The 230,686-nt window shown below is 52.1% G+C and carries 216 protein-coding genes, 2 pseudogenes and 1 riboswitch (1 of these 219 only partly in view); of the genes and pseudogenes, 53 read left to right on the top strand and 165 right to left on the bottom strand.

Annotation, left to right across the window (positions count from 1 at the left end):
* Positions 1 to 1,264, top strand: partial view of a galactose-binding domain-containing protein gene (locus BMW84_RS05115; RefSeq protein ID WP_091065168.1) — the 3' portion only. Its footprint begins 2,180 nt before the window's first position; the window shows 1,264 of its 3,444 coding nt (coding positions 2,181-3,444); its start codon lies off the left edge, out of view; it ends in the stop codon at positions 1,262 to 1,264.
* Between the two features lie 73 nt (positions 1,265 to 1,337).
* Here the strand turns inward: BMW84_RS05115 and BMW84_RS05110 are convergent, their stop codons facing one another.
* The gene (locus BMW84_RS05110; RefSeq protein ID WP_091065166.1) at positions 1,338 to 2,093 is read right to left on the bottom strand and encodes a MerR family DNA-binding transcriptional regulator; all 756 of its coding nucleotides are present in this window, start codon (positions 2,091 to 2,093) and stop codon (positions 1,338 to 1,340) included.
* 166 nt (positions 2,094 to 2,259) lie between these two features.
* Here BMW84_RS05110 and BMW84_RS05105 point away from each other — a divergent pair, with 166 nt between their 5' ends.
* From BMW84_RS05105 to BMW84_RS24675, 6 genes are all read left to right on the top strand, one after another.
* Complete coding sequence (locus BMW84_RS05105; RefSeq protein WP_091065165.1) at positions 2,260 to 4,731, top strand: ATP-binding cassette domain-containing protein; 2,472 nt, start codon at positions 2,260 to 2,262, stop codon at positions 4,729 to 4,731.
* Between the two features lie 261 nt (positions 4,732 to 4,992).
* Positions 4,993 to 5,640 carry a FusB/FusC family EF-G-binding protein gene (locus tag BMW84_RS05100; protein ID WP_091065163.1) on the top strand — a complete coding sequence of 216 codons (648 nt, stop codon included), beginning with the start codon at positions 4,993 to 4,995 and terminating at the stop codon, positions 5,638 to 5,640.
* 134 nt (positions 5,641 to 5,774) lie between these two features.
* Positions 5,775 to 7,286, top strand: coding sequence for a spore germination protein (locus tag BMW84_RS05095; protein WP_091065162.1), 1,512 nt, complete (start codon positions 5,775 to 5,777; stop codon positions 7,284 to 7,286).
* A 43-nt stretch (positions 7,287 to 7,329) separates the two neighbouring features.
* The gene (locus BMW84_RS05090; RefSeq protein ID WP_175498680.1) at positions 7,330 to 8,520 is read left to right on the top strand and encodes a Ger(x)C family spore germination protein; all 1,191 of its coding nucleotides are present in this window, start codon (positions 7,330 to 7,332) and stop codon (positions 8,518 to 8,520) included.
* Positions 8,517 to 9,617: a GerAB/ArcD/ProY family transporter gene (locus BMW84_RS05085; RefSeq protein WP_091065159.1), complete on the top strand. Its 1,101-nt coding sequence runs from the start codon at positions 8,517 to 8,519 to the stop codon at positions 9,615 to 9,617. The genes BMW84_RS05090 and BMW84_RS05085 overlap by 4 nt, the downstream gene beginning before the upstream one ends.
* Positions 9,614 to 9,769, top strand: a complete 156-nt coding sequence (locus BMW84_RS24675; RefSeq protein WP_175498679.1) for a hypothetical protein — start codon at positions 9,614 to 9,616, stop codon at positions 9,767 to 9,769. Before BMW84_RS05085 ends, BMW84_RS24675 begins: the two co-directional genes overlap by 4 nt.
* Before the next feature lie 59 nt (positions 9,770 to 9,828).
* Here the strand turns inward: BMW84_RS24675 and BMW84_RS05080 are convergent, their stop codons facing one another.
* Positions 9,829 to 10,713, bottom strand: a complete 885-nt coding sequence (locus BMW84_RS05080) for a LysR family transcriptional regulator (protein ID WP_091065157.1) — start codon at positions 10,711 to 10,713, stop codon at positions 9,829 to 9,831.
* A gap of 114 nt (positions 10,714 to 10,827) precedes the next feature.
* Here BMW84_RS05080 and BMW84_RS05075 point away from each other — a divergent pair, with 114 nt between their 5' ends.
* Together BMW84_RS05075 and BMW84_RS05070 are read left to right on the top strand one after the other, a co-directional pair.
* Positions 10,828 to 11,124, top strand: coding sequence for a DUF1330 domain-containing protein (locus BMW84_RS05075; RefSeq protein ID WP_091068076.1), 297 nt, complete (start codon positions 10,828 to 10,830; stop codon positions 11,122 to 11,124).
* A gap of 5 nt (positions 11,125 to 11,129) precedes the next feature.
* Complete coding sequence (locus BMW84_RS05070) at positions 11,130 to 11,924, top strand: SDR family oxidoreductase (RefSeq protein WP_091068075.1); 795 nt, start codon at positions 11,130 to 11,132, stop codon at positions 11,922 to 11,924.
* A 99-nt stretch (positions 11,925 to 12,023) separates the two neighbouring features.
* Here BMW84_RS05070 and BMW84_RS05065 read toward each other — a convergent pair whose 3' ends face one another.
* A complete protein-coding gene (locus tag BMW84_RS05065; protein ID WP_091065155.1) occupies positions 12,024 to 13,175 on the bottom strand; it encodes an epoxide hydrolase family protein in 1,152 nt (383 codons plus the stop codon).
* A gap of 119 nt (positions 13,176 to 13,294) precedes the next feature.
* Between BMW84_RS05065 and BMW84_RS05060 the strand changes: the two genes are divergently transcribed.
* The 6 genes from BMW84_RS05060 to BMW84_RS25130 all read left to right on the top strand — a co-directional run bounded on the left by BMW84_RS05060 (position 13,295) and on the right by BMW84_RS25130 (position 18,006).
* On the top strand, positions 13,295 to 14,149 hold the full coding sequence (locus BMW84_RS05060) for an AraC family transcriptional regulator (protein ID WP_091068072.1): 855 nt from the start codon (positions 13,295 to 13,297) through the stop codon (positions 14,147 to 14,149).
* Positions 14,150 to 14,272: 123 nt separating this feature from the next.
* A complete protein-coding gene (locus tag BMW84_RS05055) occupies positions 14,273 to 14,743 on the top strand; it encodes a DinB family protein (protein WP_175498678.1) in 471 nt (156 codons plus the stop codon).
* A 30-nt stretch (positions 14,744 to 14,773) separates the two neighbouring features.
* Positions 14,774 to 15,697, top strand: coding sequence for a helix-turn-helix transcriptional regulator (locus tag BMW84_RS05050; RefSeq protein ID WP_091065150.1), 924 nt, complete (start codon positions 14,774 to 14,776; stop codon positions 15,695 to 15,697).
* A 73-nt stretch (positions 15,698 to 15,770) separates the two neighbouring features.
* Positions 15,771 to 16,337: a GNAT family N-acetyltransferase gene (locus tag BMW84_RS05045; RefSeq protein ID WP_091065149.1), complete on the top strand. Its 567-nt coding sequence runs from the start codon at positions 15,771 to 15,773 to the stop codon at positions 16,335 to 16,337.
* Positions 16,338 to 16,537: 200 nt separating this feature from the next.
* Positions 16,538 to 17,809 carry a BNR-4 repeat-containing protein gene (locus tag BMW84_RS05040; protein WP_091065147.1) on the top strand — a complete coding sequence of 424 codons (1,272 nt, stop codon included), beginning with the start codon at positions 16,538 to 16,540 and terminating at the stop codon, positions 17,807 to 17,809.
* A gap of 62 nt (positions 17,810 to 17,871) precedes the next feature.
* Positions 17,872 to 18,006, top strand: a complete 135-nt coding sequence (locus BMW84_RS25130) for a hypothetical protein (protein WP_302848084.1) — start codon at positions 17,872 to 17,874, stop codon at positions 18,004 to 18,006.
* Between the two features lie 1,136 nt (positions 18,007 to 19,142).
* Here the strand turns inward: BMW84_RS25130 and BMW84_RS05035 are convergent.
* From BMW84_RS05035 to rsgA, 3 genes are all read right to left on the bottom strand, one after another.
* Positions 19,143 to 20,066 carry an alpha/beta hydrolase gene (locus tag BMW84_RS05035; RefSeq protein ID WP_091065144.1) on the bottom strand — a complete coding sequence of 308 codons (924 nt, stop codon included), beginning with the start codon at positions 20,064 to 20,066 and terminating at the stop codon, positions 19,143 to 19,145.
* Between the two features lie 40 nt (positions 20,067 to 20,106).
* Positions 20,107 to 20,628, bottom strand: coding sequence for a helix-turn-helix domain-containing protein (locus BMW84_RS05030; protein WP_091065143.1), 522 nt, complete (start codon positions 20,626 to 20,628; stop codon positions 20,107 to 20,109).
* Between the two features lie 100 nt (positions 20,629 to 20,728).
* A complete protein-coding gene (rsgA, locus tag BMW84_RS24930) occupies positions 20,729 to 21,019 on the bottom strand; it encodes a GTPase RsgA (RefSeq protein WP_217646126.1) in 291 nt (96 codons plus the stop codon).
* Between the two features lie 258 nt (positions 21,020 to 21,277).
* Here rsgA and BMW84_RS25210 point away from each other — a divergent pair, with 258 nt between their 5' ends.
* Positions 21,278 to 21,523: a TetR-like C-terminal domain-containing protein gene (locus tag BMW84_RS25210; protein WP_368086713.1), complete on the top strand. Its 246-nt coding sequence runs from the start codon at positions 21,278 to 21,280 to the stop codon at positions 21,521 to 21,523.
* Positions 21,524 to 22,196: 673 nt separating this feature from the next.
* On the opposite strand, the gene BMW84_RS25020 is transcribed toward BMW84_RS25210, so the two are convergent.
* The 11 genes and pseudogenes from BMW84_RS25020 to BMW84_RS04960 form a co-directional block, all read right to left on the bottom strand.
* On the bottom strand, positions 22,197 to 22,436 hold the full coding sequence (locus BMW84_RS25020) for a DsbA family oxidoreductase (RefSeq protein WP_302848095.1): 240 nt from the start codon (positions 22,434 to 22,436) through the stop codon (positions 22,197 to 22,199).
* A 486-nt stretch (positions 22,437 to 22,922) separates the two neighbouring features.
* A complete protein-coding gene (locus BMW84_RS05010) occupies positions 22,923 to 23,597 on the bottom strand; it encodes a class I SAM-dependent methyltransferase (protein ID WP_091065136.1) in 675 nt (224 codons plus the stop codon).
* A 106-nt stretch (positions 23,598 to 23,703) separates the two neighbouring features.
* Positions 23,704 to 24,537: an ABC transporter permease subunit gene (locus tag BMW84_RS05005; protein ID WP_091065134.1), complete on the bottom strand. Its 834-nt coding sequence runs from the start codon at positions 24,535 to 24,537 to the stop codon at positions 23,704 to 23,706.
* Entirely contained in the window at positions 24,534 to 25,442 is a 909-nt protein-coding gene (locus BMW84_RS05000; RefSeq protein WP_091065131.1) for an ABC transporter ATP-binding protein, read from the bottom strand. The genes BMW84_RS05005 and BMW84_RS05000 overlap by 4 nt, the downstream gene beginning before the upstream one ends.
* A gap of 486 nt (positions 25,443 to 25,928) precedes the next feature.
* Positions 25,929 to 26,555 (bottom strand): HAD family hydrolase, encoded by a 627-nt coding sequence (locus BMW84_RS04995; RefSeq protein ID WP_091065129.1) that lies wholly within the window; start codon positions 26,553 to 26,555, stop codon positions 25,929 to 25,931.
* 150 nt (positions 26,556 to 26,705) lie between these two features.
* On the bottom strand, positions 26,706 to 27,260 hold the full coding sequence (locus tag BMW84_RS04990) for a GNAT family N-acetyltransferase (RefSeq protein ID WP_091065128.1): 555 nt from the start codon (positions 27,258 to 27,260) through the stop codon (positions 26,706 to 26,708).
* A gap of 107 nt (positions 27,261 to 27,367) precedes the next feature.
* A pseudogene (locus tag BMW84_RS04985) lies at positions 27,368 to 27,679 on the bottom strand (hypothetical protein).
* A 393-nt stretch (positions 27,680 to 28,072) separates the two neighbouring features.
* The gene (locus BMW84_RS04980) at positions 28,073 to 30,097 is read right to left on the bottom strand and encodes a right-handed parallel beta-helix repeat-containing protein (protein ID WP_175498677.1); all 2,025 of its coding nucleotides are present in this window, start codon (positions 30,095 to 30,097) and stop codon (positions 28,073 to 28,075) included.
* A gap of 636 nt (positions 30,098 to 30,733) precedes the next feature.
* Positions 30,734 to 31,243: a translation initiation factor IF-3 gene (infC, locus tag BMW84_RS04970; RefSeq protein WP_091065122.1), complete on the bottom strand. Its 510-nt coding sequence runs from the start codon at positions 31,241 to 31,243 to the stop codon at positions 30,734 to 30,736.
* Positions 31,244 to 31,500: 257 nt separating this feature from the next.
* Complete coding sequence (locus BMW84_RS04965) at positions 31,501 to 32,136, bottom strand: HD domain-containing protein (protein WP_091065120.1); 636 nt, start codon at positions 32,134 to 32,136, stop codon at positions 31,501 to 31,503.
* Positions 32,133 to 32,792, bottom strand: coding sequence for an FMN-dependent NADH-azoreductase (locus tag BMW84_RS04960; protein WP_091065117.1), 660 nt, complete (start codon positions 32,790 to 32,792; stop codon positions 32,133 to 32,135). The genes BMW84_RS04965 and BMW84_RS04960 overlap by 4 nt, the downstream gene beginning before the upstream one ends.
* A gap of 180 nt (positions 32,793 to 32,972) precedes the next feature.
* Here BMW84_RS04960 and BMW84_RS04955 point away from each other — a divergent pair, with 180 nt between their 5' ends.
* Positions 32,973 to 33,473, top strand: coding sequence for an RrF2 family transcriptional regulator (locus BMW84_RS04955; RefSeq protein WP_091065114.1), 501 nt, complete (start codon positions 32,973 to 32,975; stop codon positions 33,471 to 33,473).
* Between the two features lie 364 nt (positions 33,474 to 33,837).
* Here BMW84_RS04955 and hydF (BMW84_RS04945) read toward each other — a convergent pair whose 3' ends face one another.
* From hydF (BMW84_RS04945) to hydE, 10 genes are all read right to left on the bottom strand, one after another.
* Entirely contained in the window at positions 33,838 to 35,112 is a 1,275-nt protein-coding gene (hydF, locus tag BMW84_RS04945; protein ID WP_091065110.1) for a [FeFe] hydrogenase H-cluster maturation GTPase HydF, read from the bottom strand.
* A 41-nt stretch (positions 35,113 to 35,153) separates the two neighbouring features.
* The gene (locus tag BMW84_RS04940; protein WP_091065107.1) at positions 35,154 to 36,566 is read right to left on the bottom strand and encodes an aspartate ammonia-lyase; all 1,413 of its coding nucleotides are present in this window, start codon (positions 36,564 to 36,566) and stop codon (positions 35,154 to 35,156) included.
* A gap of 13 nt (positions 36,567 to 36,579) precedes the next feature.
* The gene (gene hydF, locus BMW84_RS04935; protein ID WP_091065105.1) at positions 36,580 to 37,770 is read right to left on the bottom strand and encodes a [FeFe] hydrogenase H-cluster maturation GTPase HydF; all 1,191 of its coding nucleotides are present in this window, start codon (positions 37,768 to 37,770) and stop codon (positions 36,580 to 36,582) included.
* Positions 37,771 to 37,796: 26 nt separating this feature from the next.
* Complete coding sequence (gene hydG / locus BMW84_RS04930; RefSeq protein WP_091065103.1) at positions 37,797 to 39,230, bottom strand: [FeFe] hydrogenase H-cluster radical SAM maturase HydG; 1,434 nt, start codon at positions 39,228 to 39,230, stop codon at positions 37,797 to 37,799.
* Positions 39,231 to 39,257: 27 nt separating this feature from the next.
* Positions 39,258 to 40,994: an NADH-dependent [FeFe] hydrogenase, group A6 gene (locus tag BMW84_RS04925; RefSeq protein ID WP_091065101.1), complete on the bottom strand. Its 1,737-nt coding sequence runs from the start codon at positions 40,992 to 40,994 to the stop codon at positions 39,258 to 39,260.
* Between the two features lie 17 nt (positions 40,995 to 41,011).
* On the bottom strand, positions 41,012 to 42,781 hold the full coding sequence (gene nuoF / locus BMW84_RS04920) for an NADH-quinone oxidoreductase subunit NuoF (RefSeq protein WP_091068069.1): 1,770 nt from the start codon (positions 42,779 to 42,781) through the stop codon (positions 41,012 to 41,014).
* Between the two features lie 149 nt (positions 42,782 to 42,930).
* Complete coding sequence (gene nuoE, locus BMW84_RS04915) at positions 42,931 to 43,428, bottom strand: NADH-quinone oxidoreductase subunit NuoE (protein WP_091065100.1); 498 nt, start codon at positions 43,426 to 43,428, stop codon at positions 42,931 to 42,933.
* A 154-nt stretch (positions 43,429 to 43,582) separates the two neighbouring features.
* Complete coding sequence (locus BMW84_RS04910; RefSeq protein ID WP_091065097.1) at positions 43,583 to 45,871, bottom strand: thiamine pyrophosphate-dependent enzyme; 2,289 nt, start codon at positions 45,869 to 45,871, stop codon at positions 43,583 to 43,585.
* A gap of 25 nt (positions 45,872 to 45,896) precedes the next feature.
* Positions 45,897 to 46,886 (bottom strand): 2-oxoacid:acceptor oxidoreductase family protein, encoded by a 990-nt coding sequence (locus BMW84_RS04905; protein WP_091065096.1) that lies wholly within the window; start codon positions 46,884 to 46,886, stop codon positions 45,897 to 45,899.
* Positions 46,887 to 46,949: 63 nt separating this feature from the next.
* The gene (gene hydE, locus BMW84_RS04900) at positions 46,950 to 48,011 is read right to left on the bottom strand and encodes a [FeFe] hydrogenase H-cluster radical SAM maturase HydE (RefSeq protein ID WP_091065093.1); all 1,062 of its coding nucleotides are present in this window, start codon (positions 48,009 to 48,011) and stop codon (positions 46,950 to 46,952) included.
* Positions 48,012 to 48,270: 259 nt separating this feature from the next.
* On the opposite strand from hydE, the gene BMW84_RS04895 reads away from it, so the two are divergent.
* Positions 48,271 to 49,488 carry an NAD(P)/FAD-dependent oxidoreductase gene (locus BMW84_RS04895; protein WP_091065091.1) on the top strand — a complete coding sequence of 406 codons (1,218 nt, stop codon included), beginning with the start codon at positions 48,271 to 48,273 and terminating at the stop codon, positions 49,486 to 49,488.
* An 81-nt stretch (positions 49,489 to 49,569) separates the two neighbouring features.
* On the opposite strand, the gene BMW84_RS04890 is transcribed toward BMW84_RS04895, so the two are convergent.
* The 6 genes from BMW84_RS04890 to BMW84_RS04865 all read right to left on the bottom strand — a co-directional run bounded on the left by BMW84_RS04890 (position 49,570) and on the right by BMW84_RS04865 (position 52,701).
* On the bottom strand, positions 49,570 to 49,758 hold the full coding sequence (locus BMW84_RS04890; protein WP_091065089.1) for a hypothetical protein: 189 nt from the start codon (positions 49,756 to 49,758) through the stop codon (positions 49,570 to 49,572).
* A gap of 109 nt (positions 49,759 to 49,867) precedes the next feature.
* Positions 49,868 to 50,047, bottom strand: a complete 180-nt coding sequence (locus tag BMW84_RS04885) for a hypothetical protein (RefSeq protein WP_091065086.1) — start codon at positions 50,045 to 50,047, stop codon at positions 49,868 to 49,870.
* 86 nt (positions 50,048 to 50,133) lie between these two features.
* On the bottom strand, positions 50,134 to 50,364 hold the full coding sequence (locus BMW84_RS04880) for an SHOCT domain-containing protein (RefSeq protein WP_091065083.1): 231 nt from the start codon (positions 50,362 to 50,364) through the stop codon (positions 50,134 to 50,136).
* Between the two features lie 14 nt (positions 50,365 to 50,378).
* Entirely contained in the window at positions 50,379 to 51,731 is a 1,353-nt protein-coding gene (locus tag BMW84_RS04875) for a sensor histidine kinase (RefSeq protein WP_091065080.1), read from the bottom strand.
* Positions 51,721 to 52,428: a response regulator transcription factor gene (locus BMW84_RS04870; RefSeq protein WP_091068067.1), complete on the bottom strand. Its 708-nt coding sequence runs from the start codon at positions 52,426 to 52,428 to the stop codon at positions 51,721 to 51,723. Before BMW84_RS04870 ends, BMW84_RS04875 begins: the two co-directional genes overlap by 11 nt.
* Before the next feature lie 72 nt (positions 52,429 to 52,500).
* Positions 52,501 to 52,701: a hypothetical protein gene (locus BMW84_RS04865; RefSeq protein WP_091065078.1), complete on the bottom strand. Its 201-nt coding sequence runs from the start codon at positions 52,699 to 52,701 to the stop codon at positions 52,501 to 52,503.
* A 116-nt stretch (positions 52,702 to 52,817) separates the two neighbouring features.
* On the opposite strand from BMW84_RS04865, the gene BMW84_RS04860 reads away from it, so the two are divergent.
* The 3 genes from BMW84_RS04860 to BMW84_RS04850 are packed head-to-tail and all read left to right on the top strand — an operon-like array spanning position 52,818 to position 57,089.
* A complete protein-coding gene (locus tag BMW84_RS04860) occupies positions 52,818 to 54,557 on the top strand; it encodes a response regulator (protein WP_091065076.1) in 1,740 nt (579 codons plus the stop codon).
* Positions 54,554 to 55,648: a HEAT repeat domain-containing protein gene (locus BMW84_RS04855; RefSeq protein ID WP_091065074.1), complete on the top strand. Its 1,095-nt coding sequence runs from the start codon at positions 54,554 to 54,556 to the stop codon at positions 55,646 to 55,648. The genes BMW84_RS04860 and BMW84_RS04855 overlap by 4 nt, the downstream gene beginning before the upstream one ends.
* Positions 55,629 to 57,089 (top strand): glycosyltransferase family 2 protein, encoded by a 1,461-nt coding sequence (locus BMW84_RS04850; protein ID WP_254772866.1) that lies wholly within the window; start codon positions 55,629 to 55,631, stop codon positions 57,087 to 57,089. Before BMW84_RS04855 ends, BMW84_RS04850 begins: the two co-directional genes overlap by 20 nt.
* Positions 57,090 to 57,104: 15 nt before the next feature.
* On the opposite strand, the gene BMW84_RS04845 is transcribed toward BMW84_RS04850, so the two are convergent.
* The 13 genes from BMW84_RS04845 to BMW84_RS04785 all read right to left on the bottom strand — a co-directional run bounded on the left by BMW84_RS04845 (position 57,105) and on the right by BMW84_RS04785 (position 69,838).
* Positions 57,105 to 58,238 (bottom strand): hypothetical protein, encoded by a 1,134-nt coding sequence (locus tag BMW84_RS04845; RefSeq protein ID WP_091065072.1) that lies wholly within the window; start codon positions 58,236 to 58,238, stop codon positions 57,105 to 57,107.
* Positions 58,239 to 58,417: 179 nt separating this feature from the next.
* Entirely contained in the window at positions 58,418 to 59,749 is a 1,332-nt protein-coding gene (locus tag BMW84_RS04840; protein ID WP_254772865.1) for a M20 metallopeptidase family protein, read from the bottom strand.
* Positions 59,746 to 61,083 carry an LLM class flavin-dependent oxidoreductase gene (locus tag BMW84_RS04835; protein WP_091065069.1) on the bottom strand — a complete coding sequence of 446 codons (1,338 nt, stop codon included), beginning with the start codon at positions 61,081 to 61,083 and terminating at the stop codon, positions 59,746 to 59,748. The genes BMW84_RS04840 and BMW84_RS04835 overlap by 4 nt, the downstream gene beginning before the upstream one ends.
* 137 nt (positions 61,084 to 61,220) lie before the next feature.
* The gene (locus tag BMW84_RS04830) at positions 61,221 to 61,700 is read right to left on the bottom strand and encodes a DinB family protein (protein ID WP_091065068.1); all 480 of its coding nucleotides are present in this window, start codon (positions 61,698 to 61,700) and stop codon (positions 61,221 to 61,223) included.
* Positions 61,701 to 61,721: 21 nt separating this feature from the next.
* Entirely contained in the window at positions 61,722 to 62,876 is a 1,155-nt protein-coding gene (gene solA / locus BMW84_RS04825; protein ID WP_091065065.1) for an N-methyl-L-tryptophan oxidase, read from the bottom strand.
* Positions 62,873 to 64,054, bottom strand: coding sequence for an amidohydrolase (locus BMW84_RS04820; protein ID WP_091065064.1), 1,182 nt, complete (start codon positions 64,052 to 64,054; stop codon positions 62,873 to 62,875). Before BMW84_RS04820 ends, solA begins: the two co-directional genes overlap by 4 nt.
* An 83-nt stretch (positions 64,055 to 64,137) precedes the next feature.
* The gene (locus BMW84_RS04815) at positions 64,138 to 65,154 is read right to left on the bottom strand and encodes an LLM class flavin-dependent oxidoreductase (RefSeq protein ID WP_091065062.1); all 1,017 of its coding nucleotides are present in this window, start codon (positions 65,152 to 65,154) and stop codon (positions 64,138 to 64,140) included.
* Between the two features lie 11 nt (positions 65,155 to 65,165).
* A complete protein-coding gene (locus BMW84_RS04810; RefSeq protein WP_091065060.1) occupies positions 65,166 to 65,918 on the bottom strand; it encodes an amino acid ABC transporter ATP-binding protein in 753 nt (250 codons plus the stop codon).
* Complete coding sequence (locus BMW84_RS04805; protein ID WP_091065058.1) at positions 65,915 to 66,625, bottom strand: amino acid ABC transporter permease; 711 nt, start codon at positions 66,623 to 66,625, stop codon at positions 65,915 to 65,917. Before BMW84_RS04805 ends, BMW84_RS04810 begins: the two co-directional genes overlap by 4 nt.
* Positions 66,622 to 67,407 (bottom strand): amino acid ABC transporter permease, encoded by a 786-nt coding sequence (locus tag BMW84_RS04800; protein ID WP_091065056.1) that lies wholly within the window; start codon positions 67,405 to 67,407, stop codon positions 66,622 to 66,624. The genes BMW84_RS04805 and BMW84_RS04800 overlap by 4 nt, the downstream gene beginning before the upstream one ends.
* A 33-nt stretch (positions 67,408 to 67,440) precedes the next feature.
* Complete coding sequence (locus tag BMW84_RS04795) at positions 67,441 to 68,307, bottom strand: transporter substrate-binding domain-containing protein (protein ID WP_091065053.1); 867 nt, start codon at positions 68,305 to 68,307, stop codon at positions 67,441 to 67,443.
* A gap of 4 nt (positions 68,308 to 68,311) precedes the next feature.
* Positions 68,312 to 68,827 (bottom strand): GNAT family N-acetyltransferase, encoded by a 516-nt coding sequence (locus tag BMW84_RS04790; RefSeq protein ID WP_091065050.1) that lies wholly within the window; start codon positions 68,825 to 68,827, stop codon positions 68,312 to 68,314.
* A 117-nt stretch (positions 68,828 to 68,944) separates the two neighbouring features.
* The gene (locus tag BMW84_RS04785; RefSeq protein WP_091065047.1) at positions 68,945 to 69,838 is read right to left on the bottom strand and encodes a LysR family transcriptional regulator; all 894 of its coding nucleotides are present in this window, start codon (positions 69,836 to 69,838) and stop codon (positions 68,945 to 68,947) included.
* 283 nt (positions 69,839 to 70,121) lie between these two features.
* On the opposite strand from BMW84_RS04785, the gene BMW84_RS04780 reads away from it, so the two are divergent.
* On the top strand, positions 70,122 to 70,676 hold the full coding sequence (locus tag BMW84_RS04780) for a GNAT family N-acetyltransferase (RefSeq protein WP_091065045.1): 555 nt from the start codon (positions 70,122 to 70,124) through the stop codon (positions 70,674 to 70,676).
* Between the two features lie 49 nt (positions 70,677 to 70,725).
* On the opposite strand, the gene BMW84_RS04775 is transcribed toward BMW84_RS04780, so the two are convergent.
* Positions 70,726 to 71,766: an SDR family oxidoreductase gene (locus tag BMW84_RS04775; protein ID WP_091065042.1), complete on the bottom strand. Its 1,041-nt coding sequence runs from the start codon at positions 71,764 to 71,766 to the stop codon at positions 70,726 to 70,728.
* 118 nt (positions 71,767 to 71,884) lie between these two features.
* Here BMW84_RS04775 and BMW84_RS04770 point away from each other — a divergent pair, with 118 nt between their 5' ends.
* Complete coding sequence (locus BMW84_RS04770) at positions 71,885 to 72,412, top strand: TetR/AcrR family transcriptional regulator (RefSeq protein ID WP_091065039.1); 528 nt, start codon at positions 71,885 to 71,887, stop codon at positions 72,410 to 72,412.
* Positions 72,413 to 72,516: 104 nt separating this feature from the next.
* On the top strand, positions 72,517 to 73,422 hold the full coding sequence (locus BMW84_RS04765) for a GNAT family N-acetyltransferase (RefSeq protein WP_175498675.1): 906 nt from the start codon (positions 72,517 to 72,519) through the stop codon (positions 73,420 to 73,422).
* A gap of 8 nt (positions 73,423 to 73,430) precedes the next feature.
* Here BMW84_RS04765 and BMW84_RS04760 read toward each other — a convergent pair whose 3' ends face one another.
* The 4 genes from BMW84_RS04760 to BMW84_RS04745 form a co-directional block, all read right to left on the bottom strand.
* A complete protein-coding gene (locus tag BMW84_RS04760; RefSeq protein ID WP_091065034.1) occupies positions 73,431 to 74,570 on the bottom strand; it encodes an NADH-dependent flavin oxidoreductase in 1,140 nt (379 codons plus the stop codon).
* Positions 74,570 to 74,977 (bottom strand): VOC family protein, encoded by a 408-nt coding sequence (locus BMW84_RS04755; RefSeq protein ID WP_091065033.1) that lies wholly within the window; start codon positions 74,975 to 74,977, stop codon positions 74,570 to 74,572. Before BMW84_RS04755 ends, BMW84_RS04760 begins: the two co-directional genes overlap by 1 nt.
* A 73-nt stretch (positions 74,978 to 75,050) precedes the next feature.
* Positions 75,051 to 75,845, bottom strand: a complete 795-nt coding sequence (locus BMW84_RS04750) for an SDR family NAD(P)-dependent oxidoreductase (RefSeq protein WP_091065030.1) — start codon at positions 75,843 to 75,845, stop codon at positions 75,051 to 75,053.
* 22 nt (positions 75,846 to 75,867) lie between these two features.
* Positions 75,868 to 76,890, bottom strand: coding sequence for an AraC family transcriptional regulator (locus tag BMW84_RS04745; protein ID WP_091065027.1), 1,023 nt, complete (start codon positions 76,888 to 76,890; stop codon positions 75,868 to 75,870).
* A gap of 205 nt (positions 76,891 to 77,095) precedes the next feature.
* On the opposite strand from BMW84_RS04745, the gene BMW84_RS04740 reads away from it, so the two are divergent.
* The 4 genes from BMW84_RS04740 to BMW84_RS04725 all read left to right on the top strand — a co-directional run bounded on the left by BMW84_RS04740 (position 77,096) and on the right by BMW84_RS04725 (position 79,767).
* Positions 77,096 to 77,914, top strand: coding sequence for a DUF2935 domain-containing protein (locus BMW84_RS04740; protein WP_091065025.1), 819 nt, complete (start codon positions 77,096 to 77,098; stop codon positions 77,912 to 77,914).
* A gap of 201 nt (positions 77,915 to 78,115) precedes the next feature.
* On the top strand, positions 78,116 to 78,748 hold the full coding sequence (gene hxlA, locus BMW84_RS04735; protein WP_091065023.1) for a 3-hexulose-6-phosphate synthase: 633 nt from the start codon (positions 78,116 to 78,118) through the stop codon (positions 78,746 to 78,748).
* Between the two features lie 4 nt (positions 78,749 to 78,752).
* On the top strand, positions 78,753 to 79,310 hold the full coding sequence (gene hxlB, locus BMW84_RS04730) for a 6-phospho-3-hexuloisomerase (RefSeq protein ID WP_091065021.1): 558 nt from the start codon (positions 78,753 to 78,755) through the stop codon (positions 79,308 to 79,310).
* A gap of 73 nt (positions 79,311 to 79,383) precedes the next feature.
* Positions 79,384 to 79,767: a winged helix-turn-helix transcriptional regulator gene (locus BMW84_RS04725; RefSeq protein WP_091068060.1), complete on the top strand. Its 384-nt coding sequence runs from the start codon at positions 79,384 to 79,386 to the stop codon at positions 79,765 to 79,767.
* Positions 79,768 to 79,852: 85 nt separating this feature from the next.
* Here the strand turns inward: BMW84_RS04725 and BMW84_RS04720 are convergent, their stop codons facing one another.
* The 3 genes from BMW84_RS04720 to BMW84_RS04710 are packed head-to-tail and all read right to left on the bottom strand — an operon-like array spanning position 79,853 to position 82,826.
* Positions 79,853 to 80,086, bottom strand: a complete 234-nt coding sequence (locus tag BMW84_RS04720) for a hypothetical protein (protein ID WP_091065019.1) — start codon at positions 80,084 to 80,086, stop codon at positions 79,853 to 79,855.
* Positions 80,087 to 80,091: 5 nt separating this feature from the next.
* Positions 80,092 to 81,315, bottom strand: coding sequence for a Ger(x)C family spore germination protein (locus tag BMW84_RS04715; protein WP_091065017.1), 1,224 nt, complete (start codon positions 81,313 to 81,315; stop codon positions 80,092 to 80,094).
* Between the two features lie 2 nt (positions 81,316 to 81,317).
* Positions 81,318 to 82,826 (bottom strand): spore germination protein, encoded by a 1,509-nt coding sequence (locus BMW84_RS04710; RefSeq protein ID WP_254772863.1) that lies wholly within the window; start codon positions 82,824 to 82,826, stop codon positions 81,318 to 81,320.
* A gap of 164 nt (positions 82,827 to 82,990) precedes the next feature.
* Here BMW84_RS04710 and BMW84_RS04705 point away from each other — a divergent pair, with 164 nt between their 5' ends.
* Positions 82,991 to 84,097, top strand: coding sequence for a GerAB/ArcD/ProY family transporter (locus BMW84_RS04705; RefSeq protein WP_091065011.1), 1,107 nt, complete (start codon positions 82,991 to 82,993; stop codon positions 84,095 to 84,097).
* A gap of 17 nt (positions 84,098 to 84,114) precedes the next feature.
* Here the strand turns inward: BMW84_RS04705 and BMW84_RS04700 are convergent, their stop codons facing one another.
* Positions 84,115 to 84,627, bottom strand: a complete 513-nt coding sequence (locus tag BMW84_RS04700; protein ID WP_175498674.1) for a DUF421 domain-containing protein — start codon at positions 84,625 to 84,627, stop codon at positions 84,115 to 84,117.
* A gap of 163 nt (positions 84,628 to 84,790) precedes the next feature.
* Here BMW84_RS04700 and BMW84_RS04695 point away from each other — a divergent pair, with 163 nt between their 5' ends.
* Positions 84,791 to 85,597, top strand: coding sequence for a class I SAM-dependent methyltransferase (locus BMW84_RS04695; RefSeq protein WP_091065007.1), 807 nt, complete (start codon positions 84,791 to 84,793; stop codon positions 85,595 to 85,597).
* A 78-nt stretch (positions 85,598 to 85,675) separates the two neighbouring features.
* On the opposite strand, the gene BMW84_RS04690 is transcribed toward BMW84_RS04695, so the two are convergent.
* Positions 85,676 to 86,344 (bottom strand): hypothetical protein, encoded by a 669-nt coding sequence (locus BMW84_RS04690; protein WP_091065005.1) that lies wholly within the window; start codon positions 86,342 to 86,344, stop codon positions 85,676 to 85,678.
* Between the two features lie 70 nt (positions 86,345 to 86,414).
* On the bottom strand, positions 86,415 to 88,184 hold the full coding sequence (locus BMW84_RS04685; protein WP_091065002.1) for a glycoside hydrolase family 2 protein: 1,770 nt from the start codon (positions 88,182 to 88,184) through the stop codon (positions 86,415 to 86,417).
* A 137-nt stretch (positions 88,185 to 88,321) separates the two neighbouring features.
* On the opposite strand from BMW84_RS04685, the gene BMW84_RS04680 reads away from it, so the two are divergent.
* Positions 88,322 to 89,119, top strand: a complete 798-nt coding sequence (locus BMW84_RS04680; protein WP_254772862.1) for a helix-turn-helix domain-containing protein — start codon at positions 88,322 to 88,324, stop codon at positions 89,117 to 89,119.
* Here the strand turns inward: BMW84_RS04680 and BMW84_RS04675 are convergent.
* The 9 genes from BMW84_RS04675 to BMW84_RS04635 form a co-directional block, all read right to left on the bottom strand.
* Positions 89,116 to 89,466: a YciI family protein gene (locus tag BMW84_RS04675; protein ID WP_091065000.1), complete on the bottom strand. Its 351-nt coding sequence runs from the start codon at positions 89,464 to 89,466 to the stop codon at positions 89,116 to 89,118. The two genes, BMW84_RS04680 and BMW84_RS04675, sit on opposite strands and share 4 nt — an antisense overlap.
* A gap of 63 nt (positions 89,467 to 89,529) precedes the next feature.
* Positions 89,530 to 89,871: a DUF1801 domain-containing protein gene (locus tag BMW84_RS04670; RefSeq protein ID WP_091064999.1), complete on the bottom strand. Its 342-nt coding sequence runs from the start codon at positions 89,869 to 89,871 to the stop codon at positions 89,530 to 89,532.
* A gap of 4 nt (positions 89,872 to 89,875) precedes the next feature.
* Positions 89,876 to 90,274: a cysteine hydrolase family protein gene (locus tag BMW84_RS04665; RefSeq protein ID WP_254772861.1), complete on the bottom strand. Its 399-nt coding sequence runs from the start codon at positions 90,272 to 90,274 to the stop codon at positions 89,876 to 89,878.
* Between the two features lie 229 nt (positions 90,275 to 90,503).
* Positions 90,504 to 92,282 (bottom strand): sensor histidine kinase, encoded by a 1,779-nt coding sequence (locus BMW84_RS04660; protein ID WP_091064997.1) that lies wholly within the window; start codon positions 92,280 to 92,282, stop codon positions 90,504 to 90,506.
* Complete coding sequence (locus BMW84_RS04655; protein WP_091064996.1) at positions 92,279 to 92,959, bottom strand: response regulator transcription factor; 681 nt, start codon at positions 92,957 to 92,959, stop codon at positions 92,279 to 92,281. Before BMW84_RS04655 ends, BMW84_RS04660 begins: the two co-directional genes overlap by 4 nt.
* 41 nt (positions 92,960 to 93,000) lie before the next feature.
* On the bottom strand, positions 93,001 to 93,489 hold the full coding sequence (locus BMW84_RS04650; protein WP_091064993.1) for a DedA family protein: 489 nt from the start codon (positions 93,487 to 93,489) through the stop codon (positions 93,001 to 93,003).
* Positions 93,489 to 94,019 carry a CDP-diacylglycerol--serine O-phosphatidyltransferase gene (gene pssA, locus BMW84_RS04645; RefSeq protein WP_091064991.1) on the bottom strand — a complete coding sequence of 177 codons (531 nt, stop codon included), beginning with the start codon at positions 94,017 to 94,019 and terminating at the stop codon, positions 93,489 to 93,491. The genes BMW84_RS04650 and pssA overlap by 1 nt, the downstream gene beginning before the upstream one ends.
* A gap of 123 nt (positions 94,020 to 94,142) precedes the next feature.
* Positions 94,143 to 94,877, bottom strand: coding sequence for a YheC/YheD family protein (locus BMW84_RS04640; protein WP_091064988.1), 735 nt, complete (start codon positions 94,875 to 94,877; stop codon positions 94,143 to 94,145).
* Between the two features lie 91 nt (positions 94,878 to 94,968).
* The gene (locus BMW84_RS04635) at positions 94,969 to 95,427 is read right to left on the bottom strand and encodes a MarR family winged helix-turn-helix transcriptional regulator (protein ID WP_091064985.1); all 459 of its coding nucleotides are present in this window, start codon (positions 95,425 to 95,427) and stop codon (positions 94,969 to 94,971) included.
* Between the two features lie 110 nt (positions 95,428 to 95,537).
* On the opposite strand from BMW84_RS04635, the gene BMW84_RS04630 reads away from it, so the two are divergent.
* Positions 95,538 to 96,422: an SDR family NAD(P)-dependent oxidoreductase gene (locus BMW84_RS04630; protein ID WP_091064984.1), complete on the top strand. Its 885-nt coding sequence runs from the start codon at positions 95,538 to 95,540 to the stop codon at positions 96,420 to 96,422.
* 70 nt (positions 96,423 to 96,492) lie between these two features.
* Here BMW84_RS04630 and BMW84_RS04625 read toward each other — a convergent pair whose 3' ends face one another.
* The 5 genes from BMW84_RS04625 to BMW84_RS04605 all read right to left on the bottom strand — a co-directional run bounded on the left by BMW84_RS04625 (position 96,493) and on the right by BMW84_RS04605 (position 104,120).
* On the bottom strand, positions 96,493 to 99,789 hold the full coding sequence (locus BMW84_RS04625; protein ID WP_091064981.1) for a chitinase N-terminal domain-containing protein: 3,297 nt from the start codon (positions 99,787 to 99,789) through the stop codon (positions 96,493 to 96,495).
* A gap of 180 nt (positions 99,790 to 99,969) precedes the next feature.
* The gene (locus BMW84_RS04620) at positions 99,970 to 100,830 is read right to left on the bottom strand and encodes a CPBP family intramembrane glutamic endopeptidase (RefSeq protein ID WP_091064980.1); all 861 of its coding nucleotides are present in this window, start codon (positions 100,828 to 100,830) and stop codon (positions 99,970 to 99,972) included.
* 192 nt (positions 100,831 to 101,022) lie between these two features.
* Positions 101,023 to 102,360 (bottom strand): family 43 glycosylhydrolase, encoded by a 1,338-nt coding sequence (locus BMW84_RS04615; protein ID WP_139209586.1) that lies wholly within the window; start codon positions 102,358 to 102,360, stop codon positions 101,023 to 101,025.
* Positions 102,361 to 102,468: 108 nt separating this feature from the next.
* A complete protein-coding gene (locus BMW84_RS04610) occupies positions 102,469 to 103,098 on the bottom strand; it encodes an HAD family hydrolase (protein WP_091064977.1) in 630 nt (209 codons plus the stop codon).
* Between the two features lie 71 nt (positions 103,099 to 103,169).
* Positions 103,170 to 104,120, bottom strand: coding sequence for a LacI family DNA-binding transcriptional regulator (locus tag BMW84_RS04605; protein ID WP_091064973.1), 951 nt, complete (start codon positions 104,118 to 104,120; stop codon positions 103,170 to 103,172).
* A gap of 153 nt (positions 104,121 to 104,273) precedes the next feature.
* Between BMW84_RS04605 and BMW84_RS04600 the strand changes: the two genes are divergently transcribed.
* Positions 104,274 to 105,935 carry a ribonuclease J gene (locus tag BMW84_RS04600; protein ID WP_091064971.1) on the top strand — a complete coding sequence of 554 codons (1,662 nt, stop codon included), beginning with the start codon at positions 104,274 to 104,276 and terminating at the stop codon, positions 105,933 to 105,935.
* Here BMW84_RS04600 and BMW84_RS04595 read toward each other — a convergent pair.
* The 10 genes from BMW84_RS04595 to BMW84_RS04550 form a co-directional block, all read right to left on the bottom strand.
* Positions 105,922 to 107,667 carry a sensor histidine kinase gene (locus BMW84_RS04595; RefSeq protein WP_091064969.1) on the bottom strand — a complete coding sequence of 582 codons (1,746 nt, stop codon included), beginning with the start codon at positions 107,665 to 107,667 and terminating at the stop codon, positions 105,922 to 105,924. The two genes, BMW84_RS04600 and BMW84_RS04595, sit on opposite strands and share 14 nt — an antisense overlap.
* 4 nt (positions 107,668 to 107,671) lie before the next feature.
* Positions 107,672 to 109,249 carry a response regulator gene (locus BMW84_RS04590; protein ID WP_091064967.1) on the bottom strand — a complete coding sequence of 526 codons (1,578 nt, stop codon included), beginning with the start codon at positions 109,247 to 109,249 and terminating at the stop codon, positions 107,672 to 107,674.
* A 37-nt stretch (positions 109,250 to 109,286) separates the two neighbouring features.
* Complete coding sequence (locus BMW84_RS04585; protein ID WP_254772860.1) at positions 109,287 to 111,008, bottom strand: extracellular solute-binding protein; 1,722 nt, start codon at positions 111,006 to 111,008, stop codon at positions 109,287 to 109,289.
* Between the two features lie 158 nt (positions 111,009 to 111,166).
* Positions 111,167 to 115,468 carry a galactose-binding domain-containing protein gene (locus tag BMW84_RS04580; RefSeq protein ID WP_091064965.1) on the bottom strand — a complete coding sequence of 1,434 codons (4,302 nt, stop codon included), beginning with the start codon at positions 115,466 to 115,468 and terminating at the stop codon, positions 111,167 to 111,169.
* A gap of 192 nt (positions 115,469 to 115,660) precedes the next feature.
* Positions 115,661 to 116,845: an MFS transporter gene (locus tag BMW84_RS04575; protein ID WP_091064963.1), complete on the bottom strand. Its 1,185-nt coding sequence runs from the start codon at positions 116,843 to 116,845 to the stop codon at positions 115,661 to 115,663.
* A 187-nt stretch (positions 116,846 to 117,032) separates the two neighbouring features.
* Positions 117,033 to 117,533 (bottom strand): GNAT family N-acetyltransferase, encoded by a 501-nt coding sequence (locus BMW84_RS04570; RefSeq protein WP_175498673.1) that lies wholly within the window; start codon positions 117,531 to 117,533, stop codon positions 117,033 to 117,035.
* Between the two features lie 29 nt (positions 117,534 to 117,562).
* Positions 117,563 to 119,827, bottom strand: a complete 2,265-nt coding sequence (locus BMW84_RS04565) for a hypothetical protein (protein ID WP_091064958.1) — start codon at positions 119,825 to 119,827, stop codon at positions 117,563 to 117,565.
* Between the two features lie 29 nt (positions 119,828 to 119,856).
* Positions 119,857 to 120,486, bottom strand: coding sequence for an RNA ligase family protein (locus tag BMW84_RS04560; RefSeq protein WP_091064956.1), 630 nt, complete (start codon positions 120,484 to 120,486; stop codon positions 119,857 to 119,859).
* Positions 120,487 to 120,496: 10 nt separating this feature from the next.
* Positions 120,497 to 121,456: an AAA family ATPase gene (locus tag BMW84_RS04555; protein WP_091064954.1), complete on the bottom strand. Its 960-nt coding sequence runs from the start codon at positions 121,454 to 121,456 to the stop codon at positions 120,497 to 120,499.
* Positions 121,457 to 121,545: 89 nt separating this feature from the next.
* Positions 121,546 to 121,803, bottom strand: a complete 258-nt coding sequence (locus BMW84_RS04550; RefSeq protein ID WP_091064951.1) for a hypothetical protein — start codon at positions 121,801 to 121,803, stop codon at positions 121,546 to 121,548.
* A 144-nt stretch (positions 121,804 to 121,947) separates the two neighbouring features.
* Between BMW84_RS04550 and BMW84_RS04545 the strand changes: the two genes are divergently transcribed.
* Positions 121,948 to 122,238 carry a hypothetical protein gene (locus tag BMW84_RS04545; protein WP_091064949.1) on the top strand — a complete coding sequence of 97 codons (291 nt, stop codon included), beginning with the start codon at positions 121,948 to 121,950 and terminating at the stop codon, positions 122,236 to 122,238.
* A 115-nt stretch (positions 122,239 to 122,353) separates the two neighbouring features.
* On the opposite strand, the gene BMW84_RS04540 is transcribed toward BMW84_RS04545, so the two are convergent.
* Positions 122,354 to 122,806, bottom strand: coding sequence for a MarR family winged helix-turn-helix transcriptional regulator (locus tag BMW84_RS04540; protein ID WP_091064947.1), 453 nt, complete (start codon positions 122,804 to 122,806; stop codon positions 122,354 to 122,356).
* A gap of 127 nt (positions 122,807 to 122,933) precedes the next feature.
* Here BMW84_RS04540 and BMW84_RS04535 point away from each other — a divergent pair, with 127 nt between their 5' ends.
* Positions 122,934 to 123,380: a GNAT family N-acetyltransferase gene (locus BMW84_RS04535; RefSeq protein ID WP_091064945.1), complete on the top strand. Its 447-nt coding sequence runs from the start codon at positions 122,934 to 122,936 to the stop codon at positions 123,378 to 123,380.
* Entirely contained in the window at positions 123,377 to 124,015 is a 639-nt protein-coding gene (locus BMW84_RS04530) for a YczE/YyaS/YitT family protein (protein WP_091064942.1), read from the top strand. Before BMW84_RS04535 ends, BMW84_RS04530 begins: the two co-directional genes overlap by 4 nt.
* Positions 124,016 to 124,043: 28 nt before the next feature.
* Here the strand turns inward: BMW84_RS04530 and BMW84_RS04525 are convergent, their stop codons facing one another.
* Both BMW84_RS04525 and BMW84_RS04520 read right to left on the bottom strand, forming a co-directional pair.
* Positions 124,044 to 124,508, bottom strand: coding sequence for a phage tail protein (locus BMW84_RS04525; protein WP_091064940.1), 465 nt, complete (start codon positions 124,506 to 124,508; stop codon positions 124,044 to 124,046).
* Positions 124,509 to 124,528: 20 nt separating this feature from the next.
* Entirely contained in the window at positions 124,529 to 125,008 is a 480-nt protein-coding gene (locus BMW84_RS04520; RefSeq protein ID WP_091064937.1) for a GyrI-like domain-containing protein, read from the bottom strand.
* A 110-nt stretch (positions 125,009 to 125,118) separates the two neighbouring features.
* On the opposite strand from BMW84_RS04520, the gene BMW84_RS04515 reads away from it, so the two are divergent.
* Positions 125,119 to 126,084, top strand: a complete 966-nt coding sequence (locus tag BMW84_RS04515) for a helix-turn-helix transcriptional regulator (RefSeq protein WP_091064934.1) — start codon at positions 125,119 to 125,121, stop codon at positions 126,082 to 126,084.
* On the opposite strand, the gene BMW84_RS04510 is transcribed toward BMW84_RS04515, so the two are convergent.
* Complete coding sequence (locus BMW84_RS04510; RefSeq protein WP_091064931.1) at positions 126,074 to 127,882, bottom strand: methyl-accepting chemotaxis protein; 1,809 nt, start codon at positions 127,880 to 127,882, stop codon at positions 126,074 to 126,076. The genes BMW84_RS04515 and BMW84_RS04510 overlap by 11 nt on opposite strands.
* Before the next feature lie 128 nt (positions 127,883 to 128,010).
* Here BMW84_RS04510 and BMW84_RS04505 point away from each other — a divergent pair, with 128 nt between their 5' ends.
* Positions 128,011 to 128,979 (top strand): bile acid:sodium symporter family protein, encoded by a 969-nt coding sequence (locus BMW84_RS04505; RefSeq protein ID WP_091064929.1) that lies wholly within the window; start codon positions 128,011 to 128,013, stop codon positions 128,977 to 128,979.
* A 102-nt stretch (positions 128,980 to 129,081) separates the two neighbouring features.
* Here the strand turns inward: BMW84_RS04505 and BMW84_RS04500 are convergent, their stop codons facing one another.
* Entirely contained in the window at positions 129,082 to 129,552 is a 471-nt protein-coding gene (locus tag BMW84_RS04500; RefSeq protein ID WP_091064927.1) for a MerR family transcriptional regulator, read from the bottom strand.
* Between the two features lie 172 nt (positions 129,553 to 129,724).
* On the opposite strand from BMW84_RS04500, the gene BMW84_RS04495 reads away from it, so the two are divergent.
* Positions 129,725 to 130,582: an SDR family NAD(P)-dependent oxidoreductase gene (locus tag BMW84_RS04495; protein WP_091064925.1), complete on the top strand. Its 858-nt coding sequence runs from the start codon at positions 129,725 to 129,727 to the stop codon at positions 130,580 to 130,582.
* Between the two features lie 117 nt (positions 130,583 to 130,699).
* Here the strand turns inward: BMW84_RS04495 and BMW84_RS04490 are convergent, their stop codons facing one another.
* Complete coding sequence (locus BMW84_RS04490; RefSeq protein ID WP_302848094.1) at positions 130,700 to 132,094, bottom strand: amino acid permease; 1,395 nt, start codon at positions 132,092 to 132,094, stop codon at positions 130,700 to 130,702.
* Between the two features lie 241 nt (positions 132,095 to 132,335).
* Positions 132,336 to 132,555, bottom strand: a riboswitch (Lysine riboswitch).
* 85 nt (positions 132,556 to 132,640) lie between these two features.
* Positions 132,641 to 133,480, bottom strand: a complete 840-nt coding sequence (locus BMW84_RS04485; protein ID WP_091064921.1) for a MerR family transcriptional regulator — start codon at positions 133,478 to 133,480, stop codon at positions 132,641 to 132,643.
* 105 nt (positions 133,481 to 133,585) lie between these two features.
* On the opposite strand from BMW84_RS04485, the gene BMW84_RS04480 reads away from it, so the two are divergent.
* Positions 133,586 to 134,260, top strand: coding sequence for a DUF554 domain-containing protein (locus BMW84_RS04480; RefSeq protein ID WP_091064920.1), 675 nt, complete (start codon positions 133,586 to 133,588; stop codon positions 134,258 to 134,260).
* Positions 134,261 to 134,335: 75 nt separating this feature from the next.
* Here the strand turns inward: BMW84_RS04480 and BMW84_RS04475 are convergent, their stop codons facing one another.
* A complete protein-coding gene (locus tag BMW84_RS04475; RefSeq protein WP_091064917.1) occupies positions 134,336 to 134,689 on the bottom strand; it encodes a hypothetical protein in 354 nt (117 codons plus the stop codon).
* 131 nt (positions 134,690 to 134,820) lie between these two features.
* A complete protein-coding gene (locus tag BMW84_RS04470; protein ID WP_139209585.1) occupies positions 134,821 to 135,144 on the bottom strand; it encodes a hypothetical protein in 324 nt (107 codons plus the stop codon).
* A gap of 175 nt (positions 135,145 to 135,319) precedes the next feature.
* Here BMW84_RS04470 and BMW84_RS04465 point away from each other — a divergent pair, with 175 nt between their 5' ends.
* Together BMW84_RS04465 and BMW84_RS04460 are read left to right on the top strand one after the other, a co-directional pair.
* The gene (locus tag BMW84_RS04465) at positions 135,320 to 135,949 is read left to right on the top strand and encodes a TetR/AcrR family transcriptional regulator (protein WP_175498672.1); all 630 of its coding nucleotides are present in this window, start codon (positions 135,320 to 135,322) and stop codon (positions 135,947 to 135,949) included.
* The gene (locus BMW84_RS04460; RefSeq protein ID WP_091064911.1) at positions 135,946 to 137,238 is read left to right on the top strand and encodes an MFS transporter; all 1,293 of its coding nucleotides are present in this window, start codon (positions 135,946 to 135,948) and stop codon (positions 137,236 to 137,238) included. Before BMW84_RS04465 ends, BMW84_RS04460 begins: the two co-directional genes overlap by 4 nt.
* A 66-nt stretch (positions 137,239 to 137,304) precedes the next feature.
* Here the strand turns inward: BMW84_RS04460 and BMW84_RS04455 are convergent, their stop codons facing one another.
* Positions 137,305 to 139,335: a Na+/H+ antiporter gene (locus BMW84_RS04455; protein WP_091064908.1), complete on the bottom strand. Its 2,031-nt coding sequence runs from the start codon at positions 139,333 to 139,335 to the stop codon at positions 137,305 to 137,307.
* Positions 139,336 to 139,417: 82 nt separating this feature from the next.
* Complete coding sequence (locus tag BMW84_RS04450; protein ID WP_217646117.1) at positions 139,418 to 140,281, bottom strand: patatin-like phospholipase family protein; 864 nt, start codon at positions 140,279 to 140,281, stop codon at positions 139,418 to 139,420.
* A 90-nt stretch (positions 140,282 to 140,371) separates the two neighbouring features.
* Between BMW84_RS04450 and BMW84_RS04445 the strand changes: the two genes are divergently transcribed.
* Complete coding sequence (locus tag BMW84_RS04445) at positions 140,372 to 140,743, top strand: MerR family transcriptional regulator (RefSeq protein WP_175498671.1); 372 nt, start codon at positions 140,372 to 140,374, stop codon at positions 140,741 to 140,743.
* Between the two features lie 83 nt (positions 140,744 to 140,826).
* Here BMW84_RS04445 and BMW84_RS04440 read toward each other — a convergent pair whose 3' ends face one another.
* The 9 genes from BMW84_RS04440 to BMW84_RS04400 form a co-directional block, all read right to left on the bottom strand.
* Positions 140,827 to 141,633 carry a sugar phosphate isomerase/epimerase family protein gene (locus BMW84_RS04440; protein WP_091064903.1) on the bottom strand — a complete coding sequence of 269 codons (807 nt, stop codon included), beginning with the start codon at positions 141,631 to 141,633 and terminating at the stop codon, positions 140,827 to 140,829.
* A gap of 24 nt (positions 141,634 to 141,657) precedes the next feature.
* A complete protein-coding gene (locus BMW84_RS04435) occupies positions 141,658 to 142,029 on the bottom strand; it encodes an iron chaperone (RefSeq protein ID WP_091064901.1) in 372 nt (123 codons plus the stop codon).
* Positions 142,030 to 142,049: 20 nt separating this feature from the next.
* Positions 142,050 to 142,334: a metal-sensing transcriptional repressor gene (locus tag BMW84_RS04430; protein WP_091064898.1), complete on the bottom strand. Its 285-nt coding sequence runs from the start codon at positions 142,332 to 142,334 to the stop codon at positions 142,050 to 142,052.
* Positions 142,335 to 142,435: 101 nt separating this feature from the next.
* Positions 142,436 to 144,340, bottom strand: coding sequence for a heavy metal translocating P-type ATPase (locus tag BMW84_RS04425; RefSeq protein WP_091064895.1), 1,905 nt, complete (start codon positions 144,338 to 144,340; stop codon positions 142,436 to 142,438).
* Between the two features lie 168 nt (positions 144,341 to 144,508).
* Positions 144,509 to 145,549, bottom strand: coding sequence for an NADH:flavin oxidoreductase (locus BMW84_RS04420; protein WP_091064893.1), 1,041 nt, complete (start codon positions 145,547 to 145,549; stop codon positions 144,509 to 144,511).
* Between the two features lie 27 nt (positions 145,550 to 145,576).
* A complete protein-coding gene (locus BMW84_RS04415; RefSeq protein WP_091064891.1) occupies positions 145,577 to 146,599 on the bottom strand; it encodes an NADH:flavin oxidoreductase/NADH oxidase in 1,023 nt (340 codons plus the stop codon).
* A 154-nt stretch (positions 146,600 to 146,753) separates the two neighbouring features.
* Positions 146,754 to 147,176 (bottom strand): MarR family winged helix-turn-helix transcriptional regulator, encoded by a 423-nt coding sequence (locus BMW84_RS04410; RefSeq protein ID WP_175498670.1) that lies wholly within the window; start codon positions 147,174 to 147,176, stop codon positions 146,754 to 146,756.
* Positions 147,177 to 147,284: 108 nt separating this feature from the next.
* A complete protein-coding gene (locus BMW84_RS04405; RefSeq protein WP_091064889.1) occupies positions 147,285 to 148,325 on the bottom strand; it encodes a Gfo/Idh/MocA family protein in 1,041 nt (346 codons plus the stop codon).
* 40 nt (positions 148,326 to 148,365) lie between these two features.
* Positions 148,366 to 149,865, bottom strand: coding sequence for a DUF5605 domain-containing protein (locus tag BMW84_RS04400; protein ID WP_091064887.1), 1,500 nt, complete (start codon positions 149,863 to 149,865; stop codon positions 148,366 to 148,368).
* Positions 149,866 to 150,248: 383 nt separating this feature from the next.
* Here BMW84_RS04400 and BMW84_RS04395 point away from each other — a divergent pair, with 383 nt between their 5' ends.
* A complete protein-coding gene (locus BMW84_RS04395) occupies positions 150,249 to 151,277 on the top strand; it encodes a LacI family DNA-binding transcriptional regulator (RefSeq protein WP_175498669.1) in 1,029 nt (342 codons plus the stop codon).
* Positions 151,278 to 151,341: 64 nt separating this feature from the next.
* Here BMW84_RS04395 and BMW84_RS04390 read toward each other — a convergent pair whose 3' ends face one another.
* The 18 genes from BMW84_RS04390 to BMW84_RS04305 all read right to left on the bottom strand — a co-directional run bounded on the left by BMW84_RS04390 (position 151,342) and on the right by BMW84_RS04305 (position 170,497).
* Entirely contained in the window at positions 151,342 to 152,193 is an 852-nt protein-coding gene (locus tag BMW84_RS04390; protein WP_091064881.1) for an aldo/keto reductase, read from the bottom strand.
* Between the two features lie 30 nt (positions 152,194 to 152,223).
* Positions 152,224 to 153,204: an aldo/keto reductase gene (locus BMW84_RS04385; RefSeq protein WP_091064879.1), complete on the bottom strand. Its 981-nt coding sequence runs from the start codon at positions 153,202 to 153,204 to the stop codon at positions 152,224 to 152,226.
* An 18-nt stretch (positions 153,205 to 153,222) separates the two neighbouring features.
* Entirely contained in the window at positions 153,223 to 153,621 is a 399-nt protein-coding gene (locus tag BMW84_RS04380) for a MerR family transcriptional regulator (RefSeq protein WP_091064876.1), read from the bottom strand.
* A 215-nt stretch (positions 153,622 to 153,836) separates the two neighbouring features.
* Entirely contained in the window at positions 153,837 to 154,232 is a 396-nt protein-coding gene (locus tag BMW84_RS04375) for a C-glycoside deglycosidase beta subunit domain-containing protein (RefSeq protein ID WP_091064873.1), read from the bottom strand.
* Between the two features lie 20 nt (positions 154,233 to 154,252).
* Positions 154,253 to 155,242, bottom strand: a complete 990-nt coding sequence (locus BMW84_RS04370; protein ID WP_091064871.1) for a sugar phosphate isomerase/epimerase family protein — start codon at positions 155,240 to 155,242, stop codon at positions 154,253 to 154,255.
* 28 nt (positions 155,243 to 155,270) lie between these two features.
* Positions 155,271 to 157,766 carry a GH39 family glycosyl hydrolase gene (locus BMW84_RS04365; protein WP_091064868.1) on the bottom strand — a complete coding sequence of 832 codons (2,496 nt, stop codon included), beginning with the start codon at positions 157,764 to 157,766 and terminating at the stop codon, positions 155,271 to 155,273.
* A 27-nt stretch (positions 157,767 to 157,793) separates the two neighbouring features.
* On the bottom strand, positions 157,794 to 158,762 hold the full coding sequence (locus BMW84_RS04360) for a sugar phosphate isomerase/epimerase family protein (RefSeq protein WP_091064865.1): 969 nt from the start codon (positions 158,760 to 158,762) through the stop codon (positions 157,794 to 157,796).
* A gap of 27 nt (positions 158,763 to 158,789) precedes the next feature.
* On the bottom strand, positions 158,790 to 159,890 hold the full coding sequence (locus BMW84_RS04355; protein ID WP_091064864.1) for a Gfo/Idh/MocA family protein: 1,101 nt from the start codon (positions 159,888 to 159,890) through the stop codon (positions 158,790 to 158,792).
* A gap of 211 nt (positions 159,891 to 160,101) precedes the next feature.
* A complete protein-coding gene (locus BMW84_RS04350) occupies positions 160,102 to 161,190 on the bottom strand; it encodes a Gfo/Idh/MocA family protein (protein WP_091064861.1) in 1,089 nt (362 codons plus the stop codon).
* A 29-nt stretch (positions 161,191 to 161,219) separates the two neighbouring features.
* Complete coding sequence (locus tag BMW84_RS04345) at positions 161,220 to 162,011, bottom strand: sugar phosphate isomerase/epimerase family protein (RefSeq protein WP_091064860.1); 792 nt, start codon at positions 162,009 to 162,011, stop codon at positions 161,220 to 161,222.
* A gap of 156 nt (positions 162,012 to 162,167) precedes the next feature.
* Positions 162,168 to 162,806: a TetR/AcrR family transcriptional regulator gene (locus BMW84_RS04340; RefSeq protein WP_091064857.1), complete on the bottom strand. Its 639-nt coding sequence runs from the start codon at positions 162,804 to 162,806 to the stop codon at positions 162,168 to 162,170.
* A 95-nt stretch (positions 162,807 to 162,901) separates the two neighbouring features.
* The gene (locus tag BMW84_RS04335; protein ID WP_175498668.1) at positions 162,902 to 164,968 is read right to left on the bottom strand and encodes a methyl-accepting chemotaxis protein; all 2,067 of its coding nucleotides are present in this window, start codon (positions 164,966 to 164,968) and stop codon (positions 162,902 to 162,904) included.
* A gap of 18 nt (positions 164,969 to 164,986) precedes the next feature.
* Complete coding sequence (locus BMW84_RS04330) at positions 164,987 to 165,943, bottom strand: ROK family glucokinase (RefSeq protein WP_091064853.1); 957 nt, start codon at positions 165,941 to 165,943, stop codon at positions 164,987 to 164,989.
* A gap of 105 nt (positions 165,944 to 166,048) precedes the next feature.
* Positions 166,049 to 167,449, bottom strand: a complete 1,401-nt coding sequence (locus tag BMW84_RS04325; RefSeq protein ID WP_175498667.1) for an MFS transporter — start codon at positions 167,447 to 167,449, stop codon at positions 166,049 to 166,051.
* A gap of 481 nt (positions 167,450 to 167,930) precedes the next feature.
* Positions 167,931 to 168,437 carry a GNAT family N-acetyltransferase gene (locus tag BMW84_RS04320; RefSeq protein WP_254772858.1) on the bottom strand — a complete coding sequence of 169 codons (507 nt, stop codon included), beginning with the start codon at positions 168,435 to 168,437 and terminating at the stop codon, positions 167,931 to 167,933.
* 43 nt (positions 168,438 to 168,480) lie between these two features.
* A complete protein-coding gene (locus tag BMW84_RS04315) occupies positions 168,481 to 168,930 on the bottom strand; it encodes an OsmC family protein (RefSeq protein ID WP_091064848.1) in 450 nt (149 codons plus the stop codon).
* A 119-nt stretch (positions 168,931 to 169,049) separates the two neighbouring features.
* Entirely contained in the window at positions 169,050 to 169,241 is a 192-nt protein-coding gene (locus BMW84_RS04310) for a DUF2933 domain-containing protein (RefSeq protein ID WP_091064845.1), read from the bottom strand.
* A gap of 212 nt (positions 169,242 to 169,453) precedes the next feature.
* A complete protein-coding gene (locus BMW84_RS04305) occupies positions 169,454 to 170,497 on the bottom strand; it encodes an oxidoreductase (RefSeq protein WP_091064844.1) in 1,044 nt (347 codons plus the stop codon).
* Positions 170,498 to 170,711: 214 nt separating this feature from the next.
* Between BMW84_RS04305 and BMW84_RS04300 the strand changes: the two genes are divergently transcribed.
* Positions 170,712 to 171,488, top strand: coding sequence for a DeoR/GlpR family DNA-binding transcription regulator (locus BMW84_RS04300; RefSeq protein WP_091068047.1), 777 nt, complete (start codon positions 170,712 to 170,714; stop codon positions 171,486 to 171,488).
* A 3-nt stretch (positions 171,489 to 171,491) separates the two neighbouring features.
* On the opposite strand, the gene BMW84_RS04295 is transcribed toward BMW84_RS04300, so the two are convergent.
* From BMW84_RS04295 to BMW84_RS04285, 3 genes are all read right to left on the bottom strand, one after another.
* Positions 171,492 to 172,136 carry an MBL fold metallo-hydrolase gene (locus BMW84_RS04295; protein ID WP_091064841.1) on the bottom strand — a complete coding sequence of 215 codons (645 nt, stop codon included), beginning with the start codon at positions 172,134 to 172,136 and terminating at the stop codon, positions 171,492 to 171,494.
* Positions 172,137 to 172,229: 93 nt separating this feature from the next.
* Positions 172,230 to 172,631, bottom strand: coding sequence for an RrF2 family transcriptional regulator (locus BMW84_RS04290; RefSeq protein WP_091064839.1), 402 nt, complete (start codon positions 172,629 to 172,631; stop codon positions 172,230 to 172,232).
* 70 nt (positions 172,632 to 172,701) lie between these two features.
* Complete coding sequence (locus BMW84_RS04285; RefSeq protein ID WP_091064837.1) at positions 172,702 to 174,099, bottom strand: MFS transporter; 1,398 nt, start codon at positions 174,097 to 174,099, stop codon at positions 172,702 to 172,704.
* A gap of 211 nt (positions 174,100 to 174,310) precedes the next feature.
* Between BMW84_RS04285 and BMW84_RS04280 the strand changes: the two genes are divergently transcribed.
* Positions 174,311 to 174,955, top strand: a complete 645-nt coding sequence (locus BMW84_RS04280) for a nitroreductase family protein (RefSeq protein WP_091064834.1) — start codon at positions 174,311 to 174,313, stop codon at positions 174,953 to 174,955.
* A gap of 78 nt (positions 174,956 to 175,033) precedes the next feature.
* A complete protein-coding gene (locus tag BMW84_RS04275) occupies positions 175,034 to 175,459 on the top strand; it encodes a MarR family winged helix-turn-helix transcriptional regulator (RefSeq protein WP_091064833.1) in 426 nt (141 codons plus the stop codon).
* An 80-nt stretch (positions 175,460 to 175,539) separates the two neighbouring features.
* Here the strand turns inward: BMW84_RS04275 and BMW84_RS04270 are convergent, their stop codons facing one another.
* Complete coding sequence (locus BMW84_RS04270) at positions 175,540 to 177,924, bottom strand: alpha-L-arabinofuranosidase C-terminal domain-containing protein (protein ID WP_091064830.1); 2,385 nt, start codon at positions 177,922 to 177,924, stop codon at positions 175,540 to 175,542.
* A gap of 186 nt (positions 177,925 to 178,110) precedes the next feature.
* On the opposite strand from BMW84_RS04270, the gene BMW84_RS04265 reads away from it, so the two are divergent.
* On the top strand, positions 178,111 to 179,244 hold the full coding sequence (locus BMW84_RS04265; RefSeq protein WP_091064827.1) for an MBL fold metallo-hydrolase: 1,134 nt from the start codon (positions 178,111 to 178,113) through the stop codon (positions 179,242 to 179,244).
* A gap of 67 nt (positions 179,245 to 179,311) precedes the next feature.
* On the opposite strand, the gene BMW84_RS04260 is transcribed toward BMW84_RS04265, so the two are convergent.
* From BMW84_RS04260 to BMW84_RS04230, 7 genes are all read right to left on the bottom strand, one after another.
* Entirely contained in the window at positions 179,312 to 179,848 is a 537-nt protein-coding gene (locus tag BMW84_RS04260; RefSeq protein ID WP_091064824.1) for a GNAT family N-acetyltransferase, read from the bottom strand.
* A 26-nt stretch (positions 179,849 to 179,874) separates the two neighbouring features.
* On the bottom strand, positions 179,875 to 180,327 hold the full coding sequence (locus BMW84_RS04255) for a hypothetical protein (RefSeq protein WP_091064819.1): 453 nt from the start codon (positions 180,325 to 180,327) through the stop codon (positions 179,875 to 179,877).
* 42 nt (positions 180,328 to 180,369) lie between these two features.
* Entirely contained in the window at positions 180,370 to 180,927 is a 558-nt protein-coding gene (locus tag BMW84_RS04250; protein ID WP_091064817.1) for a DEAD/DEAH box helicase family protein, read from the bottom strand.
* Positions 180,928 to 181,095: 168 nt separating this feature from the next.
* Complete coding sequence (locus BMW84_RS04245) at positions 181,096 to 181,305, bottom strand: hypothetical protein (protein ID WP_091064815.1); 210 nt, start codon at positions 181,303 to 181,305, stop codon at positions 181,096 to 181,098.
* A 124-nt stretch (positions 181,306 to 181,429) separates the two neighbouring features.
* Positions 181,430 to 182,209: a PhzF family phenazine biosynthesis protein gene (locus BMW84_RS04240; protein ID WP_091064812.1), complete on the bottom strand. Its 780-nt coding sequence runs from the start codon at positions 182,207 to 182,209 to the stop codon at positions 181,430 to 181,432.
* Between the two features lie 80 nt (positions 182,210 to 182,289).
* Positions 182,290 to 183,300: a bifunctional glycosyltransferase family 2/GtrA family protein gene (locus BMW84_RS04235; protein WP_091064810.1), complete on the bottom strand. Its 1,011-nt coding sequence runs from the start codon at positions 183,298 to 183,300 to the stop codon at positions 182,290 to 182,292.
* 2 nt (positions 183,301 to 183,302) lie between these two features.
* A complete protein-coding gene (locus BMW84_RS04230; protein WP_091064807.1) occupies positions 183,303 to 184,241 on the bottom strand; it encodes a phosphodiester glycosidase family protein in 939 nt (312 codons plus the stop codon).
* Positions 184,242 to 184,410: 169 nt separating this feature from the next.
* On the opposite strand from BMW84_RS04230, the gene BMW84_RS04225 reads away from it, so the two are divergent.
* Complete coding sequence (locus tag BMW84_RS04225; protein WP_091064804.1) at positions 184,411 to 185,256, top strand: helix-turn-helix domain-containing protein; 846 nt, start codon at positions 184,411 to 184,413, stop codon at positions 185,254 to 185,256.
* A gap of 10 nt (positions 185,257 to 185,266) precedes the next feature.
* Here the strand turns inward: BMW84_RS04225 and BMW84_RS04220 are convergent, their stop codons facing one another.
* Complete coding sequence (locus BMW84_RS04220; RefSeq protein WP_254772857.1) at positions 185,267 to 187,570, bottom strand: glycoside hydrolase family 95 protein; 2,304 nt, start codon at positions 187,568 to 187,570, stop codon at positions 185,267 to 185,269.
* A 238-nt stretch (positions 187,571 to 187,808) separates the two neighbouring features.
* Between BMW84_RS04220 and BMW84_RS04215 the strand changes: the two genes are divergently transcribed.
* Positions 187,809 to 188,279, top strand: coding sequence for a DUF4362 domain-containing protein (locus BMW84_RS04215; protein ID WP_175498666.1), 471 nt, complete (start codon positions 187,809 to 187,811; stop codon positions 188,277 to 188,279).
* 65 nt (positions 188,280 to 188,344) lie between these two features.
* Here the strand turns inward: BMW84_RS04215 and BMW84_RS04210 are convergent, their stop codons facing one another.
* The 8 genes from BMW84_RS04210 to BMW84_RS04175 form a co-directional block, all read right to left on the bottom strand.
* Positions 188,345 to 191,227 (bottom strand): discoidin domain-containing protein, encoded by a 2,883-nt coding sequence (locus BMW84_RS04210; protein ID WP_091064798.1) that lies wholly within the window; start codon positions 191,225 to 191,227, stop codon positions 188,345 to 188,347.
* A gap of 338 nt (positions 191,228 to 191,565) precedes the next feature.
* Positions 191,566 to 192,390: an alpha/beta hydrolase gene (locus BMW84_RS04205; protein ID WP_091064796.1), complete on the bottom strand. Its 825-nt coding sequence runs from the start codon at positions 192,388 to 192,390 to the stop codon at positions 191,566 to 191,568.
* Between the two features lie 79 nt (positions 192,391 to 192,469).
* Positions 192,470 to 193,564 (bottom strand): Ger(x)C family spore germination protein, encoded by a 1,095-nt coding sequence (locus BMW84_RS04200; protein ID WP_175498665.1) that lies wholly within the window; start codon positions 193,562 to 193,564, stop codon positions 192,470 to 192,472.
* Positions 193,561 to 194,664 (bottom strand): GerAB/ArcD/ProY family transporter, encoded by a 1,104-nt coding sequence (locus tag BMW84_RS04195; protein ID WP_091064790.1) that lies wholly within the window; start codon positions 194,662 to 194,664, stop codon positions 193,561 to 193,563. The genes BMW84_RS04200 and BMW84_RS04195 overlap by 4 nt, the downstream gene beginning before the upstream one ends.
* Positions 194,661 to 195,986, bottom strand: coding sequence for a spore germination protein (locus BMW84_RS04190; protein WP_175498664.1), 1,326 nt, complete (start codon positions 195,984 to 195,986; stop codon positions 194,661 to 194,663). Before BMW84_RS04190 ends, BMW84_RS04195 begins: the two co-directional genes overlap by 4 nt.
* Before the next feature lie 82 nt (positions 195,987 to 196,068).
* Complete coding sequence (locus BMW84_RS04185) at positions 196,069 to 197,274, bottom strand: MFS transporter (protein WP_091064785.1); 1,206 nt, start codon at positions 197,272 to 197,274, stop codon at positions 196,069 to 196,071.
* Between the two features lie 64 nt (positions 197,275 to 197,338).
* Entirely contained in the window at positions 197,339 to 197,926 is a 588-nt protein-coding gene (locus BMW84_RS04180; RefSeq protein ID WP_091064784.1) for a TetR/AcrR family transcriptional regulator, read from the bottom strand.
* 311 nt (positions 197,927 to 198,237) lie between these two features.
* Positions 198,238 to 199,980, bottom strand: a complete 1,743-nt coding sequence (locus tag BMW84_RS04175) for an ABC transporter substrate-binding protein (RefSeq protein ID WP_091064781.1) — start codon at positions 199,978 to 199,980, stop codon at positions 198,238 to 198,240.
* Between the two features lie 196 nt (positions 199,981 to 200,176).
* Between BMW84_RS04175 and BMW84_RS04170 the strand changes: the two genes are divergently transcribed.
* A complete protein-coding gene (locus BMW84_RS04170) occupies positions 200,177 to 201,037 on the top strand; it encodes a helix-turn-helix domain-containing protein (protein WP_091064776.1) in 861 nt (286 codons plus the stop codon).
* Positions 201,038 to 201,120: 83 nt separating this feature from the next.
* Here BMW84_RS04170 and BMW84_RS04165 read toward each other — a convergent pair whose 3' ends face one another.
* The 5 genes from BMW84_RS04165 to BMW84_RS04145 form a co-directional block, all read right to left on the bottom strand.
* Positions 201,121 to 202,635, bottom strand: a complete 1,515-nt coding sequence (locus BMW84_RS04165) for a glycoside hydrolase family 43 protein (RefSeq protein WP_091064774.1) — start codon at positions 202,633 to 202,635, stop codon at positions 201,121 to 201,123.
* A gap of 157 nt (positions 202,636 to 202,792) precedes the next feature.
* Complete coding sequence (locus BMW84_RS04160) at positions 202,793 to 203,776, bottom strand: aldo/keto reductase (RefSeq protein WP_091064772.1); 984 nt, start codon at positions 203,774 to 203,776, stop codon at positions 202,793 to 202,795.
* An 83-nt stretch (positions 203,777 to 203,859) separates the two neighbouring features.
* The gene (locus BMW84_RS04155; RefSeq protein ID WP_091064770.1) at positions 203,860 to 204,708 is read right to left on the bottom strand and encodes a GNAT family N-acetyltransferase; all 849 of its coding nucleotides are present in this window, start codon (positions 204,706 to 204,708) and stop codon (positions 203,860 to 203,862) included.
* 159 nt (positions 204,709 to 204,867) lie between these two features.
* Positions 204,868 to 205,233, bottom strand: a complete 366-nt coding sequence (locus BMW84_RS04150) for a DUF4180 domain-containing protein (RefSeq protein ID WP_091064767.1) — start codon at positions 205,231 to 205,233, stop codon at positions 204,868 to 204,870.
* Between the two features lie 17 nt (positions 205,234 to 205,250).
* Positions 205,251 to 208,064: a glycoside hydrolase family 2 TIM barrel-domain containing protein gene (locus tag BMW84_RS04145; RefSeq protein WP_091064764.1), complete on the bottom strand. Its 2,814-nt coding sequence runs from the start codon at positions 208,062 to 208,064 to the stop codon at positions 205,251 to 205,253.
* Between the two features lie 126 nt (positions 208,065 to 208,190).
* Here BMW84_RS04145 and BMW84_RS04140 point away from each other — a divergent pair, with 126 nt between their 5' ends.
* A complete protein-coding gene (locus BMW84_RS04140) occupies positions 208,191 to 208,760 on the top strand; it encodes a histidine phosphatase family protein (protein WP_091064762.1) in 570 nt (189 codons plus the stop codon).
* Positions 208,761 to 208,797: 37 nt separating this feature from the next.
* Here the strand turns inward: BMW84_RS04140 and BMW84_RS04135 are convergent, their stop codons facing one another.
* From BMW84_RS04135 to BMW84_RS04090, 10 genes are all read right to left on the bottom strand, one after another.
* Complete coding sequence (locus BMW84_RS04135; RefSeq protein ID WP_091064760.1) at positions 208,798 to 209,655, bottom strand: SDR family oxidoreductase; 858 nt, start codon at positions 209,653 to 209,655, stop codon at positions 208,798 to 208,800.
* A complete protein-coding gene (locus BMW84_RS04130) occupies positions 209,652 to 210,083 on the bottom strand; it encodes a MarR family winged helix-turn-helix transcriptional regulator (protein WP_091064758.1) in 432 nt (143 codons plus the stop codon). The genes BMW84_RS04135 and BMW84_RS04130 overlap by 4 nt, the downstream gene beginning before the upstream one ends.
* Before the next feature lie 188 nt (positions 210,084 to 210,271).
* Positions 210,272 to 212,122: an ABC transporter ATP-binding protein gene (locus tag BMW84_RS04125; RefSeq protein WP_091064756.1), complete on the bottom strand. Its 1,851-nt coding sequence runs from the start codon at positions 212,120 to 212,122 to the stop codon at positions 210,272 to 210,274.
* Positions 212,106 to 213,854 (bottom strand): ABC transporter ATP-binding protein, encoded by a 1,749-nt coding sequence (locus BMW84_RS04120; RefSeq protein ID WP_091064754.1) that lies wholly within the window; start codon positions 213,852 to 213,854, stop codon positions 212,106 to 212,108. The genes BMW84_RS04125 and BMW84_RS04120 overlap by 17 nt, the downstream gene beginning before the upstream one ends.
* 104 nt (positions 213,855 to 213,958) lie before the next feature.
* Positions 213,959 to 214,444, bottom strand: coding sequence for a nitroreductase family protein (locus BMW84_RS04115; protein WP_091064751.1), 486 nt, complete (start codon positions 214,442 to 214,444; stop codon positions 213,959 to 213,961).
* Positions 214,404 to 214,796 (bottom strand): hypothetical protein, encoded by a 393-nt coding sequence (locus tag BMW84_RS04110; protein WP_091064750.1) that lies wholly within the window; start codon positions 214,794 to 214,796, stop codon positions 214,404 to 214,406. Before BMW84_RS04110 ends, BMW84_RS04115 begins: the two co-directional genes overlap by 41 nt.
* Positions 214,797 to 215,174: 378 nt before the next feature.
* A complete protein-coding gene (locus BMW84_RS04105) occupies positions 215,175 to 216,452 on the bottom strand; it encodes a glycoside hydrolase family 27 protein (protein ID WP_091064747.1) in 1,278 nt (425 codons plus the stop codon).
* Between the two features lie 189 nt (positions 216,453 to 216,641).
* A complete protein-coding gene (locus tag BMW84_RS04100; RefSeq protein WP_091064745.1) occupies positions 216,642 to 218,120 on the bottom strand; it encodes an Lsa family ABC-F type ribosomal protection protein in 1,479 nt (492 codons plus the stop codon).
* A gap of 352 nt (positions 218,121 to 218,472) precedes the next feature.
* Positions 218,473 to 219,303 (bottom strand): GNAT family N-acetyltransferase, encoded by an 831-nt coding sequence (locus tag BMW84_RS04095; protein WP_175498663.1) that lies wholly within the window; start codon positions 219,301 to 219,303, stop codon positions 218,473 to 218,475.
* 123 nt (positions 219,304 to 219,426) lie between these two features.
* Positions 219,427 to 219,864, bottom strand: coding sequence for a hypothetical protein (locus BMW84_RS04090; protein WP_091064741.1), 438 nt, complete (start codon positions 219,862 to 219,864; stop codon positions 219,427 to 219,429).
* A gap of 199 nt (positions 219,865 to 220,063) precedes the next feature.
* Between BMW84_RS04090 and BMW84_RS04085 the strand changes: the two genes are divergently transcribed.
* Positions 220,064 to 220,582, top strand: a complete 519-nt coding sequence (locus BMW84_RS04085; protein WP_091064738.1) for a hypothetical protein — start codon at positions 220,064 to 220,066, stop codon at positions 220,580 to 220,582.
* Positions 220,583 to 220,651: 69 nt separating this feature from the next.
* Here BMW84_RS04085 and BMW84_RS04080 read toward each other — a convergent pair whose 3' ends face one another.
* From BMW84_RS04080 to BMW84_RS25010, 11 genes and pseudogenes are all read right to left on the bottom strand, one after another.
* On the bottom strand, positions 220,652 to 220,981 hold the full coding sequence (locus BMW84_RS04080) for a lipid-A-disaccharide synthase N-terminal domain-containing protein (protein ID WP_091064737.1): 330 nt from the start codon (positions 220,979 to 220,981) through the stop codon (positions 220,652 to 220,654).
* Between the two features lies 1 nt (position 220,982).
* Complete coding sequence (locus BMW84_RS04075; RefSeq protein ID WP_091064735.1) at positions 220,983 to 221,690, bottom strand: glycosyltransferase family 2 protein; 708 nt, start codon at positions 221,688 to 221,690, stop codon at positions 220,983 to 220,985.
* Positions 221,687 to 222,718 carry an NAD-dependent epimerase/dehydratase family protein gene (locus tag BMW84_RS04070; RefSeq protein ID WP_091064732.1) on the bottom strand — a complete coding sequence of 344 codons (1,032 nt, stop codon included), beginning with the start codon at positions 222,716 to 222,718 and terminating at the stop codon, positions 221,687 to 221,689. The genes BMW84_RS04075 and BMW84_RS04070 overlap by 4 nt, the downstream gene beginning before the upstream one ends.
* Positions 222,719 to 224,056: a UDP-glucose dehydrogenase family protein gene (locus tag BMW84_RS04065; protein ID WP_091064731.1), complete on the bottom strand. Its 1,338-nt coding sequence runs from the start codon at positions 224,054 to 224,056 to the stop codon at positions 222,719 to 222,721.
* A gap of 222 nt (positions 224,057 to 224,278) precedes the next feature.
* A complete protein-coding gene (locus BMW84_RS04060; protein WP_091064728.1) occupies positions 224,279 to 224,827 on the bottom strand; it encodes a PadR family transcriptional regulator in 549 nt (182 codons plus the stop codon).
* Between the two features lie 86 nt (positions 224,828 to 224,913).
* Complete coding sequence (locus BMW84_RS04055; RefSeq protein ID WP_091064726.1) at positions 224,914 to 225,582, bottom strand: glycosyltransferase family protein; 669 nt, start codon at positions 225,580 to 225,582, stop codon at positions 224,914 to 224,916.
* 1 nt (position 225,583) lies between these two features.
* Positions 225,584 to 227,542 (bottom strand): glycosyltransferase, encoded by a 1,959-nt coding sequence (locus BMW84_RS04050; protein WP_175498662.1) that lies wholly within the window; start codon positions 227,540 to 227,542, stop codon positions 225,584 to 225,586.
* Entirely contained in the window at positions 227,539 to 228,663 is a 1,125-nt protein-coding gene (locus BMW84_RS04045) for a glycosyltransferase (protein ID WP_091064722.1), read from the bottom strand. The genes BMW84_RS04050 and BMW84_RS04045 overlap by 4 nt, the downstream gene beginning before the upstream one ends.
* Before the next feature lie 160 nt (positions 228,664 to 228,823).
* Positions 228,824 to 229,189, bottom strand: a complete 366-nt coding sequence (locus BMW84_RS04040) for a GIY-YIG nuclease family protein (RefSeq protein ID WP_091064720.1) — start codon at positions 229,187 to 229,189, stop codon at positions 228,824 to 228,826.
* Between the two features lie 30 nt (positions 229,190 to 229,219).
* On the bottom strand, positions 229,220 to 229,699 hold the full coding sequence (locus tag BMW84_RS04035; RefSeq protein WP_091064717.1) for a DUF6530 family protein: 480 nt from the start codon (positions 229,697 to 229,699) through the stop codon (positions 229,220 to 229,222).
* 144 nt (positions 229,700 to 229,843) lie between these two features.
* Positions 229,844 to 230,686: pseudogene (locus tag BMW84_RS25010) on the bottom strand (collagen-like protein); the annotation flags it as partial.

The raw sequence follows: 230,686 nt of genomic DNA, 5'->3' as shown, positions 1-230,686 counted from the left end.
CAACGGTGACGCGCTGGAATACGGCGTGGACTTCATCGAGATTGAACCGGTACCGGCAGCAGTCGCGAAACCGGCCAATGCAGTATCCGTTGCGGATTATGGCGCCATTGCCAATGACAACGGCGACGACTTGGCCGCGTTCAAATCCGCAGTTACCGCAGCCGTTGCCGCCGGCAAAACGTTGTATATTCCGGCGGGTACGTTCAACCTCGGCAATATGTGGGAGATCGGCTCGGCCAGCAGCATGATCAACAACCTCACCGTTACGGGCGCCGGTTACTGGCATACGAATCTGCAATTCACGAACGCCAACGCCGCCGGAGGCGGGATTTCGCTGCGGATTTCCGGCAAGCTTGATTTCAGCAATGTGTACATGAACTCCAACCTGCGTTCGCGTTACGGCCAAAACGCGATTTACAAAGGCTTCATGGACAATTTCGGCAGTAATTCGATCATTCACGACGTATGGGTCGAGCATTTCGAATGCGGCATGTGGGTAGGGGATTACGCGCATACCCCGGCAATTTATGCCAACGGCCTCGTCGTCGAGAACAGCAGGATCCGCAATAATCTGGCCGATGGCATCAATTTCTCCCAAGGCACCAGCAATTCGACGGTTCGCAACAGCAGCATCCGCAACAACGGCGACGATGGCCTGGCGGTTTGGACCAGCAACACCAACGGCGCTCCGGCCGGCGTCAACAACACGTTCTCCTACAATACCATTGAGAACAACTGGCGTGCGGCAGCGATTGCCTTCTTTGGCGGCAGCGGCCACAAAGCCGATCACAACCTGATCATCGACACGGTTGGTGGCTCCGGCATCCGCATGAATACGGTGTTCCCGGGATACCACTTCCAGAACAACACCGGCATCGTATTCTCGGATACGACGATCATCAACAGCGGAACGAGCAAAGACCTATATGGCGGCGAACGCGGAGCCATTGATCTCGAGGCGTCGAATGATGCGATCCGCAACGTCACCTTTACGAACATCGACATCCTGAACACGCAGCGCGACGCCATCCAGTTCGGATACAGCGGCGGCTTCGAGAACATCGTGTTCAACAACATCAATATCAACGGTACGGGGCTCGACGGCGTCGTGACCTCACGGTTCTCCGGCCAGCATAAAGGTTCGGCAATTTACACGTATACAGGCAACGGTTCGGCCACATTCAATCATCTGACAACCAGCAATATTGCCAATCCGAGTATCAACTACATCCAGCAAGGATTCACGGTGACGATCAACAATTGATCAACAAATGATATAGAGGCAGGCAGAACAGGGGCGGTCCAATGAGGACGGCCCCTGTTTGTGATTTTGGCGTTCAGCCTTCTTCGTGCCCGCATTCTTCAAGCTCACTATCTTCATGCGTTTGTGCTTGCGGACAGAGCTCGAGATAGCTCATGAGCGCGGCAATTCCCTCGAATTGCAGCTTCAGGCGGAGATTCAGCCTGGTCAGTGCCAGGCGGAAGGAACGTTTGACGCTGGTAAGGCTGTGCGTGTCGAGATCGTGAAGCAGCTGCCGCATCAGCTCAATGGCGAATACCGTTTTGCGCAAGCTGCTGATGACGATGATCTTTCGGAGCTCGCCCGGCGAAAATAACCGGTAGCCGTTTTCGGGATGCCGCTCCGAGCGGATCAGGCCCTCGCTCTCCCAATGCCGGATGGCCGAAGCGTTGACGCCGGCAATCTGTGCCACCTCGCCGATGGACATCGTTTCGGGCAGTTTAAGATCATTGTACCGGGTCAGATCAGCCCGGCCGATCATGTCCATCATCGCTTCTACCCGCTGCTTCTCTTCCTGGGTCCCATAGAGCTGGCGGTTGATTAGCCATAACGCCTCCGTGGCCTTTCCTCCCCTGATCTGGCGCATCGACTCGTAGACGACGGCAAAATCGTACCCTTTCAGCAATATGCGGATGGCGGCGAATGCCCTCAAATGAACTTCATGATAGATTCGGCGCTGACTTCCGGATCGCGGTACAGGCGGCAGGAGGCCCTGGTCTTCATACCGCCGCAAGGTTGTCGTGCTGACTTTGAGGCGCTTTGCCAGTTGGGCCGGCGTATATACAAGCTTCATAAAGCATCTCCAATCCTTCAAGTAGAACCTTCAAGAACCATGACAATATTAAATTCCAAATCTCCCTTCAAATCAAGGCCTGTTTATCTCCGAAGCGAAAGATTGCCTCAATGTTGTATGATGGTTTTGTCTATGCATGAGAACAACGGAATCGGAGGGTAACAACATGTCCAATATCATCATCAACGGTGCGGCGGAGGGGAATTTGAAGCATATCGATCTGGAGCTGCCGCGTAATCGGCTGATCGTCTTCACCGGGTTGTCCGGATCCGGAAAAACGACGCTGGCGATGGATGTGCTCTTCCAGGAATGCCAGCGCCAATATCTGGAGGCCATCGGGATGCAGGGTATCCGGAAGCCTAAGTGTGAGTCGATCCGCGGCGTGTCCCCGGCCATTCTGATCAGCCAGACGGAAGCGAATAAAAATCCGCGCTCGACGGTCGGTACTTCTACGGATATCTACACCGATCTACGGATGGTGTACGAGAAGTTGGGCCACCGCAGATGCCCGAACTGCCAAGAAGACATTTCCGCCGCAGATTGCAAGGAAGAGACGGAGAAGCATGACGGCGAATTTAAAGTATTTATGATCTGCAGCCGCTGCGCGTTCCGGATGGAGAAGCTGACCCGTACCTCTTTTTCTTATAATACCAAGGAAGGCGCTTGTCCGGCCTGCGAAGGGCTCGGCAAAAAGCTGGCCATTCACGAGGAACAGGTTGTGCATGCCCGTTTGTCGCTGGAAGCAGGAGCAATCGATTTCTGGGAGCATCAGTACCGGTATTACCAGACGGCGGCAGTGTATCAGGCGTTTAAGCATTTTGGTGTTCCTGCCCGCCCGCAGACGCCAGTGGAAGCATTCACCCGCGAGCAGAAGACACTCTTGTTCCACGGAACCGATAGCTCGGAAGTGAAGCGGCTGTTCCCGGATGTGGCCGCGCCTAGAACCGTAGCCGCCGGCAAATTCGAAGGAGTGTTCACGACGCTTTGGCGGCGCATGGCCGAGAAAGGCGGGGAAGCCAAGAAGTACAACGGATATTTCAGCGAAGCCGTGTGCCCGGAATGCGGCGGAGAGCGTTTAAACGACCTTAGCCGCAGCGTGACGGTTCAGGGAAAGCGCCTGCCGGAGCTGTCGGTCCAGTCGCTCGAAGGCCTGCACGATTGGATCCTGAAGTTGCAAACTTCGATTGGCGGCAAGGCGCAGCCGCTCGTTGAAGTTTATCTGATTGACCTGAAGACAAAGATTCAGCGGATCGTCAACGTCGGGCTTGGTTATCTGTCGCTGGACCGGCAGACCATCACCTTGTCCGGCGGGGAGCTGCAGCGGGTAAAACTGGCGGCAACGCTTGACTCCGAGCTGACCGGCGTTATTTACATTCTCGATGAACCGACGGTCGGCCTGCATCCACAGGACACCGAAGGCGTCATTCACATGCTCCGGAAGCTGCGGGACAAAGGCAATACCGTCATCGTCATCGAGCATGACCCGGATGTGATGGCTGTGGCGGATTTCATCGTCGATATCGGGCCCGGCGCAGGAAAACATGGCGGAACGGTCATTGGAACCGGAACACTGGATTCGCTGCTGGAACAGGAGGTCTCGGTGACAGGGACCTATCTCAAAGGGCTGGACTCGCTGAAGAGAATTGGCAGGGATCACTTCCGGAAAGGCAACGGTCACCGCATCTGTATCGAACAGGCGAACCGCTATAATCTGAAAAATATCGATGTCTCCTTCCCCGCAGGCTGCCTGGTGGCGGTTACCGGAGTATCCGGTTCCGGCAAATCGACGCTGGTCTTTGACGTACTGGCGGAAGAGGATGCATTAAAACGCCAGGCCCGAGTGTCCGGGCTGGAGTCCTTTGACCGGGTGGTGACGATCGAGCAGTCGGCGATCAGCAAAATGAAACGCTCCAACGTAGCCACGTATTCGGAGGTGTACACGGAAATCCGCGGCATCTTCGGGAATCTACCGGAGGCCAAAGCCGCAGGCTTAAGCTCCAAACATTTCTCCTTTAACACGCCCGGAGGCCGTTGCGAGAATTGCGAGGGGCTGGGCTATGTGACCAGCCGTATGCTCTTTTTCCAGGATATCGAGGTCGTTTGTCCGGTCTGCGGCGGGAAGCAGTTTAGCGAACAGGTGCTGGCTGTGAAATACCAAGGGCATTCGATCAAGGATATTCTGCAATTGCCGGTAGAGGAAGCGGGGGCAGTCTTTGCCGATCACCGGAAAATCATGCGTATGCTGAACCTGCTGCAAGAAGTAGGACTCGGATATCTGGAGCTCGGGCAGACGCTGACGACTTTATCCGGCGGGGAAGGACAGCGGCTAAAGCTGGCAAAGGAGCTGATCACTCCGGCGGGCAAGCAGACCTTGTATTTGATGGACGAGCCGACGTCCGGGCTGCATCCCCTCGACGTGGAGAATTTTGTGGCCATGCTGAACCGCATGGTTGATGCCGGGAATACCGTTATCGTAGTCGAGCATAACCAGCAGGTGATCGAAGCATCGGACTGGATCATCGATTTGGGGCCGGAAGGCGGCAGCAAAGGCGGGGCGATCATGTTCGCCGGGACGCCGCGGGAACTGATGGAACAAGGGGTCAGCCCAACGGCCGTATGCCTCCGCAAAGCCCGCTAAAGCGGGTGGATTCGATTGCGGCATGCCGCGATTCCTGCTATACTTTTCGCATCTGAACGGAATTGGGGGTTATCCTGTGGCAATGCAGAATTGCTCGTTAGCTAGAAAGCCTCATGCAAAGCCTTGATTTAGGGCGATACTTTGCATGGGGATCGAAATGAGGACTTAATTTTATTGATCGCCCAAACTTGGAATTATCGTTTCTAATATCAGGCTTTGCACCTTATCTTTTACTCACTAAAAATAAGGGGCGAAAGCGAAATGAGTACATCATTTATTAGAAACCATCAATTTAATGTGATTAAGAAACAGTCCGATTTCCTGCTGAAGACGCTGCGGAGCGTCGCGGACCAGAAGGTCCTTAAGACGGTACGGTTCCGGACGGCGGTAAACATTGTGGAAGCATTTACGCACCTGACCGCGGACCAGCAGCGGATGCTTGAAACCGTATCGGATCTCACGAAGGCCGAGGATTTCCAGAAATACCTGGACAACCTATCCCCATACCGGGAGCCGTTCCCTGATATCACGCCGAAGCAGATCGAGAAGCTGTTTCCGAAGAATAAAAAGCTGAAGCTGCCTGATTTGCAGGCGATCGACTTCCGCCAGATCACGTATCTGAGCTGGACCGACATTGCAACGGGCAAGTTGTACATCGTGTACCCGTTCGAAGGCCAGTTTGTCGGGATTGAAGGAAGAATTTTGCCGACCCATAAAAAGGGGTATTGCCTGTTCTGCAACCGGCAGCAGGAATTGGCGTTCTTCACCGTCAAGACAAAGCCCACCGTGGCTTCCCAGGACAATTTTTCTTCAATCGGCCAGTATATCTGCATCTACAACCATGCCTGCAACCAGAGCATCACCAGCACGGAGGCATTGGAGAAGTACATTGTTACCATTCGTAAATAAGTGAACACGAAGGATGTTTCGTTAGCCTTATATGGCTTTCGAAGCATCCTTTTTCTTTTGCCGAAAGAAATGGATTATATATCTTCTACTGGGAATCATAAGGTTACTTTTTAGCTTTAAGGGAGTGGGGCGAATTGAACCAAGCTAATATCAATACCAATGACAAAACGGTAATCAAACTGACCGGGCAGTTAGAAAAGGATCTAAAGCAGGTTGAAGATCATTTTGAGCGCTGCTCGGATGTTGTATATAAAAGAATTGCTTTGGAAGAGAATTCTACAGAAGTTGTGGCGGTTTATCTGGACGGTTTGGTGGATGAGAGAAGAATTGATGTGGAGCTCCTTGATCCGTTGCGGGAACATATTGCAGCGCTTAAACAAAAAAAATTCGAAGAAGAACAAATAGGGATATTTGCACGGGCAAGTTATGCTAATCAGATTCGTACGACCGGCAGTATGGAAGATGCTATAACAGCGATGTGCAAAGGAGATACAGCCATTCTGGCAGAGGGGATGCCTGTCATCTTTCTAGCCAGCTTGAAAAAATGGGAGCAACGGGCAATAGAGGAACCGGTGTCAGAATCCGTTATCAGGGGCCCCAGAGACGGATTCAATGAGAATTTGCGTGTGAATACATCGCTTATTCGGCGGCGTCTGCCGAGCACGGAGCTTAAAATCGAAGCAATGCGTATCGGTCGCCTATCCCAAACGGATATAGCAATCGTATATGTAGACTCCATCGTCATGCCCGGATTAGTTGCGGAAATTAAATCCAGAATTAATAAGATCGATATCGATGCCGTTCTGGAAAGCGGATATATTGAAGAATTGATTTGCGACAGTACATTTTCGATTTTCCCCCAAATGATCAGCACGGAACGCCCTGACAGAGTTACTGCAGGAATATTGGAGGGAAGGGCAGCAATTATGGTGGATAATACGCCTTTTGCGCTGATTGCCCCATCTATTTTTGCCGATGCTCTCCAGGCCAGCGAAGACTATTACCAACACTTTATTGTTTCAACTGCGATCCGTTGGCTACGGCTATGCATGTCCATATGCGCCTTGATTTTTCCGTCGCTTTATATTGCAGTAACCACGTACCATCAGGAAATGCTTCCAACCAATTTGTTATTAAGCATTGCCTCATCCCGCGAGAATGTGCCTTTTCCGGCGATTATCGAAGCGCTTCTCATGGAAGCTGCCTTTGAGGCACTAAGGGAAGCAGGTATTCGGCTACCGCGCCCTGTGGGGCAGGCGGTGAGTATTGTCGGTGCTTTGGTCATAGGTCAAGCGGCGGTACAGGCGGGAATTGTATCGGCAACGCTAATCATTGTTGTTTCTTTTACAGGGATATCTTCATTTATTTTTCCGATCTATAATCAAGGATTGGCTATTCGGGTTTTACGTTTCCCTTTAATGTTGCTCGCCGGAATATTCGGTCTATACGGGATTTTCCTCGGACTTTTGCTAATACTGGCTCACTTGTGCAAACTGCGCTCCTTTGGAGTGCCGTATCTTTCCCCAGTCTCCCCGCTGAATATAGGCGACCTGAAGGATGTTTTAATCCGTGCACCCCGGAGCAAGATGACGAGCAGGCCAAGTCAGATTGGAAAAGCCAACAGAAAACGCGCAAGCCGATCGTGATCATCTTAGGCCATGAAATAGAATGATGTCGGAGGACCAACTCATGAGACATGCCTCGCTTCTGCTCCTTACTTTTATGATGTCCATATTGCTTTGTTCTTGCTGGAGTGAACGGGAGATCAACGAACTCGCTATTGTAACTGCTGCAGGTCTGGACCGAACAGAAAGTGGTAAAATTCGGCTTACTCTGCTGCTGGCAGTACCGCGGCTTTTCGGTACCGGCTCTGCTCAAGGGGGAGGGGAAGCGAAACTCGAAAGTTCTGCCGGCTGGGTAGTTAGCGAGGAGGGCGATACCATCATGGATATCACGCGAATGCTTCAGAAGAAACTGCCGCGGGTAATCACCTATTCCCATTGCCGGGTTCTGATCATCGGAGATTCATTAGCCAGAGATGGAATAACCCGTGTGCTCGATTTCTTTGAAAGATTCAGACAATCGCAGTTGATCAGTTATATCGCCGTGTCCAAAACAAGTGCGCTTGATATCTTGAATTTTAAGCCTAAATTTGAAAAGCTCACTTCAGAAGTTTTACGATCCGAGATGGGGCAAAACCTGACGCCAAGTATCCGATTAATTGATTTTCTAAATTACTTAATGTCCGAGGGGATTGAACCCTACGCACCGGTTGTGGAGATTGTGAATTCGCAGGATGAAGGGAAAAAAAGCTCCAGCAACCTGGCGATCAAAGGCATCGCCATATTTAAAAAAGACCGGATGGTTGGAGCATTAAACGATAAAGAAACCCGTGGCGTTTTATGGGTGAAGAACCAAGTGAACAAGGGCATAATTACGATTGAAATCCCCGGTTCTCATAAAAAGGGGAAGGTGAGTTCGGAACTGGAACGCGTTAATGTCTCCCGAAAAGTGTCTTTACATGGAGACAAAGTAGAGGTGACTTTAACCGTGAGGATTAGTGAAAATATTTATGAAAATACGTCCGATCTAAATTTAGACAATGAGGACAACGTGAAAATGATCCAAACTCAAGTTGAAAATGCAGTAAAGGAGCGTATCGAGGATTCAGGCAAAATCGTACAATCCGCTTATAAAAGCGATATATATGGTTTTGGACAGTCCGTTTACCGGCGGTATCCCAAGGCCTGGAATAACGGGTTAGGCAAACGATGGGAAGAAATATTTCCGGAAATAAAGCCTTCTATTATCGTTAGGGGAAGAATTATCCGATCCGGTTTAACCAATCATGTGATCATGCCGAGGAGTGAGCAGGATTGATTCAAATCTCAAGATATCAAATGTTCTCACTAATGGTTGTTTTTCAACTGGGCAGTACGATCATTTTTGGGTTTGCATCATCTGCTGGAAGGGATGCCTGGATTGCAACATTAATCAGCATGTTTCTGGGAGGATGTATAATCCTGATATATGCCCTCATCTACCGGTTAACCGGCGGATTAACTTTGGTCGATTGGTGGCCTGCCTACTTCGGAAAGTGGCTGGGAACGCCGATTGCCTGGCTTTATCCATTGCTATTTCTATATGATGCGGGTCGGATCGTAAGTGATGTAAGGTTCCTGTATCCGATAACCATATTACATAGCACCCCCAACTGGTTGATTGCCGTTACTTTTCTGCTGGTCATCCTTTATGTGCTGTTTGGAGGATTTGAAGTGCTTACTCGGATGGTCGGAGTGTTTTTTCCCGTAATCATCTTTTCTTTGATATTGGAGATCGTCCTGCTCGGCTTTTCCGGCAGAATTTATCTGCCCAATATGCTTCCATTATTAGGGGATGGCATGGGAAGGGTTTGGAGCGCAGTATGGCCATTGGGACTCATGCAAACTTACGGAGAGAGCATAGAATTTGCAATGTTCTGGGGCATGCTCAGCGACAAGAAAAAACTAACCCTCCCGATAATAAGCGCCTGTCTATTGTCTGGCATCAGCATTACCTTATTGGATACGCTGGCTGTTTCGGCTATGGGAGAGGGTGTTTTCAAGCAAATGATGTATCCCTCCTTTGCACTGTTGAAACTATCGAATATCGCTGATCTTCTTGAGAATCTGGATGCGATCGGGGTCATGTATCTAACGTTGACCGCTTTCAGCAAGCTGTCCCTCCATCTATTTGCAGCGGTGTTTTGCATGCGGAAGCTGCTGGCCGCTCAAAGCGATAAGGGGATCATTATTGCCGCGTGCATTATCACTTTTCTTCTATCCATGACAATGGTCGTCAGCTTTACAGGTCATCTTCAAGTAGCAACAACGGTACTCCCTTCAAAAATTTGGGTCCCATTGTTTATCTATCTCCCGGTGATTGTGTTATTGCTGATCCTACTCAAAAAACTGGCGAAAAGGAGCCAAAGAGTATGATTGAATATTGGGCGCCGTGGGAATCCACGAATTTTATCCATCATCCCTGGCGGTTTCAGCTTACCCTGGTTGCGGTCGCTGTTGTCTTGTCACCGGTTAGTTGGTTTAGAATGATGCGGAAAAAGAAAAAAAACAATGGCTCAAAAGAGTAAATACTTTTGCGGACGGTTTGTCGGGCTGCCATAACGGCAGCCCTTTTTTGTTGGTGCCGCTACAGACGGATATCCGCCGTATCCTGCACATATTCGATAAACCGCTTGGCCGCCGGCGAGAGATAGCGGTCTTTGCGCCACTTGAGCCCGATCTCCCAATCCCAGCCTTGTTCCTCCAGCGGTATCCACGCCAGACCCTCCAGCATCAGGCCGAAGGTCTGAGGCAGAATCGACACGCCCAATCCGGCTTTAATAAAACCGGCCACGGTGATTAGATCCTCGGCGTCATACGTAGAGGCAAGCTCAAAATTTGTATGCTGAAAACGGGCGTTTAACGTCGCTTTAAGCCCGCAATTGTTCTTTAACCCCACGAACGGCTCGCCGGAGAGCTCGTACAAGCTAACGCTGGACCGCTTCGCAAACCGGTGCTCTGCAGGCACGACGATGAACAGCGGACATGTTCGAATCACTATCCATTCGTGATTGCTCATCGTCGATTCTTTGGACGTAATCATCAGATCGGAAATGCCCTTATCCAAATATTCATCGATATCCCCCAAATTGCCTTGAAAAAGATTAAACCGCACCTGCGGATGCTCCCGCGCGTAATCGCGGATTAGCGAAGGCACGAGCTCCACGCCAAGAATGTTCAGATAGGAGATGTGTACGGTGCCGGTCTCCGGATGGACCCATTCGCCGATTTCACGTATGCCGTTCTGCAGGCTCTTTAGCGCTTCTTCCACCGAGTTGCCGAACATCTGGCCATAACGGTTCAATTGGACATTGCGCCCGTTTCGCTCGAAAAGCGGTACGCCGATTTCACTTTCCAGCTTAGAGATGGCGTGGCTGAGCGCAGGCTGCGTAATGTTCAGTTCTTTGGAAGCCATGGTCATATGCTGCAGCCGGGCGACAGTCAGGAAATATTCCAGCTGTGTCAGTTCCATTCGAACACCTGATTTCATTAATATAAGTAATCAATTTCATGAAAACTATAAATTAGACGCTTGAGTTCGTCAAGATTAGAATAGAAGATGTAGAGCGAAAGGAGAGAAGACATGATGCCGGCGTATGTTATTTTTATCCGTGAACAAGTGAACGATCCGGAAGAGCTAAAGCTTTATTCGGCCAAAGCGCCTGCCGCAAATGCCGGACATTCCCTGAGGCCATTGGCGCTATACGGGGATTACGAAGTGATTGAAGGTCCTGAAGCGGAAGGAGCGGTGATCCTGGAGTTTCCGGGCATGGCGGAAGCCAAAGCTTGGTACTACAGTCCGGCCTATCAGGAAGCGGTACAGCACCGCCTAAAGGGAGCGGCTTACCGCGGAATAATCATTGAAGGAGTATCGAAAGGATGATGAACATGGCAATTACGTATGCCAATCCATTAACTGAATTCGTAGGAAAAAAAGTGCTGGTTACCGGCGGGACGAAGGGTATGGGCGCGGCAATCGCGCGCCGTCTGGCATCAGCCGGGGCAACCGTCATGACGACGGCCCGCTCGGCGCCGGCAGAGCTAAGCGATCCGACTTTGTTTGTACAAGCCGACCTGACCGTTAAGGAAGGAGTGGAAAAGGTTGTTGCCGCCGTCCACGAACGTTTCGGAACGATCGATATTGTGGTCAATAACGTGGGCGGCAGCACAACCCCGCCCGGCGGCTTCCTCGCTGCGAGCGATGAGGACTGGCAGGCGGCACTCAACTGGAATCTGCTCGCTGCCGTCCGGCTCGACCGCGGCCTGCTTCCGCTGATGCTTCCGCAAAGAAAGGGCGTCATTATTCACATCTCTTCCATACAGCGCGTGTTGCCGCTTGTCGAATCCACCATTCCATATGCTGCTGCCAAAGCGGCTTTGAGCAACTATAGCAAAAGCTTGTCCAAAGAGTTCTCCCCGCAGGGCATACGGGTCAACCGTGTGGCCCCGGGTTTTATCCAAACCACAGCCGCTGACGCGATGATGCACAACATCGCAAAGGTGACAGGCAGCTTTGAAAGCGCCCTGCAGTCGGTCATGGATGCTCTCGGCGGTATTCCGCTGGGCCGTCCGGGTTATCCCGAAGAGGTGGGCGAGCTTGTCGCCTTTCTGGCCTCTGACCGTGCGGGGTCCATTACCGGCGCGGAGTATGTAATCGACGGCGGAACCGTGCCGACGGTGTAAGCGGAAGACGATTTTTCGGTACCGTTCAATGACAACGAACGTCAAATGAAACCAACCCAAATCTGCCATAGATGATGGCGGCTTTGGGTTGGTTTAGCGTTATTTCGCCCGAAGCGGCCTGAAGAAGGCGCGAATCTCCTCCGCCAGCAGTTCCGGTTCCTCCATCGCCGCGAAATGCCCGCCCCGGGGCAGCTCGGTCCACCGTGTTACATTCAGATTCCGCATTGCCCAGGCTTGGGGCGGAAGCAGAACATCACCCTTGAATAAAGCGAGTCCCGTGGGGACTTCGATACGGCTGAGCGGCGGCAGCGAATGCGTATTTTCGTAATACATGTTAGCCGACGACCCGAAGGTATTCGTTACCCAGTAAACCATAATATTCGTGAGCAGTTCATCCGTACTGAAGCGCAGCGCGAGATCGCCGCCGCAATCGCTCCAGGCCCGGAACTTCTCGAGGATCCAGCCCGCCAGGCCTGCCGGCGAGTCGGATAACCCATAGGCCAGCGTTAGCGGGCGCGTCGACTGAATCGACATATAGCCGGCTTCATCGGCCATCCATTCCGCCGCTTTTTCCTTATAGCTGCGTTCTTCTTCGGTCATGACCGGCGCGGCAGGCGCGGCAATCAGATTCCGGATAATGCCGATGTCGGTTAGATGGATGCCAATCAGCAACTCGGGATGGTTCGCCGCCAGGTAGCGGGTGACCCCGGAGCCCATATCGCCGCCCGCTGCGGCAAATTGGCTGTAGCCTAACTCGCGTGTCATCAGCTGCGCCCACATGTCTGCTACCTTGGCGTTGTTGATGCCCGGCTGTTTCGGACGGCTGGAGAAGCCGAAACCGGGCAAGGAAGGAACGATGACGTCAAAGGCATCCTTCGGATCGCCGCCATGGCTTGCCGGATCGATGAGCAGGGGAATGATTTTGCGATAGCGCAAAAAGCTGTCGGGCCAGCCGTGGGTCAAAATTAGGGGAAGCGGGTCTGGCCCTTGCCCGCGCTCATGGATCAAATGCACCTCCAGATCATCGATGGTGGCCCGGTAATGTTTAAGCCGGTTCAACTCGGCTTCCTGCGCACGCCAGTCGTAATGATCCTTCCAGTACGCAACGAGCGACTGGAGATCGCTTAATGCGGTGCCGCGCTCCCAATGTGTATGTTCCAATTGCTCCGGCCACCGGGTATGGTGTAGTCTGTACTGGAGATCTTCAAGAATTTCATCGGTTACATGAATGTGATAACGTTCAAGTGCCATGTCGGTTGTCCTCCTTCAGGAATGCTGAATATGTACCGTCAGTATAGCTCGGAGCAAGAGGATGATCACTGCCATAAACGAAGCTTTTAACTATAGTATTTGGATAGGTGAGGATGAACATGCCGCAATTCGACCGGTATAAACATCGGCAGGTAGACATCGAATTTGCCGCGGTGGAGGATTTTGACGGGCTTCCATATCCGGAGCGGAACTCGCTGGTAATGGTGACCTCCGGCAGCATCAGAGGGAATCTGAACGGACGGCCTATAGCCATTGAGGCTCCGGGTGTTCTATGTCTGGCCGCGGATGATGAGCTGGACATCGTGATAAAAGAGAATGTAGCCGCACAATCGTTCAGCTTTCATTCCGATTTTCTGATAACCGTCAGGCTGCCTGAAGCGAAGGGTTACATTCCGACGGGAGCCCGAATCCAGGTCGGCCGATCGTTTTTTGAAACTAAACCGCACACGGTGAGAGTGCCCCCCATCACCAAGCAGGCGTTCACGCAGCTTTTTGAATGGTTTTTTGTTATGGGCATGGAGGTTCAGGCGCAGAGCGACGCGCTTTGGGCGTGCAGGGTCAAAAAATATTTTATTCAAATTATGGGTCTGCTCGAAGACTTGAACCGTAGTCGCGGCCATTCGCCGGTGGATGCCGTGTTGGAATACATTCACACCCATTATTCGCAGAAAATCGCCGCGGAAGACCTGACCAACTGCGCGCATCTGAACCGGGTTACGTTAAATAAGCAGTTTCAGGACAGATGCGGCACCACGGCGATCGGTTATTTGCTGGCGCATCGTCTGATCGTGGCCGGCAATATGCTGACGCATACCGATATGAGCCTGAATGAGATTGCCCGCGCTACCGGGTTCGAATACGATACTTATTTCATAAAGCAATTTACGGCGAAAAGAGGAATGTCGCCCTCGGCTTACCGTTCAGCGACGCGCAAGTTCGCAGCCGAGCAATAAAACTTTAACAGGCACCGGAGATTCACAAATTTGCCAAGGCCCCTGATTATTAGCAGAAGGTTTTGAGAGTTGGGACCAAGAATATAGTCGCAATCCCAATTTATGAGAATCGAGTGGATAAAAATGAGCAACCCCATGGTAGCTGTGCTGAGAAGACAGCTGGAACCGACGCTCCAAATGCTGGAGCATCTCATCGCCGCTTGTCCGGATGATTTTTGGATGAACGCCAGGCAAAAATACTGGAGACATGTTTTTCATGCGACGACAAGTATGAAATTCTGGTTCAGGCCGCAAAGGGAAGAGGAATTCACCATCCCAAACTTCGGTAAGGACATTGTGGAAGACTTGGACAAGGAGTGCACCGACTATCCGACCAAGGAGGAAATGCATAAGTATGTGAAAGATATATTAGGCATGGCTTATGCGTTTATGGATGACCTGACCGACGAGAAGTTATTGGAGCCCTGCGTGCTGTTCGAAGAAATTACGAAAACGGATGTTATTCTCATGCAGATCCGGCATGTTCAGCACCATATCGGGTATTGCAATAGCATACTGAACTCAAAAGGGCTGGAAGCCGTCCAATGGGTGTGACCGCAAGACGATCGAAGGGATGAATCAAAAGTGAAACTGGAGCGTTTGCTTGGGATCGTGGTCTATCTATTAAATCGCGAAGTGGTCAGTGCCAATCAATTGGCGGAGAAGTTTGAGGTGTCGGTCCGAACCATACAGCGGGATATCGATTCCATCAACCTGGCGGGCATCCCGGTTACAGCGGTCCAAGGGAAAAATGGCGGGTATGGCATTCTGGACAGCTTTAAGCTGAACAAACAGGCGGCGACTGCAGAGGATTACCGGTTCATGATTACCGCATTAACGGGAATGAAAACCGCTCATCCGAATAAAAAAATTGCGGTTACCCTGGAAAAATACCAAAGCATGTTCAGGCAGGCGCGAACCGTTTCTTCCAGCATCCAGCTTGATTTCGGAGTCTCCCGCGAGGGCAGCGATATCGATGCCTACCTGGAAATCATAGAAACCGCAATTCAACATAAGCAGGCGATCACGTTTGAATATACCAACACTTACGGCGATCTGACCTTAAGGGAGACTGAACCGATCGGCGTAATCTATAAATGGTATGCCTGGTACATGCTTGGATATTGTATGGATAAGAAAGACTACCGGTTGTTTAAGGTAGCGCGGATGGGAAATGTAAAGAACAGCGAACGTTTTTTTTCCAAAATCCATGAGAGCTTTGAGCGTTTATTACAATCCCAGGAAGAGCAGGATCACAGGGAATATATGAATGTGGAGTTATTATGCAGTGCAAGGCTGCGCGTGTCCGTTGCGGAATATTTTCCAAATGCCGTGATATCAGAAGCCGATGCCGGACAAATACGGATATGCTTTCGCATACCGAAACATGAACGGGGCTGGAAGGGCCTGCTCTATACCTTCGGCAATCAAATTCAAATCGTAGGACCTGAAGAATTGAGACAGGAGTTTCTGAAGAAGGCCGAAGAAATCATTGCCGCCTACTCCTAAACTACGTCAAACAGTTGTCGTATTTCATCCCGTACAATAGATCTATAATAACGATTTGGGGGAGGATTTACCGATGATCAATGTTTTCGAAGAATGCCCGTCCTACAAGAAAACGCTGATAAATATACGTCTAATCCAGTTAGGTGACGTACAAGGACTGCTGCAGTGTTATTCGGATGAACAAGCCGTCCCATTATTTAATTCGGATAATTGCCACGGCGATGATTTCCACTATGAAACCGCGGAGCGGATGAAGCAGGCGATCGACGATTGGTTATATGCGTATCAACACAAATACTATGTGAGATGGACCGTTATTTTGAATGAGACGCAGGAGATCCTGGGGACGATTGAAATGGTTCGCCGGCATGCCGAAGATGCCTTTAAACATTATGGCATTTTAAGAATCGACCTGAAGAGTACATGTGAAGACCCAAACGTAATCGATGAGATCCTGGAGATAGCCGATGAGCACCTATATGAACTCTTCGATGTGAACGACATTCTTACAAAAGCGATTCCACAGGCTGCGGCAAGGATTGAAGCTTTGCTGGGTAAAGGCTATCGACCGCTGAATCAAAAGATGGTGATCTTTGATGATTATTTCGTGAAAAGCAAGCCGGTCACAAGTCCGGTGTAAACCCATTACAGGCATAACTCATTAGAGCAAAAGTCCGGAACCCGGGCCTTGCTCTTTTTCTTGCTCTTTTTTATGGGAATCCGGAAATCTTCGGCAAGTACAGCAATCATGCAAATGTACAGTAACATTTCCGCTGGCCGCGTGCTATTCTGGGGCTGCGAAACCGGAAATACACTTTGTAGATCAGGGAGGCAAAACGAATGAAAAGAATATCAAAATGGAAGCTGGGTCTAATCATCATGGCCATGCTGATGCTGGTGCCGGCGGGGACAGGCAGTGCGGCGCCTGTTTTGGAAGCGGTTCCTTTCCCGATGGATTCCAGCAATCAGGCCGGATGGTGGTCTCCGCTTGCTACGTATGGACTTGGTTACGAATATGCTTATATGGCTTATAATGCTCCGGGATCGATCGCGGGTAAACATACGGTTGCAATTGCCAGACGGGACAATGACGGGAATTGGAGCAAGCTGCCGCTAATGGACGGAACGGTGCCTGCAGAATACATCGACGATCTGGGGCATAATCAGCCATCGATAGCCAGAGACGGAAGCGGCCGGTTCCACGTATTTGCGTCCATGCACAGCAGTACATGGCATTATTTCCGCTCCGATACGGTAGGCGGCATTCCCCAGAATCACTCGGATGAGCTGCCTGCGGGCATGAATGTGACTTACCCAGTGCTGGCTACGGCTCCAAATGGGGATTTGTATTTGCTGGTTCGCGTGGACAAGGATACAGCAGGCAAAAGAGAGGCTGTTCTGTTCCGCTGGAATAACGCCGATTCGGTATGGACCCAGGTCAAAGTTATTGCGTCACACCTGAACCGGTCGGTCTATCCGGATGATTTGGTGTTCGATGCCAATGGGGATTTGCACATCCTGTTCGAATGGGCTTATTTTGCCGCGAGTCCGCTGCGCCATCAGCTGTCCTATTTAAAATACAGTCCGGCTACAAACGTGTTCACCAAAGCGGACGGAACAACGGTCACAACACCGGTATCTTTGACAACGGCGGATATTGTCCAGCCTCTGGCTCCTGGAGAAATGTACGTTCAAAGCGGCAGCGATCCGGGCGGTCCCGGCGTGCAAAGCGCAAAAATGACGGTGGACGGGGCTAATCATCCGGTGATCGCGTACCGTTATCGGGAAGAGGGAAGTACGGATTTTTCAATCAAGACGGCCACTTACGGAACAGGAGGTTGGACGCTACAGACGGTCTATAACGCAGCGCCCACAACGGCCGCGATCGATGTCACTTGGGCGGGAAATGCAGCCAGAATCTATTATGTGAAAAGCAGCGGAACGGACCGCGCCTTTATGGCCGTAAATACCGGCGGTATCTGGAACGAAACATCGCTTGCGCCAGGCATTCCGATCGAACGGCTGGCCGTTGACCGGAGCCCCAAAGGAACCGACATCCTGTATTTGGTTGACGTGACCAACCTGAAGCTATATTACGGGCGAAATGATTGAGTTAGTTTGCAGGTAGCGTTGAGCGGACGAGAGGAATAGATCAGGAGGAGCTGATTCCGGTAATGGGATTGGCTCCTTTTTTCTGTGAATATAAATGGAATAAAAAGGTAATAAGTAAAATGTATGAGGGAAGTGATGATAAAGTGATCGACAGCAAAGTCGGTGATTTTGAGGATAAAGAAACAACACTGCGATAAATTCTGAGAGTAATTAATGATGTAAATAAATCGAAAACCGTGAGTATTCCAGAGGTTTATGGAATTTGGGCCTGGCGAAGGATTTTTGCCTAGTCAGACAATGAATTCTGCAGATTAAGTCACTTAAAATACTTGGTCGTGGTTAATGATTGGAACCGGCTGATTTATTGCAGATAAATTTAAGCGCAGCTGACGCTGATAAAATGATCTGCAAAAAATTAGTAAATATAAATTCTAACAGAAAGATAAAAAACAAAAAAAGATAAAATACAAAAGATAAAAGTATGTCTAAATTCATTAAGTAACACCAAAGTATAAGTTTAATGAAATAACAGGATTCAGCCGCAAAGCAGCTTAGATAAGGTTGGTTTGAGTGTTTTACTCAGCACTTTTTCACAAAACCCGTATTTTGTACATAAGTATATGGGTTGGAGTTTAGGGCTTCTTGTTTTCAACTACCGTACTCCGTTAGTTCAGGCGAATATCGCAGTCCACTTTATTTGTCATTAATAAATATATCTCCTCAGCAGTCAATGAATTATATTTAGCCCACTAAATATATCACGTCGGCTTTGTGTACTTCATATAACGCTGTCTAACTCGCTCTAGGTCTCGGTTAATTTTGATCTGCTTGAATGAGTCCATATCGTCCAGGAGCTGCTTTACAGCCCTTTTACGCGGCTTATGTTATGTGGCTTGGCAGTTCGGTGCTGAACGAAATAATCATGGAGTTCACTATTTTTACGGATTGTATTAGGGTGAATGCCTTCACCCTCCGGATCCAACTCCCGAGTTAGTTCCGATACAGTACGATAAGAAACGGGACTATTATCTTTTACAAGCTTATCGATAGCAGCACATGATTAAAACCATCTAATTCAAAAGTCCAATTTCCTGATTATCTGTAAATCCTGAAAGCCAAGATAGAGAACCAACACTTCCGCACCTGTCTTCGTTTGTATTAAGGTTTGTACACTCCATATCATCGGCATCATTTGTATGTTAGTTCAATAAAGACTGAATAATGGGTACCGCCGAAAGGGTGTCTAAGCAAAAACCGTATCGCCATCACGGCGGTACGGTTTTTGTTAGTTTGAGTGTTCGCACTTTGGGCCAACTTTGCCGAAGTGAAGCTATTACTTTATCCGTGTTTCAACGAATAAGTCGGTTTCATTGTGTATTTCAGAAAGCTGGGAATGATAGATATAGTGTGATCCTTCAAGGATGGCTAATTCTGCGTTCTGGCCGAGCCGTTTCAAATGCTCTGACTGGTATTCCTCTCCTGTTTTTGAAGCGCCTATTATCAAAACAGGAATGTTTTCTGGAAAATCCATATCCATTACTTGAAGAATATTATCATTTAGACGCTTCATCTGATCTATGAGATTATCATTATTTACATGGTTCATAAATTTGGTGTAATCATCAATTTCTTGTTCGGTATACCCATTAGATTCCTTCATGGAAAGCACGGATGATACGATAAGAGGATTAACATATCGACCTAGCCCAATAGCCTCCTGTATTTTACTTATCCCATACGCAAAACCGGGTGTTTCGGCTCCCTTCTTAGCCGATGATGTTGGATCGAGCATAATAATTCCGGATATTTCATCAGGGTATGTTGATGCGTAGTGTTCAGTGTAAATGCCAGATCCGGAATGAGGCATTAGTAAATACGGAGGGGAAAAACCAGCTTCGGATAAAGCCGTTCTTATTTCTTGTGTAACATTTTCATTCGTCCTAGGCACTTCTGTTTCATCGCTAAAACCAACACCAAAATACTCAACACAGACAACGGTATAATTTTTTGACAACTCTCGCATCAACGGCCCGAAATCAGCAGAAGGCAACGGATTTCCAAAACCCGGTAGTAGCACAATGTTTTTTTCTCCTTCACCCATTGAATAGATGTGCATGTTTTGACCGTTTACTTCAACCATTTCTCCATATGGTGTAATTTTATCTAACTCATTGGAAAAAAACACCTGATTGATAATTAGGCTAATAAGGTTTATCGATACAATAATGCATAGGATAACAGCAAGAATAGTCAACATTTTTTCTTCCACCTTTTATTACTTGTGTGTTTACGCATTTCTATTTCTCACTTTCTTCGGGGGGGGCAGATATAATTGAAATATCTCTTGGTCTTCTTCCTTCTGACATTTCGTGCGAGTGTTTTATGAGTAAGCCTTGTAGTTCTAAAAGGAATTGGTCAAATTCCCGATCGTCCATCATTAAGATAGTATTATTGAAAAATATCTTGTTGTTTCCCGGCTTAAAGTTCTCTCGATTGAAATACTTATCAAATTTTGTATAGATGTTCATAAGGAACGTAAACACCTTTTTAGGGACGTCCTCCATAGTATTTTGCTTGCTCAATTCATCCGTATTGAGCGAAAGAGTCCTCTCAACACTTCCACGTACTTTTCTTTCCTCAACAACTGTCAGCACATGGGCATCTATTAGGATGTTGATATGCCGATATAGAGTAGTTCGTGGAACATCACTTATTATTTCGCATAACTCGGTAGCTGTCTTTTTTTCTTGCGAAGCAAGTATCTGTACAATTCTCATTCGCGTAGGATTTATCATTACATCATATATATCCTTTGACATGTTACACCTCCATTGTTTCCAAATATAATATTAATACCAATAATGGAATTATACAAGTCGTTTCACATTTCTTAATGAAATCCATTCTTTTAACAGAAGGTTACAATATCTGCTCTTTCAGCTGTCTCAATGAGCTCCTGACTGTATTCTCCGTCCTATTATTTCCTATCGAATGCATAGAATATTCTTTAAATGAAAAATCTTCATTGTCACTGTAAGAGTTATTTCGTACATTGCCGCCAGTTGGCAATAGTAGCAGTTGTCGATGCGTTGTAGTGTGTCTGCCCTTGGCGTCATCTTTCCGTATCGCCTCTTTCTTTAGCACATCCTGCCCGATAAGGCGGTTAATGAGCGTAGACTTGCCTACGCCTGATGAACCGACAAATGCGATTGTTTTCCTTGCCCGACATAAGTTCTAATTTCACCCAGCCGATCCCCGTTTTACGACGAACAGGTAATCACATCCACACCCATGCAATCGCAAGCAATATCCTCCAATTTCTGCGGCAAATCATCACATAAGTTGGACTTCGTCAGGACGACAACCGGGGTTGCCCTACTATCCCAAACTCTTGTATGGCCGCTATAATATAAGTCTTCATACAAATCCCTCCCCTGCCTGTTAGCTTAATAAATTTAATTAAAAGTTATCAATGACATGGTATTTCAAAAATTAGAAAAGCTTTCAAATGAAAAAAAGGAAGATATTCCTGTGGACTATGTATTAGTTTATATAGAGTCAGTCTACATCCGTATCATTCAACATTGGTTGGAGACTGCTTTAAAAACATCACCTCAAGAAACCACAAAGATATTTATGAAGCTTTTAGCTTGTGGAACAAATGGAGTTAGTGGACTGTTTAAAGAGTTACCCGATCTCGAGAACTTGTTTTAACAGTTTAAGATATATTTAAAACAAAATTATCTTTATGGAAAATGGGCTTTACAAGCATGCGGTTATTTCCCCTACTTATTATGACTTTTCTTAAATCAATTCCAATGAATTATGGATTTTCACCACACTGACGTAGTTTTAGCCTATTTTATTAATTAACTTGGACTTTGTTGGATGTCTTACTTGTCTTACTTCTTAACATTATCTTTAAATCCTGAATTATTGATTAAACATTCATCAAATCGGCAATAGTACCATGTTCTTGTCCATTATCGGCAATGGGACCAAGTTCTTTTCCTGAGCAAAGGACAAGAACTTGGTCCCTTAAAACAGAAAACCCGCGCTGGGCGCGGGTTATTATGGGATATGTTCTTGTCCTCCGACAATTGATAAAATATGATGTGCCACATGATCACATTATATAGGTTTGTTTATGAGTTGTTCTCTTCGCTTGAAATACTAAGTTGTTTTTCTTTCTTATAATGTAGAACAAGGAAAGTTATGACGAAAAGAATACCCCCAAAAGTCCAATATGGATTTTGGGCGGTTTATTGTTTTGCCTATTTCGCTTGAACGGCCTGCCTGTTCACGGTCTGCCTGTCTACACGCTGTTCTAAAATACTTTGTAATTGTTCTCGACAATGCTTTCATAATATCTCTTTCTTACAAATACTTATTGAGATGCTTGTTTAAGAGCATTTATAAATACCTCTGTTGGTTGTGCGCCGGATATCGCGTATTTTCTATCAATGACAAAGAAAGGTGCTCCTGTTATCCCTAATTGCTTTGCTGTGGCTTCATCTGAACGGACTTCGTTAGCATATTTGGATGAATCACGGAGAATTGCCATTGACTCGTCCCTATTCATCCCAACGGATTCTGCAATATCTGCTAATGTATCATGATCGCTAATTAGCTAGGCGTCCGTGTAATAAGAATAGAACAGCTTCTCTGCTAATTCCTTATCTTTACCAACAGATTTGGCATATTGGGTTAAACGATGAGCATCAAACGTATTGGTGGGCTTCACCAATAGCTTCGATAGCCGCCTGTCACATTCTTCACGGTGCCTTTTTGTTTCAGAATCCGGGAGGCAATATATTCTGCGCCAGGTATCCTGCCATATTGACCGGATCTTTGGCGGAGGAGAACGGCGGCGCATAGGTCGGTTCAAGCTCAGCAAGATCGTTCACCGTGCCTTTCAACCTCTGAACTGTAGCTATGATGTCGATGCGTTTATCAATCCCTTTTTCCTGATATACTCTAAATCGATTTGTAGATAGGCCTGTGATACTGCTTTAAGACGCATCTCTTCATCTGTTAAGTGTTATCATCGTTGTTTGTATAGATGAATGTCCTAACGTTGCTTTTTTTGTCTTCCGACGTTGAGGAACTCACATCATTTTTTTCCAAAAAATACGCCAAAATCAAAGTATTTATACATACAATCAACAGCTTGAAATCCTGCTTGCTCCATCCATTTGATCTGATCACCTAAATTTGCATTGATATCCAATTTCCTTCTTTCTATAGATGCGTCGATTGACTCCTGGGTAAGCCCACTCTTGTTAATGTGCTCAATCCAACGTTGTTTAAAATAATGATCAGTCATAGAATCATTTCCCTTTACTTGGTCTGCATTTACAAAAATACCGCCGACATTTAATAACTCATAAATTTTAGAAAATAATTGTTTCTTGGCTATGTGAGTCAAATGATGTATCGACAATGAAGAAATGACAATGTCATAGGACTGGGAAAATGTTAAGTTTGAATAGTCCGCAACTACATATTGGAAATTATCTAATTGGTGAAATCTTTTACGTGCTCCTTCCAACATTTTTTCACTCAAATCCACTAGTGTAAACCGCGAGTTAGGGTACTTTTGGTAGACCATGCCAGAAAAAAGCCCTGTTCCCGCACCTAGATCAAGAATATTTGGGCAGGGATTGTTACACTCAACCACGGATAAGGCCACCCCATAAAATTCTTCGAAACAAGGAATTAGTTGTTTTCTCTGCAGGTCATAATCAATGGCGATTGCATCAAAAAGTTTCTTCACGGATAAATCCATATCATTGCCTCCTTCACAATTTTAATCTTCATTGTAACGAGTGCGTTGTAATAGATGAAATATATAAAACTTATATTGTTAATAGGAAGTAACTATATCTTACGGATCAGTGAACCTGACGCTCAAATAACACATGCCGTTGATTCATTTTTGTAAGCCGACGCAATAAAAAGATATTGATAAGCAGCAGCAACAAGCCCGCGCCTAGCAAGATCTGTGGACTGAGGAACAGTATTCCAGTGATTTGGGAAATAGGAGCCCCGATTAAAGGCAGTATAACGACTCCTCCTAATTGCTGTGCCTCTTGAAATCCTTTGCAACGTGCGGAGATGAAAATGCTAATCAGAATAACTAATCCGGTAAACATCGGCGTCACCCACAGCAGGATGATACCCCAGGACAGGTTCGGGAAAATGAAACCATCGAACATGGTATACGACAGTCCGTTAATAATGATACCGCACAGGACAAAGCTGGCTAGTGTGATGATGAAGGTTGGGATGAAGGTTGCAACTAATTTTCCCATGAACAGGTCTTTCACTTCAATTGGGGCAAAAAGCAGACTTTCAAGCGTTCTACGTTCTTTCTCTCCAACCATACTGTTCAGCGCGATCATTAAGGAGTTTAGAACCGGGATAAGCATGAAGAATGGTCCAAGCATGTAGTTGACGAAAATGTAGATGATCTGATGGTTAATTGTGGGAAGTTGCGTAATTTGCTCCTTCTTATCCCCTTCAGGCAGTTGCATAATAACCTTCTGTACCATGTTCACTAAATCAGCATCGACAATGTTCACCATTTTCATCACAAGGATCAAGACACCTGGAAACAATATGGCGAACACAAGTGGAAGTAAGATAAGCCCAATCCATACTTGCACATTACTTGTGATCGCCTTTATGTCTTTTTGAGCTATAGCTCTAATCTGGCTCCAATTCATCGTTGTTCACCCTTCACGTGAAAATATAGTGATTCCAGATCATTATTAATAATCTCAGCAGTGTGTACCCATGTCTCTTGCAGGATTTGACGGAGTAATACTGAGATCAAATCGGTTGATGGCAGCTCCACTAGGATCTCACCAGGCCCAAGTCGTTGGACGGGATAACCTTGGTATCTTTCTTGTTCTATGGATAAACCGGTTGTTAAACGAAGCTGTATCTTCTTAATGTGCTTCTTCTCCAACTCTGCTTTCGTCCCGGTGTCCAAGATTATGCCGTTGTTGATGAAGATATAGGAGTGGCACAGTGATTCCAATTGATGCAGCACATGCGAACAGAGGATGATCGTTGTTCCGGAGGTTTGGTTCATCGCTTTCAGGTCGCTTATTACTTGCTTGATGCCTTCCGGATCGAGACCGTTTGTCGGTTCGTCCAGAAACAAAATCTCCGGTTGATGGAGAAGTGCTTTCGCCAAGGCTAGACGTTTTTTCATACCTGTACTATAGCTGCCGACTTTCTTATCTTGTGCATCTGCCAGGCCGTATTGTTTCAATAATCCTCGGATTCGCTGTTCATCATTGTAGTTGTACAGTTTGGCGAAAAATCGCAAATTATCTATACCGCTCATCTCATGATAAAGCCCTGCCCCTTCCGTAACCACACCACTGTGGCGTCGGATGGCATTTCCATCGGTCACCGGATCGTAACCATTCACCCGCATCATGCCCCGATCCGGAAGGATGACGCCATTCATTAAGCGTACTAACGTTGTTTTTCCAGAGCCATTAGGGCCAAGTAGGCCAACGATAGACCCTTTCTCAATTGAGAAGGAAACTTCTTTTAAAACGTTCTGTGTGCTGTAGCTTTTATCAATGTCACGAACTTCGATGTAAGATGATTTCAAAATAAATGCTCCTTTATACTCATTTGTTGAAACCACAGCCAAGCCAAACTATATGCCGTGATTTCAAAAGCACAAAGCATGATTACATTCCATTTTGGCATTTGGGTGCCACTACCTAAGGAATAAATCTTCTAAAGTAGAATATCCGTTTTCCGTTTTTTTACTCAAACATCAAACATGCAAGCACTGATTTTGAATTGAGAAAGAGCCGGATTTTGCTTTTAAAAAATGGAGCAAGCCCACGACAAGAGTTTCTATGCGAAACAAAAAAAGCCGCAGTTTATGCGACTTCCGTTGTAAAGATGTTTTTATCGTCCGAGATTTTATGTAATGGCCCCCTTCGCTGCAGCTTGTCAGGAAATGCAAATAGGATGAGCAATTTTTGTTCAATTGCATTTGATTCAATTGCAGATTGTTTCATTGCGCATGCCTGCATCATCTCCCGGACATGGTCCGCATAGTTAAATGGCGAACGTGTCTGATGAACTAATCAATATTTATTAGAGAAAGCACATCCTTAGGATGCTCAAACTTATATTTGGCTGGAATAAGCTCGGGTTGCTTGCATCCCCACAGTGCTAATCCAAAATCTATCCCAGCGTCTTTTGCACATTTATAATCATAGATGGTGTCACCTATATAGATAGATGATTCGGCATTTGCACCTGAAATCTGAAGGAATTTCAGCAACGGTTCTGGATGAGGTTTGTGCAACTTCGTATCATTTGCACATACAACGTGCGTCAAATCATGTGCAAGGCCAAATGGGACAAAGTCATCTTGAAATTCTTGATGAGTCTTTGAAGTAACCACTCCTGTTGTAATGGAATGATCCTTTAGGCTGGTAAGCAATTGCTGAATTCCTTCGAATATATGGATGGTCTCTTGATAATCCCTCATGTAATCATTCCAATACCGATTCGCAAGATCAATGTCCTCTATCCCGAGTTGACGCAAAGACACGGCTCCAGGAATGCCCAGTACAAACGAGAGTTCATGTTGGTCCACATCCCGTTTAAAGTTAACCTTGAGCAGTTTCTGCAAAGACCCTAATACAGCTTCTTCGGTATTGATCAAAGTACCATCAATATCAAATATATAGTTCGTATACATGATCATTATCTCCTCGCAAAGCATAATTAACTTTCAGGAGTATGGTATAGTATGAAATCCATTTCAGGTCAACACCTTATGTGGATGTCTGAATGTTCACCTAAGTGTACCAATCGATGATACACATTTGCATAATATATTTTTATTTTATTAAATTATCCATTCAGACTGAAGTATTGAATATTGATACTCGTTAACCCATTGTCCATTAGAGAAATAGTTTTCCAAAAGATGACCTTCTCTCCTCATACCCACCCGTTCAAGTAGACGAATGGAACTTTCGTTTCTTACATCTGTAAATGCAATAACTTTGTGTTTATTAAGTTGTTCAAATACAAAAGTTAATAAAAGTTTTACCGCCTCACTGGCATAGCCCTTTCCTTGATGCTCTTCGGCGAGCGTAAAACCTATTTCAACAATTCGTGGTTCATCCAAGAGTGTGTGTAGAGCACAATCTCCAATGAACTGATCCGTTTCAACAAGAGCAATCGCAAACTGAAACCAGGTACCAGGTTGACCTGGTACATTTGTTATTTGCCGTCTAACAAACGATACAGCATCATCATATTGATATTTTCCCCAAGGTTGAAATTCAGCCACAACAGGGTTAGAACGGTACGAATAAAAGGGGTCAATATCTTGTTCTGAGAATTGTCTTAAAAACAATCGTTCTGTTTTACCATATATAGGTTCAAATGTACTCACTCTAATCCACTCTCCTTATGTAATAAGCTGTAACAGTTCTTGACCTTTAAATGGATTGTTTTCAGCTTTGATGTTTATCATTTTTGTCAACGGTATCAAGCCATACCCTACCTCGGATTCAGCTTCACCTGGGAGCCTTTGCCGCCGGCTTGAATTCCGGTGTCCATCACTCCAGCCTCCTTCAGGTCTGTAACGAGACGTTCGAGTACAGCCTTTGCAGCAGCGGCTTTTCCTTTACCTTAAGGCATTAGACTGCAAGGTGGCGGGCTGCTCATCAGTGAGGTGCAGACAAGATCGGCGCTTTGGGAGCGGGCCATATTCAGCGCTTACTCCCGGGAGACCGTACCCAGCTTCTCCCCTTTAAATCCAGTTAATCCTATTTCAGATGCGCGAATTTGCTCATTAATCCATACGGTTATATTAAATCCCCCTAATGCCTTCATGTAAACAGCCTCCGAAATATGACCCGGTGAATACGGGCTTCTTTGCTCAAAATAAACAATTGATTACTTATAACATGACTTTAGATAAATATCAAATCGGTAAAAGAACTTGGTCCCTTAAAACAGAAAACCTGCGCTGGGCGCAGGCTCTAATGGGACTATGTTCTTTCCTCCGACAAATATTTTTGATTATTAATGATATTATGATTCTTCTCTGGGTACTGGTTACTACCCAGCTAGCCTGTGCGATTTGGAAGTTCTCTTAAAGACAATCTTGCCTGTAGCTACCTATATGCGTAACACTTCGGATAGTAACATAAAAGCTCGAACCATTAGCCTATTCAAGCTAACCATTCGAGCCCAAGCTATTTACAGAACAATTTTAACCGGATTGTTGTCGAATAATTCAAAGGGTCCGGGCGTTACATTTCTTTCGGGGCGCAGCTTTTGAAAGAAGTCGCCGTCAAAACGGTATGCAGTTCCCTCAGGAGCCTCATAGAACATTTCGGCGTGATGACTTCGGCCGAGAAGAGCCGTTGTGACTACTGCTGGAGCTGCAGCACGCATGATTTCAGGGTGATGAACATGCACTTGTACCTTGCAAGTAGCCGGATCGATCTCGATTTCGATCCCGGTGCTATCATAAACCTGTGCATTAGGCTCATGAACACTGGGCACCGCGCCTTTCATATACAGATTGCCCTGTATCGAAACGGGAAGTGCCATCTTATCAGGCAGAAATGGCTTACCAGATTCCTTATAAGCCGCAATTTCTTCCTTGGAATATTCCCACCACCGCTTTTGAGCGGCACTCGGGTAATCATTATAGCCGCCTAATCCGGCAGGATGAAGGTAACAGCGGGAGTTATCGGGTACCCCGTCCATCACCGCGTCACCGCCGTAACTTATATTCTCCCTTGGCGGGAGCGGAAGATGCTCGAAGAATGTCATGGGCAGCGGCTCTTTGCCCGGGTCGCCATCACCTATAAAAATGTTATTGTAATACCTGTCGTCGCCGCCCGTAATGTTGCTGTACCCGGCAACCGCTGTCTCATGAGGCATATGGTATGGAGTATAGCGGGTAAGCTCGGAGCGCACTACGAATCTGCCCGCAAACAGATTATGAACAAACGCACCGCCTTGGGCCATATTGCGGAAGTTCATAGGCGACAGGAACAGGTTGTGGTCCACTGTATAAGGACCATGGCAGACCTCCACGAAAAGATCCTCGGACAGATTGTCGAAAAAGATATTCCGGCTGATCCGGGTGCCTTGCGCCTGCCAATCCAGCCAAAGCGCCCGGTAAGAGCTATAGATGACATTCCCGCAAATCTGGGTATCCAGTGCAGCATGGAGTTTGATCCCCCCCACTTCTGCACCGTGGAAGATGCGCTTGTGGTGTATATTATAAATGCGGTTTTGGTAGATTTGGCTAAACGCAGCTCCTAAATGTCCAACGATTCCGGCCTGTTCACAATCATGAATGACGTTATTGCGCACAATATGACTTCCGATACGATCTTGATGCCAATCCTTGCGCAATGCCCGGAAAATAACCTCCTGCTCCCGTTGCGTTCCGCCTTTCATGCGATTGTTCGAGAATTCATTCTGCCCGGTAGAAATTTCTTTGCCAAGGCTGATCCCCGTACATTTGGATTCATTGATCAGGTTATTCTCGATAATCCAGCCTTTACTCCAGTGCGGACCGATAAGCCCTTCTTGCAAAGCCGTTGGCGGAGCCCATTGGGGGGATGCCTGCCGGAGCGTAAAACCTCTGACGGTAATATAATTGCGGCCGGTCTTTTCAGGCCAGAAGCAGTAGGGACGCACATTGATCTCCACATTCTCTTGGCGCGGGTCCTTGCCTCCAAAGTTCGCCCAAATGACGGTGGTGGTTGAGCCTACATCCGCGTACCACTGCAGCAAAGAGTCATCCGCATATTTGGCCTGCGGCCAAACCTGGGGATTGCGCAGATTGTTAACGCTTTCACATTCGTATAGGGATTTTCCGTCAAGATACACATCCCCAAGATGCGGTTCGAACGCACCCTCAAACAACCAATCTCCGTACAATTTCGTCTCATAGGGGTTACGAATGACAAACAGACTGTTTGGCACCTCCGTCTTCCAGACACCGTCCCCTTCGTTTTTCCAGTCAGCCACAGGTTCAGCACCTGTGATCACCACTTCCCCATCACCGGAGGACTGGTACACAATCCGCTGTTCCTTTGTCCCTCCATTCGCCGGGTTGACCCATTCCCTATAAACACCGGCATGCACAGATACAATATCTCCCGGCTCCGCTATAGCCGCAGCGCGGGAGATCGTGCGGAACGGCTCTGTCTCCGTACCCGGCGCTTGATCGTTTCCCTGAATTGAAACATGATATTCCACTGGATACCCACCTTTGTGCCCTTTATAGTCTCTTAAAGTAAACCTACCGTATCTTTTCATCTACATGTTGGTGTAATAATGCACCTCTATAAATTATAATGCAAAACTGCAGCAACTCCATTGATATTTACGGAACTTTTGTTGATCTATCCTGAGATTATGGAGTATCCATTGGCTTAACTTACTGGACCAAGGCCGCAAACCGATACTGGACTTGCTGCATGAAGGTTTTGCGGATATTTCATTTCGGACGGGTGGAAAATCAACCTTTAAATCAATCCGCTTACGGATTTGCCTGGATGACCGGGTTGGTGAACTACGTTTATACCAGTGGTTCGTTCATCTGGGCGCTTACGGGTAGCATTATCTACCAGATGTTCGTAGGTACATTACTTGGCGTGATCAGCAGTACGGGGGAAGAATTGGGATGAAGAGGATATATGCTCACCAGGTTAATATCCTCGGGCGTGCCAAAGCCGATTTTGACAAGCGGTTTGATCTGGGGAGCCTGGCATATTCCCGCCATCCTGTTAGAGAACGATTACTTGGGACCCTCCTGGGCCTTGTAGCTATAGCGTTATGGATTGCAGCCTGGATTTTTTCCAGAAGATCGGGGTTTATATCACGCTAAAAAAGCTACCTTGGATTCAGCTTCACTTGGGAGCCTTTGCCGCCGGTTTGAATTCCGGTGTCCTTCACTCCAGCCTCCTTGAGGTCCGTAACGAGACGTTCCAATACAGCCTTTGCGGCAGCGGCTTCTTTTGCTCCGGAGGCTTTAACGACGAGCTGCACCGGCTTGCCCGAGCGCAAATGCTTGTCCGCTTGCCGCAGCTTGGTCTCGTAGTCATGCTCCTCGATATGCGCGGTGAAACGCAGCTCTTTCACCTTCTCTTTGCCGCCTTCCGTTTTGGGGCTGCTGGCTTTGCTTGCCGTCTTTACTTTCTGCGCAGCAGCTTTTCCTTTGCCTTTAGGCATTAGACTGCATGGCGGCGGGCTGCTCATCAGCGAGGTGCAGACAAGATCGGCACCCTGGGAGCGGGCCATATTTAGCGCTTCCTCCCGGGAGACCGTACCCAGCTTCTCCCCTCTAAGTCCAGTTAATACTACTTCAGTTGCTCGAATTTGCTCATTAATCCATACAGACATACTATAAGTTCCTCCTGTTTGAACTTCACTAATAAAAAAACGGGCAAGAAATAAGGCCTTCTTCTTCCTGTCGCCTGTCGCGGATTAACTAAAAATATATACTATCTCTTGGGAAAATAATGACGGATCAATCCAATTCATTCGATTCATGCTGGTTCAGACCAGTGCCTTGTAAGCGAGCCTCCCCCACCCATTCCAACATCTACAACATTATAGGATGTTCCACTCCATGGACAAGAATTATATAATCTAGAATATTAATTGTTCCATTTAGAATGAAGGACATGATGACAGAAATTTGGGCGTTGGTAACCAGGTAAGAGCATTTCGCAAATATCCGCGTTGATTGTACCATATGTCGTTTCTGGTTTATCTTTAAACCCTTCCAAGAAGGCATTTAAAATGTTTTCCTTAAACTGGTAGCGTGGAAAAGCCTCCACTACTTGCCTACGGGCTTCAGGTGAAATCAGGTCGAAGTTTTTCCCCACGACGTCATAACTGACACCAAAATTCATAAGCGCTACTTCTGTTTCCTTATATTCCACAACTCCTATGGTTGTATGAAGTGCAACAGCATCCCATACCAGTCGAATGGATTCTTCAGGGACTCCATGACTCCTTAGAAAATCACGTGCAGCATTAGCACCATCAACCTCAAAGCGTTTGTCTTTACTTCTGAAAGCAGCAGTTAGCCCCAGGTCGTGGAATAAGGAACTTATATATAGCAATTCTGAATCGTATTTAACTCTATTAAGGTTTCCCTTAAGCGCTGCAAACAAAAATACTCTATTCGAGTGATTCCATAATAGGTCATCAGCATGCTCACGTAATAATTCAGCAGCTTCAACAGCTAACTTGCTATCAGGAATTTTGATATCGGCGATTGAACTCATCTTGAGAACTCCCCCTCATTCATCAAACTAAAACGAACAGCCTCTTTTTCGGCTTCATTTATTGCTTTTTCGAGCACTATTGCTTTGTCGAGTAGATTTGTACCCTGTACCCGGATAATTTGATAGTCCTCTATTCCAAGAAAATTAAACATTGATTTGATATACTTGTGTGAAAATTCATTATCCGTGTACCAGTCATTATTTGTGTATATCCCACCGCTTCCTTGAATCACAAGGATACTTCGTCCGTCAGTTAGTAGGCCTACTCCCCCATTTTGCGTGTATTTGAAGGTTTCACGAGGAATCATAACGTTATCCATATAATCCTTAAGCCGGGAGGGGATATTAAAATTGTGAAGTGGCAGGATGATCACATATTTATTCGCACTCTTGAATTGTTGCAGTATTTCATTCATTTTGTCAGCAACCCGTTTTTCTTCCTCCGTCAATTCAGCACCAGAAGCAAACTTACCCCACGCGCTCAAAACGACACTGTCAAGTTGTGGGATTTCTTCGTCGTATAAGTTTATTTGCTCAATTGATTCGTTCGGATTCATTTTTCGATAGATATTAATAAACTGTGTACCTACCTCAAGACTGACTGAATCCGTGGAATCAACAGTAGGATGCGCATTGATAACGAGTAATTTTCCCATCTTTTTCACTCCTAATTATTTTTAATAGCGACAATATTAATCGTCGATTAATGTTGTCTATAATATACTGCGATACAGATCCATAGTCAAATTCATTTTTTTTGGGTAAGGTCCTTCAGTTGACAATGGATGTAGTCTTCATTAAATTATAAGTATTTACCCATAACGGGAGGTATTATTGTGCAGTATAGTGTCGGAGTTGAATATGCACTGCATTGTCTAGTGTACTTAATTCCAAATGAAGCAAAAATTGGTATAAAGGACCTAGCCTTTTTCCAAGGCATCCCTGAGACTTACTTGTCCAAAGTTTTTACGAAGCTTGCCAAAGCGGGTATCATCACTTCGGTTCCTGGAGTCAATGGTGGTTTTAAACTTGCAAGAACCCCTGACGAAATTTCCTTTTGGGATGTAATTGAAGCAGTCGAGGGAAAGAAGCCGATATTCCAATGCCAGAACATTAAGGATAAGGGATATTTGTATCGCAATCGAGATTGTTCAGACTGCACAGCTTCAACGAGCTTTTGTTCAATTAATTTAGTTATGCTCGAAGCGGAAGAAGCTATGCAAAATTTTTTGCGTACTAAAAAATTGTCCTGGTTAGAGGAGGAATTAGATCGTGTTTTACCTTCGGAAACGCGCCGGGACGTGCGTGCCTTCTTTACAAAAGAACCCATTGACTAAGTTTCAATAAAAAGAGGATTAAGTAATCATGCGCATTGCATGACAAAGTGGTATGTTACTCGGTTATCCGGGGCACAAATTGTTGAAAATATGTCCCGTCTCGTTACGAAGGCAGTTGATCCATTAGGGGCTGGCTGCCTTCGTGTATTGATGATCATTGTTTACACGAAGCTAATTATTATTAATTTTTACTATAGTAAAAGGATAGATCGCAAAAAGACGACAGCCGATAACTTTATGATCGTCTGCCGCCTTGATAGTTGAAGTCTCTGTTCGTTATGTCCACTGTTCAACGCCGCGAATCGCCTGATATCTCCTTCATCAAGAATACCATCTTGATTCAGGCTGACAAGCTTTTCCCTAATCACTGTGAATCCTGCATCGTATTATACTCCCAGGCCATACGGGCAAGAGGGAACGGTGAAATGGCCCGCTCCAGAATCCCCTGAACATATGCTATCGCAATCCCATAATTAACGATGGGAACCCTTGCGCTAAGTGCCTGCTCCATCCGCCAAAGCATCTGCCTGCGGTTCAGCATGCATCCTCCGCAGTGCACAATAAGCGAATAGTCACCCAGATTCTCCGGAAAACTCATGCCGCTGGCGAATTCGAACTGCAGCTGTTTACCGGTGGCCTGACGGAGCCAGCGCGGAATTTTAACTGTGCCGATATCGTCTGCCTGAGCATGATGGGTGCAGGCCTCGGCAATGAGCACTTTGTCGCCATGCTGCAGCCGGTCAATGGCACGCGCTCCCTGCACCAGCTCTTCAAGCCTTCCCTTTTGCCGGGCGAACAGGATCGAGAACGAGGTCAGCGGAATATCCCTTGGCGTATCCGCCGCAGCCTTCAGGAATACCTGGGAATCGGTCACCACCATACGAGGCTTCTTGCCGAGACTCTCCAGCGTTTGCTTCAGCTCGTATTCTTTGGTTGCGACCGCGATGGCATCACTCTCCAGCAAGTCACGGATGGTCTGCTGCTGCGGAAGAATCAGCCTGCCTTTGGGTGCAGCCTGGTCAACCGGAACCACAAGGACAACCAAATCCCCCGGTGAGACCAAATCCCCAATGATGCGGAATTTGTCGTCGTCTTCCGGTATGGCTGCACTGATCGCCTTCATCAGCTTGGGTATCCCTTGCTGCTTCAAAGCGGATATCGGCATCACCTTAATGCCAAGTTCCCACTCCGTCTTGCTCACGAGAGAGGCAAGGCCTTCCGGCCCGGAGGTATCATTGTCTGACATCAAATCGATTTTATTCAATACTCCTAATGCCGGAATCCCCTTGCTGCTGACAATCTCGGCAATCTGCCGTTCCAACCGGGACACTCCGGAGGGAGCCTCTAACACGATCAGCGCGAGTTCGGCTTTATTCAGAACATCCAGCGTCTTTTGCTTGCGCAGTTCACCGAGCTCGCCCGTCTCATCCAGGCCGGCGGTATCTATAAATACGACCGGTCCGAGCGGCAGCAGCTCCATCGCTTTGTATACGGGATCAGTAGTTGTTCCTTTAACAGGAGATACAACGGCGGCATCCTGTTTGGTGATCGCATTGATCAGACTCGATTTTCCGGCATTGCTCCTGCCGAATATGGCAATGTGCAAGCGATTCGAACGCGGCGTATGATTCATGCTCACACAGGTCTCTCCTTCCCCTATAGCGCTTCTCAGTTCCGCATTTATAGGCCAGGTATGCCCGGTCGGGTCACTTGACTGGGATTCAGGATTTGATGCACCTGTTCCACCGTAAGAAGATGCGCTTCGAGCAGCACCTGCCGAACCGTCTTCCCCTCCCGGCTTGCCAGTTTGGCAATCTCCGCACTTTTCTCGTAACCGATATAATGGATTAGCGCAGCGGCCAGTACGGAGGAATTCAGCACATGCTCCTGACAACGCTGCTCGCAAATACGGATGCCCCGGACGCAGCGCTCTTCGAACAGCCTAACCGCGTTTGACAGGATCTCCATGGATTCCAGGAGCGAATCTGCGATCAGCGGCATAAATGCATTCAGCTCCAGCTGACCGCCCGCGGCCGCGAGCGTCACAGCAGTGTCGTTAGCGATGACGCGCATCGCAACAAGCCCCGTCATCTCCGCTATCACGGGATTGATCTTCCCCGGCATTATCGATGAGCCTGCCTGCACGGCCGGCAGTTCAAGCTCCCCTAAACCTCCGGCCGGCCCGCTGGCCAGCAGGCGAAGATCCCCCGATATTTTCAAAAGATTCACTGACGCCGCTTTCAGCAGTCCGGAGACCTCAACGAATACATCCATATTCTGCGTAAGGTCCATCGGATATTCGCTGCGGGCCAGGCCGTATCCGGTTAGCTCCTGCAAAATATCGGTAATCAAATACGCATATTTTACCGGCGCATTGAGCCCCGTTCCAATCGCGGTGCCCCCGATGTTGATCTCCCTGAGCCGTTCCTCCACTTTGTACAGCCGCCAGCGGTCCCGGGCTACCGCTTTGGCATAGGCTCCGAAGCCCTGCCCTGCCATCATCGGCAAAGCATCCATCAATTCTGTGCGGCCCAGCTTGAGTACATCCGCGAAGGCATGTTCCTTCTCCTGAAGAGCTGCCTGCAAGGATGCAAAGGCCTGGCTCAGGGCCCGAACCCGACCGATCGCCGCGATTCTCAGCGCAGTTGGATAGACATCATTGGTGGATTGGCAGCAATTGACATGATCGAGAGGATGCACCTGCGTAAAATCTCCAGGCTCTGCGCCCATCAGCTGGGCCGCACGGCTCGCGATTACTTCATTTACATTCATATTGGTTGATGTTCCTGCTCCGCCTTGCAGGGCATCTACCGTAAACTGTTCGCTGAATGCTCCCGCCAGTATTTCATCGCAGGCTTGCACAATCGCTAGCGCGATCTCTGCCGGATACGTATGGAGCTTTAGATGGGCCAGCGCTGCAGCCTTTTTTACCGTTACCATACCATGAAGCAGGTGCGTGTTAACCGCTCGGCCGCTTACTGCGAAATTATCCATGGCCCGCGCCGTATGAATTCCGTAATACGCCGAGTCGGGGATTTTCAGGGTTCCTAGCGCATCCTGCTCTATACGAAAATATTTTTCCGGATTCTCCATAGGGACAGCCTGCTTATGACTTAACTTCCAGTACGTCCAGCACCCGCGGCATAATTCCGCGGAAATAGGCAAAAGCGATGCCGTAGTTGGTAATCGGCACGTTCTGCACGCCCGCGCTACGCAGCCGCATCATCAGCTGTTTCCGGTTAAAGATACAACCGCCGCAGTGAACAATCAGCTTATACCCGGCGATGTCATCCGGGAAATCGGGTCCCACGCTTGTGGTAATCTCCAGCCTGCCGCCGGCACTCTCCTCCAGTTTGGCCTTAAGCAGCATACGGTCAATCTCTCCGTTATGCGGATGATGGATGCAGGCTTCCGACAGAAGAACTTTATCGCCGGGCTTCAGGTTTGCAATCATCCCGGCACCGGCCACAAAGGTATTCAAATCTCCCTTGAACCGAGCCATTAGTATCGCAAATGTTGTTAATGGCACGTCTTTAGGCAGAATCTCGTGGACTCTGTCAAATACCTGAGAATCTGTGATGACCAGATTAGGCGGCCTTTTCAAGTTTGCGAGCAGCTCCGGGAGCTCTTCTTCCGTTACCGATAACGCCATAGCGTGATGATCGAGCAGATCACGGAGGATTTGCTGCTGTGAAGCTACCAGGCGGTATTTAGGCGCCGGTATCATTTCCGGCATCACCAGCACGACCAGATCCCCCAGGTTCACCAGGTCACCCACAATGCTGCTTCGCTCAAATTCGGCGGGAGCAAGGTCCCTCATGGCAAAGCGCAGACTCTCAATGTTCGTATTCCGCTTTACACTGAGCTTCACGAAGGGTATTGTTAAAGCCGCTTTCAAGGAATCAATATCCGTATAATGATCGTCCGTCTTGGCAATTACCCCGATGACGGGGATATTCCGTTTCTCCATTTCCTGGACCCATTCCTTCTCCAGCTTATAGTCCCCGGCCTCATCCGAGAAAATCATTATCCCAAGATCGGTCAGATCCATGACTTCTCTTGTCTTTTGCACACGGAACTGGTCAGTATCATCTATTCCGGCCGTATCGATAATGATCGCGGTGTCCTGATTCTTCATCGTAAGATATTGAAAGATGGGCTCCGTCGTTGTTCCCGGCTCATCGCTGACCGGCAAGTTGGTTTTCCTGGTGAGTGCGTTGATCAGACTGGATTTCCCCGAATTTCTTCTTCCAAAAACAGCGATATGCATTTTGTTGGATTGCGGTGTAAATTGCATCACATCTCTCTCCTCAACATGTGATTTTAGAAGCGTAAATCCCGTTCTCCATTCTCGATTCGCCGGAGACGCTCGATCGTCGCTTTTCGGGCCGCCTCCTTTGGAATATCCTCCAGTCCTTTACGGATGATCTCTTCACCCAAGGCCCGGGTCGATTCCTCCGCATAATCCAGCAGATATTCTTTGAAGGTCAACAGAGAGTTGGGCTGGCATATGTTATGGATCTGTCCGGATTTGGCCAGCCGCATGAAACGGTCTCCCGTCCGCCCTTCCCGGTAGCAGGCTGTACAATAGCTGGGAACGTACCCATCCTGGCACAATCCGCGGATGATCTCCTCCGGTGAACGGTGGTCACTGACTTCGAATTGAGGCTTCTCGCTTAGCCGGTCTGCAGACCCCTGTTTGTTCTCCATGTAGCCTCCGACCCCTGTGCAGGAGCCCGCGCTCACCTGCGAAATCCCCAGCTTGATGACCTCATCACGGAAGGAGGGCTCTTCGCGGGTAGAGAGAATCATTCCTGCATAGGGAACGGCCAGCCGCAGGACGGCAACAAGCTTTTTGAAATCCTCATCCTTCACCAGATGCGGATATACGTCCAGATTTACATTCTCCGCCTCGCGCAGCCGGGGAACGGATACCGTATGAGGCCCCACGCCAAACCGTTCTTCGAGATGCTCGGCATGCATAAGCATTGCAACGGTATCGTATTTATGGTCATACAAGCCGTAAAGAACACCGATGCCTACATCATCGATTCCCGCGGTTTGTGCGCGGTCCATCGCCGTGGTGTGCCAGTCATAATCGCTTTTGGGACCCTGAGGATGCATAGCTGCATAGGTGGGTCTGTGATAGGTCTCCTGGAACAAAATATAAGTGCCGATCTCCGCGTCTCTAAGCTTCGCGTAATCCTCGACGGTAGTCGCGGCGATATTGATATTCACGCGGCGGATACTGCCATTATCCACTTTGACGGAATAGATCGTCCGGATCGCTTCAACGACATAGTCAATGCCACAGTTCACCGGATCTTCTCCCGCTTCCACAACAAGGCGCTTGTGCCCCAGCTCCTGAAGCACACGGACTTCAGCCGACAATTCATCCATATCCAGCTTTCTCCGCAGGAAATCCTCGTTGGAGTGCTTGTATCCGCAGTAATCGCAATTATTGACGCAGTAGTTGCTTATATACAAGGGAGCGAATAACACAATACGATTGCCGTAAATTTTCTCTTTAATCACCTTTGCTGAAAGGTTGATACTGCTTAGCACCTCGGGATCTGTAACTTCAAGGAGTACGGCCGCCTCCTGGTGCGTGAGCCCCTTGCATGCTCTAGCTTTTTCTAAGATGGACTGAACGTAAGCCTCATCGTTAACCTTTAGTTTTGCCTCTTGCAGACTAAGCCGAATTTCTTCATCATTGATAAAATCCGCTGCTTCCCAGCCCTTCCGCAAACTCGCCACCTCCCTCTTCAATGTTTAGGCATATGCTTATACCTTGGAACGTGCCATGTAATGAGTGTGCAGCAGCTCATGTGCAAGGTGACCGTTGGGCTCTCCTAAAAACTCTTCATATAGAGCTTTGATAAAAGGATTGTTATGCGATTTGCGAACCGTTTGCGCCTCGTCTTCCGTGTAGATCGCTTTTGCGCGCTCGGCCTTAATATCGATCCGCGAGGATGCTCCCGCATTCAGAATCGGCTGGCCGCCGCCTGCGATACAGCCGCCGGGGCAGGCCATGACCTCGATGAACTCATAGCTCTTTTCCCCAAGTTCCATCGCCTCCATCAGCCTACGGGCATTGCCCAGACCATGAACGACTGCCGTGCGGATCTTCCGGCCATTCGGCAGCTCGATCACATTCTCCTTAATTCCATCCATTCCCCGGACCGCCGTGTATTCGACCGTAGCCAGTTCTTGGCCTGACGTGATTTCGAATACCGTACGGAGCGCTGCTTCTGCAACGCCGCCCGTTGCACCGAAAATAACGGCTGCCCCCGAGCCCTGGCCAATCGGATTATCGAACGCTTCGTCCTTCAGATTCGCAAAGTCTATGCCAGCTTCCTTGATCATGGAGGCCAGCTCGCGGGTAGTCAGAACCCAGTCGACATCCTGCAGCCCTTCTCTCGACAATTCTTCACGCGCACCTTCGAACTTCTTCGCGGTACAGGGCATGATCGAAACGACGACGATATTCTTGGGATCGATTCCGATTTTGCCGGCGAAGAAGGCCTTCACAATGGCGCCCTCCATTTCATGCGGCGATTTGCAGGTGGAGAGGTTATTCAGCCGGTCAGGGAAGTTATGCTCTATAAATTTCACCCAGCCGGGACAGCAGGATGTCATGAGCGGCAGATTCTCTCCGCTACTGAGGCGGGAGAGCAATTCGGTGCCTTCTTCCATAATGGTGAGATCCGCACCAAAGTTGGCATCGAACACTTTATCGAATCCAAGCCTGCGCAGCGCGGCGACCATTTTGCCGGTAACCCGGGTTCCCACCGGAAGACCGAATTCTTCTCCCAAGGCTACCCGCACAGCTGGAGCTGTCTGGACAACAACGTATTTGCCCGGATCGGCGAGCTCATTCCATACCTCTTCAATGTTCTCGCGCTCACTAAGCGCACCTACCGGACAAGCCATGATACACTGGCCGCAGTTGACGCATGTGGACTCAGCAAGCGGACGGCCGAAAGCGGTAGAGATTACGGTATCGAAACCGCGCTTCGCGAAACCGATGGCACCCACGGTCTGCATCGTTCCGCAGGCCCCGACGCAGCGCCCGCAAAGGATGCATTTGGATGCATCCCGAACGATAGCCGGAGAGGCGAGGTCCTTTTCCTGGCTGGATTTTTCGCCCGTGTAAGTCACTTTTCGGATATTCAAGGTTCGGGAGACGTCCTGCAGCTCACAGCCGCCGCTGCGGGAGCAGCTGAGACATTCCTGATTATGGTCGGACAGCAGAAGTTCAACGGAAGCCTTACGGGCTTCACGGACTTTGCGGGTATTCGTTTGAATCTTCATTCCCTCTTCCGCGATCAGCGTGCAGGAGGCAATGAGCCTCGGCCCCACCTCCACCACGCATACCCGGCAGCTGGACGAGTGGTTGATACTTTGCAAATAACAAAGGGAAGGGATATCCACGCCTTGTTGACGAGCGGCTTCGAGCACCGTTGTACCTTTGGCGACCTCGACCTCGTGCCCGTCGATCATGATTTTTATCGTATCCAAAGTGTTCACTCCTCTTGTCAGACTCTCGCTACGGCACTGAACTTGCAGACATCAAAGCAGACTCCGCATTTGATGCAGACCGCCGTATCGATCACAAACGGCTCCTTCATTTCGCCTGAGATCGCATCCGCTGGACACTTTTTGGCGCAGAGGCTGCAGCCCCGGCACAAATCCGGATCGATCTCATACGAAATCAACGATTTGCAGACCCCAGCCGGGCATTTATGATCCGCAATATGGGCCAAGTACTCCTCTCGGAAATACTTGATGGTGGATAATACCGGATTCGGAGCTGTCTGGCCTAAGGCACACAAAGATGCATTCTTGATCTGCACAGAGAGGTTCTCAAGCTTCTCCAGATCCTCCATGTTTCCTTTGCCTTCCGTGATCTTATCCAGAAGTTCGAGCAGGCGTTTGGTGCCGATGCGGCAAGGCGTGCATTTCCCGCAGGATTCATCGCGCGTGAAGTCCAGGTAGAATCTGGCGACATCAACCATGCAGGTATCTTCATCCATGACGATCATGCCTCCCGAGCCCATCATCGAACCCAGGCTGGTCAACGTATCAAAATCGATGCTGCAGTCCAGATGCTCTTCTGTCAGACAGCCGCCGGAAGGGCCGCCGGTCTGTACGGCTTTGAATTTTTTGCCGCCCGGAATCCCTCCGCCAATTTCAAAGATGACCTCGCGCAGGGTAATTCCCATGGGAACCTCTACGAGACCGGTGTTCACCACTTTTCCGCCTAAAGCGAATACTTTGGTGCCCTTTGACTTCTCCGTTCCGATACTTGCGTACCACGGTGCGCCCTTTAAAATAATCTGGGCTACATTCGCCAAGGTCTCCACATTGTTGATAATCGTCGGCTGGCCCCATAAGCCTTGAACCGCCGGAAAAGGCGGTTTTGGCGTCGGCATTCCCCGGTGGCCTTCAATGGAATGGATCAATGCCGTTTCTTCTCCGCAGACGAAAGCTCCGGCACCCAGACGCACATCTATGTCAAAACTGAAGCCGGTTCCCAGGATGTTCTCGCCCAGCAATCCGTATTCATGGGCTTGCTCAAGCGCTTTCATAAAACGCTGGACCGCGATCGGATATTCCGCACGGACATAGATAAAGCCTTGGTCAGATCCGATGGCATATCCGGCAATCGCCATTGCCTCAATGACGGAATGAGGGTTGCCTTCGAGAATCGAGCGGTCCATAAATGCTCCGGGGTCGCCTTCATCCGCATTGCAAATGACATACTTCTGCTTTTTATCCTGCTTTGCGGCAAACTCCCATTTCAATCCGGTGTTGAACCCGCCGCCGCCGCGACCCCTCAAGCCGGATAGCTTGATCGTATCAATAACCTCTTGCCGGCTCATGGCCTTCAGTACTTTACCGAGTGCCTGATAGCCGTCGCTGCCGATATACTCATCAATATTCTCCGGGTCAATGACACCACAGTTGTGCAGAGCAATCCGCACTTGCTTTTTATAGAATTCGGTTTCTTCGAAACTCAGGATTTCATTGCCCTGCTTGGTTTTCTCGTAGATTTTCTTTTCGTACGGTTTGCCCTGCAGGAGATGGGCTTCTACCAGCTTTGGAATATCCTGAACCTCGACCCGGCTGTAAAAGATCCCTTCCGGATAAACAATAACCACCGGTCCGAGCTCGCATAGGCCGAAACAGCCCGTGCGCACGACTTCCACCTGCTCCTGCAGGTTGCGGCTTGCTATTTCCTGATTAAGCTTTGTAACAATCTGATTGGAATCTGACGATGTACATCCCGTTCCTCCGCATACCATCACCGATCTGAACGTGATGGAATCACTTTCTTTGATTCGCCGGTTGTCCAGGCGGTCTCGCGTAAGCGTTTGGATGGCCTCAAGATCCGTTAAAAGCTTCATACTCATACCTCCACTTTCTGCTGCGCCGTATGGCCCAGGATGATCATTTATATTCCCTTCAGAATTTTTGGAATGGTATTGGGGGTAAGCCGTCCATGGACCTTTTCGCCAATCGTCATAACCGGTGCAAGGCCGCAGGCTCCCAGGCAGCGTGTGGCTTCAAGCGTGAATTTGTTGTCCTCCGTGGTTCCTTGCACAGGCACTTTAAGTTCCGTGCTGAGACGGTCGAGGACAGCTTGCGCGCCTTTGATATAGCAGGCGGTTCCAAGGCATAGATGGACCACATTTTCCCCTTTGGGGGTCAGCGAAAAGAAATGATAAAAAGAGGCCACGCCATAAATTTCACTCATCGGCAGGTTAAGCTCCGCAGCTACCATCTGGAGCACCGGTTCCGGCAGATATCCGTATAAATCCTGAATTTCATGCAGAATGGGGATTAAAGCCCCCTTCATCATTTTGAACTGCGAAATCGCAGATTGTACCCTTATCCGCTTCTCATCTGCTTCGGCGACGCCCCCGCAGCTGCTCGCTTGTTGCTGTTCCATATCCGTGATCCCTCCACTCTAGGTAAAAAGTTAGGCAAGGTATAATCAGGAATTGATCATCTTTTGCTGAAAATGAAATCTATTGTATTGAGATTGATTTCATTGGGGCGGGATGAAGCCTACTGGGCAGCATTCGGCCTCATCCCAGCCTATATTAGAGCAGCGAGTTTTCGTGTCTGAGCTTCAGTCTGCTCCAGCGGCGCTCAATTTCAGTTTCGAAGGTCCGCAGCAGTTCTTCATCCTGAAGCAGATGTTTGGTCTTGCCCATTCCCTTGAGCCACTCCACAGCCGGAATACGCTTGCCCTTGAGTTCGGGATTGTAAGTGATGCTTGTGATGCCTTCCTCAATTTCATAGAGCGGGAAGAAACAGGAATCCACAGCCGCCTTCACCAGGTCATGCCCGCTGTGGTCCGGGGTCTTCCAGTTCAGCGGACAGGCACAGAGCAGCTTTCCGTAGGCCGTACCGACGTTATTCGCGTACCACTGCGCCTTGGCCGCCTTCTGCAGAAGATCCTGGGGATGGGATTCGGCTCCCGTGAACACATAAGGGATATTGCAGGCCGCGAGAATTTGCGCCGTATCCTTGTGATGCCCTTTTTTCCCTTTCTGCGTTTTCCCCACTCCCGAGGTACTGGTCATATGCCCCATAGGCGTGGAGTATGACAGCTGGGAACCGGTATTCATGTAGCCCTCGTTATCGTATTCAAGGATGATCATTTTATGGTTGCGGAGTGCCGCCCCTACGGTGGCCCCCATCCCGATGTCCATGCCGCCGTCGCCGGACACCATCACGAAGGTAACGTCATCGCTGATCTGGATTTCGCCGCGCCGCTTCAGTTCATAGAAGGCATCCACCATGCCCGCGAGCGTTGCTGCACCGTTCTGGAACAGGTTGTGGACAAAGGTCTGATTATGGGAGGTGTAAGGATAACTGGCTGTTACCACATAGGCGCAACCGGTCTGAAACAGCACCACCATATCGCCTTCGATTCCCTTGAAAAAGAGCTCCAGTGCTGAAAGCGCGCCACAGCCGGGGCAGGCGCCATGCCCGGGAGCCAGCCGGTGCGGTTTGGCCGTCAATTGCCGGAGCGGAGGAAGCTTAACCTTGAGCCGGCCGTCTTCGTCCGGAGCCACCTGAATAAGGCCGCTCTTGTAAGCATCGCCGTGTTGCGGTTCTCTGACCGGAACAAGCGCATACTTTGCTTCCCCCGGATAATAGCCATGATAGTCGAACGGCTTCTCGGCATATCCTTTTTCCGCTGCATCTATAGCCAATTGAAAAAAGGCTTCGGCGTCATCGGCATAGAAATCTTTGCCCCCCAGGCCAAAAATACGGGAGAGAATAATCGTTTGATTGTCCGGATCCACTTGCAGTGCAGACCGGATCTCATGGGTCAAGTTACCGCCTTGTGCTCCGTACGAATCCGCGCGTTCACCGACAAGCAGCGCCTTGACATTCTTCAGCGCCTGGCGGAGCTGCTCCGCCGGGAACGGACGAATAAGGTTCGGACGGACCAGACCTGCCTTGATGCCCTTGGCCCGCAGCGCGTCTACGGTGTCCTTGGCGGATTCCCCAGCCGAATTTAACAGGAACACAGCAACTTCGGCATCGTCCATCCGGTACAGATCGAGGACTTTATGTTCACGTCCGGACAAGGCGGCATATTCCCGGGCGATTTCATCATAGACTATACCTGCTCTATCGAGCGCCAAAGACAACTGATAGTGGTTATTCAGCAGGTCATCGCCTCCCATATGCGCTCCAATGGTCACGGGATGGGCAGGATCAGAGATATTCGGATAATTGGGATTCGGGTTCGGTCCTACGAAATGCTGTACAACTTCGTTCTCTTTGAAGTATTGGACTTTGCGTTTCTGGTGAGAGGTGAAGAACCCGTCATAGGCGACGATAACAGGCAAACGCACTTCGGAATGTTCGGCAATCCGCAGGGCCATGATATTCATGTCGTATACAGCCTGCGGTGTGCTGGCCGTCAGAATGACCCAGCCTGTATTCAAACCATAGTACAAATCGGAATGATCGCCGCGGATATCCAGCGGTCCACTGACTGCACGGGTTACGAGGTTAAGTACCATCGGGAAACGGGTCCCGGATTGGGTAGGAAGCTGCTCCAGCATATAGAGAAACCCTTGGGAGCTGGTAGCGTTAATCACGCGTGCCCCCGCCATCGCGGCGCCGTAGCAGATCCCGGCAGATCCGTGCTCGCCATCCGCCGCGATCAATTGAATGTCATGTTGTCCGCGGGCTTTCATCTGATCCAGATACTGGGCTACCTCCGTAGACGGCGTAATCGGAAAATAACCCATGATATGGTAATTGATTTGGGCCGCCGCCGTAGCCGCCATTTCATTTCCTGATTCGAAGCAGGTCACTTGCTCGGCAGGTACGGCCTGTGTTTCCGTATGTTCACTAACAGCCATTGTAGAATCCTCCCTATTTCGTTTACTAGAACACTTGGGGAACGCGGTGCGCTTCGGCAAATCCGACCTCTTCACGGATACTGGTCAAGGCTTCCGTAGGACACACGTCGATGCATTTCAGGCAGCCTTTGCAGTAGTGATAGTCAATGCCGAGAAGAGTCTGCTGCGGCCGGCCGCGCTTGTCTTCGCCTTCCTCCCAGACGAAGCAGTTGTCGGGGCACACATTGTCACATGCCGCACAGCTGATGCACGAATCCAAATCCAGTACGGGCAGCATGCCTGAACGCGAGCCGCTCAAGTCTTTCAGAATACTATTGCCCTGAGCAAGGATGATTCCGCCCGGCAGCTGCGTCTCATAGCCGAGCAAAGATTGCGCACGTTTGAAAGGGGAAGCTACGGTTCCTGCGGGCACTTCGTAGGCTTTAAATTTCACTTCGTTATAGCCGCGGTCGAAGGTGCGAATGTTCGGCTCCACCAGATGCGGATATTTCTTCTCGAAGGTCCGGCGGATCACCTTACGCATCGCTTCCGGATCCAGAAATCCACAGATGCGGAACATGGCGCCCAGCATGGATGTATTTACTTTCGTCTGCTCCTCAACGGCAATCCCCATCGCGTCCACTACGGCAATCGTGCCGTATTCCAGCCCCAGATCTGCCCGGACTTCATCGAAGTCGCGCGAGGTGTTCACGAGTACAACTCCATCCGGATGCAGGCCGCTGACCACATTTACCGTCTTGTACAGGGCTTCGTGAAACACCGCTACCAGGTGGGGCTCCTCAATGGGGCTGTGGTCCCTGATCTCTACCTCCGGATCACAGAAGCGGACGAAGGTTTTGACCGGGGTCCCTTTTTTCTCCGAGCCGTAAGACGAAAAGTTAGCCGCATTGAAGCCAAGCTCCAGCGCGCCGGTCTCGGCAAGCATTTTCCCCGCCAGGTTGGCGCCCAGCCCGCCGATGGATTCCAGGCGGATTTCGTAAAAGCCGAGCGCATTTTTTTGTGGCAACGTTGACATGAAATCTCCTCCTTCTCATTTAAACGAACGTGAAAAATTTCACTTTCAGCGGTAAGACAATCCTCATTGCTTTAGTTTTCCTGTCCCGGTGAAGCTGCAGTGATCCCCTCTGCCAAGTTCAATCCTGTAGCCGGCGGCTGCAATTCTCATTTCAATGCAACTTCTGCAAATGGCTGCCTCGTCGCCCATGCAGATCTTGTTCTCGTACAGGGCATATTTCCTGCGGACGCTCAGCGGAGACAAGATGGGCATCATCACATTGCAGCCCGCCCCGAGCGCGAGCTCCCTCCCGGCCGGATCAAGCGTCCCCATAGCCGTGGTGGCAGGCATTAGTGCTTCCGGAATAAACAATCTAGCCATGGCAATCATGACGAGCGTATCTTCTACCGTTCCCCCTCGGGCATCTTTGAGCGGAGTTGCGCTATGCGGGATGAACGGCCCGATGCCTATCATCTCAGGTTGAAGTTCCTTCAGAAACAGAAGATCCTCTGCAAGATGCTCACAGGTCTGCCCGGGAAGGCCAACCATGAAGCCTGCTCCGACCTGATAACCAATATCCTTGAGAGTGCGCAGGCAATTTACACGGTTATCGAAGGACATTCCCGGATGCAATGACTGATACAGCGAGCGTGAAGCTGTCTCATGCCTGAGCAGGTACCGGTCTGTTCCTGCATCAAAAAGCGCGCGATAAAAAGCTTCGCTGCGTTCGCCTATGGATAAGGTGATTGCCTCCTCCGGAAACCGGAGCTTGAGCCTCTTCACGAGGCGGACCAGCCGGGCTTCGGTGAAATAGAAATCCTCTCCGCTCTGTAGCACGAATGAACGATACCCGAGGCTGTAGCCTGCTTCCGCGCATTCCAAAATTTCCTCCTCCGTCAGCCGGTAACGCTCTGCCGACGCGTTGGATCGGCGCAGACCGCAATACAGGCAATCCTGTATGCAGAAGCTTGAAAATTCTATCAGGCCGCGCACGTAAACGCTTTCAGCATAATGCCGCTTTCGGGTCTTTACCGCCAGATCAAATAGACGAGTCTTAAGCTCAGTCGTCAGGTGCTGAAGGAAGTAAACGATCTCCTCCTTATCCAGTTCATTGCGTTCATATAACTTGTCAAGCAATGCCTCCATCGGGTTATATCCTCCATCCCGTATGTGTGCCACCAAGTGATGAACCCCGTCAAATCCGTCTTTAAGTGGCAAAGCAATCTAGTACTTAACGAATTACTCTAGACTATGCAGGAAACGTATGTTACATGACGTGCTAATCTGTCATTCCTGTGCTGCGGTCAACTTATTCTGATGTTTTTCCGGCACGAATGTTCTGCATCGAGTCGCAGTAAATTGTCCATACTAAGGATCGAAATATTTTATAGGGGAGAGGTCTGCTATGGATCTGCAAAGCGGCAAATTGTACTGGCCCACAACGGTTGTTAACCCTCCTTCTTACCCGAGGCTGGAAGCGGATATCTCCTGTGATGTCCTCATTATCGGTGCGGGCAGCTCCGGCGCCCAGTGTGCCAATATCCTTTGTGATCAAGGGTTGTCCGTCGTTGTGGTCGACAAAAGAAAAGCCGGAGAAGGCAGCACCAGCTCGAATACGGCTTTAATTCAATACGCCGGTGAAAAAAGCTTTGTGTCGCTGAGCCATTCTTTTGGTGAAGAGGTTGCTGCGCGCCATCTTAAACTATGCGAGCAGTCGATCAACGACATTGAACGGGTAAGCCGGCAGTTACCCATCGACCCGGATTTTATTAGGCGAGACAGCCTGTATTATGCAAGCCGCAAGGAGGACGTCCCGGAGTTAGATGAAGAATATGCTCTCCTTCGGAAACACGGGTTTAACGTTGATCGATGGGATGCGCGGCAGATCGCCGACCGATATCCTTTTCAAAAAGAAGCGGCACTGTACTATCATGATGATGCCGAGATGAACCCGCTTAAATTCGTATACGGGCTGCTTGAGCGCGTAAAGTCACGGGGCGGATCGATCTACGAGAATACAGAAATCACGGGCAAGCGTTTCGAACAGGACTATGCCCTCTTTTTCACCAAAGAACGCCACGAAATTCGGGCAAGACATGTCATCATTGCAGCCGGTTACGAAGACAGTGACTTCAAGGTCGAAAAAAATGCTACGCTGGCAAGCTCCTATGCCGTCATTACGAAGCCGATCGCCGATTTCGCCAGCTGGCATAAACGGACCTTAATATGGGAGACCGCCCGCCCCTATGTATATATGCGTACAACCCCCGATAATCGGGTGATCATTGGAGGCATGGATAAGGATACCTCCTACGCCGGGACAAGGGATTCTAAAATCCTGGCAAGCAAAGACAAACTCGTCCAGGCGTTTAATGCTTTGTTCCCGGACATTCAGGCCGAGCCGGAATATTATCTGGGCGCCTTCTACGGAGGAACGCATGACGGATTGCCTGTCATCGGACAATACGAGGCCTACCCTCATTGTTATGTGATCATGGCTTACGGGGATAACGGAACCGTGTATAACGGGGTTTTAGCCAAAGTGGTTTCGGACATGATCGTAACGGGATCCAGCCCGGATTTGAAGATTTACCTGCAGAGCAGACCTCTGGTTGCGACTTGAACGGATAGGCACCTCTGGTACCTAATGAATAAATCAAAAGCCGATCCCTAAGGACCGGCTTATTTTTATCGCTTTATCACTTCAATCCCGTCTGTTCTCCACCGATTTCATCCGGTTTTGATCGTCGGATATCCGGTCGTGGCTGAATTCCTGACCAGCTTCTAGCTCACCATGCCCACTGACGCTTCGCGAGAAATTCGTGAACTGCCTTTTTTGTTCATCCAGCTTGTGTTTTTGATTTAGCAGCTCTTGCGGATCCTGATTTGTCAATCGTCCAACCTCCTAAGAAATCATATCATGCTAGTTGTCGTACTATAGAAGTTTTCCATGATATCGAAGTCTTTATGCAAAAAGCATGGATGAGGAAGCCATTGGAGCGTTATGCGTTTTGGGTTGGTTTCTTGCGTATGCTTGTCAGTTCAAAAGCCTCTTTTGGAATTCCAAGTTCTTGAGCCTTCTTCTTTTTTATCACCATGGCTTGCTGCAAGCTGGTGGCTTGGAATTCAATGGTGGTGCCCTGCGGATCTTCGAATGCATAGTAACTTTTCTTATTGGACATCTATTTGCCACTCCTCATTTAGGATGTATTGATTTAGTGTGTGTTTCATCTGAAAGTACTATGCACCAGAATTAGTACCTAAGGCTCTACATCCGATCACGAAGGATACTCTTCATCCGGAAATACTCTTCTTCCGAGATTTCTCCTCTCGCAAACCGCTCATCTAATATACGCTCCGGAGTATTGTCATTGTACCCGGCATTTCTACTGCCATCTCCCCGCACCCATTTGATCACTAAATAAATCACGCCGACGATCAGCAGGAAGTTGATGATTAATCCAAACATACCGAAGCCAAAACCATAGCCCATCATCATGTGAATTCATCCTTTCATCGGATTATTGGCAGACGTACAACAACGGTTGTGCCTTTATTGACCTCGCTCTGCACTTGGATGGACCCCGAATGGGCATCCACGATCGCTTTTACAACCGAAAGACCGATGCCTGCTCCGCCCGTTTTCCGGTTCCTCGATTTGTCCCCGCGGTAAAACCGTTCAAAAATATAAGGGAGCTCGGTTTCCGGGATTCCGAGTCCGGAATCGGAAATGGTAACGATTCCCTCCGACTGATCCTTAGCAATTTCAATATGGATCCCTCCTGAGGGGGTATATTTATAGGCGTTGCTCAGCAGATTGTCGAAGACTTGAACCAGCCGTGGCCGGTCTCCAGTAATCCACACTTCGATATCGCTGGCAATATCTACTGTGAGCTTGTTTTGAATAAAAGAACTGGAAACCGTATTGATGGACTGCCGGACAATGTCATTTAAGGATACGGTCTCATTCTTCAATTGAATCATCGGGTTCTCGACAGCCGCCAAATTTTCCAAATCATGAATCAATTGGACCAGACGCAATACCTGTTCATGGCACACTTCCAGCTTATCCGGCGTGGGCTCCCAGATGCCATCCTGAAAAGCCTCCAAATGGCTTTGAATCGTGGTTAAAGGCGTGCGAAGCTCATGCGCCACGTCGGCCGTCAGTTTTTTCCGCAACTGATCTTGTTTCTCCAACCCTTCGGCCAAATGATTAAGCGCCAGCCCGACCTCTTCAATCTCGGTGCTTTGACTAGCTACTTCTACGCGCGAGCTGAGATCTCCCTCCCTTATCCGGGACGCGGCATCCTTGATGTGTACTAAAGGCTGACTGATGCTTTGTGCCGTATATCGGCTGAACCCATACGTCCCGATCATCACGATTACCAGCGCACCGCCGAGCAATGCATTAAACATGCGAAGAAATTGCTGGTTCAAGCTTTGGGAGGATTCATCCATCGGTTGAAGCTCCAATGTCCCCAGCTGCTGTTGGTTTCTTACAATATTGTCCCGGATGATGGGTAGCGATTTCTTAGAAGTCGCCTGGCCGTGCATTCCCATTTGGCTTGTGTCCCAGACCAAAAGACGGTCCATATCATACACGCGTACTATATAATGACCGACAGCCGCTTGGTGCGAAATAAGCATCCACACGCCGGAGTCCCAACCGGAAGAGGATTCATCATAAGCGGCCGCAAGATCGTTAACGATTTGCCGGACTTCGGCCTTCTGCTGATGCTTCTGGTACTGATTGAACGAGAAATTCATCACCAGATGAACAAGCAGGATGATGGACAGCAACGCGGCCAGTGCGACGCCGACATGAGAGACGAGAAGCTTACTGCTCAAACTGTTTCTATTTTTCATCAGGACTCACCAAAAATTTATAGCCTACCCCAAATACCGTCCCGACAAATATTGGGCGTTTAGGGTCATCCCCGATTTTTTGCCTAATGTTCTTGATATGCACATCTATCGTTCGCTCAAATCCTTCGTAAGTATCGCCTTGGGTGAGATTTACCAGTTCAAGGCGGGAGAACACTCTCTTCGGATGCTTCGCCAAAACTTCCAGCAATCTAAATTCCATGGGAGTAAGGGCAACAGGTTCCTCTTGGACGATTACTTCATGACGTTCCAAATCTATGGTTAAACGGCCCTGGGCAAATAACAGCAACGAAGCATGGTTCTGATCCTGCTGATTGGATCGCCTTAGTAAGCTGATCACACGGGCCAGCAATTCTCTTGGACTAAAAGGTTTGGTTATATAATCGTCGGCTCCAATCATCAGACCGTTTACCATATCATCCTCGCCGCTTTTTGCCGTCAGCATCAATATAGGAACATTAGACGATTTGCGTATCCTTCTGCAGACTTCCTCTCCGGTCATATCCGGAAGCATCAAATCGAGCACGATCAGGTCGGGATGCAAGGTTTCAAAGAGATGAAGCGCCCCTGACCCTGTATCGGCCTCATACACAAGATATTGGTTATTTTCCAGGTAGGCCTTAATCACCTGCAAAATGTGCTCTTCGTCGTCCACTATTAATATCTTCACTGATTCGATCACCTGCAATCCTTTGTATAAATAAGAAGATAGACCTCATAACGTATGAGGCCTTATCTTATCATGATCGGTTTAGAAGTTCATCATGCCTTTTCCAAATTGGGAATTTTTCATCATTTCGGACATCCCGGTCCCGTTCGAACTGCTGCAGCGTTCATACATGTTCTTTACGTTGTCGCTGTCATCCTTGTTTGCCGCTGCCGCGTAAGCGCCGGCGGTTCCAATCCCCATAACCAATACCAAAGCCGTCAATCCAATCCAAAGTTTCTTCATTTGTATCTCCTCCTTATAGGTACACTTTAACGGAGAGTTATGAAGATCGAATTTGCAACTTGTGAAGAAGTGATGAAGGCTATTTAGCGTGTTATAGTTGCTGGTCAAGAGTTAACATGTTAGCTTTATATTTGTATGGATTAAATTTGGAGCGATTATCGAAATTCAAACAGGCGAGTGATCAGCGAGAGAAGGGAGAACGCTTCAGCATGGACAGGTATCAACAATTATTTATAGGGAAAATGATCGAAAAACTTGGGGTCTTAGCTACCGCGCCGTCTGCGCCCGAAGGTGAAGTCTACCGTCTGGTTCATTCCATAAAAGGGACAGCCGGAACATTGGGACTCACCGAATGGGCAGATGCCGCAGAGCGATTAATCGGGCAATTGCGTGATGAATCGGTACAGGAATGGTCGGCTGCCGAAGTGAAAGGGTTTCTCCAGCCCTTGTATATCTTGCTTCCCCAGGAAAGCGCCGAGGTTGCCGTTACAGCAGCTGAAATGGAAATAAAGCGTGGAGAGTCTACTGTTCTTGCATCAAATTCAAGTGCTCCCATGAAAAAAAGCCTGATTGTGGTCGTAGATGACGATCCGGATTTGCTTAGAGTGCTTAAAGATACGTTAGAAGCGTATGGCTGGATGGTTCTGGCTACCTCCAAACCCTCCAAAGCACTCGAATGGTGTTATGATCTGGAGCCGGATTGCGTGGTTTTGGATATCGTTCTGGAGAACAGCAGCGGTTTTGAACTGCTGGATACGATCCGCAGCCGCTGCGAGGAACGATTAATACCAACCTTGCTCATGAGCGCAAGGAACGACAAAGAAACGCGAATGAGGAGCTACGCCTCAGGTGCGGATGATTTCATAGCCAAACCGATTGAACTTGACGAATTCGCGGCACGGATCGGCAGACAGCTCTCCAGACGCCTTAGGCTGACTTCCATGCTGATGCTTGATGAGCTAACCGGGGCCTATAACGGCCGGTTCTTCCGACAGGAACTGGAGCGCTGGCGCAGTGCTTCATCCGCTGCAGGTTTACCGCTTACCTTGGCGCTTCTCGATATCGATCAGTTCCGTACATGGAATGCCGGGGGGAATTATCAGGATGGGGACGAGCTCCTCCGTTCCTTCTCTTCTTTTATCCGCTCCCGTTTGCGGGATCAGGATATTTGGGCAAGAGAACGCGCGGACCGCTTTTTGCTGCTGCAGCCTGGTCTGACCGAAGAAGAATCCGAGCAAGAGGCCGAGCGTCTAATTCAACAGTTTGCGGAATTTCAGGATCAAAAGGATCCCAAGCAGCCCCTTGCAGTGACCTACTCCGTTGGCGTGACGACAGTCAGCAGCGGGTTGCCAAGCGAAACAAATCTGGAACAGGCAGCGTTGGCCGTGGCCGCTTCCAAAGCAGCCGGCGGGGGAATCTGTACCCGCTATTCCGAGAATCAAGCAGGCTTCAGACAAGATCAGACGCTGCGTCTTGCAGTAATCGACGATGATGATTTGATCCGCAACCTGCTTACCAAACAGCTCTCCGATATATCCGGGAACAATCATATGGAAATTCGCGCATTTAAGGACGGAGAACAATTTTTTAGTGATGCCTGGCATGCCATGGGAGGACGTTATCTTGTTGTGCTAGATCGGATGATGCCGCGAATGAACGGCATGGAGGTTCTTCGTAAACTACGCGGCGGCGCTGGCCGGGGTGAATATACGATTCTGATGCTGACCGGTGTTAATGAAGAACACGAGATTGCCGAAGCCATTCAGGCCGGAACAGATGATTATTTAACTAAACCCTTTAGTCTTGTGGAGCTTGAAGCGCGTGTGGTCCGGCTTTTGCGGGGGATGGTTGTATGAATAGTCTTTCTGAAAATCTCCTTCTAGTTGTGCAACTGGCCGGACTCGTGCTTTTACTCCTGCTGGTAGGTTTGCTGTTGTATTTGTCCGCACGCAAAGCAATAAATAACAAGCATATTGATCGTTATAACCGCGGTCTCCAACGGTTGCTGGGGACGGACTCTGCTTTGCAGGATTTTCTGGAGACGGGTAAAAAATCCCGCAGATTGAATGGCAGGGTGAACCGCCGATCACCCATTTTCGAAGCGCTGCGCATTCACCTGTCTATAAGCAGAACGGAGCATGAAAGGTCTCTGATCTACGAATACGCCCGGAATCATTTTCATGATTATTATGCAGGTCAGCTGAAGAAACGCCGGTGGAGTACGCGCGTCAACGCGCTGCTTGAGGTGGAGCTTTTTCGGATGAATTCGCTGCGGGAAGAGCTTGTGGAATTGCTCGGCAAAAGAAATCTTTCCGATACCGAGAAATTTCTGATCCTTCAGATCTTCGCCGGCTTTCAGATGAAAGAGGTACTGCCCTATGTAAAAGATGAAGCTTCCTCCCTATCCGATGCTCAGTTGCTTCAGCTTCTGTTGCCGCTCGAATCCTCTTTGCAGGAGTGCATTCTGACCGAGTTCCATGCTTATCCCGTAAGGGTGCAGTGCGCCATGGTTGAAGTCCTTCGTCTGCGCAATGAACGCTCGGCTCCGGTACTTCACCTTCTGGAGTCCCTTCTCTGCAGTGAGGAGCCTAAGCTTCGCCTGCTTGCCATCCTTGCGATTGCAAACTTTGGATACATCAGTCCTGAAGGGGAAAATACGCTCGTGGCCTCTCTCCAGCAGCCGCAACCCGGATTTTCCCGGAATGAGCGGCAGGCGCTGGCCCGGCTGATGGGAAGCATTCGCGAAGAGCATTTTATTCCGATTCTGCTGAAATTCATGGGCGATGAGTCTTATGGTGTCCGTCAAACGGCCAGTGATTCGCTTTCGCGTTACAAATCAGGACAAGAACAGCTGCAGAACGCCGCTTATCATCATCCGGACCGTTTTGCCAGAGAAATGGCGGAAGAAACGCTGGAAAGGAAACGATATGAAGGAGTCTTTCATTGAGGTTGTTTATCACATGCTGAACAGCTTGTCCTATGTGCTGGCATTCTATGTTGCTTTTATAACTCTGGTCTATATCACGTTGTTTGTTATGGCCGCCCGTAAGCTGTTCCGGGAGAAGGATATCAAGCCGATACAGTATGACGTGCTTCTAAGCAGCGAGCTGGCACCTCCCCTTTCCATTCTGGTTCCCGCATATAACGAAGAATTGAATATTGTCTGGAGCGTCCGCTCCCTCCTCGGCATCAACTACAAGCAGTTTGAAATCATCGTCATAAACGATGGATCCAAGGATTCGACGGCGCAGCGCTTAATTACGGAATTTCAAATGGTAGAAATCAAAAGCAAAGTGCAGTGGTCCGGCCTCGGACGGGAAACCAAGCCAATACGCGCCATTTACCGTTCCCTTCAGCATCACAACCTGGTGCTCGTCGACAAAGAGAACGGCGGAAAGGCGGATGCGCTCAACGTTGGTATCAATGTATGCCAGTATCCGTATTTCGCATCACTCGATGGCGATACCGTGCTCGATACGGACGCTTTTATCAAAGTCATGAAGCCTGTGATGGACGCGCTCCCCGGAGAAGAAATTGTCGCCACCGGCGGCAGCGTCGGCATTGCCAACGGGAGCTATGTCGACAGCGGCCATCTCAGCGGCAATGATGTCCTTCTGTCCAGGAAACCGCTCGTTATCATGCAGGTTATCGAATATCTGCGGGCGTTTTTAATGGGCCGTGTCAGTCTCAGCCGCTTCAACCTTCTGCTCATCGTTTCCGGTGCATTCGGCGTTTTCAAGAAAGACTGGGTCATAGAAGCCGGAGGCTATGAGCCCGGGACGATTGGTGAGGATATGGAGCTGATTGTCAGGCTGCACCGGCGGATCAAGGAGAAGAAAAGCAAAGCGAGAATCGTCTATGTCCCGGATCCCGTCTGCTGGACGGAAGCGCCGGAGAGCGTTAAGGTTCTTCACCGGCAGCGTACACGCTGGCACCGGGGACTTTTTGAAAGCCTGTGGAAGCATAAAGTGATGCTTCTGAATCCGCGCTACGGACGAATCGGAATGATCGCCATGCCGTATTTTGTATTCGTTGAGCTACTGGGTCCGATTGTGGAAATACTCGGAATTCTCACCGTAGTGCTGGGTTTTTCGCTCCATATGGTCGACATGCAGCTTAGTCTGGCTTTGTTTCTGGTGATGGTGATCTACGGCTCACTGTTATCCGTCGGTGCTGTATTATTCGAGCAATGGTGCTTTGGCCGGTACAATAAGGTCGCCGATTTATACCGCCTGTTCTTTTGTGCCCTCTCTGAGGCTTTCTGGTTCCGTCCGCTGATGACATTCTGGCGTTGTAAAGGACTTCTTCAAGCGATACGCGGCAAACAGCATCACTGGGGCGATATGGTTCGCGGCAATGTTATGAACTCCAAGAAACCGGGTGTTTAAGGGTGGAAGCATCGATCAGTCCGCTTGGAATTGTTGCGTTGCATACATGCCGCCATTCCAAACATGACCGTTAGACAGATAGTATTCCTGATCAACAGAACCGTCCGTCTTGGTGTAGCGGATGACAAAGACCTGGCCTGTTCCGATCAGCATCGGATAATTATTGTAAGGAAGATAATTTTCCACCAGCGGCAGGTCTTTGACATCTTCATAGGCGTCCTCCAGCCGCCAAAATTCTCGATAGGCGTAATTCTTGAAACCGGTCATCTCCTCTTTTCCAAAATAGGATGCTGTATACTCCTTGCCAAGTAAGGTGATGTGATCGGTCCTGATGGGTTCATTCTCTTTAGCCACCAAGCTTAAATCCTCCGAATCCATATGGCCGCCATAATGCTTCTTTAGCTGATTGGCCATGCAAGGAACGGTATGGGTATCATAATCCATTTCATCAAGTCCAGTGTGTGCCGAGCCGTAAATGCCCATGATGTTCGCGCTGCCCAGCTTTTCAAATTCGCGGATGAAGTTTTCGGCCATCTTGTTTTCCCGATAAACGTCGTCATCTTTACTGTAATAGTAACGGCCTTGCTCGATCGCTTCCCGGGTCAAGGTGTACGCTTCCGATCCGGTCCGATCGTTTGCCTCCAGATAGGATAAGAAGCGGCTCCCGGTCGTGTCATATTGATGTCCGACATCTGTGCCGTGAAAAATCGTCTCCGGACATTCGCTTTTAATTTTTTTGTAAAACGCCTTGGTATAGGGATTGTACCCTGCCGTTCCCTGCCAGTCCTCGTAGATCTCGTTCAGGAGGTCATCGTTGTCCGAATGCATCCATAGATTCAAATATTCTGCGGTATAATAGGGCAACTCGACGAACAAATGCCTCATGCCCTCCTTATGGTAATATCCGGACCACAATTCAAATTCCTTGTCCATAACCTTGGCATTGCCATGGACTTCGCCATAAAGATAGATACGGCCGGACGCTTGCGTCACCACCGGCGTTTCTTTAGTCGGCTGTGCGTGTTCGCCAGCGGAGTTACTGCAGGCTGCCAGGCTCCCGGCTATTAGGGTAACGATCAGGGCAAGCAGCCAGGGGGAGAGATACACCATTTTGGGTTTGACTGAGCTGGAGCGTTTGTTGACATACATAACCAAGGATCAACCTTTCATCGTTCTTTTCAAAATCCAGAATTAGGAATTCTCCGGCTTATGCAGAATTTCCTGCATTCGTCTGGTTAGCTCGTTCTGCCTACATCCAAAACATCACAAAAAAAGGAGAAGTCAGGCGGCCTCTTTCTGGCTCCCTCATTCTCCCTTTGGTGATGCATTCATAGATGCTGCATGACAAGGCTCACCCATACCCGAACGCCGTACACCAGCATATCTTCATCGATGTTAAATTGCGGCTGATGGATGGCATGGATAATCCCCTTCTCTACATTCCCGCAGCCGATAAAGGCAAATGCACCCGGAACCCTGTCCAGGTACCAGCCAAAGTCTTCACCGGCGAGGCTGGGCTGATCCAGCAATATTGCCCGGTCCTCTCCCAATGCTTCACGGGCAGCCCGAAGCATCCGCTGCACCGCTTCACTGTCATTAACCACGGTAATCCCTTCGCGCAGCTCGATCCGATACTGTCCGCCAAATGCGTCGGCAACCGCTGAGGCATAGCGTTCTAACCCTTCCGTAATTCTGGCCACTGTAGACTTCGAAAAAGCTCTGAAGGTTCCCGTCAATTCACTCTGCCCCGCAATAACATTGACCGCTGTACCGGCATGCAAGGTACCGAATGCCAAGACCGCTGCTTCCTGCGGATCGGTCTGGTTCGCCATCAATCCATTGATATCGGTGATGAACCTCGCCGCCATCTGAATGGCGTCCACGGATTGATGCGGCGCGCTATGGTGACCGGCCGTCCCTCGAAACTCCACCTTGAAATGACTGGAAGCAGCCATGGCATAATGCGGGTGAACGCCCAGCGTTCCGGCCGGGAGGTCAGGCATGACATGCAGCGCGTACGCATAGTCCACATTTTCGAGGGTGCCGTCCTCGATCAGATCGCGTCCGCCGGAGAGCAGTCGTCCATCCAGCGGACTTTGAACCGCCCCTTCTTCGGCAGGCTGAAAAACGAAGATTACCGTACCGGTCAGGTGCTCCCGGAAGGCGGACAAGGTTTTGGCCGCCCCGAGCAGCATCGCCGTATGCGCATCATGGCCGCAGGCATGCATCACACCGGCATTCCGTGACTTGTAAGGCAGCTCGTTGCGCTCCTCAATCGGCAAGGCATCCATATCCGCACGAAGCAAAATGACCGGGCCGCTGCCGGCTTGCCCTTGCAGAGTGCCGACAACGCCCATGCCGAAATGCTTGCCGACATTCCGCCGCACCTGAATTCCCCAGCTTTCCAGTAATTCCGCGACCTTCCCGGCGGTGCGGGCAACATCATACAGCAGCTCCGGATGGGCATGCAAATCCCGGCGGATCGAGAGGATCTCCGGCTCCAGCAGACCGGCATACTCCACCATTTCTTGAAAAAACGGAGGAACCGGATGATCGGAGATCCCCGTGAAGATGTCCGTATCGTATAGGTTGATCCGGCTCTCCGGAGAAGTTCGGTCATCCGGCTTACCATTCGCCGGCAAGTTTGCGTTAACCGTCAAATTTGCCCTGCCGGCTGGGAAGCCTTCGAGTAGCGATTCTCCGGCACCGGAATGCCAAGGTTTCCGCGCAGGGTGCCGCTTTCGTACTCCGTACGGAACAGTCCGCGCGCCTGAAGAATCGGTACGACCCGGTCCACAAATTCCTCCAGGCCATTCGGCACTGCCGCGGCGATCATAAATCCGTCTGCACCGCCGGATTCAAACCACAGCTGGACCTGATCCGCTACCTGCTCCGGTGTCCCGATGAAGCTGCTGCGCGGGGTTGCGGATTGAATCGCTACCTGACGCAGGGTAAGGCCCCGCTCCTTCGCATCCTTTTTGATCTTATCCGTACCGCTCTGGAAGCTGTTGCGGCCCAGTTCGCCTACGTCCGGGAAAGGCTCATCCAGCGGATACTGCGAGAAATCATGATGCTCGAAGAATCTGCCCAGATAATTCAGCGCGTTCTCAATCGTCACCAGACCGGCAACCTCCTGGTATTTGCGTTCTGCATCTTCCGGGGTATTGCCGATGATTGGCGCAATGCCGGGGAAGATCAGGACTTCATCCGGGTTCCGTCCGAACGAGGCAATGCGGGTCTTCACATCCTTATAAAATGCCTGAGCATCTTCCAGCGTTTCATGTCCGGTGAAGATCGCGTCCGCTTCCTTCGCGGCGTAATTTTTACCGACCTCCGAAGAACCTGCCTGGAATACAACGGGCTGCCCCTGCTTCGAGCGGGCAATATTCAGCGGTCCCTTCACGGAGAAAAATTCTCCTTGATGGTTCAGTGTATGCATTTTTTGAGGGTCAAAGAAGACACCTGACTCTTTATCGCGGACAAATGCGTCGTCCTCCCAGGAATCCCATAAGCCACGCGTTACCTGTAGATATTCTTCGGCAATGCGGTAACGCTTGCTGTGGTCCGGATGTTCCGTTTTGCTGTAATTGGAGGCGGAGCCTTCCAGCGGCGAAGTCACCACATTCCAGCCGGCCCGCCCGCCGCTGATGACATCCAGTGATCCGAACTGGCGGGCTACCGTAAACGGCTCACTGTAGGAAGTAGACAAAGTACCGACCAGACCGATGTTCGTGCTGACGGCAGCCAATGCGCTGAGGATAGTCAGCGGCTCGAAACGGTTCAGAAAATGCGGAATAGACTTTTCGTTAATATACAGACCGTCCGCGATGAAGATCAGGTCCAGCTTACCTTCCTCCGCCTTCTGTACCCACTGTTTGTATAACTCAAAGTTCACGCTGGCATCCGTCTTGGCATCGGGATGCCGCCACATCGATGTGCTGCCGCCTACCCCGTGCAGCAGTGCACCCAGCTTCAGTTGTTTTGATTTGGCCATTTTCTTTCCTCCTAAAAGTTATGATAGCATCCGCTTCATTGAATTACTTCGCAAAACTCGCTTCGGAAGCATTGACTTAGTTTTGATAGCATCCGCTTCATTGAATTACTTCGCAAAACTCGCTTCGGAAGCATTCCTCACTGAACAAAGGTCGCCGCTGCCGCCGCCTGCTTGATCCGCGCAATCTGGTTCAGATGATTCTGCACATGGGCAATAAAGCTGCGGACGATGTCGGTGATTCGTACGGTCTCACCCTTGAAATTAATTCCGCTGCGTTCCCAGTCCTCTGCGCTGAGCCGGTCTAACAGCAGGCCGTTATAATTCAGCAGGCTGCGGAAAAGCGCCAGGCTGTCGGCGGCACTCCCCTGGTTGGCATACTGGCCGCTGACCCAGGCGTCCTGGTTAAAAGCCGGCAGCTGCGCGGTGGTACCTGCAAGAATGTCACGGATCCGGAAGGAAACCACGATGCTATGATCGGCCAAATGGGCAAGCACCTCGGTAACGCTCCAGCTGCCCGGTTCTGCCTTCCATTTCAGCTGTTCCTCTGTTAATCCGGCTGTCGCCTCCACCAATTGCTGATGCGTATTCAGATAATCGCTGATTTGCGTGATGCTCAATTCAATCCCCTCCAGTGTAAGTCATGCTTGCGTATGGTCAGGCGGAGTAAAGCGTGCTATTGAAAATGGCTGAATGTTATGGCTTGTCGCCCCGTACGTTGTGAGGTCAGCTAATATTTCTCCCACGACGCTGGAGAATTTGAAACCATGCCCGGAGAATCCTCCGGCAATCAGGACATTCGGATGGACGGGATGGCGGTCAATGATGAAATCTTCATCCGGCGTATGCTCGTATTTACAAACGGAACCTTTCAGCAGCCTTCCGGCGGCGCCCGGCATATAAGCCTCCAGCACCCGCCGCAGGTCTCCCTCGTCGCCAGCTTCGCTGCCGAACGGTGCCAGCGTATCGCCTAGCTTCCATTCCTGTCCCGTATCGTGCCGGCCAATCTTCAGTCCCGCTCCGCCGATGCCGGGAAAACCGTAATAGCCGCCTTCCTCAGCGCCCAGCGTGAACCCGGGAAAATTCCCAGCGGCAAAATCCGGTGCGCTGTCAAACCAGCCCACAACCTTGCGAACCGGCTTAATCGGCAGATGGACAAAAGGCTCCAGTGCGCTGAACCAGGCTCCGGCGCTAAGAATCGCCGACGCGCCATGATAATCGCCTTTAGCCGTTTGAACTGTGACACTGCCTTCTCGGGCGGTGAGATTTACCACAGCCGTGTTGGTCAACAGCTCCGCACCATATTCCAGAGCAAGCCGGCGGTAGGCGGCAATACACCGCTCGCTGTACAAATAGCCGGCATCCGGTTCGTACATCGCTGCGAACGATTCCGGAATGGTAAGCGCCGGCCAACGCCGCCGGATCTCCACGGCGTCCAGATGCTCAACCCTTACCTTGCGTTTCTCTGATTCTGCCAGACGGCTGCCGAAGGAATAGACGGCCCTGTCCGCTAGATTGAGTACGCCCGAGCGGACTAGCAGTTCAGCTCCGCTGAGCTGTTCGGCTTCCTGCCATAGCAGATCGGCCCGTAAAGCCAGATCAATGTAGGCGGGATCGCCGCTGTAAGCATGGCGGATCAGCCGGGTATCGCCGTGATGGCTTCCTTCGGTATGGGGCGGATCAAAGGCGTCGATCAGCAGCGTCTTCACGCCGCGGCGGGCCAGCTCATACCCGGCGCTGATGCCCATCGAGCCTGCTCCGACGATAATGACGTCATATACAGATTGCTGAGTTATGATTCCGCACCTCCACCGGCAGCGTAATGCTCCAAGGAACGAGCCGCCGAATCAGCGAGAAAGCGGGCAGCCACCGGCAATGCCCGTTCATCCAGATTGAAGGCCGGATGATGCCATTCCCGGCTTCCGGCGGTGCCGACAAAGACGAACAACCCCGGAACGACGCGCTGATAGAACGCAAAGTCCTCCCCGGCCGGGGAAGGCACAGGCTTAACCGCCTTGTAACCCAGCGCTTCAGCCGATGCCACGCCAAGCGCGGCAAGGGCTTCGTCGTTGAGCACTGCCGGCGGCCCGCCGATCCAGCGGACCGTTGCGGAGGCTCCGAGGGCGGCGGCAACTCCGACCGCTACCTGCTCGAAACGTTCCAGCACCTTGACGCGCACCGCTTCATCGAAGGTGCGGATCGTGCCTTCCAGCACTGCCTTATTCGGAATGATATTCCATGAGTTGCCGCTGTGGATTTGCGTCACGCTGACGACCGCACTCTGCAGCGGACTGACATTGCGGCTGACGATCGACTGCAGCGCCGTCACGATCTGTGATGCGGCGACGATTGGATCAATGCCCGCTTCCGGAACCGCAGCATGCGAGCTGCCGCCTTGGATCTCAACCGCAAACCCGTCTGCGGCTGCCATAAGCGGTCCGCCGGTGATGCCGATCGTCCCGACCGGCAGGTCGGGCTTGTTATGCAGCCCGATAATCGCGCGCACCTCCTGCAAGGCTCCGCTGGCGATAATCCGCTGCGCTCCTTGCGCCTTTTCCTCGGCGGGCTGGAACAGGAGGCGCACCGTACCCTGCAGCTTGTCTTCCTGCTGCTTTAATTGGTACGCGGCCCCGATCAACGCTGCCGTATGAAAATCATGCCCGCAGGCATGCATTTTGCCAGGAACCTGCGAGGCATAATCTGCGCCGGTCTCCTCCTGGATTGGCAGGGCGTCGATATCCGCCCGCAATGCGATGACCGGTCCGGGCTTAACACCCCCGATCTCGGCAATGACTCCGGTAGTCAATCCGTAATCCAGTACGCGGATTCCAGCCTGCTTCAGCAGAGAGGCGATATATTTTGTCGTTTCAAATTCTTCATTAGACAGCTCCGGGTGCCGGTGCAGATGACGGCGGATCCCGGTTAATTCCTTACCTAGCGCTTCCGCGCTCAGCTCTGCGGCTTTGCTTGTCATATGCAAGGCTCCCTTTCTCGTACGATTTCCCTGTGTGTGCTTCTCGAACCCGTCCTGTCCTCCTTATTACGTCTGCCGTATACTTACGCCTCGGCTGGTACCTCAGCGAGCGCTTCGCTGAGAAGCTCAAACGAGCGAAGCCGTTTGTCGAAAGGTTGTACATTGGTTGTCACGATGAATTCCTCGACACCGGACGCCTCCGACAACGCCAGCAGCTGGCCGCGTACGAATTCCTTTGTTCCTTTCGTGATCTCCGGCTCCCGCTCTTCGATGGTATAGGCTTCTTTAGTCTGGCGGGTAAATTCCTCGGCCTGCTCGCGGGTAGCCACCGTCAGTGTCTTACCGCTCTCAAGCGTAATCCGGATCAGCTTATGTTCGCCCGCCAGATCCTTCGCTTCTTCTTCCGTCTCTGCGGCGATCAGCGCCAAGGCTATAATTGCCTGAGCCTGCCTGCCCTCCACGGATACAAATCCGTTGCGGTAAGCGCGGATGGCTTCCAAAGCAACGGTCTGATCGCCGTTAATAAAGAGAGAGAACACATAAGGCAGTCCCAGCTCAGCGGCAATTTCCGCACTGTTTACACTTGCACCAAGTACATACAGCTCAGGTGCAGTACCCGGGATGGGACCTGCCTTGAGCCCAGCCAGCGGATGATCTTCTTCCAGCCGGCTATGTACGTACTTTTCCAGCTCGATGATTTTTTCCGTCAGACTTGGAGAATCGCTCTTTCCCTGCTGCAATGCCTGCGTGCTGCGCGGCAGACCGCCCGGAGCGCGTCCTACGCCGAGGTCCACCCGGCCCGGAGCCAGCGAAGCCAGCACGTTGAAATTCTCCGCCACCTTATACGGGCTGTAATGTTGCAGCATAATTCCGCCGGAGCCGATCCGGATCGATTCCGTCTTTGCGAGTAGGTGAGAGATCAGCACTTCCGGGGAAGAACCGGCCACCTGCTCGGAATCATGATGTTCGGACACCCAGAAACGGCGGAATCCCAGCTGTTCGGACAGCTGCGCCAGCCGGATCGTATGCCGGAACGCTTCCTCGGGCGTTTCTCCCGGATAGATCGGACTTTGATCGAGTACGCTGATGGTAATGGCCATGATTTTTCCTCCTATATGGAATAGTTCAATTCAGGGGTGATCCGCTTCAGGAACTGCTTCGTTCTTTCTTCGCGCGGATGATTGAACACCTCTGTAGGCGTCCCTTCTTCAACAATGACTCCGCCGTCCATAAAAACTACATGGTTCGCCACATCGCGGGCAAAGCCCATCTCATGGGTCACCACAATCATGGTAATACCTTCCTTGGCAATCTTACGGATCACCGCCAGCACCTCTCCGACCAGCTCCGGGTCAAGCGCCGACGTAGGTTCGTCGAACAGAATGACCTCCGGCTCCAGCGCCAGGGCCCGGGCGATGCCGACCCTTTGCTGCTGGCCTCCGGACAGCTGGCTCGGATAAGCGTCCAGCTTGGTGCCCAGACCAACCTTTTCAAGCAGAGCGATGCTGCGTTTTCTTGCTTCCTCCTTCGGAAGCTTTTTGACGATCAGCAGTCCTTCCATGACGTTCTCCAGCGCGGTTTTATGGCGGAACAGATTGTATTGTTGGAACACCATCGCCGTTTTTTGCCGGAGCTGATGAATTTCGCTTTTACGGGCATGTTTGCAGTTTACCTTGAAGTCCCCGATCGAGATCTCCCCGCCATTGGGCTTCTCCAGGTAATTTACGCAGCGCAGCAGAGTGGTTTTGCCGGAGCCGCTGGGGCCAAGAATGACGACAACCTCGCCTTTGGTGACACTTAAATCGATATTGTTCAGCACCTGATGCCTGCCGAATGACTTGGATATTTGCGCTAGCTTGATCATGCCACTCCCCCCCGGTTGTACAGATTAATCCGCTTCTCAATCACCGATGTCACGCGTTCGATCAGGAACGTAAGGCCCCAGAAGATCAGCGCCGCCGCCAGATAAGCCTCAAAAAACTTCCAGTTCGTCGATGCGACAATCTGCGCCTTTGCATTGATATCCACGACCGATACGGTAAAAGCAAGCGTGGACCCGTGCAGCATCCCGATTACCGAATTCGACAGATTGGGCAGGCTCGCTGCCAGCGCTTGAGGGAAAACAATCCGCCGCAGCGCCTGGGGCGTGGTCATGCCGATGGAATGAGCCGCTTCCAGCTGGCCGCGGTCCACCGCGAGCAGACCGGAACGGACAACCTCAGACATGTAAGCTCCCGCCGTGATCGAGAACGAAATATAAGCGAACCCGATCATTGGAATCGACACGGATCTGAAGCTCCAGCCAAAATGCACGGCCAGACCGTCGATCAGCAAGGGAAGTCCGAAATAGATCAGCAGCAGATGGGTCAGCATTGGCGTTCCGCGGATGAAGGTGACGTATCCCACTGCCAGCGGATAAAGAAGCGGAATCCGGTAGATCCGGATTAATGCCACCGCCACGCCGATCACAAAACCGATCGATACAGAGACAACGGTAATATATAAGGTCGTAGGAATCGCGCTCAGGAGCTGAACAAAGGCGGTCCAGATAAACGACGGGTCCAGCTTCATACTCCGGCGCCTCCTTTACCCGGTCCGAGTTCCGCAATGATGCGGCGGTAAGACCAGTTTTTGTGGATTTTGAACGGGCTTCTCTCTGGAGTGCTCCGCTTCTCATGCCGCAGCAGCCGTTTTTCCGCGACCTGAAGCAGTTTCTCAATCGTAAAGCTGATGACCAGATAGATTAGTGCCAAGGCGATATAGGTTTCAATAAAATGCTGCGTTAAGGTGCCGAGCGTCTGCGCTTTCCCCGTCATCTCCATGACACCCAGCGTGAACGCCAGGGACGTATCTTTCAGCAGGGCAATCACCAGATTGGAGAACACCGGAATGGCGATTCCCAGCGCCTGCGGCAGTACGATCCGCGTAAACGCCTGGAACCCCGTCATCCCCGTTGCATAAGCGGCTTCGATCTGCCCTTTATCAACCGCAAGAACAGCAGCACGGATCATTTCGGACATATAGGCTCCTGTATGCAGGCCGTACGTCAGAATCACGAACACCAGTACCGGCGTACGGGTTACATCGATATGCACCAGCTTCAGGATTTCGGGCAGCCCGTAATAGAAAAGGAAGAGCTGGATCAGAATCGGCGTGCCCCGGAAAAAGGAGATATAGATTTTGGAGCAGGTCTGCAGCACCGGCACTTTATACAGTCTTGGCAGCGCGATTAGAAAACCGACGATAATCCCGGTCAGCAGGGAACAGCCGACAATCATTAGCGTGGTACCCAAGGTCTCCAGCAGCTTAGGCAAAAAGGAAAAGACATAGCTGATATCAAATGGTGCCCCCATAAACTCCCTCCCCTCCCGTGCTCACCGGCTTAATCATTGCACCGAATCCGCCGTAACGTCCGCTCCCAGCCACTGCGTGCTCAGCTTTCCCAGCGTCCCGTCTGTCTTCAGCTCCTTGATGACACCGTCAATCGCATCCGACAGCTTTTGCGAATCGGCATCATTCTTGCGGAACACGTAGAGAATGTCAGCGGAGGATAGCTCATCGCCCGTAGCCTTCAGCTGGTTCTTCGGATCGATGATCGGCAGTACAAAATCCGCAGCCAGTGTGGCATCTACGCGTCCAGACGTGATTTGCGCCGCTGTATCGTTAGCCGTGCCGCTTTGGTACACAATGTTGATGGCATTATCGTGGTCTTTATTGTAGTTCTCCAAAATCTGCGCCTGAGCGCTTGTCGCGCCGGCCAGCACCTTCTTGCCTTTCAGATCATCCAGGGTTTGGATCGAATCGTTGCCCTTGGCCACGATAATGCGGTTTCTCCAGTGGGCGTAGGCTTCTTTGTTAAAAGAGTACTTCAGCTCACGCTCCGGATTTTTCTCCATGACATGAGCCACGAGATCAATCTTTTTGGTTTCCAGGCTGAGCAGCAAGTTGCTGAAATCCATGGTTTGGAAATCAAACGTATATTCCGGCAGCCGGTTATCAATCTCCTTGAGCAGCTCGACATCGAAGCCGGTCAGCTTGCCGTTCTCATCAATGAAGCAGACCTGCGGGAAAGCGGTGCCTGTGCCCACAATGATCTTTGTAACCTTTGCGGGAGCAGCCGTTGCGCTTGCGGCGGCGGCATCCGCTGTATCTCCGGCCGGGCTGCTGTTCCCGGTATTGCTGCTGTTATTCCCGCAGCCGGCAATCGCCAGCGTCAGAATGGATGCGAATACGAGCGAAATGGACTTTTTCATGGTTCTATCCCCTTTGAATGAGTTGTGGTTTATCTGTAAGTTGCTTTTTCAGCAAGTACATCATGCCGTCGCCGTTCTGCGGGTCCAGTTCGAGGAACCGTTCGTAGCCCCGCCGCTCATACATTTGAACCAGCCAAGGATGCTTCTGCGCCGTTGCCAGCGTAACCTCCGGTGAGCCCAATTGTCCGAGAATCACGTGCTCTTCCACCCAGTCCAGCAGCTTTCCGCCGTACCCCTTATTGCTGTAATCCGGATGTGCGGCGAACCATTTGATAAATGGCAGCGGGCTCAGCTTCTTGATCTCTTCTTCCTTGGACAGGGTGATGGTGGCTATAATCACGCCGTCAAGCTCAAGCACATAACACTCATTCACAGCTATGTTGTCTTGAATCAAAGCCAGATCGGCTGTTGCCGCCGGCCAATGCAGCCCGAGTTCACGAATCAGCGCATAGGCACGGTATGTAACATCCAGCAATTGCTCCGCATCCTTTAGCTCTGCCAGCCGGTATACTTCACTCATATCATGACCTCCAGCCATTCGAATTAATTTTATAATCCCTATCGAATTAGTTGTGTTTATATGCAATTAACTTTATCACTGCATTGTGCCGTCCGCTAATAGAGTTTTTTAATGTATTTATACAATTAGTCGATCTACCGCTTTGCCGATTTGCAATTCAAGCAAGGTTTCGATGAATTCGGCATTTTCCCCATTCAGTGAAATCAGACTGGTCCGCAGGGAGATTCCCTCCGTCTCCCCGATATCCACCCGGATCAGCGTTCCCGCTGCCACTTCCTCCTGGACGCTCAGCGCAGGAAGGAAGCAAATACCTGCCTTTTTCAGCACAAGCTTCTTGGCAGTCTCCAGGTTGTCGACCTGATATTCAATATTCGGCGGCTGTTCCATACTCTCGAAGACGCGGTGCAGCCGCATCCAGTCCAAAGAGCCGCATTCGAAAAAGACCAGTGTCTCCTGGCGGATATCCTGCAGGGAAGCCCGGCCGGTCTTGGCCAGCCGGTGTCCGGCATGCACATACAGCGAAATCGGGTCTTCGCAGAACGGAAACGCCTGAATCGCCGGATTCACGACCTTGCGGATAAAGGCCAGATCAATCTCCTTCGACTTCAGCTTATCAATCAGCACGTCCGTAGAAGCCGTGGTCAATTTGATGTTGATATGCGGAAATTTCCGCTTCAAATGAAGCAACAGGTGCGGCATTAAATAATTGGAGACCGACACCGTACTGCCGATCCTCAGTTCATTTGGAATCTGGCCTTTTGCCTGGAGCTGATGTTTGCCGTTCTGGTAGACTTGGAGGATTTGCTGCGCATAAGGCAGGAACTGTTTGCCCTTGTCCGTTAGCGCAATCTGCTTGCCCAGCCGCTCAAAAACCCGGCAATCCAATTCTCTCTCCAGCGACTGGATACGTGCGGTCACCGTCGGCTGCGAAATAAACAGAACCTCTGCTGCCTTGTTGAAGCTTCCATAGTGGTTGATGTAGACAAAAGCCTCAATGTTATCGATGTTCACTCCAAGCCCTCCTTAGATCGGAATTTTTATAGTAACTAATCCGATGAAATAACAAGGTATTACAATTGTAGTTACTTATAGATTTTTATATATCTTAGTTACGGCGCATATCTTTGTCAATACTTATTCCGCGTGTAACAATCGGATTACTATAAAAAAGATCACGATCTTAAATAGAAGTTTTCTATCCGGTTATCAGATTTGTTTAATTCCGCTTATATCGCTTGGAATTGTCGTTTATAATAACAACATTACGCCGATCTACATTTACTTATGGGGAGCTATGGAGACTATGTCCAAAGAGATTATTATCCGTGAGGCCTTGGATCGTGACCGCGATGCCATCGCCGCAGTATTGCTGGATGCATACAGCCAGTACGCTGCCTTTTTGCCAGAGGCCTTCTGGCTCGAATATAAGCAGTCGATACTTGATTCCGTTCACGGAGACGCCCCGTCCGCACGGATCATTGCCGAAGCCGATAATCAAATTGTCGGCAGCGCTCTGCTGTTCACCTCTTCAGAAACCGCCTATGGCCGGCCTGAGCTCGGCATTCATTCCCCTGTCCTGCGCCTGCTTGCGGTATCCACTGCCGCCCGCGGCCGGGGAATTGCTACCCTCCTCATTCAAGAAGCAGCACGGAGATCCCTCGCATCAGGCGCCTCTAAGCTTCACCTTCATACCTCGGACATGATGGCTTCGGCCATCAGGCTATACGAGCGTCTGGGTTTCCATCGGGCTTATGAGACCGACATTAAGAACGGTGATACCCTGGTGAAAGGCTTTCGGCTGGATCTTCACCGTTTCTCCTCGCTGGATGTATCAAGTACCAATCATTGATCAAAAAAAGCTGGCCCTCGGGCCAGCTTTTTTGTGTAGCGACTGTTATTTATTTCTGCCCCTTCATAATGTCCAGCATGCTTTTCCCAGTTGCTGCGATTGCTTCTTCCGCCGAACGCGGTGTCCATCCCAGCAGCTGTTTGGCCTTTTGGTTGCTCGTAGACATGTCTTGTCCCAAGAGCGTTGCAATCATTCTTAATTGTGGCTTGAAAATCGCCAATGCGCGAATTATGATATTCGGAAATTCTCCCTTTGGCACGTTTTTTGCATCTTCGCCAAAATGTTTCTTTAGGATTTTTGCAATATCCAGCATCGAAAGGTTTTCTGCGCTGGAAGCGATAAAACGCTCTCCATTTGCTTCGGGACGCAGCATGGCCAAGATATGCAAATCGGCGACATCCCGGACATCTATATAATCCGAATAGATTTTAGGGACATTCCTTTGCTTGCCTTCCAGCATTTGGCGAATGCTGTTAATGGAATGAGAATAATCACTGCCCAGAATGGGACCCATCACTCCAACGGGATTTACGGTCGCCAGTTCCAATCCCTTGCCTTCGTTGCGGATAAAATCCCAAGCCGCCCGTTCAGCAAGCGTTTTGGATTTCTGATAGGGATGAAGGTTTGCCTCTGTATTTGACCAATCTTCTTCAGTGTAAGGTCCTTTATGATTGTGATGTCCCACGCCGATCGCGCCGAAAGCGGAGGTTAAAACAACGCGCTTGACCCCTGCATCCCGCGCTGCTCTAAGCACGCGTAACACCCCTTCCCGAGCAGGCTCGATCATCTCATTCTCATTTTTATAGATTTTGTTGGGTGTCGGAGAAGCTACGTGGATGACATACTCCGCCCCTTTCACAGCCTCGTTCCAGTTATGATCTGAAGCTAAATCGGCTTGAATAAAACTTAAACCTTCAAAACGGGTGATCCCGCCTGATTTTAACATCGCTTTCACTTCGTCCTGTCTGTTCATTGAGCGAAGGGTGGTCCGCACGCGGTACTCTTTCTCCAGTAACTTCAAAAGGATATGAACGGCAATAAATCCGGATCCTCCGGTCACAAGTACTAAGGGGGAGTTGTTTTCTGGCATGGGCATATCGCTCCTTTTCATTGACGTTACACGTGTAACGGATGTACACTATTTTAGAACTGAACCAGCTCCAAAACAAGTAGGCGGCAAACATCTGTGACAAAATGGAGGAAGTGTTATGGCAGCTACGGAACATGCCCAAAACCTGAAAAAAGATACCCGGGAATGGATTACGACTGCATTGCTGGAGCTTTTGCAGACAAAACAACTATCGAAATTATCCGTTTCCGAAGTGGTCCAAAAAGCTGGCGTCAGCCGGATGGCGTTCTATAGAAATTTTGAAAGTCTCGACCATGTATTGAGAGAATATTACGAACCCAAATATGCCGATATCTTTCACAAAATTGCATTTAAGACGAGTCACGAACAGAAGATCGAGGATTTGACGAACTTTTTCAGCAACAATGTTTTTCAAACGGCGATTAAAGGCGATTATGTAGGGCTGCTATATCAAATGTTCAAACACCATATTGCTAAGTTTTATGATGAGATCATTCCTTTTTCCGACTGGACAGGCGCCAAACGGAGCTATTGGATTGACTTTATGAGTGCAGGCGTTTTTGAAATTTGGGTGATGTGGATTAAAAATGGCCAAAAAGAATCCCTGGAAGAGATCTCGGCGCTTATTCGGTTATTTCACAAATAGACAGGCATCGGTGTAAAGCTTTAGTTTAATTATTTTCTGCATTCCTGATTTATCCAATTGTTGATATGCTGAATGGGATCAAATCCAACGAAAGCGGTGACGATGTGAACATTAAATTCCGAAGTTACCAGACCGAAGATTTCACGAAGATCCGTGACATGCTTGTTACTAGCTTCGAGGAATCGCCCGATTCCGGGAATTGGCTTATCGACAGATGGAACTTCTGCAGAATGGTCAGCCAAACGATGCATGATACATTCGGCACCTGGGAGAAAACCGTAGGCGTTTGGGAAGATGAAACCGGCAGGATCGTCGGAGCCGTGAACTCGGAGGGCGAAGAGCGAGGCGAAGCCTTTTTTCAAATCCGATTCCCATTGCCTTCGGCGATCTTTGAAGAAATGTTTATTTTTGCGGAGAGTCACTTAAGCGTGCAAGACGAGGGGCGTCAAGTCGTACGCCTACGAATTCCAAAAGGCGACTTTGCACGGGAATCCATTGCAGTGGAGCGAGGCTACCGAAAAATGGATTGGGATGATACGCTGTCCGTTCTTCCTTTACATCATCTAGAGCCTGTTGAACTTCCAACGGGTTATCGTATCCGATCCGGACCGGATGTCTCGAGTGAAGCCAAGGCTCTAGCTCATGCCAAAGCTTTCGGTTACTTTGATGAAACTTTTGACCGAACGATCCCCTTGGCTTTTGAACGGATGAAGTTGGCTCCCGACTATCGGCCGGATTTGGATCTGTCCGTTGTCGACACATCGGGAGAAGTCGCTTCATTTTGTACACTATGGTACGACAACTGGAACCAACATGGCGTTTTGGAGCCTGTCGGGACCATACCTGCCGCCCGCAAGAAAGGACTGGCGAAAGCCGTCATTCGGGAAGGTCTCCAGCGGATCGCCGGATACGGGGCGAAATCGGCTTACGTCGGATCTACTATGGACTTTTATAAGCGTCTTGGTTTTGAAGCGGCGTATACAAGCATTGTTTGGGAAAAATCGCTGTAATGCCTCATTTATTCTCCTGCCGATAAGCTTTCGACGACAGGGAACCAGCCCGGAGTATTCACGATCGCTCCCCATAACGGGTCAGGGATGACCAGTCTTTCCTGATCCTGTTTGGTCAAATTTACAGCAATATGTTCCTCATTCCCGGATTCCAGCTTTTCTACCCAGTCCGGCTCGATAATCAGCTCACGGCCCAGCGCAAGCAGCGGCAACCCGATGCTTATTGCAGCTAAAGCTTCATCGGGCGTGTGAATTGAACCGACACCGATGACCGGAACTTGTCCGCCGACCCGCTCGAGAATCCATTCCATCCTTGATTTGGAGTCATCCGCCCCTCTTCTCGGCTTGGACCAAAATTCATTCAGCGACACATGAAGATAATCCAGACCTTTCTCCTTGAGGGCATCCACAAGAATGAACGTCTCTTCCATCGTGAGTCCCGGTGTCTCCGGCTCTTCCGGGGAAAAACGGTAGCCGACGATAAACGGTGATTTCGCATATTTGCTGACGGTATTCTTTACCCGGTCAATAATCTCCAAAGGGAAAGTTAAACGTTTGTGCGCATCTCCGCCAAAACGGTCTTCTCTGCGGTTCGAATGCGGTGACACAAACTGCTGAATCAGATAGCCGTTCGCTCCGTGGATTTCAACGCCGTCAAAGCCGGCCACGATCGCCCGCCGGGCGGCTTCGGCGAAATCATCAATTATCCCTTCAATTTCGGCTTCCGTTAACTCCCGCGGCAAGGGCGACCCGGGTCTTTCGCTGGCGACAGCACTGGGTGCTACCACATCGCCGCCGACTTCTTGGGGCGGGCAGAGACGTCCGCCGTGGAAAATTTGCAGAACAGCCTTTGCCCCCTGCTCTTTAATCGTGTGGGCCAGCCGGGTCAAACCCGGGATAAAGGAATCGTCCATCGCCGAAAATTGTCCCGAAAAACCTTTACCGTTCGGAGTTACGTAAGTTACAGCGGTAAGGACCATGCCTGCGCCCCCGGAACGGCGGGCATAATAGGCCAGCTCCGCGTCGGACACCGTACCGTCCCCGTTAGAGGAAAAGTGGGTCATCGGCGCCATGACGATTCTGTTTTTCAAACTCACTCCATTGGGTAACGGCACATTCTCCAAGATTGAACTGTATTTGGGATTCATTATTTGGTCTCCTTCGGCATTTTGCTCTCATCCATGTACAGCAGGTTCCAGCGGTGGCCGTCCAGATCGGCAAATCCGGCGCCATACATCCAGCCGTCGGTTTCACCCGGTTTGCCGAAGACGCTTCCTCCGGCAGACTCCACTTTTCGAATAAATGTATCCACTTCTTCTCTGCTTCCGGCGCTAATGGAAAAGATGACTTCTGCGCTATGGGAGGTATCTGCGGCTTTTGAAACTGTAAATTTCTCAAACACGGCCTCCGGGAACAGCAGAATCGTTGTTTGGCCTACGTCAAGCTTGGCTCTTTCGTTACCGAAGTTCACCGCGTGGAACCCAATCTCATTGAAAAAGGCAGTAGACCGTTCAACATCTTTGACCGGCAGGTTAATCCAGATCTCCTGTGACATGCTGTAGCCTCCTGGGAATATAGATTTTACAGCTTATACTATACCCCAATTGCGGCCGCGGAAGCGAATCCGGTTAGAAAATGGTGGGGACCATGCCCCCGTCCATACGGATCGGAGAGCCTTTGAATGGTGTTGCATAAGGACTGCAAATAAAAGCGGCGAGCCTGCCGATTTCTCCCGGTCTAATGAAACGCTGCAACTCGGATTGCGGGAGATTGGCAGCCATGAAGGTTTTTTCTTTTTCCTCGAAAGTCAGATTATCGTCCTGAAAGATGCTCTCGATGATCTGCTGCACGTTCTCCGAAAGGGTGGGGCCTGGCATGATCGTGTTTACCGTAACCTCTGTCCCGACGGTTTGTTTGGACAGGCTTTTCGACATGGATAGCAGCATGGACTTCGTGACCGCATATTGCGGCATTTGTCCGGAAGGCATAACCGCTTCTTCGCTTGCGATAAAGATAATCCGTCCAAATCCTTGGTTTAGCATGTCCGGCATATAAAATTTAGCCAGCCCGTTTGCGGCAAGCACATTGGTCTGAATGTATTTTTCCCAGGCGGCATCGTCTACGTCATCATACGACATGATTTCGTAAATCCCGGCGTTGTTAACCAAAATATCGACCTGCGGAAACCTCTCGAACAATGCTTCCCGTTCCTTAACATTGACGATATTAGCCGCTGCATTTTGCGGAGAAGTCTCCGGATAAGCAGACTTGATTTCACCGACTACGCGTTCAACCTCACCGTGATTTCGTCCATTGATAAGAACGTTGACCCCTTCTTTAGCCAGCTCGAGGGCAATCGCTTTGCCAATTCCTTTTGTTGATCCGGTTACCAGTGCCGTTTTATTGTTCAACCCCATGTCCATGATGTTTTATTCTCCTCGTTGATTAATGAATACTTGTTTTTGCCTCCGCATGTTCGCTGCGCCAATGGGCAGGCGTATCGCCTTCCCACGCCCGGAATGCGCGATAAAACGAATTATGGTCCTCAAATCCGATCAGGAATGCCACTTCCTTGATATCGAGCGATACGTCCGCCAAATAGAAAAGTGCCTGTTCATGCCTCGCTTGGGTGAGCAAATCAATGAAGCTTGTGCTCTCATCGGTTAACCGGCGCTGCAGCGTACGTTCACTCATGCCCAATTCCTTGGCAACCGTCCGTACATCGGGACGTCCGCCGCTGAAGCTGCGTTTCATGATCCATTTGACCATCTCCGGCACGGAGCGGTTTTCTTGATGCTCTTGCAGAGTGCGGTCCAGAGCAGGTGTCAGAATCTCAAGCAATTCCTCATTATAGGTGAGAAACGGACGATCCAAATCCTTTCGCTGCAGCGTCAGCCGGTTGCGTTCGGCATTAACCCGGATGCTGCAGCCAAAGTAAGATTCAAGCGCATGGGCATCCCCCATCGGCTGCGTAAATTCTACGGCGCAGGCTGTCAGATGCTGACCTGTACCCCGCCGTCCCAATTCAAGCAGGAATGCCAGCGTGATGCCAACCAGCAGCGGCGGGCAGGAATGATCGTTCACGAGCCATTCCAGTTCGATGGTGCATGCCTCTCCTTCTTCGATCATATTCAAGCTTTCCGGAGGACATAGCTGTTTATATCGGACCATCCGGTGCAGGGCATCGCGAAAATCGCGGGCATGATAGGTGGCCATGACCGTTGGCGGGTATTTCGTGGTTTCATAGACCGTTGCGAGCTTGATGATTCCTTGGGCGGTATCCCCTGCCAAGTCGGAGTATGCCTGCCAGATTGCATAATATTGGGCGGTGGTAACAGCCGATTCCGCAATAATGGTGAGCGGCAGTCCAGCTTTGCGGACGATATCATGCGGGGCAATTCCCAATTGACGCACACCTTCCCAGAACCCCGGCGGCATTTTGATACGGTCAAAGGATGGGGTTGTCATTCATGTGCACCTCCTTCTGCTGACTTACGGGTATTATGATACCTTTAAGCTTCCGAAATGTAACTAGCAGAGCATGACAATCAACCGGCGGAGTACGCCACTCTTCGAAAAAAAGATAAGCAGCATAATATTGAAAGGGTATCATATTGAAACAGGCCTTTTGAATACACTCTGTTGTTAAGATTATTGGAATGGAGTGATAAGTTTGTCTGATCCCTTTGTTACGCGGTCATTGGAAGAAATCCGTTTTTGGTCACGCATCATGAAAGAGCATTCTCTCTTTCTCCGGCTGGGATTCAGGTGCGAGGACACTCAATTGATTAATGAAGCCAATCAGTTTTATGCGATTTTCGAAGATATTGAGCGAAGGGCTCATACGTTTCAAGAGAATGCAGACCCTCAGACCATCAGACAATTCAATGCGGAAGTGTATAATGCGGCTACCCACATATGGGCATTTAAGCGAAAGGTTCTCGGGCTGATTCTGCAGTGCAAGCTCCCCGGGGGCAATAATTTCCCATTGCTTGTTGACCATGTCAGCCGGGAAGCAAGATATTTCAGTAACCGTCTAGACGAGCTCAATAGCGGAAGATTGGAACCTTTACCGGATGCGATTATCGATGAGAATGTATTTTTCCTGCGGATCATGGCAGATCATGCGAAGTTTATTGGTCATCTGCTGGATCCGTCTGAACGGAAGCTGGTCGAGCAAGCAAGAGAGTTTAGTCATGACTTTGATACACTAATGTTCCAGGCGATCGATTTAAGTTCCATGAGACCCGAATCGCAAACTGAGCCGCTGTTGAGCCAATTTGTGGATGAGAATCGCGTGTCTGTAAAGGCGTTACGTGATTTCAAGAAAACCGCGCGCGATTTAATTGAAGAATGCCGTATTAAAAGCATCATTCATCCTCTTTTGGCCGATCATGTGTTCCGGGAAGCCGAGCGATTTTTGTTCATTCTCGATATGTTTGATCAATCGTTGTCCGGCATGAAAGTGAACAAAAGAGAGATCTTGTTTTAGAGCTCAAGAACTGGCCCCGATACGCGATCGGGAGCCAGTTTTTTTATGGCTAAAATTGACGAGTTTGATGAATTTATTGTGGAGCCGGTATCCTCCAGGTAACTACCGCACGTGAAAGTGCCTACTTCCGAAAAAGAAATTAAGATCCTACAATAGGTCCTGTCGAACAACAACTCACATATTCGAAGGAGAGATCATCTTATGGAACTTCAACTGGCACTGGATCTTGTAGACATTCCTGGAGCGAAACAAGTGGTTAAGGAAGTCGCAGAATATATCGATATTGTGGAAATCGGCACGCCGGTCGTCATTAACGAAGGCTTGAGAGCCGTGAAGGAGATAAAAGAGGCGTTCCCGTCTCTGCGCGTTTTGGCAGACCTCAAAATTATGGACGCGGGTGGCTATGAGGTCATGAAAGCATCCGAAGCCGGCGCGGATATTATTACCGTTCTGGGCGTCTCGGACGATCTGACCATTCGGGGAGCCGTCGAGGAAGCAAGAAAGCAGAATAAAAAAATCATGGTCGACATGATCAATGTCAAGGATATCGAAGGCAGAGCCAAAGAAATCGATATACTTGGGGTTGACTACATTTGCGTCCACTCCGGTTACGACCATCAGGCTGCAGGAAAAAACTCCTTTGAGGAGCTTGCGGCAATCAAACGCGTAGTCAAACACGCAAAGACGGCGGTTGCCGGCGGCATTAAGCTGAATACGCTGCCGGAAGTGATCGCGGCCCAACCGGATCTGATTATTGTCGGCGGCGGCATTACCGGTCAAGAAGATCAGAAGGCCACTGCAGCTGAGATGAAACGATTGGTTAACCAGGCGTAACCGCATGAACATGATGAAATATGCCGCAGAAATCCTTGAGGAACTGGGGAGATCCGTTGAACAGATCGCCGAACCGGAAGCCGAAACCTTCGCCGATGCCATTTTGCAGAAACATAAAGTGTTTGTCGCCGGCGCAGGAAGATCGGGTTTAATGGGACGGACGTTCGCCATGCGGCTAATGCAGCTCGGAGTGAATGCTTATGTCGTCGGGGATACGGTAACTCCCAGCATCGGCAAAGACGATGTTCTAATGATCGGGACAGGCTCAGGCGAAACAAAAAGCTTGATTCCGGTAGTCCAAAAAGCTAAAAGTCTGGGGGCGTCCGTCATTGCAGTCACAACCGCTCCGGAGTCAATGATCGGGAAGTTAGCGGATACCCTGGTCAAGCTGCCGGGAACGCCTAAAGATCAGCAGGACGGCGGTCATTCAACCATCCAGCCCATGGCGTCTTTGTTCGAACAGACCCTATTGATCTTTTATGATGCAGTTATCCTCCGAATGATGGAGCTCACAGGTCAGGACACCGCCACCATGTATGAAAGACACGCCAATTTGGAATAGCCTGCCATTCCCTTCCCTTTCCCATAAAATGGGTACTGTAACGTGTGGTATACTGTTGGAGGAGAGGATGATGATGGTGAACGAAATCAAAGACCGGATCGATTTGACGAAGATTAATTGCGAGAAAGAATTAACGCTGGCCGTCATCGGCGGCAAATGGAAGCTAATTATACTGTGGCATCTCGGACTGGAAGGAACGAAGCGGTTCAGCGAGCTCAAAAAATTGATTCCCCATATCACGCAAAAAATGCTGACCAATCAGCTGCGCGAATTGGAAGAAGATCAGCTCGTCTCGCGAAAAGTATATCCTGAAGTTCCGCCCCGGGTCGAATATACGTTGACGGCGCATGGCGAAAGTCTCGTGCCTGTCCTGAAAATGATGTACAACTGGGGCAAAGATTACGGCGAACAAGTCGTCTGGAAAAACGAACCGGCTTGCCGGGAGACTGCCCTGTAGTAGACGATACGACATAAACATAGTTTTAATAAAGGATCAAGCCCCTGCTATCCTGAGCGGAAAGGGCTTGATCCTTTTTCGTTGATCACTGATACCATGAGGTAACCAGGTCATTGAATGGCTTATAAATCATGATAACCAGCAGCAGCGGGCTTGGAAGGTTCACGCGGAGCAAGGCGCAGATGGTTGAGCCAATACCGGCATGCCAGAACAACATCGTAAACAAGCGGTCCCGGCCCTTGCGGCGTCCCTTGAGCGAAGGCAGGTCTTTAGCCATACAGACAGCTGCGATTGCCAGACAAAAGAGTACCAGCAGCATGGGGTTCACTCCTCGATTTGGTCTATAAACGAGTTATCGATCGTACCGACCCGGTTGATGGTCACATCAGCCGTTATATGGACCGGCAGCGTTTTGAGATAGTCATCGCCTTTTCGCTCCTGAAGTCTGGCCCAGGCTTTGGGATTGGCCCGGTAGATCGATTGGCCGAAGCCAAAAATATCGACATTGTAGCGCTTGTTAACCTGCTCGATCGCCTGCTCCATCCGGCCGATGATCCTTGCCTCCGCCTTCTCCTCCAGTTTTCGGACGATCTTTTCTGTATCCAGCCGGTCTGTTCCTTGTATTTCCTCGACATTGCTAATAGCCTTAACCTCGAGAAAAATATGTGGCTCTCCATCAATAAATTTCACCTTCCGTCGGGTAGTCGTCGTTAGGGCTTCAATGACAATCCATTTTCCATCCTCACCTTTGACTATGCCTGTGTTTTTGGTGACATTATTATTGATGTAGTTACACCCGATGGCCTCCGTATCATCCAGCCAGCCGATCATTTTATCTTTTTTGAACACGGCCACGCTTTCATAACGCAATCTCGCATTCGGGCTCGTTCGTTCCGTATTGCTTTTCTCCCCGCCCTTCTGCGCATCTCCCTGGATCTCTATGCCGGTTAATATTGGATCTTTACCTTTATACAGCAAGTCTTCAATGAATTTGTCCAAGGTGACAGCTACAGTCTTTGCTGATACTTTATAGGATTTGTCCAGGGCATTGAACAGTTTGCTTGCCGGAAGCTTATCCAGCGGGGTCAGCACGTTCAGCACGTTCTCAGCCGTATTGTTGCGCGCGACCATCACGTAAAAATCCATACGCGGTTCCCGGCTCCGCTTAAGTACATCCAGGGTATCGGCAACCCCCTCCCGGGCGAGGGCTTCACCGATGACAAGCACGCGGATATGGCCCAGATAGCTGGAACGCGAACTGGTCAGATTAAACTTCCGCAGTGATTCATAGACGGTCGCGACCGGGAAGCTATAGGAAATGACAGGCACGCCGCTACCGCCTGCGCCACCGGAGGTTTGGGATGCCATCGAGGATGGTATTACAACCTGCATCGTTACTTTATAACCAGCTTCAGCTTTGTCCAGTCCCAGAGCCAGAACAAAGGCCAGCTCATTTAACTCTCTTCTCTCCCAGCAGCCGCTCAGCAGCATCGGCAGAAAGAGCAACAGGAGCATGGATATAACGGTTTTACGTAATCTGGACTGCATAGTTATGACTTCTCCCGCTTGGATGCAGGCTGACGGTGCAGATTTCGAGTCCGGTTCTCCTCCGGCCGGGTGCGCAAGGACGGCCACGGAAACCTGAATAATGTATCCTTGATATCCTCCGCCTGATACGGTCCGAGCGGGCTCGTATAGGGAACTCCGAAGGAACGCAAGCTTGCTAAATGCAGCACCACGATAAACATCCCGCACAGAATGCCGTAGAGCCCGATGAACCCCGCCAGCCCGATGAAGGCAAACCGGATTATCCGGGCGGCAATGGCCATTCCCGATTCCGGAATCACAAAGCTTGAAATCGCGGTAATCGAGACAATAATGACCATTGCCGATGAGATGAAGCCGGCCTGAACGGCCGCCTGACCGATAACCAGCGTACCGACGATCGAGATCGCCTGTCCGACATTCTTCGGAATCCGCACACCCGCTTCCCGTAAAATTTCATAGGTCAATTCCATCAGGAGCGCCTCGATGAAGGCCGGAAAAGGAACGGATTCCCGCTGTGCAGCCAGACTGATGACCAGGTTCGTGGGAATCATCTCCTGATGGTAGGTCGTTATGGCTACATAAAAGGCAGGAGCCAGAAGCGTAATAAAAAAAGCCAGAAAGCGGATGAACCGCAGCAGGGTCGAAATATCCGCCCGCTGATAATAATCCTCGGCCGATTGAAAAAACGCAACAAACACCGCTGGAGCAAGCAGCACAAATGGCGTCCCGTCGATCAGAACCGCCACTTTCCCCTCAAGAATGCCGGCGGCAATTGTATCCGGACGGTCGCTGTTATAGATGATAGGAAACGGTGTCCGCGCGGTGTCCTGAATAAATTCTTCAATATAACCGCTCTCCAGGATGCTGTCGGTATCAATCTTGTTCAGGCGCCGCTTCACCTCATCCACAAGCTCAGGGTTGGCGATATTTCTGAGATACATAAGCGATACGCTGGTCTGGGTAACCCGGCCGATTTGAAGAGTCTCCAGCCACAGGTGGCTGTCTTTAATCTTGCGGCGGATCAGCGCCGTATTCGTCCGCAGATTCTCCGTGAAGCCCTCCATCGGACCGCGTACCACAGACTGCGAGTTCGGCTCACTTACGGCCCGGTCCTCCCAGCCGGGCAGCCCGATCCGCAGCGCCGCTGCAGCTCCATCCACCATCAGCATGACACATCCGGACAGCAGTTCATGGACAAATCCTCCCGGTTGGCGCATGATTTTCAGATCGCCGGCCAACAGGATACGGGTTTTTAGCTCTTCTACCACCTGCTCCGGATCAAGAGCCTGCAGCATTTCCGGGACCTTATTATCCTGAAGCGAAAACAAAATCGAATGATGAAGCACCTGCGTATTGATTAGCCCGTCTATGTAAAAAACAGCAAGCCTCGTCTTCTCGCCGAGCCGAAGTTCTCTGATGATCAGGTCGGTGCTTGCCCCCAGCATCCGCTGCAGTTGTTCAATATTGTCGTCCAGTTGCTTGGATAATTGTTCTTGATCGGCGTAGTTCAACGTATCCCCCTCCTTCACCATTTGTCCATAGTTTGGTACAGTTCAAGATAAATATTCCTTGGGACTGTTCCTCCGGTTTAACATAAATTTGCCAAAGTAAGCCAAACTATGACCAATCGCAATCATGCAGAATTACGCTTACAGCAGATGTGGAGGATTCTCTTATGAGCCTGGAGAAAGACCGGATCAGCACGCCGCAGATGATTACGCTCGGATTGTTTACATATATCGGGGAGATGGCCCTGGTCTATCCCGCAGCCATGACCGCAGCTGCGCATCAGGATGCCTGGATAGCCGGCCTGATCAGCATTCCGCTGGGGGCAGGCACGATTTTTCTGATGGTCACAGCCGGCAATATCAGCCCCGACAAAAATTTGGTCGAGCTCAGTCAGATGGTACTGGGAAAATGGCTCGGGGGAGTAGTGGCGCTTTATTATCTATTTTTCTTCCTGATTGCAGCATCAACATATATCCGGGAAGCCGAGGATTTCATGTGTACGCAAATTTACGAGGGTACACCTGGCGGGATTATTCGGGCAATGTTCCTGTTCTTGATGGTATACGGATTGCGTCTGGGCCTTGAGACCCTTGGGAGGGCATCACAGATTTTCTTTCCCCTATTCGTATTCTTTCTCGTGTGCCTATTTATTCTGCTGATGCCGCAAGTCCGTATGGAGCGACTGTATCCGATCATGAATACTCCAACTCCCGATATGCTGCATGCGATTATGTACGGAGTATGCTACCCATTTGGAGAAATGTGCATATTTATGATGATTTCTCCCTATGCCCGCAAACAGAGCTCCACCAGTCGTGATATGTTTTTCGCCATTGTGGCCGGAGCAATTGTACTTAATCTGATGTTATTCCTGTCACTGACCGTGCTGGGGGTCTACTTCTCCGAGCATAATTTCTTTTCGGCTTATGTTTTGGCCCAAAAAATCAACGTCGCCAACTTTCTCCAGCGGCTGGAGGCATTGATGGCGACGACGTGGATCATCAGTACGTATTTCAAAACTGTTCTGTATTTCTATGCTTTTATCCTGGGCTCCGCTCAGCTACTGGGATTAAAAAGCTACCGGCCGCTGATCTTCCCGGTCGCCTTTCTGCTCTATGGCTGCTCGCAGCTGATCGCCAAGGATATTATTTTCTATTCAAAAGATATCCCGGTCTACTGGGTAGACTGGGATTTTACGTACGCTATCGTGCTGCCGCTGATTTTACTGGTTGTATATCAGATCCGGAAAAAGTTTTTCGGTTACCAAATCTGAGTCGGCTCCCGCTAAGCTTATTTCATTTTGGCTCCCAACTGGTTTAGTATCATCTCCAGATCGCCTTTAGTTACCGGTTTGGCCGCCTCTACAAGCTCATAGCCAAGCTCGCCGTTGGTTTCAATAACGCCCTGCTTGATATCGTTTATATTGGTTATGCCTAGCTGACGAAGACGCATTTCCATTTGTTTTACCGTAATTCGGAGCTTCCGTAGAGCCTGCATATCCAGTTGTCCCTCACGGATCACAATAACGCCCTCACCTGTAATTAATTTTTGAATTTTGAGAGAGCGGATTTCTGCGAATTCTAGAATAACCAGCACGGCAAGGAACAACGCAACCGCGACAATGGCGCGCCAGACGGATTTTTCAATAATTCCTTGCGCAATTAACTCGCCTATAGAAATCATGATCACCGTCGTTGCCACATTCATTTGGGCGATCGACTTTCTGCCGGATAAACGCAGCAACAAAATGCCCATTAAGACCAGAAACGCGCTTTTCCAGACGATATGCCAGCTTAAATCCATACGACAAATAACCTCCTTAAGGTAATACATGCTCGTCTTTCTAACTTTCCCAACTCAACCTAAATTCACTCCCAAGATCAGAACGTGCGTTCGTTCACAGAAAAAGGGGACATGTTCCTGTACATTTGAACGGTACAACTTTACTTTTGAGGAGCGTGTCCGAATGAGTGAGAATTCCGTACAGAGAACAAACGTCATAGGCGCCGGCGAGGTGGGCGTTGCCGTTACTGTCGACATGGATACGAATGATATTCATAAGACAAATAGCTTATTCTGGGATACAAAGGGAGCGGAACTTCTGGGAGAGACATGCCTTCCAAAGTATGGAGCGTTTGTCTCTGAAGAAAAGTGTCAGCTTTTTGGCGATGTTCGTGGAAAAAAACTGCTGGAGATCGGCTGCGGCGGCGGCCATTCTCTGCAATATCTGGGGGACCGGGGCGCATCCGAACTATGGGGGATGGATATCTCGGAGAACCAAATCGAGAAGACTAGGCAGTATTTGGGGGAGCGCGGTTATCCCGCAAATTTAATCTGTTCTCCGATGGAGGAGAAATGCGGTCTGCCCGAGGATTATTTTGACTTTGTGTATTCGGTATATGCGATAGGCTGGACGACTGACCTAGAAGGAACGTTCCGCCAAATCGCTTCTTATCTAAAAAAAGACGGCGCCTTTATCTTCAGCTGGTCTCACCCGATCCATAAATGCGTCGCTGCAGAAGATGGAAGTCTTGTCTTTAAAAAATGCTATTTCGATGAATCCTGGTATTCGGTCTCGCTTGGCGATCATACGTTAACCCTATCCGACCGTAAAATGTCCACCTATGTAAACTCGCTTTCTAAAGCGGGATTCGTTATTGAACAGATGGTTGAAGAGTCAGACGAGGATCTGATGATATCCCATAATGGCGATTTTGCCAAGAAAGCCCGGATGCTTCCTGTCACGTTTGTAATTAAAGCCAGAAAAATATAACTCTTTATCCGTTCGATTCTGCCCAGACACCAAAAAGCCCCTCATCTCGGGGGCTTTTTGGTGATCATCGCGGCTTGCCTATTCTGCTTCAACCGTGGACAGCGAAACCATGGCCCACGGGGAGAAGCCACTGGAATCCTCGCTTTTTGGATTATGGATTCGGAACAGATAGGCGTCGCCTGCCTGGTTTTTCCATACAATATAGTCCTCCGACCCGTTCTCTCCGCTTACCTGAAGATATAATTCCGCGAAGCCAAGGGGATGCTCAACCAGTTCCCCGCTGTAGTCTTTAGGCGTTCCGCTTGCGGACAATTCCGTTTCGCCTTGTTGTTTCAGGGCGGCAAGATCGTAGCCGGAAGGCAACGGTTCAATGTCAGCATAGTAATCGGGGGCTGCCATAAGCGATACGCGCCCTTTTTTTGCATCCAGGCCGAAGCCATTAAACAGATACAGCGTAAATCCTTCCCCTCGAGCAAGCGTGCCTTTCTGTCCGGCTACCCCGCCCTCCTGTTCTCCGAACGCCTTCGTCTCGGGCCGGCCTGCAGCCTGCGGATCGCTGCTTTCAGTGGCTTCAGGGGTTACCGTTGCCTCAGGGATCACCGTTGCTTCAGGGGCTGAAGTAGCCGCCGGGCTTTTAACCGCCGCAGATTCAGTCACATTTGCCGTTTCGTTGTTGCTGCATGCACCGAGAATCGAAGCGGATAAGAGTATGCTTGCTGCTGTGGTTTGCATCGTTTTTTTCATCATGGACCTCCTCCTCCGGATACCTTTTTATACCCAAAAAGCGGGTCAACGACCAATTCCAAACCTCATTGCCCTACTTCAGGTTGATGTCACGGATTTTGTCCGGCGTCACTTTGGGTTTGCGGTCTTCGGTCAGCAGCCCATTCATCTCATGCTGGACGTCCGTAAGCTGCGTATAACAGTAACCGGTTATGAACGGAATTGCTTTTATCGCCCCGGTCAAGCTGCCAAACCGCTCTAGAAAGGCCTCCTCGTGTTCTACCGGATCGCCGTATCCCCAACCTTGCTCGCTCTTGAATGCAATTCCGCCATATTCGCTGATGATTATCGGCTGGCCCTGATAACTGTAACCTTCGGCAAATGCGTATTTCCATTCGTTATACGTCCCTCTGCTGCCTGTAATCGAGTCTTTCTCCCTGTAGGTTACATACAGCTGTTCGCCCTGCCCCGTATAGTCATGCAATGTCAAAATATCCGATACCGTATGCTCCCAGCCGTCATTGGTGATGACCGGACGATACGGATCCAATGCTTTGGTCAAATGATAGAGGCTTACCGTAAACTGCTGCTGCCGGACGTCATGGATAATATTCTGAATACCCCATGATTCGTTGAAGGGTACCCATGTGATAATACAGGGATGATTATACTGTTGCCGCACCACTTCAAGCCATTCCTTGGAAAAACGCTCCACGGCCTCATCGCTATATTCGTAAGCTGCTGCCATTTCGGACCATACCAGCATGCCCTTGACATCGCACCAATACAGGAACCGGGCGTCTTCTATTTTCATATGCTTGCGCAGCCCGTTGTAGCCCATCGACGCGATTGCTTCGATATCTTCGATCAGTGCTTCTTCGGACGGAGGCGTAAGATGGGTTTCGCGCCAGTAGCCCTGATCCAGAATCAGCCTTTGGTAGAGAGGGATATTATTGAGCAGAATTTGACCTTCTTTGATTGAGATTTTGCGCATGCCGAAATAAGAGCCGACGCGGTCGATCTCCCGTTCGCCCTCGTATAGCACAAATTCCACGTCGAACAGGTTCGGGTTGCCCGGCGACCACAAGTTCTGCAGCCATGGCCCGTTGATGCCGTTCATTATCCCGATTTCCGCCGTCAACCATGGGCTGTCCACGGAAAGGCTGAACTTCCTAATCCTCTCGCCTTGGAACGATATTTCGGTTTCGAGGAACAGATCTCTTTTGCCGTCCGTACCGCTGAAGCGAAAATCAAACCGGATCATCTGCCGGTCGATGTCCGGCGTCATTTTCACCGTGTCCACACGCGTGGCATGGACATGCTCGATCCAGACGTTTTTCCAAATGCCGGTGGTCTGATCATAAAACCCGTCATGATTCCGGCCCGCCCAGCGCTGCTTCCCCCGGGGCTGCATACAGCTGTCGCTGTCTTGTACCCTCACCGTGATTATGTTCTCTCCGCTGCGATGAAGCAGGTCCGTGATGTCAAAGGAAAACCGGGCATACGCACCTTCATGCTCGCCCGCGAATTTGCCGTTCACCCAACAAGAGGCATGATAATCAACGCCTTCGAAATGCAGGAAGGTGCGTTTCTCTGCGGTCTCCGGCGAAAGCGTCAGCGTCCGTCGATACCAGACCAGCGGATGGAACTTCTCCTCGCCGATCCCGCTCGCCCGTGTTTCATAAGTGAACGGAACAATGATCTTTTGTGCCGCCGGGAAAGTGTCCATCCAGCGCTCCTTGGCACCGATACCGGCATCATCGAAAATAAAATCCCACTCCCCGTTCAGATCCAGCCACTCGCTGCGCACAAATTGGGGCCTCGGGTAATTTTTCTTATAAAATCTAGTCGTTGCTGAGGTCACGTTAACCCCTTCCTCTCTCTTTGCTTACTGAAGCATTCTCTGCATTTCTTATCACAGAATACTAACTTGTTCAGCGAAAGAAAATGATTTATCCTGTCAATGAACTGATCTATTATCCGATCTAGGAGCGAAGTGGAATGATCCATCTAAATCGTTGCGGGTATAACGTGATTCATCCGGAAGGCTTTACCGTCGACCGCCCGGTCGGGTCCGGAGATTACGTCTTTGTATTTTTCAGAAGCCGGATGGAGTCGCGAATTCGCTCCACAGCCGGACCGGTTGAACCGAATACTTTTATAATTTATAAAAAAAACACCCCGTATTATTACCGGGATGCCGAATGGCCGCTGGTCCATGACTGGTTTCACTTTGAGATGGAGGATGCTGATGCTTTTTTTGAAAGGTTAAAGCTTCCGCTGGATACATTAATCCGAGCCTATGATCCTTTCTATATTTCCAGAAAAGTTAATGAGCTTCACTGGGAGAATCTGCAGAACGGCAGCTTTCGGGAGGAGATTATCGACCAGACAATCCGCTGCCTGTTCATGAAGCTTAGCGACATCCGCAATCATGTGGAGTCGCGCCATCCCATCAGCAAATACTATGACGATTTCCTTCATCTGAGAAATGAAATGTTCAGTTCCCCGGCGGTTTGGCATACGGTTGAGCATTTGGCGGACACAATGAACATGAGCCGCTCTTATTTTCAGCATATGTACAAACAGATCTTCGGCATAGCGGTCGTAAGCGACATCATCCTTAACCGGCTGGGGTATGCCTCCTATTTACTGAAGAGCACTTCCTATACCATTACCCGGATATCCGGCATGTGCGGTTATGAGAACGATGTGCATTTTATGCGGCAATTCAAAAAGTTTACGGGTCTAACGCCCAGCGAGTATAGAGGGCATACGGATGACGCCCGAACCCTTTAAAACACTTGGCGCAGTTCGATCTGTCCTTCTCCATGTCCCTGCGGGTCCGGCATCCGCATCGCCCACTCGACGGCTTCTTCCCGCGAATTCACGTCAATCAGAATAAACCCGGCGATCAGTTCCCTTGATTCCGTGAATGGACCTTCGGTAACGACCGGCTCTCCGCCCGGCTCCGGAAAAGATAAGCGCAGCCCGTTTGAGCTGGGATGTAGCCCTTTAGCCATTACGCGCACGCCTGCCTTCTCCAGGTCCACGTTGTATTGATCCATGGCAGCTCTGAGCTCCGGGCTCGGGAGATGTCCGGCTTCCGAAATCGATGAGGCTTTGACAATCAGCATGAATAGCATAAATGTTCCTCCTCCGTTTTAGTAAAAAAGCCGCCAAACCAGGCGGCAATTCAGATATATACTCTATTCCAGGGTCGAGGAAGCTTGGCTTAACAAGGTCATCAGTAATTCCTTGCTCCACTCCTGTCCTTTTCGCAACTTGATCGTTTTGCGTTCCGGCGGACCCTCGAAGCCTTCAGGAAACACTACGGCTGCAGCATTAAAGATTGTGAAGCTCACCGCATCTTTGGATGTTGAAATAACAGCGGCATATTTGCCGTTACTCAAATAATGCGGTTTTTTATACTGCATCCGCTCCTGGGCCTCAGGGATAACCGAAAAGACAAGCTCACGAAGGTCGGTGCACAGCCGGCTTTGCCAATCTTCCTTCAAGGACCCGATATATTCCGTAACCTCTGGACTCATAGTTTTATTCTCCTCTGTTTAATTCTTTATTCACCAAGTACCCCACCACCGGGTAAGAAATCACATTCCGGTCCCGGTAAGCTGCAGCTACGGCATCGCTGTGCCGGCTCATGATTCCGTTTTGCAAAAGCACGGGCTTAAACCCTCTCTCAGAGGCTCCATTATAGGTGAATGTAACACAATGTTCCACCGCAAAGCCGGAGAGGATCACGAGCTCAACACCCTGCTCCCGTAGAAGCTGCTCCAGTTCCGTATTCCAAAACGCGTTAGAATGCTCTTTGCTCAATTGCTTGTCCCGCGGCAAAACTTCAATTTCAGGAATAGTAACATAATCCTTCTGATTCGATTCATCCATTCCTTCAATATCGCTGACATGAACGACGACCTGATCATGGGTACGCAAAACGGAAGCCACATAGTTAATATATTCGCAGCTTTAATTAATAAGGGATTGGCTCAAATCGCCAAGATGTACAGACTGCATATCAATGATTAATAATGCAACTTTCACTTTGCCATCGCTCCGTTTCTATATCAGGTTATTTCCGTTGCCTGGTTTTACGGCTTAGAATCCGCAAATGGGCATTCTGGCGGAGTCCCTCCTAAATCATACCATAGTCGTAAAGCTAAGCCTATTCTAGTGGGGCGACGCGGAAGGTCAGCGTAAATATCACGCCTCCGTCCTGATTCTCTACTTTATATTCGCAGTCATGCAGCTCCAGGATCCGTTTGACAATGGCAAGCCCCAGTCCCGTCCCCCCGCTCTGACGATCCCTGGCCGCCTCCACGCGGAAGAATCGTTCCCAGATTCGTTTCAGGTAAGGCTCCGGGATGCTTTCGCCCTTGTTGTGCACGGAATACATGCAGCTGCTGCCGGTGCCATGGATGGCGATCTCAATGGCGCTTCCGGGTTCGGCATAACGAATCGCGTTGGTCAGCAGATTCAGCACGACTTGCTCCATCTTTATGGCATCCACCGATACCTCCCGTTCATCGCTGCACTCTATATTGGCGGTAAGCCCTTTCTCCCGCATCCGGTACGTCAGCCGCTGAAGCACATCTTCGGTCAATTCACTGAGGAGCACCGGCGACCGGTACAGCTTCAAGGCGGGGGAGTCCAGGCGCAGCAGCTCCAGCATATCCTGGACTAGCCGCTCCATTTTTTCGCTCTCCTCGATAATCACGCCGATATAGTGCTCCTGCCGTCCAGCGCTGATGCCGTCCTGCATCCCTTCTGCGAAGCCTCGCACGATGCTCAGCGGCGTTTTTAACTCGTGGGAAGCATTGGCGAAAAAGTCTTTCTGCAGCTGTTCCAGCTCCTTGTTCTGCTCAATCTCTTTCTTCAGCTGGCCGTTGGCCGCGTTTAGCTCCTCCAGCGTTCGATCCAGCTTGCTTGAGAGTTCAAATAGCGTGTTAGAGAGATTGCCAAGCTCATCCTTGCGCTGCAGCGGTTTTTCTCCGGAAAAATCCAATCTCTTCATTCGCTCGGCCCTTTGGTTCAGCAGCAGCAACGGACGCGTCACCAGACGAGAATACATACTGGAGAGCAGCACAATCAGTACTAGCCCGCCGGCTCCCAAATACGCGTAAAACAGGCGAAGCGCGCTGTTTGTCTCTTTAATCTCCTGCAAAGAGGTTACAAGCAGTAGCAGTTCAATTTCACCGCTAGGACTGTGCACCGGCTGAATGCGGATGGCGCTGCGGTTGCCTCCGAAGGAATCGATCCACTCGAATTCGACCGGTTCCATCTTGCTCAAGTGGCTCGTATTCGACTCGGATAATGGAAAAAATTCGTCCAGAGCCAGAAAAAGCAGCCCCAGACGCCGTCCCAGCTTGTTCAAATCCGGCATGCTGACAGTGTCGATCGTACCTTTTACCGCATCGTACTCGTTCTCGGCACCTTTTTCCCCGGCAACCTGCCCCTTCAAGTTGCTCCCGCTGTCTTTGGCAATATAATAAGGATGAAAGATATCACGGTCCCGTCCTTCCCCGTATTCCCCGTACAACGTCACCTGATCGCCAGCCGCAAGCTTTAACCGCTCAAAATCCGGCCGGTCAGCCAGAAAAACGTAAAACAGCGACACCTCCAGAGCTTCCTGGTCCGGACGTGTCAGCCGCATGCGGAACGGATCGTTCGCTACCGTACTCCCGTTAAAATCGGTCAGCACAAAATTGACATCCTGGCGTCGCAGCTGCCGCATCACCGCGGCATCCGGCGTCCGGAGTTTCTCCGGGCTGTTCTGATAGATCGAAGCCAGCTGTTTGGCTTCGCGCTCCAGCTTGGCCATCTTCCGGTGTTCGTAAAATTGCGGAAAGACCAGCACTTGAGCGATCAGCACAATGACATAGAACAGGATAAAAAATGCCGCCGTGGCAATAAAAAGCTTGGCAGTAATGCCGGCCCGCTTCATCGCTTCTCCTCATAAGTATAACCGATGCCGAAGATGGTGCGGATGCAGTCCGAAGCCGGCCCCATTTTGTTTCTCAGCTTCTTGATATGTGTGTCGACAACCCGTCCGTCACCGTCATATTCCGCTCCCCAGATGTAATTCAGGATCGTCTCGCGAGGCATCACGATTCCCCGGTTTCGAAGCAGCAGCTGCAAAATATCGTATTCCTTTGGCGTCAGGTCAATTGCTTCTTCCTTGCTCTCCAGCTTATAGCTGCGGGTATTCAATTGGATGCCTAAGCCGATAAGAATATGTGCGTCAGGCGTCATATGGCCGTTCACCCTGCGCATCAGCACCTCCGCTTTTGAGACCAATACTTTGGGGCTAAACGGTTTGGTCACATAGTCGTCGGCTCCCAGTTCATACCCCTCAATCTGGCGTTCATCGCCGGACACAGCAGTAAGAATAATGATTGGCACCCCTGAGCGCTGTCGGATCTTGCGGCACAGTTCCCAGCCGTCCATCTCCGGCATCATCAGATCCAGAATGATGAGATCGGGAATCTCGGTCTCGAAAGCAAACATGCCTTCATTGCCGTTGGCAGCTTGGCAGACCATCCAATCCTGCGCATGGAAATAATCCGAGATCAACTCCCGGATTCGTTGTTCGTCTTCAACAATGAGCACCTTTTTTGCCAAAAAACCGCTTCCTTCCTAATAATAGATCATAAGAATCTGCTTTAATGGCCGGCATGACCCAATAGTTTGCCCGCCATGATAAAAGTCAGGCACCACACCATAGCGCCGATTGCGGCGAACAAGCTATACTTACGCAGCGGCATCCGGCTCATTCCGCACAGGTAGCAGGTGACATGCCGGAAGCCAGGAATAAAATACCCGAAGATAATGGACAGAGGTCCGTATTTATTCATCCAAACCTCCATTTTGCCGATCCTGGGCGCCTTGAATCCGATCCATTTGCCGTAACGGTTAAGCAAGGGCCGGCCGGCTTTGTGTCCGATCAGATAGCTGAGCATCATTCCGCTTAAGGCGCCCGAAAAGCTGATCAGCAAAGCATAGGATAATTTCATTGTTCCGACTGCGGTCAAGTAGCCGACTCCAGCCATCAATAGCTCGTCCGGTACGGGCAACCCTACGATCCCCAGAGTCAAGAATCCATAAATCGCCAAATAACCGTAATCCGACAGAAATTGCAGCGCGGTTTCCATTAATATTCCTCCGCCGGAACTTCGGCTTTAAGCTTTTTCAGGCTTGGAAAAGAAAACCGGCTCACCATCAGCATTCCGATGACAAGCAAGCCGATGCCGGAACCCAGCGGTGGAAGCAGTGCAGTTATCGCCAATACCATTATAGCCGCTAACGGCGTCGGCATGCCGACAAATCCGGACAGATGGCTTTGGGCGGCATTGAAGCGAGCGAGCCGGAGGGCGCCGCAGCAGACATAGGCTAAACAACAGACGGCTCCGAATATGCGAATCTCGTGCAGCGAAACCACGTATACCAGGGCGGCAGGCGCAATACAGAAGGTGACTAGATCGGCCAGCGAATCCAGCTCCTTGCCCATTTCGGAAGCGGCGTTCAGCTTTCTTGCACAATAGCCGTCGAAGAAATCGCAAAGCATTCCAAGCAGAATCAGCAGGATGACTGGAAGAAGCTCAAATTTAAAGGTAAACAAAATTGCCAGAAAGCCGAACAGCAGATTAGCCAGCGTCAACGCGGACGGTATTATTTTAGTCATTTCCCTTCACTCCTCATAAGGGGAGTATAGAGTGGGCTTGTGTTTTTTGTGTGTCCCGGAAGATCAAAAAAGCACCTTGGGTCTCTTCTCCCCATTCGTGCTTTTTTGGTCAAACCTATATGTTTATTTCTTCGGATAAGCTTTTGCGTACCGCATAATCTTCTTGAATAATGTGCCGTCTGGATGTTTTCTGAAAATGTAAGGGTCCGGACTCGTATTCACTTCAAGAATCCATGGATGCAATTTTTTATCCATCGCGACATCAAGCCCGATGACATACACGCCGGGGAATGCTTTCTGCATGGCCAGCCCCGCTTTCACGCCGAGCTTTTCCAGCTCACGAAGCTTTCCGTTCAGATCGCTGGTATGCTCCCGCAGCAGTGTAGATGCAGAAACGATTCTGCCGCCATTGTGATAATTGGTTACGATTTTATGCTTGGCGGCAACTCTTCCAATAATGCCTGTTGTCTCCCATGTCCGGTTTGGAGAGAATTGCACCATCACTCGCAGATCGAATCGTCTTCCCTGATGTTTAAGCAGATGAATGCCTTTTTGCACGAGATAACGTTTCCCCTTCGTTTGCTTAACGATGGAGCGATATAAAGGACCGTACTCTTTAAACTGATGAATTTTCTCTCCGCTCTGATACCGGTACCCGTCCGGCAGGCGCTCTACCCGCATCACGCCATTTCCGTAGGAACCGTGTTCCGGCTTTACATAGACCATTTCATAGCGGTTCAGGCTGTTCAACAATGAAACTTTCGTCATTCTCAGCGTCTCTGGGACGTGAGCGGCTAAATAAGAATTTTTGAGAATAGCTGATGTTTTTCTCCATTTGCTGCCTACATAACGGGTCATGGTCTTCCCCTTCCATTAGTAACGGGATGATTACAACTTAATCTATTCCCCTACCGATGAAAGTTGATAGGCAGCCGCACATGCCAGCGAATTACCTTTTGCTAAATCCGTTAAAATGCCTTAGCATTCGGATAAACTCATTAAGCTCGGTATCTGTCCAGCTGGAGAGGCGCTCATAATACGCCGACTCTTTTTCTGCAAGCGCATGCTTCATCCGCTGCTGCCCGGTCTCGGTAAGAGTCAATAAGATCTCCCTGCCATCCTTGGGGGAGACTTCCCGTGTCACATAATCCAAGGCTTGGAGCTGCTTTACGAGACGCGTGACGGAACTCCGGTCCATTGCCGTGGAAGCCGCCAGCGTAGCTGCATTGGTTGGACCATACGAATAGAGCCACCTTACCAGGTGAAAGGCCGCAGGCTGTAAGGAGGAATCGAATTGGGCGGCACTTCTTACATTAAGCGCATGGGCTGCGCTGAGCAAGGCGTTTAACTGCTCGCCTAATTCAGCCTCTAAGCTTTGTCTTGGTTTATTTCTCGGGGGATTGTCCATCTCAGGTTCACCTTTCTGTAGAGCGTACATTCATTCTATTGATTGACATATATCAATTAAATAAATATAGTGGATATAAGTCAATTATATTTTATGAAGGAGACAACATAATGTCAAGAAAAGGAACCGTTGTAATTACAGGCGCCACAAGCGGACTCGGGTTGCTTTCAGCCATTGAGTTGGGAAAACGCAACTTTAACCTCATTTTGACGGCAAGAAGCCGAGCGCGAGCGGAAGCGGCGAAAGCACGGATTATGGAGGCTGCACCCTCGGCAAATATTGAATTCTTCTATGGAGATCTATCGCTCATGAAGGATGTCGCCCGCATCGGAAACGATATTGCCACTAGCGTGCCCCAAATCGACGTCCTGCTCAACAATGCAGGAATTCACGCATTTACGCCCCGGGTAACAAAGGAGAGATTTCCGGAAATGATAGCCGTCAATTATCTGGCGCCTTGGCTTCTAACCCACATGCTGCGTCCTTCACTGCTGAATGCCGGGCATGCCAGGGTGGTCAATGTCGCTTCCGAAGCTTCTCGCCGCCACGGAGTGCTGAAATTACCGGACGATCTTACGGATACTACACCGTTTACGTCCCGCGGGTCATCTTTGATCTATGGAAAAACAAAGCTGCTGAATATCATGTTCACCGCTGAACTTGCAAGGCGCTGGGCAGGAACTGGGATCACAGCCAATGCGCTCAATCCAGGCTTTAATGTGACAGGTTTAGGAAGGGAGCTCCGGTTTGCAGGTGTCCTTGAGCGGATATTAAAGACGCTCCGGATCGGCGATCCGCGTAGGGGCACAGATATTATTGTGAAATTGATCGTTGAGCCGGAATATCAAAATCTTTCGGGCGGATATTTTAATGTCGGGACCGGCAAAGCCATAACTCCTGTGCCTCCGGGAGGAGATATCGCCATGCAAAAACGGCTGTGGGAGTGTACCGATGAGCTTTTAAAAGAATCCGTTCCTTCCCTGCACGGATACTGACTAGACTTTCCTTGAGATCAACGAAAAAAGAAGCAGCCGTTTAAGAGGCTGCTTCTTTACGTTTAATTGCTTACCGGCTAACGGTGACCTTGATCGTATCGCTAACGGTTACCCCTGCAGCATTAACCAACTCGGCTTTATATTCGTATACGCCTGTTGCGCGGCCGCTGATGGATGTCGCTGCGCTTTGTGCCGCAGGTGTCCCGGCCTTCAATGCTTGCGTGTCGATCAGCTGCCCGTTTTCATACAGGCGATACTCGGTAGAATTGGTGCCCCACCACAGGTTCATGGTCACCTTGTAGGCACCGTCTCCGTCCCAGTTGTCATGGGACAATACCGGCTTGCCCGGAGCAGCATCGCGGATGGTGACGGTGAGCGCGCTGCTCTTGGTCGTGCCGTATTTGTTGGTCAGCTCTGCGGTGTAGACATACGTTCCGTTCGGTTTGCCGCGGAGCTCAGTGCTTGCGGTCTGGGCCGAAGGAGAACCATCTTTGAGTGATTTGCTGTCGATCAGCACACCGTTCTCATAGAGCTTGTAGCTGGAGCCGTTATTGCCCCACCAGAGATTCATGGTAACGGTATAATTGCCGTCGCTGAGTCCTGTGCTGTACCCGCTGTTCGAGGACAGCACCGGTTGACCCGGCTTGTCCGTTGCCAATACTGTACCGCTCGTCACCTGGAAGGAATAGCTCTTCTCCGCAGCATTGCCTGCGGCATCCGTTACAACATATTTAACCGTGTGCGGTCCGGCGCCCAGATCGGCGGCGTTTATCGCCTGTCCATCGGCTATCGCTTTACTGTCGAGCTGGAGCTGCTTGGAAGCAATGCCGGACAGGGCATCCGTGGCGGTTAATTCGAATTGAAGCAACGCGCCCTCCTCCACATCGCCGACCGCATGACCCGATTCCTTCAATTCGGCAGTCGGCGGAGCCGTGTCGATGTTCATGCCCAGCGTCTTGACTTCTTCACTCTTGCCTTTCGTGGATACTGCATGGTATGCCAGCGAATGGTGGCCATCTTCGATCAGCGCCACAGGCGCGCTGTACACTTTATCCGCACTGCCGTTCAGCGCGTAATAGACGGTGGCGGTATCCGGGTCGGCCTTCAGCGTAACGGTGACCGGCTGATTCAGCCAGCCTGCAGCGTTAGGTTCGGCGGACAACGATGCCGTTGTCACCGGCGCTTTTTCTTCTTGAACAAGTGCGAAGTCCCCGAGGCTTCTTGGTTTGAGCTGATAAACGTCTTTAAAAATGGCGGAAATCCCTGTAATATTCAGCTTTTGTCCTTCCTTGTAAGGGAAACTGTCCTTCGTAACCCCTGTACGGACATCTACGCGGATATGAGTGCTTTTTCCGTCAGCATTTACGCCGTCCATTTCAAAGGAGCCGCTTGGCGTAGCATTGATGATGTTGGTTACCGTTACACCGTCCAGCTTGAGCAGTTGCCCTTGGTTGGCGGCGTTGACCGCAGTTGTGACGATCGGCTGCGGCAGCGCTGCTGTGCCGGTTTTCTCAATCTTCACGACATCGGACAGCTCAAGCTCCGTGTTGTACAGCGCGGTCGGTGCTGTCACTTTTATGGTATCGCCGGCATGGAACCCGCTCTGCGTCTGGTATACATAAATCCCGCCGGTCTGGTCCTGCAAATAAAACGTCTGGCCGCCGAAGATGCCCGGTTCAGTCGTCACGGTTCCCTCGAGGGTGACCAGTGTTCCCGGTGCTTTCGCTCGGGCTTCGCCGATCGAGGTTACCGCCGGAATCGGATCTTCCTCCGCCGGGAGCGGTTCTGCAGGCACATTGCCCAGCGTTACCGACTCGGTCTTCAAGTTGGTGCTGTTCTGGCGCAGCCGCAGGTTGGATGCAGCCGTCGTATCCGGCTTGATCCGGACAGTTAGATCCTTGTAAGCGTGGCCCTTGATGTCGGCAGTCAAGCTAAAAGAGGTGCTGTAGCCGTAGCTGGCCGGCCAGGTGCCGTCGCTGTTCTGAATCTTGGCGATTTGCGCACCGCCGCTTACCTGGTAGATGCCGACCTGGAAGCCGGAAACGGTAGTCCCTGAAGGAAGGTTATCTGCGCTCACACGGATTTGGAAGTCCTGCGCATTCGGCAGCACCGCCTGATGCGTAAAATTGTATGCTGCGGCTGCGGTCGCTGCCGGACCGCCGTAGGAGCCGGCCTTGAACGTGCTTCGGTCATACCATTTGTAGCCGGCGTTCGGTTCAGCCCATGGTTCCGGCTGCGGCTCAGTGGACAACGCCGGATCTTCGAAGGACAGCAGTGCCGTCGGCTGATCCAGCGTCAATCCACTGACCTGGGTGAAGTCCGTATAGCTCTCCTGCTCCGCCAGCCAGTCCACGGTGTTCACCAGCAGTTTGCCGTCGTCGACTTCCTTAAAGCCGTCGTAGGTCGTTTTCTTGGCGCCGGTGTCCTCGCGAAGATATTTCGGCGTTGCATCCTCTACAGGCGAGGAGTCGCCAATAAACGCCGCCTTGCCGGCGCCCTTTTTCGCAACTGCCACAAAAGGGCCTTCGGCTACGCCGCCGCCGTTGTAAACGCCCTGGTCAACCGCATTAGCCCACGCTTCGTTGGTTTGGGGCAGGTAGACAATGCCTTTTGCCCGCGTCGGGTCCAGAATGGCCAATGTGGAGCCTGCATGCATCGCTACAGCTGAAACTCCCGTTGTAATACCGAAGGCCTGGCTTGGAGCGACAATGTTGCTCGCGTTGATGTCCCCAAGGGCATTATAACGGAACCGGACGCCGAACTCGTCTGCGAGCCAGTCGGAGCTGACAACGCCCTGCATGGCGCTGGAAGCGGCTTCCTCGGTGCTCATGCCTTTAGCTGGATTATCCCATGCGCCGCGGCGGTAACCGTTGAATACTTCGGAACCGTCCCAGCGGTTTTTGTTGCGGTCCGCGTTGTAATGATCGCCGATGAAGAAGATGCTTCCGCCATTCTCCACATAATCTGCCATGGCCTGCTGTTCGCTGGCTTTATAGGGCACGTTGGATTCGGCCACAATGAAGACGTCATAGCCGGAAAGATCGCTTAACGTAATCGGCGTCGTTTTGCGAAGTTCTTTGACGTAATAACCTTCTTGTGCAAGCGCATTGCCAAAGTCGGAAAAAGCGCCGTCGATTACCCAGTCTGCCGCGCCGGCGGTTTGCTCATGGGTGTTGTCGAACAAAATTTTCTGGCCCGCGTGTTCATTGACCACTTTCGCTTCAATGTACGGCGCGGGATCGGCCGGGCCTTCGGCGAATACCGCCGAGCCGGCACCTAATGCGAACAACTGCAGCGGTACGGCTACTGCCGCCGCCATCGTGCCGTTCATCAGCTTCTTTTTCCAAACGGAATGCTTCCTCTTCATACCCTTCCTCCTTCAGAGATAGATCGGCAGGCCTTGCCAGAATTCCCCACCTGCTTGTTGTCTATTATCCTATCTCGAAAGAATTAAGAAAAACATCGTTTTATGTAAACGGCTGTAAAATAAACCTAAAGTCCTATTAAATAGGAAGATACTGGTTAATAGTTCGCCAAATTTGTGACATTAGTCACATGACGCCTGATTGCTCCGCCATAAGGCTGCACCTGTCAGCGCAGAGAGAAGCACCGTAACCAACAGGCTAGCTTCAATACCGAAAGCGCCGCCTGACCATATAGGCTGCCCGGTTAACTGAACCCGAATCAAACCTCCCTCTCTGTCCCCGCTGACTACGCTGTCATAAAGCGATCCTTGGACCAAATTCCATGCAAAATGGAAACCGATCGCGTACCACAAAGAGCATCCGCGAACTCTGACCAATGCGAGAAAGCAACCGAATATCCATAAATTTAACAAGGCAATGGCGGTGATTCCTGAATTGGCACTATGCATAAGCGAGAACAGCAGTGCCGAAACCGGTACGGCTGCTCGGCTGCCCCAAGCCTGGACCATTCCCTCAAGCGCATACCCGCGAAAGAAGAGTTCTTCCCCTACCGCAGGAAAGAGAGATCCCGTTACAATCATGGCAAAGTTTAAACGTCCCCAGTCCAGACGGAACCAACCTTCAGGGTAGTGGGCAATACCCACGGCTCCCAGAACAAGAAAGGCAGCTATGCAGCACATTGCGCCCAAAATTCCCCCTGCGGTGCTTTGCAGCAATCCGCTGAGCGATCCCGGCAAACCGATGGTACGAAGCTTCCGTTTCTCGACTAAGCATACTCCTGCGATAACAGATATCGCAAAATAGAGGCTTGGAGCCTGAAAATAAGCCGTGAATGATGCATTCGGAATAAGCGCCTTTTCTCCCACCTTCAGTGACATTACGCCATTTATAACAACATTCATTACCATCCCTGCTAAAATTACGCACAGCAGCTTCCAACCGAATCTCACAGATCCCATGTTACCTCTTAGCAATTTTCTCATGCCCACTCTCCGCCTTTAGATAATTATTCCAAATGTAATATTGACGATCCCGATTTCCTAAACCCTGCAACGGTTGAATCGGCGGCGTAAACTGACATCGGGTGGACAAGGCATGACCTTTCATAATCAAAAAAAAGGCGGCCGCCACGCTGGCGAACCGCCTTTTTCGGTTAGTTTTTGGTCAACGACCAGTCATCCACGCGAATCCAGTTGCCCGCATTGGCTCTTCACCCAAACCTTCAAAGTGTAGGTTCCATTGGGCAGGCCGGTGACATTCTGATACATACTGGCACTGTAAGCGGCATCGCTGTATTGTGTCATGGCATATCTTCCCGTGCGTCCGGGAGAAATGTTCGAGTTCGGATCAGCCGTTATATTTTTCCAATTGGACCAGCCGGTCAGCGTGTTCAGTGTAATCCGGTCTGCCTCATAGCTTGGGTTCAAGGCATAGTTGTTACCCGCAGCAACGCTCCAGGTGCCGGCAGCGGCATCCAGATTAAACTTGCTTAAGGAGTTCAGTATCGGCTCAGTACCGTTAAACGACAGCGGCATCCATTGGTTATACCCCAGGCCGTTTCCGGCAAAATCGCTCCAGCGGTCGCCGGCGAATAATATCGTCGTTCCGGAACTGCCCTGCACCGGGATGAAAAAGCCGGTTTGCGAGACATGCGAATAGTCCTTTTCCGAATTGGTCATGACGGTCTCTGCGGAATAAGAGCCTGTAATGTTCGTCGATGAAATGACATACGCCTGGGATGCGTTCCAGCCGTGCAGATCGGACGAGGCGATATAGTATCTTCCGTTGTATTTAAACATCGCATTGCCTTCCCGACCGCCTGACGTGCTTTGGAAGACCTGTGTCGCCGGTTCGATGTTGAGGTAATCCGAAGCGCGCAGCTCCGATACATAAATGTGGGATCGTCCGTTCGCGTTGCTGAAGACCAGGTAGGCTTTGCCGTTATCGTCTACGAACGTGGATTGATCGCCCGGAAGATTATTGACAACGTTTGCAATGGAATTCTGCACATGGTGGAACGTAAACGTTCCGGTCGGAGTGCTGCTGGTGGCGAAGGCGACGCCGCTGCCTGCAGGGCCGGCATATTGGGTAACGAGGACATAGGTTTTGGTATTGGCGTTATAAACGACGCCCAGGCGGCCCAGCCAATCGGGGTCCCATGTGGTTCCTCCCGCGCCGGCCGTTACGATGTTGCCGCGGAACGTCCAGTTCACCAAATCCGTGGAGGAGTAGCAGGTAACTGCGGCAAAACTGGTATCGCTGTTCTTCGCGCTCGGATTATTGTAATACGTGACGGCGCCGTTATATTTTACGCCATACCAATAGTACGTGCTACCGACCTTGAGTATATTCCCGCCCTGCGAATAGATCGGATTGCCGGATGTGTCCTTCCAGAATACATCATTGGTAATCGTCCCGCTTGCCGCCGAAGCGGAAGCCGGGCCAAACGCTGCTGCCGCCAGGATTATGACCAGCAAAAAATGAAGTGCGGTAAAGAACTTGCATTTCGCCATCTTTTACACCCTCTCTTTGGTTTGGAATGGATTGTCAGCTACGTTCCGATTATATCGGGCTCAGAATCTCCGGTAGTAGGTGTAAAAGCTACGATAATCTTGGAAAAGTTATGGTTTGCGGGTTAAAAGGGTAAGAATGTCGGCCGGCTGCTTGAATTTATATTGTGCCGGAACGGCGTCCGGATCTTTACAGCCCCAGAGCGCCAAACCAAAGTCCACGCCGGCTGCTCGGGCGCATTCGTAGTCGTAGATTGTATCACCGATGTAAATGGAGTTCTCCGGCGCTGACAACGACAGCTCCAAAAACTTGAGCAAAGGCTCGGGATGCGGCTTATGCCGCTTCGTATCGTCTGCGCAAATATCAATGGGCAAGTCGCGGAGCAGGCCAAACGGCACAAAATCATCCAGAAACTGCTGAACCGTTCGGGAAGTGACCACTCCTTGAAGAACAGGCAGACCGCGCAGTCCTTCAAACAGCCCATGAATGCCGTCGAACACGCGCGTGGCATGCCTGAATTCCTTCATGTATTCCGTCCAGCAGTGAAGCGCCCGTTCAACCTCAGCGATCCCGAGCTGCCGCAGCGCATCGGCTCCGGGTATGCCCAGCACGAAGGCCAGCTCCTCTCTGCTCATCTCTCGGCGATAATGCAGCCTCAGCATCTTTTGCAACGAAATCAATATCGTCTCTTCCGAATCGATCAGCGTACCGTCGACGTCAAAAATAACAGCAGTATACATAGAATTTCAGCCTCCTACTCATCATGCTTCTGAAAGTAGGTTAAAGTATGAAATCCATTTCAGGTCAACCGTTAAATGGACGGCCGGATAATAAGCTCATAAGGCACCTCGATTTTCGTTTTCGATTTGCCGATGAGCAGATCGAAAGCCTGTTCGCCGATGCTCACCAGATGATGGTCGACCGTGGCTAAATTCAACGCAATGCCGACCGGCTGGTTCTCCTGCCCAATGATGGCCAGATCCCCAGGAAGTTCCAGCCCGATACTTTGCGCATACCGATAGATCCCTGCGCCGACCTCATCGCCATTGGCGTAAATGACGCTCGGCCGCGGGTTCAGATGCAGCAGCTGCCGTGCTGCCCGGATACCGTCCTCCATGCTGTAGCAATCCTGAACATGGTATTCCGGCGGAAGTTCGCCGACGATCTGCTGATACGCCTGGAGCGTTAAGCGCGTACTGTTGCTTACCTCTCCCCTTGCCGTCGTAAAAGCGATCCGGGAGTGCCCTTTATCGCGCAATAATTGAAACACGTCGAGGTACGAGGCGTACCGGTCCACATAAGCGCAGCCGATTTCGTGGTGATCGGTATATTCGCACGCGACGATCGTTCCGTATTTGCTGTAGGGGACGATCGCATCCCAGTCATTCGAACGCGAGCCGAGGATGATTCCGTCCAGCTGTTTGTTTTTGAGCATATGCAAGCAGCGGAGTTCTTTGGCAGGGTCGTATTTGGTAGGCAAAACGGTCACGGAATACTCCTGCTCCACAGACCGGTTCAGTACGCCATGCAGCAGCTGGTCAAAAGCCTGGTTATTGTTGTACGGCATGATCACTCCGATGTTTCTCGTTTCCTTGCGGATCAGATCGACCGCCATCCGATTCGGCGTATAGTCCAGTTCTTCGATAACGCGCTGTACGGCTGCCCGCTTCGCTTCCGAGACGTACGGATTGCCATTAAGCACCCGCGATACGGTAGCTACCGAGACGCCTGCACGTTGAGCAATGTCGTTGATATTCGCCATGGCTATCCTCTCCCAATTCTTATCGTGATTGTGCCAAGCGTAACTATTATACAGAATTCAGTCAACGAAGGGATGGAAGCATAACGGGTCCATGGATAACTCCTCCATTCTTCAAACATACTATAATCAACTTTGATTCAGGAGGAATAGCGAATGACGGAACAACGGTTATGGATTGCGGCACTGGGCGGCGTCCATGAAATCGGTAAAAATATGTATGTTCTGCAGTATGGCGATGATATTATCGCGATTGACTGCGGTTCTAAATTTCCTGACGAGAGCATGCTTGGGATCGACCTGATCATCCCGGATATCGCTTATTTGTTAAATAATGCCGATAAGGTCAAGGCGCTGATCGTGACGCATGGGCATGAAGACCACATCGGCGGCATTCCGTACCTGCTCAAACAGTTGAATCTTCCGGTGTACGCCTCCCGGCTGACGCTCGGGCTCATCGAGAATAAATTGAAGGAACATGGCCTGCTGCGTACAACCAGCCTTCAACGCATCGATGCGGATAGCGAGCTGACCTTCGGGCAGATTGCCGTCTCCTTCTTCAACACCAATCACAGCATTCCGGACTGTCTGGGCGTCGTCTTCGATACCCCGGAAGGAACGGTCGTGCATACCGGCGACTTCAAGTTCGATATGACTCCGGTCAACAAGCAGTATCCGGACATTCATAAAATGGCCGACATCGGGAAAAAAGGCGTTAAGTTTCTGCTCTCCGAAAGCACCAATGCGGAACGCCCCGGCTTCACTCCGTCCGAGCAGCTTGTCGGCACACATATCGAGGAAGCCTTCAAGAAGGCGGACCGCCGCATCTTCATCTCCACCTTCGCCTCCAATGTCCATCGGCTGCAGCAGATCGTCGATGCGGCGGCACTGACGGGACGCAAGCTGGCATTGCTGGGCCGGAGCATGGTGAACGTGGTAGCGGTATCGAAGGAACTGGGCTATCTCAACCTCCCGGACGATATGCTGATCGAACCTGCGGATGCCGCCAAAATTCCGCCGGAAGAGGTGGCCGTTCTCTGCACAGGCAGTCAAGGCGAACCCATGGCGGCCTTATCCCGCCTGGCAAATGGAAGCAACCGGCAGATGGAGATCAGCCGCGGCGATACCGTTCTGCTGGCCGCCAATCCGATTCCGGGCAACGAACGCAATGTCTCCCGCATCGTGGACAACCTCTATCTGCTCGGTGCGAAGGTCATTTACGGCTCCAAAAGCGAACTGCATGTGTCCGGCCATGGCAGCCAGGAAGAACTGAAGCTGATGCTGACATTGATGAAACCGGAGTATTTCATTCCGATTCACGGAGAATACCGGATGCTGCATCATCATCGTTTATTGGCGGAAGCGGTCGGTGTCCAGGCAGAGAATATCTTCTTATTGAAAAACGGTGAGGTCGTCGAGTCTGCCGGAGGCAAGGTCCGCCAATCGGGACGGGTCCCTGCCGGGCAGATCTTCGTGGATGGGCTGGGCATCGGCGACATCGGAAACGTCGTGCTCCGCGACCGGCGGCAATTATCCGAGGACGGCATTCTCATTACGGTCCTTACCTTAAGCCAAACGGATGGCCGGCTGCTAAGCGATCCGGATACCATCTCCCGCGGGTTCATTTACATCCGCAATTCGGAAAAGCTCATGGAAGATATCAACCGGCATATCGTAGATACGCTGCACAAAATGAACGAAGCCGATCTGGGCCAGTGGAACGTTATCAAGCAGACGCTGAAGGATGCGTTGGGCAAATATCTTTACGATAAAACCAAACGCCGGCCGATGATCCTCCCGATCATCATTGAGGTGTGACGTCCGCAGGAAGGGTAATCCGGATCCGCGTTCCCTCGCCTAGCGAGCTGAGGATATGCACGCCGTAATCCCGTCCGTATTGCAGCTTGATCCGCTGGTCCACATTGCGGATGCCATAGCCGATGCCTTTATCCGTCGGATCCAGCACAAGGCCGATGATATCCTCCTTCATGCCGAGTCCGTTATCCTCCACCTCGAAGATAAGCCTGCCCTCTTCCGGAAAAACGCGGATCGTTACCGTTATCGTATCTGCGTACCAGGCGTGTTCGAGCGCGTTTTCCACAAACGGCTGCAAAATAAACTTTACGGTCCTCCACGCCGTGACGTCCGGATGAACCTCGAAACCGGCGTGGATCCGGCCGGCGTTTTTGATCTGCTGGATCGAGAGATAGGACTCGGCGATTTGCAGCTCCTGCTCGACGGAAATGATTTTGTCGCCCCGGTGCAGGCTAAGCCGGTAAAAGCGGGCCAAGGCGCGAATGATCTCATGGAGCTTGTCAATCTCCCCGAGCTTGGCCATCCGGCTGATCGAAGAAAAGGTATTGTAGAGAAAGTGAGGGTTCATCTGCGAATGAAGCATTTGCAGCTCGGTTTCCTTTTTCTCGAGATTGCTTGCGTAGACCTCGTCGATCAGCTCCTGGATGGTTGCGGCCATCTCGTTGAACGCGCTGCCAATTTCGCGGAACTCATCGTTCCCACGGAGCGAAATCCGGGTATGGAAGTTCCCTTCGCGGAAGGACTTCAGGAAATCGGTAAGCCTCCGGAAGCGCCTCGAAAAATATTGCGACATCAGCACGCTGATCACTCCGAGCACCAGGAGCACGGTCAGGCAGACCCAGATCGTCACATCCCTCACTTCATCCGAATTGTGTTTCAAGGCGGATAAGGGAATCCATGCAACGACGCTGGCGTTCATATTGCCGATTGGCTGTTTGATCTGCATGAAGGAAGACGGCTGGCGAATATGGCCTGAAGCCGATGCGGAGAGCATATCCGGTTCGATCTCGTTCCATGAGCTGGAGAAGAGGAGCTTATCCTCCCCGGTCACGATAAACAGAATGCTGTCCTCTCCAAGCTGCCCGGCATCCACATCGGTGAAGATATATTTCATCTTCGCCGTCATTTTGATCAGCCCGCTGATCTCCAGCGTATCGTAGTTGATCAAAGGGCGGAGATACGAAATGCTGCCAGTGGCTTCGTCGGTCTCAATCTGCTTCCATTCGTTCGCACCATAATGCAGGGACAAACCCTTGTACCAGGACTTGTTTTGGATGCGGTCCAGATGATAAAGCGAATACTGGCGTCCTTCATTGGCATTGTCGCTGTCCACGTAATAAAATTCGCTGAGGCCCGGATTATCGACATACAGGGACAGCTTGACTTCCTGGTTCGGCAGATTCGCGGCATTCTCCAGCCTCGGCAGAATGTATTGGGACATGATATTATATTTATCCCAACCGGAATGGTATCCCGTCAAATACCGCGAGAGCATCTGGTCGGCGTACAGCTCGTCGGAGCTGCGGGTAATATCCTTCAGCCGGTAATCGATATTGCTGCCGATCTGCCGGACTGCTACCTCCAGGTTACTCCGCGTATGTTCTTCGATGGAACGGACAGACGAGACGTAGGCAAAGCTTCCGATTCCGATGACCGGCACCATCACCAGCAAAAGATACGATACCAGCAGTTTGTAACCCAGCGGCAAATAAGCTGGCAGGAAACGTCTTGGCATGGAATCAACTCTGCTTTCTATAATCCGCGGCGGTGATATTGTAGTAATCGCGGAATTGTCTGCTGAAATAGGCAATATTCTTGTAGCCGACTCTATCTGCCACTTCGTAAATTTTGTACTGGTGCTGGCCCAGCAGCTCAATCGCTTTTTCCATCCGCAGCCGGACCAAATATTCGTTAAAGCTCTCCCCCGCATATTCCTTGAACAGTACTCCCAAATGGTTTGGCGAGTAGGCAAAATGGTTGGCAATTTCGCGCAGCGTCAGGTTGTCGGCCAGCCTTTCACGGACATAAACGTCAATGTGCTCCATAAGCCGGCGGTTTTTGTGCTGTTTTTTCATAAACAGAATTTCGGAAATCTGGAACAGGGTATTGCGCAGCCAGCGCTTGATATCCTCCACCGTCTCCAGGCTGTGAATGATGTCCGTTTGATGAATCCCCCAGCCGAGCAGACTCTCGAAGGTTTCGTTAAGCGTGCCCAGGTAGGCTTCAAGCCGGGTCGCGATGTGGATGGAAAATTGGTACACCTTCACCGGATGCTCGAACAGCGCGGCAACCTCAAACAGCTCGTCGATGCAATCGCAGATATGCAGCAGCTTGTACCCCGCCATGGCGCCGAACATCGCTTCAAGCACCACGCTCAGATCTTTAACATCCTTGGTGATTCCGGGTTTGATCAGGGAAGGCGGAATGACGCGGTTTTTGCCGACGAACATTTTTCCATTCATAAAGGTCTTCGCCTGCGCGAAGGAGTCTGCCAGCTCCTCAAGGGACGTAACCGGTTTGCCATAGCTTGCGGTTACAGTAAAAGCGCCGGACTCCCGCACATGCTCAACCAGTGCCTGCAGCCGCTGCTCAACGGACGCCGGTTCAGCCGTACAGATCAAGCCGATTTGCGAACGGTTGACCCGGCACCAGCGGCCGATACCGGTTTCGGCAATATAGCTGCCGATCTTTGCGATCAGCTGATCCAGCTCCATTCCTACTTTCTCCGGGCCTTGACCGATCCGCTGCAGCATGTCATCCACTTCGACCAGTGCACAGCAGGCGCTCTCGAAATGAAGGTCCAGCGGATACAATTGCAGAAATGCGTGCAGCGTTGCCGGCTCCAGATTGCCTTCAAGCAGATGCTGCAGAATGTCGTTATGAATAAACGGAAAAGAAGCGATCGTACCGGCCAGTTCCGCCTTTGCCTTTGGAATGCGCTCCTGCTCAAGCGCCTCTACCGCCCCACGTAAGACGCCGACCAGCTCGTCATCGTCCACCGGCTTTAAGATATACCCGTGCGCCTTCAAGTCAAGCGCCTGCTTGGCATATTGGAAGTCCTGGTATCCGCTGATGAACACGGTTTTGAGCCCGGGATTCCGCTCGATCGCCTTACGGGATAAATCGATTCCGGAAATGACCGGCATTTTGATATCGGTGATCAGCAGATCGATTTCGTGGTTATCGATGTAATGCAAAGCGGCCAGCGGGCGGTTCTCGCTGCACACCACCTCAATCCCCAGCTCGTTCCAGGGGATCAGCCGGCGCAGCCCTTCCAGATCGTAGCTTTCGTCATCCACAAGAACAGCTCTGAACATAGGACGGCACTCCTTTGCGATTATTCGGAAAATACACTTATTTCGCTTTGCCATGCAGCTTTCTTAGATTCTCCTGCCATACGCTGGTTTTCCATGCCAGCACCTGGGAATAGCCCAAGTCCGACGCTTCCTGGCCCGCTTCCCTGATCAGCCGCTCCACTTCGCCGTCACTGTCCGCAAACAGGATTCTCGGAACCAGCTGCGCGTACTGATCCTTCAGCCGCTGCATAAGGATTCCCTCCTCCGAGTTTGGCGGAGGGTCCAGATTGGCGAAAGCCGTAACATTGAGCGAAGTTTTGAAAGTGATGTTGGCCTGCCCAAGCGTGGTCCAGTCCTGCGCTTCCGGCGGAAGCAGCTTTTCCCTTGCCGCTTTCACCGAATCGATGTAGGAGGTGTTGCCGTTCCAGTTAAATTCACCGAGCTTTAATTCGTCGTACTTCTTCGGATCCCGGTTGATGTATGCCTGATTGGGAATCGGTACGCCGTTCTCGACGCGGTCATAGAACATGCCTTGGGGGCCGAAGAAGATCAGCCGCTGTCCTTCCGGGCTCGTCGCCCAGTTCATATAAGCGAAAATTGCCTCCGGGTCCCTTGCGCTCGTCGTAATCACGTTCACGTTCCAGCCCAGCGTGTAATAGCCGGAAGGATAGACCCGCTTCGGGTCCACTCCGGCTTTATGTAGCGGCCAGATGACGTCATAGCCCGCCTCGGGGTCCTTGGCCCGCAGCAGATTGTTGGCTTCCCGGCCGATGCTTTCCACCACGGCGTCGTAAGCGGCGAAGACAGCGATGTTGCCGGTTTTCAGCTTTTCCAGCGATTGGTCCCGCGTGTGGATGAGCAGATCGGGCGAGGTCAGATGCTGCCGCACCAGTCGGCTGGCAAACAGCGCCGCTTCCGTGAAAGCAGGATCTTCATAGACCGAAATTAGGTGCGAGCCCTTCGGAATGCCGAAGATTTGGCCCGAACCCGGCGAAATGAAGCCCGGCGTACGGTCATTGCCGGCTCCGCTGTACAGCATCCCCAGCATTTGTACGTCCGCGCCGTCCCGGGTTTCACCGAAATCGATCGGGACCATCCCGGGATACATCCTTTTGACTTTCTGCAAATAGGCTTCCAGATCGTCCCAGGTCTCCAGCTTCGGCGAACCCAGTGCCTTGTAAGTCTTTCTCTCGATTAGGTAACCGGCATTTCCGTTGCCATTCGGGCCGTTAATGTACCAATTCGGAATCTGGTACAGCTTCCCGTCTTCGCTGCGCAGCATATTCAGCGTATCCTCGCCGACCGTTTTGGCAAACTCCGGGTACTTGTCCAAATATGGATCGATCGCAACCAGCTTGCCGGCTTTCTGCAGCCGCTCCACGTCCTTCCCCCGGTCCAGCACCAGCACATCCGGCAATTGGCCTGAGACAATCATGGAATTGAGCTTCTGCGCCGCCGATCCGTTCGATTGCACCGGAATTAGCGTGACGTTCAGATGATCGGTAATCCATTTTCCCTGCGGCCTTTCTTTCCATGTGAGTGCAGTATACCAATCGTAGTTGGCAAAAAGCGTGAAATTCACCGGCATCACCTTGGCCGCCGTTCCCTGAAGCGAATTCCCCTGTGCATTGTGCGTTGTTGCTTCGAAAGTGCTTGCGGAGTCAGCGATGTTTAACTTGTCGCCACCCGTTATTGTAAGCGCTCTCTCATTTGTGCAGGACATCAGCAATCCGGAGGTTACGACACCGGTAATGACCGTCCGCGCAAACCTGTTTTTCAATCCGCCAGCCCCCTTTCCATATCCTTAATATGGCATATGCAGGAGACAAATTCTATGTATTTTATGAGGAATGCCGATGCCAAAAATGACCCGCCGGCGGCTTCTTGCTTAAATGCCGCTGGCGGGTCATGCCTATCGTTTACGTAAGGCGAAGCTGCTTATGGGTAGATGGCGAGATCCCACAACGAATAGCCGTATGGCGTACCGCGTTCGGTTCCCGTGAGCTTGACATACCGCGCGGTTGCCGGCGTAAAGGTGATGTCGTCGATTGCCCCGTCCCCGGTTGTTGTCGAGAATACCGGACTCCAGCTCGTGCCGTTTGCGGATACTTCGATCGTATAGGATTTGCCGTAGGCGGCTTCCCAGTTCAAAACGATCCGGCTGATGGTTTGCGCGGAGCCGAGATCCACTTGAATAAACTGCGGATCGGTAAAAGCGGATTCCCATCTTGTGCCCGGATCGCCGTCAACCGCCAGATTGGCCGGCTGGAAGGGGTTTGGCGATGCGATGACCGATTTGTTCAGGGCCAGATTCACCGGATTGCCGTCCGTGACCGCCTGCTGCAGCGCCGCATCCGAATATCCCGCTGCGGACACTGTAATGGCATACGTCTTTGCGGTCGGGAACAGGGCCGCATTCAGCGTCAGCTTGCCTGCCGTCAGCGTGTAATTCGCTGCGCTTACCGCCGTTCCATCCACCTTTACCCCGCTCAAGGCACTTCTCCAGGCGGCATTGTCCGTAAAGGTGACCTCCATCGCCTGGCCGACCGTATTCTGCGTCGAATCCGCGGTAAGCTGCGGCGGAGTCAGCAAGGTGCCGCCGCTGCCGTACACCTCGAATTCCCATAAGGAATATCCGTATGGCAAGGCGCGCTGCGTGCCTTCCAACTTTACATAACGGGCGCTAACCGGTGTAAAGGTGATGTCGTCGATGCCGCCGTCGCCGGTTGTCGTGGAGAATGGCGTGCTCCAGCTGGTTCCGTTGGTCGATACCTGAATCGTGTAGGCTTTGCCGTAAGCTGCCTCCCAGTTCAGGACCACACGATTGATCGTTTGCGTGGAACCGAGATCGACCTGGATATACTGAGGGTCCTTGAACTCGGATTCCCACCGCGTATTCGGATTGCCGTCTACGGCATCCGCTGCCGGCGTAATCGCATTCGGCGACGCGATCACCGATTTGTTCAGCGCCAGATTGCTGCCGCCAGGTTCGGTTCCTCCCCCGGTCGTAACCTTAGTCGGGTCCACCTTCACCAGTTTTTTCGGCGCAACCACAGCCGAACCGGTGACTCCCGCCGCATTGCGGAATGTTACGGTAATCGGCGCGTCTGTCGGATTCCAGACCAGCGCGCGGTAGGCTGTGCCGTTTTTGTACACCGTTGCTGCGTATCCGTTGGACGCCCAGATATCCTTGGTTCGTCCGCCAAGCGTAGCCATGTTATGCACGAACCAGTACGTGTTAAAGAGTTCGTTCTGCTGCGGCAGCGCCGGGTTCCATTTGTTCAGGACCGCTTGCGGATCGCTGAGCGCCTGAATCGGCCATACGATATGATACCAATCGGCTTCGGGGCCGCCGTTATCGGCGACAAATCCGTTGTAGAGATTGGCAACCTTCGTTTTGTCGAAGCCATAACTGGTCAGGTATTCCGCGGTCGGCAGCCAATGGATGCCGTAGACATACACCGGATTGCCGTTAAAGAAGGTTCCGAAGAAGTTCGAGCTTCCGTAGATTTGGCCCACCGATTTATGAGTGTAAGACGGCAGCCAGTTGTCCTGATCGTAATTGAACCAGTACTGCAGTACCGCCCGGAGTTCGGTTGTGAAGCCCATGATTGCCGTATCCCGGTACGAGGCATTACCGGTCAGCGTGCTCCACATGTATTGTCCGACCCAACCGAACAGCGATTCGCCGGCGGCTTCCTGGTTATTGCCGCTGTCATTGTCGGCATATCCGCCTGCCCAGGAATGGCCTTCATATGGATCGAAATTGCGCAGGAACGGATACTGCGCATCGGTCTTGGACGGGTTGGCATAATCCCGGATAAGCTGTTCGACCATTCCGCTGTATTTCGCTCTGAAATCGGCGTCGTAAGTAGCCAGCACGGCAGAGGCGAACACATAATAGCCGTAAGTGAAATGATGGTCGGTGATGCCGGAGTTGGCGCCGAATTCGCTGGTCTTATAGATCAGCGTTCCCCAGTCGGTGTTGTAGTCAAAGTAATAGTCCTTTTCGCCGGAAGTGTAGGTGTACCAGTCTGAGAGAATGGTCTTCATCCGGGTCAGGAACAGAGTCTTGTAGTTTTGGTCGCCGATCTGGTCGGCGATTAATACACCGAGTGCGAGCGGATGAAGCTTCTTGCCCTGCCAATAGGCATCCGCCTTCATAAGGTCGGTAGCAGTGTCCGTATCAAGCTTTTGCAGGTAGGACACCAGATCCTGCCGGGAATATGAAGCATCTCCCGGTTCGGTGAATTGCGGGACGATGCCGTAGAATTTATCGACGGTAGCGAAGGCGTTCCCTTCAAGGACTTTCAGCGTACCGCGGATGGACGCGTAAGTTAACGCCGTCAGCGTCGTCGGCGAGACCTTCCATTGATGCGGCAGCAGCGTCGTCAGCGGGGTGCCGGAGAAGCCCGACCGCTTCAGCTCTGTCGTCAGATTAAAATTCGTCGTGATCTCCGACGTCGTTTCGTTGAAGGCGTACGACACGGTAGTTCCGGTCACGAATGCATAACCGTGTTGATAGTAATAGTTCAAATTCGTTGCTGCCGGAAGGGAAGCAAGCGACATATAATTTTGTCCGCCGCCGAGCTGGATCTTCAGCTTGGCGCCAACCTTCTTGAATGTGGTTCCCGGCGGGGCAAACAGCCCATAATTTCGGGTAACCATAGCCGGCGTAGGCGCTCCGTTCGAATTGGTCACCTGAATCCCGATATGGTCGGCAGTCACGGTAGCGCCGTCCGCAGCCAGCAGCGTGGTATTGCTGTCGTCAAAGAAGCGGGCCGTCGCCGGCAAATAAACTTCGACGCTGGCCGGATCGCTGAATGTGGAATACAGGTACGGCGAGCCCTTAACAAAGGTTGTCTTCATCTTCTCGGTTGCGCCGTCGCTCAGAACAGCCGAGGCCGACCAGTCGCCGTAGGCGGTGATCCGGTTGGACATATTGGAGGTATTGATATTGCTGGCCATCAGGAACAGGTCGGGGCTTCCTCCTGCTTCCTGTGCTTTACCGTCGGCACTTAAATAACCTGCGCCCGGATTCAATACGCCAAGGCCCTGCTTCGTATATTTCGATTTGAGCGGAAGCGTAATAATGCCGTTGCCGAGCTTATTGATCATGATCGACTGCCACCAGTCGTTGGACGGCAGCGGGGCAGTCAGATTATCCGCTTTATACAGCGGGTATTTCGGCTGCGGCACGGACATGTCGTTGACCGCGTAGCTGCCCTGCCCAACGTTCACTGTACTAAGCTGCGGCAGCGCGGGAATCGTATAGGTTGGCTTCGGATCGCCGTTCACATAATCATAGGCCTGGAATTCAAAGACCGAATACCCGAAGGAAGTGGCCCGGCTGATGCCGTTCATCCGCAGGTAACGGCCTGTTGCGTAGACCGGCAGATTTAGGGTCCCCCCGTCTCCGTGAAGTTCACGATAGACCGTGGTCCAGGCATTGCCGTCATTCGATACTTGAATATCATAGATTCTTCCGGCGGCCGCTTCCCATTGCAGGATGATCCGGCCGAGCGTGCGGACGCTGCCCAGGTCGACCCGCAGCCATTCATTGTCCGTCGGATTGGAGGACCAGCGCGTGGTAGCGTCGCCGTCAACTGCCAGCGACGGCAAAGTGGAATTCGGCGGCAAGTAAGCGGATTGCTCATAGGATGAAGCCGTTGCCGCTTTATTCAAAGCAACGTTCGGCCCCAGCGCAACCGGCGGAGGATTGACGCCGCCTGTTCCGTAGACCTCGAACTCGAACAGGGAAATGCCGTAAGCCGTCAGTGCGCGCTGTGTCGCATAGACACGGATATATCGTCCGCTGCCGGTAAGCGTTAGGTCATCGACCCCGCCGTCTCCGTTAGCGGTCGAGTAAACATCGTTCCAGGTCATTTCGTCGCCGGATACCTGGATTTTGTATGCTTTTGCATAAGCGCCTTCCCAGCGGAGTACGACCCGGTCTACCGTTGCCGTAGCTCCCAAGTCGATGTAGATCCAGTTCGGGTCGCTTCCCCATGCGCTGCTCCAGCGGCTGCCGGTGTTCCCGTCAACCGCCAAATCCGGGGTATTGTTGCCTTCGATGCCGGATGCGTAAGCGGGCCGGTCCTGGGACAGCAGATAAGAGCCAGCCGCGTGCACGCGGCTCATCGGCGTAATCTGCACCAGATACATCAGCATCGCAATCACCAGGAAACCGATACAGACACGCGACATGCTTTTCCTGCGGTTCAATAAATGCTGCATCATGAACCCATATTCCTCCTTTTATGAATGGAATGATAACTTCCGAAAGGGCCAATACAAGCGCTTTCACAAGCAAAGATTACCTTTTTCTGTATGCACTTACAATTATACAAATCAACGATTTCATGCACGAATAACGGATGTTTGAAACCGGTTTCGATTTTGAGCAAAAGAAAAAGCCGACCTGGGATCAGGTCAGCCTTTGGATATACGGCTTAGCGGAAGCAGCAGCAGCGCGCCGGCTAGAATCAAGGTGCCGCTGAGCGCGTAGACTCCTGCAAGAGATATAGCATTTTTCAAATAGCCGGATAGAAACATGCCAATGACCATCATGCCCATAAATACCGGCATTATCGCGCCGGAGACGCGTCCCATATATGCTCCTTCCGTGTTACCCACCAGCATCGTCTGGATGCCGCTTTGAATCGCGGGGTAAAACAAGCCGCTGACGATCAGCAGCGGAACGGTCAACCCAATCCAGGTGGACGCGCCTAGACTGGCAGTACAAAGCGCCGTTACGGCCAGGCCATACATCAGCAGCAGCTGCGGCTTCAATTTTTTGGCGATGAAGATGATCGCCGCTCCGCCGATCAGCATGGCTGTCCCGTTGATCATCACCAGCCATTGCAGGAATTCCTTGGTCTTGCCCAGTTTCTCCATGACAAGGAAGATTTGCAGCGGCTGGGTTAACCCGGAGGCGAAGCCGACAGCCGCGAAAGTCATGCTAAGCGTCTTCAATGCCGCATTGGCACCGATATACCTCAATCCGGCCGTTAATTCGCTGATGAAGCTGCTGCCCTTCCCGTTATTCTCTTCCTTCTTATCCTGCGGCAATGTCGATAGCACAAGGGCGGAGCCAAGAAAGAGCATCGCTGTCAGGATGAGCGAAACCCGGATGCCGAATTTCAAAAAGATAAAGGTGCCGATGACCGGGCCAAGCACGGTAAATAGTGCAACGATGGTCTGGTACATCGCCATCACCCGCTGCAATTGTTCTGCCGGCACATGCCGCTTATACAGCTTCATCGCCGAAGGCTGCGAGAATTGGGACAGGCTGGCCGAGACAAACGATCCGATCAGCAGCGCAGCCCACCCCCCGTTGATAACGGCAAACAGTACTACGCCAACGGACAATCCGGACAACACATCGCTGCCGACCATCGTCCGCTTGGGCTGCCACCGGTCAGCAAAAGTCCCGCCAATGAGCGCGAACAAGAAGATCGGTGCGAACTCCGCAACCGAAATCAGGGAAACGTATACCGGATTGTTATCCGTCAGCCCGGTTACATAGAGCAATACGGCATAATTCCGGATCCAGATGCCCAGATGCAGAAGCACCCGGGAATAAACAATGGTACGAACATAACGATTGTTAAACATTTTAATCCCTCGAGTCCATTTATAATTTCCCATTTACTAATTTACTTATTTACTAAACTAGTAAATGCTCCGCTTTATTGTATGTGCGTTTTTTATGTCCGTCAAGCCTAAACAAGTCAAAACACAAAAAAAGCAGCCGGTCAGATGACCGGCCGCCTGGATAAGCAGTTCTTAAACATGGGTATGGCTACAGGGTAAAACGCTGAAATACGCATAAATCTCCATCATAGATCTCTTCGACTTCCGAAAATGCAATGTTGTTTCGTTCGTACACCTTCCGCCAGAACGAAACGGCGCGAGCGTTTCCGGCCAGTTGAAACACGAGATATTTTCCGGGATATTGGTCGAATACCTGACGTATGGCGGCTTGCGCCACGCCTTTTTTCCTGAAGCCGTTTAATACGAAAAGCTCGTTTACGCAATAATCGACGTCCTTTTCGGTATACGGAGGTTCATTGACCAGGACGAAGCCGGCGATTTGCTCCGCGTGGTAAATAAGGCATGCATGCAGCCGTTCATCCTGTTCGTATAAATGCAGTCCATCGTATTCATAGCGTCCCTGGTTATTCGGCTGCAATTCCGGCGTATACGCCGACAAATCATGAAGATAAAGCGGGATCAGGTTGTGAAGAATCTCCCGCCGCTTGGGAGTATCTACAGCTATTAAATGAGTGTCCATCGTTGTCATTGATAAGCCCTCCATGGATATATCTGAGATTATTGGGATGAATAATTGATAATAATGGCTTCGCGCGAATTCTCATCGTAAGCGATCCACAGTTCATCGCCGGCCGCCACGCCGTATAGCGGTTCGATGGTCTGATAAATGGAATATGCGTCACCGCCGCGCTCTGCCGTTATAACAGCCAACGGGCGCTCGCCAAGCGTGCCCTCATAACGGACAGATGTGACAATGGCAGCGCCTTGTTTTCCCCGCTGCAGCCGCAACTCTTTCTCCAAATCCTCTCGCCGCATGATGACCGGAAGAACAGTGCCTGGCTGAACGTTGAAACCGGAAGGGACAAAAAGACTGTTGATTTTACCGATCCGACCTGGCGTATCTTGCAGTACGGTCTCCAGAAGCATCAACTTCCGGCTATCCACCGTTACCGGATATTCGCTGACCCGGATCACTTCTCCCGGAAGCGTAAGTTGCTTCTTACTGTCATAACGGAGCGTATTCCCGTAGCTGTAAATTCTTGCGACGCCCTGGGCCAGCGTCAGATTTGCGCGCTCGCCTATCCGGTATTCGAAACCCGCAGGCTCCAGCACCGGCACCTTATAGTTGCGTCCGCCTGCCGCAAAGCTCAGCAGCAGCACCCGGCTGTGCCCGATGCGCGAATGCTCATCGATATGGCGAAGAACCGCGTCCGCCAGCAAAGTCATCTCTTCCTGCTCACCTTCTTGCTGCTCCCCGGTAACGAATACCGCCTTGTTTTTGGCCCTGTTATAGCTGATCCATACCGGATCACCGATCTTTACAGGGTCCAGGAACGAAATGACTTTCTTGATCGCCACCTCTTTCGCCCTTCCTTCATCCGTAAACCGAACAGTGAAGCGGATCTGCGGCTGCTCGTTGATATACGTTCCCGTCTCCTCCATCCCTATGATGGCGCCCTGGATCCTTTGACCGGAAGCGACTTTTCGGGAATGGCTACGTTTAAGCCCGGAGAACAGCAGAGCCATACCGCCAAACAAAAAGATCGGCAGCAGCAACCAGATCAGCCAGTTAATCACCAGCGCATTTCCTTGTCTCAAATAATCCCAGAAGCTGGCCAGTGAGATTCGATCCTTTCCGGAGGGGATCATCCAGTACTGAACCTGTTCCGGTCTTTGAGTCTGAACCGTTCCTGCAGTCAGGTCCAGCACTCCCGCAGGGCCTTGCATGACGCTAAAATATATTTCAGCGCTGCCTGCTTCTTTGAAGAACCGCGTCCGATCGTCCGTCAGCTCTTCATAGCTCAAACTTTTGAAAAGTGGACTTGCATCTGTAAATTGGCCGGTCTGCTCATTATACACATAACCCAGCAGGCTCCCGCTTAATTCATCTTCCGTTGATGAACCCGCAACCAGCACCTCCCGGTCATTCAACAGAATGACTTTTGCCTGATACACGGGTTTCGGCGTAGGAAGCACAGCACCCCAATCTTGCGTAACGGCATTAAAGAGATGGGCTTGCCCCGGGTAACGGCTGTCTACTCTCACAAGCTTAGTTGCGTCATATGCGAAATGTTTGGCAAATTGAATGCCTGCCCGGTCTTCCGCTTCAAAGGAGGTTTCCTCTTCCGATTGAAGAAGTACCGCTGGCTTGCCTTTACCGTCCAATATTCCGCTGATATATGCGAACGAGTCATCCTTCAGGGTGACATCAAACATCGGTACGGATTTTTCATTCTCGAAGCTGTCGTACAGCTCACGAAACCGGAGCGGCCTCGCAGGAAACTGCTCCCCGGCCTCTAGGCTAGAAGTAGTGAGCAGCCCGTCCTTCACCTGCGCTAAATACAATCCGGAGTTGCCGCGTTCCCCTGTGATGATTAATCGGCCCCGCCACTCATAAATTTCGATGTTTGAAGCAGTTTCCGCCGTAAGCGTACTTTGTGCCAGCTCATCCATTTCCCCTGAAGGACCAAGGGCATGCAGCTGCAGCCCCGTATTGTCTTTGAATGTCGGAACTATAACTTTGCCCTGCTGATACGATAATGCATCGTACAAGCTGTTGGAATTGGCGGGAATGTTTCTCTTATGGATCAAGTTGCCGGAGGTTGCGTCAAACCAATACACCCGGGCATCTTCTCCCATTTGCGCATCGGCGATTCCAATGATTTGCTTTCCATTATCCAGATAGGAAATCTCCCTTAGCTCCGGCTGACGTTCCGCTACGGTTGTGATCTGATGGTTGTAATCCCTCCATACCATAACGCTGAGGAGAACCAGCGGAATCAGAAACATAAAGTTCATATAGGAAAATGTCCGTTTTCGCATGTTGTACGCTCTCCCTTTAAAGTGCGAAGTTATGCCAGAGCATTCGGTTCGACGGGTTTGCTGAGCCAGTGTTCATCGGTCTGCACATGATTATTACGGACGAATTTGGCTGCGGAAGTCTTGAAATCCTCATATGCAAAACGATCCGCTACACGCACCACATACCCTTCTTGCTCTCCGCCGCAACGGGAAATCCTTGTATAACAGGCTTTGGCGGCGTCTTCGCTCCACTTCCCGCGGTACAAAACCGGAACCAGTGGAACATTCAGCCGCTCCGCCCATGCCGCCGTTTCATCCCAGGACAGACATATGTTATTCTCGTCCCATACGGAAAAGAGCAGGAAAAAGCCCGGAAGCGCGGAATAGCCGATGGAATGTTTTGCATATACATTTTCTCCGCACAGCCGGTAGCCTTCCGGAATTTGATAACAAATGTTCCCGTGTAAGGTTTTGGCGTAATGCCGTGAGATGTGGTCCTTGCTGTCCAGTGAACGCGCATGAATGAATTCGGGATACATGGAGGTATTTTCGCCGTCCATTTTTTCGGTGATGACGACTTCCCTGCCGTTAAAATGATCGGTATTTCGCAGCATTTTATCATCGTCCGTGTAGCCGCGGGACCACGGCAGATGCATCGTTTTCGGATATTTAACTTTCATGTTCTCACCTCTATTTGCCGTATGTATCGGCTTCCGCAAAGAAATATAGTTCTGCCAGCATTGCGCCGCCCAGCAAATGATAGATCTTGGACGCTCCGGCATCCCCGCCGTGCAGGATCTCCATATGAAAGCTGACCAGATTCACCACGTGTAAAATAAACGCCTCATCATATCCAAGCTGATCCAGTACGTGGCAGGCCATGGCAGCCGAGACATGCTCGTGCCCGTAATAGGAATAATGCCCGCGGCTCTCTTTCCATACCTTGCAGAACGGTTTGCCAATATCGTGAAACAATGCGGCTAGCTGCATTTCCAGCAGATGCTCGCCTTCATAGAAGGCATTAACGTAATCCATGACGGCATGGGTATGCTCGGACAGTGTTTTGGAATGGAACGGGCTTTCCTGGTTGAAACCGAGCATCGCCCCGAAATAACGACATTGATGCAAATTGGCGAACAGCCGATCATGATCCGGATTACCGGCAAGAAGCTGCTCGAGCACGCCGCGGTTCAACCCTGTGTCATCCGGCGTCGGGACAATATGCAGGCGGGCAAAGCCTTCGGCAAGAACGGGAAACTCGAAGTTTTTCAAATATTTCCGCAATACCTTATCGTCAATGCTTCGCTTACGTGACAATAAACGCTCCCGGATCTTTTCATAAGGCGGAGCGCAAATATGACCTTCCACCGGCACCCCGTCAAAACGTTTGAAAAACTGCAGCCTTCGCTCCCGTGTGACGTTGGTGGCGTCGAAGACGACGTTTCTCCCGGCGGACAGCGCATGTTCAATCTCTGTAAAAGCCTCGCCAAAGACGCGGTACGTATTCCGCTGCCGGCTTTCTTTGCCGAACAGCCGCTCGCGGATGGCATCCGTCGAGACCGGAACCGCTTTTTCCCGTTTGCAGCACGCTTTGGCGTAATGGCTTTTGCCGCTGCCGGGAACCCCGATCAGCATATGAATGGTACTCATTCTCTCACCCCTGCTTTATCTTTTTAGAATATAACGATAGGAACCCCGGGCGAAAGGGAGAAAATGCTTTATAAAAAAAGCTCCCTGGGTCAGGGAGCTTCCAGCCGGTTATGTATTTGCTGCTTGGGGACGGTCACGACCCGCGTATTCAGATTTTTGATCCGCCATTTATATCCTTCGCATCCGGCCATGCTGCCTAAGGACGCAATCACCAGGCTTGATGTCAGCAGCTTCGCTGCATAATAAATACCACTACCCAAAAGGATGTCGATTAGAACCAGCGACTTGATGGTAACGAGCAATTTGCCGTTAATGTGCAGCAGGTATACTTTCTTCGGTTTGGCCACGTTCTCCCCTCCCCTTTATGAAGTATTCCGCTGAAAAGTTGTCTCATGACAAAAAAATATGCAAATCTACCAAGTACAGTTGCTCTCGCGATTCTATCAGGACCGAATATAATATCGTATCAATTGGTAAAGGAGGGTTATTCAATGGCTATTTTATTGCCCCAGCAATTTTTCACCCTGGCAGCCGGCGTTGGTAAGTCATTTTACGAAAATCTGGCCGGCGGCACGAATGCGGCGGTTACCGTTCAGAACTTCTCGGCGCTTTATCCCGTGCTTCTGGTGCTGTATGCGGTGAACGCGCCGGTCGTCACCTATGAAATTCCGCCGAATAATAGTTTGACCATCTCTGTCGGCAACCTGCTGGTTGCCGCGCTGCAGAGCACAGCGGCCGGTGCAACAACAGGCTCCATCCAAATCGCGACATCCGATTTCTAAACGAACACGAGTATCCGCCTATACTCGCTTTTCGCCATTCCTCCCCTTGCCCCTTTGGCCTGCCCGCCGCAGCCGGAGGGGCTTTGCTCGCTTGAATGGACCCGGCCGGGTTCGGTCAGTACTCCCGCTTGCCGCCTTTTTTTACATAATCCCAATCCACTTCGATATTCCTGCGTACCCTATGGAGCAGCTGGAACAACGTTTCGGCCTCTTCGCCCGTGAACCCGCTTATCGCAACCGCGTCGGAATGATCGCCCTCGCGTTTGAGAAACGGATAGGCTTGGTCTCCTTTTTCGGTAGTGAACAACCGTTTAATCTTTTTATTCGCATCGTCGCTACGTCGTTCGATAAAACCTTGAAGTTCAAGCTTCTGGATGGAACGGGCTGCCGTGGTCCGGTCCACTTTAAGCATTTCCGCCAATTTCTCCTGGATCATCCCCGGATTCTCGTAGATGCGCACCAGATATAAATACTGCCCTTTCGATAACTGGAGTTCCTTAAACTCGATATTGCTTATCGAATCCAGCGCCCTTGCGATCATTCCGATTTCGCGAAGAATTTCCCTCATACGCTCGTCCCCTTGTTTTGTTGCATTTACAACAATATTATTTCTGGTTATACTTTGTTAAGATTGACGCTTCGTTCATTATGACGTTTTTTGCGGTAAAAATAAATCGGGAAAGGTTTGAGCAAAAGTGACTACGCAAGAAATTACCCAGCAAGAGGAATTGGAACACGCTTTCTCCATCCGGAAAAGTGTATTCGTCGAGGAGCAAGGTGTCCCCCTGCAGGACGAATTCGATGAGTTTGATAACCTGGACGGCCGTTGCAGGCATATCTTGGCTTACCATGAAGGGCAGCCCGTCGGAACCGGGAGAATCCGGGCTGTGCAGGGGATCGGTAAATTGGAACGGATCTGTATCCTGGAGCCCTACCGTAAATTCGGCATCGGAAAAAGGATCATTCAGACTTTGGAAGAGATCGCACGCGGGCAAGGACTCCAGCAGGTGAAGCTGCATGGCCAAACGCAGGCCGAGGGCTTCTATAAGAAACTGGGCTATGAGACGAGCTCCGAAATGTTTATGGAAGACGGAATCCCGCATTATTTGATGACGAAAAAGCTGGCGGCCGCTGCAAGATGAAGGCACCATTCAAAGCCGCCCCAATGTTGTTCGTCTTCGGCCTGCTCATCTTGACCTTGGGCATCTCGTTAACGATTCGCGCAGGTCTGGGGGCTTCCCCGTTCGATGCCCTGCTCGTCGGCTTGTCGCATAGCGTCGGCCTGACCGTGGGCAGCTGGGAAGTGCTGATTGCGATACTGCTATGCCTTTGCAATGCGCTTCTCTCCCGGCAGCGCCCGGAACTTCTCGGCTTGGCGACAGCCTTCGTGACCGGGCTGGGCATCGATGCCTGGCTGTTGATCATGAACCGTCTGGTTGAACCTAGTCTATTTCTATCAAAGCTAGCGTGCTTCGGCCTCGGCCTTGTTGTGATCGGTCTCGGAACAGCGGTTTACCTGCACGCCCGGTTCGCGCCCAGCCCGCTGGACCGTTTGACACTGTTAATGCGCACGTTAACCGGATTGAATCTCTTCTACACGCGGACGATCCTGTATGTAATCTTCCTGATGGCGGCCTTTCTCTTCCGCGGTCCCATCGGCGTCGGTACGCTGCTGACGGTCGGCCTGGGCGGACTAATACTGAATTACTTTATGCCGCTGATAACGAAAATGCTGGATCGGCAAACTTCAGCACAAGCCGAAAAGCCGTTCACCTGAGTGAACGGCTTTTTTTCACTGACTATCCTTAATATTCTCCCTTGATTACGAAAAACGAGCCGCGGATCGTTCCGGCCAGCTTCGATTTTTGCCGGGCGAATTTGAATTTGTCCTCCAGCTCCTTCGGAATGTCCATCCCCTCCGACAATTTGAAGCCTACAGCCCGTTTCTTCGGGTCATCCACCGTATACATTACATTTAAGCCAAGGCCGTCTTCATAGAACACGTAGGTAAACAGAATGTTCTCCACCTGAAAACGCGAGGTTTCGAGCGGCTTGGCCGCGAATTCGATATTCCGTTCTTCCTTCAGAATCCGGTTCACATAATCCAGGGCCTCCTGGCTTTCGCTGGCGGGAACCATCGTAAATTCATGTTTGTATTTGTTCATAAAATAACGGGCTTCATTGGCGCGCAGACCGGCCAGCGCTTCCGCTACCGGCGACGACTCCAGGCCTGCCGTGGACACATTTTTGAAATCAACGATGCTGGACATGTTGTCCCCTCCCCGAAAGGTTATTTTTTGACTACCGGAATCCACATCTCGCCGAATACCTTGCCGTCCCGCTCGCCCATTTCGACCGTGGCGTTCGGCCCTCCGACATAAGCGAAATCCTTCACTTCGGGCAGCACTTGTCCAAAAGCAACGCCCGCCAGCGAGTTGTTCAGCTCTTCCGCCGTGCTTGCTTCTCCTTTGACAACCAGATAGTCCCCTTTCGGGAATTGGATCAGCCGCGCATCCTCCGGCGTTGCCGCCGAGGTCATGACGCCGGCGTAATACATCATTTTGTTGTTTACGGCTTCATTGACGGCAAAGACATAATCATTGGCTGCGATAGACTTCAGCGCTTTCATCCGGCCGTCCCGGTTGAATGCCTGCCAGAAGTCCGCTTTCTCCTTGTTGATTCCGGCATAATCCGTGTAGTGGCTTGTCAGCTCCGTTCCAAAGCCGAGCACGTTGAAGCTGTCTTTGTGTTCCAATGCGTATGCGGTCATGTTCCACCCATCCTTTATGCTGAAGTTGGTCAAATGACTTGTCTTCATCATCTGATGACTTTATGATAACGTTAAATCATGTCAAAAAATGAACCTGTTTAGGAGCCGGAATGAAAAAAGTTGAACGCATTAACGTCATCATGCGGTACATTAACAATCGTGCCCATTTTACCATTACGGAAATCATGCGCGAATTTAATATTTCCCGTTCGACAGCGATTCGGGATATCCGGGAAATCGAAACCATGGGAATGCCGCTGGTGGCCGAGGTCGGCCGGGACGGCGGTTATTCCGTCATGCGCAACTCGGTGCTTCCCGAAGTCCGTTTCACCGGCGATGAGCTCAAAGCGCTGTTTATCGCCTTTATGGCGACGCGAAACCAGCAGCTGCCCTATCTGAAGAGCCGGCAGTCTCTGGCGGAGAAATTGCTCGGCTTGCTCTCGGAGACCCAGCAGGAAGATTTGTTTCTGCTTAATCAGCTACTGTTCTTCGAAGGCACCAATCCGAACAACCCGGACCTGCTCGACTTGTCCGACCTCCCCCATCCCATGCTGGAGAAGCTCATCCGGCTTCTGCTGTCCGGCCGTTACCTGCAGGTAACCGCCAATGAAGGCGGGGAGCTGAGAGCCTATCCGATCTATCTGCTGCATCTGTATCGCGAGAAAAGCCTGTGGCTGATCGAAGGCTTCGACCTTGAAGCGGAACAGCAGCGGATTCTACCTGTGGACCGGGTGACAAGCGTCGAGGCGCTTCAGCCCAAAAAGCAATGGAGCCCAAAATGGATCGAAGAACGGCGGAGCAGGCAGACCGAGGAGATGAATCTGGTGCTTGAGCTCGGTTTAGGAGCGATTGGACAGTTTAAGAAATATCATCCCTTGAAGGCTTCCCTATCCTATACCAATCCTTATCAGACCACGGCCATATTAAGGAGTGCGATCAACGTCGACCAGCCTGAGGAGCTGGAGGAATTCACGAATTGGCTGCTGTTTTTGGGCGAAGAGATCGTTATCCGGGTGATGCCGGACGAAATCCGGAGAAAACTGCTGGGTAAATTAAAGCTGTATTCTAGAGTTTAAAGGAATCCACAGATTTTCTCATTTCCGTGACGACCTGTTCCAAATTTAGCGACGAATGCGACACTTCGGAAAGAACTTCCTTCTGCTTCTTCGTCTCCGCCTGAACCGTTTGAGCCCGAGCGGATATAGATGCAGCGGCACTGGTTAATTCGCCCATGGTTGCAGCTACTTCTTCCGAGGACGCGGACAGCTGCTCGGTCACCGCAGAGGTTTCATGCAGCTGATTTTTAACCAGGTCAATCGAGGCTAGAATTTGCCGGAACACATCATAGACTTCGTCCGCCGAGTCGTGGCCGAGCCGGGTCTCTTCAACGCTCCGGTGCATCAAGTCTCCCGCATGCGAAATATCATCAACGGTTTCAAGCAGAATGCGGCTAACCTCCTGGGCGGCTTGCTTGGATTGATCGGATAAACGCCGCATTTCGGAAGCGACAACCAGAAACCCCTGTCCCTGCTCTCCCGCACGTGCAGCTTCAATCGAGGCGTTAAGCGACAGCAGGTTCGTATCCTCGGCAAAACCGGAAATGTTAGCGACGATCTGCTTCATGTTCTCCGATCTGCGGTTTAATGCGGAGATAACGGATTCCAGCGTGGCAATCGCATCTGAAATCTCATCCATCTGGTCGATCAGCGACGACACGGATTGTAATCCATGCGTTGCGGAATCGTGCATCGTTGAGGAATCGTCGGCGATCTGGCTGGTCGTCCCGGCAATCCGATTGATGCCGAGCGCCATTTCTTCAACCGCACGGCTGGTATCTGTAACGCCTGTTGATTGGTCCTTTATACTGGTAGACATGCCGTTCATGTTGCTGACCACCTGATCCGCTTTTTCCGTGGCAGACTGCGCCCCGGCAACGACCGCCTGCATCGCTTTTTCGGTTGTTGAAGCATTCGATGCGATGTCGGCGATGATTCGCCGCAAATCACTGACTGTGGTGTCCACCGATTGGGATAACCGGCCCAGATCATCCAGCGGGTATACACTGTCCGGTGCTACGGTCAAATCGCCTTCGGTGACGCTCGATAGCTTGCGGTTCACCTTCTTCAAGATACTGACGATATGTATCGTTGTCATCGAAGCCAATATTAATGTCGCTGCAACCACTAGAGCCAGCATCACAAAGCCAAAACGCTCTTTGCGGCGGGCTTCTTTCTCCGCAGCGTCGATGTTCTCTTTGGAGTAGCTTTCAAGCGATGAGGTAATTTGGGAGAATGCCGTACCGATGGCTGCGAGCTGCCCGTCGAGCGTCTCTTCGGAAGGCAGCGCATCCGATAGTTTGGTGATGTCGGCTGACCAGGTTTCAAGCAGCGCATTCAGCTCTGCAAACAATTTCTCCAACGTTTGGGAGGAATTCCTGTCATGGATTCGCTCCAAAACGCCAAGGTTGTCGAGCTCTTTTTTGGCCGAGCCCACTTCTGCGACCACGGCCTTTGCAGATTTGCTCAGAGATTCGGAGTGGGTCGTCACCCCGTTATATACATCATTCTTATGCTCCAACATGATCTGCTGCACGCTTTTATCCGCATCCCGGAGATCAGAGGTCGAACGGATCGTAACGTTGTAGAGTACCGTAGCTAGCTGGTTGATATCGCTTTTTCCCGTTTCTACCATGTACACCATCGCCACCGTGAATGAAATCAGGCTAATGGATACCATCAGGTATAATTTAAGCCGGACCGACAAATTACGCCAAAATGAATAGACCCGTAAAATCCAGCCAATGGCAGGAAAACGGCCCCTCTCCCTCCGATCTAGCTGTGCCTTACCGTTATCCGTTTTTTCCAGATTTCTCATTTGCTACCTTCCTCCTGTATGACTTTTCATGGCTCGTCTGGGCAATACGTCTAGTTTAGTCCGGCTCAATGATAAAGTGCTGACAGAGGTGTATAATGAGAAGAACTTACGAAAAAGGATGTCATGTTATGCTTTTGGCTGCAAACCGCGTGCTGAACCGGATGATGCCGCTGATCACGCCGGTTAGCGTGCTGACGGGCGTGCTTCTGGGAAGCACCTTATCCTCCTATACATTCCTCTCTCCTTGGTTGTTTGCGTTTATGACATTTGCCGGAAGCATCAGCCTCGGCGTCAAGGATTTCGTGAATGTGCTGAAAAAACCGCTGCCGCTCTTTGCCTGCCTGCTGATTCTGCATATCGCTATGCCGCTGGTGGCGCTGGGAATCGGAAACGCGCTGTATCCGGCTGATCATTATACGATAACCGGACTCGTGCTGGCCGCGGTCATCCCTACGGGAATCAGCAGCTTTATCTGGGTCAGCATTTATAAAGGCAATACCGCGCTTACGCTGTCGATCATCCTGATCGATACGCTGCTTGCGCCTTTTGCCGTCCCGGGTGTGTTGTCCGTATTGATCGGCACGAACGTGGAGCTGGACACCTGGGCCATGATGCGCAGCCTGTTCTGGATGATTGTCGTTCCCTCTTTGCTCGGCATGCTCCTGAACGAATGGAGCAAGGGTGCGGTCGCTCCGCGTTGGAGTCCGCGGCTGAACCCTTTTTCCAAACTGTTCATGGCCGTGGTCATTATGATCAACGGTTCCGTCATCTCGCCGTATCTGGCAAAGATCACCTGGCATCTTGTTGGCTTAGCCTGCGTTATCGTGCTTATGGCCTCCATCGGTTATGCCCTTTGTTTCCTAACGGCAAAGCTGATGCGCTGGAACGAGGCCGACGAAGTGGCGCTGATCTTCAACGGCGGCATGCGCAATATCAGCGCCGGCGCGGTGCTGGCCGTCTCTTATTTCGCCCCGCCTGTGGCGGTGCCGGTCGTGCTCGGCATGGTATTCCAGCAGCTGCTGGCCTCCTTTGTCGGCTTGCTGCTCGGGAGCCGATCCCGGATCAAGCCCGAGGTCAGCAATTCCTCAGCCGCTTGACTCCTCAGCCGGGCTTGAACCTATCCAGGCAGCGCAAAAAAACCAGCGGCAGCTTCGGCTGTCGCTGGTTTTTTTGTGCCTTTTTGCCGAATCGGCATTGGTCTATTTCAGTGAAACGATTGGTTTGCCGGCCTTGGCGGCGCCCGAGAAATAATTCATTTCCTCCGGGGATGCCGTCTTAGGCCCAGGCTCATCCGCGCAGTCCCGGCGGTATTTCCCTTCCTCCAACTTTACGTCGATAAAATCGACCACTTGCTGCAGTTGGGCAATTTGGCCGATGATCTTCTCCCGGTGGCTTCTTAAATGCTCCACCAGTTCGGGATGATCCGCAGGGTCGGCATCTACCGTAACCGCAAGAAACGGCCGCATCTCCTCCAGCGGCATTCCGGTTTTCTTAAGGCATGCGATCAGGCGCAGCGTTTGAATGTCGTCCTGCCGGTAGACGCGATGCCCGTTCTCCTTCCGGTCGGCGCGGGGCAGCAATGCGATTTTCTCATAATAACGGATCGTATCCTCCGCAATTCCCGTATGCTCGGCGGTTTGTTTAATCGTATAGCTCGGTTCGTCACTCATCCGGTTCCCTCCGCGAGTTCGTTTGTGTGCATTATACAACTTGGTGCGGACTCCAAGTCAAGCGTCGGGGCATTTTAAATTCTCAGTAAATCATGTCTTGACTTGGAGCCGACTCCAAGTTCTAGAATGTGCGTTAACCGCAACAACATCCGATTGTAGGAGGAGACGCATAATGAAGCTCAAAGAAGAACAAAACATCGCTTTGATTACCGGCGCCAATGCCGGGATCGGGCTGGAATTAACCCGCAGACTGCTCGCAGACCATTGGCAGGTGGCGGCGCTCAATCGTTCCGACTTTCCCGCCGAAGACCCGGACCTGCAGAAAGCGCTGGATGACGGGAGGCTGCGCGTATACAAAACCGGCGATTTATCCGATTATGAACGTTTGAGAACGACGCTGGAGGCGGTTAAACGCAATGAGCGGCGGATTGACATTTTGTTTAATAACGCCGGTGGGTCCTTTCCCGAGCTTCGTTATTCCCGGCAAGGGCGCGAGCTTCATTACGAGCTGATGACCGTGGTGCCGTATATCGTTCTGATGGAGCTCAAGGAGCTTCTGCTTGCCGGGCGCTATAAAACCGTGATCAATACCTCGTCCTCTGCACTCAAATATACCAAAGAGCTTAGCGTTGAGGGCTTGGAACGGCCGGCATCCTTCCGTAAACTCCTGGGTCCTTACGCCAGCTCCAAGCTGGCCTTGTCGCTATGGTCCGAAGCGGCTGCGCCTCAGCTGGGCAAGGACGGCATCAAGATTCGCAGCGTCGATCCCGGCGGCAACAATACGCTCCGCAAAGGAAAAAATTCCGGCCTGCCCTTCTTCGTTAAGCCTCTGATGAAGCTGTTTTTCTCCCCGCCGACATTGGGTGCAGGACGGCTATATGACGGAGCGCTCGGTGAACATGCCAAAACGACCGGCGTATTTCTGATAAAAGGGCAAATAACGGAACTGAAGTTCAAAGACCAGGCGCATCGCATCCTTGAACGTGTGCAGAGGATCTATGAGGATGAATATTTAGTCTCTACCTCTTGAGAGAGAAAGAAGGATCGAATAGAATCATCCGGTAAAGCGAATGCCATAACTGCAGCAAACTCAAAAAGCAGCGTCTCCCTTTAAGGGAGACGCTGCTTTTGGGTTGTTTGGATGACGTTACGCTTCGTGCGTGCTCAGATCGCACTCTTCGAGCGGGACCAGCTTGCTCTTGCGGAAGAATCCGTAGCCCAGCCAGACGAGCAGGAACAGCGGCAGGCTGACATACGATACGAGTACCCCGTACCAGTCGATGGATGCACCGGTGAATGCGCCGAGATTCTGGCCTAAGACGGCAACTACGCACAGAACAAGCGCGAAGATCGGACCAAACGGGAACCATCGGGCCCGGTACGGCAGTTCGCTGAGCGCGTGTCCCTGCTTCAGGAAAGCGCGGCGGAAGCGGTAATGGCACACCGCGATGCCCAGCCAGTTGATGAAGCCGCACATCCCGGAGGCGTTGAGCAGCCAGTTGTAGACGGCGCCGTCGCCGAAGAAGGAAGCCAGGAAAGCAAGCATGCCAACGGCGGTGGTCACGAGCAGCGCACCGACCGGGACGCCGCGGCGACTCAGCTTGCCAAGGGAGCGCGGAGCCATGCCGTCCTTGGCCATCGCGTACAAGACGCGGGTTGCGGCATACATGCCCGAGTTGCCGGCGGACAATACGGAGCTGAGGATGACGGCATTCATCACCGATGCGGCAAAGGCCAAACCGGCTTTATCGAAGATAATCGTGAACGGGCTGACCCCGATTTCGTCAATGCCGCCCCGCAGCAGATCCGGATTCGTGTATGGAATCAAAAGACCGATGACCAGGATCGCAAAGATGTAGAAGATCAGGATGCGCCAGAAGACTTGTCGAATGGCCCGCGGGACGTTGCGGCGCGGGTTTTCGCTCTCGCCGGCGGCTACGCCGACAAGCTCCGTGCCTTGGAACGAGAAACCGGCAGCCATGAATACGCCGACGAAGGCGAAAAAGCCGCCGTGGAACGAACTTCCGCCAAGCTGAAAGTTGCTGAGACCAACGGCGTCGCCGCCGAGGATGCCGAAGATCATCAGCACGCCCACAGCCAGGAAGATGATTACCGTGGCGATTTTAATGATTGCGAACCAGTATTCCGACTCCCCGTAGCCGCGTGAAGACAGGGCGTTCAGTCCAAACATCAGCAGCAGGAACAGCAGGCTCCACAGCGTGGAATTGCTGTCCGGGAACCAGTATTTAATGATAACGGTCGCGGCCGCCAGCTCGGCGGCAATCGTTACCGCCCAGTTGTACCAGAAGTTCCAGCCGATGGCGAACCCGAAGGCTGGACTGATAAACCGCGTGCCGTAGGTGCTGAAAGAACCGGAATCCGGCATGTAGGTTGCCATTTCCCCAAGGCTGGTCATCAGGAAATACACCATGATTCCAACCGCCAGGTACGCAAGCAGCGCCCCGCCGGGACCCGAAGAGGCGATCGCTCCGCCGCTGGCCAGGAACAGGCCGGTACCGATCGATCCGCCGAGGGCGATCATGGTGAGATGCCGTGCTTTGAACGTTTTGCGCAGGGCCGGTGGATTGCTTATTCCGCCGGACGATCCCGCTGCGCCGTTTTCTTGCTGAGCTTGCATAGCTGTTGACACTCCTTCGTGTAGGTCGTCATAAATTTGTTCAAAAGCGGGAGTGCCTGCTCGCCGGACGGCTGCCGGTGAACGCAAAAAAACCGCAGACGAATGCAGCGGTTTCCTTAAAATACGGCTGCCGCATCATACTCCCTGTCAAGATAGCGCAACACGAGCGGCAGGCCTGACCATTGTCGGCGGCAGACTTTAGGCATCGTGACAGTTCCGTTCCTTTCGGATACGGCCCCAGTCCATGCGGCTTGATAGGAGCAGCGGCACGGGCTTCGGCGAAGCTGCCTTTCCGCGCGGATCATCGACGGCTCTTTAACGTCTCTCCACGCATACTCTTCAACTTCGCGACCTCTACCTCATCCTTGGTATGATGAGGCTATCTTATACAATTATGAACATAGACAGCAATTAGTATAATGCATAATCTCCTGGGGAAGCAATAACAAATTACGGAAGGTTAGTGTTAGGTCCCTTCTGGATAACTGGAATTTGCAATTCGGTCACGAATTCCCCCGTATCGCTGGTCATTCCGGCATCAATGATGGTGATTTCCACCGAATTGCCGCCAATCAGGTAACCCGAGGCCTGAAGATAATCCAGCAGGGAATCATAATTCGGAGCAGCTTCTTCGTGGGTGCCCTGAAACAGCACCGAGATATAAGTCCCTTCCGGCAAGATCGTACCGGCCTCTTCTACCCCGTCTTCCGCTTCGACGACCACGAACACCGCGGAGTAACGGTTGTACTGTCTGCGCTCCAGATCCTCCTGACTGATCGAAATGCCGACCTTGCCGAGAAACAGGGCATCATCCAGCGCATGCGCCTTGCTTAAATCGCGGATCAGCGGCTCCAGATCATCTGACGGCGAGAAGCGTTGCTCCAGAACGACGACTCTGCGCTGCGGAATATGCTTAACCGCGATTTGACCGTAAGGAGCGGACAGTGCGCTTTCGATCTGTTCGATGCGGTTGGCGATCTTTTTTTCGATCAGCGCCAGCTGCTTCTGCTTGTCACGGACATGCTCGCGCTGCTCCTCGAAGATCGACAATATCGTCGCGACCTCTTTTTCCTCAAGGAAGCCCGCAATTTGCTCCAGGGGCACATCAAGCGCCCGCAAATATTTAATGGTATTGAGCCTCTCAAACTGATTGGTGGAGTAATAACGGTAATTCGTCTCCGGGTTTACGTGTTCCGGCCTTAAGATGCCCAACTCGTCATAGTACCGGAGCGTACGGATATTCAGGTGAAACAGCTTCGCCATCTCGCCGATGGAGAACAAAAACGACATTTTTCAACCCCCACGCAATTAAGTATTCCGAAATTATATCACATCCGCTATTGACTCTCTATCTACTGGAGGGTTTATCGTAATTAAAAATAAGGAGGGGTTATTTTGATCGGAACCATCGTAAATACGGCAGCCATCGTTATCGGGAGTTCTATCGGCGCCGGAATCCATAAAGCACTCGGTGAAAAATACCAAAACGCCATGTTCAATGCAATGGGACTCGCGGCTTTCGGACTTGGCATCCATGCCATTGTGCAAAATATGTCGCTGAGCGTGTATCCCGTTCTGTTTATCGTCAGCTTAGGGGCAGGCAGCCTGCTCGGAACGCTCATCAATATTGAAGGGAAGTTTCAGCGGCTTGCCGGACGGTTCGCTAAAGGAGGCGCCGGTCAGGGGTTATCCACGGCCATCCTGCTCTTTTGTATCGGGACATTGTCGATTCTGGGACCGATCGAGAGCGCGCTGAATGGCAACAATACTTACCTGTATACCAATGCGGCTCTGGACTTCGTCTCATCCATCGTGCTGGCGTCAACATATGGTTTCAGTATATCCCTTGCGGCGGTAGTGCTGTTTCTCTGGCAGGGCGGCATTTATCTTTTTGCAGGCTCCATTTCCACCTTGTTAACGGATGATCTGCTTCATGAGCTTTCGCTGGTCGGCGGTTTTCTGCTGCTGAGTTCGGGATTGTCCATTCTAAAAATAAAGGATAACTCCACGCTTAACATGCTTCCGTCCCTGCTGATTCCGGTGCTCTGGTTCATCATCAGACAATTTTAAGCAACGCCAATAAACCTCCGACACGGCATGTCGAAGGTTTATTTATCTTTTATAAGAGTCGTTCGCTATTCCGCTTTAGATTCGGTAAGGTTGTTGCATGTATGGCGAATTCGTATTGGATTGCTGTTGGCCGTTATACATAAAGTTGTTATTGTTGTTACTCGAGAACGCTACGCTGTGCTCCAGCTGTCTGCAGACTTGCTGAACCTGCTGCAATTGCTGCATCGCCACTTGATGGCCTTGAAGGGCGGTTTGGATCACTTGCGAAGCTCTTTGCTCGCGTTGCGCCAGCTCCTGCAATTGGGCCGCGTTTTGCTGCTCTTGCTGAAGCAGCTGCTGATAGTTTTGCGACGCCTGCTGGGTTTGGCTCATCAGTTGTTGGATCATTTGTTCGCATTGCTTAATTTGGTTCGTCAATTCGATGCTCATGGTTGTCCTCCTCATAGGTGTTGGAAATCCAAAGCGTAGGATACGCATTTGCAGCGCTGAATATGCAGCCCATGGTCTCCCGATTAAAGTTAAAAGCCCGCCGAGATGGCGGGCTTTTTGCTGAGTACTGATTACGTATAAAGCAGCGTAATGACCAGAAGTTCATATAAGACGAGCGTAAGAATCATCTCATCCTGACCCCAATAGGGGCTGCCGAAGCCGCGCGGTGCGCCGTGCCATTGCTGTCTTACCGCGATCTGCAGCAATCCATTGTCACAGCCAACAAGGCGCCCGACGATGATTTGGCCGTCCAGCGTTTGGATTTTTACGTTCTGATTTGTATAGTGGCGACAAATGTGCTGCATCTTGTGCCGGATCGACCGGATGACGTCTGCCGACGAGCCGTCGGCTTGATAAATGACTTGTTCATGATGAGTTGCCGGTGTCATACTCACTGCATTATCCCCTCCGCATTCTTATTCCTCTTCAGCGTATGCGGAACTGGGCATTTGGTGTCTGCGGCTCATCCGGGCGGTCTATGACAATTTGTCATTGCAAAATGAACCAGGTGTCATTATAATAAAATGACACAGAGTTCATTTTATATAAACAAGAAAGGAGCTGGGATCGTTGTCTCCCCGATTAACGGAAGAGCGTAAAGAAGAACGCGGCCAGCAAATCCTGGATGCCGCCAAGCGCGTGTTTGCCCGGAAAGGCTACGGAGCGGCAACGCTAAAGGATATCATCGAGGAAACAGGCATGAGCCGGGGTTGGATTTACTTGTATTACCAGACGAAAGAAGAAATCTTTGAGGCCGTACTGGATCAGATGGATATGGATTACGAACAGTCGCTTGAGCATTTGAAAGCGGAAACATCAACAATCTGGCAGATGATCGAAACGCTGTTTGCCCGTCAGCAGCAGGAGCTGGAGCAGGCGGAGGGTGGACTGATGTCGGCGTTCTATGAGTATTTTCTCGTCGGCTGGCGTTATCCGGATCGCCGTGAAGTGCTGACGCGCCGGTATGAACGCGGAATCGAACGTTTTGCGCAAATTCTTCAAACCGGCGTAAGCCGTGGTGAATTCGTACCGGCGATGCCGGTGCAGGACATTTCAAGGCTGGTTGCATCCTTCCAGGAAGGGATTGTTGCCCATACCCATGCGGTTGGCGCTACAAAAGCGAATACGGCCTTGCAGCTGAAGTCCCTGCTCCGCTATCTGGGGAGCTTGCTTCAAAGGCCGGAGGAGGAAGCGCTATGAAGCTGCTGTTTCGCAATCCGACGTTTTGCAAACTCTTTATCGCTACATTTGCCTCCCAACTGGGGTCGGTTGTTGGGAACATGGCGTTCGCCTATTATTTGGTCGACCGTTTCAGTACCCGCCCGTCGCTGGCGACGACGGCGGAGCTGATGTACTCCCTCCCCACGCTCGCGGTCTTCTGGATCGTCGGCGTTGTCGCGGACCGGTTTGACCGCAAGCGTATCGCTGTATCCAGTGACTGGATTCGCGCGGGCTTAACTTTGCTGCTGCTCTTATTCATTCACTTTGATGCGATTATCGCCTGTTTTGCGATTCTGTTCCTTCGCAGCGCGATCTCCAAATTTTTCGGTCCGGCCGAAATGGGACTGCTGCAGGGCAGCATCGCGCAGGATCATTACGTTCAGGCTTCGGGCCTGAATCAGATGATGATGAGCATGTTTATGTTGTTCGGGATGAGCCTTGGCGCGGCGGTATACCATTTTGCCGGCATTGAAGGCGCAGTCCTCATCGATGCAGCCAGCTTTCTGATTTCGGGCCTGCTTTTGGCCTGGGGGAATTTTACGGAGGCTGCCCGGCTGCCCAATGGCCGTCATCGCCTGAAGGCGCTCCGGTTACCGCTGCTGTTGAAAGATTTTGGGCATGGACTTTCGTATATCGCGCAGAATCGGTTGCTGCTGGCGCTGATCGGGGGATTTTTCTTTTTCGGAATCGTCAACGGGGTATTCGCCGTCCTGCCGATCTTCGCTATGAGATATAAATTAAGTCCCGATAATTATATGGTCCACTCTTCGCTTATTACCGTGTTTCTGGGTATCGGCTTCCTGCTGGGAAGCGTGATCGGTCCTCCGCTGATTGCCAGATTTAGCCGTACGACGGTACTGATTGCCGGATTATTCGTTACCGGTCTCCTGATCGGCGGTCTCGGAGTAGCAAGCCGAATTGAAATCTACTATGTACTCGTGTTGATTGCCGGTACAGTGATTGCTCCGAACAACATCATTCTGGGCAGCTGGATGCCGGAGCTGGTTCCGCCGCAGAATATGGGCCGGGTCAATGCCATGATCGAACCGGTGATGATGCTCGGCCACTCCCTGGCGCTGGGCGTTGTTGCTCTCGCTTTTCCCGCCTGGATTTCGGTGTCCGGCCTTCATTATCTGCTGGCGCTTTGCACGGCAACGGTTGCGTTCCTCTATTTGGTGACTTTGCGTCCCTTGGTCCGCAAGCTTGCCATTCAGTCTGCCGCCGAACCAAGCGACATACCGCTGCCACAGCATGAACATGGGCTGTAAATAAACAAGAGGCTCCCGAAGGAGTCTCTTGTTTGTGCTTCAAAGATTATTTCGACGAAATTAGTTTCATTCCATATGCTCAAACAGCAAAATGCTTTCGATGAAGTTGGAGCTGCGCCGCAGGTTCTTCTCCTGTTCTTTGCTGATCTCCCCGGTTTCGTACATCTGCCGGATCACCTGCCGCTCGGCATCGATGACCTTCAGCCGCAGTTCTTCCTTATGGGTATCGAACACCTCATCGTGCGCGTCGTGAATACGACTGAAGCGGCGTAGCAGATTTTCGTAATCAAGAATAACGGCATATGCATATTCCGGCTGCTGCAGCGTATCGGCATATTGCTCGAGACCGGAAATGGCGGATTTCATCACCGAGAGCTGCGTCTGCCTGAACACTTCCGCAAGCTGCGGGTTTGAAAAATTGCCCTTCTGAATCATCCGGGCGATCCGTACGCTGAAATGCCTCATCCGCTTCATAAACAGCCTTGCGCCGCCCCGCAGTCCGTTGTCCAGTGCTGATTCCTGAATATCCAGGAACTGAATCATCCGGTCGCATACCCATTCATCCACGGTTTTGGTCTCCGAAAGGTCGGCGACATAGGCCCGCTGAAACTGAATCGCCTTCAGCCTCAGTTCGTTAATCCGGTCGTTATAATCCGCGACATAGTGTTCGTGGTAGGTTTGCCCTGAAAAATTCTGCTGAAAACCCATGGTATATTCCTGCAGCAGCTCGATCGCCGCCGGTTTGTTGCTTTCGTTCATTTCTTCTTTGATCCTGCGGATCGCGGCAAGAAGAAGTTTGGTTTTGGCTTCGCCCAGTTCGGGCCCGGCTTCTTTCTCGTCCGTCATTTCCGCCGTGCTAAGCAGCGGCAAGAAGAGCGTCGCCAGAACCAGGAGCAGAAGAATAACGCCTGCGGCGATGAAGATGATCAGCGACCGTTCCGGGAAAACCGCTCCGCTGGCCAGCGATAATGGAATCGTAAGCACGCCGGCCATCGTGACCGCACCCCTCACCCCGGTCAAGGTGGTGATCAGATCCATCCGCAGCTCGGGTTTCTCCGCAGTCTTTTTCTTCGCCCAGTAATAGGTATAGCGCGAGGTTAGGAACGACCAGACAAACCGGATGATCAGGATCGTTGCGCCGACGGCGGCTACATATCCGAAGGCCAGCCAACCGCCGATCCGCGCATCGGCAAAAATATCAATCATTGAAGACGGGATGTTCATGCCGAGCAAAAAGAACACGAACCCGTTCAGAATAAACAGCGTCATGGACCATGTATTCTCCGTCAGCATCTGCTCTTCGGCAAAATAGGTTTCGGTACGCTGCTTCACCGTCGATAGCAGAATACCGGCAATGACCACGGCAATAACCCCTGAAGCGTGCAGAAAGTGCTCGGTAAAGATATAAATGGCGAACGGCGTGAGGATTTGCATCAGCGTATGAAAAATAACGTCGTGAATGCCCGCTTTGCGGAGCCTGAAGCGTACGGCCGTCACGACAAAGCCGAGAATCAAGCCGGAAGCGGCTCCGGCCAGAAAGACGTAGGAGAAATTCGCCGCAGCGTCTTTCAGCGAAAATACGCCCGTCACCACTGCCGCAAGCGCGAATTTAAATGCCACCAGGCCGGACGCGTCGTTAATCAGCGATTCGCCTTTGACCAGCACCATGATTTTCTCCGGAATTTTGATCCGTTTCGCGATCCCGGTGACGGCAACGGCATCGGTAGGCGACAAGATCGCGCCTAAGGCAAACGCGGCGGCCAGCGGAATGCCCGGAATTAGCGCATGAATGACATATCCGCAGCCCAAAGTCGTCAGGATCACCAAGACAAACGCATTCCCCATGATCAGTATCTTCATGCCCCATAATTCCTTGAGCGGAAAATGGCGTCCGTCATTATAGAGGATTGGCGCTACAAACAGCAGCAGGAACCATTCGGCGCCAATCTCAAACGAATAATTGCCGGTTACCAGCGTGATGATGATCCCAAACGCCACCTGGGTCAACGCCGTAGGAATGGAAGGCAAATAATGGCTGATGAGATTGGATACCAGAAGTCCAACCATCAGCAGTAATACAATCATTAATAAATCCATGCAGGTTCTCCGTTTCTTCAGCGATATTTCGATGAACGTTCATCTGTTCATAAGCACAATACCACTAAAGTTTAAACGCAATTCAAACAAGTTGCCACATCTCAAGAATGAGTGATGCGATTTGCCGGCTTTGTTCCCGCCCCGCCATGGCTGCCGCTGCCGCACGTTCAGGATCATAAGGATTCGCTCCGATTGCGTTCACGCTTTCCGGGTTAGGCGTAACCAGAACCGCCTGCGCGCCGTCAGCCTGTAAAGCTGCCGCATCTTCTGCGGCACCCGGAATCGCTCCGTATCCATGCGGCATCGGTGCGAGAATGACGACACGGTTGTAAGATTGAGCCATACGAGCATTTGCGGCGGATACCATACCGCCGTCAATCCATATCTCACCATTCAAGGCGACCGGCGGCCAGATTCCCGGCACCGCCCCGCTTGCAGAGACCGCGTCCGAGAGCGAGAGCCCAGAAAATTCGTCCAAGAGATGCAGAGCGCCGGTTGCGGCATGGATGGCCGTAACCTGCAATGTGGACGGCCAGGTCTGCGTCACGAGCCGTGCGTCGACAACGGACCGGCGTAAGGAGGCAGATACCGGTTCCGGATGCCGCAGCGCAATGGCTCCAAATTCAGCCCCGACCTTATCTCTGTTGCTTCCGCCCCGGCGGAAAGCTTCTATCCACTCTTCGTAAAGCTCTCTGGACATATGGACTGCCGGCTCAGCGGCATTGATTTGAAGCTGCTGTCTATAGTAGCGGCGCATATCGTATCCGCTGGCTACGGCGGCACCCACGAATGCGCCGGCCGACGTGCCGATGATGGCGTTCGCCATTTGCGGATTCATTCCCGCTTCCACCAAACCGCACAAAACGCCGATCTCCCAGGCCATGCCGGTCACGCCGCCGCCGCCCAGGACGAGCGCCCGGGTGATTTCTGATTTTTGCATATTCATAATCGACCTCCGCTTGATGATTGATTCATTGTCGAGTACAGTATAAACGTTAAAGTATACTTGAAGGTCAAGGCATCGGGAGGTATCTCCTTGAAAATAAAAGAACTGACGCAAGCAGCCGGGCTGTCTGCACCGACGATCCGTTATTACGAAGCGCAAGGGCTGCTGGATTCCCGGCATGTCAGCCGCGGGCATAACAACTACCGAGATTACACCGAAGAGGCGGTGGCGCATTTGCATCAGCTCAAAGTACTGCAGGCGGCGGGATATACATTAGCTGAGCTTAGAGCATTGACGCTAGCCGGCGGTCTGGATCATTATTCTCCAGCAGACAAAATAGAGCTGCTGCGGCAAAAAATCGGCGAAATCGAAATAAAACAGGCCGAGCTGGACAAAGTCCGCTGCCTGCTGTATAAGATGCTTGGAAATAAATTAAAAACACTGGAATCTGAGGAATGTTAAAGCGCGCGGATCCGGATGAATGCCGAGGGATATCATGTTGCATATAAAAAGCCAACCGGATCCTCCAGCTGGCCTGATGAATATTACCCGTTATTCCGCAGCCATTCCGCAGATTTCTTCATGTAATCCAGCTGGTCCAGCGCATCGAAGTGCTCGATGACGAACATCCCTTCATAACCTGCTTGCAATTGCCGGTCGAGAATTGCCTTGATCTCAATGCAGCCGGCACCCACCGGGGACGGGTACAGCCTTCTGCCGCCTATCGTTACGATAAACGATTCGCCTGCGTCAGACGTTAGCCGGCGATCCTTACAATGGATATGGACAATTTTGTCCTTTAAAAGATCGTAGGCTTCGAGCAACGGCTGCTCGCTATAGATAAAGTTGCCGGTGTCGAACGTAATCCGCAAATCCGGCAGACGTTCCGCGAACCATAGCATTTGTCCAGCCGTGGCAATTGGACTGGTCCGGTCATCGAAATCTTCGATCGTTACCGTGATGCCGTGCGGCTTGGCAAGCGCGCAGACCTCTCTCATCGCAGCGAGCATATTCTCTCGTTCCTCTGCCACGGCTTCATCTGAAGTACCGGTCAGAAAACCGGGGATGATCATGATTCTCGGGCAGTTCAGCTGCACCGCATGCTGGATATGTATCTTGGCGACCGACAAATCGGGATCGGTGCCGAAACTGTAAAAGCCATAGATTGAAGATACCCCGATATGATGCGGCGAAAGCAAGGCGAGCAGCTCCTCGCTGCTAGTGATGTCATCGCGGTCCAGTTCCACCTGATCGATTCCCCACTGCTTCACCTGCGATACAATTTCCTCTACGCTTTGACCGCTCTGACGGGCGGCTTCCTTAATATGATTAAAAAATACGGATATGTTCACTACCGAACCTCCCTGAGAGTAACGTTACTTTCGCCAAAAGGTTGTACAGGTCTCCTTGTCCAGGATGTTGAACTCAATCATCCGTTTCAGCAGTGTATAATCCACCGGAGCATCCCAGCGGATACGCAGCAGAAGCTCGGTATGATCGTAACCGGACTGTTTGATCTCCTCGGCAAAACGGCGGATGCCCGCTTTCTCGGGAGCGATAGCCAGATGCGGTTTGGCTACGCTGAAACCGATGATAAAGGTGTCATGATCGGTGAACATCGGCTGCTTCCAGGCAATCTTGGGTACGAGCAGCGGAAACGCGCTTGCCACCCATGACAGCACTTCTTCGGTTCGGGCGCGGTGCTCCGGGTTTGCAATCTGATCCAAAAAAGGTGCAAAAACGTCCATAACATTCCTCCGTTCGTATCTTACCGAATATAACTATTAATCGCTGCGTTAAGTTCGGCAATAACCTGCTGTTCGTCCCCATGATGAACGGCATCCACGACGCAGTTCTCCAGGTGGTCCTTGAGCAGCAGCTTGGCTGCACCGTCCAAAGCTTTTTGAACGGCAGCGATCTGCAGCAGAATTTCAGGACATTGACGTTCGTTAATGGTCATCTCTTTGACAGAGCGGATATGCCCTTCGACTTTGGCCAGCCGGTTGATGATCTCCTTGCGGTATTTATGCCCATGTACATGCTCTTCGGTCAAAGCGGGTCCTCCTTTGCAAACACTTCATGTACCCCACCGGGGGGATGCTTACATCGTACAAATAATTACCCGCAATGTCCAATTCGCAGCCGGCGTGCCGCTTAGCGGAGCAAACGGAGACCACTGAGAATAACCAGCAGCGTGCTGCCCTCATGCCCGACGACACCGGAAGGCAGGTTGATCTCGCCGAGGAAATTGGTCGCGACGAGGAGGAGCACCACACCGATCGCCAGTGTAAGGTTCTGCTTAATGACCCGGGTGGTACGACGTCCGAGCGTGATGGCATAAGGGATCTTGGACAGGTCGTCGGCCATCAGCACAACGTTTGCCGTCTCCAGTGCCACATCGGTTCCCGCGGCGCCCATGGCGATGCCTACCGAAGAAGCGGCCAAGGCCGGCGCATCGTTGACCCCGTCTCCGATCATCGCAACTTTTCCGCGTTCGCCCAGCTTTTTAACGAGATTTACTTTGTCCTCCGGCAATAAATCCGCATATACCGCATCAACGCCTAAATGGGCACCGATTGCCTGTGCCGTTGCAGCCCGGTCTCCCGTCAGCATCACCACTTGAATCCCGATCTGCTTCAGCGCGGTTACCGCTTCTTTGGCATTGGGCCGCACTACATCCTGGATGGCCAGCAACCCGATCAGCTTCTGACCGGCCTCGACATAGATGACGGTTTTACCTTCCGCTTCCAGCTTCGCAGCGATCGCCGCTTCCCGTTCGGCCAACGACTGTACATGCAGCAACCCGATTTTTCCAACCTTGTACCGGGCATCCCCCACGCTGCCGCTGATACCGCCTCCCGGAATGGCCGTTAATTCCTGAGCTGCCTCCAGAACCAGACCGCGTTCCTTCGCTTGCCCGACAATCGCCTTGGCAATCGGGTGCTCGGATAAGTTCTCCAGCGAAGCCGTCAGCTGCAGCAGCGAATCTTCGGTATGACCCGATAAAGGAACGACGTCGCTCAGCTTCGGTTTGCCTTCGGTTAAAGTGCCGGTTTTGTCAAAAGCGACAGTCGCTACATGGCCGATATGTTCCAGATGGACGCCGCCTTTAAACAGCACGCCTTTGCGTGCGGCATTGGAGATCCCAGACAGGATCGCCGGCATAATGGAGGATACAAGGGCGCACGGCGAAGCGACCACGAGGAAGATCATCGCCCGGTAGATCGTGCGGTCCCAGGACCAATCTAGAATGAACGGCGGAAGCGTCATCAGCAGAACTGCAAGAGCCACAACCATTTTGGCATAAATGCCTTCAAACCGTTCCACAAACAGCTGGCTTGGCGGCATTTCATTTTTGGCTTCCTGTACCAGGTGAATGATCCGCGAGAGCAATGTCTCTTCCGCCAGCTTGGTCACCTTGATCTTGAGCGCACCTTGGCCGTTAATCGTACCGGCAAACACTTCGTCGCCGGCAGACTTATCCACGGGAAGGGACTCCCCGGTGATGGAGGCTTGATCGATGGCAGAATAACCTTCCACAACCTGTCCGTCAGCCGGCAGGCGTTCGCCGGGCCGCACCAACACCATGTCGCCAAGCTGCAATTGCTCGGCTTTGATTTTCCGCTCGGCACCGCCCTGCAGAACCACGGCCTCTTCCGGCCGCAACTTCATAATTGACTGAATATCCTGATTTGTCTTCTCCATCGTGAGCTCTTCCAGCGTGCCGCTTAAGCAGAAGATGAAGATCAGGATCGCCCCATCCATCCAATACCCGATGCTCGCCGCGCCTACCGCCGCTACAACCATCAGAAGATCGACATCAAGGTCTTTTTCTTTGAAAAGCGTTCCCAATCCTTCGATCGCCTTCCGGTATCCCCCGACGACATAGGCCAGTACGTAAAGGATGATTTCTGCAGCCGCCCAATTCTGTCGTCCCACAATCCATGCCAATGCAATAAAGAGCAGACACCCTGCGGTAATCAGGACCGACCCGTATTTCTCCCAAACCGTATGTAATGACAAACGCTCCTGCTTCTCGGAAAGCGTAGCCTGCGCCATGTTTTCCGCCTCCTTTTCGATTCTAATTGAGAATGTTTATCATACATTCTATCCCCCCCGGGGGGTTATTGTAAATACAAATAATCATCAATCTGTGAAGTTTATGGGACAGAAAAAAACGGCCCCCGTAAGGAGCCGTTTAATTCGCTTGATGCAATATATGCTGCTTTAGGACAAGGTGCTGAGCGCATCTCGAGTGAACGGAATCAGATCCTCCGCTCTATCTTCGCGGATTTTGGTCGCCCATGCCGGATCCACCAGCAGCGCTCTGCCGATCGCCACCAGATCAAATTCATCGTTCTCCAGCTTTTGGACCAGCCCTTCGATTCCTGCATTACCGGAGCTTCTTCCTTCGGCAAAAAAGGTCATGAAGTCGCTGTCGAGGCCGACCGAGCCGACGGTAATCGTCGGTTTGCCGCTGATCTTTTTCACCCAACCGGCAAAGTTCAGATCCGAACCCGGGAACTCAGGCTCCCAGTAACGACGGGTCGAGCAGTGGAAAATATCGACGCCCGCATCCAGCAGCGGCTGCAGGAATTGCTCCAGCTCCTCCGGATTGTTCGCCAGCTTAACGGTATATTCCCTTTCTTTCCACTGCGAAAGACGCAGCACGATCGGGAAGTCCGGTCCGACGGCCTCGCGGCAGGCCCGCACAACCTCTTCGGCGAACCGTGTGCGTGCCACCAAGCTGCCGCCGTAGCCGTCGGTGCGCTGATTGGTTTTTTCCCAGAAGAACTGGTCGATCAGATATCCGTGCGCACCATGGATTTCGATGCCGTCGAAGCCGATTTCTTTCGCTGCGGCTGCAGAGTTGGCGAATTCCTTAACGATGCCGGCGATCTCCGCTTCCGAGTAGTCATTTACTTGGCCTTTAGTGCCCATGTGCCAGATTTGCGGCATGATTTTGCCTCCGGCGGCATGAACTTCAGCCACGACATTGGCCCAGCCTTTCAAGGCTGTTTCGCCGTAAAAATGAGGAACATCTTTGTTGTTTGAAGCATCGGGATGGTTAATGACGGTTCCTTCGGTGATGATGAGACCCACGTTGTTCTCGGCCCGCCGGCGGTAATAAGCAGCAACGTTTGCTCCGGGCACCCCGTCAGGAGACATTGCGCGCGTCATCGGCGCCATTACGATACGGTTCGGCAGGGTCAAGGTCCCTGCGGTAAACGGGCGATACAAAGCTTGCACTGCGGTTGAAGTTGTCATGGATTAATTCCTCCGATCAAAATTGGATTAAAAACCAAAAGCGTATTGTTTAGGAATTTGCGTCTCTTTGTTCAGCTTTGCCGCCGCTTCAAGCGTCCAATACGGATTGCGGAGCATGCCTCTGCCGACCGCGACCAGCTCTGCTTCTTCGTTGCCGACCACGGCATTGGCCAGAATCGGATCGTCCAAACGCCCGACGGCGATGACCGGAACATCCAGTGCGTCTTTGATGGCCTTAGCCAAAGGCACCTGGTACGCCGCATGCGTCCCCGGACGGCCCGCAGCCGCAATCGGTCCTTCGCCTCCGGCGGAAATATGGAAGATGTCTACTCCGGCTTCACGGTACTTTTGGGCAAAGGCGATACTCTCCTCAATGCCATATCCGCCGTCCACGTATTCCTGGGCAGAGATGCGCAGAATCAGCGGCATGTCTTCCGGCATTTCGGCTTTGGCCGCAGCAATGACTTCACATCCGAACAGCGTCAAGTCCTGGCCGTATTCATCCTGGCGTTTATTGGTCAACGGCGAATGGAACTGGTGGATCAGATAGCCGTGCGCGCCGTGGATTTCAATCGTATCAAATCCGGCTTTAACGGCGCGGGCTACGGCGCTGCGGAATTTCCCTACCATCTCTTTCACTTCCGGGGTAGTCAGCTCGCGCGGGGTTTTAGATTTGCTGTCGAAAGGAATGGCGGACGGAGCGACGGGAACTTCGGCATCCTCCGCTTTGCGCCCGGCATGGCCGATTTGGATACCCACTTTAGCGCCGTGGCTGTGACTGGCGTCGACAATCCGGCGCAGCGCAGGGATCTGCTCATCCGACCATAATCCCAGATCATAATCGGTGATACGTCCATCCGGTTCAATATCCGTCATCTCGACAATGATTAGTCCGGTCCCGCCGACCGCACGGCTAACGTAATGCGTGTAATGCCAATCGGTGGCGATGCCGTCCTTGTCGGATACCGAATACTGGCACATCGGCGGCATGACCACCCGGTTTTTCAACTCCAAACCTTTAATGGCGTAAGGGCTAAACAAGTTAATCATTGAAAATCCCACTCCTCTTTCATTCGCTTTCCACATTATTGCATGCGCATGCATATATATTATCATGTTTGCTTGCGTTGTCAACACTTCAAAGGGCATATGTTTTACGGAAAAAGCACCCTCTCCATCGGGGAGCGAGTGCCAGCTGCCTGTTCTATTGCAGTTTTTTCATAATGTCATCCAGTATGTTCAATTTGCCGGTTTGCAATTCCTGTTGCAGTTCCTCGTTATACGTTTGTAAGGCGCGCTCCAGCTTATCCTCGCCGTACTCCGTGATGGACGTGTAGATTCCCCGCCGGTCGGCTTCGCAAACGGCACGTTCAAGCGCGCCGCAATTTTTGGCTTCCAACCGCGCAACAAGCCGGGAGATCGCGCTTTGGCTTAAACCTACCAGGTCCTGCAGCTGCTGAAGCCGCAATTTTTTTTCGCCGGATTGGGAGATGAAATAGAGCACATAGAACTCTTTTAACGACATATTGAAACGTTCTTGAAGTGCCTGCTCCAGCTTATCGTTGATGCCATTATAGATTTGGGAGAAAGACAACCATGTATTTAAAGTATCGTAGTTATTCTGCAAGGTAGGACCCACCTAATCTGTATGAAGATTTACCGTTAATTTACCCCATTGTAACAAGCGGAATCGAAACGGTCAAAAACTTCATGAGGTGAACAAGCGAAAATTAGCTCAGTCGCCGAAATGAATCACCTGATGCTCCGCCGCACTCCGGTACGTGCCGAACACCAGCTCCAGCGTCTTCAGATTATCCCGCCCGCTCGTTTGGAACGCCTCCCCGGTATCTAAGCAATGGATGAAATGCGACTGCAGCCGGTAATGGCTTTCTTCAAAATCCAGCCCGTTGTTTGCGGATACCGTCGTCTCCATTCCTTTGTTGTCCACCATGGTGATCGTTCCGTTGCCGTACAGCTTAAGGGTGGCCCGGTCGCCCTCAATGATCATTTGCTCCAGATGATTCGGCAGCACCGGATGCTCCAGTGGGCCAGGCAGGTCGCGGCGGGTTGCCCAGCTCATATCCATCAGTCCTATGCAGCCGTCATACCCAAGCGTAACGAATCCTGCATCTTCTCCAGCAATATGCGGGCTGAACTTTTGCGTTTCCGCGTAAAGCCGCTTTGGATCACCGAACAGAAACCGCCACGTATCGTACCAATGTACGCCCATTTCGTAAAAGAGCATTCGCGGCATCTCCCGGAAAAACGGCTGCGGCAGCACATTCTCCGGCGCAAACCGCGGCGAATAATAGTCGGTATGAATATAGCGGATCGTGTGCAGCCGTCCGGCGGCGCCGCGGTCCAGAAGCTTGCGGATTTCTTGAAAAGGCGCCATCCAGCGCCAATTCTCCGTCACCATCAGCCGAACGCCCGCCGCCTCGCATATCTCAACCATCTCCTGCGCTTCCTCCAGGGAGCGGGCGAACGGCTTCTGGCACATGATGTGTTTGCCGGCGGCGGCCGCTGTCCGCACCAGTTCCAAATGCGTGTCCGGTGCGGTAATGATGTCGATCACATCCACATCCGCCCCGGCCAGCATCTCATCCAGACTTGCGTATCGTGAATCCATGGATATTCCGTAGGTTTCTGCTTTGCGAACAAGCTTGGACCGATCCAGGTCGCAGATTCCGGCGATCTCCGCCCCCTCTATGCGCAGCCATGCTTTTAAATGTTTTTCGGACCAGTAACCGGCCCCTACCACACCAATCTTCCACATGTTGCTCGCCTCTCGATCTATGAATCTGTAACCCTATAAATTACTCGGTGATGCGCGTCATCCGTATCGCCATATACATCCGGGTAGGCAGGTCGATCCGAAAGTTGCCTTCATAGCGGCCCGGTAATTCTTCGATGTTCATGTTCCAGGTATCCAGCAGCTCCACTTTGTAAGCCACGCCCGGCGTCATTCTGAACTCGCGAAACTTCGGCCGGTTGAACCCGAAATAATACAGGTAATATTCGTCTTCGATCCCGGCGCAAGGTAAATCCCATTCCGTACGCGGCGGGTTCAAGTTCAAACCGTCGGCCGGCCCTTCTTCAATCACTTTACGCAGAAAAGCGATCCGTTCCGGGCTGGTGCCGTACAGTGACCCGCCTTTCGCCCACCAGATTTTATCCTCCGGATGCATATACGTCTCGCCATGCCCGACATAACCTCCGCGCACGGCTCCTTCCCAGAACCGCCGCACCATTTCTTCCCCGGTGATATTCCCCCAGCCATATTCGGCATCGCCCTCATAGGCGCATTCGTCGATAACGACGGGCTTATTCCATTGCTTCCGCCACTCATCGGTATTTTCCGCTGTTTTGTATACGTCGACGCGCTGAATGCTGCAATGGGTTACCCATGGCTTGTTGAAGTCGTAAAAGACCGAGCCGTTATGGTTCGAGATCAGGTGATGATATGGATCGTTTGCGGTGACAATTTGGGCATACCTTTCCCAGTCCGCCAGCGTTTTGGTACCCATGAAATCATATTCGTTGGCCAGCGACCACCACAGATGCCGGTAGGCGGACAAGCGGGCCGCCACGTAACGCAGATAGCGGTCATCCTGTTCTTCCGTCATTGCGGCGAACCCCCAGCGGTCGTACGGATGGAACAAAATCAGATCGGCTTCAATGCCAAGCTCCGCCAAATCCGCAATCCGCTCCTCCAGATGCCGGAAGAACGTCGGGTTAAACCGGCTGTAATCCCACCCGGTTTCAAGCGAACCTTCGAACGGATAAAACTCCGGCTCATTCGTGTTATAAAGATAAGACTTCGGAAAAACACACATCCGCAGCTTATTGAATGGAGCCGATTTCAAAGATTCGAGCGTCTGCCGCTCCATCTCTTCGCCCTGATGCACCCATGCGTAACAGGTCGTGCCGACCGGGCGGTACGGCGTACCATCTTCGTAAGCAAAATGGAAAGTGTTGTGGACACGAACCGGGCCGTGATTACCGGCTTTTGCGCCGGTGCAGACAAATGAACCCTCGAACCCGTCGAGCGCAGCATCTGTGCTGCTTACTCGAAACGCCCATTCGCCTTCTACACCCGGCATCAATCGGATACGGTATACGCCATCGCCGTCATAAAAACCGGAAGTGCGCACCGTCCGGCTGCCGCACGTGAATTCCGCACTCAGTTCAACGTCTGTAAAAGGGTTGCCGTGGACCAGCGCTCCCATCAAAACAAGCTCGCAAATGTCCCATTTGGAGACCTGCTCCGGAACGGTTAGGACTGCTTTTACTTGTGAAGATTCATTAGCTAACATAGCAATGCTCCTCTCAACATCAACTAAACATATTGACTAAACAAAAAATTAAATATTCGAGATCGTTTACCTACCCTCATCCTACAACATAGCTATTCTTACGTCAATAATGAGTTTATATGTGGATCTCTTAAAAAAATAACTTCAAAAAGAGGAACTAAACAACTAAACTAAACTGTCCCCCCCCCCCCCCCATTCAACTTGAAAGAATCTTCTTGCCAAAGTTTTATTCCTATACGACATATTTATTTGTATTCCTTGATGCTTCAAACCGGATTTTCTCTACCAGGCGTTCCCTAACAAATGGATTCACGGTTTGCTTATTTCCAGCCCATCCCTTACACTAAACATACTAAACAAAACAGGGAGTGGAGGTAAACACTATGAACATGGAGGAATTGGCCAAACGGGCCGGGGTCTCCAAAGGCGCGGTTTCGCTCGCGCTGAACGGTAAACCGGGCGTTGGGCCGGACACCCGCGAACGGATTTTACAACTGGCGGATGAGCTGGGCTATACCGTCCGCAGCCGGGCCAGCGAGGCCAAGTCGAAAGGGAAGTCGCTGCGTTTCCTGGTCTTCACCAACGCCGGATTGGTTCATAATGATTATTACCAGCAGCCCTTTTTTCGCGAACTGATTCATCATATCGAGGAACGTTGCCGGGCAAGGGGATATTCGCTGATCTTCTCGGCAATCGAGGAGAGCCAATATGGACAAGGAGTTCAGAACCTCATCGAGGACCGCGCAAGCGGGGTTATTCTGCTCGGCACCAATCTGGACGCACGCAAGATTGCTGAACTGGCAGCGAAGCTGCCGCAGCTAATTGTGCTGGATACCTGCTACGAAGCGATTCCGGTGCATTTTGTGGAGATTAACAATTATATGGGGGCGTATCAGGCAGGCAGTTATCTGGCGGGACTCGGGCACCGCAATATCGGCTATGTTTCGTCCGACGAACCGCTGCATAATTTCGCTGAGCGGCGGCGGGGATTTTTCGCCGCGCTTGAGGAACATCGGCTTGGGGTCGCCAAAGGCAACATGTTGGCCGTTCCACCTACCCTCTTCTCCTCCCAGGAGCCGCTGCGCCAACAGCTCAAGCAGTTAAAAAACAGCGGCCAGCCGTTTCCGACGGCTTTCTTCTGCGAATGCGATTATATGGCGATCAGCGCCATGAAAGCTTTAACGGAGCTGGGCTTTGCGATCCCCGGCGATGTGTCGGTGGTCGGGTTCGACAACATCCAGGAGTCGCTGATCATGACCCCGGAACTAACGACTGTCCATGTGGAGAAAGAGCAGCTTGCGCATCTGGCCGTCGATCTCCTGATCCGGGCGATTCATGAAGAGACAACGGTACATACCAAGGTAAAGGTCGACACGCGTTTTGTGGAGCGCGGTTCCTGCCGCAAAATATAACGTCAGAAAAAGCCTCCCCAAGCGGGAGGCTTTTCAATATGCTCTAGAAGGTTGCTATGAATGGTTACCCGTGAATCTTCAAGGAGCCGATTTGTTTGACCACTTCCGGATCACGATGGGAAAAGAAGACGCTCTCCCGGGTATCCAGCGCGCCGATGGCCGCCAAATCCTCTGCATCCAGCTCGAAGTCAAAAATGTTGAAGTTCTCCACGATCCGTTCCTTCCGTACCGATTTTGGAATGACTACGACATTCCGCTGCGTCAGCCAGCGGAGGATCACCTGCGCGACCGATTTGCCGTGTTTTGCCGCAATTCCGGCCAGCGCTTCGTTGGTGAACATATTGTTCCGTCCTTCGGCAAACGGTCCCCAGGATTCAATCTGCACCCCGTGCGTCTCCATGAATTGCTGGTTTTCGATTTGCTGGTGGAAGGGATGGGTTTCGATCTGGTTCACTGCAGGCACAACCTCGTTATGAACGATTAAATCGATCAAACGGTCCGGCTGGAAGTTGCTGACCCCGATCGCCCGGATTTTGCCTTCCCGGTACAGTTCCTCCATGGCGCGCCAGGAACCGTAGACATCGCCGAACGGCTGGTGGATCAGATACAGGTCGAGGTAATCGAGCTGCAGCTTCTCTAATGAAGCGGCGAACGCTTTTTTCGTATTCTCATATCCGGTATCCTGCACCCACAGTTTGGTGGTCACAAAAATCTCTTCGCGCGGCACGCCGCTCCGGAGGATCGCCCGGCCCACCGCTTCTTCGTTCATGTAAGCAGCGGCCGTATCAATCGAACGGTAACCGGCCACAAGCGCGTCATAGACGCTTTGCTCGCAATCCGCCGCATCCCGGATTTGGTAGACGCCGAAGCCGAGAATCGGCATTTCGACGCCATTGTTCAATGTAACCTTTTGCATAATCCATGTCTCCGTTCTTATAAAATGAACTCACAATGCCCCAACCACCGGATGCGGCACATACGGCTCCTCCAGATAGGCGAGTTCCTCTGCGGAGAGCTTAACCGCCAGCGCGGCGACGCCGTCCTCCAGATGCCGCATTTTGGTCACGCCGATAATCGGCGACGTCACCGGCGACTTATGCAGCAGCCATGCCAATGCAATCTGCGCCCGGGGAACGCCTCGCCGTTCGGCCAGCGCCGCCACACGTTCTGCAATTACCCGGTCCGCTTCGGCGGTCGGATCGTATTTGCTCTTCTGCACCTGGTCGGTTTCGGAACGCAGCGTGGATTCGCTCCAGTCCCGGGTCAACCGGCCGGAAGCCAGCGGGCTGTACGGAATGACGCCGATTCCCTCGGCTTTGCACAAAGGCAGCATCTCCCGTTCATCCTCGCGGTACAGCAGATTGTAATGATTTTGCATCGAGACGAACCGGGTCCAGCCGTTTTGCTCCGCCACATGATTTGCCTTCAGGAACTGCCAGGCGTACATCGCCGAAGCGCCGATATACCGAACTTTTCCGGCTTTCACGACATCATGGAGGGCTTCCATCGTTTCCTCGATCGGCGTTTCATAGTCCCAGCGGTGAATCTGGTATAAATCCACGTAGTCCGTGCCAAGCCGTTTCAAGCTGTTGTCGATTTCATTCATGATCGCTTTGCGGGACAGGCCTGCGCCGTTCGGTCCTTCGTGCATCCGGAAAAAGACTTTGGTCGCAATCACGACCTCCTCCCGCCGGGCCATGTCCTTCAGCGCTCTGCCGACGATCTCCTCGCTCGTGCCGTCCGAATACACATTGGCGGTGTCAAAAAAGTTGATTCCCGCCTCCAGCGCTTTTTGGATCAGCGGCCGGCTGTTCTGTTCGTCCAGCACCCAGGGATGTACCCACCGTTCCGCCACACCAAAGCTCATACAGCCCATGCACAGCCGGGAGACCTCCAGACCGGTAGAACCAAGCTTCACATATTCCATATTCGTACACCGCTCCTTTTATATAAGTTCTGCTGCCGCGTGCGTCAGTGTTTTTTCTTTTTTCAAAATCGTCTGATCGTAACGCTCAATCTTGTCGTCAAGCCGCGCCAGCGTGCCCGTCAGCTCTGCAATTTTCTCCGCCAGCTTCCCACGCTGCTCTGCCAGCAGGCTCTTGCGTGCTTCCAGCGTATCTTCGCCCAGCCTGGCCAGCGAGACATATTCGATCAGCGCCTCAACCGGCAGCCCCGCGCTTTGCCGCATGCATTTGATGAAATCCACCCACTTGCAATCCTCTTCCGTATAGGCGCGCATGCCGCTTTTGTTGCGGGGAACCGGGGGGATAAGTCCGATCCGTTCGTAGTACCGGAGCGTATCCTGGGACAAATTGAATTTCTCGCTGACCTCTGCGATTGTCATGGACATCCTGCCTCTCACCTGCCTTAATCATTATTCGCGTATGCAATAAGCTTACGATCTGGAGTTAACTCCAGGTCAAGCTTTTTTACTGTAAAATAATCCGCCTTGCATTCCAGTCCATACTAAATCGAATCATACGGGAGTGCAAGGCAGCACAAAAACCCGGGCCTCTGCATCGAGGTCACCGGGTTTATTGTCGTTCAATAGGTAGGAACTTAAACGGCTACCGTCATGGTCTTCGTCTGGGTTCCCGAGAAAGGCACCGGAATATAAGCTACGCGGGTCACCTGGGTCAGCTTCACCTTATGCTCGCCCTCCGGCAGGCCGCCCTCCTGTTCCACGTACACCAGTCCTTCTTGGCCGTACTCCCATTTGTAGAAGGTAACGGTGGTCATTTCGTCTAAGGTAAAATACTGTTCGCCGTCTAGGGAGAAGCGGATGTGCTCGCGCGGTACCGGCACGCCGTTTACTTCAACCTGAATGTCATGCACCATCGAGAGCGGAATTCCGCGATAGTACGTAATACGGGTGCGCATTTCGAAGCCGGTGGTTACGCCGTCTTTTTTCACGTTTCGGAGACTGTTATCGCTGAGTACATAATTATCAAACATCGTTGGTCCCTCCTATGCTCTTAAATGTAGCTGCGCAGCATGTCTTGATGCCGCCGTACTTGGGTTACCGCATCGATTTCCGTACCCGGCAGGGCAAAACGTCCGCCTTCGTATTCGCTGGCGATGTAGCCGTCGTAGCCTTTGGCTTTCAAATAATCGATCAACTCTTTGTACGGGATGGAGTATTCTGTACCCTCTTCCGTCATTTCGAAGAATTTGCCATGGAAATGCTTGATGAAAGGCAAATATTCGTCCAGCACGGAGAAATCGTGGTTTTCGTAGCCGCCGGCAAACAGGACGTATTCGCGGTCCGTGTGAGAGCGGATAAGGCTTTCGAGCGGTTCCGGCAGTACGCGCTGATGGCTGATGGCCTCAACGTCTTTGCCTTTGGCGAACTCATTGTCGATATACGCTGCGACTTCAGGATTCAGCCCCTGGTTCAGGAAAAATGAAGTGGATACCCGTGGATGCTTGCGGCAGAAAATGCCGGTATCGATCACAAGCCCAACGTAAGGGGAGTTCAGCTTGAACATCAGGTCGGTGAATTTCTTGGTCTCTCCATTGCCTAAAGCCATTCCGCCGTGAACCTCCAGCGCCATTACAACATCCAATTCCTCCGCCAGCGGAAGCGCATCTTCGATAATGTCCGTCGGCGTTAAGGATACAAGGCGGACGAGATGGATTCCGAGCTTGTGGGCGAGCCGCAATTCTTTTTTCAGCAGATCAAGATTCTCTTTACGGGTCAATCTGCGGTTCCGGTATAGCACGGTATTGATGTAAATATCGTTGCAGATCGGCTTGATGCCGGTTTCGCGCAAAATCCGGTTCCAATTGGCGATATCTTCATCCGATACATCCGGAGCGCCCCAAAGCATCTGGTCGCTGATAATTTCCACGCCTTCCACGCCGATTGCAGCCAGTTCCTTGAGGCAATCCTCAAGCGTCATTTTGCCGCGGGCATATTCGTCCTGGTAGCTGTACAAGCTCACGCAACGTTTAATATTGGACATTGTAATCCCTCTTCTCTTTAGCATTGATTTACAGCGTATCCATACGCAGTTCCAATTCAATTAGGCCGACTTCATGCGGTTTCAACACGCTACTGATCTCCAGGCTGCCGCCCCGCACTTCGACATGTTCGACGGAGATGCTTGGAACGCAGATTTGTTTCAAAAATTGGATTTCGTCCGGACGGATATCGTGCACGGCCCCGAATTGCTTCCACTCCTGCAGAATGCTGCCGCGGCTGCTCCCCACATAGGAACGTTTCAGCCGGTAGCTGCCGTCCTTCAGTCCCTCCAGGCGAAAATTTCGCACGGTCGGTTCGGCGGCCGGACCGCCTGCATCATCCAGTGCATCCGGTAAGCAGCCCCCTTCCGCCGGGCAATGCGCATCAACATCCAAATGCCGGTAATGATAACAGAGCAATTGATAACGGTATTCGCTCCGTTTGGTCAGCAGGTAATCACGGCCTTTGCCGATCAGCTGCTTGCCCATCCGGTTCAGGAACGAAAAAGCATAATACGCCGGTTTTTTGATCCCGTTCTTGGAGATGAGCCCGGCGCCTCCGTACAACAGGCGTTTGGAATCCCGGAACTCGCTGAAAATATCGGAGTACAGCCAGTAGCCCATCAGGCATTGTTCGTCGATGGCCTCCGTCATGTTCTTCAGAATATAGGAAGCCTTGAACAGACTGTCGTTCAAATAATCACGGTTCGAGATGCTGAAATTCCATTCGGAGATATGCAGCGGGATGTGCTCAAGACGGCGTTCGGCCAGCAGCCTCCGCACCGATTGCAACGTATGCAGAATCCACTGCTCATCGGGCGAATGCGTAAACAGCGATGCCGTCCCTTCGGGCGATGGCGTGAATTCATACGGGTACAGGTACAGGGACAGGAAATCCGGATGGATCTCCCGCCGGCTCCATTTGTCCAGAAGCAGCGGAAGGAACCTTCCCTCGAGATCCATGCTTAACCCGCAGCCGCCCAGCTTGGCTCCCGGCAGCAGCTCCTTCAATTCCTTCCACGTCAGCTCGAAGCGGATGAAATAATCGTCAAACCACTGCTCCATCCCCTCGGTGCGGTATTCCTCGCGCACCAGATGGTCTACGCCTTCAGACAGAAACGCATGTTTGCTGGAATGCCACAGCTCGAAATACCAGCCTTCCACCTCTTCGCCGCCGTAGCGGTTGATGCAATGGATCAGGAAAGCACGGATCAAGCGCTTCCATTCCTCCGCCGTCCGCTGCTTCGGCAACGCCGGAACAGCGCCCATCTTCTGGCTCGCATTCTTCTGGATCAGCTTTGGTTTATCGCCGAGTTCCAGGTACGGGCGGAGCCGGCTCTTTAACAGAATGTCGATCAGCTTGTCGATATTGCTGAAGTTGTAGCCTGTATCCGGATCAGAAGGATCCTCGATCATCATCTCTTCACTGAAGATTCCCCAGACCCGGGCATAGCTGAAGCCCAGTTCTCCATGAATCAGGGTCAGCTGCTCCTGCAGATCGGAGTTCAGCAGATCCCGGGCATAGCCGATATTGATTAATTCCTTCCAGACCCGCTTGTAGGTCTGCCCTTGTTCAGCGGAAGCATTGAGCACGGTTACGCAGGCATCCGGATTACCGCTGCGGGCAAGCAACGCGACAAGTTCATCCAGCGCCTGCTGGGATCCCTGCAGCTCCGGCCGGTCCTCCCGGGCGCCGGCTTTGGCATCCAGCGCTGCCTTCCGGTACTGCGAAGGCGTCAGTTGATGCATCTCCCGGAATACGCGGTTAAAGGCGGTCAGGCTGGGAAACCCGCTGTCGAGGGCAATCCGTGTAATCGGCTGGTCCGTATACAGCAAATGGGCAATCGCGTAATCCAGGCGAATCCGGTTGAGATACTCGGAGAAGGTCATGCCCATTTCTTTTTTGAACGATTTGGAGAGATACGGAACCGATACGTAATGACGTTCGGCCACTTCGTTCAGCGTCAGCGGCTGGCGGAAATTGGCCTGCATGTAAGTGCAGATCTCCAAGAGCCGCTGGTTTGGTTTATTGATTGCCGCAGCAGCCCCCTTTGCAGGTACGGCGACCGAATAGCGGCTCTGCAGCAGATGCAGCAGATCGAAGGTTAGCTTGATTTCTTCCACCGGATTGCCATTGTTCCTGCGGGTCCGGCTTTGCAATATCCCGGTAAAAATGCTTCGCAGCTCTTCGTCGGCTGCTTTCCGCTCCCGCGCGGAGCAGCAGAAGAACTGGGTGTTTTCGCGGCCGCCGAACATCACCACGATCTCCTTCGGAAGGAGGAACCGGGCAGCCAGCAGTCCATCCCCCGCCTCGAGCCGGAATTCCTCGTTCGGATTAAACAGTATGAAGCCGCGTTCCTCTAGGGGAAGCTGGAGCGCCTGACGGTGAACCGTCAACGCTCCGCGCAACACGTAGATGATCTGGATGTCCGGGCTGGCAATGGAGCCCGCATCCTTTTCGGAAATAATCGATGTCTGAATGGAATAGAGCGGGATGATCCGCAGTAAAGGGTATTGGTTCTCCAATGCGCAGCCTCCTTTCTTAGGGCTTCTTTATACCCACCACATCTCGGCAGCCGGTTCGCGGATCAAAAGCGGCTTCAAAGTATCCACCGCTTTGGAGAATCCTTCGCCGACCGACATCAAACCGTCTTCATGCTCGATGCTTACCACATAATCGTAACCGACGAGCCGCAGCGTACTGATGATATCGGCCCAGGTCTTGGCGTCATGGCCGTAGCCGACGGACCGGAAGTTCCATGCGCGGTCTAGCAGCGCCGTATACGGCTGCATATCCGTGACCCCGTAACGGTTGACGTTCACAGGATCGATCACCGTATCTTTGGCATGGAAGTAATGCAGCGCACCCGCCCGCCCGAGAATGTGAATCGCCTGAATCGGATCGATGCCCTGCCACCACATGTGGCTTGGATCGAGATTGGCGCCGATGGCTTCCCCGGCGGCCTCGCGCAGCTTCAGTAGTGTAGCCGGTGTGTGGACCGAGAAACCGCCATGCAGCTCCAGAGCGATCTTCAAGCCTTTCGCTTGCGCGTAACCAGCGGTTTCGGTCCAGTAGGGAATCACTTTGTTCTCCCACTGCCATGCAAGCAGTTCGCCGTATTCGTTCGGCCATGGCGCAACCGGCCAGTTCGGGTATTTCGCGTCATCTGAATCGCCGGGACAGCCGGAGAAGCCGACAACGACCGGAACCTCAAGCCGCTCCGCCAGATTGAGTGTGCGGATAAATTCCTCGTGATACTGCTGGGCAACCGCTTTCTGCGGATGCAGCGGATTGCCGTGGCAGCTTAACGCGCTGATCGTAAGCCCTCTGGCGTCGAATTGCTGCTTGAATGCTTTCAGCTTGCCGGCATCGGCCAGCAGTTCCTCGGGTTTGCAGTGGTGGTTGCCGGGATAACCGCCGGTTCCAAGCTCCACCGCATCCAGCCCTTTGGCAGCAATCACATCGAGCGCTTCTTCGAGCGGCAGCTGCTGTAAAAGTACGGAGAATACTCCAAGTTTCATCGGGAGCCCTTCTTTCTGGCGGTAGGATTAGAAGAATACCGGTTCACCGGTTTCCGCCGATTTGTAAATCGCTTCAAGAATTTGCGTTACGACCAGTGCCTGCTCCGGCAAGACGAGCGGCTCTTTGTCGTTCAGCAGCGCGTCCACCCACATGCGGGCTTCCACGGCGTTGGCTTTGCGGCTCTCTCCGCTGAAGTACGCTACACCGCCGCCGTCGGAAGGCGCGGTTTCGACCAGCTGGCCATGCTGCGCGGAATTGAACACCACATACCCTTCATCGAGGAACGCTTTGCCGCGCATTTCGGCGCCTGCTTTCGTGCCGCACAGCGTCACTTGCGCTTCCTTGCCGTCCAGCACATTGAGTGCCCAGGCCGCTTCCAGATAGATGGTTGCGCCATTTTCCATTTTGATGAATCCGAATGCCGAGTCTTCGACTTCGAAGGTCTCCGGATCCCATGGTCCGAACATGTTGCCCATCGGGTTATCGCTCAGCTTCTGGTACGTGGAGCCAACAACCATCTTTGGTTTGTAGTTATTCATGTTCCACAGCGTCAGGTCCAGTGCGTGGGTACCGATGTCGATCAGCGGGCCGCCGCCTTGCTTCGATTTATCCGGGAAGACGCCCCAGGTAGGTACCGCTTTGCGGCGTACGGCATGCGCTTTGGCAAAATAAATTTCGCCCAGCTCGTCATTCTCGCAAGCTTCATGCAAGGCCAGCGAATCCACGCGGCAGCGGTTTTGGTAGCCGATCGTCAGCTTTTTGCCGGTGCGTTTGGCGGCATCCAGCATTTTTTGCGCTTCTTCGGTGTTGATGGCCATCGGCTTTTCGCAAAGCACATGTTTGCCGGCTTCCAGGGCATCGACAGTGATATACGAATGAGAAACGTTCGGGGTCAGGACATGCACAACGTCCAGGCTTTCGTCCTTCAGCAATTCCTTGTAGTCGGTGTATACGCTTGCATTTTCGCTGCCGTATTGCTCTGCCGCTTTACGTGCACGCTCTTCGACAATATCGCAGAATGCTACCAGCTCGACTTCGCTGCTCAAGGCAGCCAGTGCCGGGAAATGCTTTTGATTGGCGATACCGCCGCAGCCGATAAATCCGAAACGCAATTTTTTGTTGTTCACTGTAAGTTCCTCCTGATAGAAAAATTCGAATTGTTTACCACCGCTTAATAGTTACCTTTGCTTAATGGTTAACTTTTGGTAAACTTCTCGTACCTAAGATAACATTTCCGATTAGGTTTGGCAAGCAGTTATTTTTTAGGTTTGTAAACGTATACAAAAAAAGCATGTGCCACTCCTGTTCTTTCAGGAATAGCACATGCTTAAGCCAATTCTATAGCGCAAGGACCGCAGGCCGATCCTGGTTCAGGATTACCGGCGACCCCGCAGCTGCGCTTTGGTAGAAGGCGTCCACAATCTCTGCAAAATACAGCCCGTCTTCCGCCGGCGCAATGAGCGGCTGGCTGCCGTCCTTGATGCAATCGACGAAATGACGAAATTCATTCTTCAACTGGAGCGTTGGATTTAGCTTCAACCTCGGCGTGATATCCAGACAGATATCCGAGCTTTCGCCGAACAGCTTAAGCGTCCCGTTGACCAGACTGGCGCCGCCTTTGGTGCCCATCAGCTCCACGAAGAAACGATCCTCCTCGATATTCGAAGCCCAGCTAAAATCAAAGGACAGGCATGCCCCGTCCTGCAGCCCTAAATAACCGGTCGCTGCATCTTCCACGTTGAACAAGCCGCTTTCAATCCCTTTATAGCCGTTACGGTTCCGCGCCGTGGTATGCACGAAATTCTGATGGATACTGCCTGCGGTATAGGATACCTTAGGCAATCCCATGAAATACAGTGCAAGGTCAAGGTAATGCGCACCCAGATCGATCATGACGCCGCCGCCGGCACGGGTTTTATCCGTAAACCAGGTACCCCGGCCCGGAATGCCGCTGCGGCGGATCCAGCCGGCTTTGGCGCTGTAAATGTTGCCGAGATTACCGGCATCGATCCACTCTTTCAGGAATACCGCTTCATTGGTAAAACGGTTGTTGAGTCCGATCATCACCTGTTTGCCGGAACGGTTCCGCGCCGCAACAATGCGCTCTGCTTCCGCCTTGCTGATGCACAGCGGTTTCTCACAATGAACATGGGCGCCATGCGAAAGCGCATATTCCGTAATTTCGGCATGCAGATGATTAGGGGTGACGACACTGACGATATCCGGCCGTTCTTTGGCGAACATTTCCTTATAATCCAGATAAACGCCGGCAACGCCATATTTCTCCGCCATGCGGGCCGCCTTACCCGGCTCGACATCGCAGACCGCAACCACTTCAATATCCTCCAGCGCCAAATATCCGTGGATATGTTTCTTCTCCGCGTTGCCGCCGGCGCCGATCAATGCGTATTTGAGTTTGTTTGTCATGTTAGGTTCACCTCGTATTGTTATGGCAATTATGCTTCCAGCAGCAACTTCTTGAAGTAAGCAGCCGAGTAATCGATGCCTTTGTCTGCCAATGCATCCGGAAGGGCCGATTTGCGCGGTTCAATGCTGAGTCCGCCATCATATCCCGCGGCGCGAAGCGTGGCAATGAACGACGGCCAATCCGTCTGATCCATGCCTGCCGGCGGTTCATCCACCTTTTGCCCGTTGACCAGGAGCGAGCCTTTCAAATGTACGTGATAGAACCGGTGCCCCCAATCGAGCGCCTCCTGCATATAGTCTCCGCCGAAGAATCGGGCATGTGAAGGATCGTATTTAATGCCGAGCTCCGGCAAATGTCCATGGATGATGCGCCATACCTCCGGCGTATTGACGAAATTTACTTTACGACAGTTGTAGGTGGATATTTTGACGTTCTTCGTCGCTGCATAATCCAGCAGCCTGCTGAAGAACGAGATCGCCGCCGTGCAATTATCGTAAAAAGACAATTCCTCGACATAGTTACAGCCGGCAACAAAGCTTGAGCATCCCAGCGCGCTGGCCGCGTCAATCAGTTTATAGCAGCGCTCCAGCTCATCCAGCAAAATTTCCCCCTTAGCGTTGATCCGCTCCGACTTCCAACGGCCGATCGATCCTACCTTTACGCCGTATGAACGTGTCCATTCCGCAATCTGCTCCAGCTGAGCGCAAAATTCGTCCACATTGTCGCCTTCGTTGATGCAAAATTCCAAGAAGCTTAACCCCCGTTTACGGGCTTGAATAAAACTATCCTCTTTCACCGATGCGATCATTCCCAGCTTCATAGTACAAGACTTCCTCTCCGTGAATGTTGTATAGTTAATCTATATTTAACGGTTAACTATGAGTAACTCTTTAATGCTACTTTACCAGAGATTCTCCGGTTTTGCAAGCGCAACAAAAAACGGATTCCGCAAGGAATCCGCCAGTAATACATTCCGTTATTTCTGCAAATAATGCAGCACAAACGCCTTGGAAGTCTTGGCGATCTCCCGGACATTCACGCCGTGCTCCTCCTGCAGCAGCTTCCCCCGAAAAGCCAGGCGCTGCATCAGGCTGATAATCATTTCGATGATATAGAGGCTGGATTCATTCAGGTCAAGGTCGGGACGGATGGAGCCGTCTCGCACGCCCTGTTCCATATAATTGTACAGCAGCCGCCCGACCGCGCCGTCGCTGACCTGCTCACGGTAGGTGGCCTGCAATTCTTCGTTCGGATAGTGGTCGCGGTACGTATGGTCAAAAAATCCGATATATTTCAGATAGTCCGGCTGGCTGTCCAAGAAATCGATCCAGGCATCCAGATAACCTCCTACGCTCTCCAGGCCGCTGCTGCGGGAAGCAGCATGCGTTTCAATATAAGCCGTGATTTCGCCGAGGATCTTCTGCTGAACGGCAAAAATGAGCTCATCCAGCGAGTTGAAGCATTTGTAGAACGTAACTTTACTCAAGTTCGCCCGCTCACAGATCTCCTTCAGCGCTACATTCGTAAAATTATTTTCGATCAGGGTATGCTGACCGGCTAAAATAAACTCTTCCCGGTTCCGGTTCCGCACATCCTGATGCCATGTTGTTGCCATGTGAACCTCCTTTCTTATATACAGCGGTAAACCGTTTATTCGCAGTTAATTATTGAATCCAGCATAGTACAGGCGTATGCAAAAATCAAGCCGTTTTAGAGGTGGAATCCGGATATCCCGTCGCGCAGGTTCTCTGCGCTTTCCCCGGTCTCGTCGGCGACCCGCGCAACGATCCGGCTTCGTGCCAGCACTCCGCCCGCTTGTTCGGCAATCGAGGCCGTATCGAGCGCGGATTGGCCGCCGGCCAGCGCAATCTCCCCGATGCTCGCCGACATACGCCGGATGGAAGTCTCAATATCCACGGACGACCGGTTAAATGCCTTTAGGAGACGTTCAAAATATTCCGCATCCCGGTAATACTGCTCCCCGCTCTGCACCAGTAATTCGTAATCGGCCAGAACCGTCTGGTCGATGAAACGCAGGGCATCCTCGGAGCATCGGGTCAGCTTGTCTACGGACATAAGCACCTCACGGGTGACAGCCTGAATTTCCGCAGCCGAGGTACCTGACTGCTCGGCGAGCTTCCTGATTTCTCCGGCAATGACCGCAAAGCCCCTGCCCGTTTCGCCGGAACGCGAGGCTTCGATACCGGCGTTCAGCGCCAAAATATTGGTCTTGGACACAATGCCGAGAATCACCTGGACCAGCAGGTTGATCCGGTGTACCGATTGGGATTGGGTTATCGCTTCGTCGATGTTGAGCTTCAGATCTCGCAGCAGCTCTGCGGCCCGTTCCCTGGATTGATCGCTTCCGCTTTTGAGCGTTGCCGCCCGCGTGAACATGGCATGGGAATCGGCAACGCCCTGTTCTGCGTTCGCTGCGATCGACTGAACGGAGAGCTCGACCGTGCGGGCCATGCTCTTAAGTTCATCCGCGGCCGCCGCCGTCTCCTGTGCCGCTGCGGACATCTCCTGCGTAATCTCCGATACGGTGCGGATCTGTTCGTTCAGCTCATAGATGCTGCCTTGAGCGGTCTCAACGTTGAGCGATAACTTATCGGATTCTTGCTTCACCGTCCCGATGGCTTTACTCAGCGAACTCTTCATCTGATGCAGTGAAGCCATCAGCATACCGGTCTCATCCTTACGCTTCATGTAACGGTTTGGAATCGCCTCCTGCCAATGGCCGGAAGCCATCTTCTGCAGGTAGGCCGAAGCAGCCCGGATCGGCTGAGTAACCGATTTTGCAAAAAAGGCAATGATGAGTGAGAACATCAGCACGGCGGCAAGAATGACAGCGATAAGATCCCGCTTCAGACGTTCTGCCTTTTCCGCATATCTGGACGTAGGCATATAAGAAATAGCGAAGAGATCCTGAGTCCGGCTCTTCTCATAGGAGCCGATATACTGAACGCCTTCCAGCGTAAAGCGGCCTGAAGCACCGGCATCCGACTTGAAACGGTTGTAAAAATCCAGTATATCGCCTTTCTGTTTGCTTAAATCAAGTGAGAGGATGTACTGCGCGTCCGCGGAAGAGACGACAAGCCCTTTACCGTTCACCAGCATGGTCTTCAAGTCATTATCACCGGATGCATTCACTCGGCCGGCCAGCGCACCCAAGTCGATCGAAGTAACCAGCAAGCCTTGCGGCTCGCCCCCGTCCCGTCCTGGGATCACTACCGCGTTGGTAATCACCGGCTTGCCGGATACAGGCGAGAGCTGCGCCGTTTCCGTAATGACGGCCCCATCATGGGCCTCCGCTTCCTCAAGCCAGCTTTTTGCCGCATCTCCGACACTACTGCCGACAGATCCGCCGCCAATCCCGTCGATGCGGATCGTTCCGTCCAAGCCGACAATAAAGATATTCTCGTATAACCCTTCTGCATTGGTGACGATTTGGCCCAAATATTCGGAAATCCGCGAGTGGCCGCCATGCCCGTCGCTTGTCGCCTGATTTACGTTATTCATGTAATCAGCGATATTAGGCTGAATGGCAAGGCTGGCCGACTGCGTCATAATGCTGCCGATGGCCAAGTCGATTTCGTTCCTCTTTTCCCCCGCAACCGCGGATAAGTTATGTGCCGATTCATTGTACAGCGTCCGGGAGAACGTATGGTTCGCATAGATCAGCGAGAACGTCATGGGAATGGCCATGCACAATAGAGAGATCAGCAGAATTTTGACAAACAGGGAATTCCATTTGCCCGCATCGGAACGCTTCATCTCAGCCATCTCCTGTCCCTAACCGAAGCAGTGAAGGCCTGCCGCCCCCACAACACCGGCATTGTTGCCCAGTATTGCCGGCACGATGTCCACATTCTCGCTGCCGTTGCCAAGCGCATATTCCCGGAAATAACGGTCGATGCGGTCCAGCAGGAAGCTTCCGGCTTTGGCAACGCCGCCCCCGACTACAAAACGCTGCGGGTTGACCACGACCGACAGCAGCGCCATGGACCGTCCGAGATAATCGGCGGCGCGGTCGACAATGTGCAGGGCCGCCGGATCGCCGGCTTTGGCCGCATCCAATACATCCTTGGCGGTAATTTCGCGATGATGGGCGAGCATGGTCTGCTCCCCGCGGATCACCGCTTCCTTCGCCATATAAATGATGCCCGTCGCGGAGGACACCGTCTCCAGGCAGCCTTTTTTCCCGCAGCCACAGAGAATGGCTTCGTTGTCCGCAACAACCTTCAGATGTCCGATTTCTCCGCCCATCCCGTTAAAGCCCTGGCATAGGTTGTTCTTGACGATGATGCCTCCGCCTACGCCGGTTCCCAGCGTATAGCAGACCGCATTCGGAATGCCTGCGGCAGCTCCGCTCCACACTTCGCCGAGTGCGGCAACATTCGCGTCGTTATCGATTTTCACCGGCTTGCCCATTCGGTCTTCAAGAATTTGCCGTACCGGCACATCCTTCCAGCCCAGGTTAGGCGATGCTTTGACCAGTCCTTGTTCAAAATCCAGAAAGCCCGGTATCCCGGCGCCGATCCCGGCGATTTGCTCCCAATTGCAGCCTTCGCGTGCAACCAGCTCTCTGACGTACAGCTCGATGTTCTGCAGCACCCCTTCCGCCCGTTTCTCCGCTTCCGTTGGTCCTTCAAACACCGCAAGCAGCTGCCCCTGCGCATCGCACAGGCCGATTTTGATCGACGTTCCCCCAAGGTCAATGCCTATGTAATACTTATCATTTGTCTCCATCTAAATTTCTCCTCTCTGATATGCACTCAAAAAGACAATGCCATAAGTGGACAAACCTTACAGCATTGCCTTATGGGTGAAGGTTATTCCGATAAAGCGGTTACGTTATACTGCGCTGCGTCTGGCATCCAGCTCGCGCACCACTTGCGGATGGATGGCATCCAGTTTATAGAAGCAAATCGCTGCAATCTGCAGTACTGTGCACACCAGCGGAATGGCGAAGAACAGTACGTTGATGGCTGAAGATGCGCCGGCTGTTACATTCTCCGCGCTGTAGCCGGTAAATGCGAGCGTATAACCGACAACTGCGCTGCCAAGTGCCATGCCGACTTTAGTGGCGAAGCTGTAGCCCGCATACAAGGTGCCTTCGGATTTGTTGTTGAATTTCCATTCGTTGTAATCGACGGAATTGGCGATCATACTGAATACGGCGCCCGAGCTGATTCCGCCGAAGATGTTGGCTACCAACCACAGACCGACAAACATCGCCATGTTGTGCTCAAAGAACGGCATAATCGAGAGAGCGATCATGAAGAGAATCTGGGCAATGATGTTGCCTTTACGCTGTTTGAATTTCTTCAGGAAAGCTGGCGTAATGGCCGCAGAGCACAGCAAGGATACGTAAAGCGCCGGCAGAAGGATCGAAATCATACCCGGATTGTGCAGCACATGCAGGCAGAAAAAGATCGTAATGGATACGGTTGCGCCGGTACGGATAAAAAGCAGCAGCGAGAACACGATCGTCGAAACCCATGGCGCGTTTTTGAATGCGCTTTTATAAGTTTGAATCAGTGAGCCCTTTGCTTTGTGGGCCGATACCGGCTCGACATAACGTTCTTTGCAATTCTTGAATACAATAAGGAACATAATGGAGCTGAGTACGGCGAAAACGATCGTTGTAAACAGGTACCCTTTCTGTTCATTGCCGCCTCCGAAAAACTTCACCATAGGCGTCGTCAGCGCAGTCACGATGATACTGCCGCCGGCCATCCCGACCATGCGGTAGCTGGACAGCTGGTCTTTCTCTTCCCCGCTTCGCGTCATCATCGGCATCAGCGCGCCGTATGGCACATTGACGATGGAATACAGCAGGCCCGCGATGATGTACGTGACGGATGCGTAGATGATTTTTCCGGTGTTCGAAAGATCCGGGCTGGTGAACGTTAGAATCAGCATAATTGCAAACGGGACAATTCCGAATAAAATATATGGACGGGCTCTGCCGTAACGCGTATTCGTGCGATCCACGAATCCGCCGATGACCGGGTCGATGATGGAATCCAGAATCCGGGCCACCAGAATCAATGTGCCGGTAGCGGCTACCGGGATCAAGGCCACGTCGGTGTAAAAGTAGAGCAAAAAGCTGCCGACAATCCCCCACATCAGATTGGACCCGAGGTCTCCGAGACCGTAGCTGATTTTCTCCTTGAAGGTTAATTTACTGCTCCTACCCGCTTCGGACGTCCGGACCACCGGGATATCACTTGCCAAATTCGTCGTTTGCATGTCCTTCATCTCCCTTTATTTAATCGCTTACATGATTGGTAAAAATAAAACCCGCTTGCGTTCCCCCGACTCCCCTTCTCACTCACCTATGAGGCTGCTCTGTTGTTTACGTTTTCATTATAAAATGCCGCCCGCCTCGGGACTTTTTCATATTTAATCAATTGAACGACTTAATTTTGTGTTTCTGCGGCTCTGCTGTCGCCTAATTCAGCCGGTTGGTTAAATTACAGCATGTTATTTTTAACTATTGGATTGTATTAAACTCCGTTGTAAAGCGCTTCCATTTAACAGGAAATGTTTACCTTCGAATAACGATTAACTTATAGTAAACTTTGTAACACAAAATTAACACACTCTTTAAAGCTTGGCAATGGAAATGAGCAACTTATATCTTGCGAAAAATAAACAGCCTTACCCCGCTCGAAATTCGAGTCACAGGTAAGGCTGTTTTAGCTAAACAATTATAAAGTTCCTTGTTGTGTTAAACCCAATCATTAGCAGATGCCAAGACGACGGAGGTTTGGATTTGCCGCTCCGGAACGTTCCAATATTGCTGAAGCAACGCTGTCTTCCGTTCGCCGGGTACCTGTTTGAAACCATTTTTCTCATAAAAAGCAATTGCCCACGCCGCGGCCTCCCAGGTGCCGATCAGAATGGGTTTGGCGGTCAGTCGGGTAAGATGATGCAGCAGTTTCGTTCCAATGCCGCCTTGCCGGCTGTTCGTCCGGACGTAGGCGTGACGGATAAGCGCGACCTCTCCTTTATCCTGGATGCCCATGACCCCGATCAACTGCCCATCCAGCTCTGCTCCCCAAAAAATCACGCCGCTATTCTTCTCGTGGATCAGCTCATCTCTGCTCATGTAGGGCTCGTGGTAACGGTCCGTGGGAATGATGCCGCGGTACGCCGTTGCCGCATCGTTGATGATGGAATAAATCGCTTCTTCATCTTTATCGCTGCATAAACGTAGGATGGGTGACAAGGACATGGCTATCCACTCCTTCTGGTTATTCATCGTGAATAATCCCTTTTTATCGCTGCCCTGCCAGCACCGTCGGTTCTGTCGTGATCCGCACATTCCCGGCGACTGCCCGGGAGATCATGCAGGAGCTTTCCGCTTTGAGGGCCAAACGTTGTGCTTTATCGATATCTTGCTGTGCGGTACCTTCCGGCAGCGTAATGACCGGGGCATGTTTGATCGCTTCATAGGTAAAAATATTATTCGTCACGTCTACCGTCGCTTCCGAGGTTAACGTCAGGCTGTCGACGGCAACGGCTGCGCGCTCCAGCATCGCCGCAAGCGTAATCAGATAGCAGGTTGCCGCCGCGCCAAGCAGCATTTCATCCGGATTGGTGCCGACGCCGGGCCCGCCCATGTCCTTGGGAATGGAGATTTGTGTCTTCAATTGTCCGGCTTCGATGGTCCCTTCGCTGTTGCGGCCGCCGTTCCATACCGCCTTCAGGATAAACGGGTGTTTCATTTGCGCTCGTTCCCTTCTGCTTGATGTCCTTCATCCATTATAAGATTCTTCCTCGCTTATGCAAAATCAAACAAACCCCGTAGCCATAAGGCAGACGGGGTTTGTTGAGCTAAAACCGCTTATTTCGTTAAACCCTGGAGCTCTTGGCGCAATTGTTCGTTTTGCGCTTTCAGTTCATCCAGTTGTGTCTGAATCGCTTTATCGGGTGCAGAATTACGGGAATGCGGACCGTGTCCATGTCCTTTCATCCCGAACATCATAAAGATCATCATCAGCGGACATACCAGAATCAGCAGCGAAGACCAATCCATAACGTTTCCTCCTTAGCCGGATATTGAAGTGAAGTTACAGGCCTATTGTAACCGGCGATTGTGTAGAAACGATGTGGGCAGAAAAGATGTGGAAGATTATCTCGTGTGCAGCCGTTTACCCGCAAACCCCATCTCATTCCCGTCCGGGTCCTGGATCGTGAATTTCGCGTTCCCCAGACAGATTGGAGGCCGGCCGTTTATATCGTCATTCATTATGCAAAAGGCAAAGTGCGTTGTTCCAGGCTGCTTCTCTTGGCCAATTCGATAATTTTGATCGTATTCAGCGCATCTTCCGGACGTACGGGCAGCGGAGCATTCTCCGTAATAGATTCATAGATTCCTTGATAGTAGCGTTCATATGCTCCCGGAAGCGTCTTGACCCGAGTAGAGACTGGTCCCTCTTCACGCTGAATCGTCAATTCGGCAAATTGTTCTTCCTTGTCTTCTCCCCAACCGGTATCGCCGGGTCGGCTGCCGCTGCGCAGCTGCTCTTCCTGCGGATCCACGCCAACTTTCACAAAGCTGCCTTTCGTGCCGTGCACCAGGACTCTCGGACCTGGTTTCACGACGAGCGACCCGCTGTGCAGAATGACCCGCAAAGGGCCATACGTTAGAATCAGATGGAAATAGTCATCCGTCACCGAGCCCTCCCGCTGAATGCCGACATCGCCATACACCGTATCCGGCTTGCCGAACAACGTCACTGCCTGGTCAATCAAATGCGAGCCGAGATCATAGAGAAAACCCGCACCCGGCGCATCCTGCTCTCTCCAGCGTGTTTTGACTTCCGGCCGGAACCGGTCGAAATGCGTTTCGTAATGCCTGATTTCGCCCAGCGCACCGAATGAAATGATATCCTGCAGCGTCAGGAAATCATTGTCCCATCTGCGATTATGAAATACGCTTAAGCTTTTGCCCGTACGCTCCGCCAGTTCAATCAGCTTCCGGCCTTCTTCGCTGGTAATGACAAACGGCTTCTCCACCACGACATGCTTGCCTGCGAGCAGCGATTGTCTGGCGTAATCATAATGCGTAGCGTTTGGAGACGTGATGATAACGAGCTCGATGTTGTTGTCCGCAAGCAGTTCCCCAAGGCTGGACACCACGGCAACGCCCGGAAGCTTCTCCTCTACCTTTAACGGATTGCTTGATACGATTGAGCATAGATTCAGGCCTTCTATCGTTTGAATAACGGGCGCATGAAAAATCTCTCCGGAAAAGCCGTACCCCACCATGCCAACGTTTACGATCTTCATTGTATCCCTCATTTTCAAGATTGTATAATTATTTTAATTACGAATTACTAGTATTATATGGTTTATACGTAATTACTTCAAGATTATTTAAGTCTATAACTTACATATGTAATTATTTCGCTTATATCAGTCATAATTTCTGCAACTCAAGTGTTGTATATCCTGACGGCGGATACTACAATATAAGAAATTGATTATGGACAAGGTGGCAGCGATGACGCAAGAAGAACGGATCAAATCCATCGTGGATTATTTGGGTTCGCATATGAGGATCGGCATGGAAGAGATTTGCGCGCTTTATCAGGTATCTTACGATACGGCACGGCGCGATCTGGTGCGGATGGAGCAAGAAGGTTTAATCGTGCGGATTCGGGGCGGGGCGATGCTTCCGGCAGCCTCCAAGCACATCAAGAACTATAAGGACCGGCAGGAGCATGCCGACAGCAAACAGGCCATTGCCCGCGTAGCCGCATCGCTTATTCAGGACGGCGAGGATCTGATCCTGGATACCGGGACTACCACGCAGTACACCGCAGAGTTCCTGAAGTCACGCAATAACGTCGTAGTCACGAACTCCATCGATATCGCGGCGGTGCTGTGCGATAAACCTGAGGTTACTACGCATTTGCTGGGGGGCGAGCTCAATAGCTGGCACCGGTATGCCTTTGGACCCCGGGCCATCGAAATGCTCGCAGACATTAAAGTAGACAAGCTTTTTCTGGGGGCATGCGGCATCACGCCGGAAGGCGTATTCGCCACTACCGTTGAGGAAGCGTACATGAAAAGGGAAATGATTAAGCGGTCGAACCAGGTGATTTTACTTGCGGATGCCAGCAAGTTTAACAAAAGCATGTTTCACCGGGTATGCGCATTTGAGCTGATCGACATGGTCATTACGGATGAGAAGCCGGCCGAACCTTTTCGCAGCGCCTTCAAAGAATCCGGAATCACGCTAATGCTTACGTCCGAAACGGAGCGGCCAGCAGATTAAGTTTTATTTGTAGTCGAGCGTGATGGCCGTCATTTCCGGCTCCAGGCTTTGGCTATCCACGATCAGCCTACGTTCGTGGCGGTGACGGCCGACGAGGCCCAGGAATCTGTCGGATTTTTCAAAAAGGAATCTTCCCAGCAGTCCCAATGCCTTGGTCCAATAATGCATCGGAATGACCATGGACGGTTTCAACTGCTGAGCGACAGCGAAGGCTTCTGCGCCGTCCAGCGTCATTTTCCCTCCGATTGGAACCATCAGAATATCCACCGGACCGATCGCCGCTACCTGTTCTTCGCTCAGCGTATGCCCCAGATCGCCGCAATGCACGATCCGCAGACCGTCCATTTCGATCACAAATACAATGTTGTTCCCCCGTTTGGCTCCGCCATCCTTGTCATGGAACGTCGGAATCCCCTGGATGGCAACGTTCTTCAGATCATACTTTTTCGCTTTATCGACCAGGACATACTCCCCGTCTACAATATGTACCTGATTGTGGTCCCGGTGATTATGGGTGACAATGACAATATCGGCGGTCAGCCGCGGCATTTTGTATCCAAGCATTTTACCCAGCGGATCGATCAGAACCCGGGTACCCTCCTCGCTTTTCAACAAATAACTGGACTGGCCATACCACTTGATTTTCATCGAAACATCCTCCCCTATAACTGTAGTATAACGGATTCATTTAATTGTGCAAATTAACGCACATTTTAGCCGGCAAGAAAGCCGGCCTTCTTGTTAATCCAGTAAATCGGCAATCGTATAACCCCTGAGCTTCTGTTCCAGCACCTGGTTAATTTCGCTTAGCACCTGCTTGAATACGGTCTCCACTTTTTCGCTTGAATCATTCACCTTTAAGGTATCGAGCATTCCCTGCCACTCGGCAGCCTCATCCTTGACAGCCAAATAGATAGCCGACAGAGGAATATCGTCCGGTCGGACGCTTAGCTTGTAGCCTCCGCACCGCCCTTGGCGGACGTCGAGCAGCCCCTGCTCTGCCAATTGCGACAATACCTTGCGCAGCGCGGTCGGTTCGCAATGCAGCGCCGCTGCCAATTCCGAGCTGTTCATATGGCGGTTCTGCTCCGCCAGCAGCTTCAGTGCCTGGAGGCCGTAGCCCAATCTTTTTACCTGTGCCATCCTTGGTCGACTCCCCTTTCGGTTAGATTTCTTCCCGTCCGCACATCATATGAAATATTCGATATGCGCTTCATCGTATTTTGTCGGATTCGTCTGACGGATACAGGTTACCGCCAAAGATAAACGAAGCCCGAAATGCCATGAGTTGCCCTGATTGTGGAAAAAGCTTTCCAGCCAGCTGATACAGCGCACCGCCCAGCGTAACGCCCATACCCATGCCGATCGTCCGGCTCATATTGAGCGTCGCTCCGGCCACGCCGAGTCTAGAAGGAGGAACATTCCCCATCACGTTGCTGTTATTCGGCGGCGTAAACAAGCCCATGCCTCCGCCGACCAGTCCTAAGCCAAGCAGCAGCCGGACAAGGTCTCCGTCATTTTGAATGGTAGCCAGACAGGCGCAGCCCAGAAGAATCGTGACAATGCCGGAAATGGCCGGCAGCCGAATGCCGAAGCGATCCGCCAAATAGCCGGAAGCCGGCGTCATCAGCGTCATTCCGATTGGAACGAACGAAAGGTAGAGCCCCGCGCGGACCGAGTTTGCATGAAAGACCGTCTCCATCAGGAACGGACTGAGCAGCAGTACCCCGTACATCACCGTAAAGGATAGGAACCCGGACAGATTGCCGCGGATAAAAATTCGGTTCCGGAACAGCGCCAGATCCATCAGCGGAACCTTGGCATGCTGCTCCTCCCGGATAAACGACGTCAACGCCAGCAGTCCGGTGAATGAACCGAGGAGAATGACGGGCGAGGCCCAGCCGAGCGCGGTTCCGTTATTCAAGATGTAGATCAAGAAGATCAGGAACGGAATGAGGAATAACATGCCCCAGAGATCGAACGCTTCCTTTTTCCTGGCATTGTCTTGCGGAAGCAGCAATACCCCAAGAATGGTCCCGATAATCCCAATGGGAACGTTGATATAGAACAGCCAGCGCCAGTCGCCCATAGCCAGCAAGCCGCCGCCAATGACCGGACCGAGGCTGAGACCGATGCCCTGCGCACTCGCCTGAATTCCGATAGCCTTGCCCCGGTGCTGCGGCGGAGTCGCCGCTGTAATGATAGCCACGCTGTTCGCTTGCAGCATCGCCGCGCCTACAGCCTGAAAAATCCGGGCAAGCAAAAGAAATCCGAAGCTTGGCGCCAGTCCGCATAATAACGAGCTGACAAGAAATACAGTGAAGCCGCCGGTATACATCCACTTACGGCCCAACATGTCTGCGAGCCGGCCGAAAGGAATGACGAGCGAAGCCAGCGTAAGCAAATACACGAGACTGATCCACTCCACGGTTGCCATGGAGACATGCAGCTGCGTAACCAGAGACGGCAGCGCCAGGTTGATGATGCTCGCATCGAGCGCCGCCATAAATGCGCCGATGCATACCGTCGAGACGACAAGCCAATGGTAACCCTTGCGGGCGGACAGGCGTTCAGGAGGGCTATGATGAATGAAATGGGATGGGCTGATCATGATGTCATCTTCCTTTTTTGAAATCAATATAACATTCGATTGTTTTCGCACTTTAATGATTTTACCATGAATTGCATTCGATCGGTTTCTGAGGGGAATAAAAAATACACTTGCATTTCAAATCCGTTCAGCGTATATTTGACCTATCAACTATTGATTAGTCAATGATTGACTTGTCAAATAAAAAGATAAATTAAAGGAGAGAACCCTTATGTCACTGAAAAACTTCCAAAAAACCAATGATTTTAACGAAATCGTCTACGGACGCCGTTCCATCAAGACCTACGATCCATCGGTCGAAATCAGCCGCGAAGAAATGACGCAAATTCTCGAAGAAGCCAGCACCGCCCCATCGTCCATCAACATGCAGCCATGGCGTTTCCTGGTCATTGATACCAATGAAGGCAAAGAAAAGCTGGCGCCGCTCGCCCGTTTCAATAAAGAGAAAGTGCTGCAGGCTTCGGCGGTTATCGCGATTTTCGGCGATATGAAGAACATTGAGTACGCAGAAGAAATCTACGGCAAAGCCGTTGAGCTTGGTTACATGCCGCAAGAAGTGAAGGACTACCAATTGAACGCATTCAAACCTTATTATGAAACTATGCCAGCCGAAGCTATGCGCGACATTGTTCTGCTGGACGCCGGCCTTGTCTCCATGCAGCTGATGCTCGTTGCCCGTGCGCATGGTTATGATACCAACCCGATCGGCGGCTACGAGAAGGATCAAATCGCCGAAGCTTACGGATTGGACAAAGAACGTTTCTTGCCGGTTATGCTGCTCACCATCGGCAAAGCCGCAAGTGAAGGCTTCACTTCTTACCGCCTGCCTGTTGACACAACGACGACTTGGGCGTAAACTCTTAACTTATTCTGGGCTTGCAGCCGGCGTAATCGGACGAAGCCATGACGTCCACATCATAAGGAGGGAACCCGCATGGATTGTTCGTTGGAACAAGAGAAGATATTATTTCTGCTGAAAAAAATGAGCAATCAGCTCAGTCCCAAGTTTGAACGGTGCACGGGAATCGGCTCCTCGCGATACGATCTGCTGTATCAGCTGTACACGAGCGACGAAGTCACGCAAAGCAATCTGCAAAAAGCCATTCATATCGACGGCGCGGCCATCACCCGCCATTTGAAGCAGCTCGAAGCCGAAGGCATGGTCTCCCGTCGCCGTAATCCTGAGGACCAGCGCGTCACCTTCGTGCGCCTGACCGACGAGGGCCGCAACACCATCATCAGCCACAATGAGGAACGCACCGGCTTCCTCCGGCAGATGCTCGACGGCTTCAGCGGCGAGGAGCTGGATGTGCTGACGGATATGCTGGAGCGGATGCATCATAATTTGAAGGATATGTAAAAAAGACTTATTTAACACAAACAGCGATGCTCCCCCGAGCATCGCTGTTTCACTTCCGCTATTTTCTCTTTCTCCATTAACTATCCCCGCTTCACCCGCAAAACCGTCAATGACCGCGCCGGAAAATCATACTCGAATGCATTCGCTTCTACCTGAAATTCCCGGACCTTCGGATGTACCCTCATCGGTTCTTCGAAGCTATTCTCGTCCGATAGCTCATGCCCCGACAGCTCATGTACCTCTACGGTCAGCGGTCCAGGCGGTAAATCGGCGAGCTCCAGAGCTGCCCTTACCGCTTGCTCCTGCATGTTAACCGCTTTGACGATAACGTCTCCGCTAGCCTCTTCCAGGCTTGCCGAATAATAGAGCGGTTTAATGACCGGCAGCTTATCCTCTGCCTCATTCACAAGAACCCCGTCGATGTACGCTCTGATCGTTCTGCCTTCAACTTCCAGCACCAGCTCATACTCGCGGCCCGTTTCTACCGTAAACAAGCTGTGCGTCAAAACGGAGCCCCGGCCGCTAACAAAACTGCTAAGAATCGTATCCTGATTCTGCCAGCCGCCGATCTCCCAAACCAGACGGTTCTGTTCATCCTGCATGCCGTAGACAATGTTAAACCCGCGGACGCCGGAGAATTTGGTCGCTTTCAGCTTCAGCGTATAGCTTGAGGTATCAATTGCACCTACCTGCAATTCCCGCTGCGCCGTGCCATTCTCCTGCGCTTCCAGCGAGCAATTCAGCTTGATTTCACTGCCGAGCTGCTGCTCGGTGCCGGTTTTGCGGTCAATCAGGACGATATCCCGGTAGAACACTTCTGCATGATCTGCCAGAAGGGCAATGGAACCGGCAATCGGCGCGTTTTCACTAACCTCTTCGCTCTCGAGCCCTTCTGCTTCCACTTGAAGCAAATGGTCCCCTTGATGGCGCATAAACAGCTGCTGCACATAATAGTTCGGGGTGCCGAACACTTCATGATTGTTGAACCAAATCATATCCGGCTTCCAATTGATGTAATCGACGTTGCACAACATCGGCGCGTAGCAGGCCAGACTGACGGCATGCGCGCTGCGTTCAAGCCCCGTCATATAAGCCGCTTCAGCCAGCGCGTTGTAATAGGTGTTGCCCCAGGTGGCGTATTCGCCCAGGAATACTTTCGGGCCATTGGCGTCAAAACCGGCATACCGGTCCGCATGCGCCAGGAACCATTCCGGCGAGGAGTAGTAATGTTCGTCCACCAGATCCGAGCCGTTCTCGCGGGCCGACGCCCAGCCGCGTTCGTATTCCCCGCCGGCCGCGAACGGTCCGCTGCTGTTGATAACCTTGATATCGGGATATTGGGCTTTGATCGCCCGGTGGAAATAAGGATATCGTTCGAAAAAGGGGTCGCCGACCTCTTCATTTCCGATCCCGATATACTCCAGCCCGAATGGCTCCGGATGGCCCATTTCCGCCCGGACCGCTCCCCATGTCGTGGAGGCATCCCCGCGGGCGAACTCGATCAGGTCGAGCGCATCCTGAATCCATGGGCCCAGCTCGTCAATCGGCACGATGCGCCGGTGATGCGGGTCATAGCCGCCGGGCAGGACCGGAATGGCTTTGGCGCCGATATCTTCGCAGAACAGGAAATATTCATAATAACCAAGCCCCAGCGTCTGGTTATACCCCCAGTTGTTGCGTTTGGACGGTCGGGCAGCCGCAGGGCCGAGCGTATTTTTCCAGCGGTACATGGAGTCGCGGTCATCGGGATCAAGCGAGCCGTCGTGGATCAGGCAGCCGCCGGGAAAACGCATAAATTTCGGTTTCAGGTCCGCCAGAAGCTCCGCGATGTCGCGGCGCAGCCCGTTCGGGCGGTTCTTGTATGTATCCAGCGGAAAAAGCGAAACCATGTCCAGATACAGACGGCCGGTTCCGCCGGTCAGCAGAATCAGCTTGCCGTCATGTGCGGTGACGCTTGCAGACAGGACAACCTCGTATTTTTCCCAATCGGTGCTGTCGACGATGATCTCCGCCCGGGCGGCTACTTCTCCGTTCGGATTCTCCACGGTCACCACGACCGGTTCCGCATGGCTCTCATCCCGGCGGGCATACATGGAGAAGCGATAGTTCTGTTCGGCAACCACCGGAATTCCTGCGCCGAAACCGGCGTTGCTCAGGCCTACGCCTTCTCCCGCTTGCCCAATGTCCAATACCGCATAATGCGGATTTTTCGGATGCAGCGAAGCTTCAGATTCAACGGTTAGGCTCGCCTTACCTCCACTGCGTTCCACCAGCTCCCAAGCCGTAAGCACATGATAATCGGCCCGGTCAATCGGATCAAATTCGAACGAACGGTTCTGCACCAGTTCCGCATACAATCCGCCGTCGGCTGCATGATTGATATCTTCAAAGAAGATACCGAACAAATCGCCGAGCGCGGCTCCCTTTTGTCCGGTATGGATGGTTAAACGTTGTGTGTTGTTCATGCAACTTTCCCCTCTCTATTTAGTTAATATATATATTAATTAATTCGTGATTACATAAATATTATAATCGTACATTTTTGACCCCGTCAATCGTTCATTTCGATCCTTGCGCACTGCGTTTGAAGCAGGCCTTCCCGCTATGTTAAGATTCATGTTGCCAAGCATTTTAAACAGATAAGAAAAGAGATGACGGTCGTGAAAGCATTACTCATTGTTTTAGCTGTAATTGTCGTTCTTGTAGTGGCAACAATGCTCGTTCTGCGCTTCTACCCGACCTTTGGAGGCCGGCCAAACGAAAGCACGCGAAGACGGATGCAGCAATCCCCGCATTACGAAAAGGGAAAGTTCAACAATCTGATTCCGACGTTTCTGAAGCTGACCTTTGCGGACAACTTCAAAATCATGCGTGAAATGATGAAGAGCAACAATGAGACGACGCCGGACCAGGAAATCCAGGTGCAGCCGGTATCGCCGGAATCTCTGCAGACACTTCCAACTTATCCGGAAGGGATTGCCGGAAAAGTCATCTGGTTTGGCCATTCGGCACTGCTGCTGGAGCTGGAGGGTAAACGCCTGCTGCTCGACCCGATGTTCGGCAACGCCCCCTCTCCGTTTCCCGCATTCGGAGGCAAACGGTTCTCTAAGAAACTGCCGGTTGAGCTTGAAGATCTGCCGCCAATCGATGCCGTGCTTTTCTCGCATGATCATTACGATCATCTGGACTACGGGTCGATTCAGCGTTTGAAAAATAAAGTTGGCCGCTTCTTCGTGCCGCTTGGCGTCGCCTGCCATCTCGTACGCTGGGGCGTTGCGCCGGAAAGGATTCAAGAATTTGATTGGGGCGAGCACACCGATTGGGAAGGGTTGTCCCTCACCTGCATGCCGGCCCGCCACTTCTCGGGGCGAGGTCTCTCGGACCGCAACGGTTCTCTGTGGTGTTCCTGGGTCATCGGCGGGCAAACGGCACGGGTGTTCTTCAGCGGCGACAGCGGCTACGGCCCGCATTTCAAGGAAATCGGCGACAAATACGGTCCGTTCGATCTTACGCTTATGGAGTGTGGCCAATATAATACCCGGTGGGCGCCCATTCATATGGTGCCGGAAGACACAGTACAAGCGCATATTGACGTGCGGGGAAACCTGATGATCCCGATTCACTGGGGGACGTTCAAGCTGGCGCTGCATGACTGGCGCGATCCGGTGGAACGTGCCGTGCGGGAAGCGGCGAAACGGGGAACGAAGATCGCTACGCCGCGCATTGGAGAACCGGTACTGATCGGCGCGGAGAATTATCCCGACAGTCCTTGGTGGCGTTCGTAAAGCTCATCGTATAAAAGCAGATTGTATAAATCTCGTCAAAAAAGCCGCCCAATGGGCGGCTTTTCGCTTAGTCGTTCGGATTGATGATGGCGAGCACCTGATGGTCTTCCCATACGCCGTTGATCTTTACATTTTTCCGGGCAATTCCTTCCTTGTGAAACCCGGCGCGTTCCAAGACGCGTATCGATCCGGGATTGCGCGGCGAAGCTTCGCCGGTAATCCGGTGGAACTTCAGCACTTCAAACGCATATTGTACCACTTGCTTCAAAGCCTCCGTCATATAGCCTTTTCCGTTATAATCCCGGTCCAGGCTGTAGCCGACCATGCAGCTTTGCAGTGAGCTCCGCACCACAAAGTTCAGTCCGATGTTCCCGATAATCCGGCCGTCTTCGGCGTGGCAGATCACAAAGTCGTATCTACGGTCTTCCTCCCGGTCGCTTTTTCCACGGATAACCAGCTCCAATTGGCGTTCCTTCGTATAAAATTCATCCGGACTGTTCGGCGAGAACTGCTCGAAAAATGCTCTATTGCGCGTATACAGCTCTGCCAGCTCTTCTGCATCCGATTCTTCCGGGAACCGGATATACACCCGCTGCTCGGTCATCTGCTTCATCTCCTATAATCCCTTCATTATTCGTTCTTGTTGTCAAAAAACGTCTCATCCGTGATCCAGTTCATCCGTTCCGTGGCGGTTTTGCTAGCGGGATTCCGGACCAGCATCGTAAAAATGTTCCTCAGCTCATCGATTCTGGCCAGTGTAAGGTCTTTGGATTTGTCTTCCCGCAAAGCGATATACAGATTGTTCAGGCTGATATCCAGATCGTCATTGGCTTGTTCAAAGGTAGTTAATTCGCTTAGCACGGCGGCATTCGATACATTGGCCAGCATCGACCGGTACGTGTAGTCGTTAACTTCCATTTCAAAGCTGCTGAGCGCGTTGTTCAGCTGCACCTTGAATAAAGCATCATTTGCTTTTTGCAGCACTTCGTTTTGATCCTTTACTTTATCGTATTGCAGGACGGTGAAGATCAGATAAGCGATGCACAACACCAAGGGAGCGATCAGGTACCGGTTCCAGTTCATGGCCTTAATCATTTCCTTTCCGCAAGGTTGGTACAAATGGAGTTACAAATTGAAATGACGCCGGATCATTTCCGCGACCTCGTCCGGCGCAAGCCGGGTATTGTTAATCCGCAGGTAACGTTCTCTTTGGATTTCTCCTTCATAAGAGTTCAGACGATACCGGTCCATGCTGCGTTTCAATTCCCGCTCCGAGTTCTCCACGTTGCGCTTGGTGGGCTTATGTGCCAGCCGGTGCGGCGTTTTATTGCGCTCGATTCGCTCACTGAGCTCTGCTTCAAGTTCAACGAAACAAATCTCGCCGCCCTTGCCTTCCACGATTCCGCAAATCTTATCGACGAAATCCCAGTCATTCTGAAGATCAAACGCCCACACGTATGTAAAAATCATCCCGTACAGTTCACTGGCTGCCGCCGCTTCAAAAATATCCTCCCGGAACTTGGTGCACAGCCTCCACATCTCCGGGGTGAAGCCGAAGTATGGAACCAGCAGCTCAATGGTCATATGATTGTGGAATAATTTGAGTTCGGTGATTTTCTCCAGTTCATGCCCGACCGTCATTTTGCCGACCGCCTGCGGCCCAAAGATCAGGACCAGCTTCATAAGCCCACCTCATGGAATAGATTTCAACTATAATACCATAATCTGCCCTACTGCGATCATAAAAAAAGAAAGCCGCTATTTCAGCGGCTCTATTTCTCCGTGCTTACACTGCTCCAGCAGGAAGCTTAAGCCACCAATCTTATGGCTGATGGCTCGTCCTCCAAAACATTAAAAGTCAATATCCCCGTCGCATTCCGCTTCAAATCGCTTCCTGAACGGATTTACAAACTCGATTTCCCGGTCAAACATTTCCCGGGACAGCGCAAAATTCAGCTTCTCTCGCGATTTTTCGATATAGATGTTATCTTCCTCGCTGCTCCAGTAACGTAAAGCATCGAGCGCTGTCTCTTCTTGATGAGCGCTGTACATAAATTCCATCCAGATCTCCATTAAGCCAAAATGGTCAAGCCTATCGGCATAGTGAACGATCCGGATATGTGCCGGAAGATCTTCCTTTTTTCTTGAATTATGAAATTCGATGATTTCGGAGCTTTATGCCGGTTCATAGCTGCAGCTCCGCAATGGAATACAGGACGGCCGTTCCGGCGATGCGGACCCGGTCTCCCTCCAGCCGGCAGTACAGCGTGCCCCCGCGTTTGGAGAGTTGATGCGCGACTAGCCCGTTTCGGCCAAGCCGGTCTGCCCAGTACGGGATAAAGTTGCAGTGCGCCGAGCCGCAGACGGGATCTTCATCGACCTTAAGTTTCGGGAAAAAGCTTCGGGAGGCAAAATCCACGGTTTCGCTTTTGGCAGTGACCGAAGCGCCCAGTCCGAGCGGCAGCTGCTTCAGCTTGGCAAAATCCGGCGCCAGATTCCGGACGGCCTCTTCGCTCTCCAGGACAAACATCAGATCCCGGCTCAAATACGCCTCCAACGGCGTGACGCCCAGCGCTTCCACCATCTGCTCCGTCAGCTCGATCCGTTCCGGCATCCGGGCGGGGAAATCCAGCTCGTACCGTTCGCCGCGCTTCGCAACGTTTAGGATGCCGCTCTGCGTCTCAAACGTGAGCTGCTCAACTTCAGCTTCGTAAAAATTGGCAATGACATATGCGGTCGCCAGGGTGGCATGCCCGCACAAATCAATTTCGCCGGCCGGGGTAAACCATCGGAGCTGGTAAGCATGCGGGCCTGTTTTGACGGCAAATGCGGTTTCAGACAGATTGTTCTCTGCGGCGATGTTCTGCATCAAATCTTCCGGGAGCCACTGCTCCAGGATGCTGACGCCCGCCGGATTTCCTGTAAATAGCCGTTCTGCGAACGCGTCTACAACGTAATACTTCATGGGATTAACCTCCTCTTAAGCTGCTGTATGACTTTTCTTTTGCTGAAATTCTCTAAATTATAGCAGTTCGCGGGAGACGATTAATATACAAATTTGCGCTGCACCCAGAAGCTGGACAGAAACAGCAGCCCTTCGGTAAGTAGCTTAGCCGGGACCAGCTGGAGCCCCAGCCATGTATGCAATACGGAGAGCAATCCGTAATTTAATGCAAGGATCAGGACGGCCAGCGTATAATACCGAGACACGGATTGGGCAAAGCCCGAAGTTTGCTGACGGTCAAAGACAAGCCGCCGGTTCACGCCATAGTTGACTGCCGAGCTGCCGATTCTAGCGCCTATGACGGACAGCAGCAGGCTGGAGGTTAAAGACTGAAGGACGAGCAGCAGCACAAAATCGAGTACGCCGGAAAGAATGGATGCCGCGCAGAATTTCAGAATCGGCAGATAGATTTTCAAGGAATCCGCGACCGGCCGGAAATGGGACGACTCGTTGTCGTTCAGGTAGATCGTCTCGATCGGTACCTCCAAAATGCCGTAGCCGCGGGCCGGCGCTTCCAGCAGCAGGTTCATTTCATATTCAAAGCGTTCGCCGGGAACCTGCAGCAACCAGCCGAGCATGCTCCGCGGATACCCTCGCAACCCGGTTTGCGTATCGCCGATGTCGATTCCCGTTGCCGCATCGAATACCTTGCTTGTCAGCCGGTTGCCGAAACGACTGCGCAGCGGTACCTTGCCGGTGAATCTCCGGCTGCCCAGCACCATTTTCGACTCTGCCCATTCGCTCGCTTGTCCGACGGCAACGATATCCTGCGGTGTATGCTGCCCGTCGCTGTCCGCGCAGACAACGGCGGCCGTACGGATATGGTCCATAATGTATTGAAAACCGGTTTTGAGCGCCCTTCCTTTGCCCCTGTTGACCATATGGGTCAAAACCGTGCAGCCGGCAGCTTTTACCGCCTCGAAGATCTCCTTGAAACGCTCCCCGCTGCCGTCATCGACAATGACAATCGGCGCATTCGTAACCTTCCGCAGCCTGCCGATCAGTTCCACAAGCCGGTGATCCGGCTCGTACGATGGAATAAGTACCGTCATGATTAGCCCTCCCCGAGATATAGAATGTCGCTTACGCCGCGTTCCGTGTTTTTGCCCTGCGGATTGTTGACGACCCGGCCCATGAAATACAGGGTCGATGAGCCGCCGCCATCCAGATTGTAGGCTTCCGTCGCTCCGAGATCGGAGAATAAATTCGCGAATTCATCCAGGGTCATGCCCCGGCTTTCATCGGAACGGCCGTCGACGACGACGAACACATAATGGTTCGCGGAGATCATGCCGATGCCGGTACGGGGATTGGCATTCGAGATGCCGCGGTTGCCGAAGTTGGTATCAATCTTGACATTGTCCAGATCTTCGACGATGTTACCGTTCCGGATGAGCGCCGGCCCGAAGGACAAAGTCTGAAGCGCGCCGTTCGCCAGCAAGGTGTCGGCAGAGACCTCCGTCTCATCGTAAGATGCCATCGTGCCGTCCTTATAGAGCACGACGCCTTCACGAGTCGGTTCGTTCCGGTACAGCACGCCGTTGCGGATTACGACGCCGTCGGCACGGAAACCGTAGTAGTCGCCGTTGATGGCGAAGATGGCGGAATGGTCTTTCGCGATATCGGAGGTGTCCTCCGTAATGTTGCGGCCGTAGGCGTTATCGGCGAACGCCGACTGCAGGAGCGTTGCATCGTCTACCTGCACATCGGCGACATAATAAGTGATTTGGTCGGAGCCGCTGCCTTTGACTACTTTTTCAATAGACACGCTCATATCGTCGCTGGAGTAATTCCAATCGTCGGACTCGGCATGGACCGCTTGGGTTGTACTGTCTTCTCCGCTTGAAGCTGCGGCGGTTGCCGAGTCTGCGACTACCACCTCTACATGCTCGATCAGATAGCGGTCAGCCAGACGATATAACACCCCTCCGATCAAAAGAATTGCGATCAGGGCAATGATCCAGCTTCGTTTGATGACACGTCTCTTGTTCATCCGTTTCGCCTGCCTTTCGTTAACGTTGTGGTCTCAGTATAGGCGGCTTGCCTGAAGGCTTCATGAGGGCGGGTTGAAAGTTTGCTGAATGTCCTGCACCTCCCGCTGAACGCAAGTTTGTGCTATTCTGCTGTATGTACAAGTCATTTTGCCTGCAGGGAGATATGGAATGGACCGGATCAACCATCAACTGCTTCAACTTTATCTGAGCAATCTTCAGGTCAATGTTACGGGGATCGGCTTTAACCGGGTATGGAACGATTGGCGGGATATCGACTACACGCCGGATTACAATAAGTTTTATTTCATCTGCGAGGGCGAGGGCTGGCTAAAGATCGGGGACGAGGATTTCTATCCGAAGGCAGGCAAGTGGGTTATGATGCCGCAGGGCGTAACACAGTCGTATTCTTATACAGAAGGCCCGACATACCTGAAATACTGGTGCCATTTTACGGCGAAAATCGGTCAGCATAACTTGTTCGACATGTTGCGGGTACCGTTTTTCATTCATCCGGACAATTACGATCAAGCCGCGCAGCTGTTTCAGTCACTCTTGGATGCCCGGGACTGCGGGACGGTAAGCGCACCCTTGCGGATTCATGCGGCGATGCTGGAGCTGATTGCCTATTATATTGAACATGCAGTATCCGGTGAGGCGAAGGTGGAGCATTCAGCCGCTTCGGCTTCCCTTCAGGATGCGATTACCTACATCGACGAGCACGTACACCGCAACATTACGATCCAAGAGTTGGCTGAGCGGGTCCATTTGCATCCAAACTATTTTATCCGCCTCTTTAAACGGCAGTTCGGCGTGACGCCAATTCAATTCATCAATAAAAAACGGATAGAGGAGGCCAAGTGGCTGCTGATCACCACGAACCTCCAGCTATCCGAAATTTGCGACCGGATCGGCATTGCCGACGTGTCGTATTTGTCTAAGCAATTTAAAGCTTTTACGGGTTACTCGCCTTCCGCATACCGTCTGGCCAACCGGCCTTCATCGCTCCAAGGGTAATTGCCGGGCTTTAAAGTACATCGAGATCGAGTTCTTTCGTTTCCCCCGCCTCAGAAAAATAAAGCGTCCAGTAACGTGCGCCATATGAAACGGTAACGCTCCCTGCTTCCATAGCTTGAATGCCGGCGTGCTGCAATTGCCCGTTCGACCACTCCAGGTTGACGGTATATCCGCCGCGCGCCCGCACTCCGCGAACCCGGCCCTGCGGCCACGCCGCAGGCAGCGCGGGCAGCAGCCGGAGCTCGCCGCCATGGCTGTGCAGCAGCATCTCTAGTATGCCGGCCGTCCCGCCGAAATTGCCGTCGATCTGAAACGGCGGATGATCGCAGAACAGATTCGGCAAGGTAGAAGAACGCAGCAGTTCCATGACATTGTCATGCGCAAGCTCTGGTTCCTCAAGCCTTGCCCACATGTTCAGAATCCAGGCCCGGCTCCAGCCGGTGTGCCCGCCCCCATGCCGCAGCCGGCGCTCCAGGGTGGTTTTGGCGGCCGCAGCCAGCGCCGGAGTACTGCGTTTCGTGATCTGCGAGCCCGGATGCAGCGCGAACAAATGCGAGATATGCCGGTGCCCCGGATCCACCTCTTCATAGTCGACGCTCCACTCCTGAATCTGCCCGTATTTGCCGACTTCAGGCTGCGGCACCCGCTCCAGCGCCTGCCGCAAGCTGCCGGCAAACGCCGCATCCTCCTGCAAAATCTCCGCCGCCGCGATGCAGCGGGTGAACAGCTCGCGGATGATCTGGCTGTCCATGGACGGTCCGTAGCATAGCGCACCGGTTTCGCCGTTCGGCAGCTGGTATACATTCTCCGGCGAAGACGAAGGGCAAGTGACAAGCCGGCCCTGCGGGTCTTCCACCATAAAATCAAGCAGGAAGAGCGCCGCCTCTTTCATCGTGCCGTAATATTGTTGTAAGTCGCCGAGGTTCCGGCTGTAATCGTAGCGGTCCCACAGATGCAGAGCCAGCCAGGCACCGCCCATCGTCCAGAAGGTGGAGGTCAGGCAGACATCCTGCGGCGCGGTATCGGCCCATATATCCGAGTTATGATGGGCCATGAAGCCACGGCAGCCGTACATGCTGCGGGCAGTCTCGCTTCCCCGCTCTTTCAAGCGTTCGATAAAGTCGAGCAGCGGCTCATGGCACTCCGCCAGATTGGCGCTCTCCGCGGGCCAGTAATTCATCTGCGTATTGATGTTGATGGTATATTTGCTGTCCCAGATCGGCTGCATATCCTTGTTCCAGATGCCTTGAAGCGTTGCAGGCAACGAGCCGGGACGGCTGCAAGAGATGAGCAGGTAACGGCCGAACCGGAAATACAGCGCCGCAAGCTCCGGATCATCAGCCCCGCCGCGCATTCGCGCGAGTCGGCGGTCGAGCGGCAGACTGTCCAGAAGGCCGTAACCGTCAGCCCCCGCAAGCTGCAGCTCCATGCGGTCCGCCAACGCCCGGTAATCCTGCACATGAGCGGACCGCAGCTCTGCATAGGTTTGGGCAGAAGCAGCATCAAGGCGGCGCACGCATTCGGTCTCCATTTCTTCCTGCGGCACCCGGTAATCCGTGCAAGCCGCAATAAGAATCGTTGCGGCATCCGCAGCTTCGATTGCGATCTGTCCGCCCATGCAGGACACCCGCCCATGGTCAGCCGCAACGCGTATCGCGCAGCAGAAACGGATGCCTTCCTCTCCGCCGCTTCTTCCGCGGACGATTAGATCGCCTTGTTCGTTAAAGCCAATACGGTCAATATAGGCATGAAGCCCGACCGGATGTCTCAGTATATTGGACCATGGTCCAGGTTCCAGCACGCTCCCCCGGCCAAAGACGACCTTCCCGTTCAACCGGCCGGAATGGCTCGCGGTCCACCTTACGGCAAGCACCTGCCCAGGATAGCTGGCGAAATATTCGCGTTCATATTCGCCGTCCCCGCTTTTGTAGTTTACGCGGATGACGCCATCCCGCAAGTCCAGTTCCCGCCGGTAAGCCTCCGCCGGATTATCGTTGTTCCCGGAGAGAAGATATAGATCTCCAAGCGGCTCGTAATGGCGCTGGCCGTCCGGAACGCCGGTCAACACCTTCTCGGCCAGTTCCTCGGCATCGCGGATGCGTCCGGCGAATACCAGCCGGCGCAATTCCTCCAGATGGGCCAGCGCATCCGGATTGTTGCGTTCCAACGGCCCGCCATACCAGAGACTATCCTCGTTCAATTGAATCCGCTCCAGATGGGGTACGCCGAACACCATGCCTCCCAGCCGTCCGTTGCCCATCGGCAGCGCTTCCTCCCAGCGCGCCGCCGGTTTATCAAACCAAATGCTGCTCATCCCCATAGTCGTCCTCTACATCTCCTTTAGCATCTTCGTGTCTTCTTATCCTAGCAAGTGTAAGGTATCGGGCAGAAGGGAGGATTCTAACTTTCCCGTGGATAATCTTAACCAATAAGATATCACCAAAGTATCCAACCGGAGGAATATGCCGATTCAGAAGAATTTTTCGGCAACATTTCCCCGGCTTGGATCGTCTTGTAAGAAAAAGGCGGATTTTGGGCTAAGGAGGATTGAAATGAAACAAACCTGTATCCTATTGATCCCGCTTTTATTGTTGGGCGGACTGCTCGGCTGTTCCGGCAAAGACGATCCGGCCAAAACCGCCAGCCAGGCATATTCGTCCCAAGAGGCAATTAAGCGAGGTGACGTGGTGTATCTGTCTGAAGTCTACAATTGGGATATTTTTGAACGCTTCATGGCCAATCTTGCCAACAAACAACCGGATCGTATCCGCGTGACGGGTTATACAGATGAAGGCGACCCGATTTTCAAGGATTTGGTGTTCGACGGAAAAACCATCGACTACACCTACGATGATTCGAACGATGCATTCGGCGGCCCGAATAAAGGCGTAAAGACGAATACCTGCTCCACAGTGACCAGCGAAGACTCCCAGGGAGAGGTGCGCTATTCCATCAGCGACTGCACGATATACGATCCTGAAATGGGCTACTTCCTGCTAAGCACGAAAAAGATTAACCATTAAGCGTGAAAAAACGCCCCCAACCATCCTAGGATGATCCGGGGGCGTTTTGACTTTGTGTTAGAAGATTAATCGTATACGTTCACTTCGCGGATCGACCACCAGCTGGTTGACGTTCCGGTCTGCGCCACTTTGATGTAACGGGCATTTTGGGCCGTAAAATTCACGGTTACGACCGGCCCGCTGCCCGTGCCGCTCGCAATCGCGCTGCCCCAGTTCGTCCCGTCGCTGGAGACATACACCTCATACCCGCGGGCATAGTCACTGTCGCTGCCGGTGGAATCCATCACGAGTTTATTGAAGGTCTTCACCGACTGCATATCGATCGTAAAAAACTGCCCCGGCGCCATCGGCGTACCGGTGCTCCAGCGGGTGGCCATGCTGCCGTCCAGCAGGTTGGCCGGAACATCGCCGCTGGTTGGCGTGGAGGCTGCGATCCAACCGGTGCGGCTAAGCACGGAACCGGTTCCGCCGCCCGTGCCGCTGCCGTAAACATTCACCTCGCGGATCGACCACCAACTTGTTGACGTTCCGGTCTGCACCACTTTGATGTAGCGGGCATTCTGGGCCGTAAAGTTCACGGTAACGACCGGTCCGCCGCCCGTGCCGCTCGCAACCGCGCTGCCCCAGTTCGTCCCGTCACTGGAGACGTAGACCTCATACCCGCGGGCATAGTCATTGTCGCTGCCGCTGGAGTCCATGACGAGCTTGTTAAACGACTTGGCTGCTTTCATATCAATCGTAAAGTACTGCCCCGGCGCCATCGTTACGCCCGTGCTCCAGCGGGTGGCCATGCTGCCGTCCAGCAAGTTGCCGGGAACGTCGCCGCTGGTTGGCGAAGAAGTCGCCGTCCACCCCGTCCGATCCAGAGCGGAGCCGGTCCCTGCTAGTGTGTTCGCTGTTGCGGTGTTGCTGGCGGCGGACAGGTTATTTGCCGCATCTTTGGCCTTAACCGTATAGCTGTATGAAGTCGAAGCAGCTAAACCGGTGTCGGTATAAGAATTTGTGGACGATGTAGCGGCCAAGGCGCCGTTCCGGTAAATCTCATAGCCAGCAACGCCGACATTATCAGTCGAACCCGTCCAGGTCAGGTTTATCTGGCTGCTGGAAGCCGCCGTTGCCATCAGGTTAGCCGGCGTGCTGGGCGGGATCGTATCCACCGCACCAGTACCGGCAAATTCCGCTAAGGTCTGTCGCATTGCAGCGGCCGGCGAATTCGCGTATACGCTGCCGCCTTGATTGTTGACGATATGCGTAATTTCGCTGCCTGCCGTGCCGGACAGCCAAATCGTGGTCATATGGTGAAGCTTCACGCCCGGTACGTTCGGCACTTCGATGGCGCTTTCCAGCTTGACGGCGGCATCGCGGAAATACGAATACACACCAAGCCCCCAAGCTTCATGGCTCGTCACGCTGTCCGCCACTTTATATGAAGCGTAGCCGTTCACGGTACCGTTGTTCGCCATCCAGGAAGACTGGTTCGGTACATCGTACGGAATTTCCGACTGGTAAAAATACAGCCGTCCGCCGTTTCCGTTCCACAGGGTCTGATATTCGTTATGATGCTCGTTGAACAAGCCGTACAGCGTGACATTGTTGCCGTTCACCACAAGTCCGTTTTTCGAGACGTTGTTCGTCCAGGCGGCACCTGCGCCATGGTCCGCACGCCAAATCCAGAAATGGTCGCCGATTACGTCGCTGCTGTTGATCTTAAGGCTCACATCATTTTTCCCGGCGATCGCGCCGCCGGTGCGGAACGTCAAGTCATGCAGCGACGTCGGATTGGCGGCATGCCCGGCTCCGCTTCCGCCCGGACCGACGTCAAGTAAAGAAGGGGAATTCAGCGGACCTGCGTCGAATGTGAGACCGGCGATTTTGACGCCGTCCACATCTGCCACCGCCATGGCCGTTTGCCCGTTATCCGGCACCAGTGTCGCAAGACCGATGCCCAGCACCACGGTATTCGGGTTATTGACGCGGATCGTATCGTTCAGATGGAATATCCCCGGCGTGAACAGCAGGTTTTTGCCCTGGCTCAAAGCCGCATTAAGGGTTGCCGCAGTGGCGGTTTCCGGACGGGCGATATAGAACTGGTCGATGGAGATCGATTGTCCCGGTGTCGGCCCGTTTGCCCAGCTGATGCCCTGGGTGTTTGTCTGGAGCGACGGCACGAAGACCTGGTATTGTCCGGCATTGTTGATGTAAAGATACGGCTTCTCTCGGATCACCGGCGTCTGGTTCACAACGGTATACGGCGGGTCCGGAAAATTGCCGGCAGGCGCGTTGTTGTCCCCGACAAATACCATATTCCATACCCCGTTCGCCCAGCTGCCCCATGTGCTGTTACGGGCAAACCACTGCTGCTGCGAAGCCGGAAGCACCTGCCCGTCGATCTTCGAGTCGGCCAGAAAGCCGCCGCTCGCCCAGCCGGCGTTCCAGTTGTTGTCGAAATCAAACAGGTCCAGCTTGCCCTGAATATGCAGCCGGCGCAGCGGGGCCGCTTGGGAGACTGCAATCTGCGTCGTGCCGCTTGCCGGCGTAATCGTCATGTTCTCGATCACGCGCCAGAAGTTACGCGTCGCATTGCCGTTGTCCCAGTCCGCATTGACGTTTAAGCCGCCTGTGATGTTGACGTCTCCCGGGTTCTGTCCCAGCCCGGCCACATGAGTGTAAAAGCCCACATTAAAGTTCACATTATAAGTTCCCGGCTTAAAAAGAAATGCTTTGCGGTCGCTGCTGAATTCATTGGATTCCATGGAAGCAAACACGGTATTCGTAACGCCTTGGATATCTGCAGCGGACATGGTCGGATCAAACACATACACATTAGGACCAAAGATCGTATTGTTCGCCTCGCTGATCGGTGCCGCTTGGACTACAGCCGGACTTGCGGCAAACAGGCTCAGCGCCATAGCCAGTGCTGAAACGGTCGAAGCCATCCTTTTTAACATTCGTCTTCCTCCCAATATGAAAGATTGGCAGGATGGATCCCATTCACTCCTTGGTAAGCGGTTACAATAAAAGCGGCTATCCTCCTTTCTTTTGTCGCTCAGGACCGGAGGCTGCGTCATATTCTCCGTATGTATGCGGGTCGACAAGGGCCCTCCGCAGAGCCGACGATACAATTCTGTTTGCTTTCATAGGATGATTTCATAGCTGTACTCCTATTATACCCATATATTAGTATTTTCTAGAATTTTTCTATAAAAAGGTATTTTATTTTTACTAGTTTCTTTTGTCCATACACGATCGAACTAAGTGCGAAAGTATAACAGCGCTGTATCCAGCCTCAATCCCGCGCGGCTTCGTACAGACGCTGGGCTACCCGGCGCGGATCGGTTTTGAAGGTGGTCATATGGTCGCCGTGATCCTTGATTAACCGGAAGACGCCAAGCCGGCTCGACATATGCGGATGCCACCCGTACCCTTCGCCCTGCGGGAGCACATTGTCTTCGGTCAGGTATATATAGCTTTTCGGAGTATTGAGGGCGAAAAACTTCTTTAAATCCAGCTTTTCGAAGAGCGGTCCTGCCGGCTCCGGCGTAATCTTGCTGTAGGTGGCGCGGACGAGCTCCGCATCGGCCAGATTCATGAATGTGTCCCTGAAGACAGGATAAGGAAGCATCAGCGTATGATTGCCCGAGGCTTCGACGAGCTGCTTGAAATACTGCTGTGAAGACGGCGGGAACTGGTCGCCCAACGATTCCCCGTCGGCAACGACAAAACCGTCGATAAACACGATCCGCTTGAGCCGTTCGGGAACTTGTTCGGCAACCTTCTGAACGACGGAACCGCCGAAGCTGTGGCCGACCAGGACGATCTGCTGCAAATTGCGGGTGATGATATACTTAGCAACGGCATCGTCGATCTCCTGGTGCGTCACGTTTTTGTTCGGATCGGAGCCGTGACCCGGATATTCCGGAACGTACACGTTATGCCCCTGATTGCGCAGCTCGGCAGCGACGCCGTCCCAGAAGCTGACATCTGCCCACGAGCCGTGCACGAGCACAAAGGTCAACGGCTGCTGCTTCCCCCTGTTGAATGCCTCATAGTTCGCGCCGTAAGACAACGGATAATAGCCAAAAGGCTGCGGCCGTGACGAATAAACGTTCATGAAATCAGCTCCTTCAATACGGGTTTCTGATTCATGTGTATGCCCGTTCCCGCTAAATCAATCCGGATGTTTTGCTCGCCTATTCCAAATACTCCAGCCCGGTATTGCGCAGCTTGACCTTGATCTTGAACCTGATCTCCGCCTGCTGATACATCGATGGCCAGGAAGGATAACGGGAGACCGCCAGCTTGCCGCGAAAATGATTGCCGAACCCGAAGATGTCCGACCGTTTCGCCTGCGTTTTGGCAAACAAGCCTGCCGCCTGCCGGATCAGCTTCTGTTCCAGATACTGTTCGATCCGGGAAGCGGACAGCCGCTCCTCGCCGGAGCTGTTAACTAACGTGCAGTCAACCCGCGAGGTCACGCGGATCAGCGGATGCCCGTCCGCCTTCAGGCTGGCTTTAATCCGGGTACGGTTATTCAGGATTTTGACGTCGGCTTTTTTCGTCAGCTCCATTTCAGTCTCGCCGATGCTACGGCTGATAATCTCGTAGAGAAGCGTCTCGTCCGGCGTCAAGATTCCGGCCAGCTTATCCCCGGCAAAGTATGCGTTGCCCACCAGGCTGAACATGTTGTGCTCGCTCTCCCGTACGAGCGGAATGAGATTGGCCTGCAGCGGATTGTACAGCTTGGCGTACACCTCCCACAGCTCCACTTTGTTCTTTCGGGGGATTCCGCCGGCAAAGGGCTCAAAGAACAGCTTCGTATACAGACCCGAAAGTTCTCCCGTCGGGTTCGGGTTGCTGAAGATTTGATTCATGTCTCCCGTGACGAGCGCGACGACGGTATCCAGCGGCACCGAACGTTCGCGGACGGTAAAATCCAAGTATTGCCGCAACCCTTCTTTCGCCATCGTTTCGTCGATCAGGAATGCGCGTACGGACGACAAATCGAGAGCTTTGGGCAGCCGGTATCGCATCTGGTTGGTCGCGTCGATGACCGTATCGCCGGCTTGGGAGGTGGCAAAAAAATCGCTGCCGTTCCCGCTCGTTCCCGGGGTTTTGGGGATGGGAAACCGGAACCACACCCGCACGGAAGGCTTATCCTTTTCCGGCCGTTCGACGCCCATCGCGCCAACGATCATCCGGTTGTCGATATCCTTGGCATCCCAGCAGCCCACAAGCGGCAGGATGCCGCATAGTAGACACGTTAGCCAAACAAAACGCCATTTCACGCAGCCTCCCTCCTTCTTTGCACGCGTGCGGATACGGCGAACGCCGTCAACGCCAGCAGCGGAAACCCGAACATTGCATACAGCCTTAGACCTGTCATAAGGTGCAGCAAATGAATCAGTGCGGCCCAGGATGGAATCATTACGGAGGCGGTATACATGACTACGCCCAGCGTTCCGAAAATCCACCTTTTTCTCCAGGAAGGGAAAAAATCTTGCAGCATCTGCCCCATCACATGGAGCTTCAGCGACAAGACGAAGAGCACATAAATCATCATATTGGATAGCAGAACCGCTGTAAGGTTCTCCAGGATGATCCAGTAATGATACACGGAATCCAGCTTGGAGACATAAGGCAGAATCAGCTGCCGGCTGAGCTCCGGACCAAAGGTAAGCACAGGCAAATACACCACGCCCAGCAAATACGGCATCGCGCAGCAAATGGACAGGAACGAAGGCTGCCAAAACTTCCTTAAAGCAACACCGGTGTACGATCCCAGCAGCGCCGTAAAGACATATCCGGTCCACAAATAGGAACTGGCATAAAATGCGGCATCGCCCAAGAAATGTCCATCCGTCCGCAGCCATGGCCGACCGAGCGAAAAATCGAGATCACTGAAGCTCAGAAGCATCAGCACCGTCGAAAGCATTAAGGTTAACAGGAAAAAAACACGTGCGGCCCGCACAATCGGCATAATCCCCGCGCTCGCCATCAGAACCGGAACCAGTAAAATGCCGTTCAAAAACGCAATCGGGGTGCGCGGCAGCATCGTCATCGTGATCATTTCGGTATAGCCGCGCAGCAGCACGATGATCGCCCCGCCGATAAAGAGCAGAAGCGGAAGCGCAAGCAATATACTAAGGATGCGGCCGCAATGGTTACGGAGCGCAGGAATCATCGGCAGCGAAACCCGGCCCAGCGCCAGCGAATACAGACAGGCGCCTCCCGCCGCAAGCAGCGCCCATACCACGATCGGCACCCAAAAGGCCGAATCCGTCGAGCGGATGATTAAGGAAGGATACAGGTAACCGGCGGAACCGCCAAAGTACAGCGACTGCATGACATACAGCGAGTAACGGGATAAAGCCGGCGTCTTGTTCATGGGCCGGATCGCTCCTTCTCTGGCAGCAGCGAGGTCAGATATGGTTTACCGAATGACTCCAGGCAGCTTAAATAAAAGACGAGACAGGCAAAGCAAAACATCATGCCCAACAGCCCGGCGATTCCGGCTCCCGCCAAAACGATATATTTAAGCATGCGCTGAATCAGCCCCATCTGGTAATCGATGACGATAAAATTCGTGATGGCGGTAGCGGCAACGATAAAGACGAGCAGATTGCTGACGATATTGGCTTGAATAACCGCCTGTCCGAGCACGACCCCGCCGACCATGGTCACGGTGGAACCGATCGTCTTCGGCAAGCGGACGCCAGCTTCAACGATAAAATCGATGACGAGCAGCATCAGCACCGTTTCGATAATGACGGGATAAGGCACGCCTTCCCGGCTGGCCGAAGCGGACAGGCTGATCTCCAGCCGGTTGACATCGACGTTTACCGAAGTCAGGGCGACATATGCCGCAGGCAGGAACAAGTTGATGAACAGCGCAAGGAAACGGAGTGTCGTCAAAAAATAAGCGACATACGGGCTTAAATAAGTGTCTTCCGGGGAATGCCAGAAATCGGTAAAGACGACCGGGACGATAAGGGCGAAAGGCGAACCGTCGACGAGCAGGACGACTTTCCCTTTTAGCAGCGCCGAGGCGGCGCGGTCCGGACGTTCCGTCGCCATGGATCTCGGGAACAGCTGCATGCCTTTATCTTTAACGAGCAGCCGCAGCAGCTGCCCGCTGTCTTCGAGATCGGGAATGCGGATTTCGTTCAGCCGCAGCTGCAGATTCCGGATCAGGGACGTCTCGGCCATCGACTGCACATAGAGCAGGCTTACCTGCGTCCGGCCGATTTCGCCGATGCTAAAGGTTTGATTTTTCAATTTGGACGAATGGACCCGCTGGCGGATCAATGCGATATTGGTCGAAAGATTCTCGTTGAAGCTGTACATGGGGCCGTGCAGCACGTTCTCGGTAGACGGAGATTGGATGCTGCGCTGCTGGGTCTGCGAAGTCTCCAGAATAATGCCGGAAGAGGCACCAGCCGGACACAGCACCGTCTGTCCCTCGCAAAGCGCCTTTTCGCAGGCGGCCAGGTCCGCTTCTTGCACGGTACTGCCTTCATAGCGCTCCAAAAATGCAGACAAACCCCGGTCTCCGTCGCGGTTAAGAACATAAGTCAACCGTGCCGACGCGGCCAGGGTCCGGAGAAAATAGGCATAATACTGCTCTTGCCCCATCCGCCCGAGATCCTGTTTCACAAAATCGGACGAATCCTTAAAGGCTTCTTCAATCATTTCAGGCAAGGTGTCCATCCGCTCATCCTCCCAGCATAAAAAATAAGCCGCAGGTTTAGTATAACCCGCGGCTTGGAAGGTGATGTGCATGGAGGAAAGTTTATGAAGATACGGAAACCTTCTTGCGCCGGGCATATACTTTCAGCGAGAAAGCAAAACAGAACAACAGCACCAGGCTCGAAAGCGAATACGGGAAGTTCAGATTGATGTCGAACAGATATCCGGCGACGATCGGACCGGCGATATTTCCAAGACTCGTAAAAGCCGAGTTGAGGCCGGCGACATAACCCTGCTGGTCGTTGGCCAGCATCGACATCTGGGTGCCGATCGCCGGACGCAGAATGTCGATCGCCAGAAAGACGACGAAAGTTACGGCAAAGATCAGCCAGAAGGTATGCACGAAAAGGGTCAAAAGGATAAACGTTCCTGCAAAAAACAGGCAGACGCTGATGACGCGGTTCTCGCCGAAACGCTTGAGAATCCAGCTGAAGATCGTGGCCTGAACCACCGCCCCTGCGATGGATCCAAATGTGATGATAAAGGCGATATCCTGCGGGTCGAAGCCGAACTTATGATCCACGAACAGGCCGAATACCGTCTCGAAATTCGCCAATCCGAAGGACATAACGAATACGATAATCAGGCTGAGGAAATACGGTTCACGGTACGAATGCTTAAGCTGGGAGAACAGACTGCTCTTCTGCGGCTGGACAGGCGTATCCGCTGAATCAGCCGCCTTCGCCGGCAGCGATTCCCGCAGGATCAACAGCGTAATGAGAGCAGCAGCAATCCCGGCAACCCCTGCGGCATAGAACGGAACACGTATTCCGAATTCGGCGATGTATCCTCCAATTCCCGGACCGATGATAAAGCCCGTCGTGATGCTGGCGTTGATGAAGCCCATCCCGGCGGCGCGTTCCTCGCTCGTGGTGATGTCCGCAGCGTAGGCCATGACGGACGGCATGATCATCGCCGCGCTGATCCCGCCGAGCATCCGGGCGATAAAGAGCAGCAGTGCGGAATCCGCAAAGCCGAACAGCCCTTCGGAGAAGGCAAAGATCAACATGCCGAAGAAGATCATCCGCTTGCGGCCAAAGGTGTCCGACAGGCGGCCTGCCAGCGGCGAGAACAGAAATTGCGTCAGCGAAAAGGTAGCGACCAGGAGCCCGATCGTGCTGCCGTTGATTCCGAGGTCGTTCATGAACTTGGGCATGATTGGTATTATCAGCCCGATACCGGTGAATACGAGAAATAAATTAAGCATCAGAACCAGCAAGGCTCCGCGGTTTTTCAGAAAGATAGACATGATTGCCTCCGTTTTGAATACTGAATAATCGTTCTAGATGTGGTCAAAAAAAGTGCAGGAGCAGCTAAGCCACTCCATGCAAAAAAACGTCGATGGCCAGGCGGTGCGCAGCGAGCGCCTCTTCCGGCCCCATTTTCCGGGTATGAAAGCTGAGTCCGTATAGCAGACTGTCCAGAATGACCGCCAGCCCGGCTACATCCGTCTGCCGGAATTCCCCCCGGTCTACTCCGCTTTGCAGTAGCTGCTTGTTGAATTGAATATAACCGGCAACCATTTCGTTAATCCGTTCCTCTACCGCGGCGTCTTTAACGGTGTTGTTATGAAATTCGTCGATCGCTTTGGTCAGTGGATGGTTATGCTGCTGGATCGCCAGATGCTCCGCGAGTCCGTATAATTTCTCGGCGGTTGTATGATAACTGGCTTCCTTGGCCAGCCAGGTCTCTTCCCACTCCTGATCCCATTCCTCAATGAGATGCAGAAACAGCCCTTCCTTGCTTTTAAAATGATAATAAATGTTGCCCGCGCTGCAACCGGTCGCTTTGACGATATCGTCGATCGAGGTCGCGTTGAATCCCTTATGAATGAACAGAGGCCGTGACGCATCGGCGATTCTTTTTTTGGTCTGCTCAGTTTGCTGCTGCTTTTTGTTCAAATGACGGCACACCTCCTGATTTTCGTAGGCTTGGAATACTGAACGATTATTCAGTATTATAACGGACAGGCGCAGGGTTGGCAAATTCCATTGATTCGGCGAAAAGATTTTGGCAAAAAAAACGCTCCGCCAACGGACCGCTGTTTCCATCGCCGCCTTGCGCCCTGCAGTTTATCCGCTAAGGGGAGCGGACAAAAACAAAACACAAAGGTATGAAACAGCGGTCTGTTCGCGGAGCGTCCATCGGGAACCCAGCGGGATCAATCGGCGCCCGCCAACCGGCAACCGGCTGACGGGACTGCCGTCATCTCTTATTGAATGTCTTTGCCGGTGAACAGCGAGACTCTCGCTTTAACCAGCTTTGTATATTCGGCTTCCATTTTCTCGGAGCCGGCTTTTTTCAGCTCGTCGAGGAACGAATCAAATACCTTGTCGAACTCTTCCGGTTTGGCCAGGATGGCTTCCGGAATTTTTTTGCGGACGATATCTTGTGTCTTCTGATAGATCACTTGATAGTCTCCGTCCGTAGGCACCGGCATGTTATAGATGGCGCCCCACTCTTTAACCGGGAACTCATCCGCTTGCGGGAACAGGTCTTTCCAGGTCTTCGCATTGTAGGCAGCGAGCGATTCTTTTTCAGCATCCGAATAGCTTGCGATAATTTGCTCCGGGAAGTTCGTCGTGTAATAGTTGTCGGTCGAGTCCTTCACGCCGTCGCCGTAATGCGCGCCGAAGATCGAATACAAACCAATGCCTGTTTCTTTCGCGAAGTTGGCGTTATCGTTCACTTTACGGTCCAGAACATCTGCCGGCATTACCCGTTTGCCGTTCTCCATATTGTACGTTTTGCCTTCAACGCCCCAGTTCATCAGCACTTGGCCCTCTTCGGAGGACATCCAGTCGATGAACTTGATGGCGCGGACCGGATCTTTGCAGGCCGTCGTGATACTGATGCCATATCCGTCAACGCCAACCTGCTGCAGCGAATTATCCTTATATTGCTCGCTCATTGTCACAGGGAAGTGCGCATATGTGTATTCGTCTTTGCCGGCAGCCTTAAGGGCGTTTTCGGCATCGGCATATTCCCATTCATCGGAGGTCAAAGCAAGCACGCGGCCGCTGGAGATTTTGGATTTGTATTGGTCTTCCTTCTGTACAAACGAATCCTTGTCCAAAAGACCGGTGTTGTACATGTGGTTCAGCCAGCGGAAGTATTCTTTTTCCTCAGGGCGTTCATAGTGAAGCACCGCTTCGTAGGTTTTCGGATCGATGTAGTATTCGCCGTCGCCCGCAGCGCCGGTTGTCGCCGCTGCCTGATTGGTTACGGTGATCATGATCTTCCAGGAATCGGCGTTCAGCGAGAGCGGAATCGTCGGCTGTCCGTCCGTTTCCGGATGAAGCGCCACGTAGTCTTTCAGCACTTTTTCAAAATCCGCTACGGTGCGGATCTTCGGATACCCGAGCTCTTTCAGCACGCGATGCTGGACTTCGAAACCGCTAGTGACATCGAACGGAGTCTGGTCGACGCCAACGTTTGTAGGAATGGAATAGATCGCCTGGTTGTCCTTGCTGTATTTCATCCGGTTCATGTTATTGGCCATGACCTTCTTGATGTTCGGCGCATATTTGTCGATCAGGTCCGTCAAGTCGAGCAGAGCGCCCGCATCGACCAGCTTGCCGATTTCGCCTTTGGCGTAAATGATTTCCGGATACTGCCCGCTCGCCGACATAAGGGCGATCTTGTCCTGGCCGCCTCCGCTGCCGACATCAAACTCCGCCTCAAGGGACACGCCTGTTTTCTCGGTGATGACCTTGCCGACATCGTCCTGCATGTTGTTCCAGTTCGGACTGGCGTCCGCGCCGAAGAAAGAAAACGAGATCGGGCTGGTATCGTTGCCGGTATTCTCAGCCGTATTATTCGCTGCATTGCTTGCCGACGGGCTCGCCGCATTGCCCGCATTGTTGTTCGAGCTGCCGCAGCCGGCCGAGACGAGCATTAAGCCGGCCAGCAGCGCGATGCCGCTTGACTTGGTGAGCTTTTTGTTCATGTCCATCAATCCCCTTTGTTGTATACGTTTGCAATTCGTGTAAGCTGTATCTTTCTTGCGCAGGACCTCTCTCCTGCTGCCTGCGGCCAACATTCGATTGCGCTTTCATTTTATCGTCTTGCCGAAGGCTGCACCTTGATTTTCAGGTCAAAGTATTAGCATAATATAGACATCCATTTCTACAAGCGAAGGCGGCTATGAGATGAGCAACGTGTATTTAAACTGGTTTACAACCGACGAGCAGTTCCCCTTTTTTATTCAATACGGCGGGCACGACGAAGATATGGAGCTGCATCAGCATGTCGATTTTTCCGAGCTGGTTATCGTCCTGAACGGACACGCCACGCATGTCGTCAATAATGAGGAATCCTTTATCAAGAAAGGCAACGTCTTTGTCTTGGGCGGCGGAACTCCGCATGCCTATAAAGCGCCGCATGACTTCAAAATCTGCAATATCATGTATCGGCCGCAAATGCTGAACTCCGCCGGTCCGGATCTGCGCACCCTGAACGGGTATCAGGCGTTGTTCGTGCTGGAGCCTTTCTACCGCAGCATTCATTCGTATAAAAGCAAAGTCAATATTTCCATCGCCAGCCTGGAGTATGTGTCGCAGCTGGTAGCAGGGATGATCGAAGAATACGAAACCAAACTGCACGGCTATCAGACGCTGCTTGCATCCCGGTTCATGGAGCTGGTCGTGTATTTGTCCCGGCAGTACGATCATCAGGACAGCGAGGTGGACAGCAGCATGCTGCATCTTGCCAATGCGGTCTCCTATATCGAGGACCATTACCTGGAGCAGGTGTCCCTGGAAGAAATCGCTGCGGATTCCGATATTTCGGTGCGGCATTTGAACCGGATCTTCCAGGCGTATTACTTGACTACTCCAATCGCCTACTTGCAACGGCTGCGGCTGGAACGGGCTTGCACGCTGCTGAAGCAGACCAACCGCTCCGTAACCGAAATCGCCTACGAATGCGGCTTTAGCGACAGCAATTACCTTGCCCGCCTGTTCAAAAAAACGTACGGCATGTCCCCGAAATCTTACCGTGACGCCCACTAAGGAGCGGAATCGGCGCATTTAACCAGCCGAAAAAAAGCAGCCGCCCCTTGCGGGCGGCTGCTTTTGATTTGGAATGCTTTTTATTAAGCCTCGGCTGCTTCGTAATCGAACCAGTCGAAAGACGCCGGCGAAGTACCGCCGAATTCGGACGTCGCGTACATGGCCACGAAAACCCCGGTAAACCCACCGGCCATCTCGGTGCTCAGGAAACGGGTCTCCGCGGTGCCCAGATGGATCGTCATTCCTTGTGCCGTTTCAAGGGATACGGTAAATTGATTCGGCTCCGCCTGAACATGCAGAATGACCTGCCCTTGCGGGCATTCATGGACTTCTTCCACCGCCAGCGAGCCAACGGTGCGCCGGAAAACGGCGAGCCGCCGTCCATCCACAAGCCGGAGCGCGGCTTCATAGTGATGCCGCTCGTTCATAAACAGCGTTATCCCCGCTTCTTCCCCTTCCGTACGCGGGTCAAACTCCAGCGCGGTCCGGATGCTGCAGTCCATATGGCTGAGCCGGCGGCCGACCCAAGCCGGCGAGTCCGCCTGGGAGAGCGTAGCCTTATGGCCGCGCAGCACAAGATGGCCGGGCCGCTCCTGCAGCGACCAGCTTCCCGGCGCCGGATTGCGCAGGAACGTCCATTCGTAGCCGAGCGAGGACGCGTCGAAATCATCGCGCACCGGCGGGACCGGCCAACAGGTTTCGGGCAACGCCGGACCGTCCATCACCGGCCGGATATGGGAGTCCTGGCCGATAACCGGCCAGCCGTCGGCAGTCCACGTTACCGGCGCCAGGTAAGTCTCCCGCCCCAGATGATGCACCATCGGATAGCCGACCGGCCGGATGGCCAGGCAGACGGCCCACCAGCTGCCGTCCGGAATCTGGACCAGATCGGCATGGCCGGTGGCATGAATGCTGCTCTCCAGGCTGCGGTTGGAGAGTATCGGATTATGCGGGCATCCCTCGAACGGACCGTACGGATGGGCACTGCGGGCCATCGTCTCCATATGCCCGTATTCGGTGCCGCCTTCGGCAATCATCAAATAGTACATGCCGTTAATTTTGTATAGATGCGGCGCTTCGGGATATGCGCCGCCGCTTCCCTTCCAAACCAAACGGCTTTCGGTCAGCATGACACCGGTTGCAATATCGATTTCGCACTGGTAAATGCCGCTGCCTTCGGGACCGGCCATTGCGGACTGGAAATATACCCGCCCGTCATCGTCGAACAGCAGGGACGGATCAATGCCGCCTTGTGCTACCGGAATCGGTGCCGACCAAGGTTCGGCCGGGTCTGTCGTTTTTACATAGAAATTGCCCATGCCGCTGACGTTCGTCGTCGCCATGTAAAACCAGCCTTCATGGTACCGGATCGTCGGCGCATATATGCCGCCTGATGCGCCTGCATTTGCCAGCGGGAGCTGCTCGACCGTCGTCAGGCAATGCCCGATCTGCCGCCAGTGAACGAGATCCCTGCTGTGGAATACGGGAACGCCGGGGAAATATTCGAACGTGCTCGTCACCAGATAATAATCATCGCCGGCACGGCAGATGCTGGGATCGGGATGAAAACCCGGGATTACGGGGTTGGAAAACTGCATAAGTACACTCCTGTCTCTATGGGCTTAATCTGCAAACATCGGGCCAAGGCATAGCTCCCCCTCTATTCATCCTTCATTGTATCCCCGTTTCCGAGCCGGCGACCTTGAAAATCAAGTCATTCGATTAGCATGATCTAGACATTTCATGTATGACCGTTTAACTTAAATTTCCCATGACCGGATGAGGTACATAAGGGGCTTCCAGCCGGGCTACTTCTTCTGCGGTTAATTTCACATCTAAACTGTTCACCGCATCCTCCAGATGATGAGGTTTGGTTGCACCGATGATCGGCGCGGTTACGCCTTCTTTTTGCAGCACCCAAGCCAGGGCGACCTGCGCACGCGGCACGCCTCGTTCGGCGGCAATTTGCGCCACGCGTTCAACGATGGCCCGGTCGGCGTCATCCATTTTGGCATAAAAGGCTTGGGCGACTGCATCCTTAGCGGAACGCTCGGTTTGTTCTTGCCAATCCCGGGTAAGCCGTCCGCGGGCGAGCGGACTCCATGGAATGACGCCGATACCGTCCTCGCGGCATAGCGGCAGCATCTCTCGTTCTTCTTCGCGGTACAGAAGATTCAGGAAATTCTGCATCGAGACGAATTTTGTCCAACCATTGCGCTCGGCGGTATGCTGCGCTTTGAGAAACTGCCACGCGTACATCGAGGAAGCGCCGATATACCGTGCTTTTCCGGCTTTCACGACATCATGGAGCGCTTCCATCGTCTCTTCGATCGGCGTAGTCGGGTCCCAGCGGTGAATCTGGTACAGGTCCACGTAATCCGTCCCGAGCCGCCGTAAACTGTTGTCGATTTCGGCCATAATTGCTTTCCGGGAGAGCCCCGCGCCGTTCGGTCCCGGCGACATGCGGAAAAAGACTTTGGTGGCGATGACCACTTCATCCCGGGTAGTGAATTCTTTTAAAGCACGGCCAACGAATTCCTCGCTGGTTCCATCCGAATACACATTCGCGGTATCGAAAAAGTTGATGCCGAGCTCCAGTGCGCGTTTGATGAACGGACGGCTGTCGGCTTCATTCAGCGACCACGGCGCCATCCCGCGCTCAGGCACCCCATAACTCATGCAGCCGAGGCAAATCCGCGAGACCTCCAGGCCGGTACGGCCAAGCTTTGCGTATTCCATTTTCCTTCACTCTCCTAGGATTGTTCTAGTATTCGTCTTCACTTCGACAGCTTACCCTCTGGAGTTCACTCCAAGTCAACTCTTTATTTCAAATCAAGGGGCAGGCGATAATACGGAAGAGTGTAGGTCGGCCGAAAGCCCAAACGTACTGCGAGCCGGTAGGAACCTTCATTATCCCTGCGGCAGGCCCATACCGGTTCCAGATCATGTGCCAGGCAGTAATCGATCAGCGCTGAGCACACGGCATACGCGTATCCGGTGCCGCGATATTCCGCTGTGGTCTCGATACCGATCTCCAGCTTGCTTCCTATCCGGCATGACGAGAACGCCGTCGATGCGGGTGCGCCGCCATGCAGCAGCGTAAAGCCTGCGCCTTCGCTGGCAAAATGCTTGGCATCGCGCCAGAAATAGCGGGGAACCACCGCGCCCTGCAAGGCTTCGAAGAGCGTTTCGTCCGTCCGCACCAATTCTCCAGCCGGCGGGACGACGTTCTTTTTCCCGGTCGCATATTGGTCCCGGTCGAACGCAAAGTTCACTCGGACACTCCGTTCAATCTGCTGCCCTCCCGTTTCTTTCGTTCCGCTGCCGCGGCTGACTTCGCGATTGCATATCTCCATCACGGAATCCGTCCACGCTTCCCACGCCTCGGCCGGGTCGGCCTGCAGCCATTCCGTAAAAGTGCGTTTCCCGGACATACCGGTCACGTATTCGATAAATGCCTGTTGAAAGGCCGGACTCCCCGGTTCGCCGAATAACAGCGACATCCCGTACGGATGGACGACATAAAAGGTTCGCGGGTTGGCCGGATGATCGCCATACAGTTTGCCGGATACCTTTTTCAACAATACTGATTCAGCAAACAATGTATTTATCGGGCTTTGCCTTAACAACTCCAGCGCCTCCGGATAAAACGCCGGTTCCAATTCGATCATGCAGCAGCCTCCTCTTCCACAGGTCCTATTTGATTCAATAGAATAGCAGACCGCTCCGAAATTAGGTATAAATTACCTCATAACCCTCTACACCGATTCCCGTTTGTATAAAAAAGCCGCCCTGGAGGCCAAGGATGGCTCCGGGACGGCTTGATGGGTTTATACGGCGTGCAGGGCTTGCAGCGCTTCCTCCCTGCTGTTCAGGAAGAAGATTTGCTTGCCGTTGTTGCATTCATAGATGAAATCTTTAAGCGCTTTGCTGTCATACCGGGAATAATCCCCGACAATCGCCAGCTTGAAGCCGTAATTGACGTACTTTTGCAGGATTTCGCCTGCTATCCTGGTTTTCAGGTCAAAAAATTCTTCTACGATGTTCTCCTGATGGAGCAAAAGCTTGTTGCAGTCGTGGTTATACGTAACGGTGGCCATCAGATCAAGCGCATCCTGCACGTCGCGGAGCACAAGCGTTTCGCTCTCCACAACGGCGACGCCGGATGAACCGGCGCGGTCGACGGTAATAATCATTACTTCCTCCTTGAAACTTAATGGATGAGTTGGCGCAGTTCTTCCCCATTCGATTCATGCTGCGGATTAAATTCGTCCGAGGCCATATAAGCGGCAATGCTGGAGAGGAACTGCCGGCCTTCCAGCGTATCCTGCACCTTACGGAAATCCAGCGGGCATACCAGCAGCTTGCCGGCGCCGACCCGGCATTCAAACAGGAAGCCGAGTTTATGGTTGCGTTCGAAATTATCGATGGTTTGCACAATCGGGCTCCAGTCATTAGCCGTGTCATCCATAATGATCGATTTGGAATTCTCCACAAGGTTCCACCACGGGTATGTGGAGTGGGTTTCGCTTTGGAAGCCGCGCAGCACCGGGTGTACGTTGTCGATCAAGAGCCCCATCGTGCCGACCGGTACCGGCCGGTTCATGCTCTCCGAGATGGAACGGAACATTGGATAACACCAGAAATCCGTGCAGTAAAAGCCTTCTATGGCATTCTCAAGCGACTCCGGCTTTGGCATCAGCAGCACGTTTTCGCCTTGTCGGAGCAGCTCCAAAGCATCGTCAGACAGTTCATCGAATACGCGAACGCCGCTGAGCGGGTCCTTATTTTGCTGCGGATAGATCCAGAGATCATAGGTTTTACGGACATCGGTGCCTTCAATCCACAAGGATAAAACGGCTTTACGCATAACCTCGACTTCAGGAAGCAGCGCCGTAATGGCTCCGAAATCAAAATAGTTGGCTTCCCCGGAGGCTCCGGCTTTGGCTGCGCCTTCCGCAAGTATACCTTGCTCCGTCTTCAATGCCCAGTGCAGGTGGAAAAATTCAGGCGACTCCGCCCGGTACCAGGCAAGCTCAGCAGATGCTTCAAACCGTTCCCCGGACGCATAGTTGAATTTCGGGAAACGCGCCATCACCACGGCATCGCCGCAGAATGTCCGCCAGTCCTCCGGCGTAATCAGGCCTTTGGAGTCCATAAAAGCATCCAGTACGCCGACAAGCGCCGTACCCTGGCCGCTGAAATCCTGCAGGTCAAGCAGCTGGAACCCGGCCAGACGGCGGGAACGGAACGCAGCTTCCAGCTCCTCCTTATAACAATCCATGGCAAGCTGGCCGGAGTTCTCGAAATAAGCTTTGGCCAAATGACCAAGTCCTTTGCTCTCCAGGCGTTCGCGGAATACTTCGAAGTTATGGGCTTTCAGCGAGCCGGAATATTTAACGATCTCTTCAAAATCCGGGAACGTCGCGTATTGTCCAATTTCATGGGACACGACCGGAATTTGCGGAATCCATTCGCCGGACCCGTCGCCGACCTGAACGGTTTTCGCCTCGGTGCCGTACTGAATTTGGATAGTTGCCCCGGAAGAAAGCTCGGCATCGCTTGCATTCCGGAAATCCGGCGGCACGATCTGATCGTCGTAATCCTTCATCGTGCCCGGCAGATCGGTTTGCACGTGGCCAAGCGGCGCATCGCACATCGCATAGGAGCCGCGGAATAACCGGTCGCGGGAGAAACGCACACCGCTGAAGAAGTCGTCATGCTCCAGAATTTCCGGCATGAACTGATGATTGTTCGATCCCTGTGTGTACAAATGCCGGCTGTCGAATTCCTTGTATTCCTTAAGAATCGCATCGATCTTCTCGCGGCTGCCCCACAGCTCGTTGCCCAGCGACATCATCACGAACGAAGGGTGGTTGCCGAACGCCTTGAGGATGGCATACCCTTCGCTGATGAGATAGTCCTGCTCTGCCTGGTTGTGGTTCTCGTCCGCTTCGGTCGTAATCGTTCCCCAGAACGGAAGCTCCGGCTGCATATAAATTCCCAGCATATCGGCAGCCGTAAATGCCGCTTCCGGAGGGCAGCAGGTGTGGAACCGGTAATGGTTCATGCCGTACGCCTTGGAAATGCCCAGGATTCTTACCCATTCCTCTACATCGGTCGGTGCATAACCGGTCAGCGGAAAGATGAGGCCGTCATGTTTGCCGCGGAGAAAGGTTTTGGCGCCATTGATCGTAAATTTATCGCCGGCTGCCCCGAACTCGCGCAAGCCGAAAATAACCTCCTGGCGGTCGGTCTCCTGCCCTTCGGCGTCCTTGACGGTAAGGCGGATCTTATACAGATTCGGAGCCGCTTCGCTCCACAGCAGGGCATCTTCGCCAAGCGCGTAGCGGACGTTTAGAGCGCCGGGAATGACGGCGTAACTCCGCTCCTCTGCCTGATGTACGGTTTCGCCGTTAAAGCTTTCGGCCGATACCGTTACGCTTGCAGCACCCGTGCCGTTCAGAGCCGCTGAGATCATTACGCTGCGTTCAGCCAACTCCGGATCAAGCCGGATATCGCTCAGATAAGCTGCTCCGTAGATTTGAATCTCCATTCTGCCGGTAATTCCGTTCCAGTTCGTCTGCGTGTCCGGCGAAGTCAAATGGCCGCCTTTGGTCGGATAACCGGTATTATCTACCCGGACCGTCAGCGTATGCCGGCCCGCCTGCAGCTTGCCGGTCAGGTCATAGATATGCGCCGTATTCAGGCTGTTACGGCTGCCCAGCTCTTCGCCGTCCAGCCAAACCTTAGTCATGCGGGTACGCTCCAGATACAAAAGAGTGTTGCCGCCTTCCGGCAGCTCGGGGATCTCCACTTCCTTGGCATACCACACTTGTCCTTCAAATAAATATTCGTCCGTCAACGCCCCGATCAGCTTGTTGTCATTTTTCGGCCCTTTGCGCGCATGCGACGTCGTTCCGGGTAAATCGATCACATCATTATACGATTCCGGTAGGGTATATCCCGTATGTTCTTCGTCGATCAGCAGCTTCCATTCGCCAGCCAGATTAATTTTTGTTAGCACAATTTCACCCCTAGTATAATATCAACACTAACATTATACATCATCGCCGGACCCTGTTCATCGTTTTCTGTACATACGGCCGGTTCCCGTTATGATTAAACTATTACCCATATCAAGGAGGGCTTCATGATTACCTCAATTTATATGATCAGGCATGGCGAATCGCCGCGGACCGGCGGAACGGAACAAACGCGCGGACTTAGCGAAAAAGGAAGCGCTGACGCCGAGCTTATCGGTGAGAGGCTTGCCGGCGAAGGCATTGGAATTTTCGTATCCAGCCCCTACACGCGCGCCGTACAGACGCTTGAACCACTGGCTCGTCTAGCCGGCAAGCATATTACAACGCACGATGATTTACGCGAACAGCGTTTTTCCGGTGCAGTTACCCGTATGCCGGATGCTGAGCTCATGCCGCTGCTGAATCGTTGCTATGCAGACCCAGACTATGCCTTGCCGGACGGCGAATCCAACCGGGCATGCCAAACCCGAGCGACAGCTGTGCTTCGGGACCTGCTCGCTGCCTATCCCGGGCAAAAGATCGCCATTGGCACCCACGGCGCCGTGATGGCGCTGATGATGGCCAGTTACGACCCGAGGTACGATCTGGACTTCATGCTTAAGGCGTCCAAGCCCGATGTATACCGGATGGATTTTGCAGACAACCAGTTGCTGCGGGTGGAACGCCTGTGGACTTGATCCGGCATGGCTGCGGCTATGGCCTTCTGATTCGGATTCAGTCGGAAAAACAAGCCAAATGAGCTTTCGCGAAATCATAAAAAGACCGCGGCTCGCGGCCGGTCAAACGCCGGAAATCCGGAGCAACAGCTTTGGCCGTCCCCATCCGGGTCATAAAGTACAGCGCGACCGTAACGTTGACATAAGCTTTGTCCAGTCCCCGCCGCTTGATCATCCGGCTTCTGTATTGCAGATAACCCGGTTTAGCATACGTAATCGTCCGGCCCGTCACTTCGCTCAAAATCCGGGCAACCTGGTCATAATCCAGCGCTTCGGCACCGGTCAAGGTGTGGGTGGTGTTGCGGTATTGCTCGGGAGCGTGAAGCAAAGCCGCTACGGCAAGCCCGATGTCGGCCGCATCGATAAAGCTGGTTTTGCTCTTTCCCGCAGGGATGAAGATGCGGTTCTCCTCCTTGATTTCCGCTGCATGGATGCCGGAGATATTTTGCATAAAAAATCCGGGACGGACGTGGGCATACGGAATGCCGGCGGCTTCGATGCGTTTTTCGATTTTGTGATGCGGCGGAATCGTATTTTTCTCCACGCCCATCAGCGAGAGGAAGGAGACCAGAAGCAGCCGGCGCGTTTTTAAAGCATCGATAAAAGGATATAAATCTTCAGGTTTTCCTAAATGCGGCGGCCGGACCAGAAACACTCTGTCCACCTGCGTCAAAGCCGATTCAAAGGTGCGGCTGTCGGTAAAATCGAGCCGAACACATTCCACTCGGCCGCCGAATTTGGCGTTTAATTTTTGCGGATCCGTACCTGCAGCCACTACCTGCTCGCTGAGCCGCAACAACTCCTCCACCACATAACTGCCGACATTCCCCGATGCGCCTGTGACCAAAATTTTCATTGCCGTCTCTCCTTCTTTCCCAGAATATCCGTGGCTTTCTGCATGAGATTGATAAACAATGCAAATTCGGCCTCGCCCATTTCTTCTTCTAAGCGTTCAAGATTCCGGTAATATTCCTCCGCCATTGTGGAGACCAACGCCCTGCCGGATGGCGTAAGTTCAACGCTGTAGCTTCTCCCGTCGCTGGAGGAGGGGATTTTGCGCAGAAACTGCTTTTTCACCAGCGAATGGATGATTGTCGTGACCGAAGGTTTGGAGATTTGAAAAAAAGCGCTGAGCATCAGCGGGGTTACCTGGCCCGCCTGCCTTTCGACGAAAATCAGCGCGCCCATTTCACTGGAACGTACCGGGAGTTCCTTTCTGACATTCGTCTGCTGCCGGCAAAACAACCCGATAATCTCTGCGCTTCTGCCGATAAGTTCGTCCATATGTGACCTCTTCCATATAGTTAGTCTGTCTAACTATATAGTTGCATAATCCAGGATTCCTGTCAAATTAAACGCAGGGCTTTTATCTTGAATCCCTACATGCTCTGCAGAATAAAAACAGCAGCAACCGCTCCCTGATCGAAAAAGAGTCAGCTACTGCTGTATATAAGCAGGTACGAAGCCTGCAATTAAGAAACATCCTCCTGGATCGCGCGTTTGAACTGGCTGTTGTACAGCTCGTGGTAAACGCCTCCGAGCGCAAGCAGCTGCTCATGCCGCCCCTGCTCGACGATCCGTCCGCCCTGTATGACCAGGATGCGGTCGGCGTCTCGGATCGTGCTTAGCCGGTGAGCGATCACGAAGCTGGTCCGCCCCTGCATCAGCGCCTTCATCGCCGCCTGGATGTTCATCTCCGTCCGCGTATCCACGCTGCTGGTCGCTTCATCCAGAATCAGGATTGCCGGATCGGCGAGAATCGCCCGGGCAATCGTGAGCAGCTGGCGCTGGCCGTGGCTGAGATTGCCGCCTTCCGGTCCCAGCTTCGTGTCATAGCCATGCGGCAGCCGGGCAATGAAACCGTGGGCGTTGGCCAGCTTCGCCGCCTGCTCCACTTCTTCGTCTGTAGCTTCCAGCCGGCCAAAGCGGATATTGTCGCGAATCGTGCCCGAGAAGACGAACGCGTCCTGGAGCACCATCCCGAGCTGGCTGCGCAAGGCATTTTTGTCCATGTTCCGGATGTTGCCGCCGTCCAGCAGAATCGCCCCGCCAATCACCTCGTAGAACCGGGTAATGAGATTAACGATCGTCGTCTTGCCGGCTCCGGTCGGACCAACGAGCGCGATTTTCTGGCCCGGCTCCGCCCGGAACGATACATCCTGCAAAATCAGGGCATCCGGCTTGTATCCGAACGATACATGGTCAAAGATCACTTCGCCCTTTAGGCGCGGCAATTCGCTCCGTATTTCTCCGTCATATTCGCCTGGCGTATCCATCACTTCAAAGACCCGCTCGGCACCGGCAATCGCCGACTGAATCAAATTGTATTGGTTGGCAAGCTCGGAGATCGGACGGCCGAACTGCTTCGAATAGTTGAGGAAGCTCACGATCACCCCGACCGTTGCGAGCTTGTGATAGACGAGCAGACCGCCCGCGCCGGCGATGAGCGCAAAGTTCAGGTTATTGATCAAGTTCATGACCGGACCCACCAAGCCGGAGACGATTTGCGCCTTGATGCCGACTTTATTCAGCTCGTCGCTGTTCCCGCGGAAACGTGCGACCTCAAGCGCCTCCCGGCGGTACTGCTTTACAACCTTTTGCCCGGTGACCGTTTCTTCAATGTATCCGTTCAGTTCGCCGAGATGCTTCTGCTGGTTCTTGAAAAAGCTCCGGCTGAGGCCGCTTATCTTGCGGCTGGCCAGCAGGACCAGCGGTACCGTGATTAGGGCAATCAGGGTCAGCGAAACATTCAACGTAAGCATAATGACGAGCGATCCGCTCAGCATGATGATGCTGTTCAGCAGCTGCGTGACGCTTTGGTTCAGCGAGTTCGAGACGTTGTCGATGTCGTTCGTCGCCCGGCTCATCAGCTCTCCGCTGACATGGGTATCAAAGAACGGCACGGGAAGCTCCTGATATTTGGCAAACAGATCGCGCCGCAGTTCGAGCACCGTATTCTGGGACACGGCCGTCATGACGTATGCCTGGACCCAGGCCACCGCGCTGCCAAGCGCATAGATGCCGAGGATGAACAGGCAGAAGCGCAGAAGCAGATCATAATCGCCGGGAATGACCGCCTGATCGATCGCTTGGCCGATCAGGTAAGGGCCGAGAAGCGAGACGAGCGCATTTAACGCGGTAAAAATATACACCGTAATCAGTCCGGCCCGCTGACGGTTCAGGTACGTCCAGATGCGCCGGATCGTGGCCGAGCGGTTTTTGGCCCGTACCTTCGGCACAACGCCGCGCACCGGCCCGTGTCCGCCCTGCGGGCCCCCGGCGATTCCGCCCGGACCCGGAGGACGGTTATGGATGCTGGACATAAGGCTCCGCCTCCTCTTCCTTAAGCTGCGACTGCCGGATGTCGCGGTAAATTTCACTGCCCTGCAGCAGTTCTTCGTGTGTTCCCTGCGCGGCGATACGGCCGTTCTCAAGCACCAGGATCCTGTCCGCATCGATGACAGAGGAGACGCGCTGGGCGATCAGAATCTTGGTGCTGTCCTTTAGCCGTTCCTTGAGCCGCTGGCGGACCCGCGACTCCGTCGCCGCGTCCAGTGCGCTGGTGCTATCGTCCAGAATCAGTATTTTCGGACGGATCATCAGCGCCCGGGCAATCGAAAGACGCTGCTTCTGACCGCCGGACAGATTCACGCCGCGTTGGCCGAGCGGAGTATTGTAGCCTTCGGGAAGCCCGGAGACAAAATCGTCGGCTTCGGCGGTTACCGCCGCCTGCCTTACGTCATCGATGCCGGCATTAGTCCGGCCGTATGCAATATTGTCTCGCACCGTCCCGCTGAACAATATTGTCTGCTGCATCACCATTCCGATGTTCGCGCGCAAATCATCGAGCGCAATCTCGCGGATGTCGGTTCCGTCTATGGTGACCGAGCCGGAGGTCACATCGTACAGGCGCGGGATCAGACTGACCAGCGTGGATTTGCCTGCCCCGGTAGCGCCAAGGATCGCTACCGTTTCACCCGGTTCGGCGACAAAACTTACGCGGTTCAGCACCAGATTTTCGTCCGTCCGGTCATAGGCGAACGAGACATCGTTAAATTCAATTCGCCCCGTGCGGATCGCGCCGGTCGCCGCATCAGGTTCATCGTGAATTTCGCTTTCGGTCGCCAGCACTTCGTTGACCCGGTCAGCGGATACTTTGGCACGCGAGACGAAAGTCAGCATATTGCTCAGCATCATCATCGACATGAACAGCTGCGTAACATAGTTGATATAAGCGATCAGATCGCCGATCGGCAGGCCGTGATGCCAAGTGCGCAGCCCGCCGTACCATAACACGGCAACGATGCTGGCGTTCAGGATCAGCATCATCAGCGGCTGATTCAGCGCCATCAGACGAATCGCCCGGATCGACATCCGGTTGTATTCGCTGTTGGCATTGTCGAATCGCTCCTGCTCATGGCGTCCCCGCACAAAAGCTTTGATGACGCGTACGCCCGACAGATTTTCCTGCAGAACCGTATTTACGCCATCCAGCTTCACCTGCATTCTGGAAAACAGCGGAAACGACAGGCGGATCAGCGTATACAGCAGCCCAAACAGCAAAGGTACCGCGACAAGCAAGATCAGCGTCAAAGCCGGGCTGATCCGGATCGCCATGACCAAACTGCCGACCAGCAGCAGCGGCGAGCGGACGAACATCCGCAGAATCATTTGGACAAAGGTCTGCAGCTGCACGACATCGTTGGTCAGCCGGGTAATGAGAGACCCGGTCTTCAGCCGGTCCAGATTGCGGTTCGAGAAGGTCTGGATATGCTCAAACAACCTGATCCGCAGATCATTGCCGAAATGCTGGGAAGCATAGCTGGAAAAGATGCTGCAGCCTACCCCGCCGATCATGCCGATCACGGCTACGCCGATCATGGTCAGTCCGGTGGAGACGATATGCGCCATATCATTCTTCAGGATGCCGTGATCGACTATGCTAGCCATCAGCGTCGGCTGGAGCAGATCCATAAAGACTTCGACAATCATACATAACGGTGCAAGGATGCACCACCATAAATACGGCCGCAAATGGCCTCGCAATTTCCACATTCCGATCACCTTCGTTTAATTCGGAACCGGCATGTGCCGTCGGCGGACGCCGCCCCGTAAATAATAAGTTGTTGCGCTCATTGCTATTGCGCTTGCCGCCGGCCTCAGGGCAGAAGGGTCAGTTTATCAGCGATCGAAGTACGCGGACGAACATTCGGAATCTCCTCGGGATAACCGATCGCGAACAATCCGACCACATCATAGCCCTCTTGGACGCCAAGGATTTCACGGTTCTGCGGCAAAGCGCCCATGGAAGCCCAATAAGCGCCAACGCCGGCTTCATGTGCAGCCAGCAGGAAGTTTTGCGCAAAGCACGCAACCGCCAGCAGGTTCTCATCGCGTTCGAACGCAGTCGCCGCCGGCTTCGACAGCAATGCCAGCACAACCGGTGCATGCCCGAAGTCCGTCTTGTGATTCAGCTTCGCCCGCGTTGCCGGGCCAACCCGCAGCAGCTCCCAAGGCTCATTCATCCGGTGATTCGGCGCATAACTGGCCGTCTCCAGCCAATGGAGCAATGCTGTCTCCGCAATCGGGTCCGGTTTAAAGGATTTAATCGTTCTGCGTGTCCTGATCAGTTGGTCCATGCTCATCGGTTTCACTCTCCTTTGGATAATTTGGGTTGCCCGGCCCCTGCCCGGCAACAATTTCGCGAAGCTCGAACATATGGATGAACTCCTGAATGATCGCATCCGTCGCCTTCAGCTCCCCGCTGATCACTGGCCGGATCGAATCCAATTCCGGCTGCTGCAGCTGCTGCTGCAGTGTGGCCCGTTTAACGTTCAGCCGTTCCAGAAAAGCGATCGCCCGGCCGCGCCGGAACGTCTGCGCGCTCTGGAATTTCTTCTTGTCATCCCCGCCATGCTCGCGGCAGTCCCGTTTGTCCCAAGGCTCATGATGGTCGTGTCCGCGGTGGTCGCGATGCTCCGGTCTATCCTCTTGCATGCTGGCCCCCCTCTCTTCAAGTGAATCTGTATACAATTGTATGCATTCTTGCCCTCGTATACAAATGTATACGCATAGTTGAGGGGTGTCAATATTCTCAGAGTGAAGTGCATGCTTGCCTAAGCCGCTTCGTTGCACATTGCACATTGGAGTTGCTTCCAAATGTCCGGGTTATAAATACCATTGCATTTTATACAATAAAATTCAGTCAAATAGTTCTTTTTCGTCCAGAAATGGAAAATCCGTTGCGCAATATGCAACGGATGAAAGAAATTTGCCCTTGTTCGCGGTATTCCGCTGCACAAAATGCAACGAAGCGGATCAAGCGAGGCAGTTAAACCCGCTGTCCGCTTCAATCGCTCCGCCCTTCTAGCTCGCTTAGAGCTTAAATAGCAGCGCGCCATGCGGTGCAACCGTCGCCGACAGCACGCCGCCGGTTAACGCCCGCGCCTCACCGGACCATAGCTCGGTCGCGGTCACAGCGATCCCTTCGCCGGCGCCCAGCTCGGCGAGGGACACCGCCACCTCGGCCGGCGCTTCGCCGGTGTTGAACAAGGCGGCGTACCGCTCGCCTTGCGGTCCCTGCGCCGCCCAAACGACCTTGCCGTCCGCGCGCGATACCTTGCGCGCGCCTTGTCCCGTGCGGTGCAGCTCCAGCACCGCACGGTTCGTGAGCAGCGACAACGTCCACGCGTCGTTGTCGCGCAGCTCGCCGCCGAACATGAGCGGCGAGCGGAAGATCGCCCACAGCGTCATCATCGTGCGCTGTTCGTCCCGGGTGAACCGGGTCATCCGGTCACCGCCGGCGCTGCGGATGCCGATGCGTCCCAGCGGCAGCATGTCGCAATCCGGCCAACAGCCTGCTTTCGGCCGGCCTTCCCAGGTTTCGCAGCGGTCGAACATGTCCAGCAGCGCCGGCCAGTGATCCCAGAAATCGTCGGTCATCCGCCACAGATTCGCGTTGGCTTCGAAGAAATCGGCATGTTTGACCGGGGCTGGTCCCGGCGACAGGCTCAGCACGATCGGCCGGCCCACATGGTCGATCGCGTTACGGATCAGTTCGATTTCAGCCAGATGTGTCCCCCCGTGCAGCCAGGAATCGGCGATGTCATCCACCTTGATGTAATCAACGCCCCAGTCCGCATACAGTTCGAACAACGAATTGTAATATTGCTGCGCGCCTTCCTTGGAGGCGTCCACGCCGTACATATCCGTGTTCCAGCCGCAGAAGGAACAAGTATGCGCGATGTCGCGCGCCGTTTTGTCCGTTCCCTTAATCGGCGTGTTGTCATGGACGGCTTGCCGCGGAATCCCGCGCATGATATGAATGCCGAACTTCAGGCCCAGGCTGTGCACGTAATCCGACAACGGCTTGAAGCCTTGTCCGTCCGCTGCGGACGGAAAGCGGCTCGGTGCAGGAATCAGCCGCGAATAGGCATCCGTCTCCAGCCGCACAAACGGGCGGTACTGGTCAGAGACAGCCCCGGGCTCGGACCACTGGATATCGACGACGACATATTCCCAGCCGTAAACCTTCAGATTCTCCGCCATATACTCCGCATTCCCGCGGACTTCTTCCTCTGTAACGCTCGCCCCGTAGCAATCCCAGCTGTTCCAGCCCAGCGGCGGCGTGGGCGCAAATGTATGATGTCTCATGATATTCCTCCTGTAGATATCGCAAAATTCAATTGCTCTTTCGCATCTATCTTACACTCGCCTTACCGCGCGTTTCCATAGTAATCTTGTCTGCCCGATAGCACAAAATTGCTCATTTAAACAACAAAAACAGCGGCCCGCCCCAAAGGGAAAGCCGCTGCTGCGGAGACTCTCTTTAATTTCCTAAACCTATAACTCAACCACCTTCGTGGCAATGTTATGGACGAATTCCCGGTCATGCTCGACAAACAGCAGCGTCGGCTGATATTCGAGCAGCAAATCTTCGATCTGCATCCGGGAGATGACGTCGATGAAGTTCAGCGGTTCATCCCAAATGTACAGATGGGCATGCTCGCAGAGGCTTCTGGCAATCAGCACCTTTTTCTTTTGCCCGCCGCTGAAGGCGGACATGTCTTTTTCAAACTGGATCCGGGAGAAGTCCAGCTTGCGCAGAATGGCCTTGAATAAGCTCTCGTCAATGTCTTGCTCGCGCGCATAATCCGTCAGATTGCCCTGCAGATGCGAGGTATCCTGGGAGACGTACGAAATTTTGAGCTGGCTGCCCCGGCGCAGTGTGCCGGTATAGGCGATATCCTCACCGTCAATCAGTTTGATGAGGCTCGATTTGCCGGAACCGTTGCGGCCGGATAGGGCAATGCGGTCTCCCTGTTCAATCGTGAAGCTAATGTTCTCGCACACCGTTTTATCGCCGTAGGTTATACCAACCCGATCCAGCTCTGCCAGCCGGCCTTTATGGTACGGCAGCGGGGAAATTTTCAGTTCCGCGGTGTTCTCGACATTGCGCAGCAGCCTGGATTTGTCTTCGATGGACTGCTCCTGCCGCTGTTCGATCGATTTGGAGCGCTTCATCATTTTGGCGGCTTTATGGCCGACGTAACCTTTGTCGATTTTCGAGCCGGAGTTGCGGGTCCCGTTTTTGCTTTTCTCGACCTTGTCAGACCAGTCGCTGGTTCGTTTGGCTGCTTCCGCCAGATGTTTGATCTCCTTGCGCAGCTTGTCGTTTTCGGCAAACTCGTATTGATCCTGCCGCTGTTTATTTTCCCACCAGTCGCTGAAATTGCCCTTCTGGATGTCGATGCTCGTCTTGTTGATCGATAAAATATGGTCGACGCAGTGATCCAGGAACGAGCGGTCATGGGAGACGAGGATAAAGCCTTTTTTGGAATTCAAATAACGGGCGACCACGCTGCGCGCTTCCATGTCGAGGTGGTTGGTCGGTTCGTCGATCAGCAGGAAATGGTTTTCCTTGAGAAAAAGCACCGCCAGCAGCACCTTGGTCTGCTCGCCGTTCGACAGCGACTCAAACGGACGGTACAGCACGTCGTCCGCGACCTCAAGCAGTGTTAGCTCCCGCATGACCTCCCAGTTCTGGGCGTCCGGAAGCAACTCTTCGATGATATCCATCGTAAGGTATTCGGCATGCTCCACCGGAAACGGGAAATAGTCGAATTCTACGCTCGAGGAAATGGTTCCCCGATATTCGTAACGTCCAAGCAGAAGATTCATGAACGTGGTTTTACCTCGGCCGTTGCGGCCGGTGAAGCCTAGCTTCCAATCGGTGTCGAGCTGAAAGCTTACGTTCTCAAAAATATTATCGTAGCTGCCCTCGTGGGCAAAAGTAAGATTGTTTACCGAAATCAATGCCATAATGTAAATTCCTCCCATACACAAAAATAAAAGCCGCAAGAAAGTTACTTCTCGCAGCTCAAATGTATATGGCTAACCAGAGACAATTCTGCCCCGGATAGAGATATCACGTTTGAGTGAAAAGGAAAGTAACTTTCTTGCCCAAATAGATGTACAGAAACAGACGCGCATCAATAAACCTCGCGTTACCTGATCTTCTGTTGTCTACATTGTGCAAGAAATGCTACATCCTCTTCACTCCATTCGAATCAATTAGTTTTACAGTAACATAAAGCGCTGCCAAAGTCTACAAAATGCAAACGGAATCATTTATCCAAACCTGAAATAAAACCGCTTTGGCAATCGCCATCGTCTAGGCCTTAACCCAGAACCCGTTCATATAAACCGTGCGGAACTTGGCGCGCTGCATATTATCGTGGCTCGGCGTACCAAACTCTACGTCGGTATATAGGGCGGTCAAACCGAGGTCTGCTGCTTCGGTAATACGGCGGTGCAGAAGCGCGCTTTGAATCCCCCGCTGCCGATAATCGGGGAAGGTATAGTCATTGGCAAGGTAGCCTGCCGTTCCGGTCATAAACAGCGATCCCATCCCGGCCGCATGACCGCCCAGATAAGCAATGTAGTTGCGGAATTCCGGGCGAACAAAATAAGCTGCTTTGCGCTCCAGGACCTCTGTACCCGGGTCATTCCCAGTCGAACGTACGACGAGCGCCAGAAACTCCATTACATTCTCCATGGTTACGGGCCGAATCTCCACATCTTCAGGCAGGTTTAGCTCCGTTTTATCCCCCGCAGCCATAAAGACAAGCTGATCTGCGCAATAAAAGCCCTGGGCCGCCAGCGTTTCCGCCGCCTCTGCGTGTCCTGCTCCCGGGGTCAGATCAAAACAAGGCGTTATCCCCTCCGCTCTGTAAATCTCCAGAATCTGCTCCAGTTTATCGAGATCGCCGCTGCCAAAGCCTTTGACACGGTTGTAATAGATCGATTCCGGAGAGCCGGGATCCATCAGTAATACACAGCTTCCGATCGAAATCAAACGGATGGCCTTATCTTCCGCCGACAGTGCTCTTTGATTGTTGAAAAGCGTCAACGCGAGCTCCGCTTCTTGAATCGCCGCCGTTTCTATGTTTATCTTCCGGTTCTTAAACAGGGTCGTAACCTCCAGTACTTTCTGATATAGCACATATGATACAGCACGGAACCTGAATTTGCGAGATTCACCGCTCATGCTGCCAAGCCGAATGTTCCACAAAAAATCCCGTCACCGCAAATGCGGTAACGGGATATCCAAACCTGTAAAGAGGGATTAGCCGCCAATGGCCATTGCACTGAATACGACGGGACCGACGACATAAGCAATCGAGCCGGTATCCTGATTTTCAACAATCAATTGATAGTTTTGCGTTCCGGCAGGTACATTGAAATCCACGGTATGCAGGCTGATGACCGCTGCGTCGATATCAGACGTAAAGTTATCAAATTCGGCGAGCGCGTAGAAGATTTCGGTGCCGGCACGCCAGATGCGCACGAGGATGTTCGGGGAATCAAAGTTGATATCAAAACCGATGGTTGCTTTCAGCTCCACTTTGTTCGGAAAATGATGCGGATCTGCCGGGTCGATATAGACCCCTACCCCCGCAATCTGCACACCTGCTGGAGAAATCGGAACCAGAATCGGAGGCACAATGCCATTGGTAATCGGTGTAACGACAGTTGCATTGTAATCTAACAGAGTTTTTGCCACTTCTCTTCACTCCTTTCCAATTTATAGTTCATTATATGAAGCTTTGAATCCGCTAAATTGTGCGTATGGAATACTAGATTGACCTAATTTGTCCACTTGGCAATTGATGAAGATGTTCATGCGGGCGGGCGCCTGTACCCGTCAAAGACCGGGGCATTCGCATACCCTGCTTATATCCGAAATATAAGAGGGTGAAAAAATGGTGCTTAAGCCAACTGTGCGCAAACGCAAACCGCTGCTATCCAAGCAAGTCACTCCCGTCAAAGGGAGAAAACCGGCGTCGGCCGCTTTGCGGAGACGGACGAAATTCGTGTATCGTAATGAGAAGTATAAATTTAGCCTGACGCTGCCGGATTGGTGGAAGCCTTATATTGTCATTAAGACCGCCGCAAACCCGGATTCCGAATCCATTTACGACGTCATGTTCCTGTTCAAATACAAAGGAAAAACATACGGGGATGTACTGACCCTTTCGGTGTTCCGGATGCCCCTGGCCAAATGGATCGAAGAAGGCTACGATGAATCGCCGTATATCCGCCTTGCCCACCGCAAGGGCCTGATTTTTGCCTATTCCACACCGGAAGAACCTCCGGCGGAATTTCTGAATGAGTCCGGCGACGACTTCAATTATGAACAATACGGCGAGCAGCTCAAGCTGATGAGCCGGATGGTCAACGAGGATGCACCGGAGATCGCCAAAACCTTCAAATTAATTTGAATGAGTGCTGACGTGCGCAGCAAAAAGGGCTTCCCGGTGTCGTTCGACAACCGGAAAGCCCTTTTAAATTTACATGCTACGCGTTTCTGCCGTTTCGGTTTTCGTTTCTTTTTTGGCATTGCGCTTATTGAGAATGATGTTACGGAAATAAATAAATACGCTGGGAAGCTGTCCAAGAATGAAGACCGGATCTTTTCGGTAAATGGCATAAATGGACAGAACCAGGCTCCCCAGGATGCTGTATATCCAGAAGGATTGCGGAATAACCGTCTGCTTCGCTTTTTCGCTGGCCCACCACTGCAGGATGAAGCGCATCGAAAACATGATTTGTCCGCTGAAGCCAAACAGAATCCAAATGATTTCGCCGGTCGAATATTGGCCAAGCCATGAGGACCACATGTTATTCGCCCCTGATGCGGTAGCGGATCACCCGTTTGCGGAGCCAGCCGACGACGATGGCATCCATAAAACCTACGAAAGCGCGGTTCAGCACCCCGTACTTCGACTCTCCATGCATCCGCTCCCGATGCGTGACCGATACCTCCAAAACCGAAAATCCATTCATTTTGGCCAGCGTCGGAAGAAACCGGTGCATGCCGTTAAACAGGTAGAAACTGTCCGCTACCTCCCGCTTGAACAGCTTCATCGGGCAACCGGTATCGTAAATATCGTCTTTGGTGATCCAGTTGCGCACACCGTTGCCGATGCGGGAGGATATCTTCTTCAGTACGGTGTCCCTGCGGTCGACGCGCTTACCGTTGACGAAATCGATTTTTTCGATAAATGGCATCAGCCGAAAAATATCGCGCGGATCGGTTTGCAGATCGGCATCGATCAAAGCGATCAGCTCACCTTTTGAATTTCGCATCCCCGCCCAGATTGCCGCGGTTTGACCGCAGTTTTTTTCAAAATGAATGATCTTGACGTTAGGATCACCGGCGGCAATTTCATCCAACAGAACTGCGCTGCGATCGTGGCTGCCATCGTTCACGAGCACGATTTCATAGCTATCGATTCTTCCGGCGAGCGCCGACGTAATGCTGTTGTACAGCTCTTGGACATTGCCTTCCTCGTTATACACCGGAGCGACCACGGATAAACGCGTCATTGCATAACACCTCTATACCAGTTAATGTACTTGCGGATCCCGTCGGCAAAGCTTATCTTCGGCGCATAACCGAACAGCTCGGCCGCTTTGGCGATGTTCGCCATGGTATGATTGACGTCTCCGACCTGCTCCGGCATCGCCTTTAGTCTGGCGCGCTTTCCCAGGCCCTCTTCGATCGTCTTTACCATTGTATGCAGAGAGACGGTTCCGCCTGTCCCCAAGTTTACAATTTCATAGACTTGCTCATGCTGCTCAACATATGCCAAGGCCCGGATAATGCCGTTTACCGTGTCATCGATATAGGTATAATCGCGGGAAGTGCTCCCGTCGCCGTATAGGGTCACTTCGTCGCCCGATTCAATCAGCCGGATGAACTTGTTGATCGCCAGATCGGGACGCTGCCCCGGTCCGTAAACGGTAAAGAACCTTAGCATGGCAACGTCAATTCCGTATAAATGATGATAGGTGAATCCCATTTCCTCACAGGCCTTTTTGGTTGCCGCATACGGCGAAATCGGCTTATCGACCGCTTCTGATTCCGAGCACGGCGAATCCGGATGATTGCCGTATACCGACGACGAGGAGGCGCATACCCATTTCCGAATCCCGTGCCTGCGCATCGCTTCCAACAAATTCATCGTTCCCCGCACATTCACTTCTTCATACAGCAGCGGATTTTCGATGGATGGCCTGACGCCGGCGAGCGCCGCAAGATGGATGATGCCGTCCACCTGCTCGCTTTGGAACAGTGCATCCAGCGCATGCGGATCACGAATGTCCGCAATGCACAAGCGGTACTGTCTTTCGTTGACCATGGTCTCCAGCCGGCGGAGATCCTGCTCCCTGTCCTTCCAATCAAAGCCAGCGGATAATCCGGCACCGCGGAGAACATTCGCCACCTTCAGGCGATAGTCATAAAATTCAGAAAAATTATCGATGTTGATTACGCGGTGCCCCTCTTCAAGCAGTCTGCGGCATACATGGGAACCGATGAAACCCGCACCGCCCGTCACGCAATATGTCTTCATTCAAGCCCCCGCCATTCCCACAGCATGATATTGAAAAAGCCCGCGGACCGCCTGGTCTCTGCTGAACATATTCCGCAGATCGAAGAGATGATCGTTCCGCATCCGTCCGCGTACATCGTTCCAGGCAAGCTCGCGGAACTGGTTCCATTCCGTGACGACCACAAGGGCATCCGCTTCCTCGGCGCACTCCAGCTCATTGCTGCAATACCGAATTCCCGGATTCAGCTCCGGCCAGCTCCGTTTAGCCTGCTTCATGCCTTCCGGACAATACACCCGGACCGCTGCCCCGCTATCCAGCAAACCTTCGATAATATCATGGCTTGGCGCATTGCGGATGTCGTCGGTCTCCGGCTTGAAGGACAAACCAAGAATACCGACATTTTTGCCCGCGAGATTGCCGTCGGCAGACAAAGCGTCCTTGATTCGGCCCACCATTCGTGCCTTTTGCTTCTCATTGGCGGTAACCGCTGCTTGAATGACAAGCAACGGTTCGCCGTTGCGCTGGCCGGTATCAAGAATGGCCAGCGTATCCTTCGGAAAACAGCTTCCGCCGTATCCCGGTCCCGGGTCAAGGAACGACGGAGAGATGCGGTCGTCCATCCCCATGCCGGCCACTACTTCCTGCACATCGGCGCCGACTTTCTCGGCGAGCAGAGCTAGCTCGTTGGCAAAAGAAATCTTGACCGCCAAAAAAGCGTTGGAGGCGTATTTGATCATTTCCGCCGTTTCCGGCTGTGTAAATAAAAATGGAACGATCGTGCGGTCGTAGCAGGAGTATAGACGCTCCAGCGTCATTCTGGCCGACTCCGTGTCTGTACCGATCACGACCCGCGACGGCTGCTGGCAATCGGCGACCGCCTTGCCCTGCCGGAGAAATTCCGGATTGGAGGCCACTTCAAACGGATAGTTCAAGCCTCTTCGCTCCAACGCTTGGCGGATAGACCGGCTGATCTGTTTGTTCGTACCTACAGGAACCGTCGATTTACTCACAATGATCTTCGATTCGTTCATGTGCTTTCCAATCGTTTCGGCAGTCTCCAGAACGGAAGACAGATCTACCTCGCCGCCCGGCCCGCTTGGCGTGCCTACGGCAATAAAAATCACCTCGCTCGCTTGTATGCCCCGTGCTATATCGGTTGTAAACGAAAGCACGCCTGTGCCCAGTCCCTGCTCCAGCAGCGGTCCCAGCCCCGGTTCATAAATGGGCGACTTTCCGGAGTTCAAAACCTCGATTTTATCGGCATCCTTGTCCATGCATATCACCGAATGTCCGTAGCCGGACATGACGGCACCATAAACAAGACCGACATACCCCGTGCCGATAATTCCAATCCTCATGCTATCCGCCACCTTATGTTCTACAAATACTAAATATAAATTACTTAATATGTATTACTCTAATTAGAGTAATAACATTCCTGTATTCTGTCAACCGAAGATCGTTTTATTTTAGCGGCACGGTAGCATCGCGCGGGACATGGTAGTGCGTTGTCGCTCTATCACGCGTATAACAAAAAGAGCACGCCTTCGGCCGAAGGTGTGCTCTTTTTGTATGGAGATCTATTCGTGGGACGGGCCGGCCTGCATTCGCTGCTTCACCTGCTCCAGCAGGCCTGTCAGCCATTGCAGATCATTTTTTTTGCTTTGATGCGCATGCTGCAGCACCAATTCCAGCGGGAATCGCTCTTTGGGTTGGAGCGGGCTTAGGTCCGCACGCTCGATCCGATCGATTTTGTTTTTCAGCTTTTGAATCGCCCGCTCGATGACAGCGGAAAGGCGTACCGGATCCACCATATCCAGAAAAAACAGCGAGGGGTAAAGCCGCCGGATATCCGTAAATCCGTCAAACACGGAATAAATCTCGTCCTTCAGCGCTTCCCGGCCGAGATCGGTAATGCCATAGGTCGTTTTTTCCGGGCGATTCTCCGATTGAACGACCTCCAGCTTCTGGATGTATCCTTTCTTCAGCAAGGCTTCGATGTGATAATAAAGCGTACCGTCATTATATGAAATGATGTTGTTTAACGATTTGGGCACCTTTTTCTTGATATCGTAAGGATGGTGTTCACCACGGCTTAGCGTGCCCAAGATAAAAATTTGCAGCGACATTCTAATCTTCCTTTCGGAGGGTAAAACCCAATTAATATAATATCGCTGCCGGAAAGAAGATGCAATTCATTAACGGGTTTAATCGATTATTGCCGTTGTCCGCTCAAATACTCCTGGACGAAAATCTCTCTGTACCGGTGATATTCCGGAGCATTGAACTCGTTGCCGCAGGCATGCAGCACCCAAGGAGTCTCCTGCCGCGGAACGCCGACCCGGTAGCCGCCGCGGATAAATTCGAACGACTGCGACGAATCGTACAGATGCCAGCCGGTGAACCATTCCTCCCGCCAGTGCAGGTCCGCCTGCGTTGCCATCAACAGACCGTCGATCGCCTCTACCTCTGCATAGGCTTGCGTAACCTTCATAAACTCAAGATAACCGTACAAGCTGCGCAGCTCGATCACTCTGCCGTATCGAAGAGGGGCCTCCCACCAAATTCCGTTATCCGGTACCCGCTGCGCTCCGGCCACGCCGACCAGCCCCAGTGATGGATTCGCTGCGAATAAAGCCAACAGGTCCGGGATCAAACGGCGGTTTAAAATAAAGGCATCCTGGTGTAAGTAGACTTTATAAGCCGCCTCGGAGGCCCGCATTGCGGCGTTGTAGCCTGAAGCCATGCTGGAGGCTCTCCGGACTGCGACAGTCTCCACGGTCATGCCCGGCGGAACCTCGAGCGCATGGATGTGGTCGAGACATTGTCGATACATCTCTTCGTCATTTACGCAGGTGATAAAGCATATTCTGCTCCGGTCCATGTTAATTTTCCTTCATCAGCGGAATGGCTTTGACAACATATTGATAGGTCCGCGCGTCTGCCGGAAAATTCTCGTTTGCCGCTCCCAGGTTTTCCATTCCTGCATGTAATACGGATATCATTTTCTCGTAAAATTCGTTGGTATAGGCAATTCGCTCACTATGCGCGATATAGTAGCCCGCTTCGAGGAACATCCGGTGCATTTCGTGAACGGTGAAAAAGCGGAAATGGGTCGAATCCAGCAGACCGGACGGCGCATAAGACCAGTGCCCCGCAAGCAGCCCTTCAATAATGGAAATATGGCCGATGTTCGGGATGCAGGCCAGAATACTGCCGCCCGGCTTCAGATACGGTTTCAGCTTCTCCAATACTTCCCACGGCTGCAACAGATGCTCCAGTACGTCGCCGAAGAGAATATGGTCGAAGCTCGCCAAAGGTATATCCAGCTCCAGCGTTTCGATATTGCCGACGATGACGCGGTCCAGCTTCTCTGCCGCTTTTTCCGCAGGGTTGGCGAACACTTCGATTCCCGTTACCTGCGCGCCGGTTCGTTCTTTAATCGCTGCACCAAGGTTGCCTTCGGCGCAGCCGACTTCAAGAACGTGCTTCGCATCCGGTTCGATCAGCGCCAACAAATACGGATTCAGTCCCTGATAATACGAACTTTTTTTGCTCAAATGGTTCTGCGGCGCCTCCTGATGAAGCTGCTTCTTCTCCAGTTCCATTCGCTTCGCTCCCTCCTGCCGTTCAGCTGCAGACTTCTGATTCGTAACGGCGACGGCACTGTCTTTGCGGTAAAAGGGCTTGCCGAAACCCGCCCGTAATTCCTCCGGCAGAGGTACCAGCGGATGCTTTCGCGTGATATACCTCAGTTCGTCTCCGGCATGCAGTGCAACCACATCATAATCGGCATCAAGGCTAAGCTTCAGTCCGCTAAATTTGCGGTGATTCGTTTCATCCAGTCCATCTCCGGCTTCGACCCAAAAAATATAAGGCTCAGCCGCCATCTCCCGTATCCACTGTTCCGCATAACGTCGATTCCATTCGCCCTGCATCGCATAGATTCGATCGGTATACCGGCTTGCCCTCTCCCATTCTGCCTGCTCCAAATCATGTGCAACAAGAATGACTTCATCGGCCAGATCTGCAAACGAAGCGAGCGTCGCCTCCAAATCTTCACCCGATTCGCTGATTACGCCGAGCGTCAACCGGATTTTCTCGCGGTAAATGAGCTGATGGATCGGACGGCCCCATTTCAGCTCCGCTTTTTTGCCGTTTTCTTCGAGCAGATTCAAAAGACTGGTCTCCGGCAGCTTACGGGTGCTGGCATGCCCAATATGATGAATGAAGGCATCCTGCACCACCAGCAGACGGTAACCCGCACGAATGGCCCGGAGGCAGAGATCGTCGTCCTCGTAATTGCCAAGTCCATACTGCTCATCAAAGCCTCCGATTTCATCCAGCACGGAGCGTTTGACTAACAGGCAGAAACCGATCAGCCTCCTTACCTCCAGCGTCCGGCCTTCATGCTGAACCCGATGCCCGGCAGCAAAGGCCTCCATATCGCCGATCAGCGAATACCCCACCGGTATCTGCTGATGTCCCGCGGAATAGTTGGTCACCGGACCGACCATGCCCACCGTATCGTCCGCCGTCAAACAGCGGATCAGCGGCGTCAGCCATCCCCGCGGAACGATAACATCGTTGTTTAGAAAAAGCAGCAGTTCGCCGCTTGCGACCCCGATCCCCTGGTTGCAGCCCCGGGCAAAACCCTGATTCTCCGTATTTTCAATCAGGATGATATCGTCCATCGCGCGGAGTTGTTCCGCAGAACCGTCGGTAGAGCCGTTTTCTACGATAATCAGCTCATAATCTTCTTCAGTATTCCTGCGGATGCTGTCCAAGGCGTTCAACGTAATGTCCTTCTGGTTGTAGGAGAGCATAATGATGCTCGTCTTCATTCGTTCCGCCCCCGATCCTGCGGCGCACGCCATTCCAGCTCCGTATACGCCGCGCCGAGCCGCTGTTTGAAGTAATCGCGGTTATACTTCATGCTTGGATGCGAAGGCGCGTAGTACGCAGCCGCTTCATTATGGTACGAGGCCCTTTCATACTGACCCAGGCGGTCGTAACATAAGCAGAGCTGAAGATGCGGCAGCCAGGTCATTGTAATTTTATCCTGCATGCCCATGTTGGCGGTGCGTTCCGGCAGTGCTGTAGCCAATTCGTACCAGTATGCGGCATCGTTGTATTTTTCTTGCCCAAACAGAAATGCACCATATCGGCAGCAGAATTCCGAACGGGGAATATCGTATTGCAGCGTCCGCAGCAAAGCTTCGGCCTGACGTTTGGGCTGAGCCAGCTGTTCGTAGCATAGGGCCAGCTTAAGGCATGCCTGATAGTTGTCCTCAATCCAGCCCTTATCGGTGTCCAGAAACCGGTGATAATAATCCGCCGCTTCCTCGAAGAAGCCGTTCTCCCGCAGCTCGTTGGCATAGTAGTACAAATCCCGCGGGGAAAACGCTTCGCCGGCCTCCGCCCGCGCGCGGTAAATGCGGAGATTGCGATCGGTATGCACCTTGTCCTTGGAATGCGTAATCGCCGCATCGCTCATCAGCGGATACCCGAACACTTCCAGATACTCATGCACCGGACCGATCCACTGAAAGTTGCACTCCCGCTTGACCAGCCGGTTGCGGCGGAGACTGGAAATGACGTTGCCGTCGCTGTCGAAGCTGAGATTGTAATTCATCGATACCGCTACAACATCGGGGGTTAACGTATGCTTGATGCGGAGGATTTTCTGCCGGTCTTTTTCTTCAATGAAGTCGTCCGCATCCAGCCACAGAATATAATCGGAGGTTGCTTTGCTGAATGAAAAATTCCGGGCGGCGGCAAAATGGTCGATCCAGACAAAATCAAAAACAACCGCGCCGAAAGAAGCGGCGAGCTCCTTGGTCTTGTCCGTCGATCCGGTGTCGACAATTACAATTTCATCAGTAATGCCCTCTACGCTACCCAGGCACCGGGCAAGGCTGTTCTCCTCATTGCGGACGATCATGCATAAACTGATAGTAATCATATGCCTGTGAACTCCCTCCACCTGGCTTGAACTCATTGAAACAGTATATGCCTTGCCGGAAGCCGGGGTGCTCCGTGAAACGCACAATCTCCCCCGCATCCAAACAGCTTTGGCGCACAAAAAAAACCGGAAAGCTCCTAGAGCCTTCCGGTTTCAATCCTTATTTAGGCTCCCGAGGGAGCCGGTTGTAGCCTCTGTCCCCGTAAGGCTGGAGCTTCTCCAACCACGGCTTTACCATAACTTTGACTTCCCAGCGCATATCATGCATGAGCTCGATGTCTTTTTGCTCCAGCACTTCATACACGAAGGCGTCTTTACCCAGCAGCTTCCAGTCCTTCTGCAGCGCCAAGTTCGCGAACATGCCCATCTCCAGCTGCGCCTGGATGGTCGACCATTTATTTTTCAGATTAGGATAGCTGTCGATAAAAATCTTGCCATTCGTTGTATTGGTGATCTGAACGACGCCCGCGTATGTCTTGATCTGCTTGAATTCCTCCAGCAGCTCCTTGCGTTTGCTCTTATCCATAAGTTCCTCCTGTTTAAGCATGCGTTTGCTTTAATAACCCAGTTCTTTCAAGATGGCGGACAAGGTTGACAGCCTTTCGCCGATCAGTTCATCGTCCTGGCTAAGCGCCTGACTGAACAGCTTGATATCTTCCTTGATTTTATCGTTATCGGTGCTGACAGCCACGGTCATCGCATCGCCCTGCAAACCAATCCGGTCAATGACCGGTTCGTCAGGATTGTACAGATCCTCATACCGGTATGCCTCCCGGAAATGTTCAATGGTCCGGCAGATCAGAATCGACAGGTCGAGCACGCGGTGCAGCGGAAGCTCTTCCGATTGTCTGGACCATTTCTCCCCGGTATAACGCCATACTTTAGCCGAAATGTCAATTTTGCCGCGGTCGTTCCATTGGGCCAGCCCGAGAGACAGGCCTTTGGCATCCGTGTTGCCGTGGAAGCGGCCGTCGATTTGCTCGTAATTCTCCGTTACGATTACCGGTTTATGCTTTAATGTCGTAGGAATTTTCATGTGGTTACCTCGCTTGATTTATATTTACTAAATTACTAATTTACTAATTCGTAATTTCAGTTTAACGTATGGATACTCATTCGTCAATTCCACACAAAAAAGCCGCCCGCAACAACGTTGCGGGCAGCCTGCAAAAGGATAAGGTTAAGAAAGTCGGTGAACCGACCATACACTGCCGGTGGAATCTCCGCCGATATCGATGGGAATCGTCAGCCCGTCGGCTACATAGAACACCCCGATAACATCTCCCGCATTCAGCTCGAATTCGCCGGTAAGCGTAACGGTGCCATTGCCGAGAACCGCACGCAAGGTTAATACCAGCGCAACATTCACGTCAAGCAGCGGGAATAAACCGCTGACCAGATCCGTTACGACCGGTGATGTTCTGCGGATGACAAAAGCGGGATTAACGCCTGCGCCAAGCGAAATCGTAATCGAAGCTGTCGTCGCGTAACTAAGCGTAGCTTCAAAGGAATATCTTCCGGTTTCCGGAACCGTATAGTTCCCCGTTGTCGGGTTAAACGCAGCACTGGCATAGTATGGCGACGCAACCGACCATCCGGTTAACTGCGAAGCAGTCGATGTTGAGATCGTTGGAAGCAATGCGGAAAAGTTCTCCGTCGTAAAGGTTGTGCCCGTGGCCCCGGTTGCACCGGTAAGACCCGTGGCTCCGGTATCCCCTGTTGCACCAGTTATACCAGTAGCGCCGGTGGCTCCTGTAAGACCCGTTGGGCCGGTATCCCCTGTCGCTCCAGTTATACCGGTAACGCCGGTAGCACCTGTAACTCCTGTGTCACCGGTTGGTCCGGTTACACCCGTCGCTCCGGTTGCTCCAGTGTCGCCCGTTGCGCCTGTCGCGCCTGCGTCACCCGTTGCTCCAGTTGCGCCTGTCGCACCTGCGTCGCCCGTCGCTCCGGTTGCTCCTGTCGCCCCAGTGTCGCCCGTTGCTCCCGTTGCGCCTGTCGCACCTGCGTCGCCCGTGGCTCC

This window comes from Paenibacillus sp. NFR01 (assembly GCF_900111565.1).
Classification (GTDB): domain Bacteria; phylum Bacillota; class Bacilli; order Paenibacillales; family Paenibacillaceae; genus Paenibacillus_AQ.
Note: the sequence above shows the minus strand (reverse complement) of the source record. Positions and strands in the feature narration are given on the sequence as shown.

What these genes read in the sequence shown, in the direction of transcription:
- hxlA (WP_091065023.1), top strand. Translation starts at nt 78,116, where the DNA reads ATGGAACTTCAACTGGCACTGGATCTTGTAGACATTCCTGGAGCGAAA.
- BMW84_RS04650 (WP_091064993.1), bottom strand. Translation starts at nt 93,489, where the DNA reads ATGGAAACCGCGCTGCAATTTCTGTCGGATTACGGTTATTTGGCGATT.
- BMW84_RS04205 (WP_091064796.1), bottom strand. Translation starts at nt 192,390, where the DNA reads ATGAACGTTTATTCGTCACGGCCGCAGCCTTTTGGCTATTATCCGTTG.
- BMW84_RS04275 (WP_091064833.1), top strand. Translation starts at nt 175,034, where the DNA reads ATGGATTGTTCGTTGGAACAAGAGAAGATATTATTTCTGCTGAAAAAA.
- BMW84_RS04565 (WP_091064958.1), bottom strand. Translation starts at nt 119,827, where the DNA reads ATGCGAAAACGGACATTTTCCTATATGAACTTTATGTTTCTGATTCCG.
- BMW84_RS04620 (WP_091064980.1), bottom strand. Translation starts at nt 100,830, where the DNA reads ATGAGAAAATTGCTAAGAGGTAACATGGGATCTGTGAGATTCGGTTGG.
- BMW84_RS04635 (WP_091064985.1), bottom strand. Translation starts at nt 95,427, where the DNA reads ATGGACAATCCCCCGAGAAATAAACCAAGACAAAGCTTAGAGGCTGAA.
- BMW84_RS04580 (WP_091064965.1), bottom strand. Translation starts at nt 115,468, where the DNA reads ATGATGCAGCATTTATTGAACCGCAGGAAAAGCATGTCGCGTGTCTGT.
- BMW84_RS04190 (WP_175498664.1), bottom strand. Translation starts at nt 195,986, where the DNA reads ATGGACACCTTGCCTGAAATGATTGAAGAAGCCTTTAAGGATTCGTCC.
- hydE (WP_091065093.1), bottom strand. Translation starts at nt 48,011, where the DNA reads ATGGAGGCATTGCTTGACAAGTTATATGAACGCAATGAACTGGATAAG.
- BMW84_RS05080 (WP_091065157.1), bottom strand. Translation starts at nt 10,713, where the DNA reads ATGGAACTGACACAGCTGGAATATTTCCTGACTGTCGCCCGGCTGCAG.
- BMW84_RS04800 (WP_091065056.1), bottom strand. Translation starts at nt 67,407, where the DNA reads ATGGGGGCACCATTTGATATCAGCTATGTCTTTTCCTTTTTGCCTAAG.
- BMW84_RS05030 (WP_091065143.1), bottom strand. Translation starts at nt 20,628, where the DNA reads ATGTCAAAGGATATATATGATGTAATGATAAATCCTACGCGAATGAGA.
- BMW84_RS04495 (WP_091064925.1), top strand. Translation starts at nt 129,725, where the DNA reads ATGAAGCTCAAAGAAGAACAAAACATCGCTTTGATTACCGGCGCCAAT.
- BMW84_RS04810 (WP_091065060.1), bottom strand. Translation starts at nt 65,918, where the DNA reads ATGATCAAGCTAGCGCAAATATCCAAGTCATTCGGCAGGCATCAGGTG.
- BMW84_RS04120 (WP_091064754.1), bottom strand. Translation starts at nt 213,854, where the DNA reads ATGTGGAAATTGCGAGGCCATTTGCGGCCGTATTTATGGTGGTGCATC.
- BMW84_RS04795 (WP_091065053.1), bottom strand. Translation starts at nt 68,307, where the DNA reads ATGAAAAAGTCCATTTCGCTCGTATTCGCATCCATTCTGACGCTGGCG.
- BMW84_RS04690 (WP_091065005.1), bottom strand. Translation starts at nt 86,344, where the DNA reads ATGATGAAAAAAACGATGCAAACCACAGCAGCAAGCATACTCTTATCC.
- BMW84_RS05010 (WP_091065136.1), bottom strand. Translation starts at nt 23,597, where the DNA reads ATGGATTTATCCGTGAAGAAACTTTTTGATGCAATCGCCATTGATTAT.
- BMW84_RS04905 (WP_091065096.1), bottom strand. Translation starts at nt 46,886, where the DNA reads ATGTCAACGTTGCCACAAAAAAATGCGCTCGGCTTTTACGAAATCCGC.
- hydF (WP_091065105.1), bottom strand. Translation starts at nt 37,770, where the DNA reads ATGCAATTTACACCGCAATCCAACAAAATGCATATCGCTGTTTTTGGA.
- BMW84_RS05070 (WP_091068075.1), top strand. Translation starts at nt 11,130, where the DNA reads ATGGCAATTACGTATGCCAATCCATTAACTGAATTCGTAGGAAAAAAA.
- BMW84_RS04040 (WP_091064720.1), bottom strand. Translation starts at nt 229,189, where the DNA reads ATGGATAAGAGCAAACGCAAGGAGCTGCTGGAGGAATTCAAGCAGATC.
- BMW84_RS04185 (WP_091064785.1), bottom strand. Translation starts at nt 197,274, where the DNA reads ATGTCTATCTTTCTGAAAAACCGCGGAGCCTTGCTGGTTCTGATGCTT.
- BMW84_RS05075 (WP_091068076.1), top strand. Translation starts at nt 10,828, where the DNA reads ATGCCGGCGTATGTTATTTTTATCCGTGAACAAGTGAACGATCCGGAA.
- BMW84_RS04315 (WP_091064848.1), bottom strand. Translation starts at nt 168,930, where the DNA reads ATGAAACACCCGTTTATCCTGAAGGCGGTATGGAACGGCGGCCGCAAC.
- BMW84_RS04760 (WP_091065034.1), bottom strand. Translation starts at nt 74,570, where the DNA reads ATGAATCCCAAATACAGTTCAATCTTGGAGAATGTGCCGTTACCCAAT.
- BMW84_RS04460 (WP_091064911.1), top strand. Translation starts at nt 135,946, where the DNA reads ATGAAGCTGCTGTTTCGCAATCCGACGTTTTGCAAACTCTTTATCGCT.
- BMW84_RS04695 (WP_091065007.1), top strand. Translation starts at nt 84,791, where the DNA reads ATGAGTGAGAATTCCGTACAGAGAACAAACGTCATAGGCGCCGGCGAG.
- BMW84_RS04130 (WP_091064758.1), bottom strand. Translation starts at nt 210,083, where the DNA reads ATGGACGAACTTATCGGCAGAAGCGCAGAGATTATCGGGTTGTTTTGC.
- BMW84_RS04865 (WP_091065078.1), bottom strand. Translation starts at nt 52,701, where the DNA reads ATGAAGAAACTTTGGATTGGATTGACGGCTTTGGTATTGGTTATGGGG.
- BMW84_RS05035 (WP_091065144.1), bottom strand. Translation starts at nt 20,066, where the DNA reads ATGTTGACTATTCTTGCTGTTATCCTATGCATTATTGTATCGATAAAC.
- BMW84_RS04295 (WP_091064841.1), bottom strand. Translation starts at nt 172,136, where the DNA reads ATGAAAATCAAGTGGTATGGCCAGTCCAGTTATTTGTTGAAAAGCGAG.
- BMW84_RS04515 (WP_091064934.1), top strand. Translation starts at nt 125,119, where the DNA reads ATGAAAAAAGTTGAACGCATTAACGTCATCATGCGGTACATTAACAAT.
- BMW84_RS04350 (WP_091064861.1), bottom strand. Translation starts at nt 161,190, where the DNA reads ATGACAAACAAACTCAAATACGCATTGATCGGCGCCGGCGGCAACGCG.
- BMW84_RS05060 (WP_091068072.1), top strand. Translation starts at nt 13,295, where the DNA reads ATGCCGCAATTCGACCGGTATAAACATCGGCAGGTAGACATCGAATTT.
- BMW84_RS04165 (WP_091064774.1), bottom strand. Translation starts at nt 202,635, where the DNA reads ATGCAGTTTTCCAACCCCGTAATCCCGGGTTTTCATCCCGATCCCAGC.
- BMW84_RS04125 (WP_091064756.1), bottom strand. Translation starts at nt 212,122, where the DNA reads ATGTCCAGCATCCATAACCGTCCTCCGGGTCCGGGCGGAATCGCCGGG.
- BMW84_RS05055 (WP_175498678.1), top strand. Translation starts at nt 14,273, where the DNA reads ATGAGCAACCCCATGGTAGCTGTGCTGAGAAGACAGCTGGAACCGACG.
- BMW84_RS05040 (WP_091065147.1), top strand. Translation starts at nt 16,538, where the DNA reads ATGAAAAGAATATCAAAATGGAAGCTGGGTCTAATCATCATGGCCATG.
- BMW84_RS04605 (WP_091064973.1), bottom strand. Translation starts at nt 104,120, where the DNA reads ATGGCGAATATCAACGACATTGCTCAACGTGCAGGCGTCTCGGTAGCT.
- BMW84_RS04725 (WP_091068060.1), top strand. Translation starts at nt 79,384, where the DNA reads ATGGTGAACGAAATCAAAGACCGGATCGATTTGACGAAGATTAATTGC.
- BMW84_RS04400 (WP_091064887.1), bottom strand. Translation starts at nt 149,865, where the DNA reads ATGTTAGCTAATGAATCTTCACAAGTAAAAGCAGTCCTAACCGTTCCG.
- BMW84_RS04775 (WP_091065042.1), bottom strand. Translation starts at nt 71,766, where the DNA reads ATGCCAGAAAACAACTCCCCCTTAGTACTTGTGACCGGAGGATCCGGA.
- BMW84_RS04615 (WP_139209586.1), bottom strand. Translation starts at nt 102,360, where the DNA reads ATGGCGAAATGCAAGTTCTTTACCGCACTTCATTTTTTGCTGGTCATA.
- BMW84_RS04100 (WP_091064745.1), bottom strand. Translation starts at nt 218,120, where the DNA reads ATGGCATTGATTTCGGTAAACAATCTTACTTTTGCCCACGAGGGCAGC.
- BMW84_RS25130 (WP_302848084.1), top strand. Translation starts at nt 17,872, where the DNA reads ATGGGATTGGCTCCTTTTTTCTGTGAATATAAATGGAATAAAAAGGTA.
- BMW84_RS04610 (WP_091064977.1), bottom strand. Translation starts at nt 103,098, where the DNA reads ATGTATACTGCTGTTATTTTTGACGTCGACGGTACGCTGATCGATTCG.
- BMW84_RS04395 (WP_175498669.1), top strand. Translation starts at nt 150,249, where the DNA reads ATGAACATGGAGGAATTGGCCAAACGGGCCGGGGTCTCCAAAGGCGCG.
- BMW84_RS04845 (WP_091065072.1), bottom strand. Translation starts at nt 58,238, where the DNA reads ATGTATGTCAACAAACGCTCCAGCTCAGTCAAACCCAAAATGGTGTAT.
- BMW84_RS24675 (WP_175498679.1), top strand. Translation starts at nt 9,614, where the DNA reads ATGATTGAATATTGGGCGCCGTGGGAATCCACGAATTTTATCCATCAT.
- BMW84_RS04255 (WP_091064819.1), bottom strand. Translation starts at nt 180,327, where the DNA reads ATGAACTGGAACCGGTACCTGATCGCTCCCTTGGTGTTGTGCATCGCT.
- BMW84_RS04630 (WP_091064984.1), top strand. Translation starts at nt 95,538, where the DNA reads ATGTCAAGAAAAGGAACCGTTGTAATTACAGGCGCCACAAGCGGACTC.
- BMW84_RS04150 (WP_091064767.1), bottom strand. Translation starts at nt 205,233, where the DNA reads ATGATTATTACCGTCGACCGCGCCGGTTCATCCGGCGTCGCCGTTGTG.
- BMW84_RS04995 (WP_091065129.1), bottom strand. Translation starts at nt 26,555, where the DNA reads ATGTATACGAACTATATATTTGATATTGATGGTACTTTGATCAATACC.
- BMW84_RS04155 (WP_091064770.1), bottom strand. Translation starts at nt 204,708, where the DNA reads ATGATCGAATTGGAACCGGCGTTTTATCCGGAGGCGCTGGAGTTGTTA.
- BMW84_RS04815 (WP_091065062.1), bottom strand. Translation starts at nt 65,154, where the DNA reads ATGGCCATTACCATCAGCGTACTCGATCAAAGTCCGATCTATCCGGGA.
- BMW84_RS04230 (WP_091064807.1), bottom strand. Translation starts at nt 184,241, where the DNA reads ATGAACAAGAGACGTGTCATCAAACGAAGCTGGATCATTGCCCTGATC.
- BMW84_RS04880 (WP_091065083.1), bottom strand. Translation starts at nt 50,364, where the DNA reads ATGATGATGGGCTATGGTTTTGGCTTCGGTATGTTTGGATTAATCATC.
- BMW84_RS04425 (WP_091064895.1), bottom strand. Translation starts at nt 144,340, where the DNA reads ATGGCGCAGGCTACGCTTTCCGAGAAGCAGGAGCGTTTGTCATTACAT.
- BMW84_RS04160 (WP_091064772.1), bottom strand. Translation starts at nt 203,776, where the DNA reads ATGGAATACGCAAAGCTTGGCCGTACCGGCCTGGAGGTCTCGCGGATT.
- BMW84_RS04555 (WP_091064954.1), bottom strand. Translation starts at nt 121,456, where the DNA reads ATGAGTACCATTCATATGCTGATCGGGGTTCCCGGCAGCGGCAAAAGC.
- BMW84_RS04540 (WP_091064947.1), bottom strand. Translation starts at nt 122,806, where the DNA reads ATGAGGGAAATTCTTCGCGAAATCGGAATGATCGCAAGGGCGCTGGAT.
- BMW84_RS04490 (WP_302848094.1), bottom strand. Translation starts at nt 132,094, where the DNA reads ATGATCGCCCTCGGCGGATCGATCGGTACCGGCCTGTTCCTGGCCAGC.
- BMW84_RS04305 (WP_091064844.1), bottom strand. Translation starts at nt 170,497, where the DNA reads ATGAAGATCGTAAACGTTGGCATGGTGGGGTACGGCTTTTCCGGAGAG.
- BMW84_RS04475 (WP_091064917.1), bottom strand. Translation starts at nt 134,689, where the DNA reads ATGAGCATCGAATTGACGAACCAAATTAAGCAATGCGAACAAATGATC.
- BMW84_RS04855 (WP_091065074.1), top strand. Translation starts at nt 54,554, where the DNA reads ATGAATAGTCTTTCTGAAAATCTCCTTCTAGTTGTGCAACTGGCCGGA.
- BMW84_RS04420 (WP_091064893.1), bottom strand. Translation starts at nt 145,549, where the DNA reads ATGACAACTTCAACCGCAGTGCAAGCTTTGTATCGCCCGTTTACCGCA.
- BMW84_RS04660 (WP_091064997.1), bottom strand. Translation starts at nt 92,282, where the DNA reads ATGAAGCGGGCCGGCATTACTGCCAAGCTTTTTATTGCCACGGCGGCA.
- BMW84_RS04225 (WP_091064804.1), top strand. Translation starts at nt 184,411, where the DNA reads ATGGACCGGATCAACCATCAACTGCTTCAACTTTATCTGAGCAATCTT.
- BMW84_RS04075 (WP_091064735.1), bottom strand. Translation starts at nt 221,690, where the DNA reads ATGACGCGTTTATCCGTGGTCGCTCCGGTGTATAACGAGGAAGGCAAT.
- BMW84_RS04530 (WP_091064942.1), top strand. Translation starts at nt 123,377, where the DNA reads ATGAAGGCACCATTCAAAGCCGCCCCAATGTTGTTCGTCTTCGGCCTG.
- BMW84_RS04670 (WP_091064999.1), bottom strand. Translation starts at nt 89,871, where the DNA reads ATGAGTCCAGAGGTTACGGAATATATCGGGTCCTTGAAGGAAGATTGG.
- BMW84_RS04700 (WP_175498674.1), bottom strand. Translation starts at nt 84,627, where the DNA reads ATGGATTTAAGCTGGCATATCGTCTGGAAAAGCGCGTTTCTGGTCTTA.
- BMW84_RS04835 (WP_091065069.1), bottom strand. Translation starts at nt 61,083, where the DNA reads ATGGCCAAATCAAAACAACTGAAGCTGGGTGCACTGCTGCACGGGGTA.
- BMW84_RS04335 (WP_175498668.1), bottom strand. Translation starts at nt 164,968, where the DNA reads ATGAAGCGTTCCGATGCGGGCAAATGGAATTCCCTGTTTGTCAAAATT.
- BMW84_RS04940 (WP_091065107.1), bottom strand. Translation starts at nt 36,566, where the DNA reads ATGGAGAATCCGGAAAAATATTTTCGTATAGAGCAGGATGCGCTAGGA.
- BMW84_RS04375 (WP_091064873.1), bottom strand. Translation starts at nt 154,232, where the DNA reads ATGTTTGATAATTATGTACTCAGCGATAACAGTCTCCGAAACGTGAAA.
- BMW84_RS04240 (WP_091064812.1), bottom strand. Translation starts at nt 182,209, where the DNA reads ATGAAGTATTACGTTGTAGACGCGTTCGCAGAACGGCTATTTACAGGA.
- BMW84_RS04245 (WP_091064815.1), bottom strand. Translation starts at nt 181,305, where the DNA reads ATGGAATTTATGTACAGCGCTCATCAAGAAGAGACAGCGCTCGATGCT.
- BMW84_RS04675 (WP_091065000.1), bottom strand. Translation starts at nt 89,466, where the DNA reads ATGCTATTCATGCTGATTGTCAAAGCCTCATCGATTTCGGAAGCCGGA.
- pssA (WP_091064991.1), bottom strand. Translation starts at nt 94,019, where the DNA reads ATGACTAAAATAATACCGTCCGCGTTGACGCTGGCTAATCTGCTGTTC.
- BMW84_RS04860 (WP_091065076.1), top strand. Translation starts at nt 52,818, where the DNA reads ATGTTAGCTTTATATTTGTATGGATTAAATTTGGAGCGATTATCGAAA.
- BMW84_RS04285 (WP_091064837.1), bottom strand. Translation starts at nt 174,099, where the DNA reads ATGATCAGCCCATCCCATTTCATTCATCATAGCCCTCCTGAACGCCTG.
- BMW84_RS04370 (WP_091064871.1), bottom strand. Translation starts at nt 155,242, where the DNA reads ATGTCCAATATTAAACGTTGCGTGAGCTTGTACAGCTACCAGGACGAA.
- BMW84_RS04035 (WP_091064717.1), bottom strand. Translation starts at nt 229,699, where the DNA reads ATGAAAATTCCTACGACATTAAAGCATAAACCGGTAATCGTAACGGAG.
- BMW84_RS04805 (WP_091065058.1), bottom strand. Translation starts at nt 66,625, where the DNA reads ATGAAGCTGGACCCGTCGTTTATCTGGACCGCCTTTGTTCAGCTCCTG.
- BMW84_RS04170 (WP_091064776.1), top strand. Translation starts at nt 200,177, where the DNA reads ATGAGCAACGTGTATTTAAACTGGTTTACAACCGACGAGCAGTTCCCC.
- BMW84_RS04450 (WP_217646117.1), bottom strand. Translation starts at nt 140,281, where the DNA reads ATGAATATGCAAAAATCAGAAATCACCCGGGCGCTCGTCCTGGGCGGC.
- BMW84_RS04085 (WP_091064738.1), top strand. Translation starts at nt 220,064, where the DNA reads ATGGTGCTTAAGCCAACTGTGCGCAAACGCAAACCGCTGCTATCCAAG.
- BMW84_RS04210 (WP_091064798.1), bottom strand. Translation starts at nt 191,227, where the DNA reads ATGTTAAAAAGGATGGCTTCGACCGTTTCAGCACTGGCTATGGCGCTG.
- BMW84_RS04560 (WP_091064956.1), bottom strand. Translation starts at nt 120,486, where the DNA reads ATGAAAGTTAAATATCCGAAAACGATGCATCTGCCGTGGTCCCGCGGC.
- BMW84_RS04590 (WP_091064967.1), bottom strand. Translation starts at nt 109,249, where the DNA reads ATGTTCAGAGCTGTTCTTGTGGATGACGAAAGCTACGATCTGGAAGGG.
- BMW84_RS05110 (WP_091065166.1), bottom strand. Translation starts at nt 2,093, where the DNA reads ATGAAGCTTGTATATACGCCGGCCCAACTGGCAAAGCGCCTCAAAGTC.
- BMW84_RS04780 (WP_091065045.1), top strand. Translation starts at nt 70,122, where the DNA reads ATGGAGACTATGTCCAAAGAGATTATTATCCGTGAGGCCTTGGATCGT.
- BMW84_RS05045 (WP_091065149.1), top strand. Translation starts at nt 15,771, where the DNA reads ATGATCAATGTTTTCGAAGAATGCCCGTCCTACAAGAAAACGCTGATA.
- BMW84_RS04500 (WP_091064927.1), bottom strand. Translation starts at nt 129,552, where the DNA reads ATGAGTGACGAACCGAGCTATACGATTAAACAAACCGCCGAGCATACG.
- BMW84_RS04080 (WP_091064737.1), bottom strand. Translation starts at nt 220,981, where the DNA reads ATGTGGTCCTCATGGCTTGGCCAATATTCGACCGGCGAAATCATTTGG.
- BMW84_RS04065 (WP_091064731.1), bottom strand. Translation starts at nt 224,056, where the DNA reads ATGAGGATTGGAATTATCGGCACGGGGTATGTCGGTCTTGTTTATGGT.
- BMW84_RS04640 (WP_091064988.1), bottom strand. Translation starts at nt 94,877, where the DNA reads ATGACCCGTTATGTAGGCAGCAAATGGAGAAAAACATCAGCTATTCTC.
- BMW84_RS04140 (WP_091064762.1), top strand. Translation starts at nt 208,191, where the DNA reads ATGATTACCTCAATTTATATGATCAGGCATGGCGAATCGCCGCGGACC.
- BMW84_RS04705 (WP_091065011.1), top strand. Translation starts at nt 82,991, where the DNA reads ATGAGCCTGGAGAAAGACCGGATCAGCACGCCGCAGATGATTACGCTC.
- BMW84_RS04320 (WP_254772858.1), bottom strand. Translation starts at nt 168,437, where the DNA reads ATGTCCTTGTCACCCATCCTACGTTTATGCAGCGATAAAGATGAAGAA.
- BMW84_RS04415 (WP_091064891.1), bottom strand. Translation starts at nt 146,599, where the DNA reads ATGATTAACTTGTTTAGCCCTTACGCCATTAAAGGTTTGGAGTTGAAA.
- BMW84_RS04745 (WP_091065027.1), bottom strand. Translation starts at nt 76,890, where the DNA reads ATGACAACCCCATCCTTTGACCGTATCAAAATGCCGCCGGGGTTCTGG.
- BMW84_RS04405 (WP_091064889.1), bottom strand. Translation starts at nt 148,325, where the DNA reads ATGTGGAAGATTGGTGTGGTAGGGGCCGGTTACTGGTCCGAAAAACAT.
- BMW84_RS04345 (WP_091064860.1), bottom strand. Translation starts at nt 162,011, where the DNA reads ATGAAGCTGGGAATGATCGCATCGGTGAAAGAGGATAGTTTTATTCAA.
- BMW84_RS05005 (WP_091065134.1), bottom strand. Translation starts at nt 24,537, where the DNA reads ATGAATTGGAGCCAGATTAGAGCTATAGCTCAAAAAGACATAAAGGCG.
- BMW84_RS04115 (WP_091064751.1), bottom strand. Translation starts at nt 214,444, where the DNA reads ATGAGCATGGACCAACTGATCAGGACACGCAGAACGATTAAATCCTTT.
- BMW84_RS04790 (WP_091065050.1), bottom strand. Translation starts at nt 68,827, where the DNA reads ATGAGTGAAGTATACCGGCTGGCAGAGCTAAAGGATGCGGAGCAATTG.
- BMW84_RS04600 (WP_091064971.1), top strand. Translation starts at nt 104,274, where the DNA reads ATGACGGAACAACGGTTATGGATTGCGGCACTGGGCGGCGTCCATGAA.
- BMW84_RS05090 (WP_175498680.1), top strand. Translation starts at nt 7,330, where the DNA reads ATGAGACATGCCTCGCTTCTGCTCCTTACTTTTATGATGTCCATATTG.
- hxlB (WP_091065021.1), top strand. Translation starts at nt 78,753, where the DNA reads ATGAACATGATGAAATATGCCGCAGAAATCCTTGAGGAACTGGGGAGA.
- BMW84_RS04720 (WP_091065019.1), bottom strand. Translation starts at nt 80,086, where the DNA reads ATGCTGCTGGTACTCTTTTGTCTGGCAATCGCAGCTGTCTGTATGGCT.
- BMW84_RS04715 (WP_091065017.1), bottom strand. Translation starts at nt 81,315, where the DNA reads ATGCAGTCCAGATTACGTAAAACCGTTATATCCATGCTCCTGTTGCTC.
- BMW84_RS04960 (WP_091065117.1), bottom strand. Translation starts at nt 32,792, where the DNA reads ATGGGAAAATTACTCGTTATCAATGCGCATCCTACTGTTGATTCCACG.
- BMW84_RS04195 (WP_091064790.1), bottom strand. Translation starts at nt 194,664, where the DNA reads ATGAACAAGACGCCGGCTTTATCCCGTTACTCGCTGTATGTCATGCAG.
- BMW84_RS04290 (WP_091064839.1), bottom strand. Translation starts at nt 172,631, where the DNA reads ATGGCACAGGTAAAAAGATTGGGCTACGGCCTCCAGGCACTGAAGCTG.
- BMW84_RS04300 (WP_091068047.1), top strand. Translation starts at nt 170,712, where the DNA reads ATGACGCAAGAAGAACGGATCAAATCCATCGTGGATTATTTGGGTTCG.
- BMW84_RS04910 (WP_091065097.1), bottom strand. Translation starts at nt 45,871, where the DNA reads ATGGCTGTTAGTGAACATACGGAAACACAGGCCGTACCTGCCGAGCAA.
- BMW84_RS04575 (WP_091064963.1), bottom strand. Translation starts at nt 116,845, where the DNA reads ATGTTTAACAATCGTTATGTTCGTACCATTGTTTATTCCCGGGTGCTT.
- BMW84_RS04595 (WP_091064969.1), bottom strand. Translation starts at nt 107,667, where the DNA reads ATGCCAAGACGTTTCCTGCCAGCTTATTTGCCGCTGGGTTACAAACTG.
- BMW84_RS04885 (WP_091065086.1), bottom strand. Translation starts at nt 50,047, where the DNA reads ATGTCCAATAAGAAAAGTTACTATGCATTCGAAGATCCGCAGGGCACC.
- BMW84_RS04770 (WP_091065039.1), top strand. Translation starts at nt 71,885, where the DNA reads ATGGCAGCTACGGAACATGCCCAAAACCTGAAAAAAGATACCCGGGAA.
- BMW84_RS04055 (WP_091064726.1), bottom strand. Translation starts at nt 225,582, where the DNA reads ATGGACCGGAGCAGAATATGCTTTATCACCTGCGTAAATGACGAAGAG.
- BMW84_RS04520 (WP_091064937.1), bottom strand. Translation starts at nt 125,008, where the DNA reads ATGACCGCATACGCATTGGAACACAAAGACAGCTTCAACGTGCTCGGC.
- nuoF (WP_091068069.1), bottom strand. Translation starts at nt 42,781, where the DNA reads ATGGTATGCGGAGGAACGGGATGTACATCGTCAGATTCCAATCAGATT.
- BMW84_RS04385 (WP_091064879.1), bottom strand. Translation starts at nt 153,204, where the DNA reads ATGGAATATGTGAAGCTTGGTTCTACCGGTCTGGAGGTCTCCCGGCTG.
- BMW84_RS04485 (WP_091064921.1), bottom strand. Translation starts at nt 133,480, where the DNA reads ATGTCGTTTTTGTTCTCCATCGGCGAGATGGCGAAGCTGTTTCACCTG.
- BMW84_RS04135 (WP_091064760.1), bottom strand. Translation starts at nt 209,655, where the DNA reads ATGAAAATTTTGGTCACAGGCGCATCGGGGAATGTCGGCAGTTATGTG.
- BMW84_RS04510 (WP_091064931.1), bottom strand. Translation starts at nt 127,882, where the DNA reads ATGAGAAATCTGGAAAAAACGGATAACGGTAAGGCACAGCTAGATCGG.
- BMW84_RS04625 (WP_091064981.1), bottom strand. Translation starts at nt 99,789, where the DNA reads ATGAAGAGGAAGCATTCCGTTTGGAAAAAGAAGCTGATGAACGGCACG.
- BMW84_RS04390 (WP_091064881.1), bottom strand. Translation starts at nt 152,193, where the DNA reads ATGCAAAAGGTTACATTGAACAATGGCGTCGAAATGCCGATTCTCGGC.
- BMW84_RS04260 (WP_091064824.1), bottom strand. Translation starts at nt 179,848, where the DNA reads ATGACCGAGCAGCGGGTGTATATCCGGTTCCCGGAAGAATCGGATGCA.
- BMW84_RS04850 (WP_254772866.1), top strand. Translation starts at nt 55,629, where the DNA reads ATGAAGGAGTCTTTCATTGAGGTTGTTTATCACATGCTGAACAGCTTG.
- BMW84_RS04330 (WP_091064853.1), bottom strand. Translation starts at nt 165,943, where the DNA reads ATGGAGACAAATGATAAGTATTACATAGGCATTGACCTTGGGGGAACG.
- BMW84_RS04070 (WP_091064732.1), bottom strand. Translation starts at nt 222,718, where the DNA reads ATGAAGACATATTGCGTGACGGGCGGTGCGGGTTTCATCGGTTCCCAT.
- BMW84_RS04435 (WP_091064901.1), bottom strand. Translation starts at nt 142,029, where the DNA reads ATGGACGTTTTTGCACCTTTTTTGGATCAGATTGCAAACCCGGAGCAC.
- BMW84_RS04250 (WP_091064817.1), bottom strand. Translation starts at nt 180,927, where the DNA reads ATGAAGCTGGTCCTGATCTTTGGGCCGCAGGCGGTCGGCAAAATGACG.
- BMW84_RS04270 (WP_091064830.1), bottom strand. Translation starts at nt 177,924, where the DNA reads ATGAACAACACACAACGTTTAACCATCCATACCGGACAAAAGGGAGCC.
- BMW84_RS04895 (WP_091065091.1), top strand. Translation starts at nt 48,271, where the DNA reads ATGGATCTGCAAAGCGGCAAATTGTACTGGCCCACAACGGTTGTTAAC.
- BMW84_RS04110 (WP_091064750.1), bottom strand. Translation starts at nt 214,796, where the DNA reads ATGCAAGAGGATAGACCGGAGCATCGCGACCACCGCGGACACGACCAT.
- BMW84_RS04360 (WP_091064865.1), bottom strand. Translation starts at nt 158,762, where the DNA reads ATGAAACTTGGAGTATTCTCCGTACTTTTACAGCAGCTGCCGCTCGAA.
- BMW84_RS04505 (WP_091064929.1), top strand. Translation starts at nt 128,011, where the DNA reads ATGCTTTTGGCTGCAAACCGCGTGCTGAACCGGATGATGCCGCTGATC.
- BMW84_RS04570 (WP_175498673.1), bottom strand. Translation starts at nt 117,533, where the DNA reads ATGACAACGATGGACACTCATTTAATAGCTGTAGATACTCCCAAGCGG.
- BMW84_RS04820 (WP_091065064.1), bottom strand. Translation starts at nt 64,054, where the DNA reads ATGACAAGCAAAGCCGCAGAGCTGAGCGCGGAAGCGCTAGGTAAGGAA.
- BMW84_RS04965 (WP_091065120.1), bottom strand. Translation starts at nt 32,136, where the DNA reads ATGAGTTCAATCGCCGATATCAAAATTCCTGATAGCAAGTTAGCTGTT.
- BMW84_RS04265 (WP_091064827.1), top strand. Translation starts at nt 178,111, where the DNA reads ATGACGGTCGTGAAAGCATTACTCATTGTTTTAGCTGTAATTGTCGTT.
- BMW84_RS04050 (WP_175498662.1), bottom strand. Translation starts at nt 227,542, where the DNA reads ATGAAGACGAGCATCATTATGCTCTCCTACAACCAGAAGGACATTACG.
- BMW84_RS04060 (WP_091064728.1), bottom strand. Translation starts at nt 224,827, where the DNA reads ATGTCGCTGCAAATTTTTATCTTGGGCACGCTAAGCCGTGGTGAACAC.
- BMW84_RS04105 (WP_091064747.1), bottom strand. Translation starts at nt 216,452, where the DNA reads ATGAGACATCATACATTTGCGCCCACGCCGCCGCTGGGCTGGAACAGC.
- BMW84_RS04220 (WP_254772857.1), bottom strand. Translation starts at nt 187,570, where the DNA reads ATGAGCAGCATTTGGTTTGATAAACCGGCGGCGCGCTGGGAGGAAGCG.
- BMW84_RS04545 (WP_091064949.1), top strand. Translation starts at nt 121,948, where the DNA reads ATGGCTATTTTATTGCCCCAGCAATTTTTCACCCTGGCAGCCGGCGTT.
- BMW84_RS04875 (WP_091065080.1), bottom strand. Translation starts at nt 51,731, where the DNA reads ATGAAAAATAGAAACAGTTTGAGCAGTAAGCTTCTCGTCTCTCATGTC.
- BMW84_RS05065 (WP_091065155.1), bottom strand. Translation starts at nt 13,175, where the DNA reads ATGGCACTTGAACGTTATCACATTCATGTAACCGATGAAATTCTTGAA.
- BMW84_RS04215 (WP_175498666.1), top strand. Translation starts at nt 187,809, where the DNA reads ATGAAACAAACCTGTATCCTATTGATCCCGCTTTTATTGTTGGGCGGA.
- BMW84_RS04755 (WP_091065033.1), bottom strand. Translation starts at nt 74,977, where the DNA reads ATGTCACAGGAGATCTGGATTAACCTGCCGGTCAAAGATGTTGAACGG.
- BMW84_RS04235 (WP_091064810.1), bottom strand. Translation starts at nt 183,300, where the DNA reads ATGACGGTACTTATTCCATCGTACGAGCCGGATCACCGGCTTGTGGAA.
- BMW84_RS04750 (WP_091065030.1), bottom strand. Translation starts at nt 75,845, where the DNA reads ATGGACATGGGGTTGAACAATAAAACGGCACTGGTAACCGGATCAACA.
- nuoE (WP_091065100.1), bottom strand. Translation starts at nt 43,428, where the DNA reads ATGGAACAGCAACAAGCGAGCAGCTGCGGGGGCGTCGCCGAAGCAGAT.
- BMW84_RS04525 (WP_091064940.1), bottom strand. Translation starts at nt 124,508, where the DNA reads ATGTCCAGCATCGTTGATTTCAAAAATGTGTCCACGGCAGGCCTGGAG.
- BMW84_RS04310 (WP_091064845.1), bottom strand. Translation starts at nt 169,241, where the DNA reads ATGGATTGGTCTTCGCTGCTGATTCTGGTATGTCCGCTGATGATGATC.
- BMW84_RS04680 (WP_254772862.1), top strand. Translation starts at nt 88,322, where the DNA reads ATGATCCATCTAAATCGTTGCGGGTATAACGTGATTCATCCGGAAGGC.
- BMW84_RS04280 (WP_091064834.1), top strand. Translation starts at nt 174,311, where the DNA reads ATGTCACTGAAAAACTTCCAAAAAACCAATGATTTTAACGAAATCGTC.
- BMW84_RS04045 (WP_091064722.1), bottom strand. Translation starts at nt 228,663, where the DNA reads ATGATTACTATCAGTTTATGCATGATCGTCCGCAATGAGGAGAACAGC.
- BMW84_RS05100 (WP_091065163.1), top strand. Translation starts at nt 4,993, where the DNA reads ATGAGTACATCATTTATTAGAAACCATCAATTTAATGTGATTAAGAAA.
- BMW84_RS04340 (WP_091064857.1), bottom strand. Translation starts at nt 162,806, where the DNA reads ATGGCAACAACATGGCATCAGGATGTGCGGAACCGGAACCGGGAAGAG.
- BMW84_RS04175 (WP_091064781.1), bottom strand. Translation starts at nt 199,980, where the DNA reads ATGGACATGAACAAAAAGCTCACCAAGTCAAGCGGCATCGCGCTGCTG.
- infC (WP_091065122.1), bottom strand. Translation starts at nt 31,243, where the DNA reads ATGTCTGTATGGATTAATGAGCAAATTCGAGCAACTGAAGTAGTATTA.
- BMW84_RS04325 (WP_175498667.1), bottom strand. Translation starts at nt 167,449, where the DNA reads ATGCAAACGACGAATTTGGCAAGTGATATCCCGGTGGTCCGGACGTCC.
- BMW84_RS04380 (WP_091064876.1), bottom strand. Translation starts at nt 153,621, where the DNA reads ATGACAATCGCAGAGGTCAGCGAGAAATTCAATTTGTCCCAGGATACG.
- BMW84_RS05105 (WP_091065165.1), top strand. Translation starts at nt 2,260, where the DNA reads ATGTCCAATATCATCATCAACGGTGCGGCGGAGGGGAATTTGAAGCAT.
- BMW84_RS04455 (WP_091064908.1), bottom strand. Translation starts at nt 139,335, where the DNA reads ATGGATTTATTAATGATTGTATTACTGCTGATGGTTGGACTTCTGGTA.